The 230686-nt window shown below is 27.4% G+C and carries 239 protein-coding genes, 1 pseudogene, 4 riboswitches and 1 other annotated feature (1 of these 245 only partly in view); of the genes and pseudogenes, 148 read left to right on the forward strand and 92 right to left on the reverse strand.

Annotation, left to right across the window (positions count from 1 at the left end; all coding sequences use genetic code 11):
* Nucleotides 1-1536: the 3' portion of a cell wall-binding repeat-containing protein gene (locus IC218_RS04120; protein WP_227823862.1), read on the forward strand. It extends 864 nt beyond the left edge of the window; 1536 of the gene's 2400 nt are visible here — the last part of the coding sequence; the start codon falls outside the window, past its left edge; its stop codon occupies nt 1534-1536.
* An 866-nt stretch (nt 1537-2402) separates the two neighbouring features.
* Here the strand turns inward: IC218_RS04120 and IC218_RS04125 are convergent.
* Complete coding sequence (locus tag IC218_RS04125; protein WP_227436019.1) at nt 2403-2876, reverse strand: DUF2798 domain-containing protein; 474 nt, start codon at nt 2874-2876, stop codon at nt 2403-2405.
* 649 nt (nt 2877-3525) lie between these two features.
* On the opposite strand from IC218_RS04125, the gene IC218_RS04130 reads away from it, so the two are divergent.
* The 39 genes and pseudogenes from IC218_RS04130 to IC218_RS04315 all read left to right on the forward strand — a co-directional run bounded on the left by IC218_RS04130 (nt 3526) and on the right by IC218_RS04315 (nt 49303).
* Nucleotides 3526-3903, forward strand: a complete 378-nt coding sequence (locus tag IC218_RS04130; protein WP_227436021.1) for a BlaI/MecI/CopY family transcriptional regulator — start codon at nt 3526-3528, stop codon at nt 3901-3903.
* A 530-nt stretch (nt 3904-4433) separates the two neighbouring features.
* Nucleotides 4434-5102, forward strand: coding sequence for a histidine kinase (locus IC218_RS04135; protein ID WP_227483123.1), 669 nt, complete (start codon nt 4434-4436; stop codon nt 5100-5102).
* A gap of 1284 nt (nt 5103-6386) precedes the next feature.
* A complete protein-coding gene (locus IC218_RS04140; protein ID WP_227436024.1) occupies nt 6387-6728 on the forward strand; it encodes a LytTR family transcriptional regulator DNA-binding domain-containing protein in 342 nt (113 codons plus the stop codon).
* A gap of 383 nt (nt 6729-7111) precedes the next feature.
* Nucleotides 7112-7531 carry a DUF1653 domain-containing protein gene (locus IC218_RS04145; protein WP_227483122.1) on the forward strand — a complete coding sequence of 140 codons (420 nt, stop codon included), beginning with the start codon at nt 7112-7114 and terminating at the stop codon, nt 7529-7531.
* A 205-nt stretch (nt 7532-7736) separates the two neighbouring features.
* Nucleotides 7737-8378, forward strand: coding sequence for a histidine phosphatase family protein (locus tag IC218_RS04150; protein WP_227436028.1), 642 nt, complete (start codon nt 7737-7739; stop codon nt 8376-8378).
* A 24-nt stretch (nt 8379-8402) separates the two neighbouring features.
* Nucleotides 8403-9656: an NAD(P)/FAD-dependent oxidoreductase gene (locus IC218_RS04155; RefSeq protein ID WP_227483120.1), complete on the forward strand. Its 1254-nt coding sequence runs from the start codon at nt 8403-8405 to the stop codon at nt 9654-9656.
* 48 nt (nt 9657-9704) lie between these two features.
* Nucleotides 9705-10355, forward strand: a complete 651-nt coding sequence (gene cmk / locus IC218_RS04160) for a (d)CMP kinase (RefSeq protein ID WP_227436041.1) — start codon at nt 9705-9707, stop codon at nt 10353-10355.
* 51 nt (nt 10356-10406) lie between these two features.
* Nucleotides 10407-11003, forward strand: coding sequence for a lysophospholipid acyltransferase family protein (locus IC218_RS04165; RefSeq protein ID WP_227823863.1), 597 nt, complete (start codon nt 10407-10409; stop codon nt 11001-11003).
* A 12-nt stretch (nt 11004-11015) separates the two neighbouring features.
* Nucleotides 11016-11855 (forward strand): 4-hydroxy-3-methylbut-2-enyl diphosphate reductase, encoded by an 840-nt coding sequence (locus tag IC218_RS04170; protein WP_227436045.1) that lies wholly within the window; start codon nt 11016-11018, stop codon nt 11853-11855.
* A 270-nt stretch (nt 11856-12125) separates the two neighbouring features.
* Nucleotides 12126-13280 (forward strand): putative manganese transporter, encoded by a 1155-nt coding sequence (locus IC218_RS04175; protein ID WP_227483118.1) that lies wholly within the window; start codon nt 12126-12128, stop codon nt 13278-13280.
* A 294-nt stretch (nt 13281-13574) separates the two neighbouring features.
* A complete protein-coding gene (gene ade / locus IC218_RS04180; protein WP_227823864.1) occupies nt 13575-15272 on the forward strand; it encodes an adenine deaminase in 1698 nt (565 codons plus the stop codon).
* Nucleotides 15273-15529: 257 nt separating this feature from the next.
* Nucleotides 15530-15988, forward strand: a complete 459-nt coding sequence (bcp, locus tag IC218_RS04185; protein WP_227823865.1) for a thioredoxin-dependent thiol peroxidase — start codon at nt 15530-15532, stop codon at nt 15986-15988.
* A gap of 15 nt (nt 15989-16003) precedes the next feature.
* Nucleotides 16004-16747 carry a peroxide stress protein YaaA gene (gene yaaA, locus IC218_RS04190; protein ID WP_227823866.1) on the forward strand — a complete coding sequence of 248 codons (744 nt, stop codon included), beginning with the start codon at nt 16004-16006 and terminating at the stop codon, nt 16745-16747.
* Nucleotides 16748-16876: 129 nt separating this feature from the next.
* Nucleotides 16877-19534, forward strand: a complete 2658-nt coding sequence (locus IC218_RS04195; RefSeq protein ID WP_227483114.1) for a calcium-translocating P-type ATPase, PMCA-type — start codon at nt 16877-16879, stop codon at nt 19532-19534.
* 53 nt (nt 19535-19587) lie between these two features.
* Nucleotides 19588-19690: riboswitch (SAM riboswitch) on the forward strand.
* Nucleotides 19691-19799: 109 nt separating this feature from the next.
* On the forward strand, nt 19800-21065 hold the full coding sequence (locus tag IC218_RS04200; RefSeq protein ID WP_227436055.1) for an O-acetylhomoserine aminocarboxypropyltransferase/cysteine synthase family protein: 1266 nt from the start codon (nt 19800-19802) through the stop codon (nt 21063-21065).
* A 29-nt stretch (nt 21066-21094) separates the two neighbouring features.
* The gene (locus IC218_RS04205; protein WP_227483113.1) at nt 21095-21985 is read left to right on the forward strand and encodes a homoserine O-succinyltransferase; all 891 of its coding nucleotides are present in this window, start codon (nt 21095-21097) and stop codon (nt 21983-21985) included.
* A gap of 152 nt (nt 21986-22137) precedes the next feature.
* Nucleotides 22138-22770 (forward strand): TetR/AcrR family transcriptional regulator, encoded by a 633-nt coding sequence (locus tag IC218_RS04210; protein WP_227436059.1) that lies wholly within the window; start codon nt 22138-22140, stop codon nt 22768-22770.
* A gap of 298 nt (nt 22771-23068) precedes the next feature.
* Nucleotides 23069-23512, forward strand: coding sequence for a MarR family winged helix-turn-helix transcriptional regulator (locus IC218_RS04215; protein ID WP_227823867.1), 444 nt, complete (start codon nt 23069-23071; stop codon nt 23510-23512).
* Nucleotides 23513-23542: 30 nt separating this feature from the next.
* On the forward strand, nt 23543-25360 hold the full coding sequence (gene ftsH / locus IC218_RS04220) for an ATP-dependent zinc metalloprotease FtsH (protein ID WP_227436062.1): 1818 nt from the start codon (nt 23543-23545) through the stop codon (nt 25358-25360).
* A 298-nt stretch (nt 25361-25658) separates the two neighbouring features.
* Nucleotides 25659-28361, forward strand: a complete 2703-nt coding sequence (locus IC218_RS04225; RefSeq protein ID WP_227823868.1) for a sensor histidine kinase — start codon at nt 25659-25661, stop codon at nt 28359-28361.
* Nucleotides 28362-28395: 34 nt separating this feature from the next.
* Entirely contained in the window at nt 28396-29094 is a 699-nt protein-coding gene (locus tag IC218_RS04230) for a response regulator (RefSeq protein ID WP_227483111.1), read from the forward strand.
* A 313-nt stretch (nt 29095-29407) separates the two neighbouring features.
* Nucleotides 29408-30364: a CorA family divalent cation transporter gene (locus IC218_RS04235; RefSeq protein ID WP_227436068.1), complete on the forward strand. Its 957-nt coding sequence runs from the start codon at nt 29408-29410 to the stop codon at nt 30362-30364.
* Between the two features lie 468 nt (nt 30365-30832).
* Complete coding sequence (gene aroF, locus IC218_RS04240; protein WP_227436070.1) at nt 30833-31846, forward strand: 3-deoxy-7-phosphoheptulonate synthase; 1014 nt, start codon at nt 30833-30835, stop codon at nt 31844-31846.
* 21 nt (nt 31847-31867) lie between these two features.
* Entirely contained in the window at nt 31868-32932 is a 1065-nt protein-coding gene (aroB, locus tag IC218_RS04245) for a 3-dehydroquinate synthase (RefSeq protein WP_227823869.1), read from the forward strand.
* On the forward strand, nt 32932-34245 hold the full coding sequence (gene aroA, locus IC218_RS04250; RefSeq protein WP_227823870.1) for a 3-phosphoshikimate 1-carboxyvinyltransferase: 1314 nt from the start codon (nt 32932-32934) through the stop codon (nt 34243-34245). The genes aroB and aroA overlap by 1 nt, the downstream gene beginning before the upstream one ends.
* Complete coding sequence (gene aroC / locus IC218_RS04255; protein ID WP_227823871.1) at nt 34223-35302, forward strand: chorismate synthase; 1080 nt, start codon at nt 34223-34225, stop codon at nt 35300-35302. Before aroA ends, aroC begins: the two co-directional genes overlap by 23 nt.
* A gap of 2 nt (nt 35303-35304) precedes the next feature.
* Entirely contained in the window at nt 35305-36501 is a 1197-nt protein-coding gene (pheA, locus tag IC218_RS04260; RefSeq protein WP_227823872.1) for a prephenate dehydratase, read from the forward strand.
* Between the two features lie 45 nt (nt 36502-36546).
* Entirely contained in the window at nt 36547-37356 is an 810-nt protein-coding gene (aroE, locus tag IC218_RS04265) for a shikimate dehydrogenase (RefSeq protein WP_227436087.1), read from the forward strand.
* Nucleotides 37357-37367: 11 nt separating this feature from the next.
* On the forward strand, nt 37368-37901 hold the full coding sequence (locus IC218_RS04270) for a shikimate kinase (protein ID WP_227483106.1): 534 nt from the start codon (nt 37368-37370) through the stop codon (nt 37899-37901).
* A gap of 15 nt (nt 37902-37916) precedes the next feature.
* Complete coding sequence (locus tag IC218_RS04275) at nt 37917-38756, forward strand: prephenate dehydrogenase (RefSeq protein WP_227823873.1); 840 nt, start codon at nt 37917-37919, stop codon at nt 38754-38756.
* 367 nt (nt 38757-39123) lie between these two features.
* Nucleotides 39124-39801, forward strand: a pseudogene (locus IC218_RS22155) (cache domain-containing protein); the annotation flags it as partial.
* A gap of 54 nt (nt 39802-39855) precedes the next feature.
* Nucleotides 39856-41208 carry a putative bifunctional diguanylate cyclase/phosphodiesterase gene (locus IC218_RS22160; RefSeq protein WP_413927323.1) on the forward strand — a complete coding sequence of 451 codons (1353 nt, stop codon included), beginning with the start codon at nt 39856-39858 and terminating at the stop codon, nt 41206-41208.
* A 33-nt stretch (nt 41209-41241) separates the two neighbouring features.
* Nucleotides 41242-44691: a GGDEF domain-containing protein gene (locus IC218_RS04285; RefSeq protein WP_227823875.1), complete on the forward strand. Its 3450-nt coding sequence runs from the start codon at nt 41242-41244 to the stop codon at nt 44689-44691.
* A gap of 16 nt (nt 44692-44707) precedes the next feature.
* A complete protein-coding gene (locus tag IC218_RS04290) occupies nt 44708-45445 on the forward strand; it encodes a YdcF family protein (RefSeq protein WP_227823876.1) in 738 nt (245 codons plus the stop codon).
* 278 nt (nt 45446-45723) lie between these two features.
* Nucleotides 45724-46035 carry a DUF6442 family protein gene (locus IC218_RS04295; protein ID WP_227436109.1) on the forward strand — a complete coding sequence of 104 codons (312 nt, stop codon included), beginning with the start codon at nt 45724-45726 and terminating at the stop codon, nt 46033-46035.
* 15 nt (nt 46036-46050) lie between these two features.
* Nucleotides 46051-46380 (forward strand): DUF6442 family protein, encoded by a 330-nt coding sequence (locus IC218_RS04300; protein ID WP_227436111.1) that lies wholly within the window; start codon nt 46051-46053, stop codon nt 46378-46380.
* Nucleotides 46381-46391: 11 nt separating this feature from the next.
* Nucleotides 46392-46601, forward strand: coding sequence for a helix-turn-helix transcriptional regulator (locus tag IC218_RS04305; protein ID WP_227436112.1), 210 nt, complete (start codon nt 46392-46394; stop codon nt 46599-46601).
* Between the two features lie 1133 nt (nt 46602-47734).
* The gene (locus tag IC218_RS04310; RefSeq protein ID WP_227823877.1) at nt 47735-48757 is read left to right on the forward strand and encodes a M56 family metallopeptidase; all 1023 of its coding nucleotides are present in this window, start codon (nt 47735-47737) and stop codon (nt 48755-48757) included.
* A 198-nt stretch (nt 48758-48955) separates the two neighbouring features.
* The gene (locus IC218_RS04315) at nt 48956-49303 is read left to right on the forward strand and encodes a cupin domain-containing protein (protein WP_227436116.1); all 348 of its coding nucleotides are present in this window, start codon (nt 48956-48958) and stop codon (nt 49301-49303) included.
* 130 nt (nt 49304-49433) lie between these two features.
* Here IC218_RS04315 and IC218_RS04320 read toward each other — a convergent pair whose 3' ends face one another.
* The 3 genes from IC218_RS04320 to IC218_RS04330 form a co-directional block, all read right to left on the reverse strand.
* Entirely contained in the window at nt 49434-49913 is a 480-nt protein-coding gene (locus IC218_RS04320; RefSeq protein ID WP_227483100.1) for a hypothetical protein, read from the reverse strand.
* A 46-nt stretch (nt 49914-49959) separates the two neighbouring features.
* Nucleotides 49960-51468, reverse strand: coding sequence for a recombinase family protein (locus IC218_RS04325; protein WP_227823878.1), 1509 nt, complete (start codon nt 51466-51468; stop codon nt 49960-49962).
* Between the two features lie 208 nt (nt 51469-51676).
* A complete protein-coding gene (locus tag IC218_RS04330) occupies nt 51677-52531 on the reverse strand; it encodes an AraC family transcriptional regulator (RefSeq protein ID WP_227823879.1) in 855 nt (284 codons plus the stop codon).
* 376 nt (nt 52532-52907) lie between these two features.
* Between IC218_RS04330 and IC218_RS04335 the strand changes: the two genes are divergently transcribed.
* From IC218_RS04335 to IC218_RS04360, 6 genes are all read left to right on the forward strand, one after another.
* Nucleotides 52908-53189: a hypothetical protein gene (locus IC218_RS04335; RefSeq protein ID WP_227437616.1), complete on the forward strand. Its 282-nt coding sequence runs from the start codon at nt 52908-52910 to the stop codon at nt 53187-53189.
* A 655-nt stretch (nt 53190-53844) separates the two neighbouring features.
* Nucleotides 53845-54513 carry a VanZ family protein gene (locus tag IC218_RS04340; protein ID WP_227437614.1) on the forward strand — a complete coding sequence of 223 codons (669 nt, stop codon included), beginning with the start codon at nt 53845-53847 and terminating at the stop codon, nt 54511-54513.
* A 178-nt stretch (nt 54514-54691) separates the two neighbouring features.
* The gene (locus IC218_RS04345) at nt 54692-55207 is read left to right on the forward strand and encodes an RNA polymerase sigma factor (RefSeq protein ID WP_227823880.1); all 516 of its coding nucleotides are present in this window, start codon (nt 54692-54694) and stop codon (nt 55205-55207) included.
* Nucleotides 55204-55965: a hypothetical protein gene (locus tag IC218_RS04350; protein ID WP_227823881.1), complete on the forward strand. Its 762-nt coding sequence runs from the start codon at nt 55204-55206 to the stop codon at nt 55963-55965. The genes IC218_RS04345 and IC218_RS04350 overlap by 4 nt, the downstream gene beginning before the upstream one ends.
* Nucleotides 55966-56002: 37 nt before the next feature.
* A complete protein-coding gene (locus IC218_RS04355) occupies nt 56003-56869 on the forward strand; it encodes an ABC transporter ATP-binding protein (RefSeq protein WP_227437608.1) in 867 nt (288 codons plus the stop codon).
* 20 nt (nt 56870-56889) lie between these two features.
* Nucleotides 56890-58131: an ABC transporter permease subunit gene (locus tag IC218_RS04360; protein ID WP_227823882.1), complete on the forward strand. Its 1242-nt coding sequence runs from the start codon at nt 56890-56892 to the stop codon at nt 58129-58131.
* Between the two features lie 144 nt (nt 58132-58275).
* On the opposite strand, the gene IC218_RS04365 is transcribed toward IC218_RS04360, so the two are convergent.
* Nucleotides 58276-58854, reverse strand: a complete 579-nt coding sequence (locus IC218_RS04365) for an ABC transporter substrate-binding protein (protein ID WP_227483095.1) — start codon at nt 58852-58854, stop codon at nt 58276-58278.
* A gap of 379 nt (nt 58855-59233) precedes the next feature.
* On the opposite strand from IC218_RS04365, the gene IC218_RS04370 reads away from it, so the two are divergent.
* The 5 genes from IC218_RS04370 (at nt 59234) to IC218_RS04390 (ending at nt 65461) form a co-directional block, all read left to right on the forward strand.
* A complete protein-coding gene (locus IC218_RS04370) occupies nt 59234-59968 on the forward strand; it encodes a class I SAM-dependent methyltransferase (protein WP_227437328.1) in 735 nt (244 codons plus the stop codon).
* Between the two features lie 515 nt (nt 59969-60483).
* Nucleotides 60484-61170 (forward strand): response regulator transcription factor, encoded by a 687-nt coding sequence (locus IC218_RS04375; RefSeq protein ID WP_227437330.1) that lies wholly within the window; start codon nt 60484-60486, stop codon nt 61168-61170.
* The gene (locus IC218_RS04380; RefSeq protein WP_227437332.1) at nt 61157-62146 is read left to right on the forward strand and encodes a sensor histidine kinase; all 990 of its coding nucleotides are present in this window, start codon (nt 61157-61159) and stop codon (nt 62144-62146) included. Before IC218_RS04375 ends, IC218_RS04380 begins: the two co-directional genes overlap by 14 nt.
* Before the next feature lie 82 nt (nt 62147-62228).
* Nucleotides 62229-62906 carry an ABC transporter ATP-binding protein gene (locus IC218_RS04385; protein ID WP_227437334.1) on the forward strand — a complete coding sequence of 226 codons (678 nt, stop codon included), beginning with the start codon at nt 62229-62231 and terminating at the stop codon, nt 62904-62906.
* A gap of 8 nt (nt 62907-62914) precedes the next feature.
* Nucleotides 62915-65461, forward strand: a complete 2547-nt coding sequence (locus tag IC218_RS04390; RefSeq protein ID WP_227823883.1) for an ABC transporter permease — start codon at nt 62915-62917, stop codon at nt 65459-65461.
* A 230-nt stretch (nt 65462-65691) separates the two neighbouring features.
* On the opposite strand, the gene IC218_RS04395 is transcribed toward IC218_RS04390, so the two are convergent.
* The 3 genes from IC218_RS04395 to IC218_RS04405 form a co-directional block, all read right to left on the reverse strand.
* The gene (locus tag IC218_RS04395; protein ID WP_255613419.1) at nt 65692-66180 is read right to left on the reverse strand and encodes a prolyl-tRNA synthetase associated domain-containing protein; all 489 of its coding nucleotides are present in this window, start codon (nt 66178-66180) and stop codon (nt 65692-65694) included.
* Nucleotides 66181-66791: 611 nt separating this feature from the next.
* Nucleotides 66792-67853 carry a site-specific integrase gene (locus IC218_RS04400; protein WP_227437338.1) on the reverse strand — a complete coding sequence of 354 codons (1062 nt, stop codon included), beginning with the start codon at nt 67851-67853 and terminating at the stop codon, nt 66792-66794.
* Nucleotides 67854-67899: 46 nt separating this feature from the next.
* The gene (locus IC218_RS04405) at nt 67900-68112 is read right to left on the reverse strand and encodes a helix-turn-helix domain-containing protein (protein ID WP_227437340.1); all 213 of its coding nucleotides are present in this window, start codon (nt 68110-68112) and stop codon (nt 67900-67902) included.
* A 645-nt stretch (nt 68113-68757) separates the two neighbouring features.
* Here IC218_RS04405 and IC218_RS04410 point away from each other — a divergent pair.
* Complete coding sequence (locus tag IC218_RS04410) at nt 68758-68919, forward strand: hypothetical protein (RefSeq protein ID WP_227437343.1); 162 nt, start codon at nt 68758-68760, stop codon at nt 68917-68919.
* Between the two features lie 10 nt (nt 68920-68929).
* Here IC218_RS04410 and IC218_RS04415 read toward each other — a convergent pair whose 3' ends face one another.
* Nucleotides 68930-69289 carry a helix-turn-helix domain-containing protein gene (locus tag IC218_RS04415; protein ID WP_227437344.1) on the reverse strand — a complete coding sequence of 120 codons (360 nt, stop codon included), beginning with the start codon at nt 69287-69289 and terminating at the stop codon, nt 68930-68932.
* 188 nt (nt 69290-69477) lie between these two features.
* On the opposite strand from IC218_RS04415, the gene IC218_RS04420 reads away from it, so the two are divergent.
* Genes IC218_RS04420 through IC218_RS04430 form a run of 3 tightly spaced genes read left to right on the forward strand, consistent with a single transcriptional unit; the run spans nt 69478 to nt 71007 of the window.
* A complete protein-coding gene (locus IC218_RS04420) occupies nt 69478-69705 on the forward strand; it encodes a helix-turn-helix domain-containing protein (RefSeq protein WP_227437347.1) in 228 nt (75 codons plus the stop codon).
* A 39-nt stretch (nt 69706-69744) separates the two neighbouring features.
* Nucleotides 69745-70188, forward strand: coding sequence for a helix-turn-helix domain-containing protein (locus tag IC218_RS04425; protein WP_227437349.1), 444 nt, complete (start codon nt 69745-69747; stop codon nt 70186-70188).
* A 15-nt stretch (nt 70189-70203) separates the two neighbouring features.
* Complete coding sequence (locus tag IC218_RS04430) at nt 70204-71007, forward strand: phage antirepressor KilAC domain-containing protein (RefSeq protein ID WP_227437351.1); 804 nt, start codon at nt 70204-70206, stop codon at nt 71005-71007.
* 108 nt (nt 71008-71115) lie between these two features.
* Here the strand turns inward: IC218_RS04430 and IC218_RS04435 are convergent, their stop codons facing one another.
* Entirely contained in the window at nt 71116-71460 is a 345-nt protein-coding gene (locus IC218_RS04435; RefSeq protein ID WP_074076102.1) for a helix-turn-helix domain-containing protein, read from the reverse strand.
* A gap of 167 nt (nt 71461-71627) precedes the next feature.
* Here IC218_RS04435 and IC218_RS04440 point away from each other — a divergent pair, with 167 nt between their 5' ends.
* Entirely contained in the window at nt 71628-71819 is a 192-nt protein-coding gene (locus IC218_RS04440; RefSeq protein WP_227437353.1) for a helix-turn-helix domain-containing protein, read from the forward strand.
* 178 nt (nt 71820-71997) lie between these two features.
* Here the strand turns inward: IC218_RS04440 and IC218_RS04445 are convergent, their stop codons facing one another.
* Nucleotides 71998-72240, reverse strand: coding sequence for a helix-turn-helix domain-containing protein (locus IC218_RS04445; RefSeq protein WP_021401517.1), 243 nt, complete (start codon nt 72238-72240; stop codon nt 71998-72000).
* A gap of 60 nt (nt 72241-72300) precedes the next feature.
* Nucleotides 72301-72609, reverse strand: a complete 309-nt coding sequence (locus tag IC218_RS04450; protein WP_227437355.1) for a helix-turn-helix domain-containing protein — start codon at nt 72607-72609, stop codon at nt 72301-72303.
* Nucleotides 72610-72746: 137 nt separating this feature from the next.
* On the opposite strand from IC218_RS04450, the gene IC218_RS04455 reads away from it, so the two are divergent.
* The 62 genes from IC218_RS04455 to IC218_RS04755 all read left to right on the forward strand — a co-directional run bounded on the left by IC218_RS04455 (nt 72747) and on the right by IC218_RS04755 (nt 118307).
* The gene (locus IC218_RS04455) at nt 72747-72938 is read left to right on the forward strand and encodes a helix-turn-helix domain-containing protein (protein WP_134932537.1); all 192 of its coding nucleotides are present in this window, start codon (nt 72747-72749) and stop codon (nt 72936-72938) included.
* Nucleotides 72939-72982: 44 nt separating this feature from the next.
* The gene (locus IC218_RS04460; protein WP_227437357.1) at nt 72983-73435 is read left to right on the forward strand and encodes a helix-turn-helix domain-containing protein; all 453 of its coding nucleotides are present in this window, start codon (nt 72983-72985) and stop codon (nt 73433-73435) included.
* A 28-nt stretch (nt 73436-73463) separates the two neighbouring features.
* On the forward strand, nt 73464-74171 hold the full coding sequence (locus IC218_RS04465) for an antA/AntB antirepressor family protein (RefSeq protein WP_227437359.1): 708 nt from the start codon (nt 73464-73466) through the stop codon (nt 74169-74171).
* Between the two features lie 46 nt (nt 74172-74217).
* Nucleotides 74218-74424, forward strand: coding sequence for a hypothetical protein (locus IC218_RS04470; protein WP_194655110.1), 207 nt, complete (start codon nt 74218-74220; stop codon nt 74422-74424).
* Nucleotides 74425-74427: 3 nt separating this feature from the next.
* A complete protein-coding gene (locus tag IC218_RS04475) occupies nt 74428-75333 on the forward strand; it encodes a hypothetical protein (protein WP_227437361.1) in 906 nt (301 codons plus the stop codon).
* A gap of 123 nt (nt 75334-75456) precedes the next feature.
* Nucleotides 75457-75684, forward strand: coding sequence for a hypothetical protein (locus IC218_RS04480; protein ID WP_227437363.1), 228 nt, complete (start codon nt 75457-75459; stop codon nt 75682-75684).
* A gap of 12 nt (nt 75685-75696) precedes the next feature.
* Entirely contained in the window at nt 75697-75912 is a 216-nt protein-coding gene (locus IC218_RS04485; protein WP_227437365.1) for a hypothetical protein, read from the forward strand.
* A 10-nt stretch (nt 75913-75922) separates the two neighbouring features.
* Nucleotides 75923-76237 carry a hypothetical protein gene (locus tag IC218_RS04490; RefSeq protein WP_227437367.1) on the forward strand — a complete coding sequence of 105 codons (315 nt, stop codon included), beginning with the start codon at nt 75923-75925 and terminating at the stop codon, nt 76235-76237.
* An 83-nt stretch (nt 76238-76320) separates the two neighbouring features.
* Nucleotides 76321-76830, forward strand: a complete 510-nt coding sequence (locus tag IC218_RS04495; RefSeq protein ID WP_227437369.1) for a siphovirus Gp157 family protein — start codon at nt 76321-76323, stop codon at nt 76828-76830.
* 9 nt (nt 76831-76839) lie between these two features.
* On the forward strand, nt 76840-77448 hold the full coding sequence (locus tag IC218_RS04500) for an ERF family protein (RefSeq protein ID WP_227437371.1): 609 nt from the start codon (nt 76840-76842) through the stop codon (nt 77446-77448).
* 8 nt (nt 77449-77456) lie between these two features.
* A complete protein-coding gene (locus IC218_RS04505; protein WP_227437374.1) occupies nt 77457-78410 on the forward strand; it encodes a DnaD domain protein in 954 nt (317 codons plus the stop codon).
* 62 nt (nt 78411-78472) lie between these two features.
* Complete coding sequence (locus IC218_RS04510; RefSeq protein ID WP_167640227.1) at nt 78473-78646, forward strand: resolvase; 174 nt, start codon at nt 78473-78475, stop codon at nt 78644-78646.
* 16 nt (nt 78647-78662) lie between these two features.
* Nucleotides 78663-79070: a single-stranded DNA-binding protein gene (locus tag IC218_RS04515; protein ID WP_227437376.1), complete on the forward strand. Its 408-nt coding sequence runs from the start codon at nt 78663-78665 to the stop codon at nt 79068-79070.
* 75 nt (nt 79071-79145) lie between these two features.
* On the forward strand, nt 79146-79403 hold the full coding sequence (locus tag IC218_RS04520; RefSeq protein ID WP_227823884.1) for a hypothetical protein: 258 nt from the start codon (nt 79146-79148) through the stop codon (nt 79401-79403).
* Between the two features lie 14 nt (nt 79404-79417).
* Nucleotides 79418-79798: an NUMOD1 domain-containing DNA-binding protein gene (locus IC218_RS04525; RefSeq protein ID WP_227823885.1), complete on the forward strand. Its 381-nt coding sequence runs from the start codon at nt 79418-79420 to the stop codon at nt 79796-79798.
* A 224-nt stretch (nt 79799-80022) separates the two neighbouring features.
* The gene (locus IC218_RS04530; protein WP_227823886.1) at nt 80023-80211 is read left to right on the forward strand and encodes a hypothetical protein; all 189 of its coding nucleotides are present in this window, start codon (nt 80023-80025) and stop codon (nt 80209-80211) included.
* Nucleotides 80212-80228: 17 nt separating this feature from the next.
* A complete protein-coding gene (locus tag IC218_RS04535; RefSeq protein WP_219674174.1) occupies nt 80229-80396 on the forward strand; it encodes a hypothetical protein in 168 nt (55 codons plus the stop codon).
* The gene (locus IC218_RS04540) at nt 80396-80695 is read left to right on the forward strand and encodes a hypothetical protein (protein WP_227823887.1); all 300 of its coding nucleotides are present in this window, start codon (nt 80396-80398) and stop codon (nt 80693-80695) included. Before IC218_RS04535 ends, IC218_RS04540 begins: the two co-directional genes overlap by 1 nt.
* A 115-nt stretch (nt 80696-80810) precedes the next feature.
* A complete protein-coding gene (locus tag IC218_RS04545; protein WP_227823888.1) occupies nt 80811-81506 on the forward strand; it encodes a hypothetical protein in 696 nt (231 codons plus the stop codon).
* Nucleotides 81507-81521: 15 nt separating this feature from the next.
* Entirely contained in the window at nt 81522-81695 is a 174-nt protein-coding gene (locus IC218_RS04550; RefSeq protein ID WP_227823889.1) for a hypothetical protein, read from the forward strand.
* A gap of 167 nt (nt 81696-81862) precedes the next feature.
* Nucleotides 81863-82480, forward strand: coding sequence for a DUF1653 domain-containing protein (locus tag IC218_RS04555; RefSeq protein ID WP_227823890.1), 618 nt, complete (start codon nt 81863-81865; stop codon nt 82478-82480).
* 8 nt (nt 82481-82488) lie between these two features.
* Entirely contained in the window at nt 82489-82656 is a 168-nt protein-coding gene (locus IC218_RS04560; RefSeq protein ID WP_227823891.1) for a hypothetical protein, read from the forward strand.
* Nucleotides 82653-83006: a hypothetical protein gene (locus tag IC218_RS04565; protein ID WP_227823892.1), complete on the forward strand. Its 354-nt coding sequence runs from the start codon at nt 82653-82655 to the stop codon at nt 83004-83006. Before IC218_RS04560 ends, IC218_RS04565 begins: the two co-directional genes overlap by 4 nt.
* Before the next feature lie 90 nt (nt 83007-83096).
* Nucleotides 83097-83327, forward strand: coding sequence for an ASCH/PUA domain-containing protein (locus tag IC218_RS04570; RefSeq protein ID WP_074438836.1), 231 nt, complete (start codon nt 83097-83099; stop codon nt 83325-83327).
* A gap of 135 nt (nt 83328-83462) precedes the next feature.
* Complete coding sequence (locus tag IC218_RS04575) at nt 83463-83870, forward strand: RusA family crossover junction endodeoxyribonuclease (protein WP_227823893.1); 408 nt, start codon at nt 83463-83465, stop codon at nt 83868-83870.
* Between the two features lie 13 nt (nt 83871-83883).
* Nucleotides 83884-84609, forward strand: a complete 726-nt coding sequence (locus IC218_RS04580) for an antA/AntB antirepressor family protein (protein ID WP_227823894.1) — start codon at nt 83884-83886, stop codon at nt 84607-84609.
* Nucleotides 84610-84701: 92 nt separating this feature from the next.
* Nucleotides 84702-85190 carry a hypothetical protein gene (locus IC218_RS04585; protein ID WP_227823895.1) on the forward strand — a complete coding sequence of 163 codons (489 nt, stop codon included), beginning with the start codon at nt 84702-84704 and terminating at the stop codon, nt 85188-85190.
* 321 nt (nt 85191-85511) lie between these two features.
* Entirely contained in the window at nt 85512-86267 is a 756-nt protein-coding gene (locus IC218_RS04590) for a DUF5986 family protein (RefSeq protein WP_227823896.1), read from the forward strand.
* 33 nt (nt 86268-86300) lie between these two features.
* Nucleotides 86301-87449 (forward strand): XRE family transcriptional regulator, encoded by a 1149-nt coding sequence (locus IC218_RS04595; RefSeq protein WP_227823897.1) that lies wholly within the window; start codon nt 86301-86303, stop codon nt 87447-87449.
* A gap of 68 nt (nt 87450-87517) precedes the next feature.
* Nucleotides 87518-87649: a hypothetical protein gene (locus IC218_RS21820; protein WP_255616318.1), complete on the forward strand. Its 132-nt coding sequence runs from the start codon at nt 87518-87520 to the stop codon at nt 87647-87649.
* Between the two features lie 321 nt (nt 87650-87970).
* Entirely contained in the window at nt 87971-88177 is a 207-nt protein-coding gene (locus tag IC218_RS04600; RefSeq protein ID WP_227823898.1) for a hypothetical protein, read from the forward strand.
* A gap of 114 nt (nt 88178-88291) precedes the next feature.
* Nucleotides 88292-88972 carry a BRO family protein gene (locus tag IC218_RS04605; protein WP_227823899.1) on the forward strand — a complete coding sequence of 227 codons (681 nt, stop codon included), beginning with the start codon at nt 88292-88294 and terminating at the stop codon, nt 88970-88972.
* A gap of 59 nt (nt 88973-89031) precedes the next feature.
* Nucleotides 89032-89721 (forward strand): phage terminase small subunit, encoded by a 690-nt coding sequence (terS, locus tag IC218_RS04610; protein ID WP_227823900.1) that lies wholly within the window; start codon nt 89032-89034, stop codon nt 89719-89721.
* Entirely contained in the window at nt 89711-90988 is a 1278-nt protein-coding gene (locus IC218_RS04615) for a PBSX family phage terminase large subunit (protein ID WP_227823901.1), read from the forward strand. Before terS ends, IC218_RS04615 begins: the two co-directional genes overlap by 11 nt.
* 13 nt (nt 90989-91001) lie before the next feature.
* Nucleotides 91002-92480 (forward strand): phage portal protein, encoded by a 1479-nt coding sequence (locus IC218_RS04620; RefSeq protein ID WP_227823902.1) that lies wholly within the window; start codon nt 91002-91004, stop codon nt 92478-92480.
* Nucleotides 92480-93889 carry an ADP-ribosyltransferase gene (locus IC218_RS22165; protein ID WP_227823903.1) on the forward strand — a complete coding sequence of 470 codons (1410 nt, stop codon included), beginning with the start codon at nt 92480-92482 and terminating at the stop codon, nt 93887-93889. Before IC218_RS04620 ends, IC218_RS22165 begins: the two co-directional genes overlap by 1 nt.
* Nucleotides 93890-94108 carry a hypothetical protein gene (locus tag IC218_RS04630; RefSeq protein ID WP_227823904.1) on the forward strand — a complete coding sequence of 73 codons (219 nt, stop codon included), beginning with the start codon at nt 93890-93892 and terminating at the stop codon, nt 94106-94108. It abuts the gene before it with no gap.
* 57 nt (nt 94109-94165) lie between these two features.
* The gene (locus IC218_RS04635; RefSeq protein ID WP_227823905.1) at nt 94166-94336 is read left to right on the forward strand and encodes a hypothetical protein; all 171 of its coding nucleotides are present in this window, start codon (nt 94166-94168) and stop codon (nt 94334-94336) included.
* A 2-nt stretch (nt 94337-94338) separates the two neighbouring features.
* On the forward strand, nt 94339-94938 hold the full coding sequence (locus IC218_RS04640; protein ID WP_227823906.1) for a phage scaffolding protein: 600 nt from the start codon (nt 94339-94341) through the stop codon (nt 94936-94938).
* Between the two features lie 11 nt (nt 94939-94949).
* On the forward strand, nt 94950-95267 hold the full coding sequence (locus IC218_RS04645) for a hypothetical protein (RefSeq protein WP_227823907.1): 318 nt from the start codon (nt 94950-94952) through the stop codon (nt 95265-95267).
* A gap of 23 nt (nt 95268-95290) precedes the next feature.
* A complete protein-coding gene (locus tag IC218_RS04650) occupies nt 95291-96319 on the forward strand; it encodes a major capsid protein (protein ID WP_227823908.1) in 1029 nt (342 codons plus the stop codon).
* A 13-nt stretch (nt 96320-96332) separates the two neighbouring features.
* A complete protein-coding gene (locus tag IC218_RS04655; protein WP_227823909.1) occupies nt 96333-96593 on the forward strand; it encodes a hypothetical protein in 261 nt (86 codons plus the stop codon).
* Nucleotides 96594-96971: a hypothetical protein gene (locus IC218_RS04660; RefSeq protein ID WP_227823910.1), complete on the forward strand. Its 378-nt coding sequence runs from the start codon at nt 96594-96596 to the stop codon at nt 96969-96971.
* Nucleotides 96958-97395: a hypothetical protein gene (locus IC218_RS04665; protein ID WP_227823911.1), complete on the forward strand. Its 438-nt coding sequence runs from the start codon at nt 96958-96960 to the stop codon at nt 97393-97395. Before IC218_RS04660 ends, IC218_RS04665 begins: the two co-directional genes overlap by 14 nt.
* A gap of 3 nt (nt 97396-97398) precedes the next feature.
* Nucleotides 97399-97743, forward strand: coding sequence for a hypothetical protein (locus IC218_RS04670; protein WP_227823912.1), 345 nt, complete (start codon nt 97399-97401; stop codon nt 97741-97743).
* 2 nt (nt 97744-97745) lie between these two features.
* Nucleotides 97746-98564, forward strand: a complete 819-nt coding sequence (locus IC218_RS04675; protein WP_227823913.1) for a hypothetical protein — start codon at nt 97746-97748, stop codon at nt 98562-98564.
* 58 nt (nt 98565-98622) lie between these two features.
* The gene (locus IC218_RS04680; RefSeq protein WP_227823914.1) at nt 98623-99099 is read left to right on the forward strand and encodes a hypothetical protein; all 477 of its coding nucleotides are present in this window, start codon (nt 98623-98625) and stop codon (nt 99097-99099) included.
* Nucleotides 99074-99283 (forward strand): hypothetical protein, encoded by a 210-nt coding sequence (locus tag IC218_RS04685; RefSeq protein WP_413927318.1) that lies wholly within the window; start codon nt 99074-99076, stop codon nt 99281-99283. The genes IC218_RS04680 and IC218_RS04685 overlap by 26 nt, the downstream gene beginning before the upstream one ends.
* A gap of 89 nt (nt 99284-99372) precedes the next feature.
* On the forward strand, nt 99373-99906 hold the full coding sequence (locus tag IC218_RS04690) for a hypothetical protein (RefSeq protein WP_227823915.1): 534 nt from the start codon (nt 99373-99375) through the stop codon (nt 99904-99906).
* Nucleotides 99907-100257: 351 nt separating this feature from the next.
* Nucleotides 100258-101040 carry a hypothetical protein gene (locus IC218_RS04695; protein ID WP_227823916.1) on the forward strand — a complete coding sequence of 261 codons (783 nt, stop codon included), beginning with the start codon at nt 100258-100260 and terminating at the stop codon, nt 101038-101040.
* Between the two features lie 178 nt (nt 101041-101218).
* On the forward strand, nt 101219-101533 hold the full coding sequence (locus IC218_RS04700) for a hypothetical protein (RefSeq protein WP_227823917.1): 315 nt from the start codon (nt 101219-101221) through the stop codon (nt 101531-101533).
* Nucleotides 101534-101616: 83 nt separating this feature from the next.
* The gene (locus IC218_RS04705) at nt 101617-107172 is read left to right on the forward strand and encodes a phage tail tape measure protein (RefSeq protein WP_227823918.1); all 5556 of its coding nucleotides are present in this window, start codon (nt 101617-101619) and stop codon (nt 107170-107172) included.
* A gap of 12 nt (nt 107173-107184) precedes the next feature.
* Entirely contained in the window at nt 107185-107940 is a 756-nt protein-coding gene (locus IC218_RS04710; protein WP_227823919.1) for a distal tail protein Dit, read from the forward strand.
* Between the two features lies 1 nt (nt 107941).
* A complete protein-coding gene (locus IC218_RS04715; RefSeq protein WP_227823920.1) occupies nt 107942-110710 on the forward strand; it encodes a phage tail spike protein in 2769 nt (922 codons plus the stop codon).
* A gap of 6 nt (nt 110711-110716) precedes the next feature.
* A complete protein-coding gene (locus tag IC218_RS04720) occupies nt 110717-114244 on the forward strand; it encodes a hypothetical protein (protein ID WP_227823921.1) in 3528 nt (1175 codons plus the stop codon).
* Nucleotides 114245-114262: 18 nt separating this feature from the next.
* On the forward strand, nt 114263-114595 hold the full coding sequence (locus IC218_RS04725; protein WP_227823922.1) for a hypothetical protein: 333 nt from the start codon (nt 114263-114265) through the stop codon (nt 114593-114595).
* Nucleotides 114595-114732 carry an XkdX family protein gene (locus IC218_RS04730; RefSeq protein ID WP_227823923.1) on the forward strand — a complete coding sequence of 46 codons (138 nt, stop codon included), beginning with the start codon at nt 114595-114597 and terminating at the stop codon, nt 114730-114732. Before IC218_RS04725 ends, IC218_RS04730 begins: the two co-directional genes overlap by 1 nt.
* Before the next feature lie 66 nt (nt 114733-114798).
* Nucleotides 114799-116466 (forward strand): hypothetical protein, encoded by a 1668-nt coding sequence (locus IC218_RS04735; RefSeq protein ID WP_227483161.1) that lies wholly within the window; start codon nt 114799-114801, stop codon nt 116464-116466.
* A gap of 15 nt (nt 116467-116481) precedes the next feature.
* Nucleotides 116482-116811: a hypothetical protein gene (locus IC218_RS04740; RefSeq protein ID WP_227823924.1), complete on the forward strand. Its 330-nt coding sequence runs from the start codon at nt 116482-116484 to the stop codon at nt 116809-116811.
* 28 nt (nt 116812-116839) lie between these two features.
* Nucleotides 116840-117016, forward strand: coding sequence for a hypothetical protein (locus IC218_RS04745; RefSeq protein WP_227483159.1), 177 nt, complete (start codon nt 116840-116842; stop codon nt 117014-117016).
* Nucleotides 117017-117088: 72 nt separating this feature from the next.
* Nucleotides 117089-117490: a phage holin family protein gene (locus tag IC218_RS04750; protein ID WP_227483158.1), complete on the forward strand. Its 402-nt coding sequence runs from the start codon at nt 117089-117091 to the stop codon at nt 117488-117490.
* Between the two features lies 1 nt (nt 117491).
* Nucleotides 117492-118307 (forward strand): N-acetylmuramoyl-L-alanine amidase, encoded by an 816-nt coding sequence (locus IC218_RS04755; protein ID WP_227823925.1) that lies wholly within the window; start codon nt 117492-117494, stop codon nt 118305-118307.
* A gap of 143 nt (nt 118308-118450) precedes the next feature.
* Here IC218_RS04755 and IC218_RS04760 read toward each other — a convergent pair whose 3' ends face one another.
* A complete protein-coding gene (locus tag IC218_RS04760) occupies nt 118451-118834 on the reverse strand; it encodes a hypothetical protein (protein ID WP_227823926.1) in 384 nt (127 codons plus the stop codon).
* A gap of 147 nt (nt 118835-118981) precedes the next feature.
* Here IC218_RS04760 and IC218_RS04765 point away from each other — a divergent pair, with 147 nt between their 5' ends.
* Nucleotides 118982-119725 (forward strand): hypothetical protein, encoded by a 744-nt coding sequence (locus IC218_RS04765; RefSeq protein WP_227823927.1) that lies wholly within the window; start codon nt 118982-118984, stop codon nt 119723-119725.
* Between the two features lie 343 nt (nt 119726-120068).
* On the opposite strand, the gene IC218_RS04770 is transcribed toward IC218_RS04765, so the two are convergent.
* A complete protein-coding gene (locus IC218_RS04770; RefSeq protein WP_227435218.1) occupies nt 120069-120269 on the reverse strand; it encodes a hypothetical protein in 201 nt (66 codons plus the stop codon).
* Between the two features lie 181 nt (nt 120270-120450).
* Here IC218_RS04770 and IC218_RS04775 point away from each other — a divergent pair, with 181 nt between their 5' ends.
* The 4 genes from IC218_RS04775 to IC218_RS04790 all read left to right on the forward strand — a co-directional run bounded on the left by IC218_RS04775 (nt 120451) and on the right by IC218_RS04790 (nt 122360).
* Nucleotides 120451-120657 (forward strand): helix-turn-helix domain-containing protein, encoded by a 207-nt coding sequence (locus tag IC218_RS04775; RefSeq protein WP_227435217.1) that lies wholly within the window; start codon nt 120451-120453, stop codon nt 120655-120657.
* Nucleotides 120658-120797: 140 nt separating this feature from the next.
* Entirely contained in the window at nt 120798-121085 is a 288-nt protein-coding gene (locus tag IC218_RS04780; RefSeq protein WP_227824263.1) for a PBECR2 nuclease fold domain-containing protein, read from the forward strand.
* 535 nt (nt 121086-121620) lie between these two features.
* Complete coding sequence (locus IC218_RS04785) at nt 121621-122004, forward strand: YtxH domain-containing protein (RefSeq protein WP_227823928.1); 384 nt, start codon at nt 121621-121623, stop codon at nt 122002-122004.
* Between the two features lie 2 nt (nt 122005-122006).
* Nucleotides 122007-122360, forward strand: coding sequence for a hypothetical protein (locus IC218_RS04790; RefSeq protein ID WP_227823929.1), 354 nt, complete (start codon nt 122007-122009; stop codon nt 122358-122360).
* A gap of 160 nt (nt 122361-122520) precedes the next feature.
* Here IC218_RS04790 and IC218_RS04795 read toward each other — a convergent pair whose 3' ends face one another.
* The 6 genes from IC218_RS04795 to IC218_RS04815 form a co-directional block, all read right to left on the reverse strand.
* Complete coding sequence (locus IC218_RS04795; protein WP_227823930.1) at nt 122521-123303, reverse strand: N-acetylmuramoyl-L-alanine amidase; 783 nt, start codon at nt 123301-123303, stop codon at nt 122521-122523.
* Nucleotides 123304-123435: 132 nt separating this feature from the next.
* Nucleotides 123436-123879: a deoxycytidylate deaminase gene (locus IC218_RS04800; protein ID WP_227435208.1), complete on the reverse strand. Its 444-nt coding sequence runs from the start codon at nt 123877-123879 to the stop codon at nt 123436-123438.
* 221 nt (nt 123880-124100) lie between these two features.
* On the reverse strand, nt 124101-124235 hold the full coding sequence (locus IC218_RS21830; protein ID WP_009889851.1) for a hypothetical protein: 135 nt from the start codon (nt 124233-124235) through the stop codon (nt 124101-124103).
* A 549-nt stretch (nt 124236-124784) separates the two neighbouring features.
* Nucleotides 124785-125585: an ABC transporter permease gene (locus tag IC218_RS04805; protein WP_227435206.1), complete on the reverse strand. Its 801-nt coding sequence runs from the start codon at nt 125583-125585 to the stop codon at nt 124785-124787.
* Nucleotides 125575-125763, reverse strand: a complete 189-nt coding sequence (locus IC218_RS04810) for a sulfonate/nitrate/taurine transporter ATP-binding protein (protein ID WP_074014355.1) — start codon at nt 125761-125763, stop codon at nt 125575-125577. Before IC218_RS04810 ends, IC218_RS04805 begins: the two co-directional genes overlap by 11 nt.
* Complete coding sequence (locus IC218_RS04815) at nt 125735-127378, reverse strand: recombinase family protein (RefSeq protein ID WP_227482659.1); 1644 nt, start codon at nt 127376-127378, stop codon at nt 125735-125737. Before IC218_RS04815 ends, IC218_RS04810 begins: the two co-directional genes overlap by 29 nt.
* Nucleotides 127379-127719: 341 nt before the next feature.
* Here IC218_RS04815 and IC218_RS04820 point away from each other — a divergent pair, with 341 nt between their 5' ends.
* Nucleotides 127720-127896 (forward strand): hypothetical protein, encoded by a 177-nt coding sequence (locus tag IC218_RS04820; RefSeq protein WP_227437652.1) that lies wholly within the window; start codon nt 127720-127722, stop codon nt 127894-127896.
* A 178-nt stretch (nt 127897-128074) separates the two neighbouring features.
* On the opposite strand, the gene IC218_RS04825 is transcribed toward IC218_RS04820, so the two are convergent.
* Together IC218_RS04825 and IC218_RS04830 are read right to left on the reverse strand one after the other, a co-directional pair.
* Nucleotides 128075-129673: a peptide chain release factor 3 gene (locus tag IC218_RS04825; protein ID WP_227437655.1), complete on the reverse strand. Its 1599-nt coding sequence runs from the start codon at nt 129671-129673 to the stop codon at nt 128075-128077.
* 380 nt (nt 129674-130053) lie between these two features.
* Nucleotides 130054-130653: an ABC transporter ATP-binding protein gene (locus tag IC218_RS04830; protein WP_227482658.1), complete on the reverse strand. Its 600-nt coding sequence runs from the start codon at nt 130651-130653 to the stop codon at nt 130054-130056.
* A gap of 169 nt (nt 130654-130822) precedes the next feature.
* Between IC218_RS04830 and IC218_RS04835 the strand changes: the two genes are divergently transcribed.
* On the forward strand, nt 130823-132181 hold the full coding sequence (locus IC218_RS04835; RefSeq protein WP_227823931.1) for a hypothetical protein: 1359 nt from the start codon (nt 130823-130825) through the stop codon (nt 132179-132181).
* Nucleotides 132174-132806, forward strand: a complete 633-nt coding sequence (locus tag IC218_RS04840) for an OmpA family protein (protein WP_227435201.1) — start codon at nt 132174-132176, stop codon at nt 132804-132806. Before IC218_RS04835 ends, IC218_RS04840 begins: the two co-directional genes overlap by 8 nt.
* A gap of 361 nt (nt 132807-133167) precedes the next feature.
* On the opposite strand, the gene IC218_RS04845 is transcribed toward IC218_RS04840, so the two are convergent.
* The gene (locus tag IC218_RS04845) at nt 133168-134574 is read right to left on the reverse strand and encodes a sensor domain-containing diguanylate cyclase (RefSeq protein ID WP_227823932.1); all 1407 of its coding nucleotides are present in this window, start codon (nt 134572-134574) and stop codon (nt 133168-133170) included.
* A gap of 449 nt (nt 134575-135023) precedes the next feature.
* Between IC218_RS04845 and IC218_RS04850 the strand changes: the two genes are divergently transcribed.
* A complete protein-coding gene (locus IC218_RS04850; RefSeq protein ID WP_227823933.1) occupies nt 135024-136187 on the forward strand; it encodes a ComEC/Rec2 family competence protein in 1164 nt (387 codons plus the stop codon).
* A 164-nt stretch (nt 136188-136351) separates the two neighbouring features.
* Here the strand turns inward: IC218_RS04850 and lexA are convergent, their stop codons facing one another.
* The 10 genes from lexA to IC218_RS04900 form a co-directional block, all read right to left on the reverse strand.
* Nucleotides 136352-136987 (reverse strand): transcriptional repressor LexA, encoded by a 636-nt coding sequence (gene lexA / locus IC218_RS04855; RefSeq protein ID WP_227435195.1) that lies wholly within the window; start codon nt 136985-136987, stop codon nt 136352-136354.
* Nucleotides 136988-137089: 102 nt separating this feature from the next.
* On the reverse strand, nt 137090-138217 hold the full coding sequence (locus IC218_RS04860) for a tyrosine-type recombinase/integrase (RefSeq protein WP_227823934.1): 1128 nt from the start codon (nt 138215-138217) through the stop codon (nt 137090-137092).
* 328 nt (nt 138218-138545) lie between these two features.
* Nucleotides 138546-139391, reverse strand: a complete 846-nt coding sequence (locus IC218_RS04865) for a hypothetical protein (RefSeq protein ID WP_227823935.1) — start codon at nt 139389-139391, stop codon at nt 138546-138548.
* Between the two features lie 29 nt (nt 139392-139420).
* Nucleotides 139421-139792, reverse strand: coding sequence for an ACT domain-containing protein (locus IC218_RS04870; RefSeq protein WP_227435185.1), 372 nt, complete (start codon nt 139790-139792; stop codon nt 139421-139423).
* A gap of 153 nt (nt 139793-139945) precedes the next feature.
* Nucleotides 139946-140206, reverse strand: coding sequence for a stage V sporulation protein S (locus IC218_RS04875; RefSeq protein ID WP_003424039.1), 261 nt, complete (start codon nt 140204-140206; stop codon nt 139946-139948).
* A 188-nt stretch (nt 140207-140394) separates the two neighbouring features.
* On the reverse strand, nt 140395-141339 hold the full coding sequence (locus IC218_RS04880; RefSeq protein ID WP_227435182.1) for an acetyl-CoA carboxylase carboxyltransferase subunit alpha: 945 nt from the start codon (nt 141337-141339) through the stop codon (nt 140395-140397).
* A gap of 20 nt (nt 141340-141359) precedes the next feature.
* Nucleotides 141360-142214, reverse strand: coding sequence for an acetyl-CoA carboxylase, carboxyltransferase subunit beta (accD, locus tag IC218_RS04885; protein WP_227435179.1), 855 nt, complete (start codon nt 142212-142214; stop codon nt 141360-141362).
* Between the two features lie 14 nt (nt 142215-142228).
* A complete protein-coding gene (gene accC / locus IC218_RS04890; protein WP_227435176.1) occupies nt 142229-143590 on the reverse strand; it encodes an acetyl-CoA carboxylase biotin carboxylase subunit in 1362 nt (453 codons plus the stop codon).
* A 15-nt stretch (nt 143591-143605) separates the two neighbouring features.
* Nucleotides 143606-144058 carry an acetyl-CoA carboxylase biotin carboxyl carrier protein gene (accB, locus tag IC218_RS04895; RefSeq protein ID WP_227435173.1) on the reverse strand — a complete coding sequence of 151 codons (453 nt, stop codon included), beginning with the start codon at nt 144056-144058 and terminating at the stop codon, nt 143606-143608.
* A 268-nt stretch (nt 144059-144326) separates the two neighbouring features.
* Nucleotides 144327-144773, reverse strand: a complete 447-nt coding sequence (locus IC218_RS04900; protein ID WP_227823936.1) for a hypothetical protein — start codon at nt 144771-144773, stop codon at nt 144327-144329.
* Nucleotides 144774-145043: 270 nt separating this feature from the next.
* Between IC218_RS04900 and IC218_RS04905 the strand changes: the two genes are divergently transcribed.
* On the forward strand, nt 145044-145322 hold the full coding sequence (locus IC218_RS04905; protein WP_227435168.1) for a hypothetical protein: 279 nt from the start codon (nt 145044-145046) through the stop codon (nt 145320-145322).
* Between the two features lie 151 nt (nt 145323-145473).
* Here IC218_RS04905 and IC218_RS04910 read toward each other — a convergent pair whose 3' ends face one another.
* The 6 genes from IC218_RS04910 to IC218_RS04935 all read right to left on the reverse strand — a co-directional run bounded on the left by IC218_RS04910 (nt 145474) and on the right by IC218_RS04935 (nt 152636).
* The gene (locus IC218_RS04910; protein WP_227435165.1) at nt 145474-146205 is read right to left on the reverse strand and encodes a hypothetical protein; all 732 of its coding nucleotides are present in this window, start codon (nt 146203-146205) and stop codon (nt 145474-145476) included.
* Between the two features lie 148 nt (nt 146206-146353).
* On the reverse strand, nt 146354-146998 hold the full coding sequence (gene trmB / locus IC218_RS04915) for a tRNA (guanosine(46)-N7)-methyltransferase TrmB (RefSeq protein WP_227435163.1): 645 nt from the start codon (nt 146996-146998) through the stop codon (nt 146354-146356).
* A gap of 139 nt (nt 146999-147137) precedes the next feature.
* Entirely contained in the window at nt 147138-147458 is a 321-nt protein-coding gene (locus IC218_RS04920) for a Fe-S cluster assembly protein HesB (RefSeq protein ID WP_227435162.1), read from the reverse strand.
* Nucleotides 147459-147801: 343 nt separating this feature from the next.
* On the reverse strand, nt 147802-148491 hold the full coding sequence (locus IC218_RS04925; protein WP_227823937.1) for an ABC transporter ATP-binding protein: 690 nt from the start codon (nt 148489-148491) through the stop codon (nt 147802-147804).
* 16 nt (nt 148492-148507) lie between these two features.
* Nucleotides 148508-150988, reverse strand: coding sequence for an ABC transporter permease (locus IC218_RS04930; RefSeq protein WP_227823938.1), 2481 nt, complete (start codon nt 150986-150988; stop codon nt 148508-148510).
* A 241-nt stretch (nt 150989-151229) separates the two neighbouring features.
* The gene (locus IC218_RS04935) at nt 151230-152636 is read right to left on the reverse strand and encodes a sensor histidine kinase (RefSeq protein ID WP_227823939.1); all 1407 of its coding nucleotides are present in this window, start codon (nt 152634-152636) and stop codon (nt 151230-151232) included.
* 503 nt (nt 152637-153139) lie between these two features.
* Between IC218_RS04935 and IC218_RS04940 the strand changes: the two genes are divergently transcribed.
* Complete coding sequence (locus tag IC218_RS04940) at nt 153140-154000, forward strand: YitT family protein (RefSeq protein ID WP_227823940.1); 861 nt, start codon at nt 153140-153142, stop codon at nt 153998-154000.
* A 168-nt stretch (nt 154001-154168) separates the two neighbouring features.
* Here the strand turns inward: IC218_RS04940 and IC218_RS04945 are convergent, their stop codons facing one another.
* Complete coding sequence (locus tag IC218_RS04945; protein ID WP_227435157.1) at nt 154169-154723, reverse strand: GNAT family N-acetyltransferase; 555 nt, start codon at nt 154721-154723, stop codon at nt 154169-154171.
* A 254-nt stretch (nt 154724-154977) separates the two neighbouring features.
* Nucleotides 154978-155865 carry a LysR family transcriptional regulator gene (locus IC218_RS04950; RefSeq protein WP_227435156.1) on the reverse strand — a complete coding sequence of 296 codons (888 nt, stop codon included), beginning with the start codon at nt 155863-155865 and terminating at the stop codon, nt 154978-154980.
* 118 nt (nt 155866-155983) lie between these two features.
* On the opposite strand from IC218_RS04950, the gene IC218_RS04955 reads away from it, so the two are divergent.
* Nucleotides 155984-157183 (forward strand): coenzyme F420-0:L-glutamate ligase, encoded by a 1200-nt coding sequence (locus IC218_RS04955; RefSeq protein ID WP_227435155.1) that lies wholly within the window; start codon nt 155984-155986, stop codon nt 157181-157183.
* A 139-nt stretch (nt 157184-157322) separates the two neighbouring features.
* Here IC218_RS04955 and IC218_RS04960 read toward each other — a convergent pair whose 3' ends face one another.
* The 5 genes from IC218_RS04960 to IC218_RS04980 form a co-directional block, all read right to left on the reverse strand.
* Complete coding sequence (locus IC218_RS04960; RefSeq protein ID WP_227823941.1) at nt 157323-159878, reverse strand: FtsX-like permease family protein; 2556 nt, start codon at nt 159876-159878, stop codon at nt 157323-157325.
* Nucleotides 159875-160561 carry an ABC transporter ATP-binding protein gene (locus IC218_RS04965; RefSeq protein WP_227435153.1) on the reverse strand — a complete coding sequence of 229 codons (687 nt, stop codon included), beginning with the start codon at nt 160559-160561 and terminating at the stop codon, nt 159875-159877. The genes IC218_RS04960 and IC218_RS04965 overlap by 4 nt, the downstream gene beginning before the upstream one ends.
* A gap of 83 nt (nt 160562-160644) precedes the next feature.
* A complete protein-coding gene (locus IC218_RS04970) occupies nt 160645-161553 on the reverse strand; it encodes a sensor histidine kinase (RefSeq protein WP_227823942.1) in 909 nt (302 codons plus the stop codon).
* A 2-nt stretch (nt 161554-161555) separates the two neighbouring features.
* Complete coding sequence (locus IC218_RS04975; RefSeq protein WP_227435151.1) at nt 161556-162227, reverse strand: response regulator transcription factor; 672 nt, start codon at nt 162225-162227, stop codon at nt 161556-161558.
* A gap of 145 nt (nt 162228-162372) precedes the next feature.
* Entirely contained in the window at nt 162373-163017 is a 645-nt protein-coding gene (locus tag IC218_RS04980) for a TetR/AcrR family transcriptional regulator (RefSeq protein WP_227435150.1), read from the reverse strand.
* 298 nt (nt 163018-163315) lie between these two features.
* Here IC218_RS04980 and IC218_RS04985 point away from each other — a divergent pair, with 298 nt between their 5' ends.
* From IC218_RS04985 to IC218_RS05005, 5 genes are all read left to right on the forward strand, one after another.
* A complete protein-coding gene (locus IC218_RS04985) occupies nt 163316-164380 on the forward strand; it encodes a 4Fe-4S dicluster domain-containing protein (RefSeq protein WP_227435149.1) in 1065 nt (354 codons plus the stop codon).
* Nucleotides 164381-164536: 156 nt separating this feature from the next.
* A complete protein-coding gene (locus IC218_RS04990) occupies nt 164537-165223 on the forward strand; it encodes a response regulator transcription factor (RefSeq protein WP_227823943.1) in 687 nt (228 codons plus the stop codon).
* Entirely contained in the window at nt 165213-166244 is a 1032-nt protein-coding gene (locus tag IC218_RS04995) for a sensor histidine kinase (RefSeq protein ID WP_227823944.1), read from the forward strand. The genes IC218_RS04990 and IC218_RS04995 overlap by 11 nt, the downstream gene beginning before the upstream one ends.
* A gap of 82 nt (nt 166245-166326) precedes the next feature.
* The gene (locus IC218_RS05000; RefSeq protein ID WP_227482645.1) at nt 166327-166992 is read left to right on the forward strand and encodes an ABC transporter ATP-binding protein; all 666 of its coding nucleotides are present in this window, start codon (nt 166327-166329) and stop codon (nt 166990-166992) included.
* Between the two features lie 12 nt (nt 166993-167004).
* Nucleotides 167005-169182, forward strand: coding sequence for an FtsX-like permease family protein (locus tag IC218_RS05005; RefSeq protein ID WP_227823945.1), 2178 nt, complete (start codon nt 167005-167007; stop codon nt 169180-169182).
* 354 nt (nt 169183-169536) lie between these two features.
* On the opposite strand, the gene IC218_RS05010 is transcribed toward IC218_RS05005, so the two are convergent.
* The 19 genes from IC218_RS05010 to IC218_RS05100 form a co-directional block, all read right to left on the reverse strand.
* Entirely contained in the window at nt 169537-170328 is a 792-nt protein-coding gene (locus IC218_RS05010; protein ID WP_227823946.1) for a class I SAM-dependent methyltransferase, read from the reverse strand.
* A gap of 32 nt (nt 170329-170360) precedes the next feature.
* On the reverse strand, nt 170361-170948 hold the full coding sequence (locus IC218_RS05015; protein ID WP_227435143.1) for a TetR/AcrR family transcriptional regulator: 588 nt from the start codon (nt 170946-170948) through the stop codon (nt 170361-170363).
* Between the two features lie 176 nt (nt 170949-171124).
* Nucleotides 171125-172537: a hypothetical protein gene (locus tag IC218_RS05020; protein ID WP_227823947.1), complete on the reverse strand. Its 1413-nt coding sequence runs from the start codon at nt 172535-172537 to the stop codon at nt 171125-171127.
* Between the two features lie 151 nt (nt 172538-172688).
* The gene (locus tag IC218_RS05025; RefSeq protein ID WP_227435141.1) at nt 172689-173987 is read right to left on the reverse strand and encodes an acyl-CoA thioesterase/bile acid-CoA:amino acid N-acyltransferase family protein; all 1299 of its coding nucleotides are present in this window, start codon (nt 173985-173987) and stop codon (nt 172689-172691) included.
* Nucleotides 173988-174344: 357 nt separating this feature from the next.
* Nucleotides 174345-175220 carry a kinase gene (locus IC218_RS05030; protein ID WP_227823948.1) on the reverse strand — a complete coding sequence of 292 codons (876 nt, stop codon included), beginning with the start codon at nt 175218-175220 and terminating at the stop codon, nt 174345-174347.
* A 182-nt stretch (nt 175221-175402) separates the two neighbouring features.
* Nucleotides 175403-176089, reverse strand: a complete 687-nt coding sequence (locus tag IC218_RS05035) for a DUF554 domain-containing protein (protein WP_227435139.1) — start codon at nt 176087-176089, stop codon at nt 175403-175405.
* A 51-nt stretch (nt 176090-176140) separates the two neighbouring features.
* Nucleotides 176141-176680, reverse strand: coding sequence for a prolyl-tRNA synthetase associated domain-containing protein (locus IC218_RS05040; RefSeq protein WP_227435138.1), 540 nt, complete (start codon nt 176678-176680; stop codon nt 176141-176143).
* 59 nt (nt 176681-176739) lie between these two features.
* A complete protein-coding gene (locus tag IC218_RS05045; RefSeq protein WP_227823949.1) occupies nt 176740-177372 on the reverse strand; it encodes a cyclase family protein in 633 nt (210 codons plus the stop codon).
* 83 nt (nt 177373-177455) lie between these two features.
* On the reverse strand, nt 177456-178538 hold the full coding sequence (locus IC218_RS05050; protein ID WP_227823950.1) for an SIR2 family protein: 1083 nt from the start codon (nt 178536-178538) through the stop codon (nt 177456-177458).
* A 138-nt stretch (nt 178539-178676) separates the two neighbouring features.
* Entirely contained in the window at nt 178677-180023 is a 1347-nt protein-coding gene (locus IC218_RS05055; RefSeq protein ID WP_227435135.1) for a M20 family metallopeptidase, read from the reverse strand.
* Nucleotides 180024-180092: 69 nt separating this feature from the next.
* The gene (locus IC218_RS05060; RefSeq protein ID WP_227823951.1) at nt 180093-181373 is read right to left on the reverse strand and encodes an aminotransferase class I/II-fold pyridoxal phosphate-dependent enzyme; all 1281 of its coding nucleotides are present in this window, start codon (nt 181371-181373) and stop codon (nt 180093-180095) included.
* Nucleotides 181374-181496: 123 nt separating this feature from the next.
* On the reverse strand, nt 181497-181757 hold the full coding sequence (hfq, locus tag IC218_RS05065; protein ID WP_003428780.1) for an RNA chaperone Hfq: 261 nt from the start codon (nt 181755-181757) through the stop codon (nt 181497-181499).
* Between the two features lie 115 nt (nt 181758-181872).
* Nucleotides 181873-182808 carry a tRNA (adenosine(37)-N6)-dimethylallyltransferase MiaA gene (gene miaA, locus IC218_RS05070; RefSeq protein WP_227823952.1) on the reverse strand — a complete coding sequence of 312 codons (936 nt, stop codon included), beginning with the start codon at nt 182806-182808 and terminating at the stop codon, nt 181873-181875.
* Nucleotides 182809-182846: 38 nt separating this feature from the next.
* Entirely contained in the window at nt 182847-184832 is a 1986-nt protein-coding gene (mutL, locus tag IC218_RS05075) for a DNA mismatch repair endonuclease MutL (protein ID WP_227823953.1), read from the reverse strand.
* 10 nt (nt 184833-184842) lie between these two features.
* On the reverse strand, nt 184843-187686 hold the full coding sequence (mutS, locus tag IC218_RS05080) for a DNA mismatch repair protein MutS (RefSeq protein ID WP_227823954.1): 2844 nt from the start codon (nt 187684-187686) through the stop codon (nt 184843-184845).
* Between the two features lie 162 nt (nt 187687-187848).
* Nucleotides 187849-188583, reverse strand: a complete 735-nt coding sequence (locus tag IC218_RS05085; RefSeq protein WP_227823955.1) for an ABC transporter ATP-binding protein — start codon at nt 188581-188583, stop codon at nt 187849-187851.
* Nucleotides 188552-189571 carry an ABC transporter substrate-binding protein gene (locus IC218_RS05090; RefSeq protein ID WP_227823956.1) on the reverse strand — a complete coding sequence of 340 codons (1020 nt, stop codon included), beginning with the start codon at nt 189569-189571 and terminating at the stop codon, nt 188552-188554. Before IC218_RS05090 ends, IC218_RS05085 begins: the two co-directional genes overlap by 32 nt.
* A 21-nt stretch (nt 189572-189592) precedes the next feature.
* A complete protein-coding gene (locus IC218_RS05095; RefSeq protein WP_227435129.1) occupies nt 189593-190363 on the reverse strand; it encodes an ABC transporter permease in 771 nt (256 codons plus the stop codon).
* On the reverse strand, nt 190338-190628 hold the full coding sequence (locus IC218_RS05100) for an MTH1187 family thiamine-binding protein (RefSeq protein WP_227435128.1): 291 nt from the start codon (nt 190626-190628) through the stop codon (nt 190338-190340). Before IC218_RS05100 ends, IC218_RS05095 begins: the two co-directional genes overlap by 26 nt.
* Nucleotides 190629-190758: 130 nt before the next feature.
* Nucleotides 190759-190858, reverse strand: a riboswitch (TPP riboswitch).
* A 470-nt stretch (nt 190859-191328) separates the two neighbouring features.
* Nucleotides 191329-191418: riboswitch (cyclic di-GMP riboswitch) on the forward strand.
* Nucleotides 191419-191471: 53 nt separating this feature from the next.
* Here IC218_RS05100 and IC218_RS05105 point away from each other — a divergent pair.
* On the forward strand, nt 191472-191648 hold the full coding sequence (locus tag IC218_RS05105) for a hypothetical protein (RefSeq protein ID WP_227435127.1): 177 nt from the start codon (nt 191472-191474) through the stop codon (nt 191646-191648).
* Nucleotides 191649-192061: 413 nt separating this feature from the next.
* On the opposite strand, the gene IC218_RS05110 is transcribed toward IC218_RS05105, so the two are convergent.
* Entirely contained in the window at nt 192062-193468 is a 1407-nt protein-coding gene (locus tag IC218_RS05110; protein ID WP_227482630.1) for a metallophosphoesterase, read from the reverse strand.
* 140 nt (nt 193469-193608) lie between these two features.
* On the reverse strand, nt 193609-194616 hold the full coding sequence (locus tag IC218_RS05115) for a M56 family metallopeptidase (protein WP_227823957.1): 1008 nt from the start codon (nt 194614-194616) through the stop codon (nt 193609-193611).
* A gap of 581 nt (nt 194617-195197) precedes the next feature.
* Here IC218_RS05115 and IC218_RS05120 point away from each other — a divergent pair.
* The 3 genes from IC218_RS05120 (at nt 195198) to IC218_RS05130 (ending at nt 197588) form a co-directional block, all read left to right on the forward strand.
* Nucleotides 195198-195896, forward strand: a complete 699-nt coding sequence (locus IC218_RS05120) for an aspartate/glutamate racemase family protein (protein WP_227823958.1) — start codon at nt 195198-195200, stop codon at nt 195894-195896.
* A gap of 421 nt (nt 195897-196317) precedes the next feature.
* Nucleotides 196318-196929 carry an NUDIX hydrolase gene (locus IC218_RS05125; RefSeq protein ID WP_227435123.1) on the forward strand — a complete coding sequence of 204 codons (612 nt, stop codon included), beginning with the start codon at nt 196318-196320 and terminating at the stop codon, nt 196927-196929.
* A 320-nt stretch (nt 196930-197249) separates the two neighbouring features.
* Entirely contained in the window at nt 197250-197588 is a 339-nt protein-coding gene (locus IC218_RS05130; protein ID WP_227823959.1) for a DUF3784 domain-containing protein, read from the forward strand.
* Nucleotides 197589-197880: 292 nt separating this feature from the next.
* Here IC218_RS05130 and miaB read toward each other — a convergent pair whose 3' ends face one another.
* From miaB to IC218_RS05150, 4 genes are all read right to left on the reverse strand, one after another.
* On the reverse strand, nt 197881-199317 hold the full coding sequence (miaB, locus tag IC218_RS05135; protein WP_227823960.1) for a tRNA (N6-isopentenyl adenosine(37)-C2)-methylthiotransferase MiaB: 1437 nt from the start codon (nt 199315-199317) through the stop codon (nt 197881-197883).
* A 358-nt stretch (nt 199318-199675) separates the two neighbouring features.
* The gene (locus tag IC218_RS05140) at nt 199676-200227 is read right to left on the reverse strand and encodes a tryptophan transporter (RefSeq protein ID WP_227435120.1); all 552 of its coding nucleotides are present in this window, start codon (nt 200225-200227) and stop codon (nt 199676-199678) included.
* A gap of 150 nt (nt 200228-200377) precedes the next feature.
* Nucleotides 200378-200642, reverse strand: a binding site (T-box leader).
* Nucleotides 200643-200923: 281 nt separating this feature from the next.
* A complete protein-coding gene (locus IC218_RS05145) occupies nt 200924-201322 on the reverse strand; it encodes a hypothetical protein (RefSeq protein WP_227823961.1) in 399 nt (132 codons plus the stop codon).
* Between the two features lie 289 nt (nt 201323-201611).
* Nucleotides 201612-202106 carry an AAA family ATPase gene (locus IC218_RS05150; protein ID WP_227482625.1) on the reverse strand — a complete coding sequence of 165 codons (495 nt, stop codon included), beginning with the start codon at nt 202104-202106 and terminating at the stop codon, nt 201612-201614.
* A gap of 376 nt (nt 202107-202482) precedes the next feature.
* On the opposite strand from IC218_RS05150, the gene IC218_RS05155 reads away from it, so the two are divergent.
* Nucleotides 202483-203010, forward strand: coding sequence for a PadR family transcriptional regulator (locus IC218_RS05155; protein ID WP_227823962.1), 528 nt, complete (start codon nt 202483-202485; stop codon nt 203008-203010).
* 249 nt (nt 203011-203259) lie between these two features.
* On the opposite strand, the gene IC218_RS05160 is transcribed toward IC218_RS05155, so the two are convergent.
* Nucleotides 203260-203742 carry an SH3 domain-containing protein gene (locus IC218_RS05160; protein ID WP_227435116.1) on the reverse strand — a complete coding sequence of 161 codons (483 nt, stop codon included), beginning with the start codon at nt 203740-203742 and terminating at the stop codon, nt 203260-203262.
* An 85-nt stretch (nt 203743-203827) separates the two neighbouring features.
* Nucleotides 203828-203921: riboswitch (cyclic di-GMP riboswitch) on the reverse strand.
* A gap of 682 nt (nt 203922-204603) precedes the next feature.
* Here IC218_RS05160 and IC218_RS05165 point away from each other — a divergent pair.
* The 3 genes from IC218_RS05165 (at nt 204604) to IC218_RS05175 (ending at nt 208840) form a co-directional block, all read left to right on the forward strand.
* Entirely contained in the window at nt 204604-206937 is a 2334-nt protein-coding gene (locus tag IC218_RS05165) for an FtsX-like permease family protein (protein WP_227823963.1), read from the forward strand.
* Nucleotides 206938-206947: 10 nt separating this feature from the next.
* Nucleotides 206948-207715 carry an ABC transporter ATP-binding protein gene (locus IC218_RS05170; protein ID WP_227823964.1) on the forward strand — a complete coding sequence of 256 codons (768 nt, stop codon included), beginning with the start codon at nt 206948-206950 and terminating at the stop codon, nt 207713-207715.
* 279 nt (nt 207716-207994) lie between these two features.
* Nucleotides 207995-208840 carry a tetratricopeptide repeat protein gene (locus tag IC218_RS05175; RefSeq protein ID WP_227823965.1) on the forward strand — a complete coding sequence of 282 codons (846 nt, stop codon included), beginning with the start codon at nt 207995-207997 and terminating at the stop codon, nt 208838-208840.
* A 522-nt stretch (nt 208841-209362) separates the two neighbouring features.
* On the opposite strand, the gene IC218_RS05180 is transcribed toward IC218_RS05175, so the two are convergent.
* The 4 genes from IC218_RS05180 to IC218_RS05195 form a co-directional block, all read right to left on the reverse strand.
* Nucleotides 209363-209689: an AzlD domain-containing protein gene (locus tag IC218_RS05180; protein WP_227435111.1), complete on the reverse strand. Its 327-nt coding sequence runs from the start codon at nt 209687-209689 to the stop codon at nt 209363-209365.
* Nucleotides 209682-210383: an AzlC family ABC transporter permease gene (locus IC218_RS05185; protein WP_227823966.1), complete on the reverse strand. Its 702-nt coding sequence runs from the start codon at nt 210381-210383 to the stop codon at nt 209682-209684. The genes IC218_RS05180 and IC218_RS05185 overlap by 8 nt, the downstream gene beginning before the upstream one ends.
* Nucleotides 210384-210663: 280 nt before the next feature.
* Nucleotides 210664-212046: a PLP-dependent aminotransferase family protein gene (locus tag IC218_RS05190; protein ID WP_227482619.1), complete on the reverse strand. Its 1383-nt coding sequence runs from the start codon at nt 212044-212046 to the stop codon at nt 210664-210666.
* 290 nt (nt 212047-212336) lie between these two features.
* On the reverse strand, nt 212337-212501 hold the full coding sequence (locus IC218_RS05195; RefSeq protein ID WP_227435106.1) for a hypothetical protein: 165 nt from the start codon (nt 212499-212501) through the stop codon (nt 212337-212339).
* Nucleotides 212502-213145: 644 nt separating this feature from the next.
* Here IC218_RS05195 and IC218_RS05200 point away from each other — a divergent pair.
* Nucleotides 213146-214126, forward strand: a complete 981-nt coding sequence (locus tag IC218_RS05200) for a MerR family transcriptional regulator (protein WP_227823967.1) — start codon at nt 213146-213148, stop codon at nt 214124-214126.
* A 421-nt stretch (nt 214127-214547) separates the two neighbouring features.
* Here the strand turns inward: IC218_RS05200 and IC218_RS05205 are convergent, their stop codons facing one another.
* The 8 genes from IC218_RS05205 to IC218_RS05235 all read right to left on the reverse strand — a co-directional run bounded on the left by IC218_RS05205 (nt 214548) and on the right by IC218_RS05235 (nt 220509).
* The gene (locus tag IC218_RS05205; protein ID WP_227435101.1) at nt 214548-214880 is read right to left on the reverse strand and encodes a carboxymuconolactone decarboxylase family protein; all 333 of its coding nucleotides are present in this window, start codon (nt 214878-214880) and stop codon (nt 214548-214550) included.
* Nucleotides 214881-215138: 258 nt separating this feature from the next.
* Nucleotides 215139-215780 (reverse strand): SdpI family protein, encoded by a 642-nt coding sequence (locus IC218_RS05210; protein ID WP_227823968.1) that lies wholly within the window; start codon nt 215778-215780, stop codon nt 215139-215141.
* On the reverse strand, nt 215761-216054 hold the full coding sequence (locus IC218_RS05215; protein ID WP_227435096.1) for an autorepressor SdpR family transcription factor: 294 nt from the start codon (nt 216052-216054) through the stop codon (nt 215761-215763). Before IC218_RS05215 ends, IC218_RS05210 begins: the two co-directional genes overlap by 20 nt.
* A gap of 265 nt (nt 216055-216319) precedes the next feature.
* Nucleotides 216320-216454 carry a hypothetical protein gene (locus tag IC218_RS21835; protein ID WP_255612865.1) on the reverse strand — a complete coding sequence of 45 codons (135 nt, stop codon included), beginning with the start codon at nt 216452-216454 and terminating at the stop codon, nt 216320-216322.
* Nucleotides 216455-216822: 368 nt separating this feature from the next.
* Nucleotides 216823-217575 carry a sulfite exporter TauE/SafE family protein gene (locus IC218_RS05220; RefSeq protein WP_227435094.1) on the reverse strand — a complete coding sequence of 251 codons (753 nt, stop codon included), beginning with the start codon at nt 217573-217575 and terminating at the stop codon, nt 216823-216825.
* 62 nt (nt 217576-217637) lie between these two features.
* Nucleotides 217638-219302 (reverse strand): helix-turn-helix domain-containing protein, encoded by a 1665-nt coding sequence (locus IC218_RS05225; protein WP_227823969.1) that lies wholly within the window; start codon nt 219300-219302, stop codon nt 217638-217640.
* A gap of 11 nt (nt 219303-219313) precedes the next feature.
* Nucleotides 219314-219676, reverse strand: a complete 363-nt coding sequence (locus tag IC218_RS05230; protein ID WP_227823970.1) for a metal-dependent transcriptional regulator — start codon at nt 219674-219676, stop codon at nt 219314-219316.
* Nucleotides 219677-220140: 464 nt separating this feature from the next.
* A complete protein-coding gene (locus tag IC218_RS05235) occupies nt 220141-220509 on the reverse strand; it encodes a MerR family transcriptional regulator (protein ID WP_227823971.1) in 369 nt (122 codons plus the stop codon).
* A 159-nt stretch (nt 220510-220668) separates the two neighbouring features.
* On the opposite strand from IC218_RS05235, the gene IC218_RS05240 reads away from it, so the two are divergent.
* Together IC218_RS05240 and IC218_RS05245 are read left to right on the forward strand one after the other, a co-directional pair.
* Nucleotides 220669-220923 (forward strand): hypothetical protein, encoded by a 255-nt coding sequence (locus IC218_RS05240; protein ID WP_227823972.1) that lies wholly within the window; start codon nt 220669-220671, stop codon nt 220921-220923.
* 5 nt (nt 220924-220928) lie between these two features.
* On the forward strand, nt 220929-221288 hold the full coding sequence (locus tag IC218_RS05245) for an aldolase/citrate lyase family protein (RefSeq protein ID WP_227823973.1): 360 nt from the start codon (nt 220929-220931) through the stop codon (nt 221286-221288).
* 192 nt (nt 221289-221480) lie between these two features.
* On the opposite strand, the gene IC218_RS05250 is transcribed toward IC218_RS05245, so the two are convergent.
* The 6 genes from IC218_RS05250 to IC218_RS05275 form a co-directional block, all read right to left on the reverse strand.
* Nucleotides 221481-221909, reverse strand: coding sequence for a flavodoxin (locus IC218_RS05250; protein WP_227435085.1), 429 nt, complete (start codon nt 221907-221909; stop codon nt 221481-221483).
* 224 nt (nt 221910-222133) lie between these two features.
* A complete protein-coding gene (locus IC218_RS05255; RefSeq protein ID WP_227435084.1) occupies nt 222134-223072 on the reverse strand; it encodes a S8 family peptidase in 939 nt (312 codons plus the stop codon).
* Between the two features lie 358 nt (nt 223073-223430).
* Nucleotides 223431-225086 carry a dihydroxy-acid dehydratase gene (gene ilvD, locus IC218_RS05260; protein ID WP_227823974.1) on the reverse strand — a complete coding sequence of 552 codons (1656 nt, stop codon included), beginning with the start codon at nt 225084-225086 and terminating at the stop codon, nt 223431-223433.
* Between the two features lie 156 nt (nt 225087-225242).
* Nucleotides 225243-225896 carry a TVP38/TMEM64 family protein gene (locus tag IC218_RS05265; RefSeq protein ID WP_227482611.1) on the reverse strand — a complete coding sequence of 218 codons (654 nt, stop codon included), beginning with the start codon at nt 225894-225896 and terminating at the stop codon, nt 225243-225245.
* A 711-nt stretch (nt 225897-226607) separates the two neighbouring features.
* Nucleotides 226608-227003, reverse strand: coding sequence for a DUF5071 domain-containing protein (locus IC218_RS05270; RefSeq protein ID WP_227823975.1), 396 nt, complete (start codon nt 227001-227003; stop codon nt 226608-226610).
* A 145-nt stretch (nt 227004-227148) separates the two neighbouring features.
* A complete protein-coding gene (locus tag IC218_RS05275) occupies nt 227149-227448 on the reverse strand; it encodes a hypothetical protein (protein ID WP_227435077.1) in 300 nt (99 codons plus the stop codon).
* A gap of 263 nt (nt 227449-227711) precedes the next feature.
* Here IC218_RS05275 and IC218_RS05280 point away from each other — a divergent pair, with 263 nt between their 5' ends.
* Nucleotides 227712-228386 carry a VanZ family protein gene (locus IC218_RS05280; protein ID WP_227482609.1) on the forward strand — a complete coding sequence of 225 codons (675 nt, stop codon included), beginning with the start codon at nt 227712-227714 and terminating at the stop codon, nt 228384-228386.
* A gap of 260 nt (nt 228387-228646) precedes the next feature.
* On the opposite strand, the gene IC218_RS05285 is transcribed toward IC218_RS05280, so the two are convergent.
* Entirely contained in the window at nt 228647-228904 is a 258-nt protein-coding gene (locus IC218_RS05285; protein ID WP_227435074.1) for a hypothetical protein, read from the reverse strand.
* Nucleotides 228905-229542: 638 nt separating this feature from the next.
* Here IC218_RS05285 and IC218_RS05290 point away from each other — a divergent pair.
* Complete coding sequence (locus IC218_RS05290; protein ID WP_227435072.1) at nt 229543-229914, forward strand: helix-turn-helix domain-containing protein; 372 nt, start codon at nt 229543-229545, stop codon at nt 229912-229914.
* Here the strand turns inward: IC218_RS05290 and IC218_RS05295 are convergent.
* Entirely contained in the window at nt 229911-230051 is a 141-nt protein-coding gene (locus tag IC218_RS05295; protein WP_227435245.1) for a hypothetical protein, read from the reverse strand. The two genes, IC218_RS05290 and IC218_RS05295, sit on opposite strands and share 4 nt — an antisense overlap.
* Between the last annotated feature and the right edge of the window lie 635 nt (nt 230052-230686).

A 230686-nucleotide genomic window follows, 5' to 3' on the forward strand; every position in this document is an offset into this window, starting at 1 on the left:
AATGTGTCTACAAATATAAATTTACGTTCTTTACTTTGTGGTAATAATAGTTTAACTAAAATAGATATCAGTAAAAATAAAGAATTAAATTCACTAGAGTGTAGTAGCCAATATATAGAAAAAAGTATTATAAAAATAGGTGAAAACATAGTTGTGGACATAGGAAAAGAAAATTTAAAATTAAAAGAATTATATCCACGAAATTATGACACATCAACTGGTCTTTTAACATGGAAGAATGCTTCTGATTTTCCAAGTAATGTAAATTATAGTTTGCAATATAAGTATGGTCCAGTAGATGACACACAATATATGGACGTAAATATATCAGTAGATAAATTAGTAAAATGTAGAATTAGATATATAGATTATGATGGGAGTATAATTAATGAAAAAGAGATATTAGACAATTCAAGTATGAATGAAATTCAAGCTAATCCTCAAAGAGAAAACTATGAATTCAGTGGTTGGAGAAATAACAAAGATGAAAAAGTATATACATCAGAACAGGTAAGTAGATTAGTTTTTAATGATAGTATTGACTTTATAGCAACTTATAAAAAAGAATCAACGGGCTCAAGTGGTTCTTCTGGTGGAACTTCAAGTAAAGAGGACTTTAATACAATACTATCTAAGGAAAAAATAACAGGTACAGATAGAAATGATACCTCTGTGAAGATAAGCCAAAAAGGTTGGAGAAAAGCTGATAATATAGTATTAATAAATGATTCTAGTATATCAGATGCTTTATCAGCAACACCATTTGCTAAGTCAAAAGATGCACCAATACTACTTACTCAAAATAATAACTTAAATAAGTTAACAGAAAAAGAAATAAATAGATTAGAAGTAAAAAATGTGTATATAGTAGGTGGATTAAAGTCTGTAGGTGAAAAAGTAGTATCTGATTTAAAGACAAAGGGATTAAATGTAATTAGGATATCTGGAAATGATAGATACGAAACATCAATAAAACTTGCAAAAGAATTAGATAAAAACTCCAAGTTGTCAAAAGTGGTAGTGGTTAATGGAGAAAAAGGACTAGCTGATGCAGTAAGCATGGGAGCTATATCAGCAAAAGAGGAAATGCCAATTCTTCTTACCAATCAAAATGATGATATGAAAGATATAAAAGACTTAATAGCTAATAAAGACATATCAAAGTCATATGTAATAGGTGGAGAATCTTTATTTAATACTAAAGAAGTGAGTAATACATTACCATCTGTAACTAAAATAGCGGGTTCTGATAGAACAGAAACTAATTCAAAAGTAATAAATCATTTCTATAGCAAAGAGATACTTAATGACTTATATGTAGCTAAGAATGGAATGAATAAACAAGATGATTTAGTAGATGCTTTATCAGTAGGAGTACTTGCAGGTAAAACTGAATCTCCAGTAGTCTTAGTTGGAAGTGGATTAGATAATAGTCAAAAAGAGTTAATTAAGAATAAGAAATTTAAAAATATAACTCAAATTGGTGGGAATGGAAATGAGAAAGCTTTTGAGGAAATAGAAAAAATAGTTAAGTAGATTAGAGGGTAGCAACTATAATTAGTTGTTACCTTCTGTTTTGTTTTTACTATAAATTCAATACCTTTTATTCTATATTCATCAAATCAAAATAGGCATATACTATTGCTTGAACACATACCTGTTTGCTTATAAAAACTTATTATTTTCTTTTACATATAATTATATACAAAGTTTGTTTTTCCATTTGATTCATCTATTTTGTAATCCCTCATGTTGTTCAGAATTATTGAAAGTACCTATTAAAACATTCATAAAAGTATTTAATTTGATCATACAACATCCTCCTATATTATTGATTAACTAGTACTGATCGATTATGATAAGTATACTTTATTTTTAGAAGGGTGGAAGTATAGAAGTACTGGAAATCTACTATATAATAAAATCTTCACTTGATTATACAAAGTAAAAAATACATTGGAATGAGTGACCTTGAAGAGAATGTGAAAAATAAGAAATATTACTAGAACAATTATTAAGAACAGAAATTATATTAATAAATTATCTATAAAATAATATCTTTTTATGGTTAAAAAAGAGATAAATGTAAATTTTATAAAATATTAGCAAAAGAAATATCAAAAATTTGAAATAAAAAGATTTATAAAGAACATACATAAAATTTAACTTAAGATTTTAATTTCAGTTTTAATAAATAGAAAAGATGAAAAATTAGATGTAAATAAATTAAATGAATTTGAATAGTATTTCATAAATCTAAAATACGATTAAGAATAAATTTGCTGGCAAAATAAATTTGGTAATAAATTTATTTTGCCAGTAATTAAAAATTATTGTATAGTGTAGTAGTTTGCTTTAGGATAAACATACTTATAGTATAAAGTTTTATGTAGTTTTGTGAATTATAAACAGTCTACAATTGTTCCTTCAGGAAATAATCTCCTAAAAACAAATCTCACTAAAGGGCCTGCAATTAGTAGTTGCAACGGCAATGCAATGATAAAGTTGTTGAGTATATTAACAGCCCATACAAATAAGGTTGTGCTAGAGAAACCAACTGATTCAATGGCTCCAAATAAAGACATACATATAACCATTCCACATACCATACAACTTGATATAACAATGGCCTTTGCAATTTGTTTACTTTGTGGATTTACAATGCAAAATGCAATTTTTTTAGCAATTTTAGAAACAATAAACCAATCAAAAATCATACCTACTACATAGGCTAGCGGAAACCCCATCCAAGCATTTTTTACAGTTTCTGATGAAAGACCTTCATGTAAAGAGATATTATAGATACTCATAAAAAATACCATAAAAGCACACATAAGCACTGTGAATATCAAACTTTCTTTTTTATTTTGTGGCATACTTATTTACCTCCCAATTTAATTTATTTATATTAGGATTATACATTAAGAAAAATTTTAGTGTAAGTAATTTTTTTTATTTTTCATTTTTTTATTTAATTGAAAATTATTTCGATATAATGAAAAATTAAATTTAAATATAGGGTATGATTTTAAGAGGATAAGTAATTAGAAGAGTTATTATAAATTAAGTTACAGTTTATGAAAATTACTATTTTATATTGTCTAAAATAAGATAGAATAAATCAAAGATTTAAAAAAACTTTAACTTAAAAATAGACATATTATTGAAATCTAAAGTAATCTTAAGAAGAATATTCCAAAAAATTAAATACAAATACACTTTTAGTTTTTTGAAATCATTTCTCTACAAAAATAGGAAATATAAACATGTCTATGATATATATGGTCTCTAATATATGAATCAATAAGAAAATTTAAATTTTTATTTCTTTGATAATCTATATCTTATTTATGTACTTAAATTTATTATGTAGAATAATCATTACTTATGTAATTTGTTATAGAATTATAGCAAGAAATAAATTATGGAAAAAATTGGAAAATATTATTATCGACAAAATCTTTGACTTAAAAACTATATTGCGATAGTATTAATTTAATAAAAGTTTGAGAGGGGCGTAAGGCTATGACAATTTCAAAAATACCACAAGCAGAGTTAAAAGTTATGAAGTTTATTTGGGAGAAAAATGATACAGTAACATCAAAAGAAACTATTGAAGCTATGGAACAAAAATATGGATGGAAACAAACAACAACATTGACACTTTTATCAAGACTTGTTAAAAAGCATTTCTTGAATGCAGAAAAAATAGATAGATATACTCATTATACGATAGTTGTTGGTCACAAAGAATATTTGAATGTTGAGACAAAAGATTTTTTAAGTAATATACATGATAATTCTTTACAAAGTTTACTTTCAGCATTACATGAAGATGAAGTGATTGACAAAGATGCATTAGATTTATTTGAAAATCATTTTAAAAATTTAAAGGATGAATAAATATATGTATTTATATGTTTAAGTTTTTAATAGATAGATATATACAAAAATCTATATTGGTATTATTTAATAAGTTACCAACTATTTATAAATTGATGATTAATAGGCGTAAATTCAATAAAATACCTATTAATAATTAAAGTAAGTGGTATCAAGTTAAATGATACCACCTATTTTAGTTCTCCATGCTTTTAGCTTTAAAAATAATTTTTTAATTCATTACTTTTCCTTAATTCAAGCCGTTATTTTATTTAATCATATCAAACTTCCTTAATTGTTTCTAATTGTTCTTAGAGTCAACTTATATTTTTGAGCATAATTAAAATAAAATGAGGAAATAATTTTTATATTTTCTAATTGTAATGTTAACAATTTAGTGGTTAATATTTCGTTAGTTGATTTTATACTATTATTAAAATCATTAAGTGATAATATCAAATTTAAGTGCCATTTTATGTTATAATTAGTATGTATTTTTAATGGTATATTTTATTGTGAAGATATAAATTAATTATTTTTGGGGAGTTATTATGTTAGACACGTTTATAACAATTGTTTCTTCTATTATAGAGATATGGGCATGCAAGAAAGTTTTTGATTATACAAGTAAAGTAAAAACTAATTTAATGAAACTAAATATATCTTTCTTATTTTCTATTTTTCTTATTATCGGTTCTTTTTATATAAATGTAGGAGCTAATGATAGAATATGGATATGTATTCTTATAACTTTTATTTTTTATAAGTCTAATTATAAGGTCAATATATATAAATGTTTAGTGGTTTTGTTTTTTTATTGGATGGTGTTAATAGGTATAAATGCATTGAGTATGCTATTAGTAGTTTCAATGAACAATTTAGATAATATGAATATTTTACTTAGTGGAAATTTATACAGGTATGAAGCTATCTTTTTTGGCAAATTGATTTTAATTATATTATTGTACATTTATAAAATTTCTTGTACTAATTTTAAAATTAGTAAAAAAGAATTGTATATATGTGTTCCAATGATAGCAAATTTATTATCATTTTTTATACTTTACGATTATATTATTAATCTTATAAAGATTTCTCCTGAAAGAAGAGTTGTCTTTCTAGCAATAGTTTTACTATTGATATTATCCAATATCTCAATATTTGCATTAATACGTATAATACTTAAAATTAAAGAGAAAAAAGATAATATAATAAATTAATTAATACATATAAAAATAGCTTAGTATATATTTCTAATTGATATATTATAGCTTATTTGTTTTAAAAGATTGAAAATTGAATTATCTGGTGAAGTAGATAAAGTTGATTATGCTAAGACTTTCTAAAATGAGCGTATTAGTGACATAAGTAAGATTACATAAATGTATTCTCAAGTTGTATGGTAGAAGAACTGATAGTAGCAACATATTCTGCAGATTTGCAAATAAATTAAAACAAGTTATTCAGAATAAAAACGATTATTAATGCATTAGCTTTGATTGGAACAATTCTTACGATAGGATTTTTAGGATTGCTTGTTATTACGAACCTATAGATATAATTAGATAGATTCAATTTAAAAAAATATCAAGTTTTAGTTTATAGAGCAGTTTATTTTAACATATAGACTGTTTTTTTATGTCTATAACTATACCATGTAACATTTGTAAAATTACTTATAGATTTTTTAATAACTTCAAGAAATGCCTATTTTGTAAGGAGAGATATTAGTAAATATAAAAAAATGTAATATTAACATCCTAGCTATGTATCAACCAAAATCACTTTTATGCGTTTTTTATATCTAGACATATGTGTAACAACTATATTGCAACACATGTACTCAAGTGAAAAACACTCTGAACAGACTCCAGTTACTCTGCAAGGTGTTTTACATTTTCCATTTGCTTCTAGTTCAGAACAAGCAAATGTTCGAATTCTTTCAACAGAAATTAAAAAAATTTACAAATATGAACTTCATTGTTTTTTTGAAAAAATGAAATGTATGTGTAAAATATATGGGAACACTTTTATCAAGTTTTTATAGTAAAAAGATTATATTATTAAATTTGCTTAGATATAACTTGAGGGAGTAACAGAATATCAAAAAAGAAATACATAAATATACATATATATTTATAATATGTCTATTGAGATTTTAATTGATAATTAAGAAGTATAAAATTATTTTAACAAATTCATAATTAAATCTTAATTTTTTAAATTATACATATAAAAGTCAATATTTACTTTTATATGTATAATTTTACACAATTTTATTGAAAAGTTATTTTATTAAAGAAATATGTATTTATAATTACTGATGTTATTTATAATAAGCTATTTTAACTTTAAAAATTAATGTTAAAAAAAGAGTCTGTAGGTCAGTATCAAAAATAACTTTATAAATATCTCAAATAGACTAATCTTACATATATTTCCGATAGATTATATTGATAAAAAACACTAAAATTAAATTAATAAGAATACTTGGAGGGATGGTAATGAAAGAGGAATGTTTTATTAATATTGAATACGAAGATAAACGTTTTTCAATTAACATTAAAGAAATTTTGTACATAGAAAAGCAAGAGTATGAATCAAAAATTTATACAGAAAATGGAACTTATTATATTGGAGAAAATTCTTCTAGTGTAAGAAAACTACTGAAAGAAGAAAATTTTTTCAAATGCAGTAACAGTTATATTGTAAATTTAGATAAGTGTGAATTTTATCTCAGCAATAATTGTATTTTTGTAGGAAATAATTTTATAAGAGTTTTAGGTTTAGATAGAAAAAAGAAATTAGAAAAGAAGTTAGAAAAATTATATGATTATAAATATTAACTTTGAGAGGCTGTATTTTATACAGCCTCTTTATTTATTTTATTGTATTATTAATAAACTTTAAATTATGATAAAATATAAGACAAGTATTGCTTTTAATAAATAAAATATAGGATAAGTTTTATATAACTACATGATTTTATATAACTACATAATAAGAAAAGTAGAATATATTTATATAAATAAAAATTAAATTCATAAACAACTAAATATATTATATGATGTGTAAAAATATTAGACAAATTATAATATATAATTTGAATATTAAAAATTGCTGTATTTTGAAAAAGTTTAAATAACTTAGTTTGTAAATTTATTTTAAAATAAAAAATAATAAGATAAAGCATATTTTTTAAAAAATACATATAGGAGAGGATAGTAAAATGGATAAACCAAAAAATAGTCTAAACATTGATGAAAGAAAATTAAAATGTCCTTGTATTTATAAGCATTTTAAAGGAAAATATTATGCTACAATGGGATTGAGCAAAGCCATTGATAATAATGATATAGAAAAAATCTGTGAAACATACAATGAAAAAGGTTCAACTAAAAACAAAATTAGGTATAAGCTAGATGTTAAGCATACTGAGCTAGATGAAAATATTTATATATATATAGACATGAATGGAAGTTTTTATCATAAAAAAGAAAAAGATAATAATAATTTGGTTTTATATAAAACTCTATATGATGATACAGGGATATTTGCAAGGCCATTAGATATGTTTTTATCAAAAGTAGATAGAGATAGGTATTTTAATCCAATTCAAGAATATAGATTTGAAGAATTTTATAAATAAAATATGATGATTATTTTTTATAAGTTGAGAAAAAACCTGTTATTATATAATAAATTGTGGTAAATATAAATAGTATGAGCTAAGAAGGATATATTAGATTAAGTTATAAAATAGAAACATAGTAAACTATTATATGGTATAATTAAAGTTTGAGAAGTGACAATTTATATTTAATAAAAAATAGACAGATATATTAGGAGGAAATATGGGAAATACTTTTTATATAGTAAGACATGGACAAACAGACTGGAACTTATTAGGAAAAACACAAGGTCATGGTAACTCTGACCTTACACCACAAGGGATAGAACAAGCAAGAGAACTTTCTGAAGACATTGGTAAGTATTCGATTGATTATATTTTTAGTAGTGATTTAGGAAGAGCAATGCAAACAGCTCAAATTTTAGGTGATAAGCTCAATATTGAAGTACAAAAAACTGAAGCACTTAGAGAAATGGGATTTGGAGTTTGGGAAGGTCTTTTAATAAAAGAAATTCAAAAAGACTATTCAGATATATATTCAACATGGAGAAATGAGCCACATTTAGTAAATATACCAGAAGGAGAAACTCTTAAAATTATAAAAGAAAGAGTTGATACTTTTATAAAGGAATTAAATGAAAAATACAATGATAAAAATATAGTTCTTGTTACACATTCAATTACATTGAGGGTTATGTTACTATCATTCTTAGAGTCAGGTATGGAAAATATATACAGAATTAAGCAAGATAATACTGCTTTAAATATAGTAGAGTTTAAAGATTATGGTCCAGTAGTAATAAAGATGAATGATACAAGTCATATAAAAAATCATGTAAAAATAAATAATTCTGCACTTGAGTAAGTATCAAATTATAAGGAGAAGTTTATGAGTAAAGTTATAGTGGTTGGTGGAGGTCCATCTGGCATGATGGCAGCCTTGTCAGCTTCGAAAAATAATAATGAAGTAATATTGATTGAAAGAAATGGAGAGTTAGGGAGAAAGTTAAGAGCAACTGGTGGAGGCAGATGTAACTTTACCAACAATAGAGAGATAGAAGATTTTTTTGATAAGGTTGTGAACAATAAAAAATTTCTATACAGTAGCTTTTATACATTTACAAATAAAAATCTTATATCGTACTTTGAAAGTAAAAATTTAGAATATAAGATTGAAGAAGAAAATGACCACAAGGTCTATACTAAGAATGATAAGTCTATAGAAGTAATAGAATTATTAAATAAGGACTTAATTAATCATAATGTAAAGATAATGTATAATAAAAAAGTTGTGGATATTATAACTGAAGAAATTACTGAACAAGGTGACCATAACAATAATAAAGCAAATTATTCAATAAAAGGTGTCATTTTAGATAATGGAGATAAGATATTAGGAGATAAAGTCATTATATCAACTGGAGGAGTTAGTTATTCAAAAACAGGTTCAGATGGTTCAATGTATAAGGTTCTTCAAAATCATGGACATACATTAAATAAACTATATCCTGCTTTAGCGCCACTTACAATAGAAGAAAAATGGATTAAAGCTTTGCAAGGAATATCTATGAGAAATGTAGAAATATCTTGTAAGATTAAGAAAAAGAAAATATCAAAATCAGGAGACATGTTATTTGCACATTTTGGGATAACAGGTCCTTGTGTACTTATAATCTCTTCTTATATCAACAAGATTATTGAAAAAGATAAGATAGAATTAAATATAGATTTTTTACCAAACTTAGATGTCAATGAAATTTCTAATATAATTAGAGAATTTCCAAATAAAAATATCTTAAATAATCTTAAACACATATTACCTCAAAACTTCTTAAAAGAAATTCTTTCTATATTATCTTTAAGTGATAAAAAAGCAAATGATTTATCTAAGGCTGATGAGATTAAAATTATTGAGTATATAAAAAATATGAAACTAACTTGTAATGGAACTACAGGGATAAACACTGGAATGGTTACTTCTGGTGGTATTTCAGTTAAAGAAATTAATTCTTCTACAATGGAGTCTAAGTTAATAAAGGATTTATTTTTTACAGGTGAGGTGATAGATGTAGATGCAGAAACTGGTGGATATAATTTACAAATAGCATTTTCAACTGGATATCTTGCAGGGATTAGTGTATAAGTTTTTGATAAGTCGATTATTAAATATAAATAAAATAGAGGTGTAGATATGAGTAATTTGATTATAGCTGTGGATGGACCAGCAGGGGCTGGTAAAAGTACAATAGCTAAGATAGTATCAGAAAAACTAAATATAAATTATATAGATACAGGTGCTATGTATAGAGCTGTTACTTATAAGTGTTTAAAAAATAATATTGATGTTAATAATGAAAAAGAGGTTATTAAAATAGCTAAAAATTCAGATATAGATTTTGAAAATAATAACATATACTTAGACCAAAAAATTATAAATAATGAAATAAGAACAATAGAAGTAAGCAATAATGTTTCCAATGTAGCTAAGATAAAAGAAGTAAGAAAGTTGATGGTTGAAGTTCAACGAAAAATTGGAACAAAAAGTTCAGTAATATTAGATGGTAGAGATATAGGTTCATATGTTTTTCCAAATGCAGATTATAAATTCTTTTTAGTAGCTACACCAGAAGAAAGAGGAAGTAGACGTTATAAAGAACTTTGCAATAAAGGATATAATACTACTTTAAAAGAAGTAATTGAGGATATAGTAAAGAGAGATGAAATTGATTCAAATAGAGAATTTGCACCACTAGTAAAAGCTGAGGATGCACTAGAAATAGATACAACAGGAAAGACTATAGATCAGGTTGTACAAGAAGTTGTATCTAAGATAAGTTTTTAAGCTCAATGTATCTAAAATGAAAATATAATGTAGTATTGAAGGGAGATAAACGTGAATTTTTATAGATTTGCAATAAATATTTTTAGATGTTTTTCTAAAGTGTTTTTTAAATATGAAGTTATAGGTGCCGAAAATATACCAGACAGAGGAAATATAGTGGTGGCTTCAAATCATAAATCAAATCTTGACCCTGTATTTTTAGCTGCAGCTATAAAGAATAGAGAGATAGCAGCTATTGCAAAACAAGAATTATTTAAAGTGAAGCCACTAGGTTTTATATTAAAAAAATTGCATGTTATGCCTATAAATAGAGAAAAGCCAGATGTATCCACTATAAAAACTATTTTAAGGTCAATTAGAGATGGTTATATATTAGGAATATTTCCAGAAGGAACAAGAATTAAAGGAGACAACTTTGGCAAAGCTAAGGCAGGTCTTTCTCTATTTACAATAAAGAGTAAATCTAAGGTTGTACCAGTATCGATAATATCTAAGTATAAACCTTTTAGTAAAGTAATTGTGTACTTTGGAGAGCCAATATCATTTGAAGAACATTTTAAAGCAAAGTTAAGTAATGATGACCATGAAAGAATGTCGCAAGAAGTTTTAGAAATAATAAAACAGAATTACTTTAAATATTCAAAATAAGGGGGGGATTTTGTGAATGTTAAAATAGCAAAAAATGCAGGATTTTGCTTTGGAGTAAAGAGAGCAATGAAAATGGCATGGGATGAAGTAGAGAAAAATGATTCTGGAATATATGCTTTAGGACCTCTTATTCATAACAAGCAAGCAGTAGCAAGATATGAACAAAAAGGTCTTAAAACTGTAGATGAAATCGATATAATACCAGATTATGAAAATATGATAATAAGATCTCATGGAGTTCCTGAGAAAGTATACAAAGAAGCTAAAAATAAAAAACTTAAAATTGTAGATACTACATGTCCATTTGTAAAGAAAATACATACAGTAGTGAGTGAGTATCATAATAAGGGTTATGAAATAATAGTTATTGGAGATATGAAACATCCAGAAGTGATAGGTATAAATGGATGGTGCGAAAACTCAGCAATAATAATAAAAGCTGTAGAGCAAATGGAGAATATGGAATTTGATAATTCAAAACAATATTGTGTTGTTGCACAGACAACAATAAATCCAGATTTATATTCAAATATAGTTAATAAATTAGCTGATAAACTAGAAAATATAGTATTTAATGATACAATCTGTTCAGCCACAAAAACTAGACAAGAAGCAGCTAAAGCATTAGCAGGAGAAGTTGATTGTATGATAGTTATAGGTGGAAAACACAGCTCTAATACTCAAAAGTTAGTAAAAGTTTGTGAAGATTTAGTTCCAACTTTTGCAATAGAAACTAAAGACGAATTGGATGTAAATATGCTTAAGAAGTATAAAACTTTAGGAGTGACAGCAGGAGCATCTACACCAGATTGGATAATAGAGGAAGTAATAACATTTATTGAAAATTTATAAATATAGTAAACGATGAAAAAATGTGTAATGTCGGTATAATATATAAAATTTGTTGTAATATCTATATGTAATTTTATATTATAATATAAAATTACATATGGCAACTAGATAACCTAATATCAGAAAGTGTGTATCTTAATATGCAAGAAATTAACAATATAAGATATGCACTTTTTAATATTAGAAATTTAAAAGATATAATGATATTGATTATCAATAATAAATGAAATATAATATAATTATTGCGAAATTAATATAGGAGGTAAATTAATGGAAATGTTAATATCTGCTTCTGAAGAAGCATTTTTACATGTGGGTTCTATGATTGGATTTTTTATTTTGCTATTTGGATATATAAACTATAAAACTAGTGGTAATTTTACTAATATTATATCAAAAAATAGAAAATATCAACCTTTAATAGGAGCTTTGATAGGAGCTATACCAGGTTGTGGTGGGAGTTTGGCAATAATGCCATTATATATAAGTGGAAAACTAAGCTTTGGAGCAATCATTGCAAGCTTAATAGCAAGTATGGGAGATGCTGCATTTATACTTATTTCATCAAATATTAAAATGTATTTTTTTGTGACTATAGTTAGTACAATTACAGGAGTAATAACAGGACAACTAGTAGATTATTTTAAGTTAGAAGAAAAATTGAAATTAAATAAATATGGAAAATCAGAAAAACATAATACAGATAAAAATTACCATAAAGATAATGAAGAATCGCATAATCATGATGATATAATTTTGGATAATTTAGCTAAATCTCATGGAAATACAAATAGACTTGCATTTATAATAACACATGGTAAAGGGTACAAAATTTATATAGGAATTGTATTAATAGGTTTTATATTTATGTCTCTTGCTCATTCTGGAATAAATCTTCCTATTATTGAAAAATTACATTCACTAGAAGAAGCAATAGCAGTTATAGGAATACTATTCTCAATAGTTTATATGTGGTGTTTTAAAAAGGTATTTAAAAATTCTAATCAAAAAGAGGAAGAAAATAAGAAAATTTCCCTAAGAGAAATGCTTATACATTCTGTAGGTGAAATTTCATTTGTTATTACATGGATTTTTATTGCATATCTTATTTACGATTTGATAATATTGGTTTTAGGTGGAGATGAATACTTAGTTAATTTAGTTTTATCAACAGGTGTAATTAGTGTATTTATAGGTGCAGGTCTTGGGCTTATTCCAGGGTGCGGTATACAAATTGTACTTATGTCATTTTACTTGAAAGGAACTATACCACTTGGTGCAGTAATAGCTAATTCCATATCTCAAGATGGAGATGCACTTTTTCCGCTTTTAGCAATGGATAAAAAATCTTCCTTATGGGCTATGATTATTACTACTATACCAGCTATAATCGTAGGAATTATAGTTTATGCTTTTTTAGGTTAATTGAAAGTAGATTTTAATATAAATGATAAAAATACATAAATCTATACTATGGATATAGTAACAAGTATTAAAAATATAAAAAATAAAATTTAATATAATTAAAATATTTATAAATAACATGAGAAATAATATTATTGTTTCTTATGTTATTTTTGTTTAATTTAATAAGCTATGGAATAAATTTCAATCAATACTTTTTATTGAAACTCATATATAATATATATTAATAAATCAAACTATAATATATGATACAACAAGTATATTGATATAAAAAATTTAAGAGGAGTTGTAAAAATGAGCAATTTGAAAAAAAAGTGTGATGTTGCAAGTGGAAGAGATAAAGCTGATATTGTACTTAAAAATGGAACAATTATAAATGTATTCACAGAAGAATTAATAGTAGGAGATGTAGCAATAGTAGATGATACAATTGTTGGAATCGGCGAATATAGTGGTAAAATAGAGATTGATTGTAGTGGTAAATACTTATCACCTGGTTTTATTGATGCACATATGCATATTGAATCTACAATGGTAATGCCAATTGAATTATCAAAAAAATTACTAAAGTCAGGTACAACAACTGTTATAGCTGACCCTCATGAACTAGTCAATGTAAAAGGAGCAAGTGCAATAGACTTTTTACTAGAATCAACAAAAGAAATACCCTTAAATGTATATATTATGCTACCATCATCTGTCCCTGCAACAAGATTTGAAACTAATGGAATAGGAACTTTTAGTGCAAAAGATATGGATGCTTACATAAATAATCCTAGAATCTTAGGATTAGGAGAGGTAATGTGTTTTAATGATGTTATATCTGCGGAAGAGGAAATTTTAGATAAATTAGAGGCTTTTAAAGATAAAATTGCAGATGGACATGCACCAAATATAAGTGGGAAGTCACTTCAAGCATATGTATGTGCAGGAATAAAAAATGACCATGAATGTATAACTTTTAATGAAGTGTATGAAAAATTAAGAGCAGGTTTAAAAATTTTTATAAGAGAAGGAAGTGCAGCAAAAAACTTAGAAGCCATAATAAAGGGATTATTGAAACACAACTTACCAATTGAAGAATTTATGTTTTGTACAGATGATAAACATTTGGATGATATAGAAAAACAAGGTCATATAAGATGGAATATAAAGTGTGCAATCGATTTGGGTATGGAGCCAATTAAAGCTATTAAAATTGCAACTTACAATTCAGCAAGAGCATATGGTCTAAATAGAATTGGAGCAATAGGTGCTGGATATAAAGCGGATATTGTTGTTTTAAACAATTTAGAAAACATGGAGGTAGGTAGTGTTTATAAAGATGGTAAATTGATAGATGAGGGAGTTTTTTCTGATTATAATTATGAAATTAAGGATAAAGATTTACTTAATACAGTCAAATTTAAAGACGTTGATAGAGAAAAAATACAATTAAAGTCAAATGAAAAAAATTATGTAATGGAAATTGTACCATATCAAATTCTGACAAATAAATTATTTGAATCTATACCAAACAAAAATGGATATTTCAATCCAAATGAAGAATATTCAAAGCTTTGTGTTGTTGAGAGACACAGAATGACTGGAAACATATCAGTTGCACCATTAAAAGGGTTTGGCATAAAAAATGGAGCAATAGCAACTACTGTAGCTCATGATTCACATAATATCATAGTTGCAGGAGATAATGATGATGATATTATAGTTGCAGTAAATTACTTGAGAGATATACAGGGTGGCTATGTAATTGTATCAAATGGAAAAGTACTTGCTCACTTAAGTCTTAAAGTAGCTGGATTAATTAGTACTCTTCCAGCAGATGAAGTGCAAGAAACAACTGATAATATGTTAAAAATAGCAAGAAAAATGGGAGTTCCAAAGTATGTAGACCCTTTTATTACACTCTCATTTATGGCTCTTCCTGTTATTCCAAAAATAAGACTTACTGATTTAGGTCTGTTTGATGTAGAAGAATTTAAATTTATATAGATTAGAGTATTAGAAGAATAAAAATAAATAGGCAGGATTTAATACATAAATTAAATCCTGCTTATTTTAATTACTTAACATAAATTCCAGTTTAAATGTTCTAATCAAATAAAGCTTGAAATTTTCAGTATATAAGATTTACATATTCATGAAGTTTTCTATATAAAAAGTAAAATATTTTATTTATATATAGAAATATAGGGTAGTAATATAAATATAGTATAAATTATTGATTAAAAACAAAAGGAGAGATATTTATGTTAAGTATAGGTACAAAAGCACCAGAATTTACATTAGAAGATAAAGATGGAAATAAAGTCAGTATGTCTGATTTTAAGGGGAAAAAAGTGGTAATATATTTTTATCCTAAAGATAATACACCAGGATGCACACGTCAGGCATGTGCATTTAGGAACGCATATGAAGGATTTAAAAATAATGATATACCAGTTATTGGGATAAGTAAAGATAGTATTAAATCACATCAAAAATTTGCAGAAAAGCATGAGCTTCCTTTTATTTTACTTTCTGACCCAGATTTAACTACTATTAAGGCTTTTGATGTGTGGAAAGAGAAAAAAATGTATGGGAAAACTGCTTTAGGAGTTGTTCGTGCAACTTATATTGTAGATGAAAGTGGAATTATTGAAAAAGTTTTTGAAAAAGCAAAACCAGATACAAATGCACAAGAGATTCTTGAATATTTGGAAAAATAGGAGTAGTAGAAATTTATGATTATAATGTTATCACCAGCTAAAAATATGAAGAATGTACAAGAATTTGATAGAGATTTAAGCTTGCCCTGTTTCATAGAAAAAGCAAAAGAAATATCAAAGAATATAAAAACCTTTAGTGTAGAGGATTTCAAAAGTAAAATGAAAATCAACGAAAAATTAGCTATATTAAACAAGAGTAGATTTGATAATTTTAAATTTGACAGTTTAGGTACTCCTGCAATCTTAACTTATGCTGGAATACAATATAAAAATATAGAAGCAGAGAATTTTACAAAGCAAGATGAGGAATTTGCAAATAGTTGTATTAGAATCATAAGTGGATTGTATGGGGTCGTAAAACCCTATGATAGTATATATGAATACAGATTAGAAATGCAGACAAAGTTACAGATAAGAGAATTTAAAAATTTATATGAATATTGGGGAGACAGTATATATAACGAATTAAACAAAGAAAATACAGCTATTGTCAATCTTGCATCAAGTGAATACAGCAAAACTGTGGAAAAATTTATTGATGACAATCATACATATGTAACATGTAATTTTAAAATAAATAAAAATAATATGTTAAAAGTCGAATCTACACAAGCAAAGAAAGCTAGAGGAATGATGGTAAAATATATTGTTAAAAATAAAATAGAAGATATTAACGACTTAAAAAAGTTTAACTTAGAAGGGTATAAATATCAAGAAGATTTATCTAATAATAAGGAGTATGTGTTTGTAAAAGAGTAGATATTTTTATATAGACTTTAAATTGAATTGTTAAATTTAGGTAAAATATAATTACTGAGTATTGAATTGAATTGGATTTTAAAATATAATTATTCTTAAATCAAAAAAAGAAAGGAGTGATCTTCCAAAATGGAAAATCACAAACAGATGCCTTGGCATTCGATGGCAACACATGAAGTATTAGAGAGTTTAGACTCATCAGAGGAGGGGCTCACCGATACCGAGGCGGAAAACAGGATTAAAGAGTATGGTTTAAATGAACTGAGAAAAAGACCACCTAGAACAGTTTTACAAATGCTTTGGACCCAAGTTACAGATGCTATGGTATTGATACTAATAGGTGCATCAGTATTATCTTTAGCATTTGGAGAATTTACAGAAGCTTTTGTAATTCTAATAATTGTAACAGTAAATGCAGTTATTGGTATTGTTCAAGAAAAAAAAGCAGAATCATCATTGGAAGCACTAAAAAATATGAATTCACCTACAGCACGTGTTATACGTGATGGTGAAGAAAATGTTATTCAAGCAAGTAATCTTGTAATAGGAGATATTGTTTTTTTAGAAGATGGAGCGATGATTCCAGCAGACATTCGTTTAATAGATACATCTAGTTTAAAAATTCAAGAAGCTTCTTTAACAGGAGAGTCTGTCCCATCAGAAAAAGATTCAGATGGCATTTTACCTGAAGAATGTGTGTTAGGAGACCGTAGTAATATGGCCTATACGTCTTCAATTGTCACATATGGTAGAGGTGTAGGTGTTGTAGTTGCAACTGGGATGGACACAGAAGTAGGTAATATAGCACATCTTTTAGATTCACAAAATGATTTTGATACTCCTATAAAACGTAAACTTAATACTGTTGGAAAAACATTAAGTGTTATAGGTATTATTGTATGCGTTATTATATTTGCAATAGGTGCATTTTATCAGAGACCTCTCTTACCAATGTTTATGATTGCAATTTCACTTGCTATATCAATCATTCCAGAGGGATTACCTGCAACAGCAACCATTGTAATGGCTCTAGGTGTGCAACGTATGGCTAAAAGAAACGCTTTGATTAGAAAGTTGCCAGCAGTTGAAACATTAGGAGGAGCTACAGTAATATGTTGTGATAAAACTGGTACATTAACCTTAAATAAAATGACTGTTACACATATTGCTGTAAATGGCGATTTTGAATCTGGAAAAGTAACATCAATAGATACTGCGTCTGAGAAACATCCACTAGTATATAAAGAGCTTGTTTATGCTGGTGCACTTTGTAACGATGCATGTATAAATCCAGATAAAAAAGATGAAATATTAGGTGATCCAACAGAAGGTTCATTGATTTTTATGGCTAATAAATTTGGAATAGATCAAGAAGCTCTTGAAGAGAAATATCCACGTGTATTTGAGCAACCTTTTGATTCTGACAGAAAATGTATGACAACTGTTCATGATATAGATGGAAAAATCACAGCATATACTAAAGGTGCAGTGGATGAACTTCTCCATTTATGTACCAAAATATTAACATCAAAAGGTGAAAGAAACATTACAGAGATGGACAAAAAAAACATACACGAATTATGTCTTACTATGTCTAAAGATGCATTACGTGTACTTGGTTTTGCTAAGCGTGAAATTTTATCGATACCAAAGGAAGATAGTGAAAACATAGAATATGATTTGACATTTATTGGTATGGTTGGTATGATTGACCCACCAAGAACCGAGGTAACTGATGCAGTAAAAACTTGTAAAGAAGCGGGCATAAGAACCATAATGATAACAGGTGACCATAAAGTCACTGCCACAACAATAGCTCATGAACTTGGAATTTGGAATGAAGGAAATACTGTTATATCTGGTGATGAACTTGATAATTTAAGTGATGATGAACTTGATAAAGCTGTTAAAAATGTGACAGTATTTGCTCGTGTATCACCATTTGATAAACTTAGAATTATACAGTCTCTAAAAAGAATTGGAGAAGTACCAGCAATGACTGGAGATGGGGTAAATGACTCCCCTGCATTAAAGTCTGCTGATATTGGTATAGCTATGGGTATAAGTGGTACAGATGTGGCAAAAGATTCTTCAGATATGATTTTAATGGATGATAGTTTTACCACAATTGCATATGCAATAAAAGAAGGTAGACGTGTATATAGAAATATACAAAAGGTTATACAATTCTTGCTTGTTGGAAATATAGCAGAGATACTTACACTATTTGTTGCAATATTGTTAAACTGGGATACTCCACTTCTTGCTGTGCATATTCTATGGGTAAACCTTGCAACAGCAACTCTTCCAGCTCTTGCTCTTGGAGTTGACCCACCAAGTAGAAATATAATGAAGCATCAGCCTGTTAAATCAGAAAGTTTGTTTGAAAAAAACCTTGTACAAAGAGTTATTACTCAGGGGATATTTGTAGCAATAATGACCATTTTAGCATATAAAATTGGTCTTAATATAGGAAACCATACTGTAGGTCAAACAATGGCATTCTGTGTATTAGCATTTTCACAAATGTTGCGTGCATTTAGCCAGCGTTCAAATACAGATTCTATGTTTACTAGAAATAGTGGTAAAAACCCATTTCTTTTAATCTCATTTTTAACTTCTGCTTTGCTTATGGCAGTTATATTATTTGTCCCTAATTTTAGAGATGCATTTAATTTAACTGTTTTAAATAGTTCACAGTGGCTTGTAACAGTTATTTTAGCTATAATGTCTGTAGTTCAAGTAGAGGTTGGAAAATTTCTTAAAAGAAAATTATATAAAAAATAGTTGACAAAATTAGGAAAAAAATATAAGATATAAAACATAGAAAAATTAAATAAATCTTATCCAGAGAGGTGGAGGGACTGGCCCTATGAAACCCGGCAACCAGTATATTTATATACATTGGTGCTAAATCCTGCGGCGAAAGCTGAGAGATGAGTATAATTAAGCTTATACAGAGCCTGAGTTATATACTCAGGCTTTATTTATTTTAAATCTCATCTGACAAATAGTTTAATTTTCTTAATTAAAATCTAAGGGGGATACAAAAATGTATAACAAAGAAACAATATGTGTGCAAGGAAATTATAAGCCAGGAAATGGAGAACCAAGAGTTTTACCTTTATATCAAAGTACAACTTTTAAATATAGTAGTATAGACCAACTTGCTGACTTATTTGATTTAAAAGCTGATGGTCATATGTATTCCAGAATAAGTAATCCTACAGTTCAAGCTTTTGAAGAAAAGATAAGTTTGTTAGAGGGAGGAGTATCATCTGTTGCTGTATCATCAGGTCAATCTGCAAATATGTTAGCAGTTTTAAATATATGTAAATCTGGAGATAGTATACTTTGTTCTTCAAAAGTATATGGAGGAACATTTAATTTATTAGGGCCTAGTCTTAAAAAATTTGGAATAGATTTAATATCATTTGATTTAGATGCAAGTGAAGATGAAATAGTAGAACTTGCAAATGAAAATACTAAAGTTGTATTTGCAGAAACACTTGCAAATCCAACTCTTGAAGTTATAGATTTTGAAAAAATAGCAAATGTAGCTAAAAGAATTAATGTTCCATTTATAGTTGATAACTCATTAGCATCACCAGTACTTTGTAATCCGCTAAAATATGGAGCAAACATAGTCACTCATTCTACTACAAAATACTTAGATGGCCATGCTTCAAGTGTTGGTGGAATTATAGTAGATGGTGGAAATTTTAACTGGGACAATGGGAAATTTCCAGAATTAGTTGAGCCAGACCCAACATATCATGGAATAAGTTATACTGAGAAGTTTGGCAATGCTGCATATGCTACTAAAACAAGAGTTCAATTACTTAGAGACTATGGAAATTGCCTGAGTCCATTTAACGCATATCTTACTAATTTAAATATTGAAACACTACATCTTAGAATGGAGAGACATAGTGAAAATGCACTTAAGATAGCTGAGTTTTTAGAAAAACATAAAAATGTAGATTGGATTAACTATCCAGGGCTTGAAAATAATAAGTATTATGGAAATGCCAAGAAATATCTATCAAAAGGATGTAGTGGAGTTTTATCATTTGGAGTAAAAGGAGGACTTGAAAATGCTAAAAAATTTGTGGAAAAACTACAAATAGCAGCATTAGTAACTCATGTATCAGATGTAAGAACTTGTGTTATACATCCAGCTTCAACTACTCACAGACAATTAACAGAAGAACAATTAATTGCGTCTGGAGTATTACCTTCCCTAATAAGATTATCTGTTGGAATAGAAAATGTAGAGGATTTAATAGCTGATTTAAATCAAGCTTTAAATTTCTAATAGTATAAGAGAAAGAGAAGTGAAAAGATATGGCTTTAATACTACCAAAGGGACTACCTGTTATTAATAAATTATTAGATGAAGGAATAGATGTAATTTGTAAAGAAGACTTTAATAAAGATTTAGAATACAAAGAAAATATAGATACTAAAATAGCTATATTAAATCTAATGCCAATAAAAATAGATACAGAGTTAGATTTACTTAGAAGAATAGACAAGACAGGTTTTAATGTATCTGTAGAATTTATTAAAATCTCAACAAGAGAGAGTAAAAGAAGTTGTAATGAATATGTTAAGAATTTTTATAAAACATTTGATGAAGCAAAAAAAGAATCTTTTGATGGTTTTATAATAACAGGAGCTCCAGTTGAACAAATGGAGTTTGAAGAAGTTGATTATTGGGATGAACTAAAAGATATTATGGATTATTCTAAAAGAAAGGCTAAATCTACATTATATATATGTTGGGCAGCTCAAGCAGGTCTTTACAAATACTACAATGTAAAAAAACTTCCATTAAGTCAAAAATGTTTTGGAGTATTTAAGCATGAAGTGGATAAAAATAGTAAGATAGTAGATGGATTTGAAAAAGAGTTTTTTGCTCCACATTCAAGACACACTACTGTAAATATTGAAACTTTGAAAAATAATGATGAATTGAGCATTGTAAGCCATTCTAAAGAAGCTGGTCCTTATATAATTACAAATTCAAGAGATGTATTTGTAATGGGTCACAGTGAGTATGATAAATACACTTTAGATAAAGAATATAAAAGAGATGTAGATAGAGGTGATAAAATCTCAATACCTAAAAATTATTATATAAATGATGATCCTTCAAAAGAACCAACTGTTAAATGGAAAAAGCATTCAGAACTTTTGTTTAGAAATTGGATAAAAAACTATCTAATAATATAAAACGCAACTAAAAAATATGAAAATCTATAAGGTATAAAAGTAATTATCATACTTCTTTATACCTTATTTTTATTTTATAAAATTGACATTATAAAAGTAGTTTTATATAATAAAACTAAACCGACTGTTGGTCTATTGAAAGGAGAAAGTATATGAGAATTATAAAAGACCCTGAAGAACGTAAAAATGAAATACTTGATACAGCTGAAATGCTTTTTTGTACTAAAGGTTATACAAAAACTACTGTAAATGATATTTTAAATGAGATTGGAATTGCAAAAGGAACATTTTATTACTATTTTAAATCTAAAGAAGAGGTAATGGATGAAATTATAACTAGAATTATAGATAATGATATAAAGATGTTGAAAGAAATTGCTTCAAATCCAGATATTCCAGTTATTGAAAAGTTCTTTCAGATATTAATATCTCAAAGACCTAAAGTTGGAGGAAGTAAAGAAAAAGTGATTAACCAATTTCAACAACCCAACAATGCTGAGATGCATCAAAAGACAATAGTCAAAACTATTTTAAATTTTACACCTATATTAACAGAGGTAGTAGAACAAGGTATAAGAGAAGGTGTATTCAATACAAAATATCCAAAAGAGACAATAGAGTTTTTACTTGTTTCTTCTGAGTGTATATTTGATAAAGGCATGTTTGATTGGGATAATGATGAAATACTGCAAAAAGCAAAGGCATTTGTTTGTATTATGGAAACGACCTTGGGAGCACATAAAGGAAGTTTTGATTTTGTATATAATATGTTAACAGAAGATTAAATTTATTGTAATAGTAAATAACTTTAGATTTTTATTTTTGAATAAGATTAAAATGAGAGGAATCGGTGTAAAATAAATACATCGATTTTTTATTAAAAATATCTTATTCAAAAATTTCAATAAGATAAGATAAACTATTTATAACTGAAGTTACAATATTGTTATTGACAATAAATCCTTAATACTATAATATTTAATACATTAAATATTTATAGTGTTAAGGATTATTTATAAAATATTTTTGAATTTAAAGTTAAAAATATTAGTAAAATAAAGTATTTTTACAGGGAGAATTTATATGGATGAGATAAGTTTTAAAAAAGCACTGCTAGAATTAACTAGAGATATAAATATCAAATTTACAACTTCATTAAGTCAGTTCTATCAACCACTTGGGATTACAGCAGTACAAGCTTTGATTTTATCAGAACTATGTGAACATGGAGAGAAAAAAATAAGTGATTTAGGTAAAAATTTGAATATGACAAATAGCAATGTGTCAGTAATATGTCAAAGACTCGAAAAAAATGGATTTTTAAATCGTATAAGAGATAAAGAAGACCAACGAATTGTAAAAGTTAAAGTTACAGAAAAATCGCTGGATATACAAGAAAATATTTCAAGTAGTATTTTTGATGACTATTTTGAAAATATGACTAGTGAAAAATTGCAAGATATGGAAGATATAATAGAGGGCTTAGAAAAATTAAATAAGCTTTTAACTCATATTGATTGCAAATAACATAAAATTAATTTAAAGGAGAACAAAATTATGGATGAACACAAACCACAAAAGAGGTCAATACTCTATTATTATACAATAATAATAATAGTAGTAATGTTTTTAAATGCTTTAATATTTCCAAGTCTAATGGATAAAAAAATGGTTGAGATTGATTATGGAAAATTTCTTACAATGTTAGATTCAGGAAAGGTTAAATCTGTTGAAATAGAAAGTAATAAAATTGCAATAAGCCCATCTAGTAGTAAGGATAAAAATATATACATAACTGGTAGAATGGATGACCCAGAACTAGTTGATAGATTAAAAGATGCAAAAGTAGAATTTACTAAGATTATTCCTAAAGAAAATTCACCTCTTTTGAGTATTTTACTTACATGGATAGTACCTATAGGTATTCTTATGCTATTTGGTAATTTAATGATGAAATCAATGCAAAAACGAATGGGTGGCAATAGTATGCAATTTGGAAAGAGTAATGCCAAAATGTATGTATCTGCTCAAAGTGGAAAAAGATTTAATGATGTAGCTGGTCAAGATGAGGCAAAAGAAGCTCTAAGCGAGATAGTAGATTTCTTACACAATCCAGAAAAATACAAAAAAATAGGAGCACAAATGCCAAAAGGTGCACTTTTAGTAGGGCCTCCAGGAACAGGAAAGACACTACTTGCAAAAGCTGTGGCAGGTGAAGCAGATGTACCATTTTTCTCAATATCTGGTTCTGAATTTGTTGAGATGTTTGTAGGTATGGGAGCATCTAGAATACGTGATTTATTTAAACAAGCTAAAGAAAAAGCTCCATGTATAGTGTTTATAGATGAAATTGATACTATAGGTAAAAAGCGTGATAATGGAAGTGGAATAGGCGGAAATGATGAACGTGAACAAACTTTAAATCAATTATTAAGTGAAATGGATGGATTTGATGGTGGAATAGGTGTAGTAATACTAGCTGCAACGAATAGACCTGATAGTCTTGATAAAGCATTACTTCGCCCAGGACGATTTGATAGACGTATACCAGTTGAACTTCCAGACCTTGGAGGACGAGAAGCTATCTTAAAGGTACATGCTAAAAATGTAAATGTAGACTCAAATATAGATTATAATGCAATTGCTAGGTCTACATCAGGTGCATCTGGAGCAGAACTTGCAAATATTGTAAATGAAGCAGCACTTTTAGCAGTTAAGTCTGGCAGAGATGTAGTAGAGCAACAAGATTTTGAGGAATCTGTTGAGACTGTAATTGCAGGATATCAACGTAAAGGAGCTGTGATTTCTGATAAAGAAAAGAAAATCATAGCTTACCATGAAATAGGTCATGCACTTGTTGCTGCAATGCAGAAACATTCTGCACCTGTCCATAAAATTACAATAATACCTAGGACTTCAGGTGCATTGGGTTATACTATGCAAGTTGCAGAAGATGAAAGTGTACTTATGTCCAAAGAGGAAGCCATTGATAAAATAACTACTTTTACAGGTGGTCGTGCTGCTGAAGAAGTTATTTTTGATACTTGTACATCAGGTGCATCAAATGATATAGAGCAAGCTACTAAGATTGCAAGAGCTATGGTTACTCGTCTTGGTATGAGTGAGGAATTTGATATGGTTGCTCTTGAAACAGTAAGTAATCAGTACCTAGGAGGAGACTCTTCTCTTGCTTGTTCTTCAGATACTGCAGCTAAAATTGATGAAGAAGTATTTAGAATAGTAAAGACTTGTCATAAAAAAGCAATTGAGATTTTAGAGAATAATATTGATAAGCTACATGAACTTGCTGAATATTTATTAGAAAAAGAGACAATTACAGGTGATGAGTTCATGGAAATACTGAATTTAAAGTAACCATGTTGAAATAAAGATTGTAGTAATAGTTTTATTTAAAGATATATTTGTATATTTAAAAATGTTAATGTATTTTCAATAAAATATAAATAAATATCTATATAAATCAAAACAAGAGAATCGATAAAAATGACTGTGTAAAAAATAAAAATGCCTAAATAATAGGCATTTTTATTTTACAATTAAACTACATACTTGTATCTTTACATAATCTTAATCATTAAAAATACATCTTAACTACATTTTTATACTAGAATTGATATTATAATAGTAATGAAATGTACAAGGAGGTTGTTTGATGGACAGACCAAATCCTGATATTCTATTAAAAAAAATAAAGAATGAAGAAAAAAAACTAAATAGAGGTCAGTTAAAAATATTTTTTGGGTATGCAGCAGGTGTAGGTAAAACTTATTCTATGTTGGAATCTGCACAAAATTTAAAAAAAGTAGGGGTTGATGTAGTTGTTGGATATATTGAACCACATACTAGACCAGAAACATTAGCATTACTTGACGGATTAGAGACTCTTCCTGTAAAAGAAATAGAATATAAATCTATAAAATTAAAAGAGTTTGATTTAGATGCAGCATTAGCAAGAAAGCCAGAAGTTATATTAGTTGATGAGTTTGCTCACTCTAATGTCACTGGGTTAAGGCATACTAAAAGATGGCAGGATATAGAAGAATTATTACTAGCAGGTATAAATGTATATACTACTGTAAATGTACAACATCTAGAAAGTTTAAATGATATTGTGGAGATAATTACAAATGTATCAGTCAAAGAAACTATACCAGATAAATTTTTAGATACAAGTACACAATTAGAGCTTATAGATGTTGAACCTGACGTACTTCTTGAAAGATTTAATGAAGGTAAAATATATAAAAAGGAACAGGCAATTAGAGCAAAAGATAATTTTTTTATAAAAGACAATCTAGTTGCACTTAGGGAAATTGCACTTAGAAAAACAGCCGAAAGAGTAAATAAAGAAGTTCAAATGACTAGATTATCAAAGGGTGATGTAACAGTAATACCTACATCAGATACACTTCTTGCATGTATAAGCCCATCTCCATCTTCAGCCAAGGTTATTAGAACTGCATCTAGGATAGCAGATAGTACGTTTGCTAAGTGGATAGCTTTATATGTTGAAACTCCAAATACAGCAAAATTGCCTTTTGAGGAGCAAAAACAATTACAAAACAATTTAAAACTAGCTAAGAAGTTGGGTGCTGAGATAATTGTTTTACATGGTGAAAATGTAATAGAACAGATACTTAGAATTGCCAAGATAAGAAATGTAACAAAAATTGTAATAGGCAGAAATCATTCAAATACTAAAAAATTGAGTAAAAAACTGAAAAAAGATATAGTTGACAAATTAATAGATGAAGTTGATTATATAGATATACATATAATCCCTTATAAATTTGCTTCAGAGGTTAAATATAGACCTAAAAAAGATAACTCATCAATAAAATCAAAATTTAAAATTAGTAAAACTGATTTTATAAAACTTATAATTATTACTTCAGTGATAAGCATTTTGGCATATATAGTACAAAGTATGGGATTTATAAGAGAAAATATATTACTAATATATATGTTAGGTGTAGTTTTGGTTTCTATGTGGACTAAAGGGTATAGTACAGGTATAATAAGTTCTGTATTTAACATAGTACTGTTAAATTATTTTTTTACAGCACCTTTATATACACTGTCAATAGCTGATTCAAATTATATAGTAACATTAGTTGTATTCTCAATAGTTGGTATAATAACTAGTACTCTTACATCTAAGATACAACATGAAGCAGATACAGCTGCTAAAAGAGAAGAAAATACAAAAATGATATATCAAATCATTAAGGGATTTTTAAGATTGTCGAATAAAGATGATATAGTAAATAAGGGTATAGAACTTTTATGTCTTAGTCTAAGTAGAGATATAGTTTGTTATTTAAATGTGGATAAGGATAAGAAATCAAAGTTCTATAAAAAAAATACTGCTAATAAGGACAAAAATGATTTAGATATAGAAGATGAAAAGGCTGTTGCAAGTTGGGTATTGTCTAATTCAACAGTAGCAGGTAGTGATACAGATACACTTCCTGGTTCAAAAGGATATTATATACCAATTATAGGTATGAATTCAACTTTGGGAGTCATTGGTATATCATGTGTTGATTCAAAATTAGATACAGAAGATATAAGTTTAATTGAAACAATAACTGCTCAAATGGCAATAGCTCTTGATAGAGAAATTCTATCAGAAGCAAAAGAAAACACTAATCTTGAGATAGAAAGAGAGAGGCTTAGAAGCAATCTTTTAAGAGCAGTTTCACATGACCTCAGAACACCATTAGCAGGAATATCTGGAGCAGTTAGTACAATTATAAAAAATAAGGATACTATAGGTCAGGATATAATAGACGAATTACTTAGTGGTGTATATGAAGATACTCAGTGGTTAATAAGACTTGTTGAAAATTTGCTTAGCATGACTAAGATAGATGAAGGAAAGTTAGAAGTCAAAAAACGTTCTGAACTTGTTGAGGAAATTATATCAGAGTCATTGCAAAATATTAAAAAAAGAATTGAAAATGCAATTATAGATATTAATATACCAGAGCAAATATTATTTGTTCCTATGGATGCCAAATTAATAGAACAGGTTTTAATTAATCTAATAGATAATGCTTTAAAATATTCAAAAGAGGATTGTAAGATAAATATAATTGTATATGAAAAAGAAGATTATGTTTGGTTTGAAGTGTCTGACAATGGTCCTGGAATATCAAAAGAATTGAAAGAGCATATATTTGATCGATTTTTTACTGGAGAAGAAGGTACTAAGGATTCTAGAAAAGGTGTTGGACTTGGATTATCAATTTGTAAATCTATAATTCAAGCTCATAAAGGTGAAATTTTAGTAGTAAACAATAAAGATAAAGGTTCAACTTTTAAATTTAGTTTGCCAAAAGAAAATGAATAGTATGAAATTTTGAAATTTAGTTTTGGAGGAAGAAATGAGTAAAAAACTTATATTGTTAGTAGAGGATGATAAAACAATAAGAAAATTTATATCTACTGCACTTACAACTCAAGATTATGATGTTAAAGAGGCTATAACTGGTAAAGAAGGAATATCAATTGCTGTATCATATTCTCCAGATGTCGTTCTATTAGATTTAGGGTTAGAAGATATGGATGGAATAGAGGTAATAAAAGCTATTAGGCAGTTTTCAAATATACCAATAATTGTAGTTTCAGCGAGAGAACAAGACAGAGAAAAGGTAGAAGTGTTTGATGCAGGTGCAGATGATTACTTAACAAAACCATTTTCTATAGTAGAGTTATTAGCTAGGGTCAGAGTAGCGTTTAGACACTCACAAGTAGAATTACAACAAAAAGAAGAGATTAGGTCTACGTTTGAAGTAGGTGAATTATTTATTGATTTTGATAAAAGAAAAGTTATTGTTGACAATAATGAAGTACATTTGACACCAATTGAATATAATATTCTTTCATTACTTGCAAAGCATCATGGAAAAGTACTTACTCATAATTTTATAATAAAAGAAATATGGGGTAGTATTATAGGCAATGAAACTAAGTCTTTAAGGGTTTTTATGGCAACATTAAGACGAAAAATAGAGAAGCAACCTGCTGACCCTAGGTATATAATTACAGAAGTTGGTGTTGGATATAGACTAAATGATGAATAGGCAAAATGGATGCTAAAATTGTATAATTTAGATTAAGTTAAAATGAAGTGCGTATGCTATTATTAATTTAAGTATATGCATTTCATTTTTTAGTACTTTTTTAACATTGATAATATTAAACACATTTTAAAATAAAAGTATGGTATAATTTGTAAGAAAAGTCTAAGTTAAAAAATAAAAGATTTAATATTTATTTTCTAATAAATTTAATATAAATAAATATTAAATAATAATTACTGAAATAGTGAAAAATAATTACAGTAATAAATATATATAATTTTAAAAATGTAAATTGAGGTTTAGGAGTAGATTTATGTATATATTGAATTTAAATACAAGAGAGATTGCAAAAGATTTTAGAACAAAATTTTATATACCAGAAAATTCATATCTTATATTAAGTGCTCCAAAAAATTTAAAATTACTCAAGGAAACTTTGGATATAGATGAAATAACATTTAATGATTGTCTTAAATTTGATGAAATAACAAAGCTTGATTTATTTGATAATTATGATTTTTTGAGCCTAAATACTTTTGAATTGAGAAATGGAGAAGCTGTTATAGAAGAAGTAAATATGTATTTATCAGATAATTTTATATTAGTTGTTGTAAATGAAGAGCATTTTCTATTTGAATTTGTAAAGAATCTTATTTTAAAAAACTCTCAACTTGAAAAAAATCCTGTCATAAACCTTTTTAAGATAAATTATTTAATTTTTAGAGAAGTTATAAAAAATGGTTTTGAATCTTTAGAAAAAGTTGAAGAATTAATTCTTGAAATAGAAGATGAGATGATGGACAATATTCATAAAAATCATGTTTCTAGAATAAGTGATGTAAGAGGATTGACTAGAACTATAGTTAAAAACACCAGACCACTTTTATATATTGGAGATAGAATAGTTAAAGAAAATATACGATATTTAAAATACTCGAATGTAAAAAAATATAATCTTGAAAATTTTCAAGGGATAGATTTTGGTATTGATAAATTATATAATTTTGCACTATCAACACGTGAGTTAGCAGATAAACTCCTAGATATTTATTCTTCTAGAGTAGGTGAAAAAACGAATCACTTAATTACAAAATTGACCCTACTTACGGCTATCTCTGCACCACTTACAATTATAACAGGAATATATGGAATGAACTTTAGGTATATGCCAGAACTAAACTGGCTTTATGGATATCCAGCAACATTACTTTTGATGTTAGGCATAGTTTTTGTTGGAATTATAATATTTAAAATAAAAAAATTATTGTAAAAATAAGATGCTTTTTAAACGATTTTAGAAAAATATATTAAAAGAAAAAGTGTATTAAGAAAATAAAAAAATATTTTAAATTGAAAATATTTATAGAAAATATTGACAATTATATTTTCTTTGCTATAATTATTAAACAAGAAGATTAATAAATTATAAAAATGGAGGATAATACTATGAAAGGGATTTTAAAAGAACTAGTGGCAAAACTTTATAGCTTTTTTTATTTTATGTTCTGGGGCTTTTATTTTAGCGCTGGCTATTTCTTTTACAAAAATACATGTAATTCCTTTCTGGTGAGGCCTTGATTTTAATAACCTTGGGCATAGGTCAATTTTATAAAAATGATTATTTTATATGGTCATGTAAGATTTGATGCTTAATAGATTATTTTAGAGAACTCATTAATGAGTTCTCTTTTTTATTTTAAACTCAAGTATAAAAATATAACATTAGGGGGTAGTAAAGATGATAGTGGTATTAAAAGTAGGAGCAGATAAGAGAGAAGTTAAGAAATTAATAGAAGCTATTTGTAAAGAAGGTGTAGAAGTGAATCCTATAGATGGAAAAGAATTAACTGTTTTGGGGTTAGTTGGAGATACTAGTAAAATAGATGCCAAAAGAATAGAAGCAAATAAGGTGGTTGAAAAAGTTATGCATGTAGTAGAACCTTTTAAAAAAGCAAATAGAAAATTTCATCCAGAACCTTCAATTATAAATGTAGATGGTATGGAAATTGGGTCAAAAAAACTTACTATGATAGCTGGTCCTTGTTCTGTTGAAACAGAGGAACAAATAGTTTCTATAGCTGAAGATGTAAAAAAATCAGGAGCAGGATTTTTAAGAGGAGGAGCATTCAAGCCAAGAACATCTCCATACGCTTTCCAAGGATTAAGATATGATGGATTAGATTTATTAAAAAAAGCAAAAGAAAAAACAGGTCTTCCTATAGTTACAGAAATAATGTCAACACAAGATATAGATGTATTTGAAGAAAATGTAGATGTAATTCAAGTTGGAGCAAGAAACATGCAAAACTTCGATTTATTGAAAGAATTAGGAAAAACAAATAAAACAATACTTTTAAAAAGAGGATTATCTGCTACAATTGAAGAGTGGCTAATGTCAGCTGAATATATAATGGCTGGAGGAAACGAAAGTGTGGTTCTTTGTGAAAGAGGTATAAGAACTTTTGAAACATACACTAGAAATACTTTGGATTTAAGTGCAATCTTAGCTGTAAAAAAACTTAGCCATTTACCAGTTATAGTTGACCCAAGTCATGCAGCAGGAAAATCATGGATGGTTGACTCTCTATCTAAAGCAGCAATTGCGGTTGGAGCAGATGGTTTAATAATAGAGGTTCATAATGACCCAGCTCATGCACTTTGTGATGGTAAACAATCAATTAAACCAGATGAGTATGAAGGATTAATAAATGAACTAAAAACTATCGCATCAGCAGTTGGAAGAGAAATATAATCTATAGAAGGATGGTTAAACGTGGAAGAAAAATTATTAGTTAATCTAAAAGAGAATAGTTACAATATATTTATAAAAAAAAGTATATTAAAAAATATAGGTAAAGAAATTAAAAAAATATATTCTGGAAATAAGATTTTTATTGTTACAGATGAAAATGTAGCAAAATTATATTTATATGAAGTTAAAAATAATTTGATTGAATCTGGATTTGAAACTAAAGCTATAATATTAGAAGCTGGTGAAGAGACAAAGTCATTTAATACTCTACCTAAAATATATGAAAGTTTACTTGACTTTAAGTTAACTAGAAAAGATTTGATTATCACATTGGGAGGAGGGGTAATTGGAGATTTAGGAGGATTTACAGCAGCAACTTTTTTAAGAGGTGTAAATTTTATTCAAATTCCAACATCTCTATTAGCTCAAGTGGACAGTTCTGTAGGTGGAAAAGTTGGAGTTGACCTTGAAAGGGGAAAAAACTTAGTAGGGAGTTTTTATCAGCCGAAAGCAGTATTTATTGACCCAGATGTATTATCATCTCTTCCAGAAAAATTTTATAGAGATGGAATGGCAGAGGTTATAAAGTATGGATGTATAAAAGATAAAACTTTTTTTAATAAGCTTGAAAACTTAAAAAATAGGGAAGAAGTGATGCAACATATAGAATACATTATACACAAATGTTGCCTTATCAAAAAAACTGTAGTTGAAGCTGATGAGAGAGATTTAGGAGATAGGATGCTTTTAAATTTTGGACACACACTAGGTCATGCTATTGAGAAACACTATAACTTTACAGGTTATACTCATGGAGAAGCTGTTGGTGTAGGCATGTATAAGATAACATTAGAGAGTGAAAAAAAAGGGATTACAAAACAAGGTACATCAGAGCTTATAAAATCAATTTTAATAAATTATGATTTACCTTATGATGTTGAATTAGGAGATAATAAATCTATAATAGATACTATATCTCTTGATAAAAAAAATCTAGGTGATACACTAAAAATAATACTTTTAAAGGATATTGGAGAAAGTATTATATATGATACTACTTCTAAATTTTTTCAGGAGGTAAAATGATGGGAAGCTTAAAAATATATCCAAGCAAATTATCAGGAGATGTGAAAATTCCTCCATCAAAAAGTATGGCACATAGAGCAGTTATTTGTGCTGCTTTAAGTGATGGAAAAAGTAGAATTTCTAATATAGATTTTTCTGATGATATCATAGCTACTATAAGAGCAATGATATCATTAGGAGCAACCATAGAAAAAAAAGAAGACATTTTAGAAATTACAGGAATCTACTCTAAAGAAGCAATTTTAAATAAAGAGAATCAATTGAATCAACCTAAATTGACTATAGATTGTAATGAATCAGGTTCTACTTTAAGGTTTCTGGTACCTATATCTTTAGCCTTTGATGGAGTAAAAAGATTTATAGGAAGAGGTAATCTTGGAAAAAGACCACTTAATACTTATTATGAGATATTTGACAGACAAGGCATAGAATACAACTACAAAGAAAATAAACTGGATTTAATCGTATCAGGAAAACTTAAACCAGACGAATTTAGAGTAAAAGGAAATATAAGTTCTCAATTTATAACAGGATTATTATTTATATTACCTACATTAGATAGTGACTCAAAGATAATAATTACCACTGAACTGGAATCTAAAGGGTATTTAGATTTAACTATTTCAACTATGAAAGATTTTGGGGTAGAAATTGTAAACAATAATTATAAAGAATTTATCATAAAAGGAAATCAAACTTATAAAGCTATAGATTATAAAGTTGAAGGAGATTATTCTCAAGGTGCATTTTATTTATCAGCAGATGCTATTGGAGAAGATATTAACATACTTGACCTTAAAGAAAATTCTCTTCAAGGAGATAGTGAAGTTATTGAGATTTTATCAAGGATGGGTGTGGAAATTTTAAGAGAAGACAACAAAATCAAAGGAATAACAAATTGTCTAAATAGTACTTTGATAGATGCATCTCAATGCCCAGATATAATACCCGTTTTATCTGTGGTAGCAGCTTTAAGTATAGGGAAGACGACTATAATCAATGCTGGAAGACTTAGAATTAAGGAGTGTGATAGACTTCATGCAATAAATGTTGAGTTAAGTAAGCTTGGGGCAAATATAGAAGAAAAAGAGGATAGTTTGATAATTGAGGGAGTAAGCAAATTAAATGGAGGCGTAGAGGTATGGAGTCACAAAGACCACAGGATTGCCATGACACTTGCAATTGCTTCCTGTAGATGTGATAAACCAATCATATTGAAAGATTTTGAGTGTGTATCAAAGTCTTATCCACATTTTTTTAAAGATTTTGAGATGTTAGGAGGAAGAATTGATGAGTGGAATATGGGGAAATAATTTAAAAATATCCATCTTTGGAGAATCTCATGGAAATGCTATAGGTATAAATATAGATGGTCTTCCAGCTGGCATTGAGTTAGACTTTGATAAAATTGATAAAGAAATGAAGAGAAGAGCACCAGGAAAAAATTCTATATCAACTTCAAGAAATGAAAGTGATATACCAGAAATTTTAAGTGGATATTTTGATGGAAAAACTACAGGAACTCCATTATGTGCAATTATAAGAAATAGTGATACTCGCTCAAAAGATTATGGAGAAGTTAAAAACTTGATGAGACCAGGTCATGCAGACTATACAGGTCATATAAAATATTCTGGGTTTAATGACTATAGAGGAGGAGGACATTTCTCAGGAAGAATAACTGCTCCATTAGTATTTTGTGGTTCTATATGTAAACAAATTTTATCACAAGAAGGTATAGAGATAGGAGCCCACATAAAAAAAATCAAGAATATAGAGGATAAGGGTTTTAATTATATAGACATCTCAAGACAAGAATTATTAAATTTACAAAATTTAGAATTACCTTTGCTTGATTTATCAAAAGAAGAAGCTATAAAAAATACTATTCTAGATGCAAAAAATCAGGGAGATTCAGTTGGTGGTATAATTGAATGTGCAGTAGTAGGTGTTAATGTAGGTGTTGGAAATCCGTTTTTTGATTCTGTTGAATCTACTCTATCACATTTACTATTTTCTGTTCCATCTATAAAAGGTGTAGAATTTGGATTAGGATTTGATATTACAGACATGTATGGTTCTCAAAGTAATGATGAAATGTACTATGATGAAGATACAGTAAAAAGTAAAACTAATAATAATGGTGGGATTGTTGGAGGTATTACAACTGGAATGCCAATAGTTTTTAAAGTAGCAATTAAGCCAACTCCATCAATTAGTAAACAACAAAATACTGTTAATATAAAAGATAAAAAAGATGATGTTTTAGCTATTAAAGGTAGACACGACCCTTGTATAGTTCAAAGAGCTGTACCTGTAATAGAAGCAGTAACAGCTATTGGAATTTTTGATTTGATGAAAGGACGATAATAATGGAGGATTTAACGAGATATAGAAATAAAATTGATGATATAGATAAGGAACTTGTTCAACTATTTGAAAAAAGGATGAATATAGTTCTCGAAATTGCTAGATATAAAATGAAAAATAATACTACTATACTTCAAAAAGATAGAGAAGAAAAAGTATTGAGTAAAGCAGTAGATAATCTAGAAGATAAAAAATATTCACAAGAGACTGTACAATTTTTCAATTCAGTAATGGAAGTTAGTAGAAATTTGCAAAAAAGATTAATAGATAATGATGTAGAGGAAAAAAATGAAAACAGTTCAAATTCATCAAATGAAAATTTTGATTTGTTAAATCTATATAAATATAAGTCATTAAAAAGTGAACTTAATAAAAAAAATCTCCTAGTAGGATTTCCTGGTATATCAGGTTCATTCACAGAAGAAGCACTAACAAAATTTTTTAACACTCAAATCACAAAAAAACAATTTAAAGAATTTGAAGATGTCTTTATAGCACTTCAAAATAAAGAAATAAATTATGGAATAATACCTATAGAAAACTCCTCTACAGGAGCAATTTCTGAAACTTACGACCTTTTAGGAAAATATGGATTCTATATAGTTGGGGAAGAGTGTATAAAAATAAATCAAAATTTAATTGGAATAAAGGGCACAAACCTTGAAGATATTAAAGAAATATATTCACATCCACAAGGAATAGGTCAGAGTAGTGAATTTTTAAAACAAAATAGTCAATGGAAATTGATACCTTTTAATAATACAGCAACTAGTGCTGAACTTGTTAAAAGGCTTCAAGATAAAACAAAGGCAGCAATTGCTAGTAAAAAAGCCGCAACGATTTATGGATTAGAAATAATAAGTCCTTGTATAAATGATATAACAGATAATTATACTAGATTTGTGGTAATTAGTAATGAGATACACATTGAAGAAGAGTCAAATAAGATGAGTATTGTATTTTCTGTTGAGCATGAAGCTGGAAAGCTTTATAAAATACTTGGATACTTTGCTGAAAACAATATAAATATGACAAAAATAGAATCAAGACCAATGAAAAATGCTTCTTGGAGATATTTCTTTTATATAGATTTTGAATGTTCTATATATGATTCAAAAGTATGTAGCTTATTAGACATGATAGAACGTAATACAGCATACTTCAAATTTATCGGTGTATATAGAAATAAAATTGAATAGATAAATGTAATTTTTTCTTTAAACAGAATGATTGGAGGTGTAAAGATGAATTTTTTTGGTCTAATAGGTGAAAAGCTATCTCATAGCGTTTCACCTCAAATTCATAAGAGGTTATTTGAAGTATTGAATATTGAAGGTGCTTATAAGAACTTTGAGATTTCAAAAGAAAATATACCAATGTTGGATGATGCTATAAAATTATTAAGAATCAAAGGTGTAAATGTTACTGTCCCATATAAAGAAAGAGTCATGGAGTTTTTAGATTTTATATCTCCAGAAGCAAAGCGTATAGGGGCAGTTAACACAATTTTACTTAAAGAGAATAAATTGTATGGCTATAATACAGATTATTTTGGACTTGACATTATGTTCAAAATAGCTAATATTGATATTCAAGGAAAGACAGCTGTTATATTAGGTACTGGAGGTGCATCTAAAGCAGCCATAACATACCTTCTTGATTCTGGAATAGATAAAGTTTATGTTTCAAGTAGAAAAAAAGATAATAAAAAGCTATCAAATAATTCAGCTATATTAATAGATTATGAAGAACTTAAGAATATAAAAGGAGATATAATATTAAATGCAACTCCAGTAGGAATGTACCCTAATATAGGATTATCACCTGTCTCAAAATCTATTATACAAAATTTTGATATATTAGTAGATTTGATTTACAATCCTAAAAAAACTTCTTTTCTAGAAATTGGTCAGAATCTAGGTAAAAAAACGTGTAATGGATTATATATGTTGGTTGGGCAAGCAATAAAATCTCAAGAAATATGGCAGAATACTAAAATAGATAATGGTGTTTTAAATATTATATATGAAGAAATAAAATTAAACTTTTTATAGGGGGATTGATTATGATAAACAAAGAAAAAGTAATATTAATAGGTATGCCAGGCAGTGGAAAAACTACAATTGGAAAACTTTTAGCACAGGAATATAATTGTAGTTTTTGTGATATGGATGATTATATAAACAAAATATCTCAAAAAAGTATAGCAGAATTATTTTTAGAAGGAGAAGAGGTTTTTAGAAATTATGAAACTCAAGCATGTAGAGAACTTTCTACTAGCGATAAAACAGTAGTCTCTACTGGTGGTGGTGTAATAAAAAAAGATATTAATATAGAAATACTCAAAGAAGCAGGAATAATACTTTTTATTAATAGACCTATAGAAAAAATTTTAGAAGATATAAATATTAATTCAAGACCCTTATTACAAGATGGAAAAGAAAAATTATACAATCTTTATAATGAAAGAATAAATCTTTATAAAAATGCTGCGGATATAGAAATTTTAAATGATAAATCATTAAATGATGCTGTATATAATATCAAAAATGCAATTAATAAAAATTTTAAATTTGAATTTAATGAAAAAATAATCTAGGGGGAAATAAGAATAATGAATATTGTTGTTGTAGGATTAGGAGTTATAGGAGGTTCTTTTGCTAAGGCACTGAAAAAAGCTGGATATGAAGATGTGTTTGGAGTAGATATAGATTCTGAAACTCTGAAAAAAGCAGAAGAGTTAGAAATCATCAAAAAAGGATGTACTACAGGGAAGGAATTTTTCAAACAAGCTGATTTGATTATATTATCTATATATCCTAGATTAATTGTAAATTTTTTAGAAAATAATAAAGAGTATTTTAAAAGAGGAACTATAATTACTGATACCACAGGAATAAAAGAAGTTCTTATAAATGATGTCTTAAAAATTATTCCAGATGATATAGATTTTATATTTGGTCATCCAATGGCAGGTAGAGAAAAAAAGGGAATTGATTTTGCGAGTGATGAGGTATTTAAAGAAGCAAATTATATAATTACTCCAACTGGCAGAAATAATATAAAAAACTTGGAGTTTGTTGAGAATTTAATTTTAGAGATAGGATTTAAAAGAGTAAAAAAATTAACTGCACAAAAACATGATGAAATGATAGCTTTTACATCTCAATTACCTCATGTAATGGCAGTTGCTCTTATAAATAGTGATGAAGAAGGTAGAGATACAGGCAAATTTATTGGAGATAGCTATAGGGATTTAACTCGTATTGCAAATATGAATGAAGACCTATGGAGTGAACTTTTTTTAGGAAATAGAGATAATTTATTAAAATCTATAGAAAATTTTGAGATGGAAGTGAATTTAATAAAAGAGGCTATCTTTAATAATGATAAAAATAAACTTGTTGAATATTTTAAAACATCTTCAGTCAGAAGAGAGTATTTAGAAAAATAGACTCTTATTTAAATTATATAAATTTTAAATTACATGTAAGTGGGTATAAATATAAACAATAACATATTTAATCATATTAGTCTTATTGTTACTAATGTAATTAAATATGCTATTGCTGTATTTATACCCTTAATTTTATTATCCTATAAATAATACTTATTTAATATGTTCTTTATTAACAATTTATAAAACTCAATTGTAAAAAAGAGTTTTTAATAGTAAAATAAAGTGAATCAACTAAATATAACTAGTGGAGAGGGTGAGGTGTAGCTACTTGAAATATAGTAGGCAGATATTAAAAAGTATATTAATAGCATTTATGGTACTATTCTTTTTTAGTGTATTTGCGTTTTTTTATATAAGTAATATGGATAATGTATTAGAATATGAGACAAAGAATTATTTATCAGAAATTAGTGAAGAGAGTAAGATTGCAATTAATAGTAAGTTGAAAAGTAATTTAAATGAATTAGAAAGTATTTCTAAGTTTTTAGAAATAGAAGATAATTTTAATTTAGAAAAAACTTTAAAAATCTTGGAATCATATAATAAAAATAGTAACTATAATAACATTGGTATGATTTTACCTAATGGCAAAGGCTATGCTAAAGGTATTTTTGGAACAGATTTTTCAGATAGGGATTATTTTAAGTTGGCCATTAAAGGTACAGCTAATATATCAAAGCCTTTAATAGATAAAGATACTGGAAAATTGACGAAAACATATGCAGTCCCATTATACAATAATGGTAAAATTGTTGCTGTTATTGCAGCTGATTATGATGTTGAGTTTGTATCTGAGTTTTTGTCTATTTCAACTTTTAATGGTGAAAGTTTTTCACTTATATGTGATAGTAATGGTGAAATAATTATACCATCTTATCACAAAAATTCAAATTCAAATATTACAAATCTTTCACAAGTTAATTTTAAAAAAACATTTACTTTTAAAAATATGAAAATATCGGATAAAGGAGTAGTAGAGGCTAAAGAATCAGGAAAAGAAATCTATATGGCATATACTTCTTTAGGAATAAATGACTGGTTTATAATATCAATCGTTCCAAAGATAGTTGTATCTAAAAAGCTAAACAATTTAATGATGATTACAATTATTGGATGGATTATACTTTCATTTTTGTTTTTAGGTGTTATACTGTACATATTATATTCAAAAGCAAAGAGTCAAAAGACTATAGAAAAAATAGCATATACAGATCTTGTAACTGGTTATTCAAATTGGCGAAAATTTGAATCAGATGCTATAAATTTACTAAAGAAAGCATCACAAAATGATAAACATGCAATGGTAACATTTGATATTGATAAATTCAAAGCAATTAATGATATATATGGCCATAAAAAAGGCAACTCAATTTTAAAAGATATTGCAGATACATTAAATAATATGACTCATGATAATGAGACTTTTGCTCGTGTTAGTTCTGATAATTTTAATATCTTATTAAAATATAAGACAAAAGAAGATATAGTAAATACTATTAAAAAAATCATTATTAGTAATGACTTTGTAAATTTGTCTTTTGGAATCTATGAAATTAAGGATAAGAACTTATCTATAAGTGCATATAGTGATAGAGCTTCACTTGCGAAATTATCAATAAAAAACAATAGAGATATAAATTTTGCTTTTTTTAACGATAAGTTAAGGGATAAGTTATTACTTGAAGATAAAATAGAGAAAGAGATGGAATATGCACTTGAAAATAATCAATTTATAATGTATTTACAACCAAAATACAATATTAAATCAGATAAATTTTGTGGAAGTGAGGCACTGGTTAGATGGCAATACACAGAAAAAGAATTTATATATCCAAGTGATTTTATTCCTATATTTGAAAAGAATGGTTTTATTACAAAAATTGATATGTACATACTAGAACAAGCTTGCAAAGAAATTAGAACTTTATTTGACAAAGGTATTTTACCTTTACCTATATCTGTGAACTTTTCAAGAGTTGATTTTTTAAAAAAAGATTTTATCACAAAAATAGTTAATATATGTGATAAATATAAAATACCATATAGTTTAATAGAAATTGAAATTACTGAATCTAGTATGTTTGGTGATACGGACACTCTATTTGATGTAAGTAGAAGACTTCAAGATATTGGATTTATAATTTCAATGGATGATTTTGGGTCAGGATATTCTTCTGTAAATATGCTTAAAAATATACCTTTAAATGTAATCAAATTAGATAGAGGCTTTTTTATTGATGATAAGAATATTGATAAAAGTCAAATTGTTATAAAAAGTATAGTTTCGCTTATTAAACAATTGGGAATAAGAGTCGTTGCTGAAGGAATTGAAACAAAAAGTCAGGTGGAAATGTTAAGGGAAGCAAATTGTGACATTATTCAGGGTTATTATTTTTCAAAACCATTACCAGTTAAAGAGTTTGAGAAATTAGTCTATAAAATATAGGTCAATAAATTTTAATTTGGAGGTGGTAAGTAAGTGATAAGAGCAAAATCGTTGAAAAGCGTAATGAGTATTATATTAATATTTTTATTCACAATAATTTCTTTTTCTGATTTTGCATTTAAAACTAATGCTCAAGAAGAAGAAAACAATAAAGTTAGTTTAAAAGAAATATCTTTACAAAGTTCTAATGCTATAAAAATAAAGCTAGACAGTTCATTATCATTTGTTAAGAGTATAGCGAATATGGTTTCATATTTTGATACTATAGATAATCCTGAGATAATCCCGTTATTAGCTAAAATATCAAAAGAATCTGATTTTCAAAGAATATCAATTGCTTCTCCTAATGGAATAAGTCATACTAGCGATGGGAAAGTTGTTGATATATCAAATTACCAATATTTTAAGAAAGCTATTAGTGGAGACAGTAACATATCTGAAGTAGTAAAATCTCCTATTGATGGAAAAGATACTTTTGTTATAGCTACACCTGTATACAAAGAAAATAAAGTGATTGGTGTTTTATATGGTTCATACTATAATGATAAATTAGCTGAATTCATTGACATAACAAGTTTTAACAGTGAAGGATATATAGATATATTTGAATCTAGCGGACAATTTGTTTTGAAATCTTCACATACAAATGCTATAGTTGGAGCAAGTAGTAATATATACGATATATTCAAGGAAGCTTCTTTTGATGCTGGTTATAGCTATAAAAAAGTATATGAAGATACAAAACATAAAAAGAGTGGATTTATTTCATATAAATACAAAGGTAAAGAACGTTATGCAACATACACACCAATAGGTGTAAATGACTGGTATGTTCTCTCAGTAATACCACAATATACTGTAAGAAAAAATATTGATAAAATAAATCAATTAGCATTTTCTTTAATTTGTAAGGTGTTCTTATTATTTATTGCACTAATAATATATATCTTCTATAAAAATAATAAATCACAAAAGCATATTCTAAAAGCCAATAAGGAAATATCATCTATTACAAATAGCATTCCTGGAGGAGTTCAAAAATGTACTGTTGATGAAAAATTTGAGTTTGAATTTTTAAGTGATGGATTTGTTGATTTGTTTGGTTACACAAGAGAAGAAATAAAAATGCAATTTAATAATAGTTTTTATAAAATAATACACAAAGATGATGTTGAAAGAGTAAAAAAAGAAATCTCTGAACAACTTTATAAAAATAAAACTATTGAATTGGAATACAGAGTTAGAACTAAAAGTGGTGATATAGTCTGGATATCTGATAAGGGGGAACTTATAGTAGAACCTGATGGTAAAAAATATCTTTATTGTGTTACAGTAGATATTACCAAAACAAAACAATTAGAAAAAGAAATGGAACAAAAGAATTTAGAACTTGAAATGGTATCAGAAAATATATTAGGCGGAATACTTATAACAGAATTTGATGAAGATTTTACTATACAATATGCTAACTCTGGTTATCTATCAATGATTGGATATACACGTAAACAGTTAGAAGATGAACTCCAATATAAATCATGTAATCTTGTTTTTTATGATGATAGAAAAAAGATTCTTGAAAATTTAAGACATCAGTTGATTATTGGAAATATCGCTGTAGGTGAATATAGAATAAAGAAATGTGATGGCAAGATGATATGGGTTTCTTTAAAAGGAAGGCTTATTACTGATAGTGATGATAGCAAAAAAGGAATTTGGATTTTAACTGATATAACTGATTTAAAAAATGCAGAACAAAAACTTAGAATTAATGAAGAAAGATTTAGAATTGCATTAAATCAAACATCAAATATTATATTTGAGTATGATATAAATACAAAATCTCTTGTAAATACTAATAAGAGTATGGAAAATTATAATATTGATAAAATAAATGAAAATGTTCCTTATTCCTTAGTTGAAGCAGGAATTATTTATAAAGACTTTAGTGAAGATTTTATAAAAATGTATGAGAAGATAATAAGTGGAGAAAAAACTGCAAGTTGTGTTGTTAAAATAAGAGTTCCAGATCAAGGCTACATATGGAACAAAATTACATTAACTACTATTTTTGATGAAGATGGTAAACCTATAAGAGCTATTGGGATACAAGAAGATATAAGTGAACAAAAAGAAGCAGAAATAAGATATAATCAAGCATACAAATATCATTCCGCTATATTATCAGAAGCAATAATAACCTATGAAATAAATGTATCAAAGGATATTTTTATAAGGGGTAATGAAAATTGGTATCGACAATTTGGAATTAAACCAAGCAATGACTACTCTGAAATGGTAAAATCTATATCAGAGACTGTTATTTATAAAGATGATAAAGAAGTCTTTTTAAATACATTTTTATGTAGACATTTATTAGAAGCCTATAAAAATAATATAAGTGAAATAAAGTTGGAATATAGAAGAATGAATCAAGATGATAAAATGATTTGGGTACTTTGTACAATGCATTTAATAAAAGACTCTATTACGAATGATATAAAAGCACTTGCTTATATTAAAGATATCGACGAACAGAAAAATGAAGAAATTAAATTAAAATTAAAAGCTGAAAGAGATACTTTAACAGGATTATATAATAAGGGTACTACAGAAAATCTTATTAATGATTTTCTAAATTCAGAAGAATCAAATTCAGGAATTCATGCCTTTTTAATTATTGATATAGATAATTTTAAATCAATAAATGATAATTTAGGACATGTTTTTGGAGATAAAGTTTTGTATGAAGTTTCTAAACAACTAAAGCCTATATTTAGAAATAATGATATAGTGGGGCGTATTGGTGGTGATGAATTTATAGTATTCTTAAAGAATATTCAATCTTTTGAAAATGCTAAAAGTAAAGCAGAAAAAATATGTAATATATTTAGAAATTCTTATACTGGAAATAAAAAAACGTATAAGATATCTGGTACAGTTGGAATTTCATTCGTACCAGAACATGGAGCTGTATTTGAAGAACTTTATAAAAAAGCAGACATGGCACTTTATTATGCAAAGAATAAAGGAAAAGATAAGTATTCACTTTATAATGATTGTATATGTGAAAATAAACTTGAAACCGATATAAGTAATGGTAGTGTGAAAGAAGAAAGTCTAAAAGGTGAAATTGAATATGAAGATTCTAATCTATCACTAAAAGAAGTTCTTGATTCTATTGATAATTATATATATATAGTAAATCCGAATACTTATGACCTTATTTTTATTAATAATAAGGTCTCAAATTTAGACTTAGAAATAAAAATAGGAGATAAATGTTATAAATCATTATTAAAATCTAATATTCCTTGTAATAACTGCCCGATTAATGGATTAAAAGAAAATAGAGATTCAAAATTTAAAACAGAGACAAATATATTTGGAGAAAATGTATCAATTGCAAGTTGGATTAATTGGATAGATGGAGAATATAACTGTCTTATAGAGTGCATAGATATTTCTTTATATAAAAACAAATAAAAAGGATTATATAAATATGATTAATTTAATATTGGGTTTAATATTTATAATTTACTATTTTTATCTTAAAATAGTTTTTGGTGGTATTTCATTTAGTGGATTTTTCTTAGTTATAGGAATACTATTAATTGTTTATCGAATCTTAAAAAAGAAAATTAAAGAAAAGAAGGTTTTTTATAAAGTGCTAAAAATACTAATTAGTGTTTTCTTAATAGTATTCATGATTACTGAAAGCTTAATAATCTTTTATCCTAAAAATAGTTTTGAGACAAAAAGTGATTATCTTTTGATTTTAGGAGCTTCTGTAAAAAAGACTACACCAAGTACTACATTGAAGGGAAGATTAAACACTGCTTTAAAATATTTAAAAGTTAATAGTGAATGCTATGTAGTAGTATCAGGTGGTAAGGGTAATGGAGAAAATATAACTGAGGCAAAAGCTATGAAAGATTATCTTGTTAGAAATGGTATAGATAGCAATAGAATAATAGAAGAAGATAAATCTACAAATACTTATGAAAACTTTAAATATTCAAAGCTAAAGATAGAAGAGCATAGTAGAAAAAGAATAAAAAATATAAAAGTAAAAATTGTAACAACTGATTTTCATGTTCTTAGGAGTAAAATACTAGCATCTAGAAATGAATATAAAAATATTTCTTTTTACGCTAGTAAGTCAAAGCTTTCATTTGTTCCAACATATTATACAAGAGAATTTTTTGCAATATGGAAAACAATTGTTTTTGATAGGTGAAAGTGATATGTGACAAATAAAAATACTAGATATAAATCATAAATTTATATCTAGTATTTTTTATGTAAAAATCCAATGCAGATTTCACAGTATGAATTGACCTTGAAGAAAGGCGATAACTGGAAGATAGTAAGGTAAATCATAAAAGCGTGCATTTCTATATAAGATTTGCATACTTTTAATTTGACAATAAAACTTTGCAAAAGTTGTTGACAAGTAAACTTGGCAGTGTTATATTATAATTGACAAGTAAACTTGGCAATAAAAGGAGAATATAGATGAATAAAGAAGAAATTTTAGAAAGAAGTAGACAAGAAAAATCAGATGAGGGATATTTATTCGTATTAAATAAAGGTCAACGATATGGAACTTTATTATTTGTAGGTATAATAGTACCGCTCATTATCTTAAATCTTATAAAATTAAGAACAACTGATTTATCCTTATTATTAACTATATTATGGGGCTGGTTAACTGGGAACTATTATGGGAGTTTTAAGGCATTAAATAAAAAGAGTGGCTTTATTATCCTTCTCTCTTCTATTATAACATTGAGTAGTTTTATCTATTACATTACACAAGTATTTTAAGAAAGGGGAATTGATATGAATAAAGAAGCTGTTTTAAACAAGGCAAAATTGGAAAAAAACGAAGAATTTGAAAACACAGTAAGTCAAAAAGCTACTGCAATTGGTTCAATTGCTTTAGCGATTATTTGTGGTGTTGTTTTCGCAGTCAAAGTAGTTGTATCTGACATGAGAGGTCTTGAAAAAGTAACACCATTCTATGATATTTTAGCTGTATTAACTGGCTATGTATCAGTTGTTTATTTTGTTGTTTACAGAAAGATAAATGAGAAAAAATATTTGCTGATAAGTATAGGGGCTTTAATTATTTTTGCACTATGTATTTTTAAATTCATTTATACGTTATAGGTAGAAGTGATATGGAAAAAGAAGAATTGATATTAAAAAATAGTTTGAAAGAAGCAAGGTCAGAAGCAAAATTATCTCAATCAGCATTAGCAAAAATGGTTGGAGTATCACGTAATACTATTAGTTCAATAGAAACAGGACAATTCAATCCTACTGCTAAACTTGCATTGATTTTATGCATTGCATTAGATAAAAAGTTTGAAGATTTATTTTTCTTTTAGGATGGATTAATTTATGAGAATAATAGTATGCCTATTCATAACTATAACTGCGAAAGTATTATTAACTCAACAAAGAAGAAAAGAAGTGAAAAGAGAAGCACTAATCTAAATAGATTGTAATGCTTCCCTTTTTTCTTTAAAGTACTATTGGTAAATATTCATAATATTAATATAAATCACTATGAAAATAATTTCAAGTTTATCTTGATTATTTAAAAATATAAATGAAGCTTTCAAAAATTAATTTAGTTTACATAATATAAATATAGTTAACTTTTTAGATTCGCTTGTAGCTTAAACATCAAATTACACATTTAAATAGATTTTAAGGAAGTTTGTATGAAATATGTATAAAACATCGCGTGGTTTTATAGAGTACATTTAAAATCCAAAATGCGGAGAGATAAATTTTGGCTGAAATTTATAAAAATGAAATTTATGAATTTAATTAAAAAAATAAAAGAAAAGTTTGCTAAAATAAAAAATAGAAACACAAGTATTTTTAATGGAAATTTATGCGATACAACGAGTCTTTAATTTGAAAAGGATTTGAATGAAAATAAAATTCGATAAATTCTTTGTGGTAGAAATATGGTATAGCTAAAACAAAAAATATAAAGTTTAAATAATTTAATGTAAAAACTATTTAGAGTGGTAAATTAATATACTTGATTTCTATAAATTTTAAAAATATAAATACAAATATAATGTTTATGAGAATCCTAAAAAGATGAAAAAATAATAAAAAAAACAAAAAAAATTACTGACATTTCACTGACAAATAAACGATTTATATTTATACAAGCATTGAAAAAACTATACTATTAAAAAAGGGCATAAAATAATATATTTTATGCCTTTTTTTAATAATATAGTTTTAAGTATAAATTATATTTAATATAATAAATTTTAATTAGCCTAAATAGCTTCGTGATAAACCTGATTTGGTAAGGAGAGAATTAAATAAGTTTATTGGTAAGTATAAGTAACAAAATAATACTGGTAAATTTTACTAATGACAATTATAATTACTTTATACATAAAATTAAATACAAAATACTAATATTGAACTGATTTTTAAAAATTGTTAAATAAACATATTGAAGAATAGATATAATAGGAGAGAAGAGTCTATGAGTTTGATTCTAAGTGATATTTTTAGAACGGTTTTAGTAAGTAATTTATTCCTAATTCTTTTATTAGTATTTAGAATAAGTGTATTTAAAAGATTTAGTAAAAGATTTAATTATTATATCTGGTTTATTGTAGTTATTAAACTCTTGCTACCATTTACATATTATACTTTTACATTTAATACATTGAAATATCAAGATAGTATTAAAAAGATAAACTTAGAAAACTTTAATAATATTTCTATTTCTAAAAGTGGCATTTTAATATTTATTTGGATTATTGGTGCAATAGTATATTTAATTTACAATATTTTGAAATATATAAAACTCAAAAATTTAATTAATGATTTATCTTATGAGATAGATGATAAAGATATAATCAAGCTTTATGAAAATTTATTAAAGGAACTAAAAATAAGTAAAGATATAAAACTTAAATACACTTATGAAGTTGAAACACCTGCATTTTTTGATTCATGTGTTCTTTTGCCACCATGTGAATATACATTAAAAGAACTTGAATGGATATTTAGACATGAACTTATACATTTTAAGAATAAAGACCTTTATATTAAATATTTAGTGTTATTTTTAAAATGTGTTTATTGGTTTAATCCTTTTATGTATATTATGGATAAGATTATAGATTTAGATTGTGAACTTTATTGTGATGAAAGAGTTTTAAAAAATTGTAATATAGAAGAGAAAAAAGAGTATGCTTTAATTATCATAAATATGATGAGAAAAAAATTAAATTATTCAAATAAATTTGTAGCTGGTTTACATCAAAAATCAGATATTCAAAAACGTGTTTATTATATGTTTAGTGAAAAATATAAAGGAAGCACTGTTGTAGTATTGTTTTTATGTTTATCTTCATCAATAATGTATTTAAAATTAGAATTTATCTCTACAAACTTTTTGAATAACTCTATTTCAAATTCAACATATATTGAAAATAGAATCAAAAGTAAACCAACCTATGAAAAAAACATTAGAATAGAAAATCAAGATAATCATTAAATATATGTAATGAAATAATTTCTGTGTTAAAAGGTTAAGATGTAAGTTTAATAAAAACATTAAAAAATTTAATTTATATTAAGGAGTCATAGTTACAAGTAAAAGAATTTTATTCCTATTATGTATAAGGAGAATACTATTTTTTTATATTGGAATAATAATAGTAAATCTATAATATAGAAAAGAGGTATTTATAGTATGCATGAAAATAAAAAGAATCTATTAGATGGAAGCTTAGCTCAATATAATGATGCAGCAGTACCAAAAATACCAGTATTTGCTGGTAATGATATAACTTCAGAAGTTTATTATTTTAAACCTAATCAAGTTCTTAATGCCCATAGACATCCTAATGGTGAACAAATATTTGTGTTCTTAAAAGGAGAAGGGAAAATGAAACTTGGAGAACATGAGTGTGATGTAAAACAAGGTGATACTGTTTTTGTACCAACAGGAGAATGGCATGAAATTACTAATGGAAGCAATGAGGAAATGGTTGCTGTTCAAATTACAAAAATCAATGCTGGAGCAGAATACAGAGGATAGATATATAGGTATCTTTACGATACTTTAATTTCTATTTTTTAATATAAACTTTAATCTCAATTATAAAAAGAGTCTTTTAAAAGACTCTTTTTATAATTTTTGTAAGTTTTTAGTTAAAACTGATGCATATTTATTTTATATTTTTTATTGCATTATTTGCAAATTCAGTATTTACTATGTCTTTGTAAGGGGCTTCTTTGTCTAATTCCTTAGCTTCTTTCATAACATCCATTAGTTTATTTAAACCTTCCTCTTTTAATACAGGGTTTTGAGACCATGCATCTATTGACTTATATCTATCTACAACTGTTACTAAATCTTCTAGAGATATATCTTCAAAGAAAGGTTGCATAGCTTCGGCGATTTCTTTACTAGGAGCTTTTTGAACCCATAATTGACCTCTATAAACAGCATTTGTAAATCTTTGAATTAAATCTTTATTATTTTTCATGTAAGATCTAGTAGTAGAGTAAGCTGTAAATGGTATTTCTCCAGAATCTTTTCCTATAGATGTTACTATATATCCGCTGCCTTCTTTTTCCATGGCAGTTGCTGTAGGTTCAAACGCTGTTGTAAAGTCACCTTCACCACCTGCAAAAGCCCCAGCCATTACTCCAAATTGGTAGTCAGTCTGTTTATAACATTGAAATATACAATTAATCTTTTGATATAATGGGGTATAGTATTAAAGAAAAATCATCGCATTTTTGATTAGGCTCTTTTTTATATACAACATGGTCAATTATAGTTTTAAGTAATATATTTTTCAGATAAGGCTCTTTCTCTTCTGTGTATTCTCTTAAAACTTTTTCAAGTTGAGGAATAATTTGCATTCTAACAGTGCTTTTTTCCTTTGCTATTTTAATATCTATATTTACTTTATTTATAGAATTTTTAACATCTTCTATACGTGATGTAAGTATATTTGAACGTTCTACAAATACATCTGAACTATATATTCCTTGTTCTAAAAAATCATGTAATCCTCCCTTTTGTTTCTCTAGGTTCTCAAGTTCTTTTTTTAAGGATGTTAGAGTACATTTTAAATTATCTTCAAATTTATCTTTAAAAACAAGTTCTTCTTTCAAAGATAGCTTATAATCTGTTAGCCATTTACTTAAAACCTCTAAAACTTTATCTTCTAATATGTATAATTTAGTAGATTTGTTTTTACAATTAGTGCAGACTATATATTTTTCATATCCTTTTGATGTTGTATTAGATTTTGCAACTAAAGTATGACCACAATATCCACATTTTATAATTCCAGCTAAAGGATTGGTTATTTTATTGTTTGGAGTAGGTGAGTTACTGCGTTTTTTTCTTATATCTTGCGCTTTATTCCATATTTCTTCGCTTATTATTGGTTCATGTTTTCCTTTTACTTCCATTTGTTCCTCAATGCCTCTAGTCCTACTAGAATTTCTTTTTCTCTCAACTTTATTCCATACTATGTATCCACAATATACTTTATTTTTTATAATATCTCTTACACCTTTTTCATACCAAGTTCTACCTGTTGTGGTTTTATAACCAAGTTCATTTAGATACTTGGATATTTTACAGCCTCCAATTCCTTTTAAATACATATCGAATATCATTTTAATAACATTTGCTTTATCTTTATTTACTACAAGAATTCTTTCTTTATTGTTTAAGTATTTAATATCATATCCATATGGAGGAGACTGAGCAATAAACTTACCTTCTTCAATACTTTTAATTTTACCTCTTTGCATACGCCTAGATATTAGTTTTAATTCTTTACGAGCCATAAAAGCTTCAAATTCAGAATATTCTTCATCAAATTCGTTATTCAAATCATAAGTTTTCCTAGGAGTAATAATTTTTGTTTGAGACTTTTTAAAAGTATCTAATATTAATCCTTGGTCTTGCATATTTCCACGTCCTAAACGGTCAATATCCATTACTAAAACAGCATCATAATTATTACTTTTGACTTCATCTAGTAGCTCTAACATCTTAGGCCTATATTCTATACTTTCTCCAGAAATAAGTTCCTCTTTAACATCAATTACATTTAAGTTTTGTTCTTTTGCTAGTTTTAGTAGTGTTGTTTTATGTCTACCTAAGGTTTCAAACTCACCTCTGTGTTCTGCTTCTTCATCAGCTCTGCTTTTTCGCAGATAAATAGAAACATTCATTAAATCACACTCCTTGAATATATTATATTCAGCAGTAAACTGATTATATTTAAAACATAAAAAATAAACATGTAAAAAATAGATTTTATTTTTTAACATGTTTATTTTCACATATATATTCAAGTCTTTGTTATTATAAATAGAACTTCACTTTTGTATAAATTCTATCTTTCTATTTCTATATATCTATATAAATTAAATTTGCAGGTTATTTTTTTATAACAGGTATCCATACTTCAAACTTAGAATTTTGTGGGTCTGGATTTAAGTAAAGTTCAATATCAGGACCATTGTCATACTCATATCCGGAAGTAGGTAACCATTCTGTTACAATGCGTTTTTCTAGTTCTTGTATAGCTTGTGGGCATTGTCCTTCTCCAGAAAATATTGCCCAAGTAAAAGGTGAAATAGTATATTCATCTAATTTATCATCTATGGATTCTGTGCTTGCAACAGAGATAAAGTATTTCCACTCTTCTGAATCATTACACACACTTACACCTAATACACCTTTTGGTTGGCTATTCATCATAGGTAACAGTTTTTGAATAGTTCCATCTAATGCAGATTGTTGCCACATTTTTGGAACAATCTCAAAGTTTTTTTCTAACTCAGTGTGAAGGCGTTGAGATACACCAACAATACGAAATTCTTCTTTCTTTTCAATTCTATAATTCATTTCTTCAGCTCCTTTTATAGTAATTTTAAAGCTAATTGGAGGAAAGGCCTTTAAATTTATTGTTTCTCCTTTTTGTATAATTGATGGTGCAATACCATGAATACTTTTAAAGGCACGATTGAATGCTGTTGGAGAAGTGTATCCATATTTCAAAGCTACATCAATTATTTTTTTATTATCATTTTGTAATTCTACAGCAGCCAAAGACATCCGTCTGCGTCGAATATACTCAGAAAGAGGTACATCTGCCATATAAGCAAACATCCTTTGAAAATGATATGTAGAACAACAAGCTATTTTTGCCAGTTGTTCATATTCAATTTCTTTTGTTATATTTTCTTCAATATAGTTAATTGCTTTGTTTAGTTTTTCAATCCATTCCATAAAATCAGCTCCTTGTACTTTTTATAATACCTATTTTTAAATAATTCTTCCTCTCTTTTTATGCACAAATTAACTAGCATAATAAAGTATAGATTTAGTATTGAAAATCAACTTAAATATTAAATCTTAAGTATTAAAGTTATTAATTATATAATTTTTTTATATTTAGTATATCATAGTTTAGCACTTAATTTTATTAGAGTATAATGGTTTTAATTTACTACATAAAGTATCTAATTAAGTGCTTAACTGTATGGAGTATTTTGGATATATATTGCTATTTTTCATAAATTACACTACTTAAATACTTATAAATATTAATTAAGAATAGGACAATTTTTAATATACATAAAATATAAGAGAGGAGGGGATTTGCATGCCAAAGATAGAAAAAGATTTGGATGGTACAACTACTATAACATACTTTGATGATGATGTAGATGTTCCAACAGACGATAATGGTTATAAAATATCCATGACAGTACTACATGGAAATACTGTATGCCATGTAGTATCTCCTGAAACAACACTAGGAAGAAAGTTTACAATAGGAGAAAAACAGGATAAAGATGATAGAATATATAAAGCAATAGAAAAAATAATGATAGATAGACAATTAAAAGTACAAAATTCAAATAAGGAAGTTGCTAGTAATTAGCACTTCTTTATGATATAAAATAGGACAAATATATTTAAAAACTTAACATTAAAACTTCACTAGTTAATTTATAATAAATCTTTAACTAATAATATACTCATTAAAACTTAGATTACATATGATAATTTCTTATAAAATATTGTTAAGATTTGAAATATCAGTATTATTTTAAAATTTAATTTATTGTATAAAAGAAAACTGGTATACTCTTACTAAAGTAAGTTATATAATTTTTAAAATTTATTACTATAAAAGATTATAAAATAGAAAATAACTATCATAAATATTTTATGTTTAAGGAGGAGAAGATGGAAATTAGAAACGCTGTAATAGATGATGTAGAAAATATAAACTTTATATAAACACTACCTTAGATTATCCAAATCAAATATAGTTATTAAAAATAAAAGCTACCTCTAAATATATAAAATATTTGGAGAGAGCTTTTATTTTTATTTTCAGATAGTATATAAGTTTCAAATTATTATTGATAAATATTAAAGAATATATTTTATAAAATAATTTTTTAATACTGACTTTTTGAAACTGTAAATCGTTATATAAGATAGTAGAAGTAATTTACACTAGATAAATCAATTTTATAAGGATAAAATTACTTAAAGTTTTCAAATTACAAATACTAAGGAGGTAGATTATGAAATTTGATATAATGAAGTTATTTGTGTGTGGATTACCAATATGGGTAATAGTTAGGGTAATTGTACTTATAAATAAGTATAAGAATAAAGAGAAGTATATTTTTTTAAAAGAAATAATGGTCAACATATTTATACTTTATTTATTTATATTAATAAGTTTAGTCATTTTGCCAATAGATACAGATGAAAATTATTTCTCAGGATTTACGATTTATGAAAAAATGAATATAAATCTATTGCCATTTAGAGATTTCATAGAAAATAAGTATACAAATATAAATCTTATAAAAAATAATTTAATTGGCAACACTTTGTTGTTATTACCATTTACATTATATCTATGTTTAATAAAATCAAGTTTAAGAAATTTTAAAAAAACAATTATAGTTAGCTTTTTAATATCATTATCAATAGAAACTATTCAATTAATTATGAACTGCATGTCTATAGTTCCACAGTTAAGAGCTGTAGATATAGATGATTTGATAATGAATACTTTAGGTGGTTGTATTGCATACATTATATTCAAATTATCTTATAGAGGAAAGCTTAAACTTTTTATAGACAAGATATACATAAATAAGGAATTAAATAGTGACTCACAAGAAGCTCTTGAAGAGGATATTAAAATTTATAAACAGGATATTTTAAGAGAGGATAATTAAATTATAATCAATATTTAGTTTTATATATTATACTTAAATTTAAAATAGTTATCAATAAGAGTTTAGCGTTAAACAAAACAGCAAAACAAGGAATAAATAGGGCATTATCTAAAGGTATAAAGTCATTTGAAGATTATCTTTGTTTTAATCGTTATATAGAGTGATGGAGGTGATAATAGTGAATGATTCTAGGATTATAGCACAAATAAAAACAGGTAAAAAAGAATTGTTTGATACTTTAATAGAGAAATATTATAATAGCGTCTATTGTTATTGTTATCGCCATGTAGATAATCAAATGACTGCACAGGACTTAACTCAAGATGTATTTGTAACAGTTATAAAAAATATAAGTAATTATAAACACTATGGTAAATTTGAAAATTATTTATATGTTATTGCTAGAAATAGGTGTAAGGATTTTTGGAAGAAAAAACAACCCCTATATTTAGAGTCACTAGACAAAGAAGAATCTAAACAAGAATTAGTAGATGTAGAAAACAAAATATTTGTAAAAGAAGCCTTGACTAAATTGCCAGAAACAGAATTTGAAGTAGTAATTTTGCGGTATTATCATGATTTGAAATTTAAGGATATTGCTAAAATTATGGATTCCAGTGTATCTGTTACAAAGTATAGGATGAGTATGGCCTTAAAAAAATTAGAGGTATATATGGAAGGAGGCAAAGTATGAATAAGAAAAAAATCAAAAAAAGTTTAATGGAGTATACAGTTCCTAAATATGAAGTTTCAGCTTTTGAAAAGACTATTAAAACAATACATAAAATGACGTTTAGTAACGCTGATAAAAGGATGAATAGTATAGATTTTTTTATCTCTCAAATTGGTTTTATACGAAAAAGAACCTGGATTATACAATTTCTAGTGTTATGTACAATATGTGCATTACTATTCAATACATCAAGAGATAATAACTCATTTTATGAAATATTATCCTTGGTCTCTGTAGCAGTTCCTCTTTTTATATTGACTAATATAGAGGAGATAGCAAAAGTATATAACAATAGTGTATTGGAAATAGAATTTTCAACAAAAAATACATTACATAAAATTATTGCTACTAGAATGATTGTTTTTGGAGTAAGTGATTTATTATTTATGTGCGTTATTTTATTACTAGCAAAACAAATAATTGATATCAATACCTTGTATATAATAATTTATATATTAGTACCTTTTAACTTAATGTGTATTGGATGCTTAGAAATTATAAATAGAAATAGAGGTAAGTCTACAAATTACTATTGTATGATTTATGGTACATCTCTTGTCTTGTTAATATTTATGCTTGGTACTTTTAAAAACAGTATATATCAATTTGAATCAATAGAGCAATGGTTAATTATTTTTTTAGTGACATCAGTAATATTAATACATGAAATAAAAAAAACATGGAAACATCTTTGTTCATTTGAAAACATTATTATCTAAATAATAAATAACAATATATAGTATTAGGAGGAATTGTATGGAACTAAGTTTAGAATGTCTAACAAAACAATATGATAACAAAATTATAGTAGATAGGATAGAATTCAAGCTAAATGAAGGTATATATGGATTCTTAGGAGAAAATGGAGCAGGAAAAACAACTCTTATAAGAATGATTTGCGGAGTATTAAGCCCAACCTCTGGAGAAGTGAAGATAGATGGTAAAAATAATTTGGATATGGGAGAAGATTTTAGAGATATGATTGGATATCTTCCTCAAGAATTTGGATATTATCCAGACTTTACTGCAAAAGAGTTTATGTTATATATAGCTTCATTGAAAGGTTTAACTCCTAGTTACGCAAAAGAAAAATCGCAAGAATTATTAGAGTTGGTTGGATTGTCAGGTGTCGTTAATAAAAAAATAAGAACATTTTCTGGTGGTATGAAACAAAGACTTGGGTTTGCTCAGACATTGCTTAATGACCCTAAAATTTTAATATTAGATGAGCCAACAGCTGGTTTAGACCCAAAAGAAAGAGTCCGTTTTCGTAATTTGATTTCAGAATTCTCCAAGGAAAAAATTGTAATTTTATCTACTCATATTGTATCTGATGTAGAACATATTGCAGATAAAATTTTAATACTGAAAAAAGGGAATCTCATTTTGGATGGTTCAGTGGAAGCAGTAACATCAAAAATAGAAGATAAAGTATGGAAATGTGTGGTTAATGAAAATGAAGTAGATTATATGGCTAGTAAATATTGTTTGGTAAATATTCATCACTCTGGAGGTGTTGCCACTCTTAGAATTATAAGTGATATAAAACCACATGATAATGCATGTAATCTAAGACCAACATTAGAAGATTTATATTTATATTGTTTTAATGAAGTACAATAAATATGTGTGAGGGGATAAATATGTCTACATTAATTAAGTTTGAATTAAAAAAGATAATAAAAAGAAAGTCTACAATAACAGTTGTTTTAGGAAGCTTGATTTTAAGTATATTTCTTTTTGCCTTAATGCCACTCAAAGAAAAATCCTATGATGAGAATGGTAAAGAGTATAGAGGGCTACAAGCTATTGAACTTTCAAAACAACAATCTAAATTAAACGAGGGATACATAACAGATAAAAAAATAGAAAACTCAATCAGAGAATATCAAAAAAATTTTAATAATCCAAATAATATTGTAAAAGATGAAAATGGATTTTCAAGTTTTAAGCAAGGCGTTTATTGGAGATTCTTTTATCCAAACAAAACATTTTATAACTTTATAACAGAATCATATAATGCACCAAATGATTTTAATTCTATGATACTTCAATCAATATCATTAAAAAATAGAACTAATTTTTATAAGTTTAGAAATGAAAAAGTAAATACAATATTAAACAGTGAATATTCAGATGGAAATTATGCACAAAAAGAAAAAGAGTTTTGGTTATCTAAGAATAAGAAAATAAATGAACCCTATTTAAATGGATATTATGAAGGCTGGAATTATTTTTTACTGGGTAGAGACTTACTAATTTTCACTATATTGGCTATCTGTATAAGTATAGCTTCTGTATTTTCAGGAGAATATCAATCAGGTACTGATTCAGTGATATTGTCTTCTAAATATGGAAAAACAAAAGTTATAACAGCTAAAATAATAAGTTCCTTTTTATTTGGGACAATTGTTTTTATAATAAATACAATTATATCTATTGGAATTCTTATATTGTCTTTTGGAGTAGATGGATGGAATTTACCATTACAACTTACAGTGAGCTCAACACCATACCCAGTTACATTTTTACAAGCAACCTTATTGAGTATTTTAGTTATCTATATGATATTAATAGCATTAATTGGATTTACACTTTTATTATCTTCTTGCATGAAATCGCCTTTTCCAGTTTTAATTACAGATATAGTGTTACTATTTATACCACTATTCTTAAAATATAGTGAGACAAATTGGCTATATAATCAGATTCTTCGAATTTTACCATCAAATGCTATTTCATTCTCATTTTCTGAGTATGTAAACTACAGATTTGGAAACTTAATAATAGATTTACCTACAATGATTATTTTTACAGGTTTAATATTATCAATTATTTTTTTACCTTTTGTTAAGAATAACTTTAGAAAACATCAAGTTAATTAATATATAATATAGAAATATATGAAAAAAATAATAATACAAAAAAGACATGAATGAAGAGTAATTCATCTATGTCTTTTTATATTATCTTGACATTAAATTTAGTAATAATTAGACTATATGTATTTTAGATGTTATAAATCACAGTTATAAACAGACTGATTTTTGTACATCAGTTCTTACGTTGACATTGCCTGCTTTTAAATTTTCTCCAATAGTAAGTCCTTTGTCTTTTAGAACATATTCAAAAGTCATTAGTGGAACGCCACCTTTTCTACCACCTAATATTTCTTTTCCTTTTAAATCATCATAGGAGAAATTAGGCATCTTTTCTCTGGCAACTAAAAAACTACCATCTCTTTTAGTTAATTGTGCAAAGTTTACAGCATAATCGTTTTTGTTTTGATTATATACATATATGGAAGCTTCAGGACCCATTAAGCCTACATTTGCTTCACCTGAAATTAAAGCTGCCATAGTTTTATCCGCACCTTGAGTATTTATAAGGTCAACCTTTATTCCTTCATCCTCGAAGAATCCTTTTGTAATAGCAGCATATTGTGGGGCATAAAAAACAGAATGAGTAACTTCTGCAATAGTTACTTTATCTAAGTCTTTAGATGAAGCAGACTTATCATTTTCATCATTAGAGTTAAAATCACATCCAGTTAAGCATATTGTGCTCATAACAATAGAACTTGCAATTGCGATTATTTTTTTAAACATAATAAATACCTCCCATAAGACATCCGAATAATATATAATATTAAATATTTGTTGTAGTTGTTACAAAAATATATACCTATAGAATTTATTTCTACAATAATTTAAAAATAATTTTTATATTTGAATTTTTCAAGTAATCGATTATATTAAATAGATTGTATTGATTATTTGTAAATTAAGATATAAAATTAAAACAGTAATGTTTTATATAAATTATATAGGCACAAAATTTATTAATAATAGATATTAAATTAATTCATATAAATAATAATTTAATTTTATAAATTTAAAAAATGTTATTGTGTAAAGTAGTGAAGATTTGCATTTTATATTTTGGCAAATATAGTTAAACAAGTACAGTTAAAATGGAGGAAATTAAATGAAACAAAATAAATATGATAATGATGAATTTTTTTGTAAATACAGTGATATGGAACGCTCTAAAAAAGGTCTTGAAGGTGCTGGAGAATGGCATACTCTAAAAAAAATGTTACCTGATTTTGAGGGGAAACGAGTATTAGATTTAGGGTGCGGTTTTGGATGGCACTGTCAATATGCAGTTGAAAATGGTGCAGAGTCTGCTATTGGAATTGATATTTCAGAAAAGATGCTAAAAGAAGCAAGAAATAAAACCAAATTTGATAATATAAAGTACATATGTATGCCTATTGAAGATATAGACTTCCCAAAAGATTGCTTTGATGTAGTAATTAGTTCTTTGGCTTTTCATTATATTCAATCATTTGAAGATATATGTAAAAATATAAGCAATTGTCTTTCAAGCGGAGGAGATTTTGTATTTTCAGTTGAACATCCTATATTCACTGCATATGGAGCTCAAGAATGGTACTGTGATAAAGATGGAAACAATTTACACTGGCCAGTAGATAACTATTTTATAGAGGGACTTCGAAAATCAAATTTTTTAGGGGAAGAAGTTATAAAATATCATAAAACATTAACTACTTATCTAAATACTTTAGTTAAAACTGGATTTGAGATATTAGAAATAATCGAACCTCAACCAGAAGAGAAATTATTAAATACGATTCCTGAAATGAAAGATGAATTACGTAGACCTATGATGTTACTTGTTTCTGCAAGGAAAAAGTAATAAAAAATAGTGGAATTTTGGTTGCAAGTGATTATGGGATTCTATTGGGTGACACAAGCTATATATTCAAAGAGGGTGAAAGCACTTGTTGCTTTCACCCTCTTTATTACACTATAAACATGTACATTTGACACTGTAAATATAGGTAAGGCATTTATCAAACCTGTATTTACAGGAATATGGTTACTTTCTATAACAATGTAAAATGAGAACTTTCGAAAATTGATTTCATTATGGAGAACTATTTTCAAATGTAAAGATGCTTGTTAAAGCAGTTTTACCCAGACCTCAACTTGTGTATTTCCATCAAAAGAAATATAATATATCAATGGAGGTGTTACGCGTGAGCTATATAACAACAAAAGAATCCTTGAAAAATTGGGAAATTGCATACATAATAGTGATATGAAATTACTCTGCTGAGCGGGTTAAGTAAACAAAAAAATGAAGAATATGTGATTTGTTTCAGCTGATGGACGATATAGAAATAGTAAAGTAAAGGATGGTGAAAACAAATGAAACGAATATTTTTGGTTGAGGACGATAAAGCAATCGCTAAAAATCTTATGCTTTTGCTGCACTCAGAAGGATTTGAAGTCACTCACGCTCCTACACGAGGTGAAGCTATTGCCATGCTTTCCAGTAATAAATTTGACTTGGCATTAATTGATATTTCCTTACCTGACGGAAATGGTTTTACAGTTTGCACAGAAATCAAAGAAATGCAAGATGTTCCTGTTATCTTTCTGACAGCTTCAGGCGATGAGGCGAGTGTTGTTACTGGGCTGAATATAGGCGCAGATGACTATATAACAAAACCTTTTCGTCCACGTGAATTGATTGCGCGAATTGGAACTGCCCTACGAAAAAACGGACGTTCAGAAGCGGCTTTTGAAATCTGTGGGCTTCATGTCGATATGGCAAGTGGCGTTGTGAAAAAAAACAGCAATGAGGTTTTTCTTTCAGCTTTAGAGTACCGCTTGTTGTTGGTGTTTATTAATAACCCCAAAAGTATTATCACGAGGAGCAGGCTCCTTGATGAATTATGGGACGCGGCGGGTGAGTTTGTCAATGATAATACATTAACTGTGTACATAAAGCGCTTGAGGGAGAAGATAGAGAGCGACCCAGCAAGCCCACAAATAATTCTGACTGTTCGTGGGACAGGGTATAGATTGGGGGACGATTATGCTTCGAAATAGAGAGTTTAAGCAGTTTGCTATTTTGTTCTCTTTAATGGCTGTCACCACTGTAACGCTTGGATTTACAATAAATATGGTGGCGGGAATCCTTTCTATTATTTCTGTTACTGCCTTTGGTTTAGCGTTTTTCTCTTTTACCAAAGCTCGATATAAAAATATTGCACAGATTTCTAATCAAATTGATCTTGTGCTTCATAATGCTGACCATCTGTATATTGGTGAATCGGACGAGGGCGAACTTTCCATTCTGCACAGCGAGATAACAAAAATGACACTATGTATTCGGGAACAAAACGATGCGCTGAAAAAAGAAAAAGAACATCTTGCTGATTCGTTGGCTGACATAGCCCACCAACTCCGCACACCTCTTACATCCGCGAATATTATTCTGTCATTGCTATCAAATAGCTCTGATGAAAATCAACGAAAGGCATTGGTGAGGGAAACAGAGGAATTATTTGTAAAGATGGATTGGTTGATTACTTCCCTATTGAAGTTATCTCGCTTAGACGCAGGTATTGTAGTTTTCCAAAGCGAGCAGATAGATGTGAACAACTTGATATACAACTCACTTCGACCATTTCTAATTCCAATTGAACTGCATAACATTGCTTTACAAATAGATGTGCCTAAAGGAATGATTATTCAGGGTGATTCGGGTTGGCTTTCAGAAGCAATTCAGAATATCCTCAAAAATTGTATGGAAAGTGCAGGCGATAATGGGAAGATTGAGATTGTTTGTGAGGATAATCCGCTATTTACTGAGATTACTATCCATGACAGTGGCACAGGATTTGAAAAAGAAGATTTACCTTATTTGTTTGATAGATTTTATCGTGGTAAAAACGCAGAAGCCACAGGATATGGGATTGGATTGGCACTCTGTAAAATAATTATAACACGACAGGGAGGGACGATTACTGCAAAAAATCACCAAAAAGGTGGCGCGATATTTGTAATTCGTTTCCCAAAGTGACTAATCTCTCACCTGAAAGTCACACAGATGTAAGTTGAAAGTTATATTATATGGTTAAACCATAAGAAAGGAGACTTACATAATGGAGTTCTTAAAAATTGAAAATCTATGCAAGGTCTACGGCAAGGGCGAGAACAAAGTTACCGCACTTGACAATGTTTCGCTTACAATAGAAAAGGGGGAGTTTACTGCAATCATTGGTTCATCTGGCTCAGGAAAATCCACATTACTTCATATCATCGGTGGAGTGGACGTACCAACAAGCGGAAAGGTGTATTTGGACGGTCAGGATGTATATGCCCAAAGCAATGAAAAGCTGGCCATTTTCCGTAGGCGACAAGTCGGACTGATTTACCAATTTCATAACCTTATTCCAACTCTGAATGTTGTGGAAAACATCACTTTACCTATACTGATGGACAAGCGAAAGGTCAATGAGGAACGCTTAAATGACTTGATGGACCTACTTGGGCTAAAAGACCGCAAAACGCATTTACCAAATCAGCTTTCTGGCGGTCAGCAACAGCGTGTTTCCATAGGACGTGCTTTAATGAATGCCCCAGCGGTAATGCTTGCTGATGAACCCACAGGTAGTTTAGACAGCCGAAATGGACATGAAATTATCAATCTATTGAAATTAAGCAATAAAAAATATCGTCAAACCCTTATCATTGTAACGCATGACGAAAATATAGCCCTGCAAGCAGACCGCATTATCTGCATATCAGATGGCAAAGTGACGCGAGATGAAAGGAGGTAGGTATATCCATGAACATTTTCAACAAAGTTGCACTGCAAAACATGAAAAAGAGACGCACACGAACGATTGTAACAGTTATCGGAGTTGTTCTGTCTGCTGCTATGATTACAGCAGTCGCTACACTTGCCATTTCCCTGCAAAACTATATGGTAAATGGTTCGATTGAGAAATATGGTGGTTGGCACGTTGAGTTTTTGGATGTTAATTCCTCTTTCGTACAGAAACAGATAGGAAATGATAAAGTTGCAAATACCGCAACATTTGAAAATATTGGCTATGCAAAGCTTGATGGCAACAAAAACCCAAACAAACCGTATCTTTTTATAGCTGGATTCAGCGAAAAAGCCTTTGATACTTTGCCTATAACTTTGATTTCTGGCAGATTACCTGAAAACAGTGGAGAGATTCTTGTTTCGGGTAAAGTTGCAACAGATGGCGGTGTCAAATTCGCAGTGGGCGACACTATTTCTTTGCCTGTGGGAAACCGTATGAATGGATATGAGAAGCTTAGTCAGAGTGACCAATATACTGCTGGAGATGAAACTCTTGTTCCACAAGGCGAGAGAAGCTACACAGTTGTTGGTACCTGCCAAAGGCCTGTCTTTGAGGAATCTTCCGCACCAGGATACACATTGATAACCAAAGCGGATGCACAAATCAAGGCTGACAGCCTTAGCCTGTTTGTCACGTTGAAAAATCCACGTCAGGTTCATTCATATACAAACAGTACTGGAGACCATGCTTACGTTTTAAATGATAATGTGTTGCGTTTCATGGGTATTTCCGACAATAACTTGTTCAATATGCTTTTGTACTCAGTTGGTGGTATTGTGGTCGCCATAATCATGCTCGGCTCGATTTTTCTGATATATAATTCGTTTAACATGTCGTTGAACGAACGCACACAGCAGTTTGGAATCCTTTCATCTGTTGGAGCTACAGCAAAGCAGCTACGTAATTCAGTTTTATTTGAAGGTCTTTGCATTGGTGCTGTTGGCATACCAATTGGTGTTGCGGTTGGTATAGTTAGTATTGGACTTGTTATTTCTGTTATCTCCAAAAATTTCGCAAATGTTCTCTACACCAATGTACCTTTGACCTTGACGTTGTCCATCCCAGCAATCGTTGTTGCGGCAGTGGTCAGCATGGTTACCATCTTGATATCGGCTTATATTCCAGCTAGAAAGGCTGCCAGCAAACCAGTGATGGAGTGTATTCGCCAGACGAACGAGGTGAAAATTGAATCCAAAGCAGTAAGGATATCAAAGCTTGAACAGCGTATTTACGGTCTGGAGGGAACTCTGGCGCTGAAGAATTTTAAAAGAAACAAGAAACGCTATCGTAGTATTGTGCTATCGCTTGTTTTAAGTATAGTGCTGTTCATATCGACCAGTGCTTTGGTAGCTGATTTGAAACAAGTTTCAAATCAGGCATCAGAGGTTACTGACCAGGACATCATTTTTTCCACACAGGACATGAATGACAGTAAAATGCTACAGCTATACGATAAGCTGAAGACTACCAATGGTGTGTATGAAGGCTTGTATCAAGAACTTATGACCTATTCATGTGTTGTTAAAGTAAGTGAACTTACAGATGATTACTTGAACTATGAGGGTTCACATTCGCCATCTGAAACGGTTGATATGCCAGTAGATATGCAGTTTCTTGATGACAGTACGTATCTGAATATTATCAAAAGTCTGGGGTTGCCAACAGAAGAGTACACTGGGCAAAATGCAAAAATGATTGCCGTTTCCATGATGGTGGAGGATGACCATACTATTGATATCTTCACAAATTCTTCCATAAATCTTAAACTTACTCCTGAAGCTGATAGCAAGTCGAACACAGTCGATAGGCAAAATGTAAACATTTCATTTGTAAAAGTCGTGCCACCTGATTCTCCACCAGGTGTCAGAAACTCAAAGATGAGGAAAGCCTGCTTCAGGGTGTTGGCACCTTATTCGGTCAAAGATTCATTTGAGACTCCAAGTATTTCTAAAGGAATTAAAAGCTTGAGTTTTAAATCAAAGAATCCCAATCAGTCAGTTGCAGAAATGGAGAAAATCATCGAGAGGGAAGGGATTACGGCTGAGTACAACCTGTACAATATGTATGGAATGATGGACGAAAACCGTAATTACATCTTTATTGCCAATGTGTTCGCATATACTTTTATAATTATGATCTCGCTGATTGCAGTAGCCAATGTATTCAACACAATTTCCACAAATATCAAGCTACGCCGTCGTGAACTTGCCATGCTTCGCTCTGTGGGAATGTCTGAACGTGATTTTCAGAAGATGATGAATTTTGAGTGTGCCTTTTATGGCATGAGGTCGCTGCTCTTTGGACTTCCTATAGCTGTAATTTCTTCCTGGCTAATTCATAAAGGAATGGTCAAAGATGATATAGATTTTGTACTTCCATGGACCAGTATCGGAATCAGCGTGTTTGTCGTTCTCTTTATAGTGTTCATTACAATGTTGTATGCCATTAGTAAAATAAAAAGAGAAAATATTATTGATGCGCTTAGGGATGATATGACTTAATAGAAAATAAAAGAGATACCTGCGTGATTGAGTTCAAATGATTCACAATTGTCCCAAAAGGCGATTTAAACATTGAAAATACAGAGTTCATCCTATGGAAGTAGTGTGAATTATACTAGGGGTTCTTATGAACCCCCCTTTCTATTTTTTGTATAAAAAAGTGGATGACTCAAATTTTTATTTTGAGGTACCCACTTTATCTATCATTTATTATATGTAAAATAATAAAACTATACTTCTACATAGTATATTTCATTTCCATTTTTTTCTATAATCCTTTTTAAATCTTCAAACTTTAAAAATACAGTGGCAGTATTGTCATTTGGATGTATACCTATTTTATCCATTTTCAATAAATCTTTATCAAATACAATTTTTACAATAGCATCAGTATCATTTAGTATACCAAAAGGTGTTACAGCTCCCTTAGTAAGTTTTAGATATTTTTCAAGTCTTTCTTCAGAAGCGAAACTAAGAGGTTTACTATCAATTTTTTGGCGTATATCCTTTAAATCTGCTTTTTTATCTTTACCTAAGACAACTAAAAAGTGCTCTTTACCCTTAGAATCACGAAGGAATAAATTTTTTACAACAAACTCCATTTGTAGTGTTTTTAATTGTTCCATTTCATCAATTGTATAGACTGCAGGATGATTTACAATTTCATAAGATATATTTAGTTCATCCAATTTTTTATATACTTCTTGTTGAGCGTTCATAATTTCCTCCTGTTGGTAATTTATTTGATATATAAAAATAATATTATCATAGAACACTTTAAAATAAAACATGCATTATTATTCTGTACAAACAAAAGTCTACTATATTTTCTCCATATCTAATCATAAAATCTTTCAACAGCCTTGCCTAATTTCATTTCAATTCTTACTATTATAATAATTCAGAATATATATATTTTCAAGTAAAAAATGATATATATATAATATAAGCTTAAAAAACTAAAAATTTTCCAAAAATAATTTGAAAATAGAGCCTTAGTTACCATTTATAAATCATATAAAAAGAGGTTATGTAAGGTCAGATATGAAAAAACTATATTATACTATCTTTTCTTTTTCGAATAAACTATACTTTAAATATAGATATTTAATTTTAATAATTTTAGCAATAAATTATCTTAGAAAGGAATGTGCTTTATATGTCTACAGACAAAGTTGTTGGAATCATAGATGAAGAATTAGCTGAACTCGCTGGAATTAAATATACTGGTAAAATTTATGCTTCTTCTGGGATTGTTAACTAAAACCTATAATCGTTGCAATTACAATGATTACAGGTTTTATGATTTATCTGTGACACTATTATGATACTATTTGTTTAAAACTTCAAGTTTTTGTGAGATTTCCAACTGTTTATTAGGATATAAATGAGAATATATATTCCATGTTGTTTCAACTTTTTCATGCCCTAGATGTTCAGCTATAGTTAATATATTGATATCCATATTTACAAGTAGAGAAGCATGAGAATGTCGTAAATCATGTACTCTAATTTTTTTCACAGAAGCTAATTCAGCACATCTTTTCAGCTCTAAATTTAAATAAGCTCTTGAAAATTTAAATATTCTTTCATTTTCTCCTAAATCATATAATTTAGAAATATAATCCTTAATTTCATTATATAAAAAATTCGGAATAGTAACAATGCGTTTGCTCTTAGCAGTTTTTGGAGACGAAATAATATCCTCTCCTTTTAATTTTAGATAACTTTTATTAATATTTAATTCTGTTTCAGAAATATCTTGTGGAGTAAGGGCTAATAGTTCACCTAATCTTATTCCACTCCAAAACAAAATTTTAAAAGCTAGGTTTGCATCATCTTTATTTTCAAATTTAATAAATTCTTTAAACTCTTCTAAAGTCCAAAAGTTCATTTCTTCTGCATCTTTTTTACCTATACCACCCACTAGACTTGCATGGTTTTTGTCTAAATTATAGTATTTTACTGCATAGTTTAAAATTGCCACTAACTGGCTATGTATTGTTTTAAGATAAGTGGGGCTATAAGAACTATTTAATAGTTCATTCTGCCATTTACGAACATGTATACCAGTAATTTCATTTATCTTTAGTTTTCCAAAAAATGGAATAAGCTTCAATTCTATTATATGTTTCTTGCCATTCATAGTTGAGGTTTTTAATCTCGTTTCCATATCAACCAAATATTCTTCTGTAAGGCTTTTAAATGTCATATCTGTACTCATTTGCTTTTGATTTAAAAATTCTCTTTCAAACTCTAAAGCTTCTTTTTTAGTTTTAAAACCTCGCTTAGTTTTCTTTTTCTTATCTCCGTTGAAGTCTGTAAAATAGAAGCTAACAAACCAAGTTTTTCTTTCTTCATCTTTATAAGCTGGAATTCTAGACACCCCCATTATGTCATCTTAATATTACAATTATAACATGCTCTAACTAGTTGTTTTATTTTTTTCTTCTTTTTATTTCTTGAAGTTTATAATATTTACATAACTCAACAAAATCTTCTTCTAGTGCTATAGATAAATCTAATATTGTAGATATAGTTATATATTTATATTCTCCATTTTCCAACTTTGATATATAGCTTCTATTACGACCCATTCTTTCTGCTAATTCTAATTGCGTCATTCTTTTCTTTTTTATTAATTTTTTCAATATTTATTAAAATCTGCCTTTTAATTATTTTTTGATTATTTTTATAATTAATAGTTTGTGTAATTTATTGTAATAAATGTTCCTCGTTAGAACATTTTTTGTTGGAAAAATGTGTTAAAATGTAGTTAAGAAATTAAAAGTAAAAAGCACTATAACAATAGTGCTGAGATGCTAGAGTTTAAAGAAAGAATAAATTCTATTTAAAAATCTATAAATACAAAGTGAATAATTTGTAAATTAAATTTAAGAATAATGTAAAAAAATGTAATAAAAAAATATAATAAAAAAAATAAAAATTAAATTTATGAAAAATAAAGTCAGTCGACTAACTAAAAATAGAAATAATAGAAATAATAGAAATAATAGAAATAATAGATATAATAGAAATAATACAGATAATCTGAAACATTAGAGATAAAAAATAGAAGTTCATTTTTAAAATCAAAACTAAAATCTCTATATTAGTCAAGTTGCACGATAATATAGAAATATATATAATATATTTACAAAGTAATTTTAAAAAATTTTAAATATTATATTTGTTGAAATAAATCTATAACTATAGTGAATTTAAAGATTTTACACTTATTTTTACGAACGTATGTTTTGAAACGGAGAAATAGTTTACAAGGGGTGGTGTATCTAATGGATGATAAAAAAATGATTCTAAGACTTAATAATATTTTTACTGAGCTAAAAAATATTAATGAAAATAAATTTAATAGATACAAGGAAATGGTAAGCAAAAACAAACCTAATACATATATAGAAATAACAGACGAAATAGATAAAAAAAAAGAGGTATAAACCTCTTTTTTTATTTATTTCGTTTTTCCTCATCTATAAAAACTTGTGCAATTTTTAACATTTTTTCCTTCGACTCTTCATCTAAGTTCATAAATACTTTTATGAGTTCTTTTATGTCATCAGGGCTATCTAATTCATCAATAAATTTATCATTATTATTTTTTTTATCAAGATTATGTCTTCCCAAAAGAGAATCTACAGATATATTGAAAAAATCAGCTAATTTAGTGAGCATCAAAGTATCTGGTATTCTATTTCCACTTTCCCAATTACTTACAGTTTGTTTTGTTACATTAAATATTTTTGCTAGTTCGACCTGATTCAAATTAAGTTTAAGCCTTTCTTCTTTTATTCTATCTTTAAGAGCCATAATATTACTCCTTCCATTCACATTTATTATAAATTATTATAAACTATTTGTTATACTTTTTATAAAATATATAACATAAAGAATACTTTTTTTAAAAAAATATAAATTTCATGTTGACAGTAAACTTAAAGTAGACTATTATATAAATATAAAGTTAACGCAAAGTTGACTAAAAGAGAGGTGATAAAATGAACACTAAAAAACTAAAGGCGTATAGAAAACTAAATAATGTTAATCAGTCTGATATAGCAAATTTACTTAATATAACTTTAACTTCTTATTCGCATAAGGAAAATGGTAAAACTAAATTCACTCTTGAAGAAGCAAAGACTATTTCAGATTTCTTTGGTCTAAGCATAGAGGAAATTTTTTTTAATAATAACGTCAACTTAAAGTTTACTGAGGCGGTGAATTAGTCTATATATTAAGTTTACACTATGAAAGGAGAAAGATAAATGTTATATCAATACCAAAATATTTATCAATTAAGCAGAGAAAATACTGGTCTTACACAAGAAAAGGCATCTGAACTACTAGATATATCAGTTGAAAGTTTGAGAGCATATGAGAATGATAAAAGGATACCACCAAATACAGTAGTAGCCAAAATGGTTTCTATTTACAACAACAACTTATTAGGATATGAACATGTTAGAAGGACTACAGAAGCAGGGGTAATGTTTTTACCACAACTTGAAATGAAAAGTCTTTCAAGTATAACTTTGAAGTTACATAAAGAAATCAAAGATTATCTAAAAAAGGAAGATGATTTCATAGATATAGTTGAAGATGATGTGATTGATGAAGATGAAGAAGAAGTTTGGAATGATGTTATGCAGGAATTAGAAGACATTTTTAAATCAATTTTAATTCTGAAATTTTCAAAGAAAACAATATAGGAAGGAGAAAATTATATGAACAACTTACAAACAATTAAAGAACAAGAATTATTAGGTAAAGAATTTAGAGTTTATGGAACTTTAGAAAATCCACTATTTTTAGCTAGGGATGTAGCTGAATGGATAGATTACAGTAAGACAAGCGAAGGATACTATAATACTTCTAAAATGCTAATGAGTATAGATGAAGAAGAAAAAGTGACTATTACAAATAGTAATAGTGGTGGAAATAAATTATTTTTAACAGAAGATGGATTGTATGAGGTTTTGATGCAAAGTCGAAAACCAATCGCAAAACAATTCAAAAAAGAAGTTAAAAAGATATTAAAAGAAATTCGTAAAACTGGTGGATATATACACACAACAGAAGATATGTCAGATGATGAAATCATGGCAATAGCATTACAAGTAGCTCAAAAGACAATAGAAAAGAAAAGTAAAGAAATAGAAGAAAAAGATAAGGTAATTCAATTACAACAACCAAAAGTACTTTTTGCTGATGCAGTAGCATCTTCTGAGGACTCAATATTAATTGGAGAACTAGCTAAATTACTTAATCAAAACGGTGTTAACACAGGTGAGAAAAGATTATTCGCATGGCTTAGAGATAATGGTTACTTAATAAAACGTAAGGGTGAAGATTACAATACACCAACTCAAAAGAGTGCTGACTTAAAAATAATGGAAACTAAAAAAAGAGCAATATATAACCCTGATGGAAGCACAAAGATTACTAAAACACCAAAAGTAACAGGAAAAGGTCAAATATACTTTATTAACAAATTGAAATCAGTAAATCAAGTATCAATGTTAGGTTAGCACTTTGAAAAATAAATACAGAATATTTTGAAAAGATGAGATATATGCAAAGAGAGCAAACAACAATACGCCTGTCTAAAAAGTTATAAAAGAGCAGGCATATAGTAATTACTCTGTATCATTTTCTTTTTCTAACATTTTGTCAGCTAAATCCTCAACCTTACTTATAAATTTGATTTGGTTACGCTTATTGAATTTATGTAATAGAGATAGAATTTCCTGTTCATTTTCAGTTAAGTTTATATTATTTGTTTTATTGCATGTTATGCCCAATAATAGATAATCAGTAGTAACATTAAAATATTCAGCCATTTTAACTATTGCATCTGAAGAAGGTTTACCTTTACCTTTTTTCCAATCACTTATAGAACTGTTGGAAATTTCCAAATCACTTGTTAATTGTTTAGCTGTAATATTATTTTTTTCCATCAAATCAAGTATACGATTAATCACAAATTTAACCTCTTTTCTAAAATGATAGGAAAATTCCAAAATATATATTGATATTTTGGAAAAATCCAAATATAATATAACTATAATAACAATTACTTACGACAACAAATTGTTATATAAATTTAATTTTACCACAAATAAACACACTAATAAAGAAGGTGATAATAATGAATAAAAAATGTTTACCAAAATGGAGCAAAGAAGTTAAAAAAGCCATGATAGATAAAGATTTGAAACTAGATGATTTATCAGAGGAGTTAGGGTTATCAAAATATCATCTATCAGCAGTAATTAACGATAGACTTAAAAGTCCAAATGCAAAAGAAGCAATTTGTAAATATTTAAAAGTAAAAGGTTAATTATAGTATAACCTTTCAAAGAGGTGATTTGAATGTCATATCAATACCAAAATATATATCAAATTAGTAGAGATAATACTAGTATTACCCAATAAAAAGCAAAAAAGGATACTTATTAATTATAAGTACCTTCACATGAGTTATAAAGTTTGCAATTATTCAATAAATTCAACAAATATTAATTAATATCAATATCTAAATCTTTGAAAAAAGAGTGATTAAAAAAATCAATAATTGTTATATCTAGAGCATCACAAAGTTTTTTAATTGTACATATGCCAGGGTTTTTACTTTTACCTTTTAAAATACTATCTATTGTAGATTGAGTAACACCTGCCATTGTACATAATTTATTTACTGTAATGTCATTTTCTTGACATAATCCTAATATTCGTTTGGATACTGCTGTTAATAAAGACATAATAAACCTCCACAGGTACTGTAAAAACAAAATAACGCTAGTTAAAATTAACCAGCAAAGTTACTCTTTTTTTAATGTTTTTAAAAATATAGACAAGGCTTGTAATTGTTCTTTTGATAAATTTTTGCTAGATTCAATAAAGTCTAGAAGATAGTCAGGTAAATCAACATTAGATTTTTCATTAAAAAAATCAGATAAAGATATATCTAATGCAGAGCAAATTTTCTCAATAGTATTAATAGATGCTTGATTTCTTCCAGATAGAATACTTTGAAGCGTTGATTGAGTTAATCCTGCTTTAGTAGCAAGTTTATTTGTACTATATCCCTTTTTATCTCGTAATTCAATTATACGTTGAGTAACATCCATGTAAACACATCCAATCTTTAACGTAAATACGGTAATAAATATAGTATAACAGATATTTTTTTATTAAAAAATAACGAAAATGCGTTGACAATATATCGCAAATGCGTTATGATTGAATCAGAAAGAAGGTGAGGCTAATGTGTATAGGTCACAAGCTCAAATATTATAGGAAAAATAATTCTTTATCTCAAATTGAATTAAGTAAAAAAACTGGTATAGCACAAACAACAATTAGTGACTTAGAAAAAAATAAATATAATCCTAGGATAGATGTTTTATGTAAACTTACAAAAGCATTAGGTATAGAAATAACAGATTTAATTAATTAAATTATTTTATAGATTAATTATAAGATGAAATGGAGGAAAACTGAATGTCATATCAATACCAAAATATATATCAGTTAAGCAGAGAAAATACTGGTCTTACACAAGAAAAGGCATCTGAACTACTAGATATATCAGTAGAGAGTTTAAGAGCATATGAGAACGATAAAAGAATGCCACCAACTACAGTAGTTTCGAAAATGACAGAAATTTATAATAATCAATTTCTAGGATACCAGCACTTAAAATCTAGTACAGGGAATGAATTAATTGATTTACCAAATGTAAAACTTAAAACAATTTCTAATGCAGCTCTAAAACTATACATAGCGATAAGGAATTACCTAAAGTTAGAAGATGATTTTATAAGAGTAGTTGAAGATGATGTGATAGACAAAGATGAAGAAGAAGTTTGGAATATCGGAATGGAAAGTATAGATGATTTACATGAAGCTGTACTAGGTTTAAAGTTTGCAACTAAAGCAAGTAATATTGAATAACACTAAAAATATAGAGAGGAAGATAGTCATGAATGAGCTTATAAATGTTGAAATAAATGAAAATCAAGAACCAATAGTAAATGCTAGAGAATTACATGAATTTTTAGAGGTGAATTCCAATTATACAACTTGGTTTAAAAGAATGTGTGAATATGGATTTACAATAAACGAAGACTTTATTCCAATTTTGGAAGAAAGTACTAGAGGACGACCAAGTGAAAATCATGCGATTAAGTTAGATATGGCAAAAGAAATAGCTATGATACAGCGTAATGAAAAAGGTAAACAAGCAAGACAATATTTTATTAAGATAGAAAAGGATTGGAATAGTCCCGAAAAAGTTATGGCTAGAGCATTAATTGTAGCAAATAAAACAATAGAGCAAAAAAATAAAGAGTTGCAGGAAAAAAGTAAATTTATCAATCAAATAGCATCATCAAAAAATAGTTTACTTGTAAGAGAGGTAGCAAAAATCATTTCTAAAAGCAAAGGGATAGTTATTGGAGAGAAAAGATTATACGAGAAATTAAGAGAATGGGATTTAGTATTTAAGAATTCTACTGAACCAAAGCAAGTTGCAATAGATAGAGATTATTTAGAAACCATAGAAGGTGTTAAGGAGAACTCAGCTGGCACATTTACTTTTAAAACAACTAGAGTTACAGGAAAAGGTCAAGAGTATATTTTAAAAAGATTATTGAAGGAACAAGAAGAACAGCTATCAATGTTAGGTTAGAACTTTAAAATTTAAATACAGAATATTTTGAAAGTAGGTGTTTTAAATGGCAAAAGCAGTAGCTAAAGAACAATTGTTTTATAGGGCAAAAGATGTAGCTAAATTTTTAGATATATGCGAAGCAACTGCATACAAAATAATTGCAGAATTAAATGAAGAATTAGAAAAAGAAGGCTTTAAGACTTTTTCTGGCAGGGTATCAGTGACTTATTTTAAAGAAAGATATTGTTATAAAACAAAAAGGGGGGCATAAAAAATGGAATGTGTAAATTGTATAGATAGAGAAGTAGTGGAGTTAAACTTGAATAAGGATAATATAAGAAGATGTAATGAGTTGAGTCATTTTGAAGCTGGAAATTGCATTGCAAAGGATGCAAAGATAGCTTTTGAAAGTTTTGATTATAATTTTAATTGCAATGATGAATATACAAAAGAACAATTAGAGTACATACAGTTAAGAAAAGCAGGTTTTAAAGGATTAATAGAAAAAATCTACAACGAAAAGTTAAATAGAAGAGCAAATTTTGTACCTGTTACAGTTGCAGGACCAGCTAGATATAACTATGAAAAAGCTGATAAACAAACTGATATGATAATGAAACGTAATTTTGAGCACTCTGAGGTTATAAAAAGATTTATTGAAAATACAAAGAAGAATTTAGAAAAAATGACACCTATAGAAAAAATTTTAGAAGCATATCGAACTGGAAGTTTTGAATATGGAAAGGCAATAGAAACAAGTGATATATATGCAATAGAAAAATTGGAAGCTAAATTGTTTTATTTTGAAAATTTACAAAAAGACATGAAAGAAGCAAATAAAAAGGCTAGAAAAGATAAAAAAGAACAGCCCTATGAAGCTTTTAAATTAACAAATAACAATAAAAGAATAAGAGATATTAAAAAAAGGCTTGAAGAAGTAAAAGAACATAAAGAGTTAAGAAAATTAGAAGGGTTTAATTTTAATGGTGGAGAGGTATTTGTCAATTATGACATTGATAGATTGCAAGTATTCTTTGATGAAAAACCAAATTTGGAGTTAAGAACTAGACTTAAAAAACATGGATTTGTATGGTCACCAAGAGAAGTGGCATGGCAAAGACAATTAACTAAAAATGCTATGAGAGTAGCTAAAGATATGTTTCCTAAAGTAACTATATAAAAAAAGAATGGGAGTGATTTAGTCGAGTGTAAAGGTACTAATAGTTTATATGCAGTTCTGTAAAGATAAGCAAATAAAAGCAAGTTTTGAGGGTCTTAAAAAATACAATAAGGGGATAGTGATATGAAAATACTTAAAGTAAAATTTCCTACAGAAGTTCTTAAAAGGGGTAAAGCAATAAAAGTGACATGCAAGAAATTTAATTTTGAAAGTGATTGTATAGTAACACAAATAAGTCAGTTTAAATTAACAATAGTTTATTTTAATAAAAAAACAAAGAAAATGTGTGAATCAGTTTTAACAATAAAGGATGCAATAGACAATGAATATTATATTGAAATATTAAATTAAAAGGAGGTAATTATGAATAAATTCGATTTAAAGAAAGTTGGAGTAGGAAATGCAGTAAAAGTAAATTGCAAAAGACTTGGTTTTGAAATTGATTGCATTGTAGTAGTAGCAACAGAAAATGAGCTAAATTTAGCATACTACAACAAAGAAAGAGGATGTATGGAGTATCAAGCATTAACAGTAGAAGATATTAAAGATAATGATTATGAAGTTAAAAATTTAAACTAGGTGGTTAATTATGGAAAGTTTAAACAAAGTAAAACAAATAGTGCAAAAACAATTAGATTTAGCTGAATTAGAGATAAACAAAAATAGCAAGCTTTATGATGAACTTAGAAATAAAGACAGGGATTTAATAGACAATGTACACATGGAAAGTTATCTAAGAGAAATAGTTGCATGGCAAAGAGCAAAATATGCTGTTGAAAATATTTTAGAAGGTATAAATGTAGAGATTAAAACAAAAGAACATGAGGAAAGTGAAGATTACAAGAGACTTCAATTAATTTTAGAAGAAATTGAAAGAGATATACCTATAGAGGTACAGATATAAGAAAAGAGCCATTGCAAGTGGCTCTAATCAAAAAAATATCAAAAATTTAATTAAGCTAATTATAGCATAAATGGAGGGAAATTATGAGTACTTTATATGAATTAACTACAGATTTATTAGAAATAGAAGAAGGTTTAACAGAGATAACAGGAAATGAAGCTGAGAAACTAGAGGAAATAAAAGAAATAATAAAACAAGAGATACAAAATAAAAACACTAGAATAGTCTCAGTAATAATGAATATTGACAGTGATATAAGCTCTATAGATTTAGAGATTAAGAGGTTGCAAGAATTAAAGAGAGTTAAAAAGAATAGTCTTGATAGGTTAAAAAGCAATATAAAAGATTGCATGGAGTTACTTGGTACTAAGAAGGTAGAAACAATTTTAGGAAATATAAGTATAAGAAAATCAGCAGGTAGCTTGGTCATAGAAGATGAAGAAAAAATACCTTCTATATATAAAACAGTAGAGCAAGTTATAAAAGTAGATAAGAATGTTATAAAAGACTTTATTAAAAAAGGTCATGAGGTTGAAGGTTGCAGGATTGAATATGGAACTACATTAACAATTCCAAAAGCTAAAAAAGAGTAGGTGGGAGATATGGAAACTAATAATATTTATATGAAGCTTGTAAATATACAGAGTGCTTTAAAAGCTCCTAAAAATCAATTTAATAGTTTTGGTAAATATAATTATAGGAGTTGTGAGGATATACTAGAAGGTTTAAAACCTATTTTAAAAGAAGAAAAAGCGTTAGTTATATTAGATGATAAAGTTGTTCAAATAGGCACTAGATTCTATGTAGAAGCTACAGCAACTTTAATAGATGCAGAAACAGGAGAAACAGTATCTGTAAAGGCATTAGCTAGAGAAGATGAAACTAAGAAAGGCATGGATTTAGCACAAGTAACTGGAAGCGTATCAAGCTATGCAAGAAAATATGCTTTGAATGGATTATTCTGCATTGATGATACAAAAGATAGTGATGCAACAAATACACATGGGAAAGAACAAAAAAAAAGAGAAGTTAGTGAAGATGAATTAAATACATTATATTTTTTAGGCGAGTCTATAGATAAGGATAAAAATAGAGTCGATAGTGAGGTTTATAAGAAGTTTAGTAAGCTAGCAATAGATTTGACTAAGCAAGAGTATGAAAAGGTTCTAAATGGATATAAGAGCATTTTAGATAAGCAAAATCAAGAGTAGGTGATATATTGGACTTTAATAACGAAACATACTTTCATATAAATTTTGATGACCCTTTTACAAGAGTACCTAACACAATACTTGATAATAAAAATCTTTCTTATTCAGCTATAGGGGTAGTTACTCAGATGCTAAGATTTCAAAGGTCAGGTAGTCATAAAGTTTATGCAAAATCATTAATAAGTTATAGAAAAGATAGCAAGACAAAAGTAAGTAATGCTTTAAATGAGCTTATGCAAGAAGGTTTTGTTATTAGGACACAAATAAGGAATGAAAAAGGTCAAATGAAAGGTTATAGATATGATATTTTTGATACACCTCAAAGTGTAAATTCTGAAATCGTTGAAAATACTGAATCCCAACCGTGTGCCGATTTCCCGACTCCGGTAAAACCGGAAGCTGGTAAAACCGAAGTCGGTGAAACCGGAAGTCGGCAAAACCGAGGTCGGGAAATCGGCAACATAAAAGAAAATAGTATTAAAAAGAAAATAGGTTTAAAAGAAAATGGTATTACTACTATTGTTATTAATGAACAATCTGAATTAGATAAAACTGTCTACATAAAAAAATACTTTGAAAAATATATAGGTGTAATTACTCCAAACAACTTTTTAGAGTTACTAGGCTTTCTAGATGATGGAATGGAGTTAGAAGTAATTATAAGGGCTATTGATGAAGCTGTAGGGAGTGGAGTTAAGAATTATAAGTATGTAAAGACAATATTAAATAACTGGATAGAAGCAGGTGTAAAAACTAGTTTAGAACTTACAGAGTATCAGAATGAGTTTGAGAGGAAGAAAAAGAGTAAACAGGAGAAGAAACAGTCTAATAATAAAGTTGTCAATGCTCCTAGTAAAAGTAAAAAAACTAACTTTCATAATTTTGATGAAACATTTACTAAGTATTCAAGTGATGAACTAGACGACATTATTAAAAAAAGCCAAAAAGTTAAATTCAAATAAAATTAAATTAAACTTCTAGGAAGTAAATATCATACTACTGCTTCCTAGAAAGGAGGATTAAGATGGGGAGAATATATGCACAGAAAAGCGGTTCTTTAAATGAACAAGATAGATTGGAATTATTGAGGTTGCTTGGAAAAGCTGGATATACAGTAAAGATTGGTAGAGAGAAACAAAATAGTAAAACTACTTATACTTACTTTGTTGAGTATATAGAAGAACATGAAGAAAAATAAAAAGGAGGCTGTTTAAATGAATACAATAACTTTAGTTGGGAGATTAGTTGCAGATGCAGAATTGAAGTACCTTCCTAATTCAGGTACTCCAAAAATAACATTTTCAATAGCGGTAGATAGAAGGTTTAAAGATAAGAATGGAAACAAAATAACTGATTTTATTCAATGCGAACAATTAGGAAAACATGTTGAAAATCTTGTGCAATATCTTGTTAAAGCTAAGTCTGTGTATGTTGTTGGAGAGTTAAATATATATAATTACAAAGATGAAAATGGTTGCTGGAAATCTATTACTAAAGTTAATGTAAATGCTTTAGAATTGCTTTCTAGTAAAAGTGATAGTAACCCTAAGCAAGAATATATACCACCAGGATTAGACCCTCAAGGGTTTCAAGCAATAGATGATGATGATATACCTTTTTAGAGTGATTGTGTAAATTATTAGGGAGTTAATATAAGTATTAACTTCCTAGAAGTTAAAAATATTGGAGGAATAGAAATGATAATAATTAGAAGCCAAGATAGATTAGATTTATTGGAAGTTAACAGAGTTGAAGTAGATATAAATGAGGTAATAGCTATATTTAAAGGTAGTTCAGATTTTAGAAAAATAGGTGAATATGAGAATGAAGAAAGAGCTATACAAGTGTTAAATGAGATACAAGAGTTTATAGAAAATGGAGTAAGAACTGATTATATAGATTCTTGCAAAGTTAGACATAATCAAGAGAAAGTATTTGAAATGCCAGTTGAATAAAGGGGGGATGGGACATGGCTAAAGTTTGGATAGATGCAGGAGAATATTTGAGTAAAGTAATAGATTTGGAAGACCTATTTGAGCTTAATCTAAGAAAAATAAGACAAGCAAATGAAAGTAAGAAAATAAAATTGAAAATTAATGAATCGAAATTCAAAAAAATAAGAAAAAAACCAACTAATGATACCAAAAGTAAGCCTATAAAAGTTTTTAATATTGAAACTGGAGAAATTATAATATTCAAAAGTGCAAAGGCTGCAAGTAAATATTTAAAAATTAGTGGAGATTATGCTAGTTGTTTAGCCAGAGAAAATAGAGTAACTAGAGAAGGTTGGAAAGCTGAATATATTAAAGAGGTGTCAGATGGTATTAGCGAATGTAGAGCAGGTAATTAAATTGGCTGAAAAGATATTAAATAAGAAAAAGTGTTCTGTAAATAAAGCTATTGATATAGCTATAAAAATATTAAGTAGATATGAGTTCGAGGGGATGTTAGAAAAATGAATATCTTAGGTGGATTAATGTTATTAGGGATAGGCATTGTAGTAGGCAGGATTTATGAGTATAGATTGAATCTAAAAGAGTGTGAAAATTATGATAATAAAAGGAGTATATAAGAATGAAAAAAGAGGACTTAGATAAAAAAATATGTGATGTAGAAATTGAAGCAGATAATACACAAACATATCGAGAGTTTATTGTTGAAGCAGAGGAAGAAATAGGAACAGGTTCAGCAGACTTAGATAATATGACAGATGAGGAATTGACTGTGTATTTAGATTTTTTAGATGAATTACTGTTGAAATAAAAAGGGGGAATTTAAGAATGACTAATTTTGAAATGATAAAAAGTATGAGTAAAAAAGAGTTGGCTAAGTTTATAGATACACTTGGTGGTGATGATTGTTTTTGTGATTGTTGTAAATATGGTGTTTGTGATTATTCTTGTTCTGACGGATATGAAAATTGGCTTGAAAGCGAGGTAGAAGAATAATGAACAAGCTTTATATATGCAGTCCACAAGGACTAGAAGAAGTTGAAGTTTACAATATAACTGATAAGTTTATTGAACTATACAAAGACAATAGAATGCTTTTTAGAGATACAGAGTTCTTTAAGATAGATAAAACTGAGTTAAGAAAAATATTAAGCAAAGAAAATGTTTTTAGGGCTTATATAATTTCAGATAATAAAGAACAGGCAATAAAAACATGGAATGAGTATGTAAAAAAGGAAATTAAAAATCTAAATAAAAAATTAGAAATGTATGTGGATTTTATTACAACAAAGTGATAGAAATATCTAATTAAAACAGTTTAGAGAGTTGCAAAATGTATCTTAATATAAAAATTATTGTTGAAGTATTTTGTGACTCTCAGAAATGAAAATAGAGAGGGGAATAATTTCAATGGATTTAAATAAAATTATGAATGATGCACTAGTGGAATTAGAAGAAAGTGGATTTGTAGAGGAAACAGTTAAAAATCAATTAGAAGAAACAATAAAAAGAGTTGTGAATGAGGTTTTTGGAAATTGGGGTGATTTTAGTAAAAAGATTGAAAAACATCTAAGTGAAAATATAAATATAAATTTAGATAAATTAGATATACAAAAATATAATGTGCTTGTAGCAACTACAGTAAAAGAAAAGATTGATACTACAATGAAAGAGCAAGGTATTGAACATTTAAAAAGAAACTTGGATAACATGCTTGTAGGTATTGAAAAAGAATACAAAATGAGTGATTTGTTAGAAGAATTGAAAGAAGATAAATATGATATTGATGATTATTCGTATCATCAAGACTGCATAACTTTTATTATTGAATCAAGCTCTTATTCAAAACATGCAAGATGGATAAATTTTGATGAATATCCTAATAAAGACAAATATAATAGTGAATATTCTATACTGTTAAGAAATAATGGAACTATTGCAGTGTTTAGATATCAAAACAGAGAAATATCATCAAAGGATATAATGAACGGATTTGGAAATTTTGGAGATTTGCTATTTAAGATATATGCCCATGGTTCAAAGATAATTTTAGATTGCGGGGACGAGACAGATGATTATGACTTAACAAATGGCGAAGATTATTAAGAAAGGGATGGAGTTGTGATAATATGTGCAATGGTTAAAACTAATAAAAAAGGTTCGTATACTCATGGTGAAATTAAAGTAGATGATGATGTTTTAAAAGATATGTCTGATGAAGATAGAGATGATTATATAGATAGAATCGCATGGGATTATGCTGTTGAAAAGCCTTATAGATTGGAATTGGTATGAGATTGAAGATTAAGTTAAAACAATAATTTTAAGTAGCTTAAAAAAATAATTGGAGGTAGTATTATGATAGATGAATATAAAGAATATAGCGATTGTTGTGGGAATTATAAAGAGTGTGATGAGTACCATAAAATGTTATGCGACTCATTATATGAGGAGGATTAGAAATGGCTAAATATGATTTATTACTAGAATTGAATAATGTTTTGTCTAAGATAGAGAAACATTGTGATAAAATGATTAAAAATAATAACGATAAAGAATCAATAGCATGTACTAATTGTGAATTTGCTCATTATGGTGCTTATGTTGAAAGTGGATGTGTTTATACAGATATTGAAGGGTTTGGTATACAAGATATGATAAAAAGAATAATTAAAAAAAATGAAGAAGAAATCACTTTAGAGAGAAGATTAAAATTTCCATCTATATATAGACATTTCAAAGGTGGATTTTATGCAGTTATGGGAGTTAGTAAAAAGATTGATGGAAATAAACTTGAAGAAATGTTAAAAACAGCATATTTTGATGAAAAGTATATAGAAAACTATAGATTCATTTCTAGACATACAGAAACGAATGATACTGTAGTTATATATAAAGACAATAAAGGGAATTTCTATCATCATGGAAGTGATGATAATAGCACAGATTTAGTAATATACAAAACTTTATATGATGCTACTGGAGTTTATTCAAGACCTATAGAAATATTTTTATCTAAAGTTGATAAAGAAAAATATCCTAATGTCTCACAAGAGTATAGATTTGAGGAATTTAAGTAGGTGAGCATATGACTAATAAAGAAATGTGCAAGTCAAAGAATCTTGATGAAAGAGAAGTGTATAAGAAATTTGGGAAAGAGATTTGTGGTAGTTGCAAAAATACTAAGATAGATTGTAAAAGTGAAGATTGTGATACAACATATGAGAATTGGTTAGAGAAGGTGTATAAACATTGACTGAATTAGGAGAGCTTCTTAGAGAAATAAGAGAAGAAGAAGGAGAATGTATATCTGATATGGCTAAAAGACTAAGTATTAATTGCGAGGATATATATTTAATTAACAGAGACAAAAGAGAACTAGATAAAAACGAAGTTAACAATATTATAAAAAAATATGAGTTAGAAGGAGAACAACTATATTTACTTAAAAACATTACACATAAAGATAAATTGTTTGATATAACATGCAATGAATGTGGAAGTAAAAATGTAGCTATAGGAATGTTTGATGTAGCAAGTGACATTATAGAATTTAGATGTAGAAACTGCAATATGATAGATGTAATAAGTGTAGATTTTTATTGAGAAGATTTAAATAATTTAAATAGTCAAGGTAAGTTTGTGAATGAAACTAGGATGTTATAGACTTACTTTGACTTATAAAGAGGTGATTGTATGATACATGAATTAAAAATACTACCCCAATATTTTAAAGAAGTTGTAAATGGGAACAAAACTTTTGAGGTTAGAAAGAATGATAGAAACTTTAAAAAAGGTGATTTGTTGGTACTACAGGAGTTTGATGGAAAGGAATATACAGGTCTTGAGACACGAAAAGAAATTACTTATGTACTTGATAATAGCGATTATCTTCAAAATGGATATGTTGTTTTAGGAATAAAATAAATGTTTTGTGACTAGGGAGTGAGTTTATGAAACGAATAAGATGCAGTTGGTGTGGCAAGTTGTTTTATCTTAAGGAAAAGTCAAAGGATGTTTATTGTTGTAAGGACTGTAGAAAGAAAGCTAAGAAGGTGAAAAATGAAAGTTAATTTTACAATAGATGGAGAACCAATCGGAAAAGAAAGACCAAGAATGAACTCTATAACTAAAAGGACCTATACACCTAATAAAACTAAAGATTATGAGAATCTTATAAAGTGGCTATATCAATCTAAAGTTAAGTATCATTTTACAGGTTATATAAAAATGACTTTAAGGTGCTATTATTCTATAGCTAAAAGTAATAGTAAAAAGGTTAAAGAGCAGAAAAGAAATAATGCGTTAAGACCTAGTAAGAAACCCGATATTGATAATGTTGTTAAGATTGTAGCTGATGCACTTAATGAGATAGCTTATAAGGATGATACACAGGTAGTTGAAGTAGTAGCTAGTAAGTATTATAGTGATAAGCCAAGAGTTGAAGTTGTATTGGAAGAAATATTATAGGAGGAGTATAAATATGAACGATATTATGATAAATGAAAACTTAAGAGTTGTAGCAGATGATTTGGTTACAGTTTATGAAACTGATACAGGAGAGAAAATAGTTTTTGCTAGAGAACTACATAATAACTTAGAAGTTAAGAGACAGTTTATAGACTGGATTGAAGATAGGATTAAACAATATGGATTTAAGGAAAATGAGGATTATTCAGTTTTTCATAAAAATGTGAAAAACTCAAATGGTGGTAGACCATCTAAGGAATATGTATTAAAGCTTGATGTAGCAAAAGAACTTGCTATGGTACAAAACAATCATAAAGGAAGGGAAATAAGAAGATACTTTATAAGATTAGAGAAGTTACTTAATAGAACCTTATCAAATTCACAACTTAGTCAAATTAATACTATTGTGAATGAATCATTGCTTAAAATGGATGCTAAACATAATATACAAATGGAACAACTTAAAAAAGAGTGTTCAGAATACTATAGACCAACATCCAAAACCAAATATGATATATCTTCTTATATAAAAGAAAGATTAGGTATATCAAAAGTTAATGAAGAATTTGAACTTGTTAAGAAAAGAACTTTATTGATATTAGGTGCTGATAAATGGGAGGATATACCAAAGGATGTGTTACTTAATTCATTAAATTTAATAGATGAGTCAATAAGAATTATAAAATCCGAAAGAAAAACAAATCAAATTAGTTTCTTTGAAAAAGATAATTTCTGTTAATTAAAGAAAAAAGGAGTGCTTTCACACTCCACTTGTCAAAAATATAAAACTTTTATCCGAGATTATTATAACATAAACAGGAGTGTGGAAGTATGGATAATAATACCAATAAAAAAGAATTGTTTAAGATAGTAGAAGGTAGATTACATCATTATAAATTTTTAAATGCAGAGATTAAAAATCTTGAATTAGATATAGAAAGTAGAGAAAATGAAATATTTGGGTGTAAAGCTATTGGTTATGGTGAGAAAGTAAGTCCGACATATGCTTTTAATTCAAGTGTGGAAGATGAAGTTATTAAAAAAGAAAGAGATATTGCTAGATTAAAGAAATTAAAAAAAGATAAAGAAATAGAAAAGAAGAAGATAGAAAATGCACTTACATGTTTAGATATAAGAGAAGAACATTTTTTTAAACTGTTTTATGATAGCAGAATGAAAAATAGCATGGTTTATATATCTTTAGAAATGAACTCAGATAGGAAAACATGTAGATGTGTAAGGGAAAGGTTAGTATATAAAGTTATGGATATGCTTTATCCAAGAATTAAGGAAAATGAGCTACCATTATTTAAAAATTAGAAAATTCCCCAGTTTCTCCCCAAAAGTTCCCACTTTATTCCCTACTTTCTCCCCTTTTTGATTAAAAAAGAATGAGATAATAGTATTGTGGAAATGAAGAATTCCCTCTCAAAACTTAATATTTGACTAGAGTTAAGGGGTTGTTTTTGCTCTAGCCAAAGTGAATAATTTTTATAATTAAGGACATCATATAAAAAGTTGAAAAATTTTCAAATGACGCTTTAAATATAAAAAATAAATATATTTGTCTTTTAATATTGACACTTTTGCATAAAACGCCTACAATAAATATATAAAAATATGTAGGAGGTGTATGCCTGAGTGTCAAATAAAATAAAATTAGAAGTTCCTAATGAAATAGGTTATATCATTGTTCAATGCTTTAATAAGGCAAAAGAAGAAATTAGAGAATATATAGGAAAACAAAACCTTATAACTAAAAATGGAGTACCTTTTCAGTTTTGGGATTTGTTAAATGATGCAATTGATACTGCATTTAATAGTTCTAATTTTAAAGCGTATAAATCTAAACGTGGACGTTGGAGAATGATTTTTATATATGATAAAAATAGCAAGTATCTTTATGTATTAATGAGAGAGCAAAGATATAAAGAACTTCATAATAATGTCAATAAAAGAGAAAAAATGCATTATGTAGATATTTTAACTAAAGTATTTAATGGAGATTTAAAAGCTCCTATTGAACAACTATCATTTTTTTCATTAGAATTTGATAATGAAGATAAAATTGAAATATATTTACAGAAATTAATTGATAGTATAAATAAAGATGGTGCTATCATTGAACACCATGTATTATTATTATTTAATCAAACAGCTGAATATGAACTGACATCTATTCGTGCTGTGATGGTTGACACAAATTTAAATATTGTATCAGAACAAAATCTGAGTTCTTATATATCTATAGAAGAAAGTATTGTTGCAGAAAAAGTTGATAATACTAATCCTGCTGCAAATAATCCTACTCTTGGATTGAAGTTAACTGCAAAAGCAGATGCAAGAAAGAAAACACATCCTTTAAAAAAGGCGAAAAAGGAGGAAGATGCCAAGTAGTCACTTTTTAGTGAATAGATGGAGGAAATAATTATGGAAATTAATTTTAATGGAGAGCGTTTAAAGAAAGCTCGTATATATAGAGGAATGACAGTAGCTGAATTAGCTGATAGAATTGACTGTCAAAGACAGACTGTTTCGATGTATGAGAATAATAAATCGAAACCAAATGATAATAATGTAGTGAAACGAATAGCAAAAGAGTTAGATTTTCCAGTTAAGTTCTTTTTAGAAACAGGAAATAATATTGCAATAGGTTCAACATATTTCAGAGCATTATTGACTACAAATAAAAAATATAGAGCAGAACAAATTCAAAAAATGGAATTTCTAGCAGAAATATATTTCTTCTTACAAGATTATATTGAATTCCCAACATTAAATTTACCAGATTGTTCTGGAAAAACACCAGAAGAAGCTGCTTTACTTTTAAGAGAAGCTTGGGGATTAGGGTTAAAACCTATTGATAATATCATATATGAAGTAGAACAACACGGAATACTTGTAACAAGTTTCTCGACTTCTACAGATGATATAGATGCATTCAGTCAGATGGTAGATATTTCGGGAGAGACAGTTTATCTGATTGGATATTCTAGTAATAAGACTTCTGCCTCTAGAATTCATTTTGATATAGCTCATGAATTAGGGCATATATGCTTGCATGAGTGGAGCGAGGATGTAGAAGCTTTAGAAAAACAAGAATTTAAAGACAGAGAATCAGAAGCTAATAGATTTGCATCTGCATTCTTATTACCAGAAGAGACTTTTAAAATTGATGCTAAGAGAACTCCTTTACGTATTCCAAACTATACAGAATTGAAACGTAAATGGAAAGTTTCTATACAAGCAATGATTCGTCGTTCATATTCTTTAGGAATTATCAGCATGGATGAATATCAGTCTATGATTCGTACTTTACAACGTAGAGGACTAAGAAAATCAGAGCCACTAGATGATGAATTATTAACTTCTCTACCAGCATTGTTAAAAACAGCTGTTTTGATGTTATTAAATGAGAAGGTATTTACCCCAAAAGAGTTTATGGATGAACTTTCATTCTCTTATAACTTTAGTTTAGAACCAGAAGAGGTAGAATATCTATTAAATTTACCTAAAAATACTCTAACTTCTGCTAAAGTTATACCATTTCCTGATTTACAACTTAAAAAAGATGTTTAACTTATATTTTAAATAGAGCGAGGACTTATGACCTCGCTTAAATTATATAGAATAGGGGGAAATATGAAATGGAAATATTAGAAGGAGCAACAAAGATAAGAGATATAGCCAAAAGGATTGCTATAGAAAAAGGAATAACAGAGCAAGAGGCATGGAATGATGCTATTAAAGAGTACAAGGAAAAATATGAATTTAATTAAGACCAGTGTATGGTCTTTTTTTATTACTATGAACAGACTAGGCAGGGCATGAGGATGCCGTTAGTTCAATTCTAACTATGTTCAAAGGTAAATGACTTAACATACCACTAGAAAAGAGAAATTGAGAACAAAGTTTCATATAATTTTGTATCTTAATTCAAATTTAGTTAATCGAGTGGGGCTTAGTAACCTCACTCACCATGCAAGTAATGGTTTGGCTAGGTTCGATTCCTAGAACTTGCTACCACAATCCATTCCCTAAGAAAAGGTTAAGTTAACCCTGCTTAGTCTTTTTATTTTGTAAATAAGGAGAATAAAAACATGAATGATTTAAGAGGAAAGATAATAAAAGAATTAGATGAATTTAATATAGATGCAGATGATGAATTCTTAGATTATGGAGTTGAATATGTTGAGAGTTTTATAGGGAAAAGTGCTATTAGCGAGGATTTATTAATAAGGGGAGTAGTGCTTACAGCAAATTATATAGTAAATATGAAAGCAAAAGATAGTGCAAATAAGGCTTAGATTAATTTCTAGGTCTTTTTTAATACAATTTTTAATCCCTCATATTGAGGGGTCGAAAATAAGGGTGTTCAAATTGAGCACCCTTTATTAATAACTAATTTAGGAGGTAGTAGTATGTTGAAAATTTTACAAGAGAAAAATGTAAGGATGATATGGTCAAAAGATGGTAGTGAAGTTTGGTTTCACGCTGGAGATGTAGGAGAGGAATTAGGAGTAATTCAAATTAACTCTACTCTAAGAAACATAAATAGTAAATATAAAAAGAAGATTACTAATGAATTTTTAAAAGTGCATGATATGCACTATTCAAACTTTAAAGAGTTATATAGAACTGGTGAAATATTTATAAAACCTCATGCAGTGTACAACATAGCTTTTAGGAGTAATAAGCCAGAAGCAAAGTTATTTACAGAATGGGCTACAGAGGTTATAGACCAGATTAGAATACATGGTTACTATATTGCTACAGAAAAAGACCAAGAATGGCTGGATATAAGAACAGAAGGTAAAAAGGTTAGAAAAGATTTTACAGATGAAATACAAGAGTTTGTATATTATGCTACTAGTCAAGGAAGTAATAAACCTCAAATGTATTATAAACATTTTACTGAACTTGTAAGAAAAAAATTAGGTATACCAAAGGGTGTAAAAAGAGATGAGTTAAATCAAGGAGAACTATTTGATATACAAGCATTAGAAAGAGTTATAACAATGAAGCTGGATAAATTAATAAATGAGGATATGAACTATAAAGAAGTATATAAGAAGATAAAAGAATTAATAGAAATGATTTAAATAACTATCTTGATAGATGGTCTTTTTTATTCCCAAAACGACAAAAACGAGGTGGTGGTATGAATGAAAAGGCAGATTTAGCCCACGAAGATTACTTAAAAGGGCTTAAGTACAAGGAAATAGCTGAAAAACATAATGTAAGTTTATCAACTGTAAAATCATGGGCAACTAGATACTGGAAACAAAAAGGTTGCAACCAACCAAAAAAAGTTGCAACCAAAAAGAGAGGTGCTCCTATAGGTAATAAAAATGCTACTGGACCTCCCGGAAATAAGAATGCTGAAAAGTTTGGTTTCTTCTCAAAATACTTACCCGAAGAAACTCAAGACCTAATTAATGAAATAAAGAATAAAGATAAATTCGATATTCTTTGGGAACAGATAACAATTCAGTATGCAGCAATAATAAGAGCACAAAAGATAATGTATGTTAAAGATAAAGAAGAAATGATTAAGGAACTCAAGAAACATGAAAGTACAGAAAATGGAGAGAGGATAGAGTATGAATTTCAATTTGCATGGGATAGGCAAGCATCTTTTCTTAATGCACAGAGTAGGGCTATGAGTGAGTTAAGGAGTTTAATTAAGCAGTATGATGAAATGATTCATAAAGATTGGAATTTGGCTACAGAGGAGCAGAAAAATAGAGTTGAGAAGTTAAAATGTGAGGTTGCTAACCTAAGTAAAGATGATACAGATAAAGAGATAACTGTAAAAGTTATGAAAGCGAGTGGAGAAAATGGAAAGTAAATTTATATCAAATGACCACTTTTATGATTTTATATTCAATTGGGATTACAAATTTTATTTTCTTGTTGGAGGATATGGAAGTTCAAAGAGTTATCATGTAGCAACTAAATTAATTATTAAGCTTCTTGAAGAAAAAAGAAAAGCTTTAGTGGTAAGAGAAGTATATGACACAATGAGAGATAGTTGTTTTTCTCTATTAGAAGAAGTTGCAGAAAGTATGGGTTTAGGAGATATATTATCATTTAAAACAAGCCCTATGAGAGTTATATTTCCAAATGGGAGTAAGATAATTTTTAAAGGCATGGATAATCCAGCTAAATTAAAGTCAATAAATGGTGTATCTATAATATGGTTAGAAGAATGTTCAGAAGTTAAATACACTGGCTTTAAAGAACTCTTAGGACGTTTAAGACATCCTAGTTTATCTAATCACATTATTTGCTCAACTAATCCTATAGGAAAGGATAATTGGACATATAAACATTTTTTTAAAGATGATGAAAATGAAAGAGTAGTACTAGATGATGAAGAATTATATAAAAACAGAATATATTCTATAAATAATACATATTATCATCACTCAGTTGCAGATGATAATTTTTTCTTACCACAAAATTATATAGAACAATTGGATGAAATGAAAGAATATGATCCAGATTTATATAGGGTTGCTCGGCTAGGAAAGTTTGGAGTTAATGGAGTCAAAGTTTTACCGCAGTTTGAAGTTATGGACCATAATGATGTTATTAAAAGCATTGGAAATATACCGAAAAGGTTTTATAGAGCTGGAATGGACTTTGGTTTTGAAACTTCATACAATGCCATAGTTAGAATGGCTATAGATGATAAAAAGAAATATTTATACATTTATTGGCAATATTATAAAAATAAAATGACTGATGATAAAACAGCAGAAGAAATAAGAGAGTTCAAGAATAGCAGGGAATTAATAAGAGCTGATAGTGCTGAACCAAAGACAATTAAATATTATCAACAGCAGGGTTTTAGGATGGTAGGGGCTAAAAAATATCCAGGTTCTAGGCTTCAAAATACTAAGAAAATTAAAAGATTTAAAAAAATAATATGTTCTAGCGAATGTAGGGATGTTATTAAAGAATTAAAAGAATTAACCTATGCAATAGATAAGCAGGGGAATATGATACATGATGAATTTAATATAGATCCTCATACGTTTAGTGCAATATGGTATGGATTAGATGGCTATGAGGTTTCGGATTTGAAACGACAATCAATGACAAGAGGATAAGGGGGGTGATAACATGGATAATAATTTTATGAAAGATATGTTACAAGAACTAAATGGAATATATACAAGCGAACAATTAAAAGAGATAAAAGACATCATACAATATTATAGATGGTATGCAGGCAAAGATTTAAAGGATTGGGAAGATAAGTCAATGGGTGAATATAAACCAACTAGAAAATCTAGTAATTTTATTGGAGAATTGATAGATAAAGAAGCTAGATTCATGTTTGGAGAGTTCCCTAACATAAACATTGTTTGTGTTGATGAAAGAGCAAGAGAGAAGTTACAATCAATAATTGATGATGTGGTAAAGAAGAATTTACTTCAAGATTCATTGATAAAAGGAGCTAAAGATTGTTTTATTGGTAAAAGAGTTGCAATAAAAGTTGGTGCAAATGAGGATAAAAAAGAAAAAGGAATTAAAGTACTCTTTAAAAATAGTTTAGAATTTGTATTTGAAACAGAGCTTGACGATTCTCAAGAGCTTACAAAAGTTATATATTACTATCAGATTAAAGAAAGTAAAGATAGAAAAGAGCAGCGTTATTGGAAACAAAAATATAAGATGATAGAAAGTAAATGTATTTTTGATGAAGGTATTTACAATGGACTGGGTGAGTTAATAGAGGAAATACATAACTCATATAATACAGGACTAAGCTTTATACCAAGCTATATTATATTTAATGATGGGTTAAGTTCAGATACAGAAGGGCAAAGTGATGTTGCTAAATTAATTGATAACCAGATAGACTATAATAGACTTGATAGCGAGGATACAGATGCTTTAATAAAGGGTATGAACCAAGTCAAATACACCATAGATGCAGAAACCCCATATGACGAGTATGGCAAAGTGAAACGATTGCCACTATGTGCTGGTGCATATTGGGATATTCAATCAGCTTCTGAGCAAGAGGGTATGCAAGCACAGGCTGGAACATTAGATGTAAACTTTAATTACTCAGATAGATTAGAAAAGAAGCTTGATAGAAATAAATCTACTATGCATGATTTATTAAGTATACCAATTTTAACCATGGAAGATATAAAAGGGATGGTTACAAGTGGCAAAGGTATGAAGACTTTGTATTGGCAATTGATACTTAGATGTAAGGAAAAATTTAATGCATGGAAACCAGCTTTAGAATACACATTAAAATACATTATAGAAATAGCTAGAGAATATAAAATATATGATGTTCCTAATATTGAGTATGATATAAATGTTGAGATGAATCTACCACTACCCGAAGATGAATTAGAGGAAATGAATGCTGATTTAAGTAAAGTTAATACAAACTGCATGAGTAAGCAACAATTCATAATGAAATGGTTTGATATGGATGAAAAAGAAGCTGATATAGTTATAGAACAAATGGCAAAAGAGAGAGAAGTCCTAGAGGATAGTTTTACAGATATGACAGATGAAAATATTGAAAATGAGGAAGAAATTGGAGGAGGTGAGGAAGTTGGAGATGATAAATAGTGATTAACAAAGATTTCAATAGAGCTATGAAAAAAGTTGAAAGTAAAAGAGCTGCATCAGCTAATAAAACAACAAAAAGAATTAGGCACTTATACAAAGAAATATCTAATAAGTATGCTGAAAAACTTAGTAAAACAAATACTAATACTCTTACAGATTATTTTCTAAGAGACAGCATAAGACACTTACAAAAAGAGTATACAAAGCTTGGTAAGACGTTAAAAAAAGATATAGAAAAAGAAATATCTAATGTAATAAAAGCTACTACTGATGCACAATTAAGCTTCTTTAATAAAGTATGTGATAAGTATTCGATAAATTTAAAACCTCAATTTACAGATATGTTTAGTAAGGTGCATGAAGATGTACTAAGGCAAGTGATAAGTGGGGATATGTATAAAGATAAAATATCATTAAGTAGCCGTATTTGGGGTGATGTAAATAAGACTAAAATTGATTTAGAAGATATACTTGCAGAAGGTGTAGTATCTAAAAGGAGTACTAAAGATATAGCAAAAGACTTAGAAAGGTATGTTAATCCAAGTGTGAAAAAAGATTATAAACAGGCTTTAATACATCCAAAATCAAAAAATAGAATAGAATATAACTCTTATAGATTGGCAAAGACTTATATATCTCATGCTTATCAACAGGCAGCGAAAGAAAGTTGTAAGAAAAATCCTTTTGTTCAGAAGATGGTTTGGAAATCCTCACATAGTACTAGGATGTGTAAACTATGTGCCAGTCGTGATGGAAAGAAATATATGCCAGATGAGCTTCCCTTAGATCACCCAAATGGTCTGTGTACATTTATTTATGATACTGCAAGTATGGAGGAAATAGGGAAAGAGCTTAGAGATTGGGCAGATGGAGAAAGCAATACTAAACTTGATGAATGGTTTGAAGATTACGGACTAGAGTTTGCTGGATTTGGAGAAGGCAAAATAAATGTGTTAACTCAAAATGAAAAAGCTTCTATTTCAAAATATACAGGAGGAGATTCTTATAAAATAAACGAAAAGCTTAGAGGCGGTAAAACCTTGACAGAGGAAGATAGATGGTTTATAAATAACTTAGATAAAGCTTTAGACAAAATGCCTAACCATAAAGGTGATGTAACTAGGTCTTTATATTTTTATAATGAAGAAGCACTAAATGGATTTATGGAGCTATACAAAATGGATGAAATTGTTATAAATAATGATTATACATCTACAACAAAAGGAAAAACATATAATCCAGATGGCCAAGTGCAGATATATATATTTAATTCTAAAAACGGAAAAGATGTAAGTGGATATAATCCCAATGAAAATGAAGTATTATATAAGCGAGATACTAAATTTAAGGTCAAAGAAGTAGAGGAGTTAAATGGTATATATCATATTTTATTAGAGGAAGTGGAATAGATGCTAACTATAGAAGAGTTTATAAAATTGCCAGATGAAGAAAAAGCAGAAGCATTTAAAAAGTTATCTGACCATGATAGGTTTGTGTGGAGAACACAATATGAACCAATAAATTTTAAAGTTATAGGTTCATTTGAAAGAACTGATGAAGAAAGAAAAAGAGACAAAGAAAGATTTAGAGCACACTTAAAGAAAATTGGAGTATTAGAAGAAGATTAACACTCATTTAGTAAAAACTAAAGGGTGTTTTTTTATACAAAATTGAGGTGAATAGATTTGGCTTGTATTGATATTGGAATTAAAATTGATGACTTAGGTTGCTTTGTGGAAGAAATATTGTTACTTGGAGATATATTGTTAGATGAAAGAATATGTATAGAAATTAGACAAGAGTATGAAAGAAAATTAAGTGAAATTGTAGAGAAATACGAGCAAATGGAGGTGTAAAGGTGAATTTAAAAGAGTTACTAGGAGAAGATTTACACAAGCAAGTATCAGAAAAGCTAGGAGATAAAAAACTTACTGTTGATGATGGAAGCTTTATATCAAAAGAAGAACATGAAAAAATAAAAGGTGAAAGAGATATTTATAAAACTCAAGTTGATAGTTTAAATAAAGATTTGAAGGATATTATTGATGGTCCTATTGATGCAGAGAAGATTAAGACAAAGATTACAGACTTGCAAGCTGATATAAAGACAAAAGAAACAGAAATGAAGAATAATAATTTTAATTATGCACTAAGAGAAGCGTTAAAAGATGCTGGCTGCATAGATTCAAAAGCTTTAGAAGTTTATTTAAATAAAGAAGAATTGAAGCTAGAAGAAAATAAAATAATTGGGCTTGATGCACAGATTCCAAATTTGAAAGAAAGTAAAGCTTATTTATTTGGTAGTGCAGAAATAGAGACTAAAGGAACTGGTGGACTAGGTGGATTTAAGAAAAAAACAGAAGATAAGAAAGAAGAATATACAATAGGTAAAACATTAGGAGAAGAAGCTAGTAAAACACAAAATGCTTATGCAGAAAAAAATCCATATTTTGATTAGGAGGTAATAAAATGGCTAGTAAAATGAAAATAACAAATTATTTCAGTGATAAGGAAATTTTAAAATTTAAGGACCATCTAGTAGCAGTTCCAGTACAAATCACTGTAGCAACAGAAGGTGTTGAAACAGTTGAAAATAGAAAAATATTAAAAGCTGGAACTATATATCCAAAAAATGATGCAACAGCAGAAGGTGTTATTCTATGGGATGTAGATGTAACAGATGGTGACCAACAAGCAAGTTTGGTTATACATGGATTTATAGATAAGGCGAAAATACCAGTTCAACCAGATGCAACAGTAGATTTACCATTAATTAAATTTTTATAAAAATAAAAGGAGAGTTTTAAAATATGCCAAAAATATATGATTCATACAATAATAAATCAATAGCTGAGTATTACAAAGAAGCTGTGAGTAATAAGATACCTTATTTAGGAGAAACATTATTTCCGTATAAGAAGAAATTAGGATTAGATTTAAAGTATATAAAGAGTGGCAAAGGAATACCTCAAGTACTAAAATTAAGTGCATTTGATACTAAGGCAACTTTAAGAGATAGAGCTGGGTTTTCAGATGTGGAAAGTGAAATGCCTTATTTTAAAGAATCTATGCTAATAAAAGAAAAAGATAGACAGGAATTATTAAAAGTAATTGAAAATGATAATTCTGAGTATGCAAATATAATTCTAAATAACATTTTCGATGATACTACACATCTAGTTGAAGGAGCACTTCATCAGTTTGAAAGAATGAGAATGCAGCTATTATCAGAAGGTAAAATTAAAATAACTTATAATGGATTAGGATTAGATTATAGTTATGGTGTAAATGGAACAACAGTTTCTAAATCTTGGGCATTGCCTTCTACAGATATAATGGCAGATATAGAAAAAGGTATGGATGATGCGGAGGATAGGAGCGGAGTTAGACCTACAAGAGCAATCTGCACGAAAAAAACTTTCAAATATCTAACTGAAAATACAAAGATAATAGGAGCAATCAGAGCATTAAACACTACTAAATATGTAAACTCAAAGATGGTTAAACAGTATATTCAAGATGAACTAGATTTAACTATAGCTATTTACAATAAAAAGTATATAGATGAAGATGGAGCAACTCAGAACTTTTTTTCTGATGATGTATTTACATTAATTCCAGCCAGTAATTTAGGAAGTTCTTGGTTTGGAACTACACCAGAGGAAACAGATTTGATGAGTTCTAAAGCAGCTAATGTATCAATAATTAATACAGGAGTAGCAATAACAACAAAAGAAACTGATGATCCAGTAAATGTTTCTACAAAAGTATCTTTTATTGGATTACCTAGTTTTGAAAATAGTGAGCAAGTTCAGATATTAAAAGTTGTAACAGTTTAAAGTAGGTGATGTAATGTCTATTGATATAGATAAATTGAAAGAAGATTTAAAGATTATATTGAAAGAAGAGAGTTCACAATTTTTTTCTGAAAAAGAAATAGACTTTTACTTAGAACAAAATAGTTACAATCTAAGAGCTACAGCATATACAATGCTACTGCTTAAAGCCGAAGATGATAGCTTAGCCTTAACAGGTCTTAATATACCATCTAATCAAAATTACTGGTTAAGGTTAGCTAAAAAGTATAAACCAAATACAAGTGGGGTGTTATAATTGCTAGCTGATAAAATAAAACCTAAAATAAGAAAAGCAATATCCAAACTTCCCACAGAAGCTATTATAAAAAGGACTAGTAAAAATGATTTTGGAGAACCAACAAATGAAGAAATTATAATATGTAAAACATTTGGATTATACCACGAAGGAAATTCAAGTATATCAAAAATTTCAAAGGACAAAGGAGAAGTAAAAAGAGATAAAGACCAGTATCTCATGTTAGCATATGATGAGGAAGAATCTAAAATAAAAGAAGGTGATTTTCTTTATATGAAAGGTTCTAAGTATGTCATAGAAGATTTAGGAAATCAATATATGCTTGATTCTCATTTAGATATGAAAATAAAGTTGGTGAAAAAAGATGTCGGGATTTAGGTTAGATTTATCAAGAATGATGAATTCATTGACGCAACAAGTTACAAAATCAAGAGCCATGCTAGGTGTTTATGCTGATACAGCTTCTAGGAAACTGGAAACAGAAGCTAAAACTAATCACCCTTGGCAAAACCGCTCACATGATGCTGAAAGTCGCTTGAAAGGAAGTTATGAATGGCAAGGTGATAATGTGAGATTAGCACTAAGTCATGGAGTTGATTATGGTGTATTTTTAGAAAAAGGTACAAATCCACATATTATAACTGCTAGAAATGGAGGTTATTTATTTTGGGATGGAGCTTCACATCCAGTAAAACAAGTTAATCACCCCGGAAGTAGACCGTATCCAATTATAATGCCAACTATAGAAGGATGTGGACCCGAAATATTAAGGGGACTAAATTGTCTCTTTGGAAGTAGGTAGCACATGTTTAAAAAAATGTATAAATATTTAAAGGAAAAAGGATTTGAAGTATATTCTATTGGCCAGCATCAAGGAATATGCAACAGTCCTTTTTTAGTGCTATATGAAAAGAATGATATGCAAACAACAGAAAGAAATATTATTAAAGAATTATTTGAGATATGGATTTATTATCCAATAGGGCAATACTCAATGATTAAAGATTATAAAGAAAAAGTAGAAGAGTCTATAAGTGAAATGAAAGGTATAAAAAGGGCTTATGAACCTTTACCAATTATGATAGATGATGAAAAACAAGCTTATTTCACAAGATTAAGTTACTATCAAAATAAAATTAGGAGGTTTTAAATATGGCAGTACAAATATTAAATCAATATCCACTGACAGATGTTGTATTAGTTCAGATTGAAACAGTTGAACAAAATCCAGTTACATATACATTTGATACATCAGATGAGATAGGAACAGAAGAAATATTAAGTGAGGGTGAAGAATTAACCCTAAAAATAAAGAAAAAAATAATTGCAAACAGAGCAGCAGAAGATACAAGCTTAGGATATGATTTAACACTAAAAGATAACGTGTTTTGTCCAGAAATACTTCAAATTATGCAAGGTGGAACAATAGAAAATGAGGAAGATGGTAGCTTTAAAAGATACTTAGCTCCGGAAGTAGGAAAGACTTTTTCTAAGAAATCCTTTAGAACTATTATATATAGTGCAGTTGTTGGACCAGGGGGAGATACTGGTCAATTTGCTAAAACTATTTTCCCAAATTGCAAAGGAAAATCTGTGCCACTTAACTTTAAAGATGGGGAATACTACTCAAATGAATATGTTATAAATAGTAGACCTAATACAGGTCAATCACCTTATGAGGTTGAAATAGTAAATGAATTACCAAGTGGATATGAAGCTACAAAGGTATTACTAAGCAGTGGCTCTGTAGCTGGTGCTATAGCTGGGAATGAAGAAATAACAGGGCTTACTATAGGAGATATATACAAAGTAACTGTTGATCCAAACGCAACAGCAACTATTAAATATACTCTAACAGATGGGACACTAACTACTGTTGAAGGAGATAAGGCAGCACTTACAGGAACAAAGATAACAGGATTAACAAATGGAACGACATATAAAGTTGAAAAAGTTGAGTCAAGTATATAGATAGGTTAAAAGCTCTAGTGAATTAGCTAGAGCTTTTATTTGAAAAGGAGATTGGGAAATGGAAGAATTAAAAGTAACAAGTTTAGAGGAACTAAAAAAGATAAAATTGACTGAGGTAATTGAGGTTGGAAGATTTTTAGATGGAACTATGTTAGTTGCAGAAGTAAAACAACCCGACTTGATGGCTCTTGCAATGGCTGGTAAGATACCAAACAGTCTAATGACAGCATCAATGAGTTTAGTTGAAGAGAAGGAAAGTAAAGATAGTACAGGTGAAAAAGTACTAAAGAAGATGAATGATGAGTCTAATTTCTCAAAAGAAATGTTTGAAATGATGGATATAGTGGCTAAAGAAGTGTTAGTTAACCCTACATATGCTCAGATTAAAAAAATAGGATTGGAACTTTCTATTGAACAAAGATTAACATTATTTAATCGTATTCAAGGAGGTACAAAGTCACTAGAAAACTTTCATCAAGAGTCCACAGATATTGAGGGTTCTAAATCAAGTGATAATGTACAACAAGATGCCTAGTGAGATATTAAGAATTAAAGATGAATATACTTCTTTTTGTTTTGATGAAGCTTGTATATTTTTAGTAGATGCTATTAAAAATGATAAAAAGCTTAAATTTGAAGATGATAAAAATAAAGTTGTAGAGAAAAAAGATAGAAAAACTTTTGTTCAAATGGCATTAGAGAAAAAGAAAAAAAGTTAATAGGTAAAATCTTCTAAATCAATAGACTAAATTATCTGTTTAATATAAAATTATATTTGAATAAATAATTTAATGAGGGAGATTATATTATGAAATTAACTAGAAAAATATTATCTTTGACTATGGTAGTCTGTTTTTCTGTAATGATGTTTGTGACAGGATGTACTAGTGCACCAGCATCTAAAATGGAGGAAGTTGGTCAAGAAATACCAAAGGAAGAAGAGGAAGAAGTATCAACAGAAGATAAGGTTGACCTAAATAAATTTAATCCAGATGAACTTCTAGATTATCAGATGAATGAGTTTAAAAAGAGTTGGAAGACGCTACAGGGAATAGAGAAAAGTGCAAAAGAAGGAGAAATAACTAGTGATAACCTAAAAACGGGAGCTGATTTATATGAATGGCGCTTTGGAGAGTTATGTGAGGAGGGCGAAAAATATAGAAAAAGCCATGAATTAACTGATGTACAAGAAGAGGCTTTTGGTGAATTAAGAACAATAACAATATCAGCAAGTACATACTGTACTGGTTTATTAGGTGATGATGATGAGTTGTTAAATACTAGCAAAGAGTTAATGAATCAATCACTTGAAAGATACAATAATTTATACAATTCAAAGTAATAGTATAAATTTAAGCACTTACAAACATGTAGGTGCTTTTGTTTTGCAATAAAATGGAGGTGATTGAATTAATAAAGACATAGAACTTACAGAAAAGGAGTTATATTGTATATCCAAGTACATGTATTTAGAAATGAAAATGAAGTGATAAAACAAAGAAGATAATCCATGCTGTAGATGTAATCATAAATTTAAGTGTAATGAGAATAGTGTATGTGTTTATTATTGTTCATTATTTCAGAAATTATCTAAAATAACAAGTCTTAAAATGGGTTTTGAAGTCAAACTATAATGTAAAAATTTTACATATATAGTATAATATCCTTATAAAATATAATTTAGGGGGATATTATGTTTGAAAAATTTAAGGCATTAAAAAGTTGGCAAAAGGTATTAATTGTTATAATAGGAATCTTATTATTACCATTAACATTGCTATTTTTTTCTATTCTATTTTTAGTAAAGAGTATAAGTAAAAAGGGTAATAAGTTTGTGAAAATACTAAAAGTTGTTATAAGCTTGTTTTTAATATTTGTACTCTTGATGTTCAATTGGGCGTGGTGGAGTGCTACATTCAAAGTAACAACAGAGCGTAATTTAAAGAGCCAGCAAGAAGTTGAAAGAAAAGAAAAAGAAGAGCAGGAGATAAAAGATAAGGAAGCTAAAGAAAAACAAGAAAAAGAGTTAAAAGATAAATTAGAAGCAAAAAAGAAAAAAGAGTTAGAAGAGCAGAAAAAACAAGAAGCAAATAAAAAAGCACAAGAAGAAGAACAGAAAAATGAAGTAGAAAAAAGTTTATCTAAGGAAGAAGTAAAAGAAAAAGTAGAATCTGTTATATCTGATAGTTTTAAAAACAATACAAGTTACTATGTTGATATGCTTACTCCAACTAAAGGAGATGGGTATATAGTTAGCATTCAAATAGAAGATTCTAAATTTAATAATGAAAGTGAATGCAGAAACTTTACTAAAGAATTAGTCAACAATATAAAAGATATGAATGATATCTATTCAGTAAGAATAAACTTTGTTGTTGATGGTATACTTACTTATGTAGTATGGTTAGAAGACTGGAATAATATAAAAAATGATGTAAATTTAATTGATGATATAGAATTTGAAGCTAGAAGTTAGTTCTAGGATTAGATTAGCTATACATAAGGCACTTACTTAAATAGTAGGTGTTTTTGTTTTGCTTAAATTTAATCAGTTGTGTGAAATTATATGGAATAATATTGCAAATAATTAATGAAAAAATTATTAATATATTATATAATTGAACTAGAAAATACATTTAGTGAAGGAGAATGTTATGGCGTTATTTGGGGATAAAGTTGATAAAGAAGATAAAAAGAAATTAAAAGAGCAAGAAGAAATACAAAAATTTATGAATAAGTATCAATTACAAGATTTAAATGAAAAAGATTTAACTATTTTAAGAAGAATAACAGATGATTTATTTGCAACTGGACTCATAAAAACAGGATTAGCATTGAGTTTTACAAAAATAGAAGAACAAACAAAAATAAATTATCTTAGTGCTTTAGTTGAGCAAAACTGGATGATAATTAGACAATTATCTCAATTGAATAGCAATATAGAAAAACTTGTAGAAGATAAAAAATAATAGACTGAAAATAATAATACACAACACTTACTTAAATAGTAGGTGTTTTTTTATGTGAAATTTCAAGGAAAGGAGGAAATAATATGTCTCTAGAATTAGGAACAGCAGTAGGTTATCTAGATTTAGATGGAGGGAAGTTTTTTAAAGCTCTTGCAGATGCAGCTAAACAACTTAGTCAATTTAATTCAAGTACCAAAACCACAGGTAGTGCTATGACAGCAATGGGAAAACAAATTTCTGATACAGCAAATTCTTTGACACAAATAGGTAGGCAATCAGCATTAGCAGCATCAGAATTAAATAAAATAGCATCAACTGCAAGTGGTCCATTTTCATCTTTGAAAAATTCTATAAAGGAAACTGAAAATGAACTAAGAACAGCAAGAAGTACAATAGACACTTATGGACAAGGAATATCAAGGCTTACATCCGAAATAGATAAGTCGAAGCAAAAGTATACAGAAATAGGAAACAAAATAGAAAGATATGAACAACAATTAGAACGTTGTAATAGTATGTATGGAGAAAGTTCAGAACAGTCACAAAGATATAGAGAAGCTATTGAAAGACTTAAAAATTCTCAGACTCAATTAGGTAATGAAATCGAAAATGGAGAAGATTCTTTAACTGATATGAGAACAGCTATGAATAATGCTGAGGCAGAAGCTAATAGACTTAGTGATTCATTAAGAAGCATGCCATTTGATGCTATTGGTGGCAAAATGAGAGATATTGGTCAAACACTAACTTCTACAGTTACAACTGGACTAATTGCAATGGGAACAGCAGCAGTAACAGCAGCTACAAACACAGAACAAGCAATGTCAGTTGTTAACTCTATACTACAACTAAATACAGAAAAAGTTAAGGGTGGAAAAAGTGAGTGGGATGCCTATTCAAGTACTCTGAAAGCTGGTGCTAATGAAATAGGAATGGCTTATGATGAATATGCTAATGCTGCATATAATGCTATATCTGCAAGTGTAAAACAAGCAGATGTAACAGAATTTTTATCACAAGCAGATAAACTAGCAACAGCAGGTTTAACAGATTTAGCAAAAGCTACAGATGTGTTGACAACAATTCAAAATGCCTATGGTATGTCACAAAAAGATATGGCTCATGTAAGTGATGTTCTTATACAGACCCAAAATAAAGGCAAAATTACGGTGGATGAGTTAGCAAGTTCTATGGGTAAAATAATTCCAACTGCAAAAAGTTTGAATGTCAGTATAGAGCAACTTGGAGCTGGATATGCTATATTAACTGCAAAAGGAATTGCTGGCGCAGAAGCAACAACTTACATGAATGCAATGTTCAATGAGCTTGGGAAAAGTGGGAGTAAAGCAGATAAAATACTTAAAAAATTAACAGATAAAGGATTTGCTGATTTGCAAAAAGAAGGAAAATCAACAGCAGATGTATTATTAATATTAAATGATTATGCAAAGAAAAATAGCTTATCTCTATCAGACCTATTTGGTTCAGCAGAAGGTGCAAAGGCAGCTAATGTTCTGTTAGGTGATGCAGTTAATGAGACAACTGGGAAACTAATTGAAGGTACAAAGAGTGCTGATTCATTTAATCAAATGCTTAATGATATGAAAAATTCTACTGGACTTTGTGATAAAGCGTTTGAGCAACTGGATAATACTACAAAGACTAAACTTGAAGATGCACTGAATTCAGCAAAGAATATGCTATCTGATTTGGGAGAGGCTATGAAACCAGTTATATCAAAAGTGGCAGAAGCAATAACTTTATTTATGAACTGGGCAAGTAGTATGATACAAGCCAATCCAGAAATAGCGAGAATTGTTGTATCTATAGGAGCGGTAGTCGCAGCAATAGGCCCCTTATTGGTTGTTTTAAGTGCTTTAATCATAAATATACCAAAAATAATTGCTTTGTTTGGATTAGCAAAGGGTGCGATTGTAAGTTTTGGAGCCACAATTTTAGCAAGTCCTGTAGGCATAGCAGTTCTTGTAGGAGCAATAGCAGGTCTTATAACTATGATAGGCGATAATGTAAACGCATTAGACTTTTTACAAGATAAATTTGGAGTTTTTGGAACTGTGCTAGGCACAGTATGTGAATTTATAGCCGGAGTAACTCAAATGACATTTGGTAACCTATTAATTCTACTAAAAGGAGTAGGAGAAATTATAGTAGCTCTCTTAAGTGGGAAGGTTTGGGAAATTGATGATATTTGGGGGAAAACTTGGGCTAATATAGAAAATAATACAGCAAAAGCCATGTCTAACATAGGAGCTGAAACTTCGAGTGCTTTAGAAAAAATAAAAAATTCAACTGCAAGTCAATTAAGTTCAGTTACATCAACATTTGACTTAATAATGAAGGAATGGCCTAAACTTACAAGAGACAACGTAGGTCAAGTTGCAAGTACATTTGCTGAAAATTTACAGGGGCTTGATAATCAGTCAATTGCTATCCTTAGAGGTACATCAGATAGTATGGCAGTGTTATTTGAAGGGATATACCAAGGTATGGATTCTACAGCAGCTACAGAAAAATTTTCAGCAAATTTAGAAAGCATGGTTATAAGTGGTAAATACAGTACAGAAACACTACAACAAGATATAGATAAGGCTATGAGGTTGATAAATGAAAATGTAAAAGATAGTAGCAATGTTTTAAAACAAAATGCAACAGATGTATTTAATCAATTCAAAACAATAGGTCAAGCTGGATTTGAAGGAATGGCAGAAAATGTTGCTGGAGTCATGCAAGGTATGGATGAACAGACTATATCAGCTCTTGCGTCTATGGGTGGTACTTGGAGTGATATATTAAAAGGAGTTGCGACAGATGGCTCTATGAGTGCAGAACAAATGAAAAATGCAATTATATCCAACTTCAATTCAATGGGTATTGATGGAGCTACTTTAATAGATAATTTGAGAAAAGAATCTAGTACATATTGGAAGGCAATGGAAGAAGAAGCAAATAAAGCTGGTTCAGAAGTTGCTAAATCTTTTGACCAAGTACCTAAAGAAGTTGTTACAACGCTGAAAAATAATGGCACTGAAAGCGAAGAAGAAATATTAAAATTATATAATCTATATCAACAGTTGCCACCAGAAGTACAAACTTATATAAAAACTAATAATATGGAAGCTCTAACTGGTGCTCAAAATGTAAATGATATTTTAGCTAAAATACCACCAGAAATTATAACTAATATTTTAAGTAATGTACAGGGGAAAGAAGATGTTGAATCAACTCAAATGTTGCTCAATGCACTTCCAAAAGAAGAACGAATAAAAATTGAAGCTAGTGTAAGTGGTAAGGAAAATGTAACAAGTGTTAAACAAGAAATAGAAGCATTGCCTAAAAATGCTAACGTGAACACAAATGTAAATACAGGAGATAGTAAAGAAAAACTAGAGGAAGTGTCTAATAAAACAAAAGAGTTGAACAATGTTACTGGGACTTTGAAAGTTGATGCTAATGTAAGTTCTGCAACTTCAAAGGTAAGTGGATTAAAGACTTCTGTCACTAAAGACTTAAATACAACACAAGCTAATGCAAATAAATCAACTGCTACAATGGCTTCTAATGCAACTAATAATTTTAGCAAAATGGCAAGTGGAGCTAAAAGTGGTACAAGTAAAGTTGCAACAACTACAGATGCAGATTTTAAAAAAGCTAATCAATCTATACAACAATCAAGTACAGCAATGTATAATGGTGCTAAACAATCATTTACAAAACTTGCACAAGTAGCTAAACAGGCTGGTTCTGACGCATATAATGGTGTAAATACATCATTCTCTAGATTAGCACAAGTGGTTGCTACTTCTATGAGTAATGCTGTAACAGCTGCAAATAATTCTAAAAGTAAATTTAAAAGTGCTGGTTCTGGAGCTGGTCAAGCATGGATAGATGGATTTAATAGTAAAAAAAGTGCAATGAGAAGTGCAGTTTCTTCGGTGCCAAAGCCAGCGTCTTTTTCATTTAGAAGTGATGAGTTTATTGAATCTAATATTAAAATGAAAGATTCTCTTGCAGCTGGTATAAATAAAATGTCAACATTTAATAATACAAGCATGAGAGGTAGTATTTTTGATGAAATTATGAGTACTATGAATAGCACAGCCAAGGGATTTGAAGGCTCTGTTTCACAATTTAAAAAAGCAGGAGAAAACTCAGCAAAAGCATATTTAGATGGATTATCAAATATAGAAGAAGGCTTAACAAATACACTTAGAACAGTTCAAGCAATAATAGGTAATGGAAACATAAAAGAAGCTCAAGAAATTAAAAAGTTTAATAAGGAAGTTCAAAAGCTACAAGAAGAAAAAGCTGAAGAAATAGCAGAATTAGATAAAGAACATAAGAAGAAACAAAAAGAAAGAAATGAAAAAGAAAATGAAGAAATAAAGGAAGCAGAAGCAAAGAAATATAAAAATAAAAAAGAAAAATTAGTAGCATTAAAGAAGATTAAAGATAAATATAATAAGGAGTCTGTAAAAGACCAAGAAGAATATAGAGAAAAACTTGAAAAAATAAATAAAAAGTATGATAAAAAAGAAAAAGAAGATACTGAAAAGCATCAAGAAGAACTACAAAAACTCAGAGAAGAGAAAATAAAAGCTGAAAGAGATTTCAATAAAAAATATAATGATATTAAAGAAGATTATGCTGAAAAAGTAGCAAACTTAGATAAGAAATATATTGAGGACCAAAAGAAACTAAATGAAGAATATCAAAAGATATATGACTCAAGAGTAAAATCTTTAATGGATTATACAGACTTATTTTCTTCTGTAACATTTGAAGAAATTGACAATGATGAGTTAATGGAAAACCTAGAAGAGCAAGTTGATGTACTTAGAAAATGGGACACTGATATGGCAGATTTATCTACAAAAGTAGGTAAAGATTTGTATGAGGAACTATTAGCTAAAGGACCACAAGCTCATAATGAAATAGAAGCCATTAATAAGATGTCAAAAGAGCAACTAGAAGAATACGAAAGATTATACAAAGAAAAGAAGAAAATAGCTGAAAGAAGAGCCAAAGAAGATACAGAAGATGAAAAATATAGAATAGAAAAAGAAATTGAAGAATTGAAAAAAACTTATGATGCAGAATATAGAAAACTAGGTCAAGAAATGCAAAAAAGTATAGAGGAACAAATTGAAAGTTTTAAGGATAAATTTGGAGTAGTACCAGCTATGTTTATGGAAACTGGTAAAGATTCTATGCAGGGCATGATAGATGGTATTAAATCTATGCAAGGAGCATTGGGTAAGGTTTTAAGTGATATAGTTAATTCTATAAATAAACAGCTTTCTGGCATAGGTTTTAAGGATATAAAGATACCTGCAAGTGGGAGGAAAGAAATATCAAGACTTAGAAATGGAGTTGATGAACTAAGAAGCATGGCTTATTCCGATACTTTAGCAAGAAATATCTCATCAAGAAATATGTTAGGAAATACAAATATAAATATAGATAACAGTAGAGGAATTGAGAAAAAGCAAAATGAAGATGATAATAAGAAAGTATACGTAACATTACATGTAGAGAACTTTATAAATAATAGAAAAGAAGATTTAGAGCAATTAGGCGCGGAAATAATGTTTATTACAAATAGAAAAATAAAATTTTAAGGAGGTGATGCAATGGCTTTGCAATATTGTGTAAGTGAAAATGAATTAATATCGTTTCAATATGGAGAAATAAATAGTAGAGATTTCGGTATTGTAATAACCGATATTAATGACCTTGCATCACCAGAACGTAGATTTGAAAGAATAGAAATACCTGGTCGAAATGGAAGCCTAATTATGGATGAAGGATGTTACAGTAATTTTAATCTTGAGATAGAGTGTTATATAGATATAAATGGTAAAGACATTAACATACTAGCATCTGAAATAAAGATGTGGTTACAAACAGATTTTTCATATAAAAATCTTATTATAAGTAGTGACCCAAACTATTATAGAGAAGCAGTTTGTATTAATAAACTTGATTTAGAAGAAGTTATAAAGGATTTAGGATATTTTAAGATTACATTTGAATGTAAACCACTCAAAAAACAGCTAATTAGTAATTTAATTACAATAAATGAATCAAATTCTAAGTTAATAAATATTGGAATGGCTTCGTATCCTCTTATAAAAGTATTTGGAAATGGAGATATAACATTAGAAATAAATAATGAGGTGATAGAACTTACAGAAGTTCAAGGGCATATATATATTGATTGTGAACTCATGAATGCATATAAAATAGATATTCATACAAATGATGTAGTTAATGAAAATAGTAGGATGTTTGGGGATTTTCCAACATTTAAACATGGTGAAAATATAATAACATACACTGGAGATGTAGAAAAAATAGAGATAGAACCTAGATGGGTGGTGTTATAGATTGCTTAGGTTATATAAAGCAAATGAAACAAATTTTAAAAATAATGGATTAGGAATATTAAAAGATGCAGTTGAAGCAAAGGTTACAGAAGAATTAAATGGGTTGTTTGAGTTAGAGTTTACATATTATGTGAGCTCTTTTTTATTTGATGAAATTGATTATAATAAAATAGTTATGGCTGATGCTTCTCCAAAACTTAAAAATCAGTTATTTAGGATTTATTATATTTCTAAAGAACTTGATGGAAAAATATTAGTTAAAGCAGAACATATTAGTTATGACTTGTTAAATAATTTTATAGAAAACTTAGAACTTAAAAACGTTACTTGTGAAGAAGTTCTTAATCAAATATTTAGGTCATGCACTGAGGAAAATAGATTTGTAGGATATTCAGATATAACTGTAAATAAAGATTTTTCAATATCATGTGTAAGTCCACATAATGCTATATCTGATATTAAAGAGTTATTTAACAACAAATCTAAATTAAAAAGAGATAATTTTAATATAAGTTTATTAAATAATATTGGAGAAAGTAATAATGTATTACTAGCATATAGGAAGAACATAACAGGTCTTACAGCAACTTATGATACACAGGAAGTCATAACTAAGATATATCCATATGCAACTAAAAAAAGTGGTAAAAATAAAAAAATTACACTACCAGAAAAATATATAGAAAGCAAGTATATAAATAATTATCCAACTCAAAGAATTGTTGCAATTGATTTTTCAGATGATGATGTGAAGAATGAAGAAAGCTTAAGGAATAAATGTAAAGATTATTTTACTGAAAATAATGTTGATTTACCTAAAGTTACTTACAAAGTTGAATTTGTAGATTTATCAACTACAGAAGATTATAAAAACTATAAGATGCTTGAGACTGTCAGTATGGATGATGAAATAATAGTTAGAGATTATAACTTAGGTATAAATGCTACTGCAAGGGTAGTAAAAACTGAATATAATCCAGTATTAAAGAAATACAATTCGGTTGAAATTGGTGACTTAGTAAATCATTTTAAAGATGAAAGAATAGATGATTTAGAAGAAAAAATAGATAAGGTTCAAAATAATGTAGATAATATTGTAATTGAAAGTGATAACTTTCCAGATACACTTCCTGAGCCATCAAATGTAACAGCACTAGGGTTATGGAGTATGATTCAGTTAGATTGGACTTTTGACAATAAACTATATTATAACTATGAAGTATATGCATCCCAAATAAAAGGATTTGAACCAGATACAATAGGATATACAAATAGGATATATGTGGGTCAAGCAAGTTCATTACTACATGAAGTTAAACCTATGCAAACTTGGTATTACAGAGTCAGAGCTGGAAATACACATGATAACTATAATGAATTTTCAAATGAAGTTAGTGCAACAACTAGAAAGTTAAGTGATGCAGCTGAATATTTTGAAGAAGCAGCTATAGGTCATGCAGTAATAAGAGATTTAGATGCTGATAAGATAAATGTAGGAAAAGTAAAAGGACAATATATTGAAGCAAAGAATTTAGTTGTAGTTGATGGAAATAGCCAAACAACTCTAAATATAGACAGTTTTGGGAATGTCCATATAGGAGTAACTACATTTACATTAAAAGGGAAGTCACTAGAGTCTATTATTGGTGGAGAAATAGATAATATAACTCAACTTGAGATATTTAATAAATTAACTAATAATGGTCTTGCTAAGGGACTATATATGGTTGGGAATGAGTTATATCTAAATGCTAGTTATATAAAAACTGGTACTTTAGAAGGCCAATTTATAAATGGTAGAAATTTAACTGTGAGAGATAATGATGGATATACAACGCTACAAGTAGATAGTAATGGAAAAGTCAATATAAGAGCTAATGAGTTATCTATAGGTGATAAAAACAACTATGAAAGTGTTTTGACTAGCGACCAAAAAGCAGTATTTGATGCATTAACAGGGAATCGAAATTGTGGAATATATTTAAGTGGAAGTAGATTATATATAAATGCTGATTATATAGATACAGGTACTATTTTATGTGACAGAATAGGTGCTAGTTCATCAAATCCATTTATATTGCTATTTGAGGGGAATGGTGCAAAATGTGCCTTAGATGCTACAGCACAGTATGGAGTAGGAATAGGAAAAGCAATGCGTATGAAATATAATGATTATTCATATGTATATGTTTCTAATGATGTGATTAGTGGTTATCTTGATGGTGAGGAAGTATTTGAATTTGGTTATCAAGATGAAAAAAGTTACATTAATACAGGTTTAAATACACAACATATAAATCCTCAAACAGATAGTTGGTATAATTGTGGTTCAAATAGGAAAGCTTGGGATTATTTAGTATGTAATAATTTAAATCAACTATCAAGAACAGCAACTACATCTACTCGAATGATGAATAGTACATTTAATGAAGAGATTTCAAATAACTGTATAGATTTTGTTAAAAGTAGCTCAGTACAATCTGATGTATTTACACCATATAATTTAAAATCTATGAGCAATAACAATATTGAACATAGGTTACAGCTTGATATACACTCCTCTTTAGATAATCCTATTTCTAAATACATTTTTAAAGATGTGTCAGATGAGGCTGGTGAAGGCGTTTATGCACAAGATATAACATCTCACTTAGCAGTATTACAGTTATCTTTACAAAAAACTATATTAAATTTTGAAAATTATAAAGATATAACAAGTAAAAAAATAGAAGAACTTACAAAACGAATAGAAGTATTAGAAAGCAGGTGATATAAATTGAGAGATAGAGTTTATATTGTAGACATCAATACCAAGATGTATCAAATAGCTAGATATAAGCAAAATGACAACAATGTATTTTATAACATGAGGATAGTACAGGATTCTATAGATGTTGATTTAACTGGATATACAGCATTAGCATTTTTTAGTTTACCAAGTGGAAGAGTTACTCAGAAAAATTGTACTATAGAAGGTTCAACTGTTTATACTGAATTAAGTCATATAGAGCTTTCAGAGGAAGGTGATGTTGCTTCTGAGATAACTTTATATAAAGATGACAAGGTAGTTACTACATTTTCTACAATAATAAAAGTTGAAAAAAGTATAAATAGAAATGCAATAGAGGATGAGCCTAGTTGGGATATAATAAAAGACATATTAAATGTATTAAGTTATGAAGAAGAAAGACAAGAAAATGAAAATGTAAGAAAATCTAATGAAGAAATTAGAATAAGTTCTGAAAATGTAAGAGTTGGCAATGAGAATATAAGAATTGAAAGTGAAAATCAAAGAAAAGATAATGAAGCTGAAAGATGTGATAATGAGGAAACAAGAAAAACGCAAGAGCTCACTAGGGAAGCAAATGAAGAAAGTAGAAAGACAAATGAAATAACAAGGGAAGCAAATGAAGAAAATAGAAAGACGAATGAAACAACAAGAGAAGCAAATGAAGAGATAAGAAAAAACAATGAGATAGTCAGAGAGTCAAGTGAAGAAACTAGAAATAATAATGAAGAAATAAGAGAAAGCAGTGAAACAACTAGAGATACCAATGAAGAAGCTAGAAAGGCTAGTGAAACAACAAGGGAAACTAATGAAGAAACAAGAAAAGCAAATGAAATAATAAGGCAAAGCTCAGAAACTAAAAGAGAAGAGAATGAAGAAATTAGAAAAAGTAATGAAGAAAATAGAGAGTTAAACGAATCAACTAGACAAACATCTATAACTAACATGCAAAAGAAAGTAGATGATAAAGTAGCTGAGGTTGATAATAAAATAGTTGAAGTTAATACTGCTAAGACAAATATGGAAACTGCTGTGAGCAATAAGATTACTGAATTTGAGGATAGATTTGGAGAACTTGAAAGCCTTGATGCTAGAGGCGAATTAATTCAAGCAAGAGAAACAGTTGATGGGACTGTAAAGGATACTCTGAAAGACAGATTGACATATGACTTTGAAAAAGTTAATGAGAAGATAGCAGAAATGACTTCGGCAGCAACAAATGTAGCCTTTAGTAAATCTTATATTTCTTCTGATTGGGTTGCTGATGGAGAATACTTTAAACTTACAGTTAACCATAATCTTGTTACAGAAAATATATTTGTAGCGATACTAGATGAAGCAACTAAGAAAAGTATGACTAATTCTTATACTGTAGTTGATTCTAATACAATAGAAATTTTTAATGAAAGTAATATAGATGTAAAAGTGACTGTTGTAAATGGTAATACAAATAAAGAAGTTATAACGGCTACAATAAACGATAATATAACAACACTAGATAGTACTTATTCTAGTGTTAAAATTGATTCAAAAATAGGTGTAAACGAATTAAGCACAAATGCTAAAAACCTAACAGATGCAGTTAATGAACTTTTTCAATCTGTCAGTAATGGAAAGGAATTAATCGCTACTGCTATTACTGACAAAAAAGTACCAACTAATAGTAGTGATACATTTCAAACTATGGCAAGTAATATTAGTAGTATAAAACAAATGCCAGATATGCCTGATGATGTTGAAGAAGTTTGGGAATTTACAGGCCATACAGGTGGAGTATATTCAGTATGTGTAGATTTAAATAATAATATAATTAGTTGCAGTCATGATAGTACAATAAGAAAAATATCAACAAGTGGTACTGAGATGTGGGAGTTCACAAGCCATACACTACCAGTAAAATCCATATGTGTTGACAAACAAAATAATATTTATAGTGCCAGCGATGATTACACAGTAAGAAAAATATCTCAAAGTGGTATAGAAATATGGAAATTTACTGGTCATACAGGGTATGTTGAAGGTGTATGCGTAGATTTAAATGGAAATGTTTATAGTGCTAGTGATGATTATACAATAAGAAAAATATCTCAAAGTGGTATAGAAATATGGAAGTTCACAGGTCATACAAGTTATGTCTTTTCTGTATGTACAGATTTAGATAACAATCTTTATAGTGGTAGTTATGATAATACTGTAAGAAAAATATCTCAAAGTGGTATAGAAATATGGAAGTTCACAGGTCATACAAGTTCAGTATATTCAGTATGTGTAGATTTAGATAGTAATGTCTATAGTGGTAGTGATGATAAATCTATAAGAAAAATATCTTCAAACGGAACTGAGATATGGAAATATAATGAAAATACTAGTAATATATTTACAGTCAACACAGATTCTGAAGGTTCGGTCTATATTGGAGGTAGAGATAAAATTATAAGGAAAATATCTTCAATTGGCACAAAAATATGGGAGTTTAAAGGTCATACTGATTATGTCAGATGTGTTTCTATAGACTCTAATAGTAATGTTTATAGTGGAAGTAATGATACTACTGTAAGAAAACTACAACAAAATTTAGGTATTCTAGTTACAAAAGATAACCAAAGTGAAATACACAAAATAACTAAACTAGATACTATTGTGAAAGAGGTTTTACCTGCTCCTATTGAAGTATGGAGATTTAATACAAATAGCAATGTCTGTTCTATATGCTTGGATTTAGATAATAATATCATAATAGGAAATGCTAGCAATCGTGTAAAAAAAATATCACAAGACAAGATAGAATTGTGGGAATATACAGGTTATGATAATTGGGTTAGAAGTGTATGTATAGATTCACATAATAATATAATAACTGGCAGCGATGATAAAACAGTAAGAAAAATATCTCCTGATGGTAATGAAATTTGGAAATTTAATGGGCATACAGCTTATGTACCTTCAGTTGTAGTAGATTCTAAAGATAATATTTATAGTACAGGTAATCAAACGAAAAAAATATCTCCTGATGGTAATGAAATTTGGAATTATAATAATCCAAATTATATGCGTTCAGTTGTTGTAGATTTTAAAGATAATATTACAATATGTGGTAATGACCGTTCAATAACAAGATTAAACTCTGAAGGAGTTCTTGTATGGAAAAAGTATTATTCTAATTTAATGTATTCAGTTGCAATAGATTCTAAAAGTAATATTGTAAGTGGAAGTTACGACAACATAATAAGAAAAATATCTTCAATTGGAGATGATATATGGACGTTCTTAGGTCATACGCGAGTGATAAACCATGTACATATAGATTCAGAAGATAATATTTATAGTGGAAGTGACGATAAAACTGTAAAAAAATTATCCCACAATGGTACTGAAATATGGAGTTTTAGTGATAGTATAAACAATGTATATACAATATGTACCAATTCTAAGTACCTTTATATAGGAGAGTTTGGCCAAAAAGTGGTTAAATTACAAAACACACATATAGTACAAAAAGTAGCTTATTATAATTAAAAATTAGGAGGAACTAAAATGCAAAAATATTTAACAGGATTAGAACACAAAGAAGGAAATATATATAAGGTAAATTTAATACACAATATGCCTTTTGACCAAACATATGGGTTAAATAAATCAGCTCAAGAATTGGAGCTAAATGGAGTATTAGTTAATGAAGTAGTAGAAGCAGAACAAAGAGAAGGTTTTGCACCTATTATGTATGTAGATAAGGTAACAAAAGAGATTACATATGAGTATGTGGAAATACCTTTAACACCTGAACAAGAAGTATTAAAAAAGATTAAAGAATTAGAACAGGAAAATGCAAATATAAATTACAGCTTAATGATGGGAGGATTAATATAATGTTAAATTACGATAAAATAAAATATTATTATGATAATAAAATGTGGACTAAAGAAATGGTTAAAAATTCAGTAGGTAAGAATAAAATAACTGAAGTAGAATATAGAGAAATAACAGGTGAGGACTATACTGAATAGTTCTTTTTTATGTTCAAAATGGAGAGTTACTTTTGTAGCTCTCTAAATAAAAAAGAAGGTGATAAATTGTTAAATGAAGATGTGGTAAAAAATATTAATAAATTAAATAATGAACAGGATAATATTAATTTAGAACTTAGTAAAAAAGCGAATAAAGAACATAAACATAATGTTAGTGATATAGAAGGAATAGTTGCAAATGCAGAAGATATAAATTATACAAATATAAAAAATGAAGAAATTTCAAACTCGAAACAAGCTTTAGACATATTATTTACAGACACAGAAACTAGTAAAAAAAGTATTTTAGATATAGAAAATTTAGTTGAGGCTGAAAATATAAAATGTACTACCAATACAGGAGAATATACTATAGAAAACAGTAAGAAAGGTTATTTAACTAACTTAAATATAGAAGGAAAAACACTAGTTAATTTAGCTAATCCAAACAACATAGCTATAACAGAAGGTTTGCGATATTTAAATCCATTTAAGTACATTGAAAAAGGAAAAGAATATACATTTATTAATTTAAGTAATAAAGAAATATACTATTTTCACAATAATGTAATTAAATTTAAAATGAATCCAGATAGTAAAACTCTATATACTATAGACATAGATATAACTGATACTAGCTGTCTTTGTGTAGCCCACAGTGAAAAGGGCTGGGGAGAAACTGATACAGATAAACAAGAGTTTACTAAGTCAGTGATAATTTTAGAAGGTGATTATACAAGTGTAGATATTAATTATTTTGAAGGGCTACAAAGTGTTGGTCAAGGAGATAATATAGAAATTATATCTTGTAAAGAAGATATGAGTTTGTTTGATAAAAAAGTAATTCAATATACACTTAGAGGATTACCAGATGGTACAAGAGATGGAATAGTTTATAAAGATGGTTGTTATAAGTTAATACAAAGATGCGAAGAAATCACATTAGATGGTCAAAGTTTTTGGTCTGAATTTACAGCTAATTCAAATGATGCAACCTTGCTATTTAAAAATCCTATAGGTAAAAGTGTATCTAATAATACAAACTTATATTGTGATATGTTTAAACCAATAGTAATATTTGATGCAACTAATACTGTTGAGGGAGTTTATGAGACGTCTAGTAATATTTGGGTAAGGATTTTTAAAGATAGATTAGCAACCCCAAATTTAGAGGGTTTTAATTCATGGTTAAACAATAACAAAGTTACTTTAGTAAGACCTTTGAAAGAGCATAAAGAGATAGATATTTCTTCAATAAATTTATATCAATATGACAATAAAACTAAATTTATTTGTAATTCTAATATTGTCACTAATATTAGTTTTGAATGTACTAGAAATTTAGGAAGTCAAATAGATGTTATTAAAAGCAGTATAAAAAATATAAATCATATACAGTCTAGTCCTAGAATTATGGATTTATCTAATAAACTTCTAAATGGATGGAAGAGAACTGTTTCAGATAATGGAGGATTTATAATAAGTAAAAATGGTAATCAAGTTAGTTTTCATATGCGAATAACAGGTGGAGCAACAACAGATGGTACGACCTTATTAAAATTACCAAATGGATTTATACCTAAAACCTTTTATGTTTTTCCCGTTTTTACAACTCAAAGCAATCAATTAGTTCAAGGTTTTATATTTTTTAATTTTGGAAATGGATATCTTCAAACTACACAATTAGGAAGTAATGTAGATGTGTATAGTTATGGAACTTATTTTATTGAATAAGAAAGGAATCGAGGTATGTTAAACCTAGAAAAAAAGAAAGAATTTTTAATAGAATATGGGTTTGAAAATGATTTAAATAATATAGATAATTATTTTATTACAGATGATAAAAAATTATTTACTCCAGTGGTAAAAGATGGAGAACTAATTAAAACAGGAGAACAGGTTTATAATGAGTGGCTAGAACTACAAAATAATCTACCTAAACCAGAACCAAGTATAGAAGAAATAAATGCAAATAAAATTATAATTTTAATAGAAAATCAAAAACAGCAAGATAGTTTATTAGTAGATAATGCTTATAGAATAGCTATGTTAGAACTTAACACAAACAATGTGTTATAAAAAATATATAAGACTAGGAGGTAGTAACATGTATAATATTTTAAAAAGAATGATTGAACAAAAAAATTATGAAACTAAAGAAGAGTTACAAACTAAGCTAGATGTATTCTATGCAATGAATAGAATAAAAGAAAGTGAATACACAGAGTTAACAAATTTATTAATTAAAGAAGAAACACCAGTAGAACCAAGTGAAATAGTATAGGTTCTTTTTTTATGTGTATGTTTATTAATTAGTTATTTAAAATTTAATAATAAAAAGAGAGGAAAGAAAAAAATGAATATTTATGATGGAAAATTAAACACTATTACAGCACTGATAGGAACATATTTTACGTGGTTATTTGGAACTTGGGAGGAAGTACTGGCTATCCTATTAACTCTTATGCTAATAGACTATCTGTTTGGAGTGATTAAAGGGTTTGTGCTTAAGAAACTTTCTAGTAGTGTAGGATTCAAAGGAATTGCAAAAAAAAGTGGAATACTTGTAATTGTGGCAGTAGCAGCATTATTAGACAGACTAATAAATAATGGAGACTGGATATTTAAGACATTAGTTTGTTATTTTTACATAGCAAATGAAGCATTAAGTATAACAGAAAATTGTGCAGCAATAGGTTTGCCAGTACCAGCTAGAATAAAAGAAGCACTAGAACAACTTAGAAAGGGGAATAAATAAGATGAAAATAGGTGTAAATTGTGGACATACAAAGACAGGAGCAGGCTCTGGAGCAGTAGGAATAATAAACGAATCTGTAGAGACAAGAAATGTAGGATATAAAGTAATAGATAAATTAAAAACTTTAGGCAATAATGTAGTAGATTGTACTATAGATAAAGCATCTACTCAAAGTGAGTGTCTATCTAAAATAACTGCACAAGCTAATAGACAAGACATTGACTGGTTTATAAGCATTCACTTTAATGCTGGAAAAGGGAGAGGGTGCGAAGTTTACACATATAAAGGTAAACAGTATCAAGATGCTATAGACGTTTGCAAAAAAATATCTGCTCTAGGATTTACAAATAGAGGGGTAAAAGATGGAAGTGGCTTATATGTAGTAAAGAAAACAAAAGCTAAAAGTATGTTAATAGAAGTATGCTTCGTAGATACTGACGATGCAAATAAATATTTAAGTTTAGGAGCTGATAAGTTAGCTAATGCGATTGTAGAAGCTATAACTAAACATGTAAGTTCAGCAGAAGAAAATAATTACAATAGATATAAACATACAATAGTATACAGCGGTGATGATAAAGTATCAGCAGGCATCTTAGGATTATATTACAAGAGATTAAAAGAAAGTTATTTAGTTACAGATATAAAAGACTATAAGCCACACCAAACGCAAAATCTGTATGTAATTGGTGGAGTAACTTGCAATAAAATGAAAGAAATGAGCGAGACTACAGGTGAAAAATTTACACAAATTTATTCTGATGATGTGTGGTCAACAATGGATAAGGCTAGAGAATTTGTAAAGACAAAATTATAAGTTTTATATTTTTAAAGATAAAGCTTTGATATATTTCATCCATAATTTTCAAAAACTTATATAAAAAAGAGTGTTTTATTTTTCTAAACACTCTTTTTTACAAGGATTTCAATAATCAATTTTTAAAATTAATAATATTGCTATCATTTCTTTTTCAAGTTTATAGTTTCTTCATTTCTATTCCAAGATATAATTACTTTATAATTAGATTCCCTATTTGAATAAAGACCTGGTCTTTGTCTTTTTATTATTTTTTCTTGACCTGATTCTAAAACTGCATCTTTTAAAATTATAACTGCATCTTCACCATCTATAAACTCATATGAATAATTAAAGTTTTGCTTAACTGCATCTTTACTGTCTTTATATTTTATTTCTAATTCTGATTGTTCTTCAGTAGTAACAAATTTAGCTGTCCAATGTTCTGATTCTCCAATAAAGACATTTTTATCATTTTTTATATTAAGTACAACTATCGTAGCGATTACTAAAACTATAAAAATACCTAGAAAAAGTTTTTTTCTCATACTGAGCCCTCCTTTGAATAATTATATGTATTATAACATGAAAACAGTTATCCAATATCATTATTATGAATTTTCTGAATTTTTTCGATATTTATATTCTATCGTGATAGAATATGTGGTATAATTAATAAAAAAGGAGGGATTAGTATGAATTCTAGGTTTAAAAAATCTGCAACAAGTATTTTATCTTTACTTGCAATGACAATACTATTACCAGCAAGTGTAAACGCTAGTGAAGTAGAAAATTCATCTATGAAAGTAACATATTCAGAGAAACAAGTAACAGATATGAACAAGTTATATGATATGGCTAAAAATGGAATCACTGATGTTAAAAGTCCCAACGAAAAAGGTATAATCAAAAATGAAAGAACAGGAGAATCTATGTATGTTGATGCTATATCAACAACACAATTATTAGAAGTCAAACAATCTAAAGATTTAACATCTAAGACATATTCTAAAACAATTTTTTTAGATACTGATACAATAAAGCCCCTTAGAAAAGCAAGTATATCAGAAGACGGATGGGATAAAACTGGCGGTGTAAAAGCATCTGGTACAGTTACATATACAATATCAAAAGGAGATGGAGCATTCCAATATATTTCTGTCAGTAAAGTTTCTGGAAACTGGTCTATTGCAGATGGTCAGATTCGTGTAACAAATAGAAAGGTGTACATAAACCAAACTGGATTTGTTTCTAATGGATTAGGAATTAAGCAACAACAAAGGAAAGACCCAACATCAAATTCTTTTTCATATAATGCACCTTCTAGTTGGAAACCAGTGGGTAGAGATTCTCTTCAATACAATTGTGGGTTTGAATCAAGCTCGACATTAGTAAGAGGAGGAAGCTCTTGGTCATTCAATTTCATCGTTCAACCTTAAAACATTTTAATTGAGTTTTATTAAAATTAAAGATATATTGACACCTTAAAGATATAATAAAAAATAAAATTATAGTATAAGTTGTAACAATAAAACGAACGAAAATCATCATACTAAAACATAAGACATGTTATAATTGTATTAGATATATACATTAACATACACCAAAGCACTCTTTTTATAGGAGTGCTTATTTTTTTTGAAATACATTAAGGTATAAAACTGTCAAGAACATTACTCAATACACCTTAAAATTGATTTAAATAGTTCTTTTTAACAACCTAAATTATATTATATAATAAAAAAATAGAAGTGTACTACCAATACACTTCTATAGTTATAACTAAGCATTCTCATGAGCGGGAGTGCTTTTTTCATTTCTCCAAACAATGTTGTTTACTTCATCAATGATTATCAAATCAATCTTATTATCTTTCAATATTTCTGTTGCAGTACAAATAAGATTATCTAAGTCAAAACTACGAGTTATTTCTAGTTGCTTGTTATTTACAAGTCTTTTTAGTATATAAGTCTTAAAACACATCTATATTACTCCTTTAATTTTATTGTTAGAGTTATTTCTGATTTAGTAGAAATAATTTCTAATTTATTATAAATATAATATGTCTTAAAGTGTATGTCAATACAAAATTCTAATAAAATAGAAGTTTGTTTTGACATTATAGAAATATTGATGTTATCATTTACTCAAGAGAGGTGATAAAATGATTTCATATAAACCTTTATGGAGAATGATGTTTGATAAAAATATTAAAAAAATGGAATTTAAAGAAAAAGCAAATATAAGTAATGGAACTCTTTCAAAGTTAAGTAAGAATGAATATGTTGCATTAGCTGTAATTGAAAAAATATGTTTAGTTTTTGATTGTACTCCAAATGATGTTATAGAAATAAAAAAAGATATTGAGTAGTAAAATTTATGATACTAATGTGATACTAATATGTTTTACAGTGTGTTAGAAAATATGGAAATAATAAAAATAATAGATTAGCTTACATGCAATAGACGAGATTTTATCAGATTATAAAGAAAAGTAATCCTTCTGGTGTTATAAAACATATAAAGAAAAAACATAGAGGTCAATTGAGTAAAGACATTTTTAATGATATACTAGAAACTATAAAAACAGTGCTAAAATCTCCTGAGTATATAGGAAGTCATCCTAAAAAACCTGGTAAAAGTGTAGAATTTGTAAAAAAACTTGATGATTATATATTAGTTGCTACAGAACTAGATACAAAAAAGGGATATCTATATGTCTCTTCATTATACTCCATAAAAGAAGCAAAATTAGAAAGTAGAATTAGTAGTGGAAGAGTATTACAATATGATGGTTAACATAATATTATTAATTTTTCCTAAAGCATTGAAAAATATTATCAAATAAGTTATAATATAAATATATATGTAAATATTTATTTATTAGATTTGAGGTTGGAAAAGGCACCCAATACGCTGCTTATAGGGTAGTTAATAGAGATGCAGGATACGCCGCCCTGCCAAATCTAATTAAATTTAAAAGAGAGGATTAATTCCTCTCTTATTGTTTTTTTAATTAATTTATTTAAAAGGGTTAAAAATATGGAGATATTTAGCACAAAAGAAATAAGATGTTTAAATGCTAATGAAGAATTGTATTTAGAAACTGCATCAAAATTTTTGATATACAGTGAAAGAGTAGGAGACTTATATTAAAGAGTTTTCAGATACTTATATTATAGAATTTTTGGAATGTAGTTTAGAATTCTTATTATATATATAAATACTAGAAAGAACTTTTTATTAGTTTTTAAAAATTTAGTTAGAAACTATATCATTATGGAAAAAAATGTATTATAATATTTAGAAATATTATAATAAGGAGCGATTGGATATGAACTTATCAAAAAAAATAGAAGATAAAAGAAAAGCTAAACAAAGAGCTGAAAAAGCCAAACAAGCTAAAATTGCAACGGCTGGTGTTGTACTAGGAGCTGTTACTGGTGCAGTTGGAGGAGTATTACTAGCACCTAAATCAGGAAAAGAAACAAGAGAAGATATAAAAGATGCATCTCAACAAATTGCGGATAAAATAAACATGAAAACAGTGGATGTAAAAGGTAAGATGTCTGAGAAATTAGAAGACAGAAAAGGAAATTTCATTGAATCAAAGCAAAAGATAAGAAATTATATAGATAATAAAAAACGTGTTGAAGATTCTAGCGAGGAAGATAAAGTAATAGACATTGTTGAACCAGTAAGTGTCACTGAGGAATAACAATGAATAACACAATAACAATTAATATTAGTATAATATATGTATTATTAGCTATACTTGGGTGTATCGCTTTAATTTATTTAATTATTGTACTTGCTAAATTACATAAGATTTTAAATAATGTTGGAAATGTATTAAATGAAAATACTCAAAATATAAATACAACTTTAAATAATCTTCCTAGTGTTGTAGATAGTTTTGGAGAAGTAGGCGAGAATATGAAAGATGTAACAGAGGCTGTTACTGAAGTTACAGCAGACTTTCTTGTTACTAAAGACAGCGTTAAATCAAATATGGATGTCATAGTTGATATATTAACTATAATTAAAAATATTTTTTCGGATAAAAAATATTAATACGATAAGCTTTAGTATTTCTGTGAATTTAAAACTTTACTAAACTAATTTTACAGAAAATACTTTATAAAGTACAAATAAATAAAGATGTATCTATTGATGAATAAACATAATAAGTAGATACATCTTTTTATTATATATTTATAAAATAATATCTATTTTATAACTTACCTACTTGTCTTAATGCTAATTTTACAGTTTCATATCTATCAGCACCATTTATTATTACATCACCTTTTACAAGATTATTAGCTTCTCCACCTACAACATAAACTTTTTTGCCTAAACCTTGCTTATAGCTAGATGCTTCTACTACTAAAGCATCTTTCAATTGCCAGTATAAAATTTGAGCAGCAACTTTATCAGCGTCCCCCTTATAAACTATTACATTTTCATACACTTTATCTCCCCCTTGAGAATTTGATATAGATTTATTTAATATTCCTTCTGCTATTAACTTAGCAACTTTATCTTTATTATTAACATAGTAATCTGTATCCGCTTTGCTATCTACAAAGCATACTTCTATTAGTATAGCTGTTGCGTTAGTGTGATTAAGCCAATAAAGATCTCTAACATCAGATTTTGCACCTCTATTTTTAAATACTGTAGCTAGTTTAGCATTTACCTTTTCTGCATATGCTTTTCCATTATTAGATTTATATATAGTTTCTGTACCTTCTGGGGTTGAAGTTGTAACATTTGCATTAAAATGAATCTGAACAGCTAAATCAGCTTCTTGTTTATTTGCTATAGCACATTGGTCAGCTAAATGATTATTTGATGCATCAACTTTTCCTGTATAAACAGTAGCCCCTCCTAATTTAAGCCATTTAACTATTAAGTCATTCATTATTCTTGTTTCTTTACTTTCGTTTATATATCCTACAGCTCCTGTACCTTTCCCAGTTAAAGTGTGCCCTGGTATTACTACTACTTTCAAATTATACATCTCCTTTATGATTAAATTTAACTTCTATTTAATATATGCACAATTTAAAATTTTGTTTCTTTTTATACTTTAATTATCTAATATAAAATATTTTGTAAAATTATAGAATAATATGTGTAAGTATTAAAATTGCAATTTTGTATATAACACATTGCTTGATTGTAATAATCTCAAGGCATATTCATCCATCCTATATCCAGTTTTATAGTAGATATGTTTAATTCCAGATTGAATTATGGCCTTAGTACAATTTAAACAAGGAAAATGGGTTACATAAATAGAACAATCTTTAACTGATATGCCTTCTTTAGCACAATAGTAAAGGGCATTTTGTTCGGCATGAATGGTTCTAATACAATGACCATCTCTCATCTCATGACCAACTTCACTACAGTGATTATCTCCAGATATACTACCATTGTATCCAGTAGATACGATTCTGTTTTCTGAGTTAACAATTATAGCTCCAACATAAGCTCTGTCACAAGTACCTCTTTCAGCTACTGTCTCACATAATCTCATAAAATACTCTTGCCATGAACATCTATTTTCAAGTTTACTTTCCAAACTAAATACCTCCAAATCTTATCTTTAATATATAAGATTTATACCTCAAAAACAGTATTAAAAACAAATTTGTTTTATAGCTAAAAATATAAAAGATAAAATAAATTTTAAATTGTTTTTTTAATAATTAAATCTTATTTCATTAAACTTTTTATAAAATTTTCATCATAAAATATGAAAACTGTCTTAATAAAATCAAGACAGTTTTTTATAATCAAAATTTATAACACAAGTTCATATTTTTCTTTAAACTCTTTTACAGCTTCAGGCCATGCCTTTTGTTCTGTAATACCTTTTTCTTTGGCTATTTTAATTGCAATTTCTCTTATCATTGCAGCTCCTTCTAATATTCCCATTTTCAATCTCCCTTCAAGTATCTTTTTGTACAGAATATAAATAGTGCTGAAATTTCTTACATATTACATCTACTACAATATCTATACAACATATAACTTATGAATTCCTTTTATTTTTATGCGCCTTTAACCGACATATAATTATATGCATTAAGCCTTAAAATTATGAATTTGATGATAATTATTTTTTATCTTTTATATACAATTGTGTAAGTTGCAAAATAGGGTAATCAGTATTTTAATTGTTCTATTACTTTATAATATACTCAATAAAAAATAAGATTGTATGATACATCTCCAGATATTATGGAAAGATGAATTGTACTATTGGATTTATGTAATAAAATCAGTAAATATCTAACTTATTTTACTGATTTTATACACTAAAAACTGTAGGTAAATTTGCTTTATGTTTCTCACAAATATTCCTACAGTTTCACATATTAAAGTTATATAGTTATAATTTTTTAATTGTACAATTCTAGTATTTCTAGAAAACTATCCTATAAATACTAGAATGATTAAAATTTACTAAATAATATTTTTTATTTATCTAGAATTATATATTTTTTCAATAATGTTAACTATAGCATACATTGCCCATGCACAAACAGCTAACACGAATACACCCATCATTACTAAATCTAACTTAAATACTTGACTGCCATAAACTATCAAGTATCCTATTCCATATCTTGATACTAAAAATTCTCCTACTATAACACCTACCCAAGCCATACCAATATTAATCTTAGTTAAGTTTATTAAATTTCCTGTATTTGCGGGTAATATAAGTTTAAATAGGATTTGTGATTTGCTAGCTCCAAAACTCTTTAACATCTTAATTTTTTCTTCATCTATATTCATAAAGTAATTATAGGCTGAAAGTATGGTAACAACAACGGAAATAGTTACAGCTGTTACTACAATTCCTTCTATTCCAGCACCAACCCAAACTATAATTATAGGAGCCAAAGCAGTCTTAGGAAGAGCATTTAAAACTACCAAAAATGGGTCTAATATTTTTGATAATTTTTCTGACCACCAAAGAGCAATAGCTACTAAAATACCTAAAACAGTTCCTATAACAAGACCAAGAACTGTTTCATATACAGATACTCCAATATGTTTAAATAGTTGGCCACTAGATGCATATTGAATAAACAAGTTGTAAATATCACTTGGTTTGCTGAATAGAAAAGTATTTATAACGTTTAAATCAGCTAAAATCTCCCAAATTATAATAAAGCCAATTAAAATTAATAGTTGATAAAATAATACATTTCTTTTTTCTCTTTTTACACCTTTAATATAGTTTATATATCCTTCAGATCTTTTATTAAGCCTCATGTGTATCTAGCTCCTTCCATAAGATGTCGAAATACTTTTGAAAATCGGGAACTTTACGTGTTTTGAGAGGCGTTTTTGTTCCATCCATATTAAGTTCAATATCATAAATATTTTTTATAGTAGCTGGTCTTTTAGATAGTATTGCAACTTTATCTGATATGCTTATTGCTTCTGCCATCGCTACAAAAGTGCGACCTATCAGACAACGAAACTAAGTCATCTATGTCAGCACCCATATAAACAATGCTAAGAGTGTTGCTAGAACTATCCCAAACTATAGAATCAATAATAGTAGACAACAATAACTTCTTATTATCCAAATTAGCATCATCAACCATATTGTTAAACTTTTCTAAATTACTAACAACAATATCTAAATTAACACTGGCATTTTTAATATCAGCATTGTTATCTTCTAAGTTTCTAACCTTAACTTTTAATTCTTCAATTTCACTATTTAAACTTTCAATCTGAGAGATAATATAATTAGAAGCAACACTACCAGTATTTTTAGCAAGTTCTATAACTAAATTACTGATGATTTTTTCTTTATCCTTAATAAAATTCCTAAATAAATTAATCTCACTATTAATACTATTTGATGCATTATCAACTTTAATCTTATTTTCATGAAAAGCATCTATAATAGATTCTACATTACAATTTTTAATTCTTTCAATAACAATAGCTTCAACTAAAGGTCCTTTAAGATTTTTACAATTACAAGCATCAACACCAAGATTCTTTTTAGTACCACATACATAATAATACTTTAATTCTTTATCAGTTCGTTTGCCTTTATAAGTAATTCTCATATTAGAACCACACTTAGAACATTTTAAAATTCCTGATAATAAAGCAACTTTACCAGTAGCAATTCTTGGACTCTTATCACGATTAGCATCAAGTAAACCTTGAACTTCAAGCCAAGTAGTAGAATCTATAATTCCTTTATGTTTAGCAATAGCTGCTATAGGTGTAGATGTATTTTTAGCATAAGTAAGTATTCCACATTCATTATCAGGAGTACCGATAACTTCCATATTATTATTTCTAAGATATTCTACAACAACATCATTAGCTTTTACATAAACAGGACTTCTAAGTATACCAGATAATGAACTAGGGTCAAATTTACCACCACGAGGACCTTTTATTCCATTGTGATAAACATATTTGTATAATTGAGATAAAGATCTAAGTTCTAGATACTTAGCATAAACTATTTTAACAACTTCCATCTCATCATCACTAACTTCTAACTGATACATACTTCTTTCTTTTAGGTTTTCATCTAAGTATTTGATTTTTTTACTGCTAAATCCATGAGGTGTTTTACCACCTAGCCATCTCCCAGTACGAGCAAGTTCATACATATTATCTTTTATACGTTCAGCTATTGTTTCTCTTTCAAGCTGTGCAAATACACTAGATATAAACATCATAGCTCTTCCCATTGGAGTAGAAGTGTCAAATTGCTCTTTGATAGATATAAAAGATATATCTAGTTTATTTAATTTTTCTATTAGAGTAGAGAAGTCAGATACATTTCTTGATATTCTATCCAATCTATAACACACAAGATAATCAAATTTGTTTGCTTTTGCATCTTGCATCATTTTTTTAAACTGAGGTCTATCTATATTACCACCACTAAAGCCTTCATCTTCATATATTAAAAAATCTTTTATACCAACAGATTTAGCATAGTCCATACATAGTTGTATTTGATTTTCTATAGATTCACCTTTGCCCGTAAATTTTGATTTTCTTGAATAAATTGCAGCCTTCATAAGTTTAACCCCCTTAAACTTTGGTATAAATTGACTTGAATAAGTAATATTCTGGTATTCAATTTCATATCACAAAAGAGTAGATGTATTTATCAGTTCACCCCTTATAGTAGTATTTTCAATACGTATAGGTATTAATAGTGTTTTATTATTTACTTATATATAAATATATGATGTAAAGAATACATTAAATGTTAATAATACATTTTTATTGCATCATATGAAAAAATATTGATTTCGTTTTCATAGAGAAAATTTGAGACTTAATTAGTTGTGTCAAGACAAGTCTATAACCTCATAGATTAATATAATAACTCAATTAAGGCATAGGGGGGTTATATATGGATATAAAAGTTGTGGAGATTTTTCCTACAAATCCACTGGAACTAAAAAAAATAGAATCAGCTAAAGCTATATGGTTTGTAAATGCATTAAGAAAAAAGTATCCTGAGGAAGTTTTAGATAAAGCCTTTAAGATACTAGAAGAAGATTTAGAAAAAAGTGAAGCTAAAGCTTAAAATTTTGATAAGGTATACATATGATATAAGAGAGGAAAAACAAATGAGAAAATATTTGGATTCACATATATTTTATGAGACTAATGGCATTAAAAGAGAAGAGTGGTTAGAAAAAAGAAAATCGGAAATCTCCCCCCTACGTTTAAAAATAGACGTAGGGGGCATTAATATTTATTTTTTATAAAGAAGTTTCTCTTAAAACTAAATTTTCATTTCTTTCAATTAGATGTCTAATAGACCATTCATTTTGAAATAACAATACTGGATTGCTATTTTTATCTTCAACTAGTATTGTATCCATTGGTATTGAAAGCTTATCCGATTTGAAAGTATCAGGTTCAATCCAACGTATGTGACGATAAGGTAGTGTATTCATTATCATATCAACACCATATTCTTGTTTTAGACGATATTCTAAAACTTCAAATTGAAGAACTCCAACGACTCCTACAATAAGTTCTTCCATACCAAAATTAGGTTGTTTGTATATCTGTATAGTACCTTCTTCTGATAATTGTGTAAGACCTTTTAAGAACTGTTTTCTTTTAAGAGCATTCTTTGTAGATACTCTTACAAAATGTTCAGGAGCAAATTGTGGTATACCAGTGTATTGTAAATTTGATTTTTTTTCACTTAATGTATCACCAATATTAAATATTCCTGGATCATGTATCCCTATAATGTCCCCTGGATAAGCTGAATCTATTATAACACGGTCTTGGGCTACAAACTGTTGAGGTTGTGAAAGTTTAACCTTTTTATTTCTTTGTACATGAGTTACTGTCATACCTTTTTCAAATTTACCAGAGCAAATTCTTAAAAATGCAATTCTATCTCTATGAGATTTATCCATATTAGCTTGAATTTTAAATATAAATCCTGAGAAGCTATTAGAATTAGGGTCAATATCACCTAAATTACTGCTACGAGGATTTGGTGGAGGTGTTATTTCTAAGAACGATTCTAAAAATGGTTCTACACCAAAGTTGGTAAGGGCACTTCCGAAGAACACAGGCGTCAATTCACCATTTAATACTCCGTCTAAATTAAAATTATCTCCAGCAATATCTAAAAGTTCAATATCCTCTAGTAGTTTTTCATGAAGAGCATCACCTAATAAAGTATTAAATTTTTCATCAGATATATCTCCAGTTGTAGATTTAGCAATAGATTGTCCATGGTTACCATCATCAAATAGTTCAACTTGATTTTTATGACGGTTAAACACACCTTTGAACTCTTTACCAGAACCAATTGGCCAGTTTACTGGACAAGAGCGAATTCCTAGAACATTTTCAATATCTTCAAGTAGTTCAAAGGGATCCTTTCCTTGACGGTCCATTTTATTTATAAAAGTGAAAATTGGTATTCCTCTCATTTTACAAACTTGGAATAATTTCTTTGTCTGATCCTCGACACCTTTAGCAGAGTCAATAACCATTACTGCACAGTCTGCTGCCATAAGAGTCCTATAAGTGTCCTCACTAAAATCTTGATGCCCTGGAGTATCAAGAATATTTATACAAAAGTTGTTATATTCAAATTGAAGAACACTTGATGCAACAGATATACCTCTTTGTTTTTCAATTTCCATCCAGTCAGATACTGCATGTTTTTGAGATCTTCTTGATTTAACTGATCCTGCTTCACGAATGGCACCACCATATAATAGAAACTTTTCAGTTAATGTAGTTTTTCCTGCATCGGGATGGGAAATGATTGCAAAGGTTCTTCTTCTTTTAACTTCATCAATCAAGCTTAAATTTTGTTCTGTCATTTTTTATCATCCTTTATTTTAATTTTACGATTATCCAAATATAAAAAATTATATTTATTAATAGTTTTAAAATGAACATAATTTTCCATATGCTATAAAAAACTACAATCCTATTAATATTATAACTTTATTGCAAAACTGTCAATATGAAAACCTTATGAAAATAGCTTTACTATCTTACTGTATAGCACAAACCCCTTTTTAAGATTAAAAGGACTTTTTTATAATTCCTAGCTCGTTAGAAGCAATAGCACCCTCAACTATTCTACATTTCATACATATTAAGATTGACTATAACAACTTCATATTTATGAGTATTATCATGAAAAATATCTGAGTTAGAATCTAAATGGATGGATTTAAATAAAATAGATTAATTCCTAAAGTTGCACTTTTATAGAAAGTGCATCACCAATATCATGTGTAACTAAAATAGTAGACTTATTTTCATTTTTAATAATACTATAAACATCATCACAAACCAACAGTCTAGTTTGATAGTCAAGAGCTGAAAAAGGTTCATCTAAAAGTAAAACATCTGGATTTACAGAAAGTGTCCTAATAAGAGCAACTCTTTGTCTCATACCACCAGATAATTCTTTAGGATACATACTTCTGAAATCCCATAGTCCATAAGTCTTTAAAAGCTCTTCAACTCTATCTAAAGATTTTTTATCTTTTTTACCTTGAATTTCCAAACCAATAGTTATATTATCCATTATATTTCTCCATTCAAGCAGATTGTCTTTTTGAAACATATATCCAATATTTCCAGTAATCTTTACATCACCACTAGTTGGTTTTAAAAGATTAGTAAGAATATTTAAAATTGTAGATTTTCCGCTTCCAGAAGGACCGAGTAATGTTAGTATTTCACCTTCTTTTAAATTAAAATTGACATCCTTTAATACTTCAAGCTCGCCTTCCTTAGTGTAGAAGTTCATATTGATATTTTTAACTTCTACTATGTTGTCATTCATTATGCCACCCCCTATAACTTTTAGCTCGTATATATTATGTTATTAACATTACAACCTATTTGTACCATTTTTCATAAATATAATATAAATATTTTGTTTATTTACGTATTTTCTTAGTAACTTGTACGTATAAATTATAGATAAATAAATTATAAGGTAGGGGATAAAATTGAGTAACATAATAACTAATTTGATAGAGTCAATATTTACTAATCCAATAACTATATTATTTTTACTTGCAATAACTGTGTATTCTATTTTTAAAATTATGGAAAACAACAAGTTGTATTTGTTTGTAAGTTCAAAACTAGAAGAAATCAACCAAGACTATAAAACGAGTGTATTTTATAGCAAAATAAGGAATGATTACTATACATATAGTAAAGAAAATCCTTATGCTGATGTAAATATAACTTCGTTTGTAGAAGAAGTTGTATCAGATTTAAAATATAATAACTTATCGATATTAGAAAAAATTAGGAGCATAAAAAATTCATCTTCAATAAGTATATTACTTGGAGTTTTAGGTACATTTGTTGGGCTTTCTACAATGCTTTTATGTGTTGATACTAAAGATATTATAAATTCACTTCCTTCGACTATTAGTAGCATGCAAACTGCATTTACAACTAGTATATTTGGAGTGGTGTTTTCTCTAATTATAGGCTATTTTACAAAGATAAAAGACTGTGAACATGTTTTGATACAAATAATGTTAAAAGCTGAGAATCTACTGACTTCTGAGGTAACTCATATTAAATCAGAAAGAATGGATTTAAAAGTAGAGGAGGTAAAAAATACAATAAAACAAATAAGCAAGTCTATAGAAGCTATTGAAAAATTTGATAAAATATCTAAAGACTTAAATGATTTTAATGACGAATTTATTAGTGGAATAGAAGCTTTAAAAAGTCTTTTAGAAGGCTCTCAAAGTTCTATTAAGACATTTGACCAAAGTGTAAGAAAATTAGATAAACAGTTTAATATTTTAAATGTAAAATTTGTAAAACTGTTTGATAAGTATGATAATCAAGATAATATAAATAAGGAAATTTTATTTGATATAAAAGAATCCTCAAAAAATATATATAATTCCACTGAAAGCCAACATAAAATTAAAGATTATATAAGAAATATAAATGCAGGATTTGCTTTATATGAAAGAAGTGCTCAAGATTTGTTAACTAAATTAATGACTCATGAAAACAAAATATCTCAAAATCAAAAAATTCTTTTAGACGAAAAATATACTCTAGACGATTCAATTAAGAATCTTTCAAGTATTATTGAGAACTTTTCTAATGACTTACAAGCCAAACTAGATATAATGTTTGAGAACTCTTTAGACATTCAAGATAAGCTAGATGTTATGTTTAATAACTCCTTCATGCAAGACGAAGTTCCTCTTGATAGTGAAGACTTATTTGAAAGTAATATTGATAGTATATTTAATCCTTTAAGTGAAGAAATTTATGAGATAGAAAAGAAAGAAATAAAGGTCATAGGTGAGGATGAGTTAAATGAATAATAAATATAGAAGAACTGTTAACAGAGAATTTGAAAAGAGTAGTTTCTGGCCAACATTTACAGATTTATTATCCACTGTGTTGATGGTTGTAATTCTTATATTATTTAGTTCAGAAAGTATCTCAGGTTCAGTTGAACAGGATTTAGCTAAAAATGTGAATGCTTCTGTTGAAGATACCTTTAAAAAAAGTGGTATACCTGTGAAAGTGGATAAGGCTAATGGTCAAGTAACTTTTGGTGAAAGGACAATGTTTGATGTAGATAGTGATGTCTTGAAACCAGAGGCTAAAGAGATGTTAAAAATGTTTGTTCCAAAGTACATAGAAACTATTTATAAAGATTATGGCGACTATATATCTAAAATAGTTATAGAAGGCCATACAGACGATGTAGGAAGCTATATCTATAATTTAGATTTATCACAAAGAAGGGCATATAGCGTTGCTAAATTTATAGTAGGAGATGAAATAGGTAATTATAAATATAAAGATAAGGTAACTAAACATATTATTGCAATAGGTAGGTCAAAAGCTGAACTCTTAAAAAACGGAGATAATAGTGTAAATAGAGATGCATCTAGAAGAGTAGAGCTAAAATATGAAATAAATATTAATCAAAATAAATAGTTAAAAAATTATAAAAAAAAAGAAGGCAGTTGGTGTGAGCTTTAAGCCTTCTTTAAGGAAAAAGTTTATTTATTTTTGTTGATATTTAATATATTATAGTTTTTGGAAGAATTTTGCAATATTTTAAACATAAATGGGCGTTTAAAATGCATAACTGGGTACTACTGATGTAAAATAATTCATTTTATATAATATAAAACTTATAAGGTGTCAATTTTCTATGTTATTGCTTTATAAATTATTATTTAAATATTATGTAAAAAAACATCGTAAAAACTCATATCATGTTACAATTAATTAGTAAAAGGGTAATAACTAATTCTAGTTATTACCCTTTTACTGCTGATTAAAAAATTTAGATTTAATCATTTTTTATTAACTGGTAGCCAAAACATATTCCTGAACCGCCAGTTTTTTTAATTTGATACATTGCCTGATCTGCTTTATTAATTAATTCTTCAGCATTATTTCCATCTTCTGGATAGCAAGCTATACCAACACTAGTATTACAATATATAGAACCATTTTTTAAATTCCATGGGTTTTTAAACCTTTCATGTATAAAACTTACTAAATTACGTATGTTATTTTTTGTAATGTCACCACCAATTACAGCAACAAATTCATCTCCACCATTTCTATAAACTGAATTTTTAAGAAGTGGAATTGATGAGAAGAATTCCCCCAATTTTATAAGAAACTCGTCACCAGCATCATGCCCATAATTATCATTAATTACTTTAAAACCATCAATATCGAAAAAGATTACATACCCTTGCTCATCTTCTTTAGCATTGTCAATTCTATTTTTACATTCTTCAATAAGCATTCTTCGGTTTGGAAGACCTGTTAATACATCATAATTTGCCATATATTCAATTAATTCTTCATTCTTTTTATTATCAGTTATATCTGCACTACTAACAAGATGAGCAAGACGACCATCAATCCATCTGAAAGCTGTACTAAATACTCTAAACCATGCTCCATCAAAAGGTCTTTGATAATTCCAGGTATGTACTCCTGTAATGTTGCCGTTTTCATCAATAAGATTTTCTTGTGGGCAAAACTCACAATGAGATGTCTGCCCAGGGAAAAGAACCTGCCAGCATTTCTGACCCAAAAATTGAGATATCCCACCATAAGGTTCAGCCATTGACTTGTTTACATATATAATATCATATGTATAAAAATCAATGACATAAATATCTATGCCTGTATTATTTATTATGCTTTCAAGTGCAGTCTGTGTGAAGAAAACTTTATTTCTATGTATTCTTACACTTAAATACTTTTCAAGTAGTGAAAGGACAATACATAGTGTATTAAGTTCAGAATCAGAAAAATCTATTTTCCTAGATGTAGTATTTAAAAATAAAATAAAGCCATAATTATTAAAATTCTCATCTATCACAGATATTCCAATCAAAGATTCTGCATGAAAAATATTCATAAAATCAATCTCACATGGTTTATAATTTTTATTTTTATTTAAATAAATTATTTTCTGATGAGCTAATTGCTTTTGAAAATCCGATTCAATTTCATATGCATTGAAACTATTACATAATTTTATGTCATTCAAACTGTAATTCTCAGTTAAATTAAAATGATTATATTGGTCTACTTCATATACTAGAGCACATTCAAACGAAAAACTATTACATATAAGTTCAAGCGATTTAGTGACTTTTTTTGTATCTATTTGTTTTCCAACAATTATATCAGCTAATGCTAGAATGAGTGTATAATGTGAATTATCTTTCATTTTTACCTCCTGAGTAAAAATTCTGTCAATAACTCATCCTTTAGCTAGGTTTGAAATGGGAATTTCTTTCCTCAAATATAGGTTATGATAGTTAAACTGACAGTTATCAAAATCTAGAAATATATTTTTATATTACTAAGAATAGCTTATTTAGCTATTTTCTCTTGGTTAATACATATATTATAGTATATTTTTCCAATGGATTAAAGCTTAAAAATCCTTTATTTTGTAATTTATCATCATTACTATTATATTAAATATTATTACTTAAAAATATATAAAAAGTTAATAAATTATATTATTAAAATAAAAAAAGTTGAGATATTATTGTTTTATTATTAATACAAGATAAATTAACTGTATAGGATAAATATTGATATCAAATGGCTAATTATGATAGAATAAGTCGGTAGATGACATAAAGTATTGTGAAAATGGAGGAGTAAGTTATGATAGAAGGTAATATAAAAAACAAAAGAAATTGTAAAATTAAAGCTTTGGTATTTTTATTGATAATTTCTATATCTATTTATTTAACTGGATGTAGTAGTGCAACAGACAGTGAAAATAATCAATCAAATAACCAAGAAACTTTATCTAGTAGTATATCAAATGATAAAAATATAAAAATTCATTTTATTAATACTGGAAATAGTGATGCAATATTAATTCAAGAGGGCAAAACTTTTACGTTGATAGATGGGGGAGATAACGATGATGAGAATTTAATGGTAGACTACCTAAATAATCAAGGGGTAAAAGATATTAAGTATCTTATAGCTACTCATTCTCATGCAGACCATCTAGGGGGACTTGATTCTGTTGTAAAAAATTTCAATATAGAAAATGTTTTTGTATCAAATGGTTCAGCAGAAACAAAGAGTTACAGAGATTTTATAAATGCTTTAGCAAATAAGGATTTATCTCCAAGTGTACCTCTTGAAAATAAAAAGTTTTATCTTGAAGACTCCTATTTTGAAGTTCTAAATACAAATGGAGGAGATACTACTAATGAACAATCACTAGTACTTGCATATACTAATGGTAACGATAAAGCCTTATTTACAGGTGATGCTGAGGAAGGTACAGAAAAAGAAATACTATCAAAACTTGGAGAAGTAGACCTTTTAAAAGTAGCTCATCATGGTTCTCGTAGTAGTTCATCTCAGGCTTTTTTAAATAAAGTAAACCCTGAATATGCAGTAATTTTAGTTGGGAAAGGTAATTCATATGGTCATCCACATGAGGAAACAATGAACAAATTAAAAAAGATGGGTGTAAAAGTACATAGAAGTGACGAATGTTCAGATATAGTATTTGAATCTACAGGTGATGGAGTTTTTACAAGCTGTAAAGATGGAAGTTACAAAAAGGGTGTTAGAGAAGATGGAAACTACGAAAATTTAAATAACAATACAGACAAAAACGAATCCTTAAATAAGGAACAAAATGTATCAAATTCGTCAAAAACAGTGTATTTTACTCCAAAAGGGAAGAGTTATCACTCAACTAAAAATTGTAGTGGGCTTTCAAGAAGTAAAAAAATATTATCAGGTACAATTGCAGAAAGTAAGAAAAATGACCCATGTGATATATGTTATGGAAAGCAATAGTTAAAATATCAATAGCTAAAGTATGAGAAATAATAAATAAAAAGCATTAAATATTATAAAAAAGTAAATGCATATAAAAATAAGCTATTCCAAACAGATAAAATAAAGAAATTAAGATACATTTTATCTATTAAATAGCTTATTTTTTTGATATTCTTTAATAGTTATTTTATAACTCTAAATACACCAGTTACAATACCTACAATTTCAACTTCTGAGTCTTTAAGCATAATTGGTTCCATAAAATCATTTTCTGGTTGAAGTCTTATAGAGTTTCCTTCTTTAAAGAATCTCTTGACCGTCGCAGATTCACCATTTATAAGTGCAACCACTATCTGAGAATTTAAGGCTGTATTTTTTTTGTCTACTACAACGTAATCTTCATCTAAAATTCCTGCATTAATCATACTTTCGCCTTTTACTTTTAATACAAAATTATTACTGCCCTTTACTAAACTGGCAGGGAATGGAATATATTCCTCTATGTTTTGTTGAGCTAAAATGGGTTCTCCAGCTGTTATTTGACCTACTAAAGGAAGTTCTATTATTTCCTGGTTAGCTCCAGAAACATCATTGACTTTACTACGCTCTAAAACTTCAATAGCTCTTGGTTTAGTAGGGTCTTTTCTTATGTATCCCAGTTTTTCAAGTTTATTTAGATGAGAGTGCACAGTTGAAGTAGATCGTAACCCTACAGCAGTACATATTTCTCTTACAGCAGGTGGATAGCCTTTTAATATGATTTGAGATTTTATAAATTCCAGTATTAAAACTTGCTTTTCAGTTAGATCTAAATACATAACATCACTCATTTCCAAACATATTTTGTTTTTATTTCCATACATTTATATTTTTAATTATAACATAATCCATTTATATCTGCAAACATTTGTTCCTGATTTTTAATCATCTTCAATCCATTCAAAATTCTTAACTATATCACGTTTTACATTTTTTTTATGTGCGGCATAAAGTTGAGTAGTCGTGACATTATCATGGTCGAGTAAATTTTGAACATCATATATAGAAAATCCTGTTTGAATCAGAGAAGTTGCAGCAGTTGCTCTTAATTTATGAGGGCTATATCCATTATCTCTAGTTGTATCTAATGGAATAGAGGTATATTTTTTTACAAGTGTTCTTATAGCTTTTGCTGTAATCCTCTTATTTTGAAGAGATAAGAACAATGCATCTTTAACTTCATCATCTAGTAAGTCATCTCTTGTTCTCTCATTTTGTAAATAATCTTTTATTACATGTTCACAAGTATGATTTATAGGCATTAAGACTTCTTTTCCACGTTTTCTATATATTTTAAATTCACCTCTTGAAAAATTAAAAGAGGAGATATTAAGTTCTCTGAGTTCATTTAATCTAAGCCCATATGTAACAAATAGAGCTAATATAGCCTTATCACGTAATCTAGTTTTTTTCCAATAAACTTTTTCTTTTTCAGTAAGACCTTCACCTGTTTCTACTGACTCTAACATTTTTGCAACTTCATCTATTTCAAGACGCTTGATAGCATCTGGTTGTGGTTTAGGTAGCTTTATTGGATTAAATCCATCAGTTATGTTACTATCTATTTGAGAATTTCTATATAAAAATTTAAATAGAGTAGAGATGGATGATTTTTTTCTTGCCAGAGCTCTATTGTTATTTTCAAAAATCAATGTATTTTTCTCTGTATTTTTATAATATCTACTGCAATAATCACCTAAAAATAAGTTTATATCTCTTGATTTTATCATGTTAAAATCACTTTCTGTAATGTCCTTTATACAATCTACACTTGTTAATTCCTTTGTCTCAATCATGTATAAACAGAAAAACTTTATATCTTCTAAATAAGCAAGTCGTGTAGAGACAGCAACAGAACCTTTTAAATATATAAAATAATCTTTCATAAATGCAGGAAGTTTATTTTCCAAAAGTAGACATTTTTCTATAAGTTCATTTTCTTTGATGACAATATTATCAGGTTTATCAGATTTATTATGTACTTTTATAATTTTCTTATCATTATTCAAATTTAAACCTCCTAAAATTAAAATATGAATATTTGTAAGTTATTTTTATTAATAACAATGTAGCTATGTTAGCATAAATATTTAATTTAATCAATTAATGTATTTTTTAAGAGATTAGTAGTGCTCTAATTGGTTTTTGCACTAACTATTCCCTAAATCCACATTTAAAGACTAGTTGAATTCAAATGCTCTTTTTAAATTTCTCAATATATACTTAATAAGTATTTACTAAAATATATCGAGAAATTTTATGTTTTATTAAACTCTCTTTCAATTTTGAATTTTACTATCTTTTCAATGAAAGTAAAATAGTATAAGATTTAATATCTTAATTAAAATTTTTAAATGGACTTACCAAACTAAAAATATAAGATATTATGAGAGTTACTATTGAAAAAATAACACCTATTGTCATAAAAAAACTTATAAATATATTGTACTTTACTATTAAATTAGAAATATTTAAGCTATTAAGCCCAAATAAGTATATGATTAAACTAATTGCAAATATAATTATAACTATAAAACTCAAACCCTTTAAACTGCTTTTTAAATCGGCACTACTAAGTGACATATGAGTGGAAATTGAATACATTAAAAACATAAATATAAAATATCTTAATGAATATATATCAGGCGTTAACAATATTATTTTTACAAAATTAAAAATATCATCTAAAATAATCTGTGTAAAACCTGCTATATTAAAGTTATTAATCATACTTACATATAACTTTAAATCTATGCTTTGTATTATTTTAATATAGCTATCTGGTAATAGTATTCTAAAAAGTAAAATAATTATCATTGTTCCACCTATAATTGGAGCGATTCCTATAAAAAAATTTCCTATACTCTGATAAATATTATCTTTTTTATAGCTATGATTTACATATCCTAATACTCCATCATTTTTACTTTCAATTGGTCTAAAGAATTTTACTGAATTTATTTTATGCATAAAAATCAAACACATTATTAAATGACTCAATTCATGTACAAAAGTTCCTATAGCTCCAGTTACAATGACACCAGTTTTTCCAAAAGATAAAAAGATATATTTATTATTTAAATTTTCTATAATACTAAAAATCAATCCAAATACAATAAATATTCCTATAAAACAAAAGATATTTATTATACTTATTTTAAAAATCTCAACTATATGAATCATAAACTATGACCTCGCATTTAAGTATTCAACTACTCTATCTCATATCCATTACAGTTTAAAATTTTACAAGCATTTTTTATATCTTTTTCTTTGATTAAAATATAATCTGTATCATATGTAGAAATTGCAAATATACTTATTTTATTATCAGCTAATAACCCACTTATCTTAGATAAAATTCCTATAAGTGAAAAATCTAAAGGGCCTAAGATTTTAAGTATTCTCCATTCTTTTTCTGACTTAATATCAGAAGGAATATTGTTATTTGAACATACAATGCTCAATTCATCATCAGTTTTAGTTATAGAGTAAAATTTTTCTGTATCTATCCATGTTGGTATTTTACTGTTATTATTTAATCTACATACTGCATACTCTTCTAAAAATAGTTTTAATTTCATAATATACATCTCCTTCAAACTTATTTGTTTAATTAAGATTATACATTAAAATTTATATAAAATAAAATATATCGAAGTAAAAAAGGTTCACTACAGGACATCATTTCCATAGTCAACCTTTAAAACTTGATTAAATTCTAACAAAAAGATATATTATCTAGGTTCAATTATAAGTTTGATGGCAGTTTTCTTATCACCTTCGATTTCTATATCAGTAAATGCGGGAATACACACTAAGTCCATTCCACTAGGTGCAACAAATCCTCTTGCTATTGCAATTGATTTTATTGCTTGATTTAGAGCTCCAGCTCCTATAGCTTGTATTTCTGCAATACCTCGCTCTCTCAGTACTCCAGCCAAAGCTCCAGCTACAGAATTAGGATTAGATTTTGATGAAACTTTTAGTACTTCCATTTCAACATCTCCTTGTTAATTTGTTAAAGTATCCATTACCTAAAGTACTAAATCACAATTGCCATTTACTAATTACAATCATCATTTAAAGTATACTTTTATAAAAATATACTTCTATAATAGATTTAAGAAAACCTTTATTTTTTAAAACCATTTTATAATGAAAAATCTACAAATTTCTTTATATTCTATAAGCATTTTCCAATATTTCTAAATTTATTATACCTTTGAGACATTATTTCTTCTTTAGGCATATCTTTATAATGATTTAATCTTTCTAAAATATAAGACTTCATTTCCTTTGAAACAGCTTCTACATCTTTTTGTGCACCACCAAGAGGTTCTTTTATAATCTTATCTATTATTTTTAAATCATATAAATCATTACTTGTAAGTTTCATAACATCACAAGCTTCCTTTGCTTTAGATGAATCTTTAAATAAGATACTCGAAAGACCTTCAGGTGAAATTACAGAATAAACTGAGTGTTCTAACATACACACATCATTGCCTACTCCAATTCCTAAAGCTCCTCCACTACCACCTTCACCAATTACAAAGGTAATTACTGGAACAGAAAGTTTACTCATTTCAAGTAAGTTTCTTGCAATAGCTTCTCCTTGTCCTCTTTCTTCTGCCTCTAGACCACAAAATGCTCCTGATGTATCAATAAATGTCACTATCGGTCTGTCAAATTTTTCAGCTTGCTTCATAAGTCTTAACGCTTTTCTATATCCTTCTGGATGAGGCATACCAAAGTTTCTTTTTATATTTTCTTTAGTATCTCTTCCCTTTTGGTGACCAACTATAGTAACATTGAATTTTCCTATTTGCCCTATTCCTCCAACTATAGAAGGGTCATCTTTATAAAGCCTATCTCCATGAAGCTCTAAAAAATTAGAACAAATATGTTCTATGTATTCCAAAGTTGTAGGTCTTTTTATATCTCTACTTAACACTACCTTTTCATATGGTGATAGATGTGAAAAGGCATCTTCTCTAAGCTTTGCTAATTTTTCATTAAGGGAATTTATTTTATCACTTAAATCTATGTTATTTGCCTCAGAAATAGCTATTAATTGTTTGATATCATTTTCCAAGACTTTTATTTTATCATTATTATTTTCAATCAAAACAGTTCCTCCTTTATGCCCTATTTCTTGTGCATAGCAAGAATTTGATACAATACTTCCTTCATTTTTCTTCTATCTACTATCATGTCAATAAAACCTTTTTCAAGTAAAAACTCAGAAGTTTGAAATCCTTCAGGAAGTTTTTGATTTATTGTTTGTTCTATTACTCTTGGTCCTGCAAAACCGATTAATGTATTTGGTTCAGAAATTATAATATCTCCAAGCATAGCAAAACTAGCAGTTACGCCTCCAGTAGTAGGGTCAGTTAAAACTGATATATATGGTAATGACTTTTCTTCAAGCTTAGCAAGTGCCTGAGAAGTCTTTGCCATTTGCATAAGAGATACCATACCTTCTTGCATTCTAGCTCCTCCTGAAGCAGAACAAATAATTATAGGTAAATTGTTTTTGGCAGCATATTCTATTGAGTAAGTTATTTTTTCTCCAACAATAGAACCCATGCTTCCCATCATAAAATCAGGATTCATTACACAAATAACTGTTTTAATTCCATTTAATCTTCCATAACCTGTGACAACAGCTTCTGACTCATTCGTTTTTTCCTTATAAGAGTCTACTTTTTCTTTATATTTAGGAAAGTTTAATGGATTTTGAAATTCTATATCAGAATTAAATTCCATAAAAGTCCCTTTATCAATCAATAAATTTATTCTATTTCGAACTCTTAAACCATAATGTCTTGAGCATTTTGGACATACAAATGAATTTTCTTCTATGTCTTTTCTAAATACATGACTATTACATCCTTTGCAATAAGTCCAAAATTTATCATCTACACTATTCTTTTTAAAGTTGTCATCTAAAGAAATCGTAACATACTTAGATTCTTTTGATGATAAAAATTTTTTTATCATAATCTATTTACTCCTTATAATGTAGCAAATTCTTTCTTCATAAAGACATCTTCTATAAATTTGGTATGATGAGTATCTTTTCTAAACTCTTCACTTGTTACAAGTGCCTTTTGGAATTCTACATTTGTATTAATACCTTCTACAATAATTTCATCTAGAGCTCTATAAATTCTATTTATACATTCTTCTCTAGTCTCAGCCCAACATATTAATTTACCTATCATAGAATCATATAAAGGTGGTATAGTATATCCTGTATATACAAAAGTATCAAATCTAACGCCAAAACCTCCAGGTAAATTTAATGACTCTATTTTACCTGGTGATGGAGCAAAATTATTTGATGAATCTTCAGCATTTATTCTACACTCAATAGCATGACCTCTAAAAACAACATCTTCTTGTTTAAAAGGTATTTCTTCTCCATTAGCTATAGATATTTGAAGTTTTATAAGGTCAAGATTTGTTACCATCTCTGTGACTGGATGTTCAACTTGTATTCTTGTATTCATCTCTATAAAATAAAAGTTTTTATCTTTATCAACTATAAATTCAATAGTACCAGCACCAATATAACCTACACCTTTTACTATATCCACTGCAATTTTATGAAGATTTATTCTTTCTTCATCTGAAAGGTATGGACTTAAAGACTCTTCTATTACTTTTTGATTTCTTCTTTGCATAGAACAATCTCTATCACCTAAATGTATTGCATTTGAATGTTTATCACCAAATACTTGTACTTCTATATGTCTAGGATTTTCTATGAATTTTTCCATATATAAATCGCTATTAGAAAATGCTGCTAAAGCTTCTGAACTTGCCATATCAAAATTTGAAAAAAGCTCTTCTTCCTTTCTAACGATTCTCATACCTTTTCCACCGCCTCCACTTGAGGCTTTTATCATAACAGGATAGCCAATTTCTCTTGCAACTTCTAAAGCTTCTTCCTTAGTTTTTAAAACAGACTCTGAACCAGGAACAACAGGGATATTTAATTCCATCATAGTTTCTCTCGCTCTAGATTTATCTCCCATCAAAATCATTTGTTCTCTTGTTGGACCTATAAAAATAATATTATTCTCTTCACATTGTTTTGCAAATTCAGGGTTTTCTGATAAAAAGCCAAAACCTGGATGAATAGCATCACATTTTAATTTAAGAGCAAGGTATATAATATTTTCTATGTTATTATAACTCTTGCTTATATTGTTTGGCCCTATGCAAATAGATTCATCAGCTATATATCTATGAAAACAATCTTTATCTATTTCAGAATAGATAGCGACAGTTTTTATACCTAGTTCTTTACACGTTCTGATGATTCTAACTGCTATATCACCTCTATTTGCAACTAGTATTTTTTTTATCAACTTAAATACCTCCTACTACAATGGTTTTATCTTAAATAAAGGTTGATTATATTCTACTAGTTCTTCATTATCAACTAATACTTCAATTATTTCACCTTTAATTTCACTTGTTATTTCATTCATTAGCTTCATTGCTTCTAATATACATAAAGTGTCACCTTCTTCAACTACATCGCCAACCTTGACAAAACCTTCTGCATCTGGACTTGGAGAATCATAGAATGTCCCCATCAAAGGAGCTACTACTATTGATAAATTCTCATTAGATACTACAGGTTCCTCATTTACAAATGGCTTTTCTAAAGAAAGATCTACTACCGATTCTTGTTGTACACTTAAAACAGGTGAGCTTGTAACTTCAGTTTTTTTAGATGCTTCTAATTTAAAATCACTACTTTCAAGCTTTACATATTCTAAGTTAGTTGAGTCTATGACCTTTAATAATTCCTTAATTTCATTGATGTTCATGTTGTTACCCCCTTGTATTATTACCTGGTGCTAATATTATATCACAAAAAGCAAATTTATAAAAGAAAAAGTGCTGACTATAGAATCAACACATTCAGATATATTTTAATTTTAAATTAACAACCAGTAAATTCTTTTGTTTTAATTTTCCATTATTAATATAAATTATAAGTATAAAATGAATAAAATTCAATATATTTTGCAAAATACAATAAAATACAAATTAATACCTCGGGAATTTTTAAGACAAATACCAAAATTATGCAATTTAGACTTCGCTTTCTTTCATATTAGTATCATTTTCTTTGTTTTTATATAGTATATCTTTTAATTTAGTGATTAAAATACTACTATATAAGTTAAAAGTCATTAAAATTGCAGGAATTATAAAATAAAATCTAGCACCAATAAATCCAAAAACTACTGTAACAAGTATCAATCGTTTATTTAAAGTAAAAAATGGTATATCAAAAATACTTTTATCAGATGTATCTGGAGTATAAGAACGTATAATTCCAAAAATCAACGTTAGCATACAAAGTGGAAGTAATACATAGCTTGAAATTATTCCTAAAAATCCTATACTTTCAAAGTAACTGCTAGCACTATTTGTATAAACAAACATATATCCATTTAAATAAGCACATATACATGATATAATACCAAAAGTTCCTCCTAAGGATTGAGTGTACCAATTAAAAAATTTAGATTCCATATACCTCGCCTCCTAAAACTGTATATATAATGATATGCATTTAAATAATGAAATATATCTTTATACACTCATGAACAAAATTTTATTAATTTTAATAATTTATATTTAAGAAATGCAAAGTATAGTGTAGTATATATTAATGTAGATAAAGTTTTATAGAACTTAATTAAATTATCTTATACGGATTTAGTACAAGTTTAAAAAGTTATATTAGGGTTTTATATTTGATTAAGCTGAAAAATTTATTATAAATGAAGGGATGTTTTCGCTTTGGTAGATACATTAGAGTTTGGTCTTAAAGTTTTATTTTTTATATTATCGATAATTTGGATGGGAAAAATAATGATTTTAAGAACTGATAAGCAAATAGTAATTAATCCTTTGCTTATTGGTATATCTGCAGTACTTGTGATGTTGCATACCTCACAAAGTAATATTGAGTTTTTTGGACTAGATGTTCAGTATATAAGAATAGTTTTGTATATAGTATATTCATTGATAATTTTAATAGGAATATGGTCTACTAACAAAAGAAATGGGATTTTTTAGATAATCTATTTATAGATATCTAAAGGTTGCTAGTAACAAAACATTAATATTAGTGCCTTGTTACTAGCAACCTTTGTTTTGATTTAATATTAAAATTAAAAATATAATAATTAAATAAGTTGTATAAATATACACTTTATTTTATTTTATGTTATTTTACATTTACAGTGATTAAAACTTCTTGAGATGTATTTAAATCATCTTTGTCATTTAGTATAACTTTCACTACTGCTTGCCCTTTATTATTACCCTTAATAATCATATCTTTACATGAAAGTATACTCTTATCACTTACAGATACCACAAAGTTTAAATCTTTCGGAAGGCTATTAGTTACTTCCCAGTATTTGTAATAACTATCAATTTTCTTTGTAACTATTTTTCTCAAATCAATACTCTCGCCTTTTGATATGTCAATATTATGGTATTTAGAATCTAATTTATATTGATTATCTTTTGTATCAATAAAATTCAAATCACAATTTACATCTACACCATTATTTGAAAGAGAATTAACTGTATTATCATTAATTAAATAATTATTTGCAAGATTAATTGAGTCCATATCTTTTAGACCTAGTATTTCTCTAGGAAGTTCCTTTATGTTATTGTTCCAAAAAATAAAATTGTCTATGTTTTCAAGATATGATATACCTTTTAAATTTGAAATATTTTCTCCAGTTGCATAAAATTCACCATCCAAAGCCTTTATATTACTTATAGTCATTTCATCTGGATTTACATATCGCTTTACAACTGCTCTCAGGTTAGCATCAGGAAAAATATCTTTAAGTTGGTTTTCACTTAAAATCTTATCGTTTGAATTTATTGGATTTAAAGCCGTCGCAGAAATAAGAAATGGTATTAAATTAGCTAAATTCATAGCACCCTCCCACATAAAACAAAATTTTTTACATAGTAAATTAATTTCTATGAGAGGGCTCTGTTTCCTTGTTATATATGCCTACTTTCGTACACTTTATTAATATAAATTAGCATAAATTTCTACTATTAAACTTATAAACATATTACTAGTTACGTTTTTTAGCTTCACATCTAAATATTCGCATTCCTTGTGACATAAATTTATCCTCATACTCTGTTGTAACATTATTTTTATACTCACTACTGCTTAAATCAAGAGAAATGTTCTTTAAGAGCCAATTATTTGCAGCAATTTCATTTAAACTAAACTCGAATAATTTTTCATTATCTGTTTTGAAATGAATTTCTCCATTATCTTCTAAAATATTATTATACATCTCTAAAAATCCAGAATGAGTAAGTCTTCTTTTACTCCATCTATTTTTTGGCCATGGGTCACAAAAATTTATATAAATCCTAGATAATTCTTTAGATTCAAAATAATTTAGAATATCACTTACATCAGCCCATAAAAATAATATATTATTTAAATTAGAAACATCAGCTTTTTCAACAGCCTTTAAAAGTACTTCTTCCTTTAATTCCATAGCAATATAGTTTATATCAGGATTTTGCTTGGCCAAGGTTGTAATAAATTGACCTTTTCCAGTTCCAAATTCAACATGTATTGGATTATCATTTCCAAACTTTATACTCCATTTGCCCTTTAACTTGTCTATATCTTCTCTTAAGACATATTCTGTATAACTTAAAAGTTTTTCATCTGCACCTTTTTTTCGTCTTCTTCTCACAATAAATTCTCCTTACATATAAAAATTAGTAAAATACATTTTTTATTATACATTATCTTACTTAAAAATAAAAAGAACTCTCTTAGAATAGAAAATTATTTCTATCAAAGAGAGTTCTCAATATACTAAAAAATCAATTCTAGTGGCACCCTGAACAACCAGAGCATCCTCCTCCACCTTGATCTTTCATATTTTCTGGAATTACTCTAAATCCAAATCCTGTATCTTCTATAATTATATCTCCATATTGACTATATTCATCAGAGCTCATCACAAATTGTAATTCTCCGACTTCATAAGTTAAGTCATCTTCTTTTTTCTCATCTAAAGCTAATCCAAAAGAAGGACCTCCACAACCAACACCTGCAAAGTATACTCTTACATTGTTAGGTTTATCTTGATTGTCTTTTAAGATACTTTTTAAAGTATCAATAGCTGTTTCTGGTAAAGTAATTTTCATCAAATCATTCCCTTTCAAGTATTTTATTAAAACAATATCTATTATATACCCATATAACGTATATAATCAATTAGTTTTTGTATATTTTGCCAAAACTTCTACCAATTATTACTTAGACTTTTAAATATTTTATTGTCTTAAATAAATACCCTAATAATATGTTTAATAAACAATAAATAAAATAATTTACATAGAGTATAATTTTTTATTCATTGTCTTAATATTATAACACATTTAACATATTCTAATTCATATATATAAAAATTATACAATCTAAAAAGACTTGAAATCTTTAAGAATATTTAAAATTATTATGTAAAAATTACCAAAATATATCTATTAATTATTCTGCTATTACACCATCTAGAACTGTAATAATACGATTACTACTTCCAGCAGCTTCAGGTGAATGAGTCACCATAATTATTGTTTGACCACTTTCTTGATTTATTTTACGGAGTAATTGCATTATTTCTGCTCCTGTCTTACTGTCTAAGTTTCCAGTAGGTTCATCAGCAAATAAAATCTCTGGTTTTCCTATTAATGCACGTGCTATTGCAACACGTTGTTGTTGACCACCTGACAACTTACGTGGAATATGTTTACGTTTATCTGATAATCCAACAATTTCCAAAATATCGTTTAATTGATTTTTGTAATCATTCATTTTTTTCCCATCTAGTAATAGAGGTAGCATAATATTTTCTTCAACATTTAAATTAGGTATTAAATTATAAAATTGGAATACAAACCCTATATTTCTACGACGTATTATACTCATCTTATCGTCATTGAAATGTGATATATCTGTTCCATTCATATATACCTTTCCACTTGTTGGAGTATCTAGCCTACCTAAAATATATAAAAGAGTACTCTTGCCAGAACCAGATTGTCCCATAATAGAAACGAACTCACCTTTCATCACCTGTAAAGATATATCTTTTAAAACTTTAGTAGTTGTATTATCAACTTTAAATTCTTTAATAATATTTTTTGCTTCTATTGCTATACTTTTATAGCTTGCTTTCATGTGTTATCCTCCATTTTTATTCAAATTTAATTTCTTCTACTAATTTCATTTTCTTTCCTTTTATAATTGGTACTACTGAACCGATTAATGTTACCGTAATACCTAACATTCCAACAAAAATGAATGTTTTAAAATCTAAATCTGGTGTCATTGAAATCTTTGGTCCTGCAACTATGAAAATCGTCTGAATTTCTAATATAGATATTAATACTCCAATAAAAGCACCAAATAAACCTGATGTAAATCCTTCAATTAAAGTCATTTTAATATTCTGTTTATCACTTTGTCCTACAGATTTATACATAGCTATAGAACGTCGCTTTTGAATATAGTTTATCAATAGATTATTAATTATACCTACTGTAGCAAGCAGTAAAATAAAATAGGTCATATTATTCATAGGAGATAAAAAGCTATTTATCGTATTTAAAGAGTCATTGTTGAATTCCTCAACAGTACGACTCCAATTAGATGTATCTCCAAATAAATCTCTTATTTGAATCATAATCACATCTGGATTGACTGCTGTGTAAGCTAAAAATCCATATGTAGTTTTATCGAAATCACTAACTGCATAACGAGATGGTATAACAGCTTCTACATCATTTGCGCGAGATTTAAAACTTCCAACTATTGTGTAAAAAACCTCTTTATCACCATCAGATACAATTATTTTATCCCCTACAGAGAAACTTGTTTTTTTAAGTGTATCTTCATTTAAAATAATAGAGCGTTCTTTTTCAAAAGATTTAATTGCTACTTCCTTCATATGAGAATTAGTATAATTTATTGCAAACATAGAACTATATGATTTTATATTATCAGTTGCTTCTACTCTTGAAAATTTTATACTGTCACAAGATATTTCATTGTTCATAACATAGATAGGTAAAACTTTTTTAATTCCATCCATGTGTTTAACATTTTCAATAAATTCTTGATTCATATTTCCATCTGCGAATCCCTGTAACTTGGCATCACGAAATACATCGCCTATATATGTCTTGACAAAACTTCCTACAACACTTATTGCAATTACAGCAGAAATACTTATAAATAGTAATGTAATGTTTTGTGTGATATTTTTATTATTCTTCATATTTCTGGCAGCTAATTTACCTTCATTTCCCAAAATCTTTTCATAAATAAATTCAAATACTGTAGACATAGTATCAGTAAAAATAGGAATTAGAATAATGGTAGATACAATTAGTCCTAATAACGAAAATCCTCCAGCTAAATACAAAGTATTTTCAGTTGTTATCCTTGGAAGTAGAATAGATAAAAAAAGTACTATAAAACCTATACAAAATATAGTACGATTTGAAATATTCTTTTCTTCCACCGTTCCCAAAACAACATCTTTTATTGATAACTTACTAGTCTTTTTTATAGGTATATATGAACTAAGTAGAGAAACAATTATCGCTACTAAAAAAGAAGAAATAATTACTATTGGAGATATTACTGTTGGAATTGATATACCTTGTTCAAGAGAATTACCAAGACCATGAAGCATAAAATTTAAAACAACTATACCAATCGGAATTCCAAGTAACCCTCCAACACTTCCATATAATATACTTTCAAATAGTAAAATATTAGTTACTGTTTTTTTATTAGCACCAATACTTCGAAATGTTCCAATGATTGGAAGACGCTCTAATGTAATTACCTTGTAACTACTATATATAATAAAAATACTCATAGTTAATGCAAAAAAACTTATTAGGAAAAATGGCATTGTTTTCTGTCTAGCATCTGCAATTATCTGAGTTTCATTTACAGTATTTGATACTTTATATTCTTTAGTTGAAATTTTTTCTGATAATTCATTTATCAAATTTTCTGTTGTTATGTCGTTTTTCGGCTCTATCAAAATTTTTGTATATCCACTTTCTTTATTTAAAATTTTAGATAGCGTGTCTTTAGGTATTAATGCATTTACCCCTCTTGTATGTCTCAAAAAGACTGTGTCATATGCAGCAATATCAGCCACTTCAAAAGTGTAAGGCTTACTATAAATTTCTAAATTGATTAAATCACCTTTTTTAATTTTATATTTTGATGTGAAACGGTCTGGAAGAATAATTTTATCACCAGAAAAATCAGTGATATTATTTCCATTTACCAATCGTGGTTTATTAATTTTGTTTAGTTGTGGTAAATCTGCTGCTATAATATCGAATGATTCATAATATCCATCTTCATGATAAACAGCAGAGCTTTCTAATATTCCGACTTTTGATTTTATGGAATGTAAATCTGGTATATCTTCTAAACTAATTAATTTATTTGAACCTGTACCTTGAACAGCTATTGTTGCAGTCCCAGCCATACCTCTTGCCATTTTTCTCTGTGCACTTTCATAAGACAATCCAATTGAAAAGGAAACGAAAAGTAAAACTGTTGATAAAATTACGGATAGCAACATAACTGCTGTTCTTATTTTTCGTTCTTTAATGTTTGTTAGGATATATTTTAATATAATTTTCAAATTTACACCTACTTTCTTGATTTAATGTAACTCTAAAGTTTCTTAATGCTAATTAATACTCCATAAATAGAGTCAGATAAAAAAGCTTTTACTTATGTAATGATAATCATAGAATTTTTTATTTTCATTAAATTTCCTCCTAAAATTAAGTCTTCTCCTAAATAAGAAAAGGTTGATAACTACCATATAAATATGATAATTTATCAACCTTAATATATCTTTTATTTAACCTTATTTAACCTTAATTGATAGGAAAGGAAATATGAAATGTAGTTCCTAAAGATAAAATACTATCAACCGAGATAGTTCCTCTATGAAGATCAATAATTTGCTTTGTTATTGCCAATCCCAAACCAGTTCCTTCTGTTTTTTGTTCTGTATTAGTGCCACGATAATAACGATTAAATAAATTTGATACTTCCTCCTCTGTCATTCCTTTCCCATTATCTAAAACAGTTATATTAATTTTATCATCTATCATTACATTCAAAGAAACTTTGGTATCTTGATTTCCATGCATAAAAGCATTAATAATCAGATTACTAAATGCACGCTTTAGAAGTGTAGAATCAAAAGTAAATTTAATATTGTCAATGTTACTGTCAAATTCAATTGTATTAGTTCCATATTCTGGATAGTTCAAAATATCAATAGCTAACTCTTTCAAAAACCTTATCAAGTTGCTATTCTGCTTATTCAACGGAATGATACCATTTTCTAATTGATATGTTAACTTTAAATCGCTAATAAGTGTATTTGTATATTCTATATTCTTAAGCATGATAGAAGCGTATTTCTGTACTTGTTCATATGAAAGAATATTATCAGTGTCTACAAGTATCTCTGCATATCCTTTTATTGGTGAAAGGGGAGTTTTTAAATCGTGAGTTATATTTGAAATCCATTCTTCTCGTATAATATCTGTTTTCTTTTTCATTTCATCACTGATATGAATTTCTTCATTAAGAGTATTCAAACTATCATAGACATCAGCAAAAGCTCCTTTCGCTTTGGTTGGAAGATATGTTCTCTTTGCAATATCACTAACAGAAGACGTGATTCGTGAAATAAATTTTGTTATCCAATATCCATAGGCAATTCCAGAAATTAAAACTATTAAAAATATAATACCTATTATTGAAAGCACAATAGGTTTTCCACCTATAAATTTAGTCCCATCAAAAAACATTGTTACTTTAGAAATATTAAGTGGAAAGTGTATAATATAAATAAATTCATCCTCATTATTTTCAATAGTACTCAAGTATACAGTATCAGCATTTGAAGTATCTTTCTTGGCTAATTCCAATAACTCAGAATTAGAATAATGATTTTTATGATTTTTTGGTTCTGAAAATCCATAAACTCTATTTCCATAACTATCTAAGATTTGTATCCATAATTGATTTTCCCGAAGCTTTTCCAAACCAGATTGTTTTATTTGTGGTTTATTATCTATAAATATAATTTGCTCAGTAAAACTTTCCATAAAATTTTGAGGCCAGTTACTACGTATGCTTTTTCCATTTGGATGCTGGACATTAATAAGTGATAAGAAAATTCCTATTGCAGTTAAAGCCAGGCAGAAAAGCACTAAGAAAAAAATAATGTACGAGTAAAGTATTGTCCTGTATCCAGACTTACGCATTTAATCAACTCTTTTCCAAAACTTATATATTTGTGTTTTTTAACTATTTTTAAGGTAAATCTTATTAAATATGATACTATCTTAAATTATATGTGTATAGTTTTATATTATCAAGTTATCTGTTATTTAATAAAGCACTATGACAATATATAAAACAGTGATGATATATAAAACAGTTTAAAATTACTTATTAAATATTAAACCATCTAAATCTGAATACAAAATAACATGTGTATATTAATGAAAATAGAAAAGCATATCATAGAACCACTTTTATAGGGGATACTTTAATAAAAGAATTAAAAATTATAACATATAAAAAATTTCCACTAAAAAATAATCGTGTTAGAAGAATGACAGAAAATCATGTATTTTGGAAATATTTCACAAATATTAAGAATAATAAAACACTTGAAATTGCTTATGTCAAGAAATTTTATATAATATAAACTGGTCAAATATGTTATAATATTAAATTGTGACAAGTTCATGGAGGTGTTTATATGAAAAAACAAAAGTCGCCAATTTTACTTGAAATGCTTGGGTTATTTTTTGGTTGTATATCAATGAGTATTGGTATAAATATGTTTTTAAAACCACATACAATTGCTCCTGGAGGGCTTAGTGGTCTATCTTTAGTGTTAAATAAAGTTACAGGGCTTCCAGTATCAGCTATCATGTTAATCATAGGTGTTCCATTAGTAATACTTGCTTTCAGAATTATGGGTACAAAAAATTCATTAAAAACGTTATTTGGGACAATAGTATTCTCTGCTATAGTCCAATTGACAGACCCACTATCAAAATTGAGATTAACTGATGACTTACTACTATCAGCTATTGCAGGAGGAATTTTAGTTGGGATAGGTTTAGGAATAATGTTTAAATCAGATGCTTCTACTGGAGGAACAGATTTAATTGCACTTATACTTAGTAAAAAGTTTCCAGGGATAAAAGCTACAAAATTTATGTCTTGTTTAGATGGAATGGTCGTTATATCTTCTGGTATAGTAAATAGTAGTATAGAAACAGGCCTTTACTCTGGGATAGCACTTTGTGTCTTAATAAAAATAGCAGATATGATAATGGAAGGATTTGATCATTCAAAAGCATTTTTTATTATTTCTGAAGAACCTGAAAGTTTAAGACAAGCCATAACAAAAGAACTTGATAGAGGTCTTACTATTCTTGATGGTAAAGGTGGTTACACTAGAGAAAACAAGGAAGTACTACTTGTTGTAGTTTCTAAAAAGCAAGAACTTTATCTTAAGAGATTAGTTAAAAAGACTGACCCTACTGCATTTGTTATTGTTACAGATGTACATGAGGTTCTTGGAGAAGGATTTAAAAACTTAGAAAATTAATAAGTTGTTTTATAACTTTGTTTATATAGTTTTTAATAACTTATAGATGCCAAAATCATATCATATTAAAGTGTGAGTATATTAATTAATATACTAAACCTTTTTAGTAGATATAATATGATTTTGGCATTGTTTTTATCTAACATTTATTAGAACACTAAATACTCATTATTTTTTCAATTCATACTGATAACATGGAACATTTTTTATTGTGCTTCCAGTATGAATTTTTTTGATATATTTTCCTACACATTTAAAACCCAATAAATCTAATGATTTTGTAGAATTCGCATTTTCTTCATAGGTTATCGCAATGATTTTATTTAGATTTAGTTCTCTAAATCCATATTGTATTACTCTTTTAGTTATCTCAGTAGCAAAGTCATGACCCCAGTAATTGGGATTAATACATACGCCAATTTCAGCTTCCAATGCCTTTGGATTTATATTATTAAACCCCATATTCCCAATAACTTTATTATCTCTTTTGTACACTATTGCAAAGTGACCTATTTTTCCTTTTTTATATGGATTTAAAAAAAATGATTTTATAAATTTTCTTGTGTCTTCTAAAGACTTATGCTCATTAAATGGTAAATGTTTTACTACTACTTTATTTTTATAACAATCAAAAAAATCCTCAGTATCATTTAATGATGCAGGTCTTAGTATGCAGTTTCTAGTTTCTAAGGTTTTCATTTGAGGATATTCAGAATCAGACATTTCTAATCCCCCTTTATACATTAATCTAATATACTGTTCATATTTAAAATACGATATTAATTATATAAATGTGCTCAAATTAACCTTATTTCTAATTTAATAAAAATTAGCTTATTATAAATCTCTCAAATCTACAACATTATTAGTAATAATATAAGTTCTCTACTAGTTCTATTTATTGTAAGATACATGTATATGTAGGTACTTTTTAATTTATTTTTATTAAACTTATTTTAGAAATGCCAAATATAAACTTACATATTATTAGATATCATACTTAAAAACTCTTTTGTTGCTAGTGATAAAGAGATATTTTTCAAATGGCAATAACCTATACTTCTCTTAGGTATTGGCTCTTTTATGTCTAATTTGAATAATTTTCCACTATTTAAGTAATCTATGCTAAATTCTTCTATAACACAAGATACTCCAAGATTTATATATGCAAATTCTAAAAGTAATTCATGAGAGCCTAATTCTATATCTGGGTTTAGTTTTATACCTTTTGATAAAAAATATTCATTTACATAAAGCCTTGAATTTGCTTTATTTTCTAACATTATCAAAGGTAACAAATTTAATTCTTCTAAAGATATTTGCTTTCCTTTGTATTCTATGTAATCATTTGCACATACAAATATGTCATGTATCTCAATACATTCAACGATATTTAATGTTTCATCTTCTATTGGCATATTTATGATTGCTATATCAATATTACCATCTTTAAGTAAGGATATAAGTTCTCTACTAGTTCTATTTATTGTAGATACATGTATATGTGGGTATTTCTTATGAAAAATTTCCAAATACTTTAATAGAAAAAAACGTGCTGCTGTATCTCCTACTCCAATTTTTAATGAACCATATTCCAATTTTTTAAATTTATTTATTCTATCTTCTCCTGATGCGATTAAGTTTAATGCAGTAGCAACATGTTCACTTAAAATTTTTCCTTCTGGAGTTAACTTTACACCTTTATTATTTCTATAAAATAATATAGTATCTAATTGTTCTTCTAATTGTTTAATTGATTGGCTTACAGCTGGCTGTGACATAAATAATTCTTTGGCAGCAACAGAAAAGCTCTTATGACTTACAACTGCATTGAAAACTTTATATAATTCAAGTTTTACGTTCATACATAACTACTCCTTATATCAAATATTAGTATTATTTATTTTACTTATGATTATATTTGAATTATAATATACATGGTACTAATATGACAATATTAATTCTTTAGGAGGATTTTAAATAATGGATAGATTAGTTGGAACTGTTTCAAGAGGTGTTAGAGCACCTATTATAAGACAAGGAGATGACTTAGTTAAAATAGTTGTTGATTCTGTCTTAAATGCATCAAAGAGTGAAAACTTTGAAGTTAGAGACAAAGATGTAATTGCTGTTACAGAAGCTGTTGTTGCTAGAGCACAAGGAAACTATGCTCATGTTGACAATATAGCGAAAGATGTAAAAGATAAATTTGGAGATGATACTGTTGGTGTTATATTTCCAATTTTAAGTAGAAATCGTTTTGCAATATGTCTAAAGGGTATTGCAAAAGGATGTAGAAAAGTTGTATTAATGTTAAGCTACCCTTCTGATGAGGTTGGAAATCACTTGATAAGTATTGATGAACTTGATGACAAAGGAATAAACCCTTGGTCAGATGTGTTAACAGAAGAAAAATATAGAGAACTATTTGGATATAATAAACATACATTTACTGGTGTTGATTATGTTGATTATTATAAAAATTTAATTAAAGAGTGTGGTGCAGAAGTAGAAATAGTTTTTGCTAACAATCCAAAAACTATACTTAATTACACAACAAGTGTTTTAACTTGTGATATACATACAAGACAAAGAACAAAGAGAATTTTAAATCAAAATGGTGCTAAAAAGGTATATTCTCTTGATGATATAATGACATCAAGTGTAGATGGTAGTGGGTATAATGACCAATATGGACTTTTAGGTTCAAACAAAGCTACAGAAGAAACTGTAAAATTATTCCCTATAAATTGTGATGAAGTTGTAAATAAAATTCAAAGCAATATAAAAGAAATTACAGGTAAAAATGTAGAGGTAATGGTTTATGGAGATGGAGCGTTCAAAGACCCTGTAGGGAAAATATGGGAGCTAGCTGACCCAGTAGTTTCTCCTGCTTATACAAAAGGCTTAGAAGGTACTCCAAATGAGGTGAAATTAAAATATTTAGCTGATAATGATTTTGCTGACTTATCTGGAGATGAGTTAAAAGAAGCAATTTCAAAATACATAGTTGAAAAAGATAATAAATCTGATGATTTAACAGGAAATATGGTTTCTCAAGGTACTACTCCAAGAAGACTTACAGACCTTATAGGTTCTTTAGCAGATTTAACTTCTGGAAGTGGAGATAAAGGTACTCCTATTATTTACATACAAGGTTATTTTGATAACTATACAAAATAATATATTTTAAAGCATTTTATGTAATTTATTTAGATTAAAAACTAATATAGACCTCTTAATTGACATAACTTTACTGTATATCAATTAAGAGGTTATTTAATATTTACATAGTTTAATTTATTAATCTTTATTAAGAATTTTAATCTCTATTTATTTCTGAAATAATATCACTCTTTAATATTTGTTTTACTGGAATGATAACTGCAACAATACTAATAGTAATATTTAAAATAATCATACCCACATATAGAGACATATTTATATTGAAAACTGGATTTATATATAAATATACGCGTTTTACTATAAAATAAATCATAGATTGCCCAATAATACTTCCAATTACCATTATAATACTTGCATATAGTCCATATAAAAAACCTTCCCTCATCATCATAATCAAAAACTTATTATCTGTGATTCCCATAGCTCTTAAAATTCCAAATTCATGTCTTCGTGAAAAAACTAAATAACTCACTGTATTGATAATATGAAACAAACTTATGCTTAGAAGTACAAATACGATACCATATATAAACAATAATTTCTGGTTTAAATAAATATTATTTTTTTCAATAGCAATAGTATAATCTGTCACAATACATCGTTTTATATTATGTATAACATTTTTTATTTCTTTAGCTACTTCCATGCTATTGCTTTCTTTCGTCTTTTTTATACTGGCCATATTGTAATTTATGATATTAAAATTACTTTCCATTTGTTCATTTGTCATAACTATATCCATGCCATAATCGCCAATAAAGTATATATTATTTGCCATTACACGTTTTACAGTAGCAGCAACTACAAATTCTTTTACTGTATAATCATTTTTATCTTCTTCTTTAAACTTAATAGTCTCATCAGTAGGTTTCATTGTTTTTGGCACTTTAACTTTGATAGTATCTCCTGGCTTTATGTCAACTGCACCATATATACCAGTACCATCCATAGGAAGTCTAACAATCACTTTATTATTTTTAACCATGTCAGAATTATCAATTTTTCCATCAATAATATAAGGATTTAATCCTTTTAACATGTTAGCATTATATCCATAGATATTTGTCTTTAAAAGGTATCCCCCATCACTTTGTTTAGTGCAAATTCCATTGAAAAAATTCTTTATTCTGTAATCTTTTTCAAGAGGTTTAAAGAAATTTTTCCAAAGTAATTGTTCATCTCTAATGTGTATACCGCCAAAAAAATACCTTACTGGGTGAATACTTGATACACCTTCTACTTCGTTTAGTCTTGAAATTTTATCTTTTGGTATTCCTATATCAAAATCAGTTGTTTGCATAGCTATTTGATAATCAGAATTTAAACCATCATCAGCCTTCATTGTAAGCTCGTTATTATTTCTAGTAAGTTGTATAGAATAGCTAGAACATAGAAAAATAATTCCCCCAAGTGCTAATGAACACAAAATCCCTATAAACATTCCTTTTTTTTGAGTCATATATTTATGAGATAATACTGCTGTCATGTTAGAAAACTTTATACTTTTTATCTCTCTATTCTGTTTACTAATAACTTCAAAATTTTTCATTGACTCAATACTAGAATATTTGCTTAGCTTATATACAACTCGTACAGTGATTAAAATTAACAATAATGCTAAAAACAAAAATCCTAAGTAAATAGATTTTTCACTTATAAAAAATGACCCTGGAATAATATCACTACCTAAGAATATATGAGGAAATTGTTGATGTATTGTTGAAGCTACTCCTATGCCTAAAATACATCCTATAGGAAAACCTATGATGAAAAGTAAAAATAATTCTAAAAACAAGAGTAGTAAAAGTTGCTTATTATTAGCACCTAACACTTCTAAAGCGCCATATTGTGATATTCTTTGAAGTATCGAAACATGGAAAATACTATATATTGCTGCTGCACTAAATATTCCAATAATCAAAACAATTGCATTTGTATTTAATTTTAAAGAATTTAAAAATTGAAATACACTATATCTTTCAAAAGTTATTGGAGGTTTTACACCAAATTCACTTGATAAATTCCAGTTTACATAGGAACTTTTTTTCGATATACTAAATTCTCTCATAAATCTAGCACTTTGTTTTTTTATATTTTTATTTTCATCAAATTTTACATAAACCATATAATTACCATTTTCTTCAGAAAATGTAGAACTATCTACAAAACCCTCTAAAGCAGTTTCTGGATTTAAAATATCAGATAAAATCCCACATAACTTATAAGTTTTTCCGTCTAATTTTATCTCTGTTCCAATTTTTTCTTTTATATTTAAATTATTTAATGAATAGGTATCAAGTGCTATTTCTCCTTCTTTGCTAGGAAGCTTTCCTTTCAATAATTTTCTACCTGTCATATCTAAATAAGATGAATCCACATTTAAAAAATTCATAATGAAAGGTTCATCTATAGAACCTTTAGTATTTGTGATACCAAGTCTATTTACAGTGTATTCATTTGATTTTTTGTTTTTCTTAATTTTTTGTAGTTGTTTATTATCTACCTTAAAATAAAAATGATAATCTCCATTATCCGCTCTTATTTTCTCAATTTTACTTTTATTTGCACTATTTACTAAAGAACCAATTCCTGTCAATAAGGCTACCGATAGTACGATGCTTAAGATTATAGATATAGATTGTTTTTTATAATGTTTAATATATTGAATTGCAAACTTCATTAAAGATATCATAGTATTTCACCACCATTATTTACTACAATTCCATCTTCAATATGTATGATAGAATCGCATATTTGTGCTATATTTTCATTATGTGTTACCATAAGTATTGTTTGGTGAAATTTTGCACTACTTTCTTTTAGTAAACATACTACTTCCATTGTAGTCTTACTATCGAGATTTCCTGTTGGTTCATCAGCTAGTATAAGTGCAGGTTTATTTGCTAAGGCTCTAGCAATTGCTACTCTCTGTTGTTGTCCACCAGAAAGTTCACTTGGAAATTTTAGACGTTTGTCCCAAATACCTAATGTATTCATTAACATTTCAATATAGCTATGGTCTACATAATTTCCTTTATCCAATGTAACAGGAAGAGCAATATTATCATAGACATTTAGTACTGGTATTAAACTGTAATTTTGAAATATAAAACCTATATTCCTTCTTCTAAATACAGTCAAATCCTTTTTTCTTAATTTAGATATGTTTTTACCCTTAATTATTACATCTCCTGATGATGGGCTATCCAACCCACCTATAATGTTTAATAATGTACTTTTACCAGACCCAGAAGTTCCAACTATAGCAGTAAATGTAGCCTTTTCAATTTCTATGCTTACCCCATTTAGTGCATTGACCTTGTTTTCATATTCTCCATAATGTTTTACTAAATGATTCGTCACTAATATACTCATTTTATTTCTCCTTTCAACATAACTTAAAATATAAGTTCTTATAAGATATTGTAAGTGACGATAATTACACCCATCCTACAAAGTTAATTTAAACTCTTACAATTTTGTAAGAAGATACTAAAACAACTTCCGCTTCCTAATTTGGATTCTACTATAATATTCCCTTTTTCTTTTTCTAAAATTAATCTTGTAAGATAGAGACCAATTCCTGTACCATTTTGATTTTCAACATTTTTACCTCTATAAAATCGTTTAAAAATATTGTTCAATTCTTTACCATCAATGCCTATTCCTTCATCTTTGATTATAATTTTAGTGTATAGTTCCATTTTTTCTACAGAAATAGTAATTATACTATTTGATGGTGAATATTTTATTGCATTTTCTAAGACATTTACAATTGCCTCTATAGTCCATTTTTTATTATGAAATAACTTTATATCTGAAAATATTTCTAAATTTATTTTTATGTTTTTAGATTCTGCTTTATTAAAAACAGTACTAATACTTTGAACAATAGTGTCTTTAATTAGTAGTTCTTCTGCTTCAAATTTGATAACCCCATCTTCTAATTTAGTCATCTTAAATAGAGACTCTAATAACCAGTCAATTTTAAAAGTTTGATTTTTCATTTTTTGTAAAAATTCTACTTTTTTTGATGTAGGAAGATTACTATTTTCTAAAAGTTCACAGTAAATGGTAATATTTGAAAGTGGTGTTTTTAATTGATGTGACATATTTGAAATTAAACTTTTAATTGCTTCCTTTTCTGATTTTGACTGCTCTACTTCTATCTCTATCATATCTTTAACTTTTTTTACTTGGTAAGAAATTTTTGATATTCTTGTATCTTTTGTATCTGGATAAGAAATTTCTTTACCTTCCAATAATTGATTTAGCATTAGACTTAATTCGTCACATGTATTTTGACTTTTTTTAATAGTTATTATAGCTATAATTATCATACATATTGCAACAAATAATAGTAACATATTTATTCCACCTCATTCCATAGATAGCCCATTCCATAAGCTGTTTTTATATACTTTGGATTAGATGGATTATCCTCTACCTTCATTCTAAGTCTTCTTATATTTACAGATATAATATTCTCATCAACATAATTTTCTTCACTATCCCATATATGATGTAAAATTTGTTCCTTCAATAATATTTGTCCTTTATTCTCAATTAAATAATTAATAAGCTTATATTCTACAGCACTAAGTTCCAAATCTACTTCATTTTTATACACCTTTAATAACTTTTGGTCTAATCTTATACCATTAGAATACAGCACTTTATTATTTGATTTTTTTCTTATTGCTACTTTAACCCTCGCTTTTAATACAGACAAAGAAAACGGCTTTGTGATATAATCATCTAAACCTATTTCTAATCCTGTTACCTCATCAATCTCTGAATCTCTTGCAGTAAGCATTATAATTGGAATATCTGACATTTCTCGTATTTGCTTACATATATCAAATCCATTTCCGTCTGGCAGATTACAATCTAAAATTATAAAATCTATATTTTTATTATTAAATATATGTAAGCCCTCTTGTTTTGTATAAGCTTTTAAAACATTAAATCCTTCACTTTCAAAAGCATAAAAAAGACCTTCATTTAAGTTTGTATCATCTTCAATAATTAATAAATTCAATTTTCTACTCCTTTTATTTTTAAACTTTTAAAATAGTATTTCTTCTTATCTTTTGTTAAAAATATATTGATACACCTATTTTACTAAAAAAACTGTAATTAAATTTGTTTTTTCTCAAATCTAGTTACAGTTTTTTATTTATAGACTATTCACCTTTAGAACATTCTCTATAAAAGGCTTTAATTGATTTTAAATCATTATCAGTTATAATATGTACACCACTTGCACTTAATAAATTAGCAAGACACTCAATACGTTTGAAATGTTTTTCTGTACTCTCATTAAACAATACTGGGTCTAACCAAATATTTATTAATATTATAAATACTTCAGACATTTCGTTTGGATAATCAGTTTTAAAAATGCCTTCTTCAACACCTTGTTTTATTAAGCAAGATAGTAAAGGGGTCATTTCAAGCGTAGATGCTCTTATACTCTTCATAAATAAGATAGGTTTTTTTTGGAGGCACATATAATCAATCAATTTTTTCCTTATTTCTGAACTAGATATGTGTAAGATAAATTCAGACACTTTTTCTCTAATCGTAAAGTTAGGATTATTTAATATTAACTTTAAATTTTCCATCTCTACTTTTAAATTACTTGATATAATCTCTTCGAACAGGAGTTCTTTATCTTTAAAATGGTAGTATACAGATTCTTTAGATATATCAAGAGTATCCACAATTTGTTGCATAGTTACATCATCATAGTCATTTTCTTCGAATATTTTCCACGCAACGTCTAATATCTGACTTCTCATCTTGTCAGAATGTTTATTTCTTGACATATAAATTCACTTCTTTCTTTATCAATTTATATTAATTGTTCATACATTTATTATAATAAGATTTTTTACAGTATGTCAATACACACCATTTAAAGACAACAAATCGTATTTATTCTTAAATTTCTTATTATTTATCATTAATATAATTTATATGTAAAAATATTATAAAACATATATAAATACATATTATTTAATTTAATGACGCTTAAATTGAAAATATAACCTTATTCTTATATAATTAAATTATGTAAGGATAAGGTTATATGATTTAATTATACTTTTACTAGGGGGAATAGAATTGAAAAGGGTTGATGAAAGAAATACTATGTTTGCAAGAGCAAATTATAAAAAAAATGGTTTTGCTTATAATGACTATTATGAGAAAAATCCTGAAAAAAAAGAAGTTGATGATAGTATAAGAAGTAGACCAAATTTATGTAGTGAAGGAACTATGACTTATAATGAGATAAATTCTCCAATGGCAAGTAGTGCATTTGACTTTTTATCTGATATAAAATCACTATGTGAAGGAAAAGTTTGTGACAATAAAGTGGATGTAGATGCAAAATCTATGACTAAAAAGATAAAAGGGTTTGCAAAGCAATATGGAGCTTCTGTGGTTGGTATAACTAGATTAAAAGATTATCATATTTATACAAATAGAGGTAGACATGAAGAAAACTATGGTGAGGAAGTTAATCTATCTCACAAATATGCAATTGTATTTGGATGTGAAATGGATAAAGAAATGATAAACAGAGCCCCGATGATATGTGAAGTTATAGAAACTTCAAAATGTTATGTAGATGCATCTATTGTTGGCATGATTTTAAGTTATTACATAAGAAACCTAGGATATGATGCTAGAAATCATATGGATGCTAATTATCTAGTAATGCCTGTTTTTATAGCTCGTGATGCTGGATTGGGTGATATAGGAAGAAACGCAATACTTACAAATAAAGATTATGGTTCTAGACTTAGACTAGGGGTTGTTACTACAGATATTCCACTTATAGAAGATGAATATGTTGATTTTGGACTTGAAGACTTTTGCAAAGTATGTAAAAAATGTTCTTTTAATTGCCCTTCTCACTCACTTTCTAATGATATTAAAATTGGTGATGATGGAAAATATAATTGGGTGATTGAACATGAAACATGTTACATTAAATGGAGATATTTAGGCACAGACTGTGGTATGTGTATATCTGCTTGCCCATTTAGCCAAAACCTTGAAACTATAAAAAACACTACTTCTTTTAAAGGCAATAATGAGCTTATTGAGAAAGCTTTGGATGAATATACTTCAAAATTTGGTAAAAGAATATTTGTACCTGGAAATCCATCTTGGTTAAAATAATTTTATATATTTAATAAATAGTCTGTCCCATGATAAATTCTAGGACAGATTATTTATTAAGTATTTTATTTATATGAATATAATATGATAATTTAGCAACATTTTGATTATATAATTAGCTTTATATAGAATATTAAACATAAAAGGAGTGAATATATGAAAAAAATATTAGTAGTGGAAGATGATACTATATTAAATAAAACACTATCGTACAACTTAAATGAAGAGGGATATATGGTTATTTCAAAATTCACAGCTATATCTTCTTTAGAATCTATTGTTAAACACAAATTTGATTTAATTATTTTAGATGTTAATCTACCAGATAGAAGTGGATTTGATTTGTGCAAGAAAATTAAAGAAAATTATGATATCCCTATAATTTTTTTAACTGCCAATGATATGGAATATGATATGATTAAAGGTTATGAACTTGGAGCTTTGGATTATATAACAAAACCATTTAATATCAATGTGTTTAAACAAAAAGTAAGAGCACTTTTAAATCATATTACAACAAAAACAAAACAAGATTGCTATGATGATGGATATCTCAAGATTAACTTTTCTGAGTTCTGTGCATATATAAATGACAATCAAATTGTATTTACACCATTAGAATATCGTACTTTAAAACTATTTATTGAGAATCCCAAAAACATTCTAACAAGAAAAATACTTTTAGAAAAACTTTGGGATATAGATGCTAATTTTGTAGATGAACATACTTTGACATCTGTTATAAGTAGAATTAGAAGTAAAATTGAAAAAGATGGCTCTCAATACATTAAAACAGTATATGGTATGGGATACATGTGGATAGGTGAAAAAAATGAATTTTAAAAATTTTTCTTTTAATACTATTTATTTAATAATTGCTGTTAGTATGGCTCTTACAGCTATTCTATTCAATATAGCAATTTATATAATAACTAATGATTTTAAAATAGTTGTTCTATTATTGATATACACAATAATATTCTCTGGTTTTATATTATTAATCATGCTCTTACTTCATAAAAAAATAACTCTATTTTGCTCTGAGATATGTTTAACCTTAGATAAGATGATGAATAGTAAAGATAATCTGGAAATTACTTTGGAGGAAGAAACACTTTTGTCACGTATTAATCATAGACTGATTAGAATGTATGAAGTCATTCAAGAAAATCGCCACAATATTGCTATGGAAAAAGCTGATTTACAAGAATTAGTTTCTGATATCTCTCATCAAATCAAAACTCCTATTGCAAATTTAAAGATAATTAATAATACTCTACTGAATCAGAATCTTAAAACTGAAATTCAAAATGAGTTTTTGATGGATATGCAAGGTCAATTAGATAAATTAGAATTTTTAATGCAGTCTATGATAAAAACTTCAAGACTAGAGACAGGTATAATTTCATTATCTAAAAAAAAGAATTCGATTTATGAAACAATTGCGACTTCACTTAGTGGAATTTTATTTGATGCTGAAAAAAAGGACATTGAAGTTACAGTTGATTGTGATTCAAACTTATATATATGTCATGACAAAAAATGGACTTCTGAAGCTATTTTCAATATATTAGACAATGCAGTGAAGTACACAAGTCCTAAAGGTAAGATACATATATCTACAGAATGCTGGGTTATGTATGCTAAAATAGATATTACTGATACTGGAAAAGGCATATCAGAAAGTCACCAAGCAGAAATTTTTAAGAGATTCTATCGTGAGGAAGATGTACATGATATAGATGGTATTGGAATTGGTCTATATCTTTCAAGAAAAATTGTATCTCTTCAAGGTGGATATATCAAAGTTACATCAAAAATTGAAGAAGGCTCTACTTTTTCTATATTTTTACCTAATAAATAAATTTTTAAATATTTTATTTGTGATAATTCTGCAACATTTTGATTATATACTGTATTTACAATATATAAAGGAGGTCTTTATAGTGAGTATTTTACAAGTAACAGACTTAAAAAAATATTATGGGAGAAATTCAAACATTACAAAAGCTCTTGATGGTGTGAGCATATCTGTTGAAAAAGGTGAATTTATTTCTATTGTAGGTACATCTGGTAGTGGTAAATCTACATTATTAAATATTATGGGAGGTTTAGATAATCCTACATCTGGAAATGTCATTATAAGAGGAAAGGATTTATCAACTATGAATGATGAACAACTTACAATTTTTCGACGTAGAAATATAGGTTTTATATTTCAAAATTATAATCTTGTTCCTTTACTTAATGTATATGAAAATATCATTTTACCAATTGGATTGGATGGTGAAACACTAGATAAAGACTTTATAAATGAAATTATAAGTTTACTTGCACTAGATGAAAAATTATATGATGTACCAGGTAATCTTTCTGGAGGACAACAGCAACGTGTTGCTATTGCAAGAGCACTTGTGACGAAGCCTGCTATTGTACTTGCTGATGAACCAACAGGTAATCTTGACAGCAAAACTAGTGCAGATGTATTAGGCTTACTTAAGATGACAAGTGAGAAATTTAACCAAACAATTGTAATGATTACCCATAATAATGAAATTGCACAATTAGCAGATAGAATCGTTCGTATTGAAGATGGAAAAATTTATAACTAGGAGGTGAAATATATGTTTAAAAATAATAATGGTGCTTTCATTAGAAAAATAGCATTGAATGATTTAAAAATTAATAAACTTAAATTTTTTCTTTCAGGTATTATTATAATGATTTCCACATGTTTATTATTAACAACTACTTTAGTTTCATATAATGGCTCTATGGATTTGGTTAATTCATCTCCCTATCATGCGAGATATCAATCTGTAAATGAAAAATCAAAAACATTATTACAGCAAAATAAAAACTTTAGTAGTGTAGGAGTTTATAAGTCACTTGGTAGTGAGATAAAATCAGATTATAGAATGTCAATGATATATGTAGATAACACTGCAATTGAGCTTCTGAATTTTCAACTATTAAAGGGCGGTATGCCAACAAATAAATATGAAATTGCTATTTCAGAAAAATATCTATCTGAACTTGGCTTGAATAAAGACCTTGGAGATAGCATTACATTAAAATATCGCGACAATATTACTAACAAAGAAATACAAAACGATTTTATTATTGTTGGATTTGTAGAAAATTACTATCAAGATAATGCTAAGCAATACTATACAGTTGTTTCCAATGATTATCTCAAGGATATGGCTTCTACACCTTTACAAATCAAAAGTAATAATTTTAATGAAGCAACTCCAAACACTGTAGATGTATTAGTTAGATTATCAAAAGAAAATACAGAAAAATCCCCTACTTTAATTAAGACTCAATTAAGTGAAATTGGTTCCTCTTTAAATATTAAAAAACATAATATATATTTAAATGATAATTATATTGAATCAAATTTAATTGATGGTGAACAAGTTATTACAGTTTTAATAGTAGGAGTAATTATTCTTTTTTCTAGTTTGTTTGTTATTTATAGTATTTTTTATATTTCAGTTGTTAATTCAGTTCAAATGTATGCAAAGTTGAAAGCACTTGGTATGACTTCTTTTCAGTTGAAAAAGATTATTTACCTACAAGGAAATATTTTATCTATTATTTTTATTCCAATAGGCATTATATCTTCCTGCATAATTACATATATAATTCAGCCTTTAGCATGGCAAATGACTACTGACTTATTTATTATTCTAGTATTATCAATAGTAATATTTTTGACTGTAAGAATTTCTTTAAATAAGCCAGCTAGAATTATTTCAAAAACTTCCGCTATTGAAGCTATGCAATACACAGAAATTAAATCTAGAAATAAAATTAAAACACTTAATTATATAAATATTAAAAATTTAGCACTAAAAAATATTGAGGTAAATAGAAAGAAAAATTTAATAGCATTGATTTCATTGAGTATTAGTGGAATATTATTTATTTCAATTGCTAGTCTGTCTAATTCTATAGATTTTAATAAACAGATGTCTCAGACATTCGTTTATAATGAAAATTATATTATTGGAAATAAAATTGACAATTTGTATGAACGAATTACACAAATTCAGCAAAATAATCCATTTACAAACACTCTTAGAAATGAAATCAAATCAATTTATGGAGTACAAAAAGTAATTGAATCTAAAGGAATAAAATGTGAAGTTATATACCCTTCTATTAAGGATAAAGATGGAAGTAATGTTACAACTTTGATTGAAAGTGTCACACCAGAGCTTGCAAAATCATTCCAAAAGTATATTGTAAATGGTAAAGTTGATTATAAGCAATTGGATTCAAACAGCTTGATTGTAAATAAATATAGGACAAAATCTTATGGAGTTGATTTGAAAATTGGAAATACAATTACATTTAATATATTTAGTGGAAATGACATCATCAAAAAACAAATGAAAATAGTTGGAATAATTGATAATTCAAATACAGGATGCATGTTCTTTACTTCAGACAAGGCTTTAGATAAAATAACACCATATAATACAAATTTACATTTTTCAATTTTATCCGATAAAAAGTATTCAAAAGAAGTTGAAGAAAAACTATTAAATATTATTCAAAATAATTCAAATTTAATCCTTTATTCATATGATAGCGATTATAAAATGCTAACTAGAGCTTTTAAGTATATGATTATAGCTGCATATGTATTTGTTGGTTTAATTTCCTGTTTTGGTATCCTTAATATGACAAATATCCTTGTAAATAGTGTATTAACTAGAAAAAAAGAGTTTGCCTTACTTCAGGCGGTTGGAATGACAAAAAAACAGTTGCGCAAAATGCTCTATCGATAAGGTTTAAATTTGAGTATTAAAGCTGTATTTGTATCAATTACATTGGGTTATTGTGGTTCAAAATTACTCTGCTTTTTTATAAAAGATGTTGTTAGATTAGACTTCATTAGTTTCAATTTCTCTATACTTTCTATTTTAATTTTTTCATTTATATTAATAGGCATGCAAATATTAATAATTGAATTCCTTATAAGAAATCTAGAAAAACAATCAATTACAAAACGTTTACGCTCTCAATAAAAATATATATAAAAATAGCTACTTTTATACTACACTCAACATAGATTTTCAAGATTTAGAGGGTCTGAAAACTTTGATTTTACGACCCTCTGTTTGTTTTTTAACTTCTATTATTTATTTTCTGAATATATCAATAGCATGACTCGTAACGCCTATTAAATCTTCGCGTTCACAAGTAGCAAAGTGATATTTCAAATATAACTCAAATTCTTCATCATCCATAGCATCGACTGCTTCACGCATACATAGGGCTAAACCATCCGATGCGACGTAATGCAGTCTTGTTACAGGAAAAACAGCCATCAAATCGTCAATGTTTTCTTTACGGACAAGTTCAAACAAATCCTTAGGACCTGACTTGGTAGCAAATGTCTGTGGGTCAATCAAGCCCTTTTCAATATATTCAGCTACATTGATATTTCCTCGGTTGAACCCTTCATCAATAAGGCAGCCATCAGATATAACATATGCAGCAAAAATCACACCACCATGTTTTGTTACACGGATAGCCTCATGTAGAGCTTGTTGTTTATCCTCTTTGCTATAAAGATGATACAACGGACCTAACAACAATGTAATGTCATATTCATTGTCTGAGAAAGCAGACAAATCCATAGCATTACCTTGAGTAATAGTTATATTTTCATTTGATTGAATATTTTTACGGAAAATTTCTATGTTATGTTCGACCAATTCGACTGCATCAACGTCATATCCCTGACGTGCCAGCGTGTGAGAATATCGACCAGTTGCAGCACCAATTTCAAGCACACGGTCGCTAGGTTTTAAGTACTTTTCAATATAATGCATAGTAGTTAGGAATTCAACTGTTCCATGCTTTAATGCCAACCGACTATCTTCGTCGTAATTATTGTAAAAATCAATTAAGTATTGGTTTATTTTCATATTGCACCCCCTTATGTATTAGTTAGTAAACATCAAATAGATAAATTCCAATCCTTTTTTTCTTGTCTTATAAAAGCTGATAATATATTTTTCAACATTTTTTCGGCACTATTTCTATCTAATGTCAATTTTTTCGTTGCTGTTAAGACAGCTATGCCATGAGTATAAAGAAATAAATCTAAAAATATGACTTTTGCACATTCTAACTCTATTCCAATACTTTCAGAAAAAAGCCTTGCCTTTTTTTCATTATCAATTTCTTTGTAGAAATCATTTGGATCTTCCATCATCAAATCTAAATCGTTTATAAACAACAACTTAAATAAATGTGTTTCTTCTTGAGCAAATTCAATGTATGAAAGTGGAAGTAATAAATATTGACTGACATTTTCAGAATTATGATAATTAATAACATACTGATTATAGTATTCATATGCAAAAGCAAGAAATTCACCTTTTAATTCATCCATATTTTCATAGCAAGTAAAAATTGGTCGAGTGGAACATTGTAATTTACTTGCGATACTCCTTGCATTTACAGTTTCAAATCCTGTTTCTCTTGTAATATCCAAGACAATATTCAAAATCATTTCTTTCGTTATTTTTGCTTTAGGTGGCATATAAATTCACTTCTCCATTAAATTTTTATAAAATACATACGTTATATAACAATTGTTGCACATTAAAAAAATTATGTCAAGAAATAGTTTTGCATTTTTTATCATTCCTGAAGCTGACAAATAAAATATGAGTTGCAATTAATCTATTAATAGACGATTGCAACTCATATTTTACTTTAAATACTTTTCTTTTTACATGATATTTCATATACATAATCTTCTGATGAATTAATATCACTTTCTTTTGAATTAATATTACTTTCTTTTCTTTTTTTAGAATCAATTAAGACAAAATATAGTATAAAACCTACAACAAGTCCCCAGGTTCCACCTTTAGCAGCAATCACGCCACCCATCAGCCCAATTAATCCTCTCTCTACGCCAGTATCACATAGTTCCATTGATAGTTTAGTACATAAGTAACCTTGAACTAAAAGTGTCACTGATAATGCTAATGGTATAAGAGGCGTAGCTATTTGGGCAATTGGATAAAAGCAGATAAAAATAGCTGAAACCCATACCAACGTACCCATACCACTAAAAATAGACTGCATTGCTTCCTTTCCAACCTTATATCTTTGAGCAACACTTCCAGTAAGAGTTGCAGCTAATGGACCACACATAGCTATATATGGAGAAATAACTGCCATAACAATATTTCTTATCCCACTTATAATATTAGACCTATTAGAATTAAAATCAATATACTCATCTGTTCTGTTTTTACTTTCAGAAAGAACTAAATTTTCACCTGTTATAAAATCACCAAATGCAATTATATATATCATGAAAGACATTGGCAATCCTTGTATAAATAATATTAGACTTGGAAAACCTATTCCAAAAGGAGATACTGTATCTATTAATTTTTGAAAATCCATTATATAAATAATATTTTCAAAATTAAAGCTAGGAATTCCTATTTCTTTACTAAATATTCCTATAATTAAACTCACTAAAATAGCTGGAACCACTCCATATTGACCTAATCGAAATAAAAGCTTATTCTTTACTTTTAGAGCATCGAATTTTTCAGAAAACATTACAAAGCAAGCAACTAAAATCCCAACTGTTATAGATATTGGATAAGATTCAAATCTGCCTTTAGGGCTAAATTCTGCTATTACAGTTGATATACCAACTCCCATAAGTATTCCACCTTTGATGGAATTTGGGATTCTATTTACTAGTTTTCCAGCTATACCTGTTATACCCATTAAAATAAATATAATTCCTAAATCTATTTGTAAAGCTGTTAATGCTTGTATTCTTTCAATACCAATATTGAACTTTAACAAATATGCAGTTGTAAGAGTTATAGAAGCTGTAATCCAGCCAGGAACTACTGGGTCTCCCATAAAAACATGCAGGCAATACAATATTGAGTTAATGATAGCCATACTCCATGCTACTTCATAGGGTAATCCTAATATTTGCGTGCTAAGTCCAATAGTTCCTAAGCTTGTCATACTTGATATTATGCCTTGAATAGCTTCCGGTTTCTCAAATCTGTAATGTATAAATGGAATTCGTATCTTAAACATTCCAAATTTTATGTGAGGCTGTTCACTTCTAGTGAGTCTTTCCATAATTTCACTCCACCTTTCAATAACTCTTATTAATTGTTTATAAATTATCAATCTTGTTAAAACTAGTATATAACATATAAATTACATAAACAATAAATTAAAATTGTAAAATTGATAGATTTTGTGCATATATAGAAAGATATATCCATTTTTATTTTTTTATATCGATTGATAAAGGTTCTTTATAAAATTCAATAGTTCTTTTCCATGATTCAAACTGTCCTTTTGCATTACCTTTTACAGTTCCTCCTGAAGAAAATATTCCTCCAGCCATATTCATAGATAAAGTTTCACTTAGAGGTACAATATATGGAATTGGTAAAGGATGTCCCATCTTATCATATGTTAATAGTTCCACATTATATTGGTAATTATTTCTTTTAAGTTTTTCTATGATTTCTACACAACCATCATAACTATTCCAAATATTATCTTCTTTTCCAGAAATCATAAGAATGTCAGCTTCAGAATTTTCTACTTTTATCCTAGCCTCTTCTTTATTGTCTGCCCTTTCAATACTTTTCTTATAAGTACTGGCAAATCCAAATGGAATTCCTTTTTCTATATCTTTTTTCTGGTCTTCAAAGAATATATTATTGTCTACCTTGATATATGGAAGTGGCTTACCTTTATATGACCATGATGAAGTATCTTTTCCATTCATTTGTCCATCAAGTGCTTGAAAACAATACGCATGAGGCTGTGATACTACTACTTTTTTAATTTGTTTATATCTTGAAGCAAGTAAAAGTGCTAACTCACCACCTTTTGATGTCCCATGTACAAATATTTCTTTAGTATTAGTGATTTCATCTTCACTAATCCATTTAAATATTTTTTCAAAGTATTCTAATGGTACTTCTTCTAATTTACTTGGCAATCCTTCTAGAGCAAAATAAGCAACTGCTAGTACATTGAACCCTCTAGATGCAAGTGGAGCTGCCAGGAGTTCTAAAGCATCTAAATTTCCATCAGAACCCCCTAAAACTAAAATTGTTTTATTACTAGAGTTTTGTTTATAAAATAATTTTCCTATAAATTCATCAGATATATCTTTTGTGATAATATCTTCTGTTTTGAACAATCTCTTCAACTTAACTTCTTTTCTTTCAATATCAGATTCAAATATCATATTCATGATTATTGGTTTATCAATAGATATATTTTCTGCAAAATTTTCACCTTCAGTTTTTGATTTTTTCAGAGAATATATTAACCCCATGCAGTCAGTAGTTTTATAAGTCCCTTCTACAGGTTCAATTGAATCTAAATCCACTTCTCCTTTTTCATTTGAATAAAATACCCCATAAGATGAGAATTCCTCTCCTTTACACCATGGAAATTCCATTTTCATAGATACTCTTAATTTACTATTTGGAATTAAGCCTGAAACTATAACTTTAATTTTATCATCTACAAGTGATTCTGCATTGTATATATTTACTTTCATAATTGATTCCTCCATGTAATAATTATTGCTCATGATTTATATATTTGAAATAGCTTTCTTTAGCAAGCTATGAATAATCCAAATATAAGACATCATGTTGACTATTTCATTATATCAACTCGAACCAATTTAGTCAATATATTGTCTTTTCTATTTACTTAAAATTATTTTAGTAATATGAGCTATTCGTAATTTAAAATTTTGCTTATATTGAGTGATAGAAAAAATAAAACCACTCCTTTAAAGAAATGGTTTTATCTAGAAAATATAAATTATTTTTTAGTAAGCTTAATAAGTATTTTTTATTTAAAATTTTAGTACAAACATGTATTTCTTTATTTATAAATTTTACAAAATTTATGCATTGGCAAAAGTGTATATGGCATTAACCCTTGCTATATATAGATTTTCATCACTACAACCAATATATTTAGCATACTTTTCAATCTTCTCTCTTGCATTTTCAGCATCACTTTCATCGCTCTCTACTAGTTCATTTATATAAAGGTCCATTAAAGAAGCCTTATATTCTTTTATATTATATCCTAAAAATTCAGTTAATCTTTCAATCTCCTTACTAAAATCTCCATCTTCCTTTACCAAAAACTCGTATACATCTTCTCTATATGGATTTAATGTTATTATTTGTTTTACAACCTTACACTCATCTGCTTTTCCAATAAAACCATCTTTGTAATTATTAAACAAGGCATTAGATTTTTTTATAGATTCTTCATCAATATAAGAATGGACTTCACTGACTCTATTTTCTATAAGCGCATCTATTACAGCATAATGAATTTTGAAACAATCATTATACAAATAATTGCTCATTTTTTTTACTGTAGATTCTATTTCTAAAAAATTTGCATGATTATTTTTTTTATTCTTATTTGGTATGATAAAAGTTTTATTTAAGTTATTAAAAAGCCTTTTAAAATCTAAATATTTTTCACAATAAACACTTTTAAAGGTATCAATATCTATAGTTATAATTCCAAAACTCACTATAGTCTCGATTCCTTTCTTAAAAGATTCCTCTATATATTTTTCTCCTAGATTTAGACCTCTATCTGATATTTGTTTTAGATTTTGAAAATTATTTAAACAATCTCTCTCAAAGTTTTTAGAAATTTCTAAAGCATACAATTTAAAAATTTTTCTTATCTTATTATAATTATTTTTTGTATCATCAAACCTGATAATAGCTCCATTTACATCAAATGTAATCATTGAGTTTTAACCTCCCCCATTAGTTTCATCAATAAAATAAATTTAATATAAACTTTATAATCATAATATTAAACTTATTTCTACTATAATTATTAATTTGATGATGAAAGCCATTTTCCTTCTAAATAAAAAATTTGTCTAAAGTTTTTAAAAAAATTAGACAAACTTTAAGTTTTTAATCTCTAAATTACTCCAAATACACCAAATAATATTGGTATAAATATGGCTGGTAATAGATTTGCTACTTTTATATTTGTTAGCTTAAGTACATTTAAACCAAGTCCTATAATTAATAAACTTCCTGCAGCTGTCATTTCTGTAACTACAGGGTCACTTAAAAATCCATTTAAAAATGATGCCCCTAAACATATAATACCTTCATATAAAAATACAGATACAGCAGAAAACATTACACCTATACCTAAAGAAGCTGTAAATATAACAGAAGCTATCCCATCTATTACTGATTTTACAAATAAAGTATCATGGCTTCCTGTAAGTCCACTTTCTAACGAACCAACTACTGCCATAGCCCCTATACAAAATAACAAACTAGATGATATAAAACCTTCAGCAATAGAATCCTTTTTATTGCCTTTAGAAAACCTACTCTGCAAAAATGCACCTAATTTATTTACCCATTTATCAATATCTATTAACTCTCCTATTAAAGCTCCTAAAGCTATAGATATTATTGTCACTAGTGTATTCTTTCCCTCTAGTGCTCCTGATATCCCTATATATAATACACATAGGGCAATTCCATTCATTATAGTATCACTTACTCTTTGAGGTAAACCACCTTTGATTATAAGACCTACTATACACCCACCTGCGATTGCTAGACTATTTGCTATTACTCCAAACATTTTTTCTCCCCTCGATTAGTTAATTAAATTTTGCTTAAGTTCATTAAAAACTTAAATGTCAATGATTTGTAGTGGATATTCCAAATATTCCAAAAATTTTTCAAATCCTTTTTTTGATATATTTACAGTTTTAGTATTTATATTTGGATGAAAATTTAAATACTCTTCTTTAATTACATCCTCATCTATGTAAAGCTCTACTTTTCTTTCTGTATCATTTACTAATGAAAAAGGATTTACACTTCCAGGAAGAAGTTTAAGTACATTGTATAATCTTTCAGGCGAAGCAAATGATAACCTAGAACTTCCTATTTTTTCTTTAACTGAATTTAAATCAACATGTTTATCCCCTCTAACTACAATTAGATAGTATTTGTTTCCTTTAGCATTTCTTAAAAATAAATTTTTACACTGACATCCTTTTGTTATATCATTTAAAATTACTAACTGCTCTGCTGTATATACAGCTTCATGTTCTACTACCTCATATTTAATATTTAACTTATCTAAAATATTGTATATTTTAGTTTCATTTAAATTTACTTCAGTTGCATCTGATAATTCTGTTATTTTATCTTTTACATCACTCATCATGCTATATTCTCCTTTAATACTTTGTATATTACACTTCTCCTGTTTTATAGTAAATATTATTCTACTATGGCTATTGCTCTTACTGGAGCACCATCAGCGTCATTATACTTAAATGGAGCTGCTATAAATAGAAATCTTTCTGGCACAGCTTCTAAATTTGTAAGATTCTCTATTATTATTTTACCTTTTTCAAATAAAATGTGATGTACCTTAAAAGCTGATGTGTTGTATCTATCTACAGATAACATATCAATTCCTATTCCCTTTAGATTACTATCAGCTATATAGTTTGCAGCCTCTTCTGTTAATGTAGGATAACCTACATAATATTGCTTTTTATCCCAAAACTTTGACCAACCTGATTTAAATATTATAAACTCACTACTTTTTATTTCATCTTCATATTTTTTTAGATATTCTAATTCTATGTTTTTGCTTCCTTGCTCAAGTTCTAATACATAAGCCTTACCGACAAAATTTTCTATATCCAATGTATCTAAGGATTCACCTTTAGTATACATATGTTTTGGTGAATCCATATGAGTTCCATTGTGAGAAAATACACTGATTAATGTTTCTTGATATCCATTTTCTTCAATAATAGCTACTTTTTTTATATCTGGTCTATTAGTCTCTGCATATACAGGCATATCATTATGTGTCACATGAGTTAAATCAAAAACCTTCATTTTTTATACCCCCTATGTTTTATTTTCTATTATATACCTAAATTCACTTTATTTCTATTGGATTTTATCCTATTATTGCCAAATTAGTATATACTTTTTATAAAATTTAATGGATTCACAGAAAAATCTTGAAAAGAATTATCAGTAAATATAACATCTTCTCCTAAAAAACGCTTATATCTTCTTTCTTCTTTTTTTAAAGTAATCCTTTGTTTTTGTGAATGATTATTAAACACCATTATTTTAAGAGGTGTTTTTCCACCATTTGTTTGTACTCTTTTTAACATATATTTTATATGCATATCAGCCTCTGGAAATGAATACCCACAAAATACCAGAAGGTCAGCCTCTCTCAAAGTTTTTTCTGTCTCATTCCAAACATTACTTAAAAATATATTTGACATATTCTTAAAATATGTTGGTGGAACTATGATTGGTTCTGTCAGTTCTCCACACTCCAAACATTTTGTTTCTGAACTATTTTCAATTAGTTTCATAACACCACCTTCATGTGGTGTAAGAGTTAAACTGTTGCAAATAGGACAGTAAAGCCAGTTCAATGAACCATGTATCTTATAGAGTTTAATTAATGGTTCTTTTGGTTTTCTCCAGTTTAATTCTTCCTTAAAATTAGTAAATTCTACACCATAATCAAGCATAATAGGCAAATCATTTTTATCTCTTAAGCCAGTAACTGTATTGTCTATATGTATATCATAATTTGCACTAATAAAAGTTGTATCAAGGAGTAAATCATTTTGTAAAAGATTTTCAACTAAAAGTTTGTGATATTTATTATCTGTTCTAGGTGTATTATGAATTGCTTCAGCCATCAATAGTATTAAATACTGTCTTAAAAAACGTATACTATCACTTCTATTATTTAAATTTTCAAGTCCAAAATTTCTAAAGGCTTCTCTTCTTTGTTCTGCTAAATCTAAAAGCCCTAAAACTTCTTCAAATGTTGGAAAATTTGCATTATCTAGATTATCTTTTCTTATGTCAATATTAAACATTTGTTTAAAAAAGGCATACAATTCTCTATTCATATCAGTATCATAATTTTTAGGTTTTAATTTCTTAAAGTATTCACTAAATAATTCATTTTGAATGGGTAAATTTTCTGCAGCTGAAGCTCCTGCTCCCAAAAATATAGCTATTTTCATATAATTCCTCCTATATAAACATTACTATTATTTTTTATATCTATTAAATATTTATCTTATTAACTTATTTAATAATACAACAATAAAGCTGTCTTTTACTAGAAAAAATCCTATTACAAGACAGCTTTATATTTATATTTAAATCTTTAATAATTCATAAATAGAAAGAGCATATATTTGAGCAGCTTTTACAATATCCTCTACTATCAAATGTTCATTAGCTTGATGCTCAGTTTCTGGTTTCCCTGGGAAAATAGCTCCAAAGGCAACACAATTGTCTAAAGCTCTTGCATAAGTTGCTCCTCCAGATGAAAGAGGTGTTCCATCAAGACCAGTTTCCTCTTCATATACTTTTCTCAATGTTTTAACAAGAAGTGTATCTTCTGGAACATAAATTGAATCTAAGAAATCATATTCTTTATAATCTAAATTATATTTATCTGTTATTTTCTTTAGTTCTTTTACAAAATCATCTTTTTTATATGTTACAGGAATTCTTACATCAATTCCAGCAAATTCTTTTTTACTATCAATAGTTACTTTACCTATATTTACTGTTAATTTTCCTGATACATCATCCTTGCAATTAGGAACTATATTGTTTCCATTAGCATCTTCACCAATAACTTCTGCTAAAAACTTAATTATATTAGAATCTATTCCTATATTATTAAGAGCTATACAAAGTCTAGCTACTGCATTTATACCAGTATCACTAGCTGCTGAATGAACACTTTTTCCTATTATACATATTTTATTGCCTTCAACAGTGTATTCAAAACCTAATTTATCTAATTCTTTTTTTAACTTATCAGAATATTTTCCAATATAAACTGCTTTTCCTGGAACTGCATTTAAAGCCTTCCCAACTGATAATTCTATATCACTTTTACTCTCACATGTTAAATGAACTTGTAAAAGACCTTTTTCTGCATTTGTTATTGGAAATCTAGAATCAGGAGTAAATCCATAGTCTGGTACTTCTTCATTATTTTCTTTGTATTTATTTATACATCTCCAAAGATTTTCTTCATCAGCTCCAAAAATGAATCTTATTCTCTTATTTAAATCTATATTTAAATCCATAAGAGCTTTTACTGCATAAATTGCTGATATTGTAGGTCCTTTATCATCTTGTGTTCCTCTTCCATATAACTTACCATCTTCTAAAACACCTTCAAATGGTGGATAATTCCAGCTTTCTAAGTCACCTTCTGGAACTACATCAACATGACCAAGTATACCTATCATTTTTTCACCTTGTCCTATTTCTGCATAGCCATAATATCCATCTTTATATACTGTTTTAAACCCTAAAGATTTACATAAGTCTAAAATACCTCTTAAAGCCTTATCTATATTTTCTCCAAATGGGAAATTTTTAGTTGGCTCAGATATAACACTAGGTATTTTTACACTTTCTTGTATTGAAGAAATCATTTCATCTTGTAGAGAACTTACTTTTTCTTTAATTTGTTCTTTCATAATTATCACCCTTCAATTCTCATCATAATATACTAGTAAATATTTTGACCTTTTAAAAGAAAAATATGCTTACTTTTTTAGTTTTTTTATAAATTCAATTGCTTTTAAAGTACCCATTTTAGAGTGGTCAAATGTAAGCCCTCCTTGGAAGTAAACATTATAAGGAGGTCTTATTGGAGCATCTGCACTTAGTTCTATAGAAGAACCTTGTATAAATGCTCCTGCTGCCATTATAACTTCACTTTCATATCCAGGCATATCCCAAGGTACAGGTTTAACATAAGAATCAACTGGAGCAGCTTCTTGTATTCCTTGGCAAAAACTTATGACTTCATCTGCATTATTAAGTCTAATACACTGAATAATATCACTTCTTAAATCATCATGTTTTGGCAATACATCATATCCTAATTTTTCAAAAGCTCTTGAACAAAATATAGCTCCCATCACAGCTTGAGATACTACATAGGGTGCTAGGAAAAATCCTTGAAGAACATTTCTAGTAGTTCCAAAAGTAAGACCACATTCTTTACCTATTCCAGGAGAAGTCATTCTATATGATATAAGCTCAATTAAATCTTTTCTACCAGCTATATACCCACCTGTTAATGCAAGTCCACCTCCAGGATTTTTTATTAGAGAACCAGCCATAACATCTGCTCCAACATCAGTTGGCTCTTTAGTATCTAGAAACTCACCATAACAGTTATCAACCATTACTATAACTTCTGGTTTAACAGATTTTATTACATCAATGGCTTCTTTTATATCACTAATTGAAAGTGATTTTCTCCAAGAATACCCTTTTGACCTTTGTATCATAACAAGTTTAGTTTTATCATTTATTTTTCTTTTAATTCCTTCTAAATCCAAATTTCCATCTTCTAAAAAATCTACATCATCATATGTAACACCATATTCTTTTAAAGAGCCTTTTTCTTCTCTTATACCTATAACACCCTCTAAAGTATCGTATGGTCTTCCAGTAACAGATAGAATTTCATCTCCTGGTCTGACTATTCCTTGTATACATAAAGTGAGTGCGTGTGTTCCATTTACAATTATTGGTCTTACAAGAGCATCTTCTGTATTAAAAACTTTTGAATAAATTTCCTCTACTTTTTCACGTCCAATATCATTATATCCATATCCTGTAGTCCAATTAAAATGCATGTCACTTAATTTAGATTCTTGCATAGCTTTTAAAACTTTATATTGATTGTATTCTCTTATTTCTTTTATTTCCTCAAACTTATATTTTATATCTTCCATTATTTCTTGTGATAATTTAAAAGTATCATCATCTATACCATAGTAACCTTTCAATAATTCTTTTGTCTCATTAAGCATTTTATCACCTGTCTCTTTGTTATTTTATTTAAACATATCAAAGGAGACTATTTTACTAAAACAAATAAATTGTAGTTTATAAGTTAGCATAAGTCTCCTTTTAATTATCTTAAATTAAATTAGTTATCTATTGTTATTGTTGTTATTATTTTGATTTTGATTAGTTAAATTAATATATTTACCAGGTTGTATAGTCGAAACAGCATGTTTATAAATCATGTTTTGTTGTCTATTGTCCCCTTCTATCAATATTATATAACTGTCAAATCCTTTTACAAGCCCTTTGACTTGAACTCCATTGACTAAATATATAGTAACAGGTATCCTTTCTTTCCTAGCATTATTTAAAAACAAATCTTGTAAATTTAAAACTGTATTTTTCATTAGATTTGTACCCTCCCAAGATTAAATTGAACATCTAAAATATTCCTATCTTATATTCTATATAAGTTATGATAAATTTTCAATATGAAGTTGTATACTTAAAAATTTATATATATTATTTTATAGAATTTTTAATATATATAATTATTTCATTTTTTAATAAATCTATATCTTCATATTTATCCAAATCAAACCATTTTGCTGTTTCATATCTTTTAAACCAAGTTATCTGACGTTTTGCATACCTTCTAGAATCCCTTTTTATTATTTCAATGGCCTCTTCATATGTATATTCTCCATCTAGATACTTCAACATCTCTTTGTATCCTATACCTTGCATTGATATCATATCTTTTTTAAATCCCATATTTAGGAGTTTTTTAACTTCTTCAACTAAACCACTCTCTATCATGATATCGACTCTCATATTTATTCTTTCATACAAATGCTCTCTATCTCTATTCAAAACTATTATTATAGGTTGATAATCGTCATTAAATTTTAAGTCACTTGAAAAATCATTCATTTTATTACCACTTAAACAAACTTCAAGTGCTCTTATAACTCTCTTTGTATTGTTTTTATGAATTCTATCAGCAGCTTCTTCATCAAGTAATTTTAATCTATCATGCATGTAATCTATTCCATTCTCAAGAAGTTGTTTTTGAAGTTCTTTTCTTAATTCATTATTAGCATCAGATTTTGCAAAATCCATATTGTATATTAAAGAATTGAGATAAAGACCTGTTCCTCCAGTCACTAAAACACACTTTCCCTTTTGATTTATTTCAGATATATATTTTTTTGCCCTTTGTTGAAATTCTGAAACTGAAAATGGATAGTCAGGTTTAACCTCATCTATAAGATAATGCTTTACTCCTTGCATTTCCTCAGATGTAACTTTTGCACTTCCAATATCCATATATTTATATATTTGCATAGAATCTGCTGAAATTATCTCTGCATCCATATCTTTTGCTAACTTTATTGACAAATCAGTCTTTCCAACAGCAGTTGGACCTGTAAGTATTATAAGTGGTATTTTTTTCATAACATTCCTTTCCATATATTTTAAATATCCAAAATATTTTACATAATTCTTTTAAACATTTTTTCTATTTCGGTCTTAGAAATTTCAACCATTATAGGTCTGCCATGAGGACACGTAAATGGATTCTCACAATTTTCTAATTGTTCCAATAAGCTTTTTATCTCAATATCATATATTTTATCATTTGCTTTTATAGCAGACCTACATGCCATAGATGCAAATCTCTCACCTTTTAAATCATAATTACTTGTAATCTCATCTATATTATCAATTATTTGAAGTATAAACTTTTCAGTTTCTGGAATTCCAAATATAGTTGGAACACATCTTATCATTACATGATTGTTGCCAAAAACTTCTAATTCGAAACCAAATTTCATAAATAACTCTAAATTATTTTCAATTTGAAGCATATCTACATTTGATACTTCAAGAATTACTGGGTCTAAAAGTATTTGCATATTGATATCTTGTCTATAGAACTTATCCATATATCTCTCATACAAAACTCTTTCATGTGCAGCATGTTGGTCTAACAAATACATAGAATCATCTTTACTTAGAATTATATAAGTATTAAATACGACTCCAATTACAGAATATCCATATAAAGAAAATCTTTGTTTTGAATTAGTTAAATATTCCTCTTGGCTGTCTTTAATACTTCTTTCTAAATAATTACTATCTTCATTTTTAGAACTATCAATTTGTTTAGGCCTATCAACTTGAAATTCTTCTTGTATATTGTCATTTACAACCTCTTCTTCTAAAGAGCCCGTATTTTTTAATTCATTTTCTATATTTGCATTTAAAACTTCGCTTACAGAAGGAAATTCGTCTATTGGTTTTTCACTTGATAAACTTACAACTTCAATGAATTCATCTTTCTCTTTAGTTGTATTATTATTTTTTGAATTAGCTTCAATGAAGTTCTTATTTTTAAATTCATAATCTGTACTTTTTTCTCTACTATTGATAGCAATTCGAGGCTGCGTTTTTTTATCATTATATGTAGCATACTTTCCAATAAGGTTAGAATGTATTAATTTAACTTTTAAAAAATCTCTTAGCTCTATATACACTTCTTGTTCTTTTTCAAATTTAACTTCAAGCTTATTAGGATGTATATTTACATCAATACCTGCTGGGTCTACTTCTATATTTAAAAAACAAACAGCATGCTTACCTATTGGAATTATAGACTTATAACTTTCAGTTATTGCATCTATAATTATTTTACTTTTTACAAATCTTTTATTTATATAGATATGTTGCAAGTTTTTATTGGAACGATAGATGTTATTATTTCCTATATATCCATCAATTTTAAAGTGATTGCATTTAAATTCTATATTTATTAGGTTTTCCGTTATTTCTTTTCCATATATACTCCTAATAGTATTTATGAGCTTTCCATCACCTGGTGTATTTAACATTTGTTTATTATTATTTGTATATTTAAATTGGATATTAGGATTGCCTATTGCAAGCTTATTTATCAAATCACTTATGTTTATGGTTTCAGCATGGGTAGATTTCAAAAATTTCTGTCTTGCTGGTGTATTAAAGAAAATCTCTTTTATAATGATTGTTGTACCATTAGTGGAACCAATTGGCTCCTTTGAAACTATTTTTCCACCTTCTACAAATATTTTAGTTCCAACCATTTCATCCTTGGTTTTAGTAATCATTTCTAATTTTGATATAGCTGAAATAGATGCTAATGCTTCTCCTCTAAATCCAAGAGAGTACAAATCATATAAATCATCAATTTTTTTAATTTTACTAGTAGCATGTCTTAAAAATGATTTCTCAACTTCGCTTGAAGGTATTCCTATTCCATTATCTGTGATTTTAATTAAGGTTTTTCCTCCATCAATGATATCTATAGAAATCTTATTTGCACCTGCATCAATAGAATTCTCAATTAATTCTTTTAATGCAGAAGACGGTCTTTCTACTACTTCTCCTGCTGCTATTTTATTTATAGTCAAATCATCTAGGATGTTAATTATATTTTTCATTTTTACACCTCTAAGATTTTATTTCTTTTGCTTTTTTTTGAAGATTGTAAAGAGAATTTATAGCATCTAATGGAGTCATATTTAAAATATCTAAGTTTAAAATTTCTTCTGACAATATATCTCTCTTTACACTATCAAAAGATATTTGAGTTAGTGCTAATTCCTTTACAGAATCTTCTTTATCAATTTCTTCTTTACTATCCTTTTTCTTCATTGAAATAACTTCATCGTTTAACGTTTTAAACTTAGAATTTAGTTTATCATAATCCTTTTTCATGTGTTTATAATCTTTTACTATAAGCTCATGCTCTATTTTTAGAGATTCGTATTTATTTTTAAAATTGCTCTGATTTACCTTAAGTAGTTCTTCATCTAAATCATTATTAATCACAATAGTTTTTTCTTTATCTCCATTTATTGCTACACTGTTATAAACGTGATTTTTTTCTAAATCCTTAAGTATATATTTTGCTCTATCTATGACTTCATCTGGCAATTTAGCTAATTTAGCAACATAGATTCCATAACTCTTATCTGCACCTTGAGGAATTATTTTTCTTAAAAATATTATTCCCTCTCCATCTTCTTTAACTGCTATTGAATAATTTTTAACCTCTTTAAATTCTTCTTCTAAATCAGTAAGTTCATGATAATGTGTTGCAAATAGTGTCTTACATCTAATATTCTTTTGAATATATTCTACTATTGACCATGCTAAACTTATACCATCATAAGTACTAGTTCCACGTCCTATTTCATCTAAAATAACTAAGCTTCTTTCAGTAGCATTTTTTAATATAAGAGATACCTCATTCATCTCTACCATAAAAGTAGATTGTCCTTGAGATAAATCATCACTAGCCCCTACTCTTGTAAATATTCTATCTAATATCGGTACATTAGCATATTCTGCTGGAACAAAAGAACCTATATGTGCCATAAGTGCTATTATAGCAGTTTGTCTCATATATGTTGACTTACCAGACATATTAGGTCCAGTTATTATGTTAATGATGTTTTCTCCACGATTTAAATATGTATCATTTGGAACAAAATTTTCTTCACCTACTATATTTTCAACAACTGGATGTCTACCATTTCTTATATCGAGTTTATTATTTTCGTTTATCTGTGGTTTTATATAGTTGTTTATGTGAGCAACTGTTGCCAAAGATACAAAAACGTCTATATTAGCTATAATCTTAGCTACTTTTTGTATTCTGTCTATATTTTTATATATAGTATCTCTTATACTTACAAATATCTCATATTCTAGAGATTTAATTTTCTCTTCAGCATGTAGTATCTTTTCTTCTATTTCTTTTAACTCTGGAGTTATATATCTTTCTGCATTACTAAGTGTCTGCTTTCTTATATATGTCTCATCTAGTTTTGCTTGTTTAAAGTTAGCCTTTGTTATTTCTATATAATATCCAAATACTTTATTAAATCCTATTTTTAATGATTTAACTCCTGTCTTTTCTCTTTCTCTATTTTCTATTTCTTTTATAAGAAAAGCACCATTTTTAGAAATATCCCTCAATTCTTTAAGTTCATCACTAAAATCAGACTTAATTATATTCCCATCTTTTATAGTTATTGTAGGGTCTTCCAAAATGGCTTCATCTATTAAACTGTATATATCGTCCAACTTGTCCATTTCTGATACATACTCTTTTAATCTATTTGCATTTGATAAGTCTATTGTGTCTTTTAGATTTGGTAATTTTTCTACTGAATTTTTTAAGTGAACTAATTCTTTTGGTGTTACTCTTTCAAATGCTATTTTCCCACATATTCTTTCTATATCATATATATTTTTAAGTATATCATTTAAATCTTCTCTTAGTATAAAATCATCTTTTATTTCTTCTATTACATTTAATCTATTTTCAATTTTAGGTTTATTTATCAGAGGCTCTTCTACATATTTTCTTAGAAGTCTTCCTCCCATTGCAGTAGATGTTTTGTCTAAAACATGTAATAGTGAACCTTTCTTTTTATTTCCTCTTATAGTCTGAGTAAGTTCTAAATTAGTTCTAGTAAACATATCTAAGACCATATACTCTGATGAATTGTATATATTTATATTATTAATATTGGATGTTATCTGCTTTTGAGTGTTATATATATAGTTTAGAAGAATTGATAAACTAGATTTTATAAGACCCTTATCATCAAACTTTAATTTTTGTAGATAAACCTCTGGAAAATACTCTTTTAATATATTTATATCTAAATAGTTGTCGCTAAAACTTTCATTTATGTATATGTTGCTTACAGTAGCTATATCTCTAAGTTTTTCTATAAAATTCAAATCATTTATAATTATTTCTGTAGGATGAATTTTTGCAATTTCTTCTATTACTTTATCTTCATTCAGACAAGTTGCATTAGCTTCTCCTGTACTTATATCTACATAAGTTAAACCTATATTGGCGTCATCTTTATATAAAGATAATAAATAATTATTCTTTTTATTTTCAAGTAAATTTCCATCTAGAACTGTTCCAGGAGTAATAACTCTTATTACCTCTCTCCTAACAATTCCTTTTGCAGTAGATGGGTCTTCCATTTGCTCACCTATTGCTACTTTATATCCATTTTCTACTAACTTTGATATATATGAATTGGCTGAGTGAAATGGTACTCCACACATAGGAGCACGTTCTTCTAAACCACAGGCTTTCCCTGTTAATGCTATTTCAAGAGCTTTTGAAGCTACTAATGCATCTTCAAAAAACATTTCATAAAAATCTCCCAATCTAAAAAACAGTATACAATCTTTATATCTATTTTTTACTTCAAGATACTGTTTCATCATAGGAGTTAATTTATTCATATCTATTTGCATTATTAAACCTCCTTCTTTTCTAATTAAATATTATATCATAGTACTTGATTATTATTAACATAATATATAAAATTTTGACGTATAACTAAAAAACAATCCAAAATGCTGATTGCACTTTGGATTGTTAAGTTTAATAATCACTAGGTAAAAACGTATAGAATTTTATAATAAAGATATTATCTCTTTTTTCAGTTTAATAACATACTCAAGATTATCTTCATTTATATTTCTATTATCTATGATAAATTCTTTTTTTACTATTGATGGTTTTTTTGAAATAACATAAATTCTATTTGATAGCATTATAGCTTCATCAATATCATGAGTTATAAGAAGTATCGTTGAATTTACTTTTTTCTTAACTTCTAAAAGCCATTTTTGCATAGATGTTTTAGTTAATGAATCGAGTGCACCAAAAGGTTCATCTAAAAGCATTATGTCATTAGAATTTATAAAAGTTCTCAAAAAATTAGCTCTTTGTCTCATACCTCCAGAAAGCTCTGATGGATATTTATACTCATACCCTTCCAAACCAAAAACCTCAAAGTAGTGTTTTACCATAGACCTAGCTTTGCTCTTTTTTTCTTTTTTTAGTACCAATGGAAGAGACACATTATCTATTATAGTTTTATATGGTAAAAGTAAATCTTTTTGATACATGTAGCTATAATTACCGTTTATGTTTACCATACCACTATTATAGTCTGTCAATTGAGTTATAATATTAAAGATAGTACTTTTTCCACATCCGCTTGGTCCCAATATAGAAACAAATTCGCCTTCATAAACATCAATACTTATATCTTTTAAAACATCTACATCTTTATATGTCTTTGATACATTTTTTATAGATATTTTTGCCTTTTTATTGTGGTAAGAATTCATTTGTGTAAGCATCACTTGCCTTCATATCCTTATCTATTAATTTATATTCTTTTAAGAATGATGTATAGTTATTCCATACACTATCTTTCATTTCTCCCCATCTTAGTGCATCATCTTTATATTTACTTGCTAAATATTCTTGACTCTTTATTGCTAGTTTTTCATCTACCTCAGGAGCATGCTTTACTAAAATTTTTGCAGCATCTTCAGGATTTTTTATTGCATACTCATAACCTTTTGTTGTAGCTTTTAAGAATTTCTTAGCAAGTTCTGGGTTGTCTTTAAGTACAGTCTCATTAGAAATTATAAGTGGTGTATAATAATCTAATCTTTCATCTAGGTCTTTTACTGGTATAAAGTTTAAATCATAATCAATTAAATTAGCTTTAACTACATCCCAACCTTCAAATATCCATGCAAAATCTACAGTTTTCATAGCTGCAAAGAAATCATCTTGACCAGTATTAACTATCTTTAATTTATTAAAGTCAGCTCCATTTTTATTCATAACTGCTTTAAAAACAGCTTCTTCTGATGGAGAACCCCAACCTCCATAAGTTTTTCCTTCAAAATCTTTTGCTGTAGTTATGTTTTTTTCTTTTGGAGATGCAAATCCAGAAGTATTGTGTTGTATAACAGTAGCTACAGCTTTTATTGGAAGTGGGTCTTCACTAGTTTTTGCGTAAGTAACTTGCTCTTGATAACTTATACCAAAGTCAGCCTTTCCTGTTGCTACTAAAGTCTCAGCTCCACTTTCAGGTGGTTGTACTATTTCAACATCCAAGCCTTCTTCTTTATAATAACCTTTATCAAGCGCCACAAATAATCCAGTATGATTAGTATTTGGTGTCCAATCAAGTACAACAGTCACTTTTTTAGAAGAAGTATCTTTACTATTTTTTTTGTCTTTATCACTATTATTTCCAGAAGAACATCCAGTTATTGTTGCTAATGTAAGAGCACTTACTAAACCTAATATTCCTAATTTTTTGAAATTCATAATATCCTCCCTCAAGTACATTTAATCTTCTAATCTATGTTTTATAACAACTTTTTTTATAGCTTGTACAATTCCTACAAATATTAAGCTAAATATAACTACTAATATAGTAGATGCAAATACTTTATCAAGTGCATATGCACTTTTTGACCTTAGCATATAAACACCAAGACCTTTAGTTCCACCTAACCACTCTGCAACAGTTGCTGCCATTACAGCATAAGTAGAAGATATTTTAAGTCCAGAAAAAAATTTATCCATTGACATAGGAAATTTGAGATGAATAAAAGTATTAATCTTATTTGAATTCATAGTCTTAAACAAATTTAAATAATCTTTATCAATATTCTCAATACCATCTACAAAACTTATTAATATAGGGAAAAAACACGTAAGTGTTACCATCAATATTTTTGGCATTGTTCCAAAGCCAAACCAAATCATAAAAAGTGGAGCTATTATTATTGTAGGTATCATTTGAGTCACTAACATAATAGGATAAAGACATTTTTTTATTATCAATACAAAATCCATTAATATTCCAATTATTAAAGATATTATTATTGCAACTATAAAGCCAAATATTGCTTCTCCTATAGTAACCATGGCATGCATGGATAAATTTTGATAATCTTTAAAAAATACATTAATTATATCTATTGGTGTAGGCAGTATATATTGAGGAACTCTTAAAACTTCTACCACAGATTGCCAAAAAATAAGTATAAACAAAAATGTTGCTATTGGATATATACTATTTTTGACTTTATCTATGATTTCTAAGTTTATCATCTATAGTTAAACCTCCAGCTTTTTCATCTACTCTAGCTACTGTTATAACTCTTTCACATCCAAGATTAAAAGGGATTTTATGTACTTTTTTTAGCAGTTCAAAAACTTCATCAAAATCACCTTCAACAGTAGTACTCATTGCTCCTATTTCACATTTAAGACCACTGTTTTCAATTTCTGCTATACAAGCATCTACTACTTTATACATTTCTTCTTCACCTTTGTAAGGTCTTAGTGGCATTACTGCTATGTCTGCAATTACCATTTAAATCACTCCTTTTAAAATAATTAATACCTACTAGGTATATTTTGTTTTTTATTAAAATATTTTATAGATAAAAACATAGTATATTTAAATAAAATAAAAGTCTTATCCAAAATAGGATAAGACTTATTTTTATCTTTACTGGTCTCCCTACACTGGCATTATCCAAACAGGTTCAAAGGGTCGAGATAAAATCTCCTCTCAGCATATTAGCTCCCCGAAATATATTATATCTTTTCTACTTGATTATACTACACTTATCATATTTTAACAAATTTTTTATTTATATCATATATTTTATTTGTATTAAAATTTACAAAACTATTATAGTAGTTTATGATTTATTGTCTTTATTCCCACTAATTTTTTAAAATTTCAATAACCATCTTTTATTTACTATAGCTTTATTCTGTTAATGCTATTATTTTTGATATAATAGATTTTTATACACATATATTTATTATCTATACTCTTTTTAATATATTGAACACTTCCTGTTGATTAATTTTGTGATACTTCATCAATATAATTCAAATAAATTAATAATATAACTTTACAGTTCCTTTTACACAACAAGCTTTATTACATAATTTACTTGTATGTTTTATTTTTAAAGGACAAAATAACTTTTATATTTAATTTTTTTAGTTTATATATTGAAAAATAAAACGTTTTCCTGTAATATTATAATCGTAGAATAAAACTAACTAGGCAAAACTAGAGAAATTTAGTGACGCAAAGCTATAGGGACTAACACTTATAAAATAAGTTATGTCAGCCAGTTGCCAAAAAGATATTTTCTTTTTGTTTTTTATGAAAGTTTTTTAGGGGGATAAATAATATATGTTTATGAATAAAATAGATAGATGTACACATATACTAACTGCCTATATATGTAGTTCATATGACTACTGTAATTTTATAGATACGCAGTTAAACGATTTTATACTAGAGTATGGTGAAAATGTTGTGGAATCTTGTTTACATCAAGTGATGGTATTGGTAAGTAAGTATAATTAAATGGATTTTATTTTCTAGAAAACCCTTTTTAGTTTTATCTACATTTTAAATGTATTATTGATATAAAATTGATAAAAAAAGATAGCAAATGAAAAAATTCTAATATAACTTTATACAGTTATATGTTCAAAATGACGTTGATAAAAAATCAGCAAATAAAAATAAAGTAGAACCACTAGAAAAACTTTTCAATTCATTAGGTAGAAAAGATTGGTAATTAGTTCATATACATTTGATTGAAGGTTTAGCCGTTTTTAAAAGAGAAACTTGAACTAGTTTCTAAAAATTTATTTAACTTATTTAAAAATATCTAGTAAAAAGCCCTTAGAACGTATTTATTTGGATTCTAAGGGCTTTTCTTTTGTTCTAAATATGTAACAACAGTCCATAAAACTAAATTTAACTACTGATTGTTATTTATATACTAATTGAATGTCATATCCTTCACTATTTTTCTTTACTTCAAATTTGTCATTCTTTTTAGGTAGTATCTCTAGTACACCATCTTGATATTTAGATTTATCTACTTTTAAACCTATCCCAAAGTCTTTTCCCTTAAAACAAGCATATGAGGAAACCTTTTTACCATTCATAAATACCATCTTAATTCTATTATCATTTTCTATATCTGCAAGATTTTTCCATTTATAACCAACTATATTGTACATCTTTTCAACACTAATATCATTGCTAAATAAATAAGCTCTGTCCCATTTGAATTTACTTAATGACGACAAATTCACTTCGCTCTTTTTATCATTTAGCTCAGATAAATTTGTTATCAAATCACCAAAATTTTCTAAGCTTTTATCTTCTTCTATCTTAGTTAACTTTGAATATTTATCTTGTACTTTCCAAGTATTATTACCTTTTTCTAATTCAAATGTTATTTTTGATATACAAGAGTTATGACTGCCTGGTTGTGTAACTATCACATTTTCACCTTTATTATTTGTATAATCATGTTGTTCAATTTCCTTATGAGTATGCCCTGCTACTATCGCATCAATTCCATCAACTTCTTTAGCTAGTTCTTGTATTCTATTACCTGGATTTTTAGGCTTTTTAGGTTTTTCTCCACTATGTACTACGGCTAATAGTATATCTGGATTTTCTTTTTCTTTTATTTCCTTCACCCATTTTTTAGCATCATCTATCATATCATTCATATATAAATCCTGGTATGTAGCCATATCTTTTAAATCTCTGGACTTAGCCTTAATTTTATTTTCGTTTTCATCAAAATCCCATCCTTCTCCGACTTCTTTGATTGTAAGACCAAGTATACCAAGCTTAACTTCACCATATTTTGTTTCAATTGTATTTATTGTGTAAGGTTTAACATAACTTGAACTGTTACTATTATATGTATTTGCAGATAAAACTTCTATATTTTCACTATTAAATTCATTTATCATTTTATCTAAATTTTTTTTAGAGCTAGAAACAAACTCATGATTACCAAGCACTACTGCATCATATTTAACTTCACTCATTTGTCTAACTATAGGTACTTCTTTTTTAATTACTTCATCTTTTTCGTAAGCATCTCGAGCCTCACTAAGATATTGCTCCATTGCTCCTAAACCATCCGAATCATAAAAATCTCCTGCATCTACTAATGTTATATTAGAGTCTTTTTTTCTTTCTTCGTTTATTTTTTCAGCTACATTATAGGTAACTTCTCCATGTAAGTCTGTAGTTGCTAATATATTGATTTCAGTGATTTTATCATTTTTAGAATTAGTGCAACCTGTCAATATCATTAGAATTGAGATTAAACATAAACTTAATACTTTGGCTTTACTTTTAAAATTCATTTTATCCCCCTATAAAACTTGATATACATAAAGTATAGCAGTTAAACTAACAAACTAATTTACACCAAAATATATATTAGCGTAATTAATAAGCTAATTTATTCTCAATAAATCTCTAAATGTATTATTTAAAATTTACATTACTCATCTGTATTAACCTGTCCTAAGTATTTAAAATTAGAATTCTTATTTTCAATAGTTAATTGTTTTGGTAATGAATAAATTAATGATTTAGAATCAATTATATCTATTTTAAAATATGTAATCAATGATAATAAACATAAAATTAATGCCATTAAATTTCCTGTTTTATTTTTTTCATTAAACATATTAGATACTCTTTTTTTTATATCTGATTTCTTATGCAGTCCAGCTACAAATTTATTTGAAGAATTTAAATCTTTTTTCATTGCACCTATAATAGTCAAAGCATACTCTTTTTTATCTTCTATACTACGATTTTTTAAAACTCTTTCATCACAATAAAGTTCACAATCTAAATCTATAACTTTATCCATAATGTACATAAAAGGATTAAACCAATATACTATTTTTAAGAATAATACTAAATATTTAATATAAATGTCTTTACTCTTAAAATGCATAAGTTCATGTCTAAATATCCATTCAAGTTCTTTTAATTTATAATCATATGGTGGTAAAAGAACACAGAAATTAAAAAATGACGGAGTTTCAACTTCATGAGAATATTTAATCTTTACATTTTTATTTATATTAAGCTCTTTTAATAAACTATCATAAAGATTGTTTATGTCTTCATCATCAACATCATAGGACAAATCCTCTATCAGATTTTTAAGCTTAATATATTTCCATAAAGTAGAAATCAAATAAAATATCGTAACAGTAATCCAAATAGACACTAAAATAATAGTACACAAAGTAGAAATATTGTTAAAACCTTCTAAATTTACCTTATTAATATTGTGTTGATATTTCAATTCATTAAATGCAAAAGTATAATATGTAAATGGTAATAATAGTTTTATAATGACAATAAACCATATATAATAGTTAAATTTTCTACTGAAAGTTTTAAAAATAGTCATTCTAAAAACTAATAAGAGAACTATAAATAAACTACTTACTAAAACGGTTCTAAAAAAATCGTTTAAAATTGAAATCATAAATTTTCACCCCCTTATTCTAGAGTGAATTGTGGAATATTAAAAAAACAAGCACCAATATAAAAATAGCAACAGGACTATGTCTTTCTTAATACAAAGAATTCCTTCATGACACCAGTTAAAAATTCCAATATCTTTTGACAGTTGACATACTTAAATTTAATTAAATAGGATAATGACTTTTAGGTATAGCTTTTCTTTTATCTCTTTTAAGACATAATCGAGTCATCTTCTATTATCAATAAGCATAGTTGGTTTTAATTTTATTCCATCCGAATCTTTTTTTATAAAAATTTAAATACTTCTTTTGTATAATTTTGATTGTAACATAGAGCATGACATAATACCACAAGAGCTATTATATAAATAAAGAATACTCAAATATTTTTCATAATTATGCTACAATTGTTAAATGATACAAAAATAGTAATAAAAGACTATAAGGATTGTTACAAAGATTTATTCTACATTTGACAGAAAGACACCCAAATATTAGAATTAAAGAAACATATGATTTCTTCATTTTTGGCGGATAAAGCCTATACAAAATAAACTATACAGAATCTAAGGAGATTATTTAAATGAATAAAAAATTAATTGGAATTTTGGCTGGGATGGGCCCAAGGTCAACAGCGCCATTTGTTGATTTAATTATTGATGAATGTCAGTCTCAGTATGGAGCGAGATACGATGAAGAGTTTCCTGAAATTATGATATATTCCTTACCTACTCCATTTTATATTGACCGCGCAATAAATCATGAACTTATGAAAAAAACTATCATTAAGGGTCTAAAAAAACTTGAATCAATTGGAACAAACTTTATTGCGATGCCGTGCAATTCAGCTCATATATATTTTGAAGAATTGAAAGAATCAATAGGTATTCTATTATTAAATATTGTAGAAGAAACTATTAAATATTTACCTGCTACGCCACAAAAAGTAACTCTACTTTCAACAAGTTCAACATTTGAATCTACAATTTATCAAAAAGGTATAACAAAAGCTGGTCATGAATTTATATTTAAAGAAGAATGGCAAAAAAAGATAAATGCTCTTATACAAAACATAAAAACAGATAAGAATAATCCACAAAATATCAATATTTGGAATGAACTTCTAGAAAGTATAAAATTTGAATCTATTGAAAATATAGTGATTGCTTGCACTGATTTAAATGTTGTCTTGGAAAAGATACAACCATCAATTAACATTATTGATTCGTCAAAATGTTTAGCAGAGTCAGTTATTAAGAAATATTTAGAGTTAGAAAAATAGAATTTACTCTATTTTTAATTTATAAATATTTTAGATAAATTATTCATAAAAAAGTAAAGAAGTAAGATTATCTTACCACTTTACTTTTTTATAAATACTCACTTTTTTATTTTTGATGATGATTCTAAAATAAAATTCACCTTAATGAGATTGTAAAAATAAAAAAATGAATATCAGTTAAAATAGAAATATATTTTTCAATTAAAGGTCACAAAATTATTTTATAATACTTTAGTTTAAATATTACTAAACTTAAATACTTTAGTATTTGTTAATACTTGTTAATATATATTTATTGATTTATTATATAATAATATAGATATTACTATATCTTAAATTAGATAAATATAATTACGTATATATTGTTATTGTCAAAATTTAATTCTACATTTTTTTAATAATATTATTTTAGGAGGAAAAAATGATAAACAATATTAAAAATAAATTTAAAGATTACAAACCATATATAAACGGTTATGAAAATATGAAAAGAGCATCTGTATTAATTCCAATAGTAGAAATAAATAACATACATCATATATTATTTGAAGTTCGCTCAAAAAATTTAAAGCATCAACCCAATGAAATTTCTTTTCCAGGTGGAAAAATAGAGTCTAACGAAACTCCTTATGAAGCCGTTATTAGAGAAACATGTGAGGAACTTGGAACTTTTAATGACAATATAGAAGTTATAGCAAGTCTTGACTTACTTATAACTCCTGTAAAATTTATAATACATCCCTACTTAGGATATATAAAAAACATCAATAATTTAAATATAAATAAAGATGAAGTTGACCATACTTTTTTGGTACCTATAAAATATCTTTTAGAAAATCCTCCAAATACCTATAATAATACAGTCAAAGTTTTTCCTGATGAAAATCTTCCATATGGTTCAATTCCAAATCAAAAAGATTATAAATTTGAAAGTGGAAGTTACCCTGTTCTATTTTATAAATATAAAGATTATGTAATTTGGGGAATAACAGCAAAAATATTAGAAAATTTTTTAAACTTCTTATCAGAATAATACTTGGAATCAAATATTCAAATTTTTATATAAGAAGTTTTTAAAATTTTCTAACTTTAAAATGTTATAATTCTAAAAAAGATAGTAAATTATGTTTTATAATATTTTTTATGCTTGATTATTGTTCAATTATTGTTACACAATTTTTAATACAATTTCAAGCTAAGCACTATGTACTAATACCACATTATAAATAAATTATAATATGATAATATATCTAATAAGATTAATCTATGAAATAAATGATTTTAATGTATGTTTATGGTAAAATATTAATCATTAAGTAAACTGATAAATCAGAGTATCTGGAGGTGCTTATAATGTTTGCAGTAGGATTCACAGTTATAATTGCAATTGCCTCTTTCATTTTAAGTATATTGTTATTTAATGGAAAAGGAAGTATGCTATTAGCAGGTTATAATACTATGAGTGATAAAGAAAAAGCTCGATATGATGTAAAAAAACTATGTAGAAGTTCTAGCATTGTTACTTTTATTGTATCTATAATGTTATTTATCATGTCATTTTTGGGATATAGAATAGAGAGTGGACAAATGGATGAAAAAAAAATGCTTCCGTTTGCTGTAATATTTATAATAGTTATACTTGCTAGCGTGTTTTTCAATATCTATTACTCTAACAAGAAATGTAAAAAATAAAAATTAGTAAGTTAAGCAGTTAATTATGAAAGATTGACTGCTTTTTTATGTCTATTAGATATTTTAATATATAATAAATACTAAATATAGTTAAGTAAGCTTTGATAAAATAGAATAAAAAATAGATGTACAATTAATTTACATCCTATATCAAATTTATTTTTATTTACAATAGAAACTGAAATTATCATAATATATATGATATGTTCTTAAAATTTAAAAATTTAATATATTTTGTTTTATAGTACATCTATTCCAATCAGTTTACATAATTTTATTATTTTATACAGTTCTAATCATTTACTAGTACACCATTCAATGAAAATGTTCTAGGTTCAGTGATTTTAACCATAACTAATTTTCCAATTAAATCATCACTTCCACCTTCAAAATTTACAAGTTTATTTTGTCTAGTTCTACCAGCAAATTTATTTTCATTATTTTTGCTTCTTCCTTCGACCAAAACTTCAACTACTCTATTTTTATATTCATTATTTATCTCTGCTGAGATTCTATTTACTGCTTCTAATACTCTATTAAATCTTTCATGTTTTATTTCTTCTGGTATTTGATTTTCCATTTTAGCAGCAGGAGTTCCCTGTCTTTTAGAATAAATAAATGTAAATGCTGAATCATATCTAACTTTTTCAACCACATCTAGAGTATCTTCTAAATCTTCTTCTGTTTCTCCTGGAAAACCTATCATTAAGTCCGTTGAAAAAGCAATATCTGGCACTTCTTTTTTAGCTTTCTCTATTATGTCTAGATAATATTCCTTTGTATAATGTCTATTCATTTTTTTCAGAAGACTACTACTTCCACATTGTATTGGTAAATGTAAAAATTCACACACCTTATCACAATCTCTAATTGCATATATCACCTCATCAGATATGTCTTTAGGATGAGATGTCATAAATCTAACTCTTTCAATTCCTTCTATATCATTAACTTTTCTTAAAAGTTCTGAGAATGCAACTGGATTTTCAAGTGTTTTGCCATACGAATCTACATTTTGTCCAAGCAAAGTTATTTCTTTTGTTCCATTTGAAACAAGCTCTTTTATCTCATTAATTATATCTTCAGGTGTTCTGCTTCTTTCTCTTCCTCTTGTATATGGAACTATACAATAGGTACAGAAATTATTGCATCCATACATTATATTTACAAATGCTTTTAATTCAAATTTTCTATTACTTCTAAGGCCTTCTATTACTTCTCCATCTACATCCCATACATCTACTAACATTTTGTCAGAATTTATTGATTCTGTAAGTAATTGTGGAAATTTATATAGATTATGTGTTCCAAATACAAGGTCTACATGTTTGTATTTTTTTCTTAGTTCTTCTACAACATGTGGTTGTTGCATCATACATCCACACACAGCTATTTTCATGTTTGGATTTTTTCCTTTTAGATGCTTTAACTGACCTAAATTTCCATACACCTTTAGTTCTGCATTTTCTCTTACTGCACATGTATTATATATTATTAGGTCACTTTCTTCAACTATCATTGACATTTGGTATCCCATTTCTTCTAACATTGAACAAAGTTTTTCTGAATCATGTTCATTCATCTGGCACCCAAAGGTTTGAGTAAACACGAGCTTTCTCTTTCCTGTTCTGTTGAAGTATTCTTCATTTTGTCTGTGTATTTGTTCTATATATTTATCTTGTTCTTGTATTTTCTCTATTGGTATTGTTACTTGTTTTCTTTTGCTCACTTCTATTCCTCCTAGTTAATTTCTTATATTACACATAACCTTAATTATATCAAATAAGAAAAATCTTTTAAAGGTATTGTTAAAGTTTTAACTATAATAAAAGACAGCCAAATCGCTGTCCTTTATTATATTATACTTTACTTTTATATAAAAATAGATTTTAAATCAATCCATTTACAATTCTACAAAATATATTTCTATTGATATCTAATAATTTACTAAGTTTATACTATACAAGTACATTAAATTAATCTTATTTAAGAAAATAAAATAATCATAATATCATTATAAAATAAACTTTTTATTATATCAAGTATATCTCAAATTAAATATTATAAGCCATATATCTAATCAAATTTTAACTTTGGTAACTAACCCTTCTTATTGATAAATTAACAATCTTGAATAAAAATATTCCTGCAACTAAATTTATTAAAACAGCTGGTAATACTACTGTTAAGAATAACGCTGTAAAAGAAGCTCCTGGAAGACCAACTATAGCTTGAGCAGCTAACAAAAATATTGTTCCACTTACAAGTGTTCCTATTGGCATTATAATTGCAACTACTATAGTATCCTGTGTTTTTTTAGATAAGTTTTTTATAAAAGGCATTTTATAGCTAACATATATTAATAAAAATACTATATTGGCTGTAAGAGTTTTATCTATTATATTAGGAACTTGACCTCCTGGGAAGCTTGATGTAAGTGCTGTAAATATACCTGTCACTATTCCTGCTATTAAGCAAGTTTTATAGTCATCTCTATTTAAAACTAATATCACAAACAGCATTGCTAGTGGTACATCTGGTTTCATTGGTAATCCTATAGCAGGTGTAATTTGATGTATTAATAATCCCATTGCTAAAAGTATTGCATTTAAAGTTAGTTTTTTTGTATTTGTTTTCATTTTTGTATTTCCTCCTAATTTTTTTAATTTTCAATTTATTTTTTTGCCAGTTTTCTAAATCATCATCTTTAGCTTTAGAAATTCATAACATCTATTTCACCACCTTCTACATATCGAATTTTTCGTAAAATAAAAAACTCCGTCCTAAATTAATAGGACGGAGATTATCCGCGTTGCCACCTAAATTATATAAAAACTTAATATAAAACTCAATTTTTATATATCTCATTATCAGGTACTTACATACCCTATTCGCTATAACGTACGACTAACGATAAAGTCTACTCTCAAAAATATGATTTCGATTTACTCCTCTAAGGCCCATTCATCAAATTTTTTCTTACCAAGATTCCACCATCCTTGGCTCTCTATATTGAACCTAAATTTAACTACTCTTCCTTGTCATAGGATTTAATTTATTATATATTGTTTTGCCATTGAAATAATCATATTACTTTTTCTAAAAAATGTCAATATATTTTTATAGCTTTTTAAATATACTTCTTTTAAAACTATTTTTTTAAAATAATACTAATAAAAATCAATACTAATTTCTTTCTTAAAATTTTATACCTAATTCAAACTTTTTAAATTTTATTTTCAATAATTTAATTTATTTTCTTATTATTTATCTAGCTATTTTATGTAATTTTTGAATTAGTCTTAATAAGGCTTTAATAATTCTATTTTTATATTCTAATAAAATCTTTTCTTATTTCTTTTAATTAATATTACTATTACTATAGCTATAATGATAAATATCACTATTACTAACAATATCAACTTTGATATTATACTGTGTTTTTTTATACTTCTGTTACTATGTCTATTTATAATTCCATTTCTATACCTTTTATTACTTGTACTTCGTTTTTTTAGTTTTATTTTACTTTTATTTGAACTACTACCTCTATGTCTTTTTCTAGATTTAATAGTCTTAAACTTAGCATTAGTAGATGTATAGTTCGTTTGTGTTGAGTAAACAGATGTACTAAAATCGTTAATAATTTCAGCTTCTACTTGTAGCGGATTTACAATACTGATTACTAGCAAAAAACATATAATTATCCTAATCAATTTTTTCTTTTTTTTCATTTACTTTCCCCTCATAAAAAATTTATATCTATTTTATTATAATATATACTCACTCAAAAACTACAAATTTTTTCAAATTTCTAATTTTTTTATATTAGATATTTTTTATAATATCAGAAGAATATTAAAATTTGACTATATTTTTTCGTCCTTATTCTTAATCTAACTGGAACAATAGGAATTACACAAATAGAATTAAGCAATGCATTCCTTTTTTATATTTATCAATCAACACTGGAATGTTCAACAATACTATAATGTCATTAACTTTAAATTAAAAACTAAAATTTTACAATTTAGATATCTCTTCAACAATCTCTTTGACAGATTTATTAGAAACATTAATTTTCGTTGTTGCTAATATTTCATACATGGGTAAATAGTTAACACTTCTTTCTATTACATCAGTAAAACGCAAACCTTCCTCTACATCGGTCTTCAACCTTTTTCTCAATACAGTTTCATCACAAATTAAGGAAATATTTATTACTCTACAATCAGATATATCTAGGCAAGATATAATAGTATCAATAATACTTTGTTCATGCATTACCCAACAAAAAATAATATTTTCAAAAGTACTACACTTTATAAAGTTATTCAACAATGAACAAATATTTGAAAGAACCATTTTTTTCGTTTCAACAGTAATTTGAAATGGATGCATATCCCAACACCAATCACCATCAAGAAAAACACTATTTTTCAAGATTAATTTTAGAGATTGGCATACTGTTGTTTTGCCTACTCCCATTGTCCCACCAATAATATAAATATTTTTCATTCATTTTTCCTTTCAAAGTTCAATTTATTTGTTAGTCATATTTTATCACATCAACATATAAAAATCATACTTTAACATCTATCATATTATTCATACCATATACAATTGCTTTGTTATCTTTAGGTCTCTTATATTCCTTCCTAAATGGATTAAGTAGAAAATTAAACTTATAAATCAGTTTTTATTACTTAAATTTTTGAAATAATTAATTTAAACTTTATACATTTATTAATTTGTAACATAATCTATATTCATACTTTCTTTCATTAAAATTCCATGATACAATAATACTGCTAGATAATAGTAGTAGTTTAATATAAAACTAATATATATATAATTATGTAATAATAAATATTACAAAGGAGAGTGAATTATAATGTTATCAAAACCAGCAACAATGCTTTTAGGTCTAATAAATGAAAAGCCTCTTAATGCCTATGAAATTATAAAAGTGCTAGAATACATGAATGTAAAGTACTGGTTTAATATCGCAGACTCAACCGTATATACTACAATTAAGACTTTAGAAAAAAGAGGATTGATTTTAGGTACTGTTAAAAAGGATGGTAATATGCCAGACAAAACGGTTTACACAATCACAGAAAAAGGAAGTATAGAATTTCACGATACTTTGAGAAGTTCTATTTTAAAATTCGATTATGACACTAATATTTTTTCTATTACAGCATTCTTTATTGAATGCCTAGGAAAAGAAGAAAGAAAGAAGCTTTTAGAAAAACGATTAGAAGTTTTAAATCAATATCTAACAGGGATTAAGCAAAAAGATGATGATTGGGAAAAAGAAGTTAGTGAATTTCATGTTGCTAATGTAAAACGTATGATAGATATAGTATTAGCAGAAATTTCTGGAACAAAAAAATTATTAACTGTTTGTAAGGGTTAAGCAAAAACTGTAGATAATGGCTTTCCACATATAATTCATAGTTTACTGTTTTGTATTTATTTTATTTACTCTTCTTTCATAGATATAGAAAGGGCACCTCATATGAAGTGCCTATCTATATTATATTCATTTTTAGTTATTACCTTTAACTATTGTATAAAACTTTTTTCTCAATATATTTTCATATACCCTTATGAATGACATCTTGCATTTATTAGGATTCTTTTTTATAAAGTTTATTATATATGATTATGTCAAAGTCGAATATTCTTCTACATACTGACTATATACATATCCAGAATATCTTTTCCCATTTTTGTGAATATTGATTCTTGTCCATTTTCCAACACTATAACAGACTTCAACTTTAAAACCATCAGGAATTGTAGTTATTATTTTTGAATCTGTTGTTCTGTCATTTCTTAATTCTAGATTTAAACCATTAGTTTTTATATTTCCTATGTAATTTCTTTTTCTGTTTTCTAGAATATTATTACTTTTAGCATTGCTCAATTTCTCTAAATATTTATATAGTAACCAACCTTTGTCATAATTACTTTCAACTTCTGCCCATTTTCCATCTACACAATTTAACTTAACCATTTTTCCTTCTGGTATGCTTTTTAATTTCATACTGTTTATATCTGGTTTCTCTCTTAAATTCAATTTAATCTTAGTCTTAAAATTGATTTTAGATTCATCAAAGTTTTTTAACATTAATTCAGATATCATTTAAAACCCTCCTCTTGCCAAATTTTAAGTTATTAAAAATACCTAACTCTTAAAAAATAAATTTAACAAAAAGAATTATTATCTTTTTGGCAACTGGCTGACATGACCTTTATTATATAAAGATTTTAGTCCCTATAGCTTTGCGTCATTAGATTTATCTAATATTGCCTATATCTGAATAATAACACAAATTAAATATTTACAAAATAATATTCCCTCAAATTTTATATTAATTAAATATAAATTCAATTTTTAATTAATAATAAATAAAAAATATCTTTATATTACTAAATAAAGTATTATTCTCTATGAATTATCTATAAAATAGTAATTTACCTAACATATAATTTTTTATAACAAACTTTTTTCTATATTAAGAATATGAAGATATAAAGACAAATTCATAATTTCTTATATCTTTAATACAGGAACTTTTATAAATATATATTAACAAAAAAGTTTTTGTGTATTCATACAGGTTCTTATACCTTATATCTCTTTTTTGATTATTGAACACTATTTAGGTATCATAATTTTTTAAAGCTTACTTGACAAAAAAGGTATATCACTGTATCATTAATATAAACCGACGGTCAGTCTATAGAATAGATATAAGTATAAAATCTACATATATTTGTATGATTATGAAAGTACATAAAGACTAACTAATAAAAATTTTAATGAAAATAGTGGTAACTATTGTTATCTCTTATCAATATATAACATTAATAAAAAAACCACTTATGATACACTTTCTTGAGTTTTTTTATATTCAACTCAGTTCACTTACTTTAGTTATTTACATTGCTATACTTATGGTATTTTTAATTTTTTAAAATTTTTAAGAAACGAGGATGAAATATGTTAAAAAGAATATTACAAAAAGATTTAGCAAGAAATAAAGTAGTAACAGCCACATTATTCATATTTATTTTCCTGGCAGCTATGTTGGTATCTAGTGCTACAAATATCATTATAGAACTTACTAGTTCTATGTCTTCCTTGTTTAGACAATCTCATGCACCTCACTATGTTCAAATGTATTCTGGAGAATTAAACCAAAAATTAATCAATGAATTTACATCTTCAACTCCGTCTGTAAAAGAACAACAAACGGTTGAACTTCTAAATATCAATGGAAGAAATATTTTTCTAGGAAATGAGAAAAAAAGCCAATCTGACAGTGTTTTAGAAAATAGTTTTGTGAGGCAAAATAGTAAGTTCGATTTTTTGTTAGACATGAATAATGCTATATTAAAAATAGAAAATGGAGAAATAGGGGTTCCTGTCTATTACATGAAACAAAATAATTTAAATATTGGAGATAAGATACAAATAGCCAATGGTGATTTCTTCATGGAATTTACAATAAAAGACTTTGTGCGTGATGTACAAATGAACCCTTCCCTTGTTACTTCAAAGCGTTTCTTAATCAGTAATGATGATTGGAATACTTTACATGCTAACTTAGGTGAAAGTGAGTACCTTATTGAATTTCTATTAAATGATATAAATAAAATTAGTGAATTTGAAACGTTATATCAATCAACTAATCTTCCACAAACAGGAACATCAATAACTTATTCTCTTTATCAAGTACTAAATGCATTATCTGATGGAATTTTAGTTGCAATTATTATATTAATTAGTATTCTACTTATTATAATTTCTACTTTATGCTTACGATTTACACTAATTACAACTATTGAAGAAGATTATCGTGAAATTGGTGTTATGAAAGCAATTGGTATCCAAAGCGTTAATATCCGAAAGTTGTATCTTGCAAAATATCTATTGATTGCATCTTTAGCAAGTTTTTTTGGTTATATAACCTCATTATTTATTGGAACTTTTTTTACAGAGAATATCAATCTTTATATGGGTACAGTAGAAAAAAATACTTTTAGTGTCTTTATCCCATTAATTGGTGCAGTTATTGTATTTATAGCAGTTATATTCTTTTGTAATCTAATACTCAAAAGATTTAATAAAATATCAGCAGTAGAAGCATTAAAAACAGGTACTTCAATGACCACTAAACAAAACAGATATAATATAAAACTGTACAAAAGCAAAATAACAAATGTTAATCTCTTTTTAGGATTAAATGAAGTAACTGGAAGATTTACCATTTATAGCTTACTCTGCTTTGTTTATGCTGTCTGCACCTTCCTCATGATTGTACCACTTAATTTTCTAAATACTATTCAGTCTCCAGAATTTATTACTTATATGGGAGCTGGTCAAAGCGATATTCGCATTGATTTGCAACAGACAAATGAAACTCAAAACCATCTTAATTCTATATTGAATGTGATTGAAAGTGATGATGATGTTGAAAAATATGATTCCTTTATAACGAGTTCTTATAAGGTAGTGAACCAGGATGGAGCAATAGAAAACATAAAAATAGAAAATGGAGATTTTTCAACTTTTCCACTTGAATATGTAAATGGTTCTGCACCAACAAATGAAAATGAGATTGCTCTATCTGTTATAAATGCTGATGAACTAGGGAAAAGTGTTGGAGATAATTTATCCATTTTTTCAGAAGAAGATAATGAACTAATTCTCACAGTTAGTGGCATTTATCAAGATGTTACATATGGTGGTAAGACTGCAAAAGCGATGCTACCTTACAAAAAAGATACAATTTTATGGTATATCATAAATTTAAATATGAAACCTGGAGTTAATTTAACAGATAAATTAGATCAGTATAGAATGGATTGTTATCCTGCAAAAGTTACAAATATGGATGATTATGTAAGTCAGACATTAGGCTCTGTTATTAGCCAATTAAGACTTGTTATAAAGTTAGCTATTATTCTATCTGTTTCGATTTCTGGATTTATTACAGCAATGTTTTTCAAAATGCTGATTGCTAAAGATACATCACAAATTGCAATTATGCTTAGTTTAGGATTTTCTACTAAAAATATACGAACTCAATATACTGCAAGAGCATTATTAGTGCTTACAATTGGAATTATTTTAGGAATTATTGCATCAAATACAATTGGTCAGAAAATAGCAGGGCTACTTCTTTCTGGTATATCCAATTTACAATTTATAACAAATCCACTAATTGTATATATAGTTTGTCCAATAACTTTAATTATAACTGTATCTGTTACTATTACAGCAATTAGTATGACAATCAAAAAAATAAAAATTATGTCTATCATAGAATAAGAGGTATATTATGAATAATATTATAGAAGCTAGAAAAATTAGTAAAGAATATGTCATCAGCAAAGAGAATATACATCAAGTTTTAAAAGGAATTGATTTAACCATTCAACATGGAGAGTTTGTATCTGTTATGGGAGCTTCTGGCTCAGGAAAAACAACTCTACTTTATAACTTAAGTGGTATGGATAAACTCACATCTGGAAATATTACATTCTGCGGAGAAATGATTTCTAGTATGTATGAGGAAGAATTATCGAAGATACGATTAGAAAAAATGGGATTTATCTTTCAACAAAGCAATTTACTAAAAAATTTAAATATTTTTGATAATATAGTCCTTTCCGCCTATTTGAGAAAGGAAGAAAGCCGCCAAATAATTAATGAACGAGCAAAAACACTTATGGAGAAAACAAATATTTCAGAAATCAAAGATAAAGATATTACTCAGGTTTCTGGTGGTCAACTTCAAAGAGCAGCTATATGTCGTGCATTAATTAATACTCCAGAAATCTTATTTGGAGATGAACCAACCGGTGCACTTAATTCTAAAGTAACAAATGAAGTGATGGACATTCTTTTAGATATCAACAACTCTGGTACAACCATTATGCTTGTAACTCATGATGCCAAAGTTGCAGCAAAAACAGAACGAGTAGTATTTATGTCTGATGGTGTAATCATTGGAGAAATTATATTAGGAAAGTTTAATGAATATAATAACAATTTAAAGGAAAGAGAAAATAAACTTACAAACTGGTTATTAGAATTAGGTTTTTAGAAATATTAGTATAAATAAAACAGATATTACTAATATTATAAAATCAAAATAGTTATAAGTAAAGAAATAAGTAAATCTATTATTAGGAAATCTATAAAGTAATATAAGTACAACTTCTTAAAGCAATAATTGTTTATAAGAAATTTTTCATATATCTAAATTAAGATATACAACATTTTATTAAACTATCTACTTCACATATATATTAAAGCTGATGACTTATCTAATGTTTGATGATAAAATAAAATTAATAAATATTTAATTATAGAGGATTATATTATGAACATTATTAAAAGAGTACCCTTAATATTAATAGTATTAATTGCAATATTACTAACAGGATGTTCTCCAAGAGAAAGTGCTAGTGAAGTAGCAAAAAAGTACAGTGATAGAGTAAATTCTGGAGATTATGAAACAGCATATGATTTACTAAGCAAAGACACCAAGAAAAAAGTTAGCCTTGAAAGGTTTAAAGAGTATCAAAGTGTATTACTTGAGACAAAAAAAGTAATTGGTTATAAATTAATAAAAGAAGAAAATATAGAAAAATATAAATATGATAAAAAAGAATATAAAAATCTTGTTAAACTAGAAGAAACTTATGATATAAAAAATATTTACTTAAAAAAATGTGAGTCTTTAAAAATTAATAGGTACCTTATAGTTGAAAATAATCAATATAAGTTATTATGGCATGAAAATTTCAAACGAAATCTTAGTTCTAGATACCTTGATGTTGTATATCTAAAATTTAGAAAACATGAGATAGTTTCAGATAAAACACTTAAAAAAGCACTTAAAGATACTACTCTACTACTGAAAAAAGCAGTTGACATTGATCCTACTAATTCAGATGCTTATTATGCACAAACATGTCACTATATGAATTTAGACGAATATGATAATGGTCTGATTTCAATTAATAACTGCTTAAAATATTTAGATAAAAAAAATTCTAATTATAAAAAAGATTTAAGTGATGCATATAATTTAAAGGCCGTTATGTGTATGGGTAATAAAAAATATGATGAAGCAAAAAAATTTTTAAATAAATCATTGTATGCTAATAAGGATAACAATGATGCAAAGTTTAACTTAAAAGTAATAAAAAATCAATTAGAGTAAATGCCTAATTTATTATATTCAACAAATACATATAAATTGGTGCAAGTAATATTTTTTTACTTCCATATATAAATCACAGTACTTATGTAAAATTATTATATAATAATTTAATTTTTTATAGATTAAAATTAACATGTTTTAGACTTTTATTTATAATCCAGTTAAATTTATTATTACCTTATTCTAAAGTTTACTTAGTAACTGAATCTATATGACTTTATATAAATATAAAATAAATTCATTTATATTTATTATGTATTTATACAATATTCTCTATTAAATTAAAATACCTATAAATTAATTACAAACTTAAATTATAAAAAAGAACTTATTACTATATGAAAGTTAATATATGAGCAATAAGTTCTTTATATTTGTACGTAAAACATTAATCAATTAAATTTAAAATACATAACAAGATAATACTAAAAATATATAATTATGTTAGATAATAAAATCTAAAGCAATAGGTATTTATAAATATTTATAATTTTTAAATTTGTATATGACAGTAGTTAAATATTACATAATAAATCCAAATAAATATATAGATATCACACCTGTAACAATAGAAATTCCAATAGATTTAAATTTATATGCAACAAGAAGCACAATTAGAAAAGATATAATTTTAGGATTTACTACAGACAAATATAAATTATCTCCATTAAAAAATACATCTTTCGCTGTTAAAGAAGTAAGGATTGCTACAGGTATAAATTTCATTATTTTTTTCAAAGACTCAGGCATATCCTTTTTCGAAAAAATTAACATTGGAAGAACTCTTGGAAGGTATGTAACAATGTACATTCCTATTATAATAAAAAATATATAATTACTATTATTCATAAGATTCCTCCTTTTTCGAATGTACCTTTTCTGCAAAGAACCCAATTAAAGAGGCTAAAATTGATGCAACTATAATTACTAAATTACTCTTAAACAATACATATAAAATAATTGAAATAATAATTGACGATATAAATACTAAAACATAAATCTTGTTTTTTATTTGAGAAACTATTAATGCTATAAACATAGAGGTCAGTATAAATCCAGAAATAGAACTATCTATAGATATTGTTTCTCCTAAAAATGCCCCAATAAAGTTAGCTAAGACTGATGAAACTAGGCAAAAAAAATTGAGATAGATTGCATTTTTATCAGTCCAATTTCCAGTAGTAAATTTTTCATAATTAACTGCAAAAGTTTCATCAGTTATGGTATGGCAAAATGGCAATATAAACTTTGGACTTTTATTTTTTATATACATATTTAAATTGGAACTCATTAAAAAATGTCTCAAATTAACAATAAATGTGGTTAATACAATAGACGTTACACTTGCACCAGCTGAAATCATTGAAGCTGCAATAAATTGAGAACTTCCTCCAAATACCAAAGTTACCATTAATGCTATTTGGAAAGGTGAAAGACCAGATTTCTGCAATAGTATTCCTCCTACTATTCCTATTGGTATATAGCCCAAAAATATGGGTATAGAAGCAATAAAACTTTCTCTTAGTTGCTGAGTTCTTTCCATGATAAATCACTCCTTTTAACCTTTAATACACTGAGTATTATTAAAATATAAAATAGATTAATCATATAATTGCAATTATACTTAAACATAGATTTGAATTAACTATATAAGCTTTACTATATAAATAAAAATAAATTAATTTTGAAATACTATTAATTTATAATTACTTTTTGTTGTGAGGCAATAATATATGTCAATTCTTATAAATCAATTATCTATCATATTTTCATTGTAACAGCAAAAAAAATTACACACAATTAAAATATTGTGTGCAATACAATTATCTTTTTTCTTTTAGTAATCGTTTTAATACACTTAAACCAGATTTAAGTTCTTCTATATTTTCTGTAGCACATACAGCTATTCTTATTGCAGAAATAGGTTTTTCTTTTCCAACTGCAAAGCGCTCAGATGCATAAACCTGTACACCTTCTTTGAGTGCTTGTAACTCAAGTTTTTCAGCCATTATATCATCAGGTAGTATTAACCATCTAAATATACATTCATTATTTCCTAAAATATTATACTCAGATAAATATTGATTGACAATCTCATTTCTCTTTCTAGCAGACTTACGGCGTGCCTCAATTAATTTATCTGCTTCTCCTGATGCAATCATACGATAAGCTATTTCTGTTAAAAAATATGATTGAGAGAGATTAATATTATACAAAGCACTTGATAAGGCTTCTCTATACTTTTTAGGTGTAGCAATGTATGCAAGACGTAAGCTAGGTGCAAGAATTTTTGATAAACTTGTAATATAAATTGTCTGATTAGGTATATAATTAGCAACTGGATTCAAATGTATTTCATTAAGTAAACCATGAATAGCATCCTCAATAACAATTAGGTTATATTTGGATGCAATATGTGCAATCATTTTTCGTCCATCCTCTGACATTATATGTGTAGTGGGATTTTGATAATCTGGTATTATATATATTCCCTTGATATTTTCATTCTTGCATGCATATAATAAACCTTCTTCACTAATCTCCCCATTTTCTTGTTTAATTGGAATTAATTGTATTCCAAGCATTTTGGCTGCTGTCTTTATTCCAGGGTAAGTTAATGGGTCTACACCTATTCTATCTCCATGTTGAAATAGCCCTGCCAAAATGGCTACAATTGCATTTTGTCCTCCACTTGCAGGAAGTAAGCTATCAGCTGAGGTTTTAAATCCAGTTTGGGAAATCAATTTAGCTATAGCTTCTTTTTGCCAATCAGCGCCATCTCTCTGTCCATATTGAAATATAGTTTTAAAATCCAATTCTTTAGTTATTTGTTTAAATAAAGTACTCATTTCTTCTAATGCAAAATCAGGATTCATTGTACCCATTTCAATGAATGTAATTTTATTACTTGACATCAAAAATAAATTTGACCGTATATCATAAGCTACAAAAGTTCCACTTCCTGTCACCCCACTTATTAATCCTTTCTTTTCACAAATTTTAAAGGCTCTAGAAATAGTACTTACATTTACATCTAGGAAGTCTGCCAATTCACGTTGTGGTGGCAATTTGGTACCAGGCAACAAAGTTCCATTATCAATATCTTGTTCTAATTGTTCTGCAATAGCTTTATATAATATTTGTCCTCTTAATGGCCGTTTTGGTTTCCAATTCATAGGATAATTTTCAAAAGAATTAATTGGCATAAAGTTTCACCTCACATTACTAATTTGACTATTTTGTTTATTTAGAACAATAAATTCATTAGGAAAGTGATTATACAAATCCCTAACCTAAACAAATGAATCAATAGCTGTATTTCATAATTACATTTAAATTTATTTTAATATATACACCATATATTTAAAGCGCTTTCTTGTCAACATAAAAGTAATGCAATCATAATTAAATGAATACTAGAATATTTAATTATTTTTATACAATAAAAAAGAAGGTATAAAGAGCTACCCTCAAGCTCAATATACCTTATAAATATCTACACTTCGTTTTTGACTAATTTCTCTATGTCTTTGATAATATGTTCTTTAGATTTTTTTCCAGCTATTGCATCAAAAATTGCAACAGCTTTTTTCTCTCCAAACTTCTCTGCTACATCATTAAACTCTAGAAATCTAACACTTTCCTTTTGTTTGCCAAACATACAACACCTCTCATACATTTTTATATATTTATTATAACTTCTATATGTTTATTTTTCACCAATAAACGTTAGACAAATTAGTTCCTTTATTTTTTTGACTTTATTTTACCTTCAAAATACTTAACAAAACTAGTTTATTCTACCCTATAAATAAAAATATGCAATTTAATTTGTAAAAAACTCTGTAATAAAATCAGTACTTCTCTTTCTAAAAGTTTTACAGTAAAAATAACAAAAATCATTTATTGTGTAGCAGATTTAATATATAAGTAAGATTCCTTAACTATTTTATTTCTAAAAGTAAATAAAAGGTAAAATATTTAATAACAGAAAAGTTTCAAACTTATATGCTATTAGTAGAATTTTTCTAAAAAAACATATCAAATATTTGATTTTCCTGTAAAATACAGTATCTAGTATAATGGCAGATGATTACACAGCTCGAAATAAATAGCCTGTATGCCTTTGATATATAATATCTCAAAAACTTTTATGTTACTATATAGACTTATTTAATTTCACAAAGAACTAAGTGTAATAGGAGATATTTAAACTGATTAAATGGTTATAAATAATTATAATGCCTAATTATTGACTTTGACACCGTGTCGTAGTTTATACTGAAACTGTAAGGAGGAAGTATAATGAAAACAATCACTATAAGCCAAGTATCTAAAAATATGGGGATATCCACTAGAATGCTACGCTATTATGAACAAATTGGATTAATTAAAAGTTTTCGTCGTGAAGGTTATGCTTACAGAGTTTATGATGATGAAGCAATTTCTAGAATTGAGCAGATTATGCTTTTGCGTAAATTGCGAATTCCTTTACGTCAAATTCAAATAATTCTAGAAAATAAAAATGCAGTTACTGCTATTAACATCTTTCGTCAAAATATAAATGAATTAGACGAGGAAATTACTGCTCTTTCAACAATCAAGGATATTCTCTTTTGTTTTATCAAAGAATTAATTAAAGTTACAGAACTACCATTCAAAAATATTATTTCTGAAAATGACACATTGTTATCAGCTATTGAATCACTCAATATTGTTAGTATTAATTTTAAGGAGGAGCAAGGTATGAATAAGTTAAATAAAGCAGATGAAAGACTATCAAAAATCAATGATATACGTATAGTATACCTACCACCAACTACTATTGCTTCCGCTCATTATATTGGTGATGACCCAGAACTTCATGCAAATACAATGCTTGATGAATTCGTGCGTAAAAATAATTTGAATAAAATTAAACCAGATTTAAGACGTTATGGTTTCAATCATCCTAATCCAATAGATGAAACAGGCTATCATGGTTATGAGGCATGGGTGACAATTCCAGATAATATGGATATTTCGGCACCACTTAAAAGAAAGCAATTTGCAGGAGGGTTATATGGTGCACATATGATTGCTTTTGGCAATTTTGCTGAATGGGATGCACTTCTTGAATGGGTGAATAACAGTGAGAAATATGAATTTGCAGGTGATTTACAAGACCAAGAACATATGTGTGGTCTTTTAGAAGAACATTTAAACTATTTTAGCCATATAGAAAAGACAGACCTTGAGGTAAAAGATATACAACTTGATTTACTAATACCTATTAAGGAAAAATAAGAAAAAATATCAGCATAATAATACTAGTTTGTCAAAAAGATTATATGACTGTGAGATAGCAATTATGATAGAGGAAGATTATTTTTGAAAAGAAGAAATATATCTTTCTATTTAACATTCTAACTATTGACAATTAAACAAGATTATAATAAAAAATAGATAAACTATATAGTTTATCTATTTTTTATTATAACTTTAAGCAATCAATATATTTAAATCTAATAAAATTTATCTAAAGTCTTAAAGTTGAAAAAGATAAATGAAGTACCAAGAACCACTTCCTTTTTTTAATCGTCAATCTTATCTCATACATCCTCTGATATACTTGATTTTCTAAGAGGTTTTATTATATCAGTATTAAAAAAACTGTCTTAGAATATATCTTAGATATTAAATATTAATTACAAAAACAAATCTATAATTATATATTAAGTTCTTCTAAGATTTTTATTGCAAATCTTGCATTTGGATATGTAATAGAGCCACCACCAATTACACCTATTTTTATTGCTTCTATAATTTCAGCCTTACTTGCTTCAGAGTTTACACACCCCTCTATATGATAGCAAATGCATTCATCACAACGACTTAAAATAGAAATTGCTAATCCCATCAACTCTTTATTTTTTTTACTTATAGCTCCCTCAGAATAAGTCTTATCATCAAGACTTCCAAAGGCTCTAAAAAATTCATCTGTTTCACTTAGTTTATTATTATATAATTTTCTATATTCTTTCATTTCTTCAAGATTCATGTCTACCTCCTGCGTTCATAAATAATTTTTATAGAGTATGATATCACATCATACTTATATTTTCAATATTAAATATGAATTTATAATGCATATCCTGATTGGTAAATGACCTTAGAATATATAGTTACTGATGACTTCTTACTTTTAATGTTAATTAATTTCAGAGCTAAGATAAATATCTTAATAAGTTTTTAATTGTCTGTTTTAGCTCTGAAATATATAAGATTTAGCTAAGTTTTATAAAAATATATAACTATCCTAGTTATTTTTAGCTGAACTTTTATATATAAAATAAGAATAAATAAATGGTATCACTACAATCATAATTATTACAAAAGTATTATAAAAAGGAATATTAATAAATGCATTAATAATTAACAATATTCCACCAATAATCCAAATCCATCCAGCTAAATGATGTGTTTTATTCCAATTTTCTTCATCATTAAGAGTCCATGGTAATTTTATTCCTAATGTATAGTTTTGTTTACATTTAGGAATATAGTTTCCAATAAAGAAAATCAATATTCCTGAAAATAATCCTATATAAAAATTTGTCTCTAAAGTAATTCCTATTGAATACACAGTCATCATTACTTGCAAAATAACTGAAAGTATAGCAACTCCCCATTTTGAAAAACCTTGAAGTATTTTTGAAAATCCTATTTTCTTTGGTTCATTTTCAATTCTAAACCATGTATATAAATGAATACATAGCATTAATAATGGTACACCAAAAGCCGCTATAACTTTTGGAGCATAATTATCTGGATTTCCATAATTGTCAAAATGAATTGCAACCTGATCTGGCAATCTATTATAAAAATAAACTGATACAATAAATGGTATAAAACATACTAAAGTTGATAAAACAAATTGTTTATTTATCATTTTTTTCATTATCTTTTTCTCCCTTCTCCATAAATTGTGAAAACCAAAGCATAACTTCCTCAAAAACTGAAGTATTTATTTCATAGAAAATGAAGTTTTTATACTTGGTTTCAAATATGAGCCCTGCCTTTTTTAATTGAGATAGATGATAAGAGATTGTGGCATTTGTCATATTAAATTTTTCACTAATTTCTCCTGCTGACATCTTGTTATTCTTTAGCATAAGTAAGATTTCTCTTCTTACAGGGTCAGAAAGAGCTTTAAACGTTTCTGGAAAACCCAACAATATCACCTCTCTATTTAGAATTTCATCTAAATACAATATAGCATAATTAATTATTCATTTCAATAACTATTTAGATTTTTTTCTAAATAGTTATTGAAAATTATTATATAAATTTCTAAAACTAGCTTTAAATAAAACAATCTCAATCATAGATTGTTTTATTTAAATACTTTACTTTCAAAAAAATAAAGGACTTAGAAACAAAACTCTAAGTCCTTTTATTTTATAAACTTTCTTATATTTAAAATATAATGCGCACTATTTATGCAACATATTCATACTTTTCTCTGTATTCTCTTATGGCATCATTCCAAGCTTCTTGTACTGTTACACCTCTTTTATTAGCAATTCTCTGTGCCAGTTCAATTATTTTCATAGCTCTTCTTGATATGTTCATATATATTCCTCCTACAAATTATTATATATTTCATATACATAGATTAAAGTTATATTTTTATACTATATAACTTTTCTATTATAATATTACAATTTCCATATGTATTATATATGAACTGTATTAGAAGATAATTAGAATTTTTGTAAAATTTGTATATATTCATATTTATACAACATTAACCTCATGAAAATCTTAAAATAACATGAAATATATGTTCTCATATATACTATAATGAGCATTTAGAAACTACAAAACACTTGAAGTTTTTAATTATCAGTATCCTATAAAAAAGCCATAACTAATATAACTACAATGGTTGTAGATTTTTATATAATATATAAATAATTATAGGAATTAAAACTATCTAATTAAAACAATGTCTGGTACATTAGCTTTGTGACCATAAACAATGCCATTACTAAAAATATTGGTTTTATCATTTTTGAACCATTTTTTATTGCAACTTTAGCACCCACATAGGCCCCTATTATCATCACTAATGCAAACAATACAGCAATTTTATAATATACTTGACCATTTATCATAAATAATAATAACGAAGTTACATTGCTTGTCAAGTTTAATATTTTTGTATTTGCTGAAGCATGCAAGAAATCATATCCATATATTTTTATAAATCCGAAAGTTAGAAATGTTCCTGTTCCAGGTCCAAAAAAACCATCATAAAATCCCATTATAAATGCCATAAGCATTCCTAATCTCAAATTTTTCTTATTAATACCTTCAAATCTATCTTCTTGACCTAAATTTTTAGAAACAAAAGTATAAATTGCCACTATTAAAATCATTAATACAACTAAAACATTTAGTATATTTTCATTTATTGATAATACACATTTTACTCCTAAAATACTACCTATAATAGTAAAAGGAACTAACTTTTTTAAAAGTTCATTATTAGTTTTGCCAGATTTTGCATATCTATAAGCACTACTTATACAACCTGCTGATGCTGCAAATTTATTTGTACCAATAGCAAGATGTATTGGTACTCCAATAGCCATAAGAACAGGCATACTGATAAGCCCACCTCCACCTGCTATAGAATCTACAAAAGCAGCTATAAAGCCCCCTATACATAAAAAAGTAATTACAAACATAAAATTCCTCCATACATTCTATTTCAATCTCCTTTATAATATATACTCTATACAATTTCTTTTTAATTTTTATTGTCCAATATATTTTTTCTATATTCATTTGGAGTACTATTATTAAATTTTTTAAATATTTGTGAAAAATAACTGCTATTATTAAATCCTACTTTCTTACAAATATCTGCTATACTCATATTTCCATTTTTTAAATATTTTTTAGATTCTTCTATTCTAAGAATATTTATATACTCAGTTATTGAAATTTTATTATTTTCATTAAAAATAGAACTTAAATAATTTGGACTTATAAAAAATACATCAGATATGCTATTTAAATTTATATTTTCTTTATAATGTTTTTGTATATATTCGTTTATCTTTTCAATTAAATTTACTTTATCTTTTCTCCAAAAGTCTCTATTAATATCAATACATTCTTTAGAAAATTCAAGTAATATATTCCATAAGTCTTCATCACTACTTACAAGTGATATTTTTTTAGTATATTTATTTTTTACATAATAAATAAGATTTAAATCTTCTAAATCTCTAAGTACTGTTCTAGATAATATGAGCGTCATCTCTTGAACAATACTCTTAATATTATTATGTATTTTCTTATTTACCTCTATTAATTTACAAATACCTTCTAAATTCATATTTTTAATTTCTTTCTCAAGAGAAAATTCTAATTCATAAGGATACTCTCCACCAGCAGTATTAAGTATACTAATTTCTATAGGGCTTATAATACATTTTTCTTCTAACAGCCTAGTATTAGCCTTTTTAAGTGCATCTTCAAGCCTTATATTGTCTTTTCTATTTTTTAATATTTCCTCATCCTTTATGCTAAGTTGGTTTTCAAAGAATTTTCTTTTCGCTATTTCCTGAATAAAATCAGTTACCATTAGTAAATTTTCTTTTAATACATATAATCTACTTTTAGGATTTAATGGAATTTCACTGTAAATTTTATTTATATATTTTGTATCTATATTTGAGTTATTTGATAATATAGACAACTTTTTATCTATATCAATAGATTTATATATTATAAAATTTCCACATTCTATATACCCAATTATATTTTCTTCTAATACTATCGGTATCTCTAGACTAGAAACATCATAATCACAATTATATATTTTAGTAAAATTGTCGTTATTTATATTTTTATTAAGTTTTCTATTACAGGTTCTTATATTTTTGCAAGTAACACAAAATTTAACGTCTCCATTAGTTTCAAATATTTTTTCGTGTTTTGAATCATAAATAGATATTTTAAGCTTCAGTATATTAGATATTTGATTTGCAATATTTTCAATTATATTTATATTAACTAATTCTTGTATATTATTCTCAGAAAACATGATTGGTAATTGTTTTAAGCTCGAAAATTTATAGGGAACATAGGCGATTAATATTATCAAATCATTTTTACCAGTATTTATAATTTCATGTTCTGAATATGGTGGGCAATAGATTATTGATGATTTCTTTATATTAATCTTTCTACCATCAATTATTTGTATTCCTTCTCCTTGAATCACGTATAAAAGTTGTTCTTCACTTAAATGAAAATGTTTTTCTTGACAATTTCCTGGAAAAAATTTTACAACTCCAGCACTAAGTCTATTAGATTGTGTTTTTGATGGCTCATGTATCCATGTAACTTCTCCCCAATTAAATTTTTGCACTTCATATTTACTCGACTCACTAAAATACTCCATAAGCTCACCTCTTAGTTTTTGTCTAAATATTTTTTTATTCTTTCAAATGTCTCATTACTTATCACATGCTCTATTCTACATGCATCTTTTTCAGCTATATTGAATGAAACTCCCAATGTATTTATTAGAAATCTAGTAATTAAAATATGTTTTTCATAAATTTCTTCTGCTTTTTTTCTACCATTCTCAGTTAAAATAATTTCACCATCAAACATCATTATAATAAGACCACTTTCTTTTAAAATCCCTACAGCTCTACTTACACTTGCTTTACTATAATTTAATTCTTTTGCTATATCAATAGACTTTACAACTCCATTTTTCTTCTCCAAAATCAATATTGTCTCTAAATAATTTTCTCTTGATTCATACATTTCTACTTCCCCCAAGCAATAATAATTCAATTCTAATATTTTTATCATACTAATTAAAAAAGTATAACTGTATGTTTTAACATCATAATCTAGATTGTTCATATATAATAAAAAAATACTCACTTTTACACTTATAAGTATTTTTATCACTTACATTAATATATCTTATCATAATTTTCTTTTTTATTACATAGAGAAATATCATATAAAATAAAACCCATTTTAGATTTTGATATATAATGTAAAAATCATTAAAAACGAGACTTTACATAAATAGATAGACAACATAGTTGAAAAACCTTCATAAAATCAGGTATAAATGACAGGAATACTAATTCATTTTCTACACACTATTTTAATTATTATCAACCCATTAATTCTAAGAAGTTAATATCAAAAACTAGTATCCTTTTTCTATATTTACTTATCCTCAATAGAAATAGTTATAAAAAGAGCACAAGAAATTATTTCTTAACTGCCTTTTTTTCATTTAGATAAGCTACTTTTTCATCTATTTGCTCCATACAATGTTCCAACACATGTATTTTATTTTGAATATTCTGTTTATATTGCTCAAATAGGCAAATTCTTTTATCTATTGTGTCATCTCCCATATCACAGAAATGAAAACATTCATATATATTCTTTATAGATAAACCTGACTTTTTAAGTTCTGTAATAAATATCAAGCGTTCTACATCCTTTTCTGAAAAGTAACGAACACCGCTTGGTTTTCTATTGATGGGAAGTAGTAAACCTTTTTCTTCATAAAAACGGATTGCTGATGGAGAAATTTCAGTTATTTTTGATACCTCAGTCATGGAATATTGCATGTTCTTTACCTCCCTAAACTTTTAAATGAATAATAACATTATAAAAATTCCTTTCATAATAGTCAATCAGTATTCAATAAAAAATATTGACTTCAAGTTAGGTTGAAGTTGTATAGTTTGAAGTGTAAAAATCAATTTGTAAAAGAAAGGATGATATAAATGGAAAAATATGCAACTATGATTAAAGAAAATTTAAATGCAGGAAAAGTACTTTGTGGGATTGCAGTTTCACTGTCTGATTCAGCTGTAAGTGAATTAGTAGGATTATCTGGATATGATTTTGTATGGATTGAGGGAGAACATGGAGCTTTAGACCGTAAAGACATTCAGCAACATATGATAGCAGCACATGCTGGTGGTGCTGCTTCTTTGGTTAGATTGGGAAATAGTGACCCTACTCTTGTTAGAGTATAATGGATATGGGAACAGATATTATAGGCTTTCCATTTATTAATACAGTACAAGACGCACAAAAAGCAGTATCAGTTTGTACCTATCCACCAAAAGGCATAAGAGGATGCAACCCTCAACGTGCTTCGTATTATGAACGTATGAATTATTTAAACTATATTAAAAATGCAGATAAAGAAACATTGAAAATGATGTTAATTGAACAAAAATCAGGCTATGACAATCTTGAAGAGATAGTACAGGTTGATGGTTATATTTCTTGTACAATAAATGGAGCACATTATTACTCCTTTTCCTTACATTTTTCTACAACACTTATTAAAACTTTCATAAGATTAAATAGCTCAGATTATTCAGTTTATACTTAATAAACATACTGCCAGATAACAAATAAAAAATCGTTATCTGGCAGTACTGAATATATATTGAAGTCAAAATATTAAATATTTTATCTTTTATAAAATATTCATTACATATATCATGCTATTAATATTTTTTAGTGTTATGTATACTAATATTATCATTAGTTTTTAAAAATTAGATTTTTATAGCATACAAATTTATTCAGCCAACATTTTACCTAATTCAATACAATTAGCCTCTGCCTCTCCATCTGGATCTTCCATTGCTGTGATTCCTTCACCACCTATAATTGTAGCACCAGCATTTTGCATACGTTCTTCCCAATCTCTCATCCATTCACAATTTCCCCAACCATATGAACCAAATAATCCAATCTGTTTACCTGATACCATTGCTTCTAATTCTGATACAAATGGTTCCATATAACCTTCTTCCAATTGTTCTGCTCCCATAGATGGGCAACCTAGTGCAAATTTATTTTCTCCTTTTAAATCGCTTGGTTTCAATAAACTTACATCTAAAACCTCTGCTATTTTACCTTTTGACTTTACACCTTCAGCTACAAAATTTGCCATTTTTTCAGTATTTCCTGTTCCACTCCAATAAACAATATATATTTTATTCATTTTTACCTCCTACGATATTTTTAATCATTCTTTTAGTTAGCTATAGCTAACTAGAATTTAAAAAATAAAAGATTTCTTTATTTGAAATCTCTTTATTTTTTCTAAATATATAATATCATGCACAGTTTTAAAAATCAATACTTATTGATAATATTTCTCATTAAATAATTTTTATCATTTATTTCGTAAATATATAGTCCTTATCTTTCATTAGCAAACAAAGATTATCTTTTAGTATTTCCCTTATATTTATAAAGATTTAAATATAAGTAACCATTTCCTTGTTCTGTTCTAGGCAAACCAAGTGCTCTTGTACACTTTATCAACTGTGCATACAACTCAGCTTCATCAAAATTTCGTTCAAACTCTTCTCTTGCCCACTCTTTAATCAATGCCATTGAACCTGTTACATAGGGTGCACTCATACTAGTACCACTCATAATAGCAAGTTTATTATCCATATAAGTGGATAAAATATTTCTTCCTGGTGCAACTAAATCTATTGTACTATTTGAATTGCTAAATTTCTCAACTAAATAATTTTCATTTATTGCACCTACTTCTATTACTTCAGGATAACTTGCTGGATAACTATATTCACTTGTACTAGAATCCCCATCTCCATTATTACCAGCTGCACACACTACAGGAATATTATTTTTTACTGCTTGTAAAACAGCATTTTTTAGATTTTTATCATCTTTATTCCCTCCTAGAGACATAGATATAATATCTACCTTACTACTTACAGCAAAGTTGATAGCATTAATTATACTCTGATATGTCCCAATACCATCTTTATTTAATGCTTTTGCTATTAATAATTTACAATCTGGTGCTACTCCCATAACTTCATTATTATAATTAGATGCTGCTATAATGCCTGCTACATGTGTTCCATGTCCATTAAAATCCTCATATATATTTTTATTTCCATTACTATCATCACTGAAATTTGCACCTCCAATGATTTTTCCTTTTAATAGAGGGTGAGATGTATCGCAACCTGTATCTATTATACCAACTACAACATTTTTACCAGTGTAACCCTCTTCCCACATTCCTTTAGCATTCATTTGTTTTATACCATATGGAAATTTATTCTTTGTTCCTCTTAAATTTTCATTTATCTCATATGGAATTAACTTCATTTTTTTATTCATAATGTATCCCCCTAAAAATTTTATTGCATATAAAAAATTATAAACAAGTTAAAGTGATAAACTATAAATTAAATTATTAATTTATAGTTACATGCTTATACTCATCTATTTATATTTATGATATGTTTTTTATTTTTAGGAGTCATATTTTATTGTCTACAAAATAAAATTTATATGTTATATCAAAATAAAGATTTGCTTACATATACAGATTTACTTTTATAGATACTTTACCTTTTTGTAGAACATAAAATATTTTATACATTTAAAACAATAAAATAGGATATCTTATTTATAGTAAAAACTTTTTAAGATATCCTGTTAGTATTTAATATTCTCTACTTTTTTAATATATTTACTATTTCAAAACTGCCCCTGTATTTGCTGATGTAACCAGCTTAGCATATCTACTTAAATATCCATGCTTTATTTTTGGTTCTAAAGGCTTAAATTTTGATTTTCTATTTTCTATTTCTACTTCACTTACTTTTAGTTCTAATTTTTTATCTGGTATATTTATAGAAATTATATCTCCTTCTTCAACTATTCCTATTAAACCACCTTCCATAGCTTCTGGAGAAATATGTCCTATAGATGCCCCTCTGGTAGCTCCTGAAAAACGCCCATCAGTAAGAAGTGCTACATGCTTATCAAGCCCCATTCCCGCAACTGCTGATGTGGGAGATAACATTTCTTTCATTCCTGGCCCTCCTTTTGGACCTTCATATCTTATAACTATAACATCACCTTTGTTTATTTTTTTGTCAAATATAGCACTAACAGCTTCTTCTTCTGAATTAAAAACTCTTGCTGGACCTTCATGAATCAACATTTCCTCTGCTACTGCTGATTTTTTTACAACTGCTCCATTTACAGCAAGATTACCTCTTAAAATTGCTAGGCCACCTTGACTGCTATATGTATTTTCTAATGTATGTATTACTTCTTCATTCTTTATCTCACAATTTTTTATGTTTTCTCCTATAGACTCGCCTGTTACTGTTTTACAATCTAAATTTATTCCTTTTATCTTTGAAAGTTCATTCATTATAGCTGGTATTCCTCCTGCCATATGTAAATCTTCGATATGATGCTTACCACTTGGACTTAATTTTGTTAAACAAGGAGTTTTTTCACTTATTTCATCAAATAAATCTAAATTAAGTTCTATTCCTGCTTCATAGGCTATTGCAGGTAAATGAAGCACTGTATTTGTAGAACCAGCCATTGCCATATCTACAGTTATTGCATTTTTAAAAGCGTCTATTGTCAAAATATCTCTAGGCTTTATATTATTCTTAAGAAGTTCCATAACATACATACCTGCATATTTTGCTATTCTTTTTCTTTCTCCTGAATGTGAAGCAGCAGTACCATTATATGGAATACCCATACCTAGTGCCTCTGTTAAACAATTCATACTATTAGCTGTAAAAAGCCCAGAGCATGAACCACATCCAGGACAAGAATTCATTGCCAACACTTCTAGCTCTTCTTCACTCATTGTCCCATCCTTACAAGCGCCAACACCTTCCATTGCAGAGTTAAAGTCATATACTTTTCCATTTGCTTTTCCTGGAAGCATAGGACCTCCACTTACAACAACACTTGGTATATTAAGTCTTGCAGCCGCCATTAACATTCCTGGGACTATTTTATCACAATTAGGTATAAGTACTAAAGCATCAAAACCATGTGCCATTGCCATTGCCTCTATAGAATCGGCTATTAATTCTCTTGAAGCAAGTGAATAATTCATTCCAACATGCCCCATAGCTATACCATCACAAACTCCTATAGCCGGAAATTCTAATGGTAATCCACCACTCATTCTCACTCCATTTTTTGCTGCTTCTGCTATTTCATCAAGATGAAGATGACCAGGAATCACTTCATTTTGTGCATTTACTATACCTATTAATGGTCTTTCAATTTCTTCTCTAGTAAGACCCATTCCATACATTAATGCTCTCTTTGGAGCTCCCTCTATTCCTTTTTTTATATCGCTTCTCATGGTATTACCTCTTTCTTATATTTTAAAAATTTTCATAATATTATTATAATATATTTTTATATCAATTAATTACAAAAAACCCAAAAAATATTAAAAGATATTAATATAAAAATATTACTATTTTATATTAATATCTTATACAAATAAATTAAATAGTTATTCTCTCTTAGATATACTAGTTGGAGAAATCTTTTTTGCCAATATTAAAGATGTTATTATTAATAAAAACAACAACACTATAGAAATTATAAAAGAAGGATTAGTGATATCAATAGCTTTATCTCCTATATTTAAGAACACTAATGTTCCTGGTAAAATACCAATAAGTGTTGCAAACATATAGCTACTAAATCTTATATTAGTAAGCCCTGCTCCATAGTTTATAAGATTATATGGAGTAATTGGTATCAATCTTAATACAAATATAATAAAAAATCCTCTCTTCTCATCTGCCTCCATAAAAAGTTTCCATAAAGATGGTGATAATTTATTTTTTAAAAACTTAGTTATGGCATCCTTAGCTAATACCTTTGCCATCATAAACATAATTGCACTATTAACACCTGCACCTATTATCGTATAAAGTGTCCCTTTCCACAATCCAAATGCTAATCCTCCAGCCAATGCTAATACTGGAACTGGGAAAAAAGTAATTGGCAAAATTGAGAAAATCAATATATATACAAAGGGTGCATAGTTTCCATATGATTGCACATATTGACGTATTTGCTCTGCTGTAATACCCCTAAAAAATGCATAATAAATGAGTATAAAAATAACAATGATAAGTGCTGTAACAATTCCTTTCAAATTCCTTTTTATAATAAATATCATCCTTTCTATGTGTATTTATTGTATATCTCTATTATTTATCTTCTTTTTTAAGTTTCAATAAATAACCCTTTATTTATATTCTATCTAAATAACTTCTTCATGACTTTTTAAAATTTCATCAAAGTTAATAATCCTACATCAAAAATTAAAATAAGATTTTTAATATTAGTTAATTCAGATTCTATATGATTTAGACTTATTAGATGAAAGTTAATAGTAATCACTTCTTATGATATTATCTCTTTATCAGATTTTCAAGTTTCAATAATATCATTATAATACATTTTTATATTAACTAATTACAAAAAATCTAAAAGATATCAATAAATTACACAATTAAACTAAATAATTATTTTTTATTGTATTCTTTAGAAAATATGAGCTTTATTATTTCATGCATTAATAAATATTGATTTTTTAATAAATAAAAAACATTCCCATTAAGAGAATGTTTTTAGGTATATAAGTATATTAGAAATACACTGCTATTTGTATTCTATCAACAATATTTTTTGGAGAATATAAGTCTAAAATATCTTCATATATTCATATATAAATCCATAAACCTTCATAAAATAATTATTTTCTAAAATTCCATATTTTTAACTGCATATCACATAATAGCATAGTTTTGTAAAGTTGAACCATTATACATATCTTATCTAATAAAGCACACTCCAAAAATACTCATAACCTTAATTGTAATAATTTTCTCGCAACCTCATCTACTTCTGAAATATTTTCCCATTTTGTTGGCTTTTCTGCAATTCTCTTTATAAAAGGTATAATTGGTTCAAGTTTTTTATCTGTGAACATTGGTAATAGACATACGATTATCCAATATTTCCAATCATCATCTTGTTCCTCTGGGATAAGAATATCTATTATCAGTGGAGTAATAATTTCTTGATGTAATACCAATACAGGCAATATATCTTTTGCAACAGGCCAATTGTAATCTTGTATCCATTCTAAAAGCTTAAGACAAATAGGTTTTATCTCTTCATCAGATAATAATTTTAATTTTTCAATATTACAGTTATCAAACTTATCTTTTGGAAGTAGTTCTTCGACATTTTTCATAATCTATTTCTCCAGTCTAACACACAATAGTTGTCTTATCTTCAAGATAAACAAAAATCGTTTATGTTTAGATTCTAATATCTACATTTACAAATGTCAAACAAATTATAACTTAATATATTTGTATATAAGTACTAATTTTAAGTTAATCAAATATAATATTTGAAACTTTATCCCAGTTAATCGCTCTCGAATTATATTCAGGGTGTGATAATTTTACTACATGAGTTGAATTATTATAATTATAATAAATTGTAGTAGTACCATCAATTTGATTCCTCTTGTATCCTTGATAGCTAGCATTATTTGGCACTTTTTTTTCAATAAAACTATATGCAGATGAAGCATCAAGTATTTTTACTTTATTAGGAAACATTAACATAAAAAAAGTTATAAGAGCAAAAATACATATACATGTAATACTATACCATTTAATCCATTTCATACAATTCCTCCTATTTTACCAATATATACTATTATTATTTCCATATATTTATAATATTTATACATATGATAAAATTTTTAAATACTTACATATTAAGTGTAGAAGATTCAATTTTCTAAGTCTTATAAGGATACATAGTTTATTTTTATAAGTTAATAAATTTTTAAGGTTTTATTAAAGAAAAGTTTATTTTTAAAGATTACAATAAAGATAGTATTTATAAGGTCAAAAATATAAATTTTGGAGGGAGATAAATTAAAATTATGTGTACACTTTATCCGTTATTTTGTGCAATATTACCTTGTTTAATATACCAAATAATTGTTATAAGAAGAGTAAATTTAAAAGAAAAAAGGAATTTAGTAACACATCTAATATGGGTCTATGTTTTTTTGTTTTATATTTACTTAGCACTTAGCAAAGCAGGTATTGGAAGTATATGGGATATAGGTAGATATGGTGAAATTATTAGACTAGATGAAATAAATTTAATTCCATTTAGTTCAAGTGGTGCTTTAACCTACATTCTAAATATCATCATGTTTATGCCTTTAGGATTTTTACTTCCTTTGATTTGGAAAAGATTTAGAAATTTTATTAGCATATTATGTACTGGACTAAGCTTTTCATTGGCAATTGAGATTTGTCAATTATTTAATCATAGAACCACAGATATTGATGATTTGATGATGAATACTCTAGGTGCTATTTTGGGATACTTCATATGGATATGTATAGATAATTTATTTAATTATATAAGTAAAAAGACTATCTTTGCACATCGATATGAACAGATTCTTCAAGATGAAATTGCTGTTGAAGCTGATGATGATACAAATAGAAAAACTATTAACCTCCCTAAAAATGAAGCTATTATGTACTTAATATTAGCTGTTTTAGGAGAATTTCTATTGTATAATTTTTATATCACTTATTAGATAATTTAATGTATCTATTAGCTTTACATTTTATCTTAATATTTATGTACAAATAAAATACCCATTCTTACTACCTTAAGAACAGGGTATTTTATTCTTTAATATATTTAACAATAACTTTTTATCTTATTGATAATACCTATTTTCACTTTTCTGCTTGATTATAGCAAAAACAATATTTAAAATAAATTTTAATTATAATCACTTTCAACAAAATTATTAGAATAATTTTCAAATCTGAATAGCCTAATATAATAACCTTACTTAATTGGCATTTGAAATATTCGATTTACATTACATCTAACTTTATTAGCAGTTATATAATCATATTCAGTGCCATTCTCAATAAAATTTTGTATCTTATCTAATACTTGTATTGCTCTCTCTTTACTTTCATAACATCCTATCTTCCTAGTATTATACATATCTTCAAATGTTACATATATTTGATTATCATTTATTTCAATTTTACTAACTTTCATTAAATTAGTTTTATCCTGGCTTCTAATTATTATCATTTCAAATTCTCCAATATATTTAATTTATTTTTAAGTCATTTCCTTGTTATATACTATTTTGACATAATTAAAACTTTTACCATTACATATTTATATACCATCTTTCTCTTTTGAGAGTTTCTTTAATCCTAAAAGCCTTGCTAATTAGTTCTCTTTTTTATTTCCATAATAAATCATTTGTTGATTATTCCAACATCATTATACAATCTATTTCACTTAGTAAAACTTATCCTTACCACCCTTTCCATGTTGATTTATACATTTGGTAATTGTATTAATAAAAATTTTTATTCAAATCATTTGTATATTAAATCATCTATATCAAAACACAATATTTTACAACATATATATCTCTTTTCTATAAACTTATTTTTATATTTTCTTCAAATAAATGTATTATAGGATTTATTTTTAATATTTTCATTATTTTTTTAATAGCATCATTTTTAATTTTGATTTGTTTCCATTCAACATATCACCTCTCCATAAATTACCATTTGTATAATTTATATTATATATATACAAACGGTAATTATCAATCTTTTTTCTTATCTTTTTTCTTTTTTTATATATTTTTGGTAATTTTATTTTACTTTTCAGCAAAATAACTTATAATTTCGGTAAGGAGTGATGTACATATGGAAAGTTTAGGAGATAGAATAGCAAAGCTAAGAAAAGAGTTGAATATAAATCAAAAGGAACTTGCTACTAAAGTTGGTATAACTGAAGCTAGTTTATCACGTTATGAAAATAATCTGCGAGAACCTAAAAGTGAAATAATAGTAAGATTAGCAAAATCACTGAAGACATCTACAGATTATTTATTAGGTATAAATGAAAATACAAAAATAAATAGAGAAGACAAATTAATAATAGAAAGTTTATCAGTTAGTGAAAAAACAAAGCAGCTTTTAGAAAAGATATATTCACTTGAAGAAGAAGATAGAGAGGCTATAGAAAAAATGATTGATAATGCTTATATAAAGAGATTTTTAAAAGAAGAGAATTAGTTCTCTTCTTTTACTTTTTCCAATATTTCTAATAACAGTTCATAAAAATCAATATCTACACTCAATAAAAAATCTAATTTAATTCCTGTGTCTTTAATTTTTTCCTTTCTTATAATAGTAGTATTTGATTTTTCCACATACACCATCCCCCAGCGAACCTATGTTCTTAATTTTATTCAAAGATTCCCAACAAATTTTTAATAAAAATTATGTAATTATGATTTTTTCATTTCATAAAATATTTTTCTCTTATCCAAAATTTTCTTGGATAATTATCTTAACTATATAATAATACTTTTATTCTACAGATGCAATAAAAAACTCGTAATTATAACAAAAAAATCTATTATTGTAGAATTTTGTATATTTTTTATGTTTTTATATATTTTTTAAGATAATTCTTATTATAAAATTTTGTATAAATATATAAATTTTTATGTTTATTTAATCTACTTTTTAGTACTTGATAAAGTATAAAAAATACTGATAATTATAGTTTACTAACTATCATTATCAGTATTTTTTTACCATTTATAAACGTAATTAAAATCCACTTTCTAAAGAGGCTAGATTTACCTGACTACACTTCAAATTTTTCTCACAGAATACTATTTATCTTTTATTTATGTTATTCACTTTATATTTGTGTAGTAAAATTTATTTAGCTTTAAACTATTTTTATTATTGAGAGTTTAAGTTTTCATAACTTAATTATTGGAACTTAATTATTAATGAAAATAAAGTTAATTTTCATTATAAGTATTATCTTTTC

The organism is Clostridioides sp. ES-S-0005-03 (assembly GCF_020658455.1).
Taxonomy (GTDB): domain Bacteria; phylum Bacillota; class Clostridia; order Peptostreptococcales; family Peptostreptococcaceae; genus Clostridioides.

What these genes read in the sequence shown, in the direction of transcription:
- IC218_RS04470 (WP_194655110.1), top strand. Translation starts at nt 74,218, where the DNA reads ATGGCAAAAGCAGTAGCTAAAGAACAATTGTTTTATAGGGCAAAAGAT.
- IC218_RS04500 (WP_227437371.1), top strand. Translation starts at nt 76,840, where the DNA reads ATGGAAACTAATAATATTTATATGAAGCTTGTAAATATACAGAGTGCT.
- IC218_RS04215 (WP_227823867.1), top strand. Translation starts at nt 23,069, where the DNA reads ATGGATGAGATAAGTTTTAAAAAAGCACTGCTAGAATTAACTAGAGAT.
- IC218_RS04630 (WP_227823904.1), top strand. Translation starts at nt 93,890, where the DNA reads ATGCTAACTATAGAAGAGTTTATAAAATTGCCAGATGAAGAAAAAGCA.
- IC218_RS05085 (WP_227823955.1), bottom strand. Translation starts at nt 188,583, where the DNA reads ATGCTTACACAAATGAATTCTTACCACAATAAAAAGGCAAAAATATCT.
- IC218_RS04305 (WP_227436112.1), top strand. Translation starts at nt 46,392, where the DNA reads ATGGAAAAAGAAGAATTGATATTAAAAAATAGTTTGAAAGAAGCAAGG.
- IC218_RS04445 (WP_021401517.1), bottom strand. Translation starts at nt 72,240, where the DNA reads ATGTCTTTATTAACAGCAGTATCCAAACGAATATTAGGATTATGTCAA.
- IC218_RS05240 (WP_227823972.1), top strand. Translation starts at nt 220,669, where the DNA reads ATGGAAAAATATGCAACTATGATTAAAGAAAATTTAAATGCAGGAAAA.
- IC218_RS04970 (WP_227823942.1), bottom strand. Translation starts at nt 161,553, where the DNA reads ATGTTACTATTATTTGTTGCAATATGTATGATAATTATAGCTATAATA.
- IC218_RS04595 (WP_227823897.1), top strand. Translation starts at nt 86,301, where the DNA reads ATGGAAATTAATTTTAATGGAGAGCGTTTAAAGAAAGCTCGTATATAT.
- IC218_RS04510 (WP_167640227.1), top strand. Translation starts at nt 78,473, where the DNA reads ATGGGGAGAATATATGCACAGAAAAGCGGTTCTTTAAATGAACAAGAT.
- IC218_RS04770 (WP_227435218.1), bottom strand. Translation starts at nt 120,269, where the DNA reads ATGTGTTTTAAGACTTATATACTAAAAAGACTTGTAAATAACAAGCAA.
- IC218_RS05185 (WP_227823966.1), bottom strand. Translation starts at nt 210,383, where the DNA reads ATGGAAAGAACTCAGCAACTAAGAGAAAGTTTTATTGCTTCTATACCC.
- accD (WP_227435179.1), bottom strand. Translation starts at nt 142,214, where the DNA reads ATGATAAAAAAATTTTTATCATCAAAAGAATCTAAGTATGTTACGATT.
- IC218_RS04695 (WP_227823916.1), top strand. Translation starts at nt 100,258, where the DNA reads ATGTTTGAAAAATTTAAGGCATTAAAAAGTTGGCAAAAGGTATTAATT.
- IC218_RS04825 (WP_227437655.1), bottom strand. Translation starts at nt 129,673, where the DNA reads ATGACAGAACAAAATTTAAGCTTGATTGATGAAGTTAAAAGAAGAAGA.
- mutL (WP_227823953.1), bottom strand. Translation starts at nt 184,832, where the DNA reads ATGAAAAATATAATTAACATCCTAGATGATTTGACTATAAATAAAATA.
- IC218_RS05270 (WP_227823975.1), bottom strand. Translation starts at nt 227,003, where the DNA reads ATGAAAAATGTCGAAGAACTACTTCCAAAAGATAAGTTTGATAACTGT.
- IC218_RS04990 (WP_227823943.1), top strand. Translation starts at nt 164,537, where the DNA reads ATGAAAAAAATATTAGTAGTGGAAGATGATACTATATTAAATAAAACA.
- IC218_RS04965 (WP_227435153.1), bottom strand. Translation starts at nt 160,561, where the DNA reads ATGAGTATATTAGTGACGAATCATTTAGTAAAACATTATGGAGAATAT.
- IC218_RS04415 (WP_227437344.1), bottom strand. Translation starts at nt 69,289, where the DNA reads ATGGCTCTTAAAGATAGAATAAAAGAAGAAAGGCTTAAACTTAATTTG.
- IC218_RS05110 (WP_227482630.1), bottom strand. Translation starts at nt 193,468, where the DNA reads ATGAATTTTAAAAGTAAAGCCAAAGTATTAAGTTTATGTTTAATCTCA.
- IC218_RS05130 (WP_227823959.1), top strand. Translation starts at nt 197,250, where the DNA reads ATGTTTGCAGTAGGATTCACAGTTATAATTGCAATTGCCTCTTTCATT.
- IC218_RS05025 (WP_227435141.1), bottom strand. Translation starts at nt 173,987, where the DNA reads ATGAAAGTAAATATATACAATGCAGAATCACTTGTAGATGATAAAATT.
- IC218_RS04670 (WP_227823912.1), top strand. Translation starts at nt 97,399, where the DNA reads ATGTTTAAAAAAATGTATAAATATTTAAAGGAAAAAGGATTTGAAGTA.
- IC218_RS05050 (WP_227823950.1), bottom strand. Translation starts at nt 178,538, where the DNA reads ATGAAAATAGCTATATTTTTGGGAGCAGGAGCTTCAGCTGCAGAAAAT.
- IC218_RS04805 (WP_227435206.1), bottom strand. Translation starts at nt 125,585, where the DNA reads ATGAGGCTTAATAAAAGATCTGAAGGATATATAAACTATATTAAAGGT.
- IC218_RS04945 (WP_227435157.1), bottom strand. Translation starts at nt 154,723, where the DNA reads ATGTCTGATTCTGAATATCCTCAAATGAAAACCTTAGAAACTAGAAAC.
- IC218_RS04310 (WP_227823877.1), top strand. Translation starts at nt 47,735, where the DNA reads ATGAGTTTGATTCTAAGTGATATTTTTAGAACGGTTTTAGTAAGTAAT.
- IC218_RS04355 (WP_227437608.1), top strand. Translation starts at nt 56,003, where the DNA reads ATGGAACTAAGTTTAGAATGTCTAACAAAACAATATGATAACAAAATT.
- IC218_RS05060 (WP_227823951.1), bottom strand. Translation starts at nt 181,373, where the DNA reads ATGCTTAATGAGACAAAAGAATTATTGAAAGGTTACTATGGTATAGAT.
- IC218_RS04650 (WP_227823908.1), top strand. Translation starts at nt 95,291, where the DNA reads ATGCCAAAAATATATGATTCATACAATAATAAATCAATAGCTGAGTAT.
- IC218_RS04140 (WP_227436024.1), top strand. Translation starts at nt 6,387, where the DNA reads ATGAAAGAGGAATGTTTTATTAATATTGAATACGAAGATAAACGTTTT.
- IC218_RS21830 (WP_009889851.1), bottom strand. Translation starts at nt 124,235, where the DNA reads ATGGGAATATTAGAAGGAGCTGCAATGATAAGAGAAATTGCAATTAAA.
- IC218_RS04130 (WP_227436021.1), top strand. Translation starts at nt 3,526, where the DNA reads ATGACAATTTCAAAAATACCACAAGCAGAGTTAAAAGTTATGAAGTTT.
- IC218_RS04270 (WP_227483106.1), top strand. Translation starts at nt 37,368, where the DNA reads ATGATAAACAAAGAAAAAGTAATATTAATAGGTATGCCAGGCAGTGGA.
- pheA (WP_227823872.1), top strand. Translation starts at nt 35,305, where the DNA reads ATGGAGGATTTAACGAGATATAGAAATAAAATTGATGATATAGATAAG.
- IC218_RS05090 (WP_227823956.1), bottom strand. Translation starts at nt 189,571, where the DNA reads ATGAATTTCAAAAAATTAGGAATATTAGGTTTAGTAAGTGCTCTTACA.
- IC218_RS04295 (WP_227436109.1), top strand. Translation starts at nt 45,724, where the DNA reads ATGAATAAAGAAGAAATTTTAGAAAGAAGTAGACAAGAAAAATCAGAT.
- IC218_RS05125 (WP_227435123.1), top strand. Translation starts at nt 196,318, where the DNA reads ATGATAAACAATATTAAAAATAAATTTAAAGATTACAAACCATATATA.
- IC218_RS04760 (WP_227823926.1), bottom strand. Translation starts at nt 118,834, where the DNA reads ATGAGAAAAAAACTTTTTCTAGGTATTTTTATAGTTTTAGTAATCGCT.
- IC218_RS05255 (WP_227435084.1), bottom strand. Translation starts at nt 223,072, where the DNA reads ATGAATAAAAAAATGAAGTTAATTCCATATGAGATAAATGAAAATTTA.
- IC218_RS05035 (WP_227435139.1), bottom strand. Translation starts at nt 176,089, where the DNA reads ATGTTTGGAGTAATAGCAAATAGTCTAGCAATCGCAGGTGGGTGTATA.
- IC218_RS05195 (WP_227435106.1), bottom strand. Translation starts at nt 212,501, where the DNA reads ATGTTTGGCAAACAAAAGGAAAGTGTTAGATTTCTAGAGTTTAATGAT.
- IC218_RS04740 (WP_227823924.1), top strand. Translation starts at nt 116,482, where the DNA reads ATGTTAAACCTAGAAAAAAAGAAAGAATTTTTAATAGAATATGGGTTT.
- IC218_RS04485 (WP_227437365.1), top strand. Translation starts at nt 75,697, where the DNA reads ATGAATAAATTCGATTTAAAGAAAGTTGGAGTAGGAAATGCAGTAAAA.
- IC218_RS04580 (WP_227823894.1), top strand. Translation starts at nt 83,884, where the DNA reads ATGAACGATATTATGATAAATGAAAACTTAAGAGTTGTAGCAGATGAT.
- aroA (WP_227823870.1), top strand. Translation starts at nt 32,932, where the DNA reads ATGGGAAGCTTAAAAATATATCCAAGCAAATTATCAGGAGATGTGAAA.
- IC218_RS04495 (WP_227437369.1), top strand. Translation starts at nt 76,321, where the DNA reads ATGAGTACTTTATATGAATTAACTACAGATTTATTAGAAATAGAAGAA.
- IC218_RS04390 (WP_227823883.1), top strand. Translation starts at nt 62,915, where the DNA reads ATGAACATTTTCAACAAAGTTGCACTGCAAAACATGAAAAAGAGACGC.
- IC218_RS04575 (WP_227823893.1), top strand. Translation starts at nt 83,463, where the DNA reads ATGAAAGTTAATTTTACAATAGATGGAGAACCAATCGGAAAAGAAAGA.
- IC218_RS04645 (WP_227823907.1), top strand. Translation starts at nt 94,950, where the DNA reads ATGGCTAGTAAAATGAAAATAACAAATTATTTCAGTGATAAGGAAATT.
- IC218_RS04395 (WP_255613419.1), bottom strand. Translation starts at nt 66,180, where the DNA reads ATGAACGCTCAACAAGAAGTATATAAAAAATTGGATGAACTAAATATA.
- IC218_RS05140 (WP_227435120.1), bottom strand. Translation starts at nt 200,227, where the DNA reads ATGAAAACAAATACAAAAAAACTAACTTTAAATGCAATACTTTTAGCA.
- IC218_RS05055 (WP_227435135.1), bottom strand. Translation starts at nt 180,023, where the DNA reads ATGAAAGAACAAATTAAAGAAAAAGTAAGTTCTCTACAAGATGAAATG.
- hfq (WP_003428780.1), bottom strand. Translation starts at nt 181,757, where the DNA reads ATGAAAAATACAGTTTTAAATTTACAAGATTTGTTTTTAAATAATGCT.
- IC218_RS04410 (WP_227437343.1), top strand. Translation starts at nt 68,758, where the DNA reads ATGGATGATAAAAAAATGATTCTAAGACTTAATAATATTTTTACTGAG.
- IC218_RS05020 (WP_227823947.1), bottom strand. Translation starts at nt 172,537, where the DNA reads ATGGAAAGACTCACTAGAAGTGAACAGCCTCACATAAAATTTGGAATG.
- IC218_RS04955 (WP_227435155.1), top strand. Translation starts at nt 155,984, where the DNA reads ATGGATAGATTAGTTGGAACTGTTTCAAGAGGTGTTAGAGCACCTATT.
- IC218_RS04530 (WP_227823886.1), top strand. Translation starts at nt 80,023, where the DNA reads ATGAAAAAAGAGGACTTAGATAAAAAAATATGTGATGTAGAAATTGAA.
- IC218_RS04995 (WP_227823944.1), top strand. Translation starts at nt 165,213, where the DNA reads ATGAATTTTAAAAATTTTTCTTTTAATACTATTTATTTAATAATTGCT.
- IC218_RS05280 (WP_227482609.1), top strand. Translation starts at nt 227,712, where the DNA reads ATGTGTACACTTTATCCGTTATTTTGTGCAATATTACCTTGTTTAATA.
- IC218_RS05015 (WP_227435143.1), bottom strand. Translation starts at nt 170,948, where the DNA reads ATGCCACCTAAAGCAAAAATAACGAAAGAAATGATTTTGAATATTGTC.
- mutS (WP_227823954.1), bottom strand. Translation starts at nt 187,686, where the DNA reads ATGCAAATAGATATGAATAAATTAACTCCTATGATGAAACAGTATCTT.
- IC218_RS05220 (WP_227435094.1), bottom strand. Translation starts at nt 217,575, where the DNA reads ATGTTTGTAATTACTTTTTTATGTATAGGGGGCTTTATAGCTGCTTTT.
- IC218_RS04195 (WP_227483114.1), top strand. Translation starts at nt 16,877, where the DNA reads ATGGAAAATCACAAACAGATGCCTTGGCATTCGATGGCAACACATGAA.
- bcp (WP_227823865.1), top strand. Translation starts at nt 15,530, where the DNA reads ATGTTAAGTATAGGTACAAAAGCACCAGAATTTACATTAGAAGATAAA.
- IC218_RS05275 (WP_227435077.1), bottom strand. Translation starts at nt 227,448, where the DNA reads ATGAAATGGATTAAATGGTATAGTATTACATGTATATGTATTTTTGCT.
- IC218_RS04515 (WP_227437376.1), top strand. Translation starts at nt 78,663, where the DNA reads ATGAATACAATAACTTTAGTTGGGAGATTAGTTGCAGATGCAGAATTG.
- IC218_RS04535 (WP_219674174.1), top strand. Translation starts at nt 80,229, where the DNA reads ATGACTAATTTTGAAATGATAAAAAGTATGAGTAAAAAAGAGTTGGCT.
- IC218_RS04755 (WP_227823925.1), top strand. Translation starts at nt 117,492, where the DNA reads ATGAAAATAGGTGTAAATTGTGGACATACAAAGACAGGAGCAGGCTCT.
- IC218_RS04730 (WP_227823923.1), top strand. Translation starts at nt 114,595, where the DNA reads ATGTTAAATTACGATAAAATAAAATATTATTATGATAATAAAATGTGG.
- IC218_RS04555 (WP_227823890.1), top strand. Translation starts at nt 81,863, where the DNA reads ATGGCTAAATATGATTTATTACTAGAATTGAATAATGTTTTGTCTAAG.
- IC218_RS04940 (WP_227823940.1), top strand. Translation starts at nt 153,140, where the DNA reads ATGAAAAAACAAAAGTCGCCAATTTTACTTGAAATGCTTGGGTTATTT.
- IC218_RS04145 (WP_227483122.1), top strand. Translation starts at nt 7,112, where the DNA reads ATGGATAAACCAAAAAATAGTCTAAACATTGATGAAAGAAAATTAAAA.
- IC218_RS05245 (WP_227823973.1), top strand. Translation starts at nt 220,929, where the DNA reads ATGGGAACAGATATTATAGGCTTTCCATTTATTAATACAGTACAAGAC.
- IC218_RS04845 (WP_227823932.1), bottom strand. Translation starts at nt 134,574, where the DNA reads ATGAAAGATAATTCACATTATACACTCATTCTAGCATTAGCTGATATA.
- IC218_RS04330 (WP_227823879.1), bottom strand. Translation starts at nt 52,531, where the DNA reads ATGGAATGGATTGAAAAACTAAACAAAGCAATTAACTATATTGAAGAA.
- aroC (WP_227823871.1), top strand. Translation starts at nt 34,223, where the DNA reads ATGAGTGGAATATGGGGAAATAATTTAAAAATATCCATCTTTGGAGAA.
- IC218_RS04725 (WP_227823922.1), top strand. Translation starts at nt 114,263, where the DNA reads ATGCAAAAATATTTAACAGGATTAGAACACAAAGAAGGAAATATATAT.
- IC218_RS05115 (WP_227823957.1), bottom strand. Translation starts at nt 194,616, where the DNA reads ATGATTTCAATTTTAAACGATTTTTTTAGAACCGTTTTAGTAAGTAGT.
- IC218_RS04430 (WP_227437351.1), top strand. Translation starts at nt 70,204, where the DNA reads ATGAACAACTTACAAACAATTAAAGAACAAGAATTATTAGGTAAAGAA.
- IC218_RS05230 (WP_227823970.1), bottom strand. Translation starts at nt 219,676, where the DNA reads ATGTATGAATCAAGAGAAAATTATTTAGAGACAATATTGATTTTGGAG.
- IC218_RS04765 (WP_227823927.1), top strand. Translation starts at nt 118,982, where the DNA reads ATGAATTCTAGGTTTAAAAAATCTGCAACAAGTATTTTATCTTTACTT.
- IC218_RS04785 (WP_227823928.1), top strand. Translation starts at nt 121,621, where the DNA reads ATGAACTTATCAAAAAAAATAGAAGATAAAAGAAAAGCTAAACAAAGA.
- IC218_RS04865 (WP_227823935.1), bottom strand. Translation starts at nt 139,391, where the DNA reads ATGATTCATATAGTTGAGATTTTTAAAATAAGTATAATAAATATCTTT.
- IC218_RS04840 (WP_227435201.1), top strand. Translation starts at nt 132,174, where the DNA reads ATGAATAATAAATATAGAAGAACTGTTAACAGAGAATTTGAAAAGAGT.
- IC218_RS04605 (WP_227823899.1), top strand. Translation starts at nt 88,292, where the DNA reads ATGTTGAAAATTTTACAAGAGAAAAATGTAAGGATGATATGGTCAAAA.
- IC218_RS04690 (WP_227823915.1), top strand. Translation starts at nt 99,373, where the DNA reads ATGAAATTAACTAGAAAAATATTATCTTTGACTATGGTAGTCTGTTTT.
- IC218_RS05010 (WP_227823946.1), bottom strand. Translation starts at nt 170,328, where the DNA reads ATGAAAATAAACCAATACTTAATTGATTTTTACAATAATTACGACGAA.
- IC218_RS05165 (WP_227823963.1), top strand. Translation starts at nt 204,604, where the DNA reads ATGTTAAAAAGAATATTACAAAAAGATTTAGCAAGAAATAAAGTAGTA.
- IC218_RS04490 (WP_227437367.1), top strand. Translation starts at nt 75,923, where the DNA reads ATGGAAAGTTTAAACAAAGTAAAACAAATAGTGCAAAAACAATTAGAT.
- IC218_RS04380 (WP_227437332.1), top strand. Translation starts at nt 61,157, where the DNA reads ATGCTTCGAAATAGAGAGTTTAAGCAGTTTGCTATTTTGTTCTCTTTA.
- IC218_RS04155 (WP_227483120.1), top strand. Translation starts at nt 8,403, where the DNA reads ATGAGTAAAGTTATAGTGGTTGGTGGAGGTCCATCTGGCATGATGGCA.
- IC218_RS04540 (WP_227823887.1), top strand. Translation starts at nt 80,396, where the DNA reads ATGAACAAGCTTTATATATGCAGTCCACAAGGACTAGAAGAAGTTGAA.
- IC218_RS04315 (WP_227436116.1), top strand. Translation starts at nt 48,956, where the DNA reads ATGCATGAAAATAAAAAGAATCTATTAGATGGAAGCTTAGCTCAATAT.
- IC218_RS04910 (WP_227435165.1), bottom strand. Translation starts at nt 146,205, where the DNA reads ATGAATTTAGCTAATTTAATACCATTTCTTATTTCTGCGACGGCTTTA.
- IC218_RS04790 (WP_227823929.1), top strand. Translation starts at nt 122,007, where the DNA reads ATGAATAACACAATAACAATTAATATTAGTATAATATATGTATTATTA.
- IC218_RS04820 (WP_227437652.1), top strand. Translation starts at nt 127,720, where the DNA reads ATGGATATAAAAGTTGTGGAGATTTTTCCTACAAATCCACTGGAACTA.
- IC218_RS04350 (WP_227823881.1), top strand. Translation starts at nt 55,204, where the DNA reads ATGAATAAGAAAAAAATCAAAAAAAGTTTAATGGAGTATACAGTTCCT.
- IC218_RS04935 (WP_227823939.1), bottom strand. Translation starts at nt 152,636, where the DNA reads ATGCGTAAGTCTGGATACAGGACAATACTTTACTCGTACATTATTTTT.
- IC218_RS05175 (WP_227823965.1), top strand. Translation starts at nt 207,995, where the DNA reads ATGAACATTATTAAAAGAGTACCCTTAATATTAATAGTATTAATTGCA.
- IC218_RS04440 (WP_227437353.1), top strand. Translation starts at nt 71,628, where the DNA reads ATGAATAAAAAATGTTTACCAAAATGGAGCAAAGAAGTTAAAAAAGCC.
- IC218_RS04465 (WP_227437359.1), top strand. Translation starts at nt 73,464, where the DNA reads ATGAATGAGCTTATAAATGTTGAAATAAATGAAAATCAAGAACCAATA.
- IC218_RS04960 (WP_227823941.1), bottom strand. Translation starts at nt 159,878, where the DNA reads ATGATATCTTTAATGAAGTTTGCAATTCAATATATTAAACATTATAAA.
- IC218_RS04335 (WP_227437616.1), top strand. Translation starts at nt 52,908, where the DNA reads ATGCCAAAGATAGAAAAAGATTTGGATGGTACAACTACTATAACATAC.
- IC218_RS04710 (WP_227823919.1), top strand. Translation starts at nt 107,185, where the DNA reads ATGGCTTTGCAATATTGTGTAAGTGAAAATGAATTAATATCGTTTCAA.
- yaaA (WP_227823866.1), top strand. Translation starts at nt 16,004, where the DNA reads ATGATTATAATGTTATCACCAGCTAAAAATATGAAGAATGTACAAGAA.
- aroE (WP_227436087.1), top strand. Translation starts at nt 36,547, where the DNA reads ATGAATTTTTTTGGTCTAATAGGTGAAAAGCTATCTCATAGCGTTTCA.
- IC218_RS04450 (WP_227437355.1), bottom strand. Translation starts at nt 72,609, where the DNA reads ATGGATGTTACTCAACGTATAATTGAATTACGAGATAAAAAGGGATAT.
- IC218_RS04680 (WP_227823914.1), top strand. Translation starts at nt 98,623, where the DNA reads ATGGAAGAATTAAAAGTAACAAGTTTAGAGGAACTAAAAAAGATAAAA.
- IC218_RS04125 (WP_227436019.1), bottom strand. Translation starts at nt 2,876, where the DNA reads ATGCCACAAAATAAAAAAGAAAGTTTGATATTCACAGTGCTTATGTGT.
- IC218_RS04420 (WP_227437347.1), top strand. Translation starts at nt 69,478, where the DNA reads ATGAACACTAAAAAACTAAAGGCGTATAGAAAACTAAATAATGTTAAT.
- IC218_RS04705 (WP_227823918.1), top strand. Translation starts at nt 101,617, where the DNA reads ATGTCTCTAGAATTAGGAACAGCAGTAGGTTATCTAGATTTAGATGGA.
- IC218_RS05200 (WP_227823967.1), top strand. Translation starts at nt 213,146, where the DNA reads ATGAAAACAATCACTATAAGCCAAGTATCTAAAAATATGGGGATATCC.
- terS (WP_227823900.1), top strand. Translation starts at nt 89,032, where the DNA reads ATGAATGAAAAGGCAGATTTAGCCCACGAAGATTACTTAAAAGGGCTT.
- IC218_RS05155 (WP_227823962.1), top strand. Translation starts at nt 202,483, where the DNA reads ATGTTATCAAAACCAGCAACAATGCTTTTAGGTCTAATAAATGAAAAG.
- IC218_RS04615 (WP_227823901.1), top strand. Translation starts at nt 89,711, where the DNA reads ATGGAAAGTAAATTTATATCAAATGACCACTTTTATGATTTTATATTC.
- IC218_RS04135 (WP_227483123.1), top strand. Translation starts at nt 4,434, where the DNA reads ATGTTAGACACGTTTATAACAATTGTTTCTTCTATTATAGAGATATGG.
- IC218_RS04920 (WP_227435162.1), bottom strand. Translation starts at nt 147,458, where the DNA reads ATGAAAATTACTTTACCAGAAACAGCTATTGATACTTTAAAAAGTATC.
- IC218_RS04200 (WP_227436055.1), top strand. Translation starts at nt 19,800, where the DNA reads ATGTATAACAAAGAAACAATATGTGTGCAAGGAAATTATAAGCCAGGA.
- IC218_RS04950 (WP_227435156.1), bottom strand. Translation starts at nt 155,865, where the DNA reads ATGAACGTAAAACTTGAATTATATAAAGTTTTCAATGCAGTTGTAAGT.
- IC218_RS04375 (WP_227437330.1), top strand. Translation starts at nt 60,484, where the DNA reads ATGAAACGAATATTTTTGGTTGAGGACGATAAAGCAATCGCTAAAAAT.
- IC218_RS05170 (WP_227823964.1), top strand. Translation starts at nt 206,948, where the DNA reads ATGAATAATATTATAGAAGCTAGAAAAATTAGTAAAGAATATGTCATC.
- IC218_RS05290 (WP_227435072.1), top strand. Translation starts at nt 229,543, where the DNA reads ATGGAAAGTTTAGGAGATAGAATAGCAAAGCTAAGAAAAGAGTTGAAT.
- IC218_RS05100 (WP_227435128.1), bottom strand. Translation starts at nt 190,628, where the DNA reads ATGGTAATTGCAGACATAGCAGTAATGCCACTAAGACCTTACAAAGGT.
- IC218_RS04520 (WP_227823884.1), top strand. Translation starts at nt 79,146, where the DNA reads ATGATAATAATTAGAAGCCAAGATAGATTAGATTTATTGGAAGTTAAC.
- IC218_RS05095 (WP_227435129.1), bottom strand. Translation starts at nt 190,363, where the DNA reads ATGATAAACTTAGAAATCATAGATAAAGTCAAAAATAGTATATATCCA.
- IC218_RS04225 (WP_227823868.1), top strand. Translation starts at nt 25,659, where the DNA reads ATGGACAGACCAAATCCTGATATTCTATTAAAAAAAATAAAGAATGAA.
- IC218_RS04585 (WP_227823895.1), top strand. Translation starts at nt 84,702, where the DNA reads ATGGATAATAATACCAATAAAAAAGAATTGTTTAAGATAGTAGAAGGT.
- IC218_RS05150 (WP_227482625.1), bottom strand. Translation starts at nt 202,106, where the DNA reads ATGAAAAATATTTATATTATTGGTGGGACAATGGGAGTAGGCAAAACA.
- IC218_RS05210 (WP_227823968.1), bottom strand. Translation starts at nt 215,780, where the DNA reads ATGAAAAAAATGATAAATAAACAATTTGTTTTATCAACTTTAGTATGT.
- ade (WP_227823864.1), top strand. Translation starts at nt 13,575, where the DNA reads ATGAGCAATTTGAAAAAAAAGTGTGATGTTGCAAGTGGAAGAGATAAA.
- IC218_RS04545 (WP_227823888.1), top strand. Translation starts at nt 80,811, where the DNA reads ATGGATTTAAATAAAATTATGAATGATGCACTAGTGGAATTAGAAGAA.
- IC218_RS05180 (WP_227435111.1), bottom strand. Translation starts at nt 209,689, where the DNA reads ATGAATAATAGTAATTATATATTTTTTATTATAATAGGAATGTACATT.
- IC218_RS04385 (WP_227437334.1), top strand. Translation starts at nt 62,229, where the DNA reads ATGGAGTTCTTAAAAATTGAAAATCTATGCAAGGTCTACGGCAAGGGC.
- IC218_RS04900 (WP_227823936.1), bottom strand. Translation starts at nt 144,773, where the DNA reads ATGGAATCTAAATTTTTTAATTGGTACACTCAATCCTTAGGAGGAACT.
- IC218_RS04275 (WP_227823873.1), top strand. Translation starts at nt 37,917, where the DNA reads ATGAATATTGTTGTTGTAGGATTAGGAGTTATAGGAGGTTCTTTTGCT.
- IC218_RS05030 (WP_227823948.1), bottom strand. Translation starts at nt 175,220, where the DNA reads ATGATTACATTTGATGTAAATGGAGCTATTATCAGGTTTGATGATACA.
- IC218_RS05190 (WP_227482619.1), bottom strand. Translation starts at nt 212,046, where the DNA reads ATGCCAATTAATTCTTTTGAAAATTATCCTATGAATTGGAAACCAAAA.
- IC218_RS05105 (WP_227435127.1), top strand. Translation starts at nt 191,472, where the DNA reads ATGTTTATGAATAAAATAGATAGATGTACACATATACTAACTGCCTAT.
- IC218_RS04850 (WP_227823933.1), top strand. Translation starts at nt 135,024, where the DNA reads ATGATAGAAGGTAATATAAAAAACAAAAGAAATTGTAAAATTAAAGCT.
- lexA (WP_227435195.1), bottom strand. Translation starts at nt 136,987, where the DNA reads ATGTATTTAGATCTAACTGAAAAGCAAGTTTTAATACTGGAATTTATA.
- IC218_RS04870 (WP_227435185.1), bottom strand. Translation starts at nt 139,792, where the DNA reads ATGAAATTAAAACTATTTTTAGAAGAGTATGCAGTATGTAGATTAAAT.
- IC218_RS04210 (WP_227436059.1), top strand. Translation starts at nt 22,138, where the DNA reads ATGAGAATTATAAAAGACCCTGAAGAACGTAAAAATGAAATACTTGAT.
- IC218_RS04370 (WP_227437328.1), top strand. Translation starts at nt 59,234, where the DNA reads ATGAAACAAAATAAATATGATAATGATGAATTTTTTTGTAAATACAGT.
- accB (WP_227435173.1), bottom strand. Translation starts at nt 144,058, where the DNA reads ATGAACATCAATGAAATTAAGGAATTATTAAAGGTCATAGACTCAACT.
- aroF (WP_227436070.1), top strand. Translation starts at nt 30,833, where the DNA reads ATGATAGTGGTATTAAAAGTAGGAGCAGATAAGAGAGAAGTTAAGAAA.
- IC218_RS04570 (WP_074438836.1), top strand. Translation starts at nt 83,097, where the DNA reads ATGATACATGAATTAAAAATACTACCCCAATATTTTAAAGAAGTTGTA.
- IC218_RS04400 (WP_227437338.1), bottom strand. Translation starts at nt 67,853, where the DNA reads ATGGGGGTGTCTAGAATTCCAGCTTATAAAGATGAAGAAAGAAAAACT.
- IC218_RS04700 (WP_227823917.1), top strand. Translation starts at nt 101,219, where the DNA reads ATGGCGTTATTTGGGGATAAAGTTGATAAAGAAGATAAAAAGAAATTA.
- IC218_RS04875 (WP_003424039.1), bottom strand. Translation starts at nt 140,206, where the DNA reads ATGGAAGTACTAAAAGTTTCATCAAAATCTAATCCTAATTCTGTAGCT.
- ftsH (WP_227436062.1), top strand. Translation starts at nt 23,543, where the DNA reads ATGGATGAACACAAACCACAAAAGAGGTCAATACTCTATTATTATACA.
- IC218_RS05205 (WP_227435101.1), bottom strand. Translation starts at nt 214,880, where the DNA reads ATGAATCTTGAAGAAATGAAAGAATATAGAAAATTATATAATAATAAA.
- IC218_RS05250 (WP_227435085.1), bottom strand. Translation starts at nt 221,909, where the DNA reads ATGAATAAAATATATATTGTTTATTGGAGTGGAACAGGAAATACTGAA.
- IC218_RS22160 (WP_413927323.1), top strand. Translation starts at nt 39,856, where the DNA reads ATGATGATTACAATTATTGGATGGATTATACTTTCATTTTTGTTTTTA.
- IC218_RS04235 (WP_227436068.1), top strand. Translation starts at nt 29,408, where the DNA reads ATGTATATATTGAATTTAAATACAAGAGAGATTGCAAAAGATTTTAGA.
- IC218_RS04600 (WP_227823898.1), top strand. Translation starts at nt 87,971, where the DNA reads ATGAATGATTTAAGAGGAAAGATAATAAAAGAATTAGATGAATTTAAT.
- IC218_RS04925 (WP_227823937.1), bottom strand. Translation starts at nt 148,491, where the DNA reads ATGAAAGCAAGCTATAAAAGTATAGCAATAGAAGCAAAAAATATTATT.
- IC218_RS04775 (WP_227435217.1), top strand. Translation starts at nt 120,451, where the DNA reads ATGATTTCATATAAACCTTTATGGAGAATGATGTTTGATAAAAATATT.
- IC218_RS04560 (WP_227823891.1), top strand. Translation starts at nt 82,489, where the DNA reads ATGACTAATAAAGAAATGTGCAAGTCAAAGAATCTTGATGAAAGAGAA.
- IC218_RS04455 (WP_134932537.1), top strand. Translation starts at nt 72,747, where the DNA reads ATGTGTATAGGTCACAAGCTCAAATATTATAGGAAAAATAATTCTTTA.
- IC218_RS04980 (WP_227435150.1), bottom strand. Translation starts at nt 163,017, where the DNA reads ATGTCAAGAAATAAACATTCTGACAAGATGAGAAGTCAGATATTAGAC.
- IC218_RS04810 (WP_074014355.1), bottom strand. Translation starts at nt 125,763, where the DNA reads ATGGCAGAAGCAATAAGCATATCAGATAAAGTTGCAATACTATCTAAA.
- IC218_RS04830 (WP_227482658.1), bottom strand. Translation starts at nt 130,653, where the DNA reads ATGAATGACAACATAGTAGAAGTTAAAAATATCAATATGAACTTCTAC.
- IC218_RS04460 (WP_227437357.1), top strand. Translation starts at nt 72,983, where the DNA reads ATGTCATATCAATACCAAAATATATATCAGTTAAGCAGAGAAAATACT.
- IC218_RS04675 (WP_227823913.1), top strand. Translation starts at nt 97,746, where the DNA reads ATGGCAGTACAAATATTAAATCAATATCCACTGACAGATGTTGTATTA.
- IC218_RS04205 (WP_227483113.1), top strand. Translation starts at nt 21,095, where the DNA reads ATGGCTTTAATACTACCAAAGGGACTACCTGTTATTAATAAATTATTA.
- IC218_RS04325 (WP_227823878.1), bottom strand. Translation starts at nt 51,468, where the DNA reads ATGAATGTTTCTATTTATCTGCGAAAAAGCAGAGCTGATGAAGAAGCA.
- IC218_RS21820 (WP_255616318.1), top strand. Translation starts at nt 87,518, where the DNA reads ATGGAAATATTAGAAGGAGCAACAAAGATAAGAGATATAGCCAAAAGG.
- IC218_RS05120 (WP_227823958.1), top strand. Translation starts at nt 195,198, where the DNA reads ATGAATAAAAAATTAATTGGAATTTTGGCTGGGATGGGCCCAAGGTCA.
- cmk (WP_227436041.1), top strand. Translation starts at nt 9,705, where the DNA reads ATGAGTAATTTGATTATAGCTGTGGATGGACCAGCAGGGGCTGGTAAA.
- IC218_RS04655 (WP_227823909.1), top strand. Translation starts at nt 96,333, where the DNA reads ATGTCTATTGATATAGATAAATTGAAAGAAGATTTAAAGATTATATTG.
- IC218_RS05045 (WP_227823949.1), bottom strand. Translation starts at nt 177,372, where the DNA reads ATGAAGGTTTTTGATTTAACTCATGTGACACATAATGATATGCCTGTA.
- IC218_RS05285 (WP_227435074.1), bottom strand. Translation starts at nt 228,904, where the DNA reads ATGATAATAATTAGAAGCCAGGATAAAACTAATTTAATGAAAGTTAGT.
- IC218_RS04480 (WP_227437363.1), top strand. Translation starts at nt 75,457, where the DNA reads ATGAAAATACTTAAAGTAAAATTTCCTACAGAAGTTCTTAAAAGGGGT.
- IC218_RS04150 (WP_227436028.1), top strand. Translation starts at nt 7,737, where the DNA reads ATGGGAAATACTTTTTATATAGTAAGACATGGACAAACAGACTGGAAC.
- IC218_RS04300 (WP_227436111.1), top strand. Translation starts at nt 46,051, where the DNA reads ATGAATAAAGAAGCTGTTTTAAACAAGGCAAAATTGGAAAAAAACGAA.
- IC218_RS04175 (WP_227483118.1), top strand. Translation starts at nt 12,126, where the DNA reads ATGGAAATGTTAATATCTGCTTCTGAAGAAGCATTTTTACATGTGGGT.
- IC218_RS04475 (WP_227437361.1), top strand. Translation starts at nt 74,428, where the DNA reads ATGGAATGTGTAAATTGTATAGATAGAGAAGTAGTGGAGTTAAACTTG.
- miaA (WP_227823952.1), bottom strand. Translation starts at nt 182,808, where the DNA reads ATGAAAAAAATACCACTTATAATACTTACAGGTCCAACTGCTGTTGGA.
- IC218_RS04425 (WP_227437349.1), top strand. Translation starts at nt 69,745, where the DNA reads ATGTTATATCAATACCAAAATATTTATCAATTAAGCAGAGAAAATACT.
- ilvD (WP_227823974.1), bottom strand. Translation starts at nt 225,086, where the DNA reads ATGAGAAGCGATATAAAAAAAGGAATAGAGGGAGCTCCAAAGAGAGCA.
- IC218_RS04230 (WP_227483111.1), top strand. Translation starts at nt 28,396, where the DNA reads ATGAGTAAAAAACTTATATTGTTAGTAGAGGATGATAAAACAATAAGA.
- IC218_RS04750 (WP_227483158.1), top strand. Translation starts at nt 117,089, where the DNA reads ATGAATATTTATGATGGAAAATTAAACACTATTACAGCACTGATAGGA.
- IC218_RS05005 (WP_227823945.1), top strand. Translation starts at nt 167,005, where the DNA reads ATGTTTAAAAATAATAATGGTGCTTTCATTAGAAAAATAGCATTGAAT.
- IC218_RS05235 (WP_227823971.1), bottom strand. Translation starts at nt 220,509, where the DNA reads ATGCAATATTCCATGACTGAGGTATCAAAAATAACTGAAATTTCTCCA.
- IC218_RS04360 (WP_227823882.1), top strand. Translation starts at nt 56,890, where the DNA reads ATGTCTACATTAATTAAGTTTGAATTAAAAAAGATAATAAAAAGAAAG.
- IC218_RS04665 (WP_227823911.1), top strand. Translation starts at nt 96,958, where the DNA reads ATGTCGGGATTTAGGTTAGATTTATCAAGAATGATGAATTCATTGACG.
- IC218_RS21835 (WP_255612865.1), bottom strand. Translation starts at nt 216,454, where the DNA reads ATGAACATATCAAGAAGAGCTATGAAAATAATTGAACTGGCACAGAGA.
- IC218_RS04340 (WP_227437614.1), top strand. Translation starts at nt 53,845, where the DNA reads ATGAAATTTGATATAATGAAGTTATTTGTGTGTGGATTACCAATATGG.
- IC218_RS05160 (WP_227435116.1), bottom strand. Translation starts at nt 203,742, where the DNA reads ATGATATCTGAATTAATGTTAAAAAACTTTGATGAATCTAAAATCAAT.
- IC218_RS05145 (WP_227823961.1), bottom strand. Translation starts at nt 201,322, where the DNA reads ATGAAAAAAAAGAAAAAATTGATTAGGATAATTATATGTTTTTTGCTA.
- IC218_RS04365 (WP_227483095.1), bottom strand. Translation starts at nt 58,854, where the DNA reads ATGTTTAAAAAAATAATCGCAATTGCAAGTTCTATTGTTATGAGCACA.
- IC218_RS05225 (WP_227823969.1), bottom strand. Translation starts at nt 219,302, where the DNA reads ATGGAGTATTTTAGTGAGTCGAGTAAATATGAAGTGCAAAAATTTAAT.
- IC218_RS04290 (WP_227823876.1), top strand. Translation starts at nt 44,708, where the DNA reads ATGATTAATTTAATATTGGGTTTAATATTTATAATTTACTATTTTTAT.
- IC218_RS04620 (WP_227823902.1), top strand. Translation starts at nt 91,002, where the DNA reads ATGGATAATAATTTTATGAAAGATATGTTACAAGAACTAAATGGAATA.
- IC218_RS04815 (WP_227482659.1), bottom strand. Translation starts at nt 127,378, where the DNA reads ATGAAGGCTGCAATTTATTCAAGAAAATCAAAATTTACGGGCAAAGGT.
- IC218_RS04525 (WP_227823885.1), top strand. Translation starts at nt 79,418, where the DNA reads ATGGCTAAAGTTTGGATAGATGCAGGAGAATATTTGAGTAAAGTAATA.
- IC218_RS04320 (WP_227483100.1), bottom strand. Translation starts at nt 49,913, where the DNA reads ATGGCTGGGGCTTTTGCAGGTGGTGAAGGTGACTTTACAACAGCGTTT.
- IC218_RS05040 (WP_227435138.1), bottom strand. Translation starts at nt 176,680, where the DNA reads ATGAGTGATGTAAAAGATAAAATAACAGAATTATCAGATGCAACTGAA.
- IC218_RS04745 (WP_227483159.1), top strand. Translation starts at nt 116,840, where the DNA reads ATGTATAATATTTTAAAAAGAATGATTGAACAAAAAAATTATGAAACT.